The organism is Paenibacillus sp. Negev47, assembly GCF_058313655.1.
Genome location: NZ_CM177754.1, coordinates 2,132,628 through 2,363,313 on the forward strand (window position 1 = coordinate 2,132,628; position 230,686 = coordinate 2,363,313).

Consider the following 230,686-nt stretch of genomic DNA (forward strand, 5'->3'; position numbering starts at 1 on the left):
TATTGAGAAATATTATACTTTGTTTCAAATGACCTCTACCGTTACAGCAAATACCAGGTCGCACATACAGTTGGAAGACATGTTCTCAGCACTCTTTCCCTGCGGTTCCATCACTGGGGCACCGAAGATCAGCACAATGGACTTAATTAATGAACTTGAAGATACACCAAGGGAGATCTATTGCGGATCGATTGGCATGTTGAGTCCGGATGGTTCATCCGTTTTTAATGTAGCGATTCGGACCGTGTGGATTGATCATCAGCGGAATCAGGCTGAATATGGTGTGGGCGGAGGCATCACCTGGGATTCGACAGCTTCAGATGAATATGCAGAGGCCAAAACAAAAGCGTTGATGCTAACGGAACAAAAGCCATATTTTGAATTATTGGAATCGCTTCGATTGGAGAACGGACATTATTCCCTCTTGGAAAGGCACCTTGACCGGATGATGGAGTCTGCATCCTATTTTAACTTTGAGGCGATTAGAGAGGATATTCATAACCAACTGACTGCTTATGCCAACGAACATTCAACCGGCCTTCATAAGGTCAGAGTGTTGTTATCTCCAGTAGGACAAATTTCGGTTGAGAGCACGCCTCTTATTGAAACAAAAGAAACACAGACGGTAGCTCTCGCGAAATCATCAATTCTCTCCAGTCAGCGCTTCTTATATCACAAGACCACGTATCGGGACATGTATGATGTTCATCGTATGGCGTGTGGAGATGGCTATGATGTTCTGCTGTGGAATGAGCATAGGGAGCTTACTGAATTCACAACAGGAAATGTTGTCATTGAGCAACAGGGTAAAAAATATACTCCACCCAGAGATAGCGGATTATTAGCAGGTACATTACGAAATCAACTCCTGTATGACGGAGTTCTTGAGGAAAAGGTATTAACATACAGAGACATAACCGAGGCAACAAATATATGGCTCATCAATAGTGTTCGTGGGTGGATCCCCGTTGAAGTTTCACAGGAAAGTCTGGAGCATTCGTTACATGAACTCACCATTACCTCAGGGCAGTGAAAGGAGAAACCGTTCGAATGTCATTTCATACTAGCCTCCAACGTTATATAAGACATGAGCTCCCGGTTCAACAACTTTCTATATCCATGGGGGCAATAGCCTCTTCGGGGGCCTGTGATGAACATTGGACCCAACCGACTGCTTCCAGCATATTGAAGGCGCAGGAACATTTCAAATATGGTCAGAGACCCAAGATGTGGGAATCACAACCAACTCTTTCGGCTGGGAAGCCAGCAATTCTGATAGGCGAACCACTTGATTGTTCAGGACATCCTAAGACACTTGCCGAGGCTTTTGATCTGACCGTCAGGAATCATCCAAAGAAGAAATTGTATTATAAGAAAGAAAATGGGGAAGTCCGAATATCAGATTATATGGAATTGTCTCAGGATGCTGAACGCATCCTTCAAGGACTGATTCAACAAGGTGTCCGGCCAGGGGAATCTGTCATTTTGCAAATTGAACGCATAGATCACCTAGTAGCTGCACTCTGGGCTTGTATACTTGGCGGTATGAACCCAGCACCGCTGAAGCCAGCTCTTCACTTGCCATCCGATCACATGGATCACACAAAGTTGAAACAGGTGTGGAAGTTATTGAATTGTCCGCTCATTGTAGGAGATTCTGCTGGTACTTTCGAAGGGGAGGGCACAAGTGAAGAAGCGGTAATTTCGGTAAATGAGCTGTTGCGGCATGAGCGTTCCCAGGAAAGGCACAGTAGTGACCCCCATGCCCCTGTCCTTACCCTCTTTACATCAGGAACAACAGGTACTCCGAAGTGTGTCCGGTATCAGAATCGCCAGATTCTTGCGAATATTATTGGTATCAAACAACATCTGGGCCTGACTTCTGAAGAGATCACCTTGAATTGGATGCCTCTCTATCATGCTGGTGGATTGTTAACCAATCATATCCTCGGCGTTGTGTTGGGCAGTGAGCAAGTGTTAAGTTCCGTTGAGCGTTTTTTGAATTCTCCCACTTCGTGGCTGGAAGATATAGAGGAGCATCAAGTCACATTCACCTGGGCTCCTAATTTTGCCTATGCACAGATGAATCAGCGGCATGAAGCCGTTCATGCCAGACAATGGGATTTGTCATCCATTCGTACCATATTGAATGTAGGTCAGCCGATTTCAGCTCGGACAGGCAAAGAATTCCTTCATCAATTAGTTCCGTTTGGGCTTAGAGCTGATAGCATTGTTCCTGCCTATGGCATGACTGAATTTTCCGGCAGTCTCTGCTTCAGCAGAACGTTTAATCAATCCGAGACAGGTGGAATTCAGCATATTGTTAAGGGGTCGTTGGATAGCGAATTGATCTTTGCAGACTCCCCCATTACGGACGAAACAATAGCCTTTGTCGAGATTGGAGAGGTGATTCCCGGAATAAGTTTGCGGATCGTAAATGATTGCAATATTCCGCTTCCCGAAGCTCATGTAGGGAGGGTTCAACTCAAGGGAGATTCAATCATAACGGAATACTTCAAGAACAAGGAAGCGACTAACAACGTATTGACAGGCGATGGGTGGTTCGAATCAGGTGATCTCGGTTTTGTTAAGGATGGAGTGTTGACATTAACAGGCAGAGAAAAAGATGTGCTGATCATGAACGGCAAAAATCTATACAACTATGAGATTGAAGCAGTAATGAAGCAAGTATACGGTGTTGATGCTGACTACGTGGCAGCAGCAGGAATATCGGGTGGAGAGTCCGGCAATGATCAACTGTTGTTATTTTATACACCCCAGAATGACGATGAAGGCTTAAATCTGTTCGTCATTCAGGAGATGAGAGGTAACATATCGAGACAATTTGGCGTAAATCCGAGGTTTATCGTTCCGGTGAGCAAAAGGGAATTCCCTCGTACACCTACAGGTAAAATCCAGCGGCTACAACTTGTAGATTTACTACTCGATGGCCAATTTGATGAAACGCTCAACCGAATAGAGTGTATGCTGCATGAACGTCAGCAGGCTCAGATAATGATGGAAGAAGAGGTTGCAGCAACTTCTGTTGAACAGGCTGCTTGGGTACAGGCGGAAGAAGAGGGTTCCGGGGGAGCACAGATCCAGCAGGACAAGCTGTGCATTATTCATTACACATCAGAGCAGCATCATTGCCATGAAGCTTTGGTGTACACCAAAGTACGTGAATATGTAAAGGAACATAATGTACTTCTTGACCGAATTGAAGTGTACAGACAACCTCATATAGGTGAAGGAGCATCGGTTTCTTCTAAGCACTATCCATTTCTTGAAAAGGCATTTCAATCGGTCTTGGGATTAACCCAAGTGACCCACCATGATGATTTTTTTCAGCTTGGTGGTGACTCCCTCCGCATGACGCGTCTGCTCGCGATGATTGCTTCCGAGTATAAGGTGCGTATTCCGGTACAGCGTTTTTTCAGACAAGCAACCATCAATGGAATTCTTCAGGAATTGCAGAATGCGGAACCGTTGAAGAATCATATTCCTATCCCGGTACAGCAGCAACGAACAGAGAAACTTCCGCTTACATTGAAACAAAAAAGTCAATGGGTTCTGCACATGATTGCTCCAGAGAGCGCCTTTTATACCAATACTTTTTCAATTCACTTTACCGGTGTTTTTCATATATACAGGCTTCAGAGTGCTTTAAAAGCACTGATTATGCGGCATGAGGCTTTGCGTGTTCGCTATGGTATTCAAGATGGGGAACCTTATCAATATGTTACGGAGCTAGGATCTGAAATAGAAATTAGACGGATAGATCTTACCCAGCTTCAGGAAAATGAAAGGCATGTTGGAATCAGGAGGGAGATTGATTGGGAAGCAAACTTGCGGTTTGACCTTGTGAACGATGCATGTCTTCGTATGTGCCTGATTGATTGCAGCCCGGACAAGCATATTCTGGTTGTGTCCATGCATCACATTATATCTGATGGCTGGTCAGTGGAGATTTTCACCAACGAATTGGTGCAATTATATAACTCGGAGTTGGGAGATTCGCATCGAATGTTGTCGCCACTTTCTGTCTCCTACTCGGATTATGTGCTGTGGCAATCCTCCATGGAGCAGGGCAGTGATTCTCCCCTGTGGGAACTAAAAGAGTATTGGATCAATAAGCTAAACCGAACATTACCCATCATACAGGTACCATGTGATTTTCCATATCCTGAGGCCAGAACGTACAAGGGAAATACGATCGAACGTATCGTAGACTCCCAATTGACCTCCAGGACATTAGTGAAGGCAAACCGGTCAGGGATTACGCTCTTTATGCTCTTATTCGCGGTGTATGGCTACCTGATCCATCGTTTTAGCAGACAGCCCTATATTCCCATTGGTACCGTCATGTCCAACAGGACCCGTGCTGAGGTGGAGGATCTCATTGGATTTGTAGCAAATACCGTTATTTTGCCCGTCGAGTTTAGTGAAGATATGACATTTGATGATCTGTTGGAACAGGTTAAAGGAATGTCCTTGGATGCCTATCAACATCAGGAAGTACCTATAGAAATGCTGCTACCTGACCTTTCGTATCATACTGCACCGGGATCAACACCGGGTTTTCAAGTCATGTTCACACTGCAAAATGAATTTACACACCAATATCAGCTTCAGGACGTATCTGTCCAGTTGATGATTGAAGCAGGAAGTACATCCAAGTATGACTTGATTCTACATGTATATGAAGAGTCCGATATTCTTAGGCTGCGTATGGAATACAACACGGATTTGTACAGAATGGAAACCATCGAAAGGCTTCTTCAATTCTATATCACCATGTTGGAAGGGGTTGTTGAGCATTAAGCTGTCGAGTCTGAATACATTGCCTGATACCGAGAGGCGTATACTTCTGGAGCAATTCAATGATACGAAGACCACATACCCGCGAGAAGCAACACTGATCAGTTTGTTTGAGGAACAGGCGAAACGATCCAGTGAACGGGTTGCCTTGCGTTATGAACATACGGAGATGACGTATGCATCATTAAATAATAAGGCCAACCGATTGGCGTTATATCTTCGACAGCAAGGCGTGAAACCAAATCAGGTTGTAGGCATTTTGTTTTCACGTTCACCCGGAATGGTTATCAGCATTCTTGCCGTACTTAAGGCAGGTGGAGCTTATATGCCGATTGATCCCGAGTACCCGAAGGAACGTATTCAATACATGCTTGAAGATAGTAAAGCACAATTCTGTATTACGGAAGAGCAGGAGTATCTGCCTGAAGAGATGTCGATTAAGGCAATCGTTCCAGACCTGCTGGATGACGATGGGATAGAAGGCAACTACGCAACAAATCCGAAACAAGTGAATCGACCATCGGATTTGGCTTACATCATCTACACATCAGGATCAACGGGCAAACCAAAAGGGGTCATGATTGAACATTCCAATGTGGTCAGATTGCTTTTTAATGACCGAAACTTGTTTGACTTCACCAAAGAAGATGTGTGGACACTGTTCCATTCATTCTGTTTTGATTTTTCGGTATGGGAGATGTATGGGGCGTTATTGTATGGTGCCAGGTTGATTATAGTTCCTCTGGATGTGACAAGAGAGCCAGCACAATTCTTATCATTACTACAGAAGGAACAGGTCACCATTCTGAACCAAACGCCGACTGCCTTTTACCGAATCGCTAAACTGGAAGTACAGTCAGACTTGGATACACCGTTGGCTGTTCGAAAGGTGATTTTCGGGGGAGAAGCTCTTCAACCTATACAACTACTGGAATGGAAGAAGAAATATCCTCAAGCTCAACTAATTAATATGTATGGAATTACGGAAACAACGGTACATGTGACATATAAGGAAATGGGATGGGATGATATCCAAGGCAAAACAAGCAACATTGGGAAACCCATTCCTACGCTTCAAATTTATATTCTCGATGAACAGCGGGAATTGGTTCCAATCGGTGTGGAAGGGGAGATTTATGTTGGCGGTGAAGGCTTGGCCAGGGGATACCTGAACCGAGAAGAACTGACCGCCGAACGGTTCGTTCCCCATCCCTTTGCACCCTCGCAGCGGTTATATCGAACTGGAGATCTCGCCCGCTGGCAGATGAATGGTGAACTTGAATATTTGGGAAGGATCGATCACCAAGTGAAGATCCGAGGTTTCCGAATCGAGCTTGGTGAGATTGAATCCAGACTTTTGGAGATAGATGGAATACAGCAAGCAGTCGTAACGGTCAGGGAAGGGGATACAGGAGAGAGCGTTCTCTGTGCATATTATGTCTCTGAACGACTTCAGCAGAGCAAAGATTTACGAACAAGGCTGTCTCAACATCTGCCGCAGTATATGCTGCCTGCTCATTATATTCAAACGAAGGCCTTGCCAATGACACTGAGCAACAAAGTCGATATCAGAGCACTTCCTGCTCCTAGCGACAGTGTGACTCCAATGGATGTTACCGATTTGGTAATGCCAAGCCATGAACTGGAGTGGCAGATGCTGAACATTTGGCAGGAGATGTTGGATAACCGCAATATGGGGGTAGAGTGTGATTACTTTGAGCTTGGCGGAGACTCCATTCGTGTAATTGAACTGATCAGCCGAATGAACAGAGAGCTTGGACTTCATATCCAAATTGCTGATATGTACGATTATCCAACGATTCGAGAACTGGCTGGACATCGTGCTTCCCTTCATGCACCCGATCCCGTCCGGAACGAGATTGAGATGGAGTTATTACAGATGCGTACGGAGTGGCTGGCGAACCCGACATTACGAGCCTTGTTACCCTCCAATGTGGAAGACGTGTATCCCATGAGCGATATTCAGCAGGGAATGGTGTTCCATTACATGAAAAATGAAGGTCTGGGTGTATATCACGATCAGTTTATATATCAGATTCATGAGCATCGAATTCAGGCGCTGAATCTTCAAACAGTCATGAATGAACTCATAAACAGGCATCCCATTCTGCGTACTGGTTTCAATATTTCCGATTTTCCCGTACCTGTCCAATATACTTGTGAACGTATACATTTTGATATTCAGGAGGTCATACTGGATAGTCTGGACAGCGAATCGATAGAACAGGAAATTCGGAATTATATGGAGCTTGACCGGAAGCGGCCATTTGATATCCAGCATGCTCCGCTGTGGCGTCTGGTGATTTTCACCTCTCAGGAGGAGTCATATGTGGGGTGGATCTTTCATCATGCCATTCTGGATGGATGGAGCGTTGCCGTCTTTATGTCGGAATTACTGAATTTATACGGTGCTCTCAAAGGAGGGGAAGTCAGTGCCTGATCCGTTAAAAACGAGCTACAAAGATTATGTTATAGATCAGATGGCCCAAGCTAGAAATTCGTCCATTATGGAGTATTGGCGTGAAGAACTGCTGGATTATCGAAAATACTCATTCCCGGAACAGTCCGAGATTCATAATGGCAATTCAGTAGCCAACTCAACAGTGACTCTCCTTCCATCGGAACTGTACACCCAGTTAAAAGAAGCGGCACGTAATCAGCGTGTTACGGTTAAATCCTTGTGTCTGTCTGCATTCGTCACTTCATTATATATGCTGTCCTATGAGGATGATATCCTGATTGGGCTTGTCGAGAATGGACGTCCTGTCCATGAGGATGGCGCACGCATATTGGGCTGTTTCCTAAATACCGTTCCTATGCGCACACAATTTGACTCTCTGGTGAACTGGGGAGACATTACTCAAGATGTGTATCGTAAACAAGCCACACTCAAAAAGTATGGCCGGTTGTCCCTTGTTCAGATTCTAAATGCAATTGGGGAGCAAAGCAGCCGAGAAAATCCGCTATTTGATATCGCTTTTAATTATATTGATTTTCATGTGTATGAGTCTGTGGAAAAAGGAATGTTTGAATTTAAGTCTTACAGCTATGAGAAAACAAACACTCTCCTTGATTTTAGTATTTCAGTAACTCTCGGTGAGTTGTCCGTCAAGATGGTGTCATCTTATCCAACAGCATTCACAGATCGGCTGCTTGACGTATATCTGAGGGTTCTTGGTTGCTTGATTGCCAAACCTGAACAGAAGATCGATACAGCTGATATTATCACGGAGGAAGAACATACGTTACTCGGAACTTACAATGACACAACTGCCGAATACCCTTATGAGGCAACCGTTGTAGAATTGCTCGAGCAGCAGGTCATACAGCAATCTGAGCGAACCGCAATTGTCATGGGGGAGGAGCAGTTATCATACCGAGAATTCGGTGTGCGAGTTGATCAGTTTGCAATTCAGTTGCTCGAATCTGGTGTTGAACCTGGACAGAATATTGGACTTATTTCAAGGCGGTCCATAGAAATGATAACGGCCATTTTCGCCATTTTGAAAGCAGGATGTACCTATATTCCGCTGGATCCGGAGTTCCCGACTGAGCGAATTCGTACCATACTTGCAGATAGTGATGTGGCTGTACTTATTGCTGAGAAAGATCTGTTCATCAGCGGCTATGAAGGTAAGCAGATCAATCTGATCAAGCAAGAACAGTTGCGGAGTGACTGCGAGCGGCAAGCTGTGGACATATTCACGAAATGCTACAGATCCGCTGAAGATGTGGCCTATATCATGTATACATCGGGATCTACAGGTAAACCGAAGGGCGTACAAACGACACACCGTAACATTGTGAAGACCGTAATCAATAACGGTTTTATGGATATTCATGAAACGGACCGGATGTTGCAACTCTCCAACTATGCATTTGATGGTTCAACATATGAAATATTCGGTGCTTTACTCAACGGAGCTACGCTGGTGCTGATTCCCAAGGAAACCGTCCTCAACGTGTCGGAGCTTGCTGATACGCTGGAGCGTGAACGAATCACTTCGGCTTTTATGACTGCTGTACTGTTCAATGCCGTTGTTGAGTGGGATGTTCAATGTTTGAAACATGTGAGAAGGCTTTTCTTTGGCGGAGAGGCTGGATCCAAAAAGCATGTGGAGAAGGCTCTGCAGGTTCTGGGGAATGACCGGATTGCTAACGGATATGGTCCGACCGAAACGACCGTTTTTGCAGCGACTTATCTGGTCAATCAACGTTTGCTGGATTATAACACAGTTCCCATCGGTAGACCTGTTCACAATACCCAGGCCCATGTAATGAATCGAAAAGGACAACTTCAACCTGTTGGAGTACCTGGCGAGTTGTATATTTCCGGAGATGGACTTGCGCAAGGTTACCTGCATCAGGCTGAATTAACCGAAGAACGTTTTGTAATCGGTTCTGCTGGAGAAAGAATGTACAGAACAGGCGACCTCGTTCGCTGGCTGCCGGATGGAAACCTCGAATACATGGGAAGATTGGATCAGCAAGTGAAGATTCGTGGAAACCGGATTGAACTTGGCGAAATTGAGAGCAGGCTATCCAGGATTGAATCGATTCAGGATGCTGTGGTCATGACAGAGAAGGATGAGCAGGGACATACCTATTTATGCGCGTATATCGTCCCAAGTGATAACAAAACTCCTGTGTTGGACTGGAAAAAAGAGCTGAGGCAGACCCTGCCTGAATATATGGTTCCCAATACGTTCGTTACACTGGAAGCCTTTCCCATGACACTGAACGGTAAGCTTGACCGGAAGGCGCTTCCCAAGCCCACGAGAAGACAGTCCAACCATTTCGTTGCTCCAGCTAATGTGTTTGAAGAGAAATTAGCACGTATCTGGGAAGAGATTCTGGATATACAGAGCGTCGGAGTAGAGGAGCATTTCTTCGAAATTGGAGGGCATTCACTTAAAGCTATGATGCTTGTGGCCAGAGTACAGAAAGAAACCGGCGTAAAGGTTTCACTACAGGATGTATTCATCATGCCTACGATTCGGGAGATGGCCATGTGGATCATGGCAGCACGCTCGACAGACCACCCTGGAGAAGAACTTGTGCCCGTACCCTACAGGGACACGTACCCGGCGTCTTCCATCCAACAACGGATGTACATTGTTCAGCAAATGGAAAATGCAGGTGTAAGCTACAATATGCCTTTTCTGCTTCGGTTAAATGGCAAGCTGGATGTGAATGCCTTGGAGAAATCAATGCAGATGCTGATTCAGAGACATGAGGCATTGAGAACTTCATTCGAGTTACACCATGGTGAACTGCGGCAACGTATTCACGGACCTGATCAGATATCTCTTGAACCGTTGCGCCTCGAAAAAGCTTCATTAGCAGATACGGAGGAATCGGCTATCCAGTCGTTTGCTGAACAATTCATCCAGCCATTTGATCTGGGAGAAGCTCCTTTGTTCCGAAGAGGTTTACTTCGGATTAACGAGGAGTGTCATGTGCTACTGCTTGACCTGCACCATATTATTTCGGATGGACGATCAATAGAGATTCTGATATCCGACTGGGTTCGGTTGTATCAGGGGCAGTATCTTTCGGACCTGAGTGTGCAGTACAAGGATTATGCTGTCTGGGAACAGGAGAGATATCTTCAACAAGAGGCATACAACAAAAGTCAGGAGTACTGGTTGTCCTTGTACAAAATCGAAGTCCCTGTTCTTGAAATACCAACAGATCATCTGCGCTCGCCGATCCGCCGTTTTGAGGGAAGTCGTGTGAACTTAACGTTAGAGCCTGCTCTCGTGAGTCAATTAAAAGATGCGGCAATGACCAATCAACAGACCTTATTTATGCTTATGATGGCATCCTATCAGATTCTGTTGTCCAAATATTCAGCTGCAGAAGATGTTATAGTGGGCACTCCTTTTACATGCAGAGATACCCTCCAGCATGAACAAATGGTAGGCATGTTCGCCAACACGCTGGCACTTCGGAGTGAACCCAAGGCAGAACTGTCGGTAAGCGTATATCTGGAGAAGATGAGAGAAATTACGCTGGCAGCCTATCAATACGGCCGATATCCACTGGAAGACCTGATAGATCGCTTGTCACTGCCGTTTGATTCAAGTCGACATCCATTGTTCGACACGATGTTTATGCTACAGGATTCGGCAACAGCACAGATGCATATACCGGGACTTGGGGTCGAGTATGCAGAGTGGGATCATCATGCATCAAAATTTGACATGACATGGGTCTGTACATATTCCGAAGATGATATGACGTTATCTGTTGAATATCGAACGGATCTGTGGGAGTCACATACCATAAAACGGATGTTACAACATTATGTACATTTGCTGCAGCAGATCGTGGCTTTCCCAGAACTGAAAATCGGGGAACTGGAGCTTGTAACCGAATCTGATATTGCACAGATAGATGTATGGAATAACAGCGATGCAGATTATCCTCTAGATGCTTCTGTGGCTGAGCTGTTTGAGCAGCAGGTTGAGCAGCAGGTTGAGCTCGGCAGCGCGAATCCGGCTGTCGTGATGGACGGGTACCGTGTTACGTATCAGGAGTTAAATGATCGCGTGAATCGTCTTGCACGATACCTTATTTCACAGGGCGTTCAGCCTGGGCAACGTGTCGGGCTAATCATGGACCGCTCCATTGAGGTCATTGTTGCAATGCTCGCCATTGTCAAGAGCGGAGGGGCGTACGTCCCTATTGATCCGAGCTTTCCAGGGGACAGGAAGACATTCATGTTGATGGATAGCGGGGCAAGGTGGTTGATTGTAGACCATCCTGATCAGATCCCCAACTATGAGGGTGAAGCTCTGATTTTTAATGAAAATGTCTGGGCACACGAATCCAATCAGAATCCGGTTCTTATCCGAAATAATGTGAATAACAGCGCATATGCCGAGTCTCCTGGACCGGAAGATCCCTTATATGTCATGTACACCTCTGGTTCAACCGGCACCCCAAAAGGGGTAATTACGACACACCGCAATGTGATCAAGACGGTAATTCATAATGGTTACGTGGATATCACCCCTGAGGACCGCCTGCTACAGATATCTAATTATGCTTTTGACGGATCGACCTTTGACATCTATGGTGCCCTGTTACACGGTGCTGAACTTGTTCTGTTGAAAAGGGAAGAGGTGCTGGATGGGGGTGCTCTCGCCAAGGCCATTCGCGAACAACATATCACGATCGCTTTCATGACAACGGCACTATTTAACACACTGGTAGATCTGGATCCGGCATGCTTGAACGGAACTAGGAAAATTCTCTTTGGCGGTGAGAAAGTATCCGGGACACATGTCAAAAAGGCCGTTGATCTACTTGGCAAGCATAGACTTGTACATGTATACGGCCCGACAGAAACGACGGTATTTGCCACATTTTACTCCATCGTTTCTGGTGAATACATTCCAATTGGTCAGCCAACGAATAACACAAAAGTGTATGTGCTGAACCATGAAGGCAAGCGATTGCCTGTTGGTATTCCTGGCGAGTTGTATATAGGTGGACAAGGACTTGCCCAAGGATATTTGGGACAACCGGAGCTCACCCGTGACAAATTTATAGCTAGCCCATTTATTCCGGGAGAACGTCTATATCGCACTGGAGATCTGGTTAAATGGCTGCCGGATGGAAATCTGGAATTCATTGATCGAATTGACCATCAAGTGAAGATTCGTGGCAATCGGATCGAACTAGGGGAAGTGGAGGGACGCCTGCGTATGCTATCGGGTATCCATGAAGCGATAGTGATGGCGGATCGTGACGATCAGGGTCACTCCTATCTATGCGCGTACACTTTACTTCAGGATGGAGAAGCCAAGCAGCCCTTTCAAGAACTGGTAACGATGTGGAAGCAGGAACTCAAACAACAAATACCGGAGTATATGGTCCCAACCGTCTTTTCCATTTTGAATGAGATACCGCTTACTCCGAATGGAAAGATTGATCGGAAGAAACTTCCGAAGCCGACAATTGTACGAGGTCAGCAATATATTCCAGCAGAGAACCCGGTCCAACAGAGCTTGATTGAGATATGGGAAAGCGTTCTAGGCATTAAGAAGATAGGAATACAGGATCATTTCTTTGAATTGGGCGGACACTCTCTGAAAGCCATGTTACTAGTAGGTAAGATTCACCAGGAACTTGATGTCAGACTTACCTTGCTGGATGTATTCCAGGCCCCAATTCTTCGGGACATGGCTGGATGGATTCAGAAGGCCGCTAGGAATCAGTATAGAGCCATTGAGCCGGCTCCGGTGATGCAATCATATCCTGTTACATCGGTTCAGAAACAGATCTATTACGCCCAGCAATATGAGTACAGCGGAACAAGTTATAACATGCCAATGTTATTTGAAATCTCAGGCGCATTAGACACGGCTCGTCTGGAAGCATGTTTTAGACGGATCATCGCACGCCATGAAGCCCTGCGGACATCATTCGATATGGAAAATAGCGAGTTAACTCAACGCATTCATTCGATAGATGAAGTGGAGTGGAAGCTTGAAAGGTGGACTATGGATTCATTGGAATCCTCGATCCAGGAATCTGATGGAACTGAAACAGATCTAATATCTGGCGTGATGTCCACTTTTGTTAAGCCGTTTGATTTGGCAGAAGCACCGCTGATCAGGGCATGTGTAATTGAATTCGATAGGGAACGGTATGTACTGGCGCTGGATACACATCACATTGTGTCTGACGGGGTGTCTACTCACCTGATATATGATGAACTGTTTGATCTTTATCAGGTACGGACGCTCGATCCGATCCGTGTTCAATACAAGGATTATGTGATGTGGAAGCAGAAACAGCAGGCAAGCCGTACGTATGAGGAAACGCAGCAGTTCTGGTTGGCACAGTACTCGGAATTTGAAAGTTCCGCTGAACTTCCAATGGATCGTGCACGTCCTGCCATCAGATCGTACCGGGGGGCATCCTATACATTTGGCCTGCCAAGTAAGAAGGTACAGGAATTGAAAAGAGCAGCTGCGGGTTACGGGGCTACTCCATTTATTCTTCTTTTATCGGTGTATGGTCTGATGTTGTCTAAATATACGGGTGATGAGGACATCACCCTAGGGGCACCGATTGCCGGACGAGAACATGTAGATGTGGAGCCCACTGTGGGGATGTTTGTAAACACGCTGCCTTTGAAGCTTAATCCAGCTGCTGATCTGACGGTTGGTGAATATATCCAGCATGTCAAAAAATATATGCTGGAAGTGCATGAGCGAGGCATGTATTCTCTCAGCGATCTATTAGACAAACTTCATTTTTCTTTTCAGCCGAACCGCAATCCTTTATTTGACACATTGTTTGTACTGCAGGATATGACGCTCCCCGTCAAAACACTTCAGGATATATCTGTTCGCAAGTTGGAGTGGCATGGACAGCAGGCCAAATTCGATATGTCCTGGGTATGGCATGAAGATGGGGATGAACTCGTGGCTGAGGTTGAATACAGTTCAGACCTATGGGACCGGGTTACCATCGAACAAATGACTCGTCATTATGTTTATTTGCTGGAACAACTATTGAATAACATGGATACGAAACTGCGGGATCTGGAGTTGCTTACCCTGCAAGAAAAGAAATATTTTAGAGAGCTTAATAAAACCGATGCTGAATATCCAAGAGACTGGACTGTTACGGAGGCATTTGAATCCATAGTATCAGAGCAACCTGAACACGAGGCACTCCTGTACGGTACAGAGAGGGTGACTTATGGACAACTGAACGAACGCGTAAACCGGATGACAGCATTACTCAAGCGACGAGGAATTAAGCCTGGTGACTACGTCGGACTGTTAACACATCGTAAACCGGAGATGATCATTGCCATCCTGGCGATATTAAAAGCAGGAGGAACGTATGTCCCTCTCGATCCCAAATTCCCTGAAGACCGACTAATCTACATTCTGCGGGATAGTGGAGCTGAGTGGCTCATCATGGAGCAGAATCAGACCCTTGATTCCTACACGGGAACAATCATCCCGCTGCTCGAACCACAAGTTTATGCAGAGGGTAGTTCAATACAGACACCAATCTCCTATTCAGCAGAGCAGCCGGTCTATGTCATGTACACCTCGGGATCTACCGGAATGCCCAAAGGTGTGGTAACGAGTCACCGCAATGTAGTGAAAACCTGTATCAATAACGGATTTGTTGAAATTGGGCGAGAGGATCGAATGTTACAGTTGTCCAATTATGCATTTGACGGGGCCACCTATGAAATCTTTGGAGCACTTCTTAATGGAGCAACGCTCGTGCTTATGCCTAATCAACATGTTCATGATGTGTCGTATCTTACACGCACATTGAGACAAGAGAGGATCACGAGTCTTTTCATGACAACCTCCCTGTTCAATACGGTAGTTGATTATGACGTACACAGTCTGCGTGGTATGAGGAAACTGTTTATTGGCGGAGAAGCTGCCTCGGTGAATCATGTTATTAAAGCGTTGGATGTGCTGGGAGAACATCGGATTGTAAATGGTTATGGCCCGACGGAGACAACCGTATTTGCAGCAACGTATTCCATTGATGAGAGAGTAAGGGAAACCGGGCGTGTTCCCATTGGCCGAGCCATTCATAACACAAGGCTTTATGTATTGAATACATGGGGCAAGCCTCAACCTGTTGGAGTTCCTGGAGAGTTGTACATCGGAGGCGAGGGTCTGGCTGCCGGATATTTGGGACAGCCGGAGCTGACGGAAGAGAGATTTCTGGCCTGGCACATGGAAGGGGAAGATAGGGTCTATCGTACAGGAGACCTCGTAAGATGGTTAAAGGATGGCACCATTGAATATTTGGGTAGATTGGATCAGCAAGTGAAAATCCGTGGAAATCGGATTGAGCTGGCAGAGATCGAGGATCACATCCTTGCTCTGAAAGAGGTCAACGAAACTGTAGTTACCGCACATCGTGATGACCAAGGGCATTCCATGTTGGCGGCGTATGTTGTAATTGACCCTGCAAGTGTACTTGCCCGAAATGAAACGAAGAACGAGCATCAAGCCGAGAACTGGAGAAGAATCTTAAAAGAAACACTTCCTGAGTATATGATTCCATCCGTATTCATCGAGCTCTCATCCTTACCGCTTACACAGAACGGGAAGCTGGACCGAAAAGCTCTGCCTAAACCTGACCTTGCCAGACTGTCTTCAAATTATGTGGCTCCTTCAACACATACGGAGAAGGAACTGGCACAATTATGGACTGAAGTTCTGGACCTCGCACAAGCGGGCTTGCAAGATCATTTCTTCGAAATGGGCGGGCATTCACTGAAAGCAATGGTTCTCATAGCGAAGGTACAGGAGAAATGGGCTATCAAATTAAGCATGCCTGATTTATTTAATGCTCCAACGCTGCAACAGATGGCCTCCTTGATTGACCAAGGGGATAAGCAGAATCATACTCGGATTCCGCGCGTCAAAGAGCAAGAGGATTATCCGGTGTCGTCGGCACAGAAGAGATTATATCTGGTGGAACAGTTCGAGGATACCGGGACAAGCTACAATATGCCCATGGTACTGAGGATGAACGGGAAACCCGATGTGATCCGTCTGGAGCTTGCGCTGAAAGGTCTTATTCATCGGCATGAATCACTAAGAACCTCCTTCAGAATGGTTGATGGTGAGCTGCGACAGCACATTCATGACCTGAAGGACATGCATTGGAAACTGGAACTTAGATCCGAACCTGAAACGCTTGCTGGTCTTGAGAGGAATGAACAGTTGGCTCGGTATATTGGCACATTTGTCCGGCCCTTCGATCTGGGATGTGCACCGCTTATGAGAGCAGGGTTATGTGTACTTTCAGACAGAGAATATGTGTTGGTCTTGGACATGCATCACATTGTTTCGGACGGAGTGACGACCGGATTTCTGTATCAGGATTTTATTCAACTCTATCAGGGACATCCTCTTGATGAGATGACAGTTCAATATAAGGATTACACAGTGTGGATGAGTGAACAGAAGAGCAAGTCGGCCTACCTGATGAGTGAAGATTACTGGCTTAAGCGGTACGAGAGAGACATCACCGTATTGGACATTCTCACAGAGGGTCGTCGTCCAAGCCGGCGACAATTCACAGGTTCTTCCCATACGTTTGAACTGAGTCCTCAGCTGAGTGGCGCAGTGAAACAGTTAGCACAACAGACAGATGCAACACTCTTCATGGTGATGTTGGCAGCGTATAACATTCTTCTGTCCAAGTACACGGGGGAAAAAGATATTGTTGTGGGCATTCCATTTGCGGGAAGGACTCATACGGATATCTCTTCCGTTGCAGGCATGTTCGTTAACACGTTGCCGCTGAGACAAGAATTGCGTGGTGATCTCCGGATTCACGAGTGGATCGGTCATGTGCGCAGGGACACGTTGCTGGCTTATGAACATGGAGAGTACCCACTGAATGAACTTATTGAGAAGCTGCAAATCGCAAGAGATCCAGAGCGCAATCCGTTATTTGACACCATGTTTGTTCTACAGGATGCCAAACCCCGGACGGTAGAACTGCAAGAGTTGCATATTGAACCACTGGATTGGACGAGTAACACTTCTAAATTCGATATGACTTGGGTAGTTCACGAGAATAAGGAATCTCTTAAACTGACCATAGAATATGCGACAGACCTTTACGAACATTCTCAGATGGAAAATATGGCGCTTCATTATGAGCATGTGTTAAGTCAAATGTCCACCTCTCCAGACATATTACTGGACGAGATCCAGCTGATCACTCCCTCGGAAGAGCAGGAGATCCTGGGACAGTTCAACGACACCTACGCAGAGTATCCGCGTGATCGTACGATTAGCCAGCTGTTTGAAACCCAAGCGTTGCTTCGTCCCGATCATACGGCGTTGCACTTTTATGGGGAGACGCTAACTTATCAGGAACTTCACCAGAAGGTTTGTCAGCTTGCGAGTTATCTTGAACAGAGCGGCTTACGCCGTGGAGATGCTGTCGGCTTGTTGGCAGACCGTTCGATTGACATGATTGTGTCGATCTTGGGAATCTTGCGAGCAGGAGGCGTATATGTTCCGCTGGACCCATCCTATCCACAGGAGAGAATGATCTACATGCTGGAACACTGTAATGCAAGTATGCTCGTTGCTCCATCGGATAGACCTCTCCCTGGGTTCAAAGGGTTCGTGGTTCCACTGGAAGAGTCAAGTCGAATTCTATTAGAGAAGGACAGATTATCTGTTCAATACGATGGGAATCCAACGACATTAGCGGATGAAGCGACCATGCCAGCGTACATTATGTACACTTCTGGATCGACCGGATTGCCGAAAGGTGTGGTCACTACACACCGAAATGTCATTAAGACAGCGATGAATAATGGATTTATCCATATCGATGAACAGGATCGTATGCTGCAGCTCTCCAACTATGCCTTTGACGGATCCACTTATGAGATCTTCGGTGCATTATTGAACGGGGCAACGCTTGTACTGATCAGCAGAGAGGACATGCTGGATATCAACAAGCTTTCCTCTATTATGAAGGGGCAGCGGATCACATCTGCCTTTGTAACTAGTGTACTGTTTAATGCGCTGGTCGATCATGATGTAACCTGTCTGCAACATGTGCATCGATTATTCGTCGGAGGAGAGGCACTTTCCAAATCTCATGTCATGCAAGCTCATCAATATCTGGGAGATGATCGGATCGCGAATGGGTATGGTCCGACCGAAACAACTGTTTTTGCAACGACATATAATGTCGGACGTAATCTGGCAGGTCACGGTTCGGTTCCTATTGGAAGACCCATTCATAATACGAAAGCCTATATTCTCAATGCGCAAGGCCATCTTTTACCTGTCGGTGTAGCAGGTGAACTATATATTTCCGGTGAGGGTGTAGCAGAGAGATACGTCGGAGATCCGGATCTGACGCTGAACAGGTTCATGGAAGATCCATTCTGCCCTGGTGAACGAATGTACCGGACAGGGGACAGAGTCCGATGGATGCCTGATGGCTGTATTGAATTTCTTACACGGATCGATCATCAGGTCAAAATTCGTGGGCACCGAATTGAACCGGGAGAGATTGAGTCAAGGCTGATACAGCATTCTGACGTACAGGAAGCGGTCGTTGTTCCTCGTCAGGACAATACAGGACATTATCTGTGTGCTTATATCGTTTCATCGGAAGGATTCCAAGAACAAGAGCTCAGAAAGTATGTTCAGCAGAGTTTGCCCGAATACATGGTACCGTCGTATTTTGTACCGATTGCAACGCTTCCGGTAACGCGTAACGGCAAGTTGGATCGAGGTGCTCTCCCTGCACCGGATCTGAACAGCATAAAAGGGGATTATCGTCCACCTGTAACTCAAGAAGAACAAATATTGGCCCAAGTCTGGTCGGAAGTACTGGGTGTGGAACATGTGGGAATCGACGACAACTACTTTGTCCTCGGAGGGGATTCCATCAAATCCATACAGATTGCTTCAAGACTCACTCGTCATCAGCTCAGACTACAGGTCAAACATTTGATGCTGTATCCGACAATCGCGGAGTGTGCCGAGTTTTTGGAACCTATGGAAACGAGGAAAGAGCAACAAGAGAACATTGAAGGAGACATCCCTCTCACTCCAATTCAACAATGGTTCTTTGCACAGGGATATAGCAACATGAATCATTGGAATCAATCCATGATGCTATACAACCGAGAAGGATGGGATACGAACACGGTAAATGAGGTGTTCCATAAACTTTGTGAACACCACGATGCGCTACGTATCCGATTCGATATCCGGGCGGATGATGTGGTACAGAGTATTTCCCCAATAAACAAAGATAAGGATTTCCCTGTGGAAATACATGAAGTGGAAGCTGACTATGATCATGCCCACCTTGAACGTCTTGCGACAGCGATTCAATCCAGGGTGAACCTGGGACAAGACTTAATTCAGCTTGGTGTGATCAGGACACCTGAAGGTGACCATCTGCTTATTGCAATGCATCACCTTATTATTGACGGTGTATCGTGGCGAATTCTGCTGGAAGATTTCCACTGCTTGTATCAGGCTATTCTCCTGGGGGACAAGACGGTGAAGTTGCCCGAGAAGACGGATTCCTATGCCTTCTGGAGTCGTGAACTTCAGAACGTAGCCACATCTGAAGAGATGAAGTATCAACAAGCGTACTGGCACAATCTAAATCAGAAAGCACTACAACTTCGCGATCATCACGATAAACCTGGTTTGCTCAAGCAAAACAGTGACTTTGGAACTGGAACCTTACAGAACGCGCCAGCTATTGACTGAAGTTCATCGTGCGTATCATACCGAAGTCATGGATATCCTGTTGACGGCTCTCTCCATGACGTATGCAAAAGACATTGTTATCGATCTTGAAGGACATGGGAGAGAAGGCATACTGGACCATGTGGATACCACAAGGACCGTAGGCTGGTTTACCACGATCTATCCTGTGCTTCTTAGTACAGCTCATGAAGAACTTGGTGAAGCGCTGCGTCATACAAAAGAAATGCTTCGTGGCATCCCTGGCAAGGGAACCGGATATTCCATCTTGAAATATCTAACCTCCGAGTTGAATTTGGAGGAGTCACCGTGTGATCCCGGCATTGTCTTTAATTATCTGGGGCAATTTGGAGGAGATACACAAGGCGAGTCGTTTACCATGTCATCCATGCCTATGGGCGAATTGATTAGTCCACTTAACCGAATGTCCCATTTCGAAGAGTGGAACTGTGTTGTCGATGAAGGGAAATTCCAGCTGATCCTTCGTTATGATCCTTCAAGGTTGGATGAGAAAGAAGCTATGGAACAAGTAGCCAGCTATGGCTTGAATCTGGAGAAATTGATAGTGCACTGCCTGACTCGTGAAGCTGAGGAGTATACACCCAGCGACTTTAGCGATGCAGACCTCACGTTGGATGAACTTGATGATATCTCGGATATCATTGGCAAGCTGTGAGTTTTCCGGAGATTCCTGGAAATGGAAAGGAATCTCCGGGGCTCCTTCGGCTATCTATAGATTTAAGGGGAGGACATAAGGGATGATGAACAAACCGGAAATTGCTGATATTTATCCATTATCTCCAATGCAAGAAGCACTGCTGTTTCATTCGCTTTACGACCAGGGAGATGTATATTTCGAGCAAATGATTTTTACGATTGAAGGATTCATCGATGTCAAGGCATTGGAACGCTCCATGAACAAAGTTATCGAGAGATATGATACGCTTCGGACGATCTTTATTCACGACAAGATTAACAAACCACGACAAATCGTGTTACGTAACAGAAAAATAAAAGTAGAATCCTATCACTTGACTGAGTCTGATCCAGTCGAGCAACGGAAGATGATCCGGCAGATGGCAGAAGAAGACCGCCAGCGACCTTTTGACTTGTCCAAAGATCTCCTGCTACGCCTGCAAATTATTCATACCGGCCCGGCGGCATATACGCTGATCTGGAGCAATCATCATATTCTGATTGATGGATGGTGCCTGGGTATCATTTTTCAGGAGTGGTTCTCCCTCTACAAACAGGAGATTCACGGAACACCTGCACAACTTGATCGTGTTATTCCCTATAAAAGATATATTAAATGGTTGGGTGAACAGCAGGAGACGGAAGCCAGAACCTATTGGAAGAAGTATCTCTCTGGTTATGAGATCGGAGCGGACTTCCCTGCGGAAATAGCTTCGGATTCAGCGGGACCACCGTCGATTCAGGAGATTACGTTTAATTTGGGCAAGGTGTTGACAGAGCAATTAATGGATGTTAGCCGTAAATATCAGGTCACGATGAGCAGCCTTTTTCAGACGTTATGGGGAGTCGTGCTTCAATATTACAGCAATTCTGACGATGTGGTTTTTGGAACCGTAGTGTCTGGAAGGTCGGCTGCCATACCGAATGTGGAGAAAATTGTAGGTTTGTTCATTAACGCTGTACCTGTAAGAATAACGTCGAAGCATGGGAAACAGACGTTTGCCCAATTACTAAAAGAGACACACCAAAATGCCATTCTGTCCGAGGAGTTCAGCTATCTGTCTCTCGCTGAAGTGCAGGCGGAAGCAGGCCAGAATGGTCAGCTATTTAATCATATCATGGTGTATGAGAACTACCCGTCCAGTGCCAGCATGTTTGATACCAAACAGTCTGAACTGGGATTTGATATTACTTCCATTGAAGCCTATGAACATACCAATTATGATCTGAACATTTCCATAGGTCCAGGTGAGGAGATTCGGGTCAAGATCAATTACAACGAGCAAGTATATTCGGGTCCTTTTATCGAGCGGTTGTTTGTTCACCTGAAGCAAGCCTGTCTATTAATCGCCCGAGAACCCGAGATAAGTGTTTCAGATATTCGTATCCTGACCCCGGAAGAAAACCATATGCTGGCGAAAGGGAACGAGACCACAGCAGACTATCCGAGGGACCAGTCCATTTCAGAATTATTTTTTCGACAGGTAGAGTTATATCCTGATCATCCAGCGATTCAATTCGCTCATCAGACATGGACTTATGCAGAACTCCATGCTCTGGTTGAAGATTGGGCCAAAGCTATACAGTGGCATGGCATAAAGCCAGGAGACAGAGTAGGTCTGGTTGCCCGGAAATCCATGGAGATGATTGCAGGCATGTTGGCTATAATTCGGGCTGGCGCTGCCTATATTCCACTTGATCCCACATTTCCCGCCGAAAGATTGACCCATATGCTTCACGATAGTGGTGCACGATCCCTGCTTCGTTTCACTGAATTAGAATTGCCTGGCTATGAGGGAGATATCTTAACCTTGGATATGTTGATGATGCATGAACGTTCATTCAACTCGAACAACCACCAAGAGATTGATATCCTTTCGGGTCCTCGGGATGCCGCGTACATTATCTATACTTCGGGTTCAACTGGCAAACCTAAGGGCGTGGTTGCAACTCATCAAAATATCATCAAGACTGTGCGAAATAATGGTTATTTGGAACTGAACTCCAAAGATCGGATTCTGCAAATTTCGAATTATGCTTTTGATGGGGCTACCTTCGATATATACGGGGCATTGTTGAATGGCTCGACGCTTGTACTGACTACTGAAGAACAGATGCAGAATGTAGCTTCGCTTGCCGATATGTTCACCAAGGAAGAGATTACGGTCGCTTTTATGACAACTGCACTATTTAATACGATGGTGGATTGGAACCCGAGCTGTTTCAGCAAGGTAAGACATCTTCTGTTTGGCGGTGAGAAAGCTTCAATCAGGCATCTGAACAAAGCATTAGCTGTCTTGGGACCGGAACGATTATTGCACATGTATGGGCCAACAGAAACGACGGTGTATGCGACATATTATCCGATTACACGGCCTGATCTCGTACCCATAGGCAAACCGATCCACAACACCACTGCTTATGTCATGAACTCCAAACGTAATCCAATGCCTGTTGGTGTGACGGGAGAATTATACATTGGCGGTGAAGGGTTGGCCAGTTACCTGAATGCTCCAGAATTGATGCTGGAACGCTTTGTGGATAACCCATATGCTCCCAATGAGAAAATGTATAAAACTGGGGATTTGGTTAAACGTCTGCCTGATGGAAATTTGGAGTTTATAGATCGTAAGGATCATCAGGTCAAAATCAGGGGTCACCGCATTGAGCTGGGAGAGGTGCAGGAGAAGATGAGGGCTCTTTCCGGAGTGGAAGATGTTCTTGTTTCGACATGGCGGGATGCTCAGGGGAGTTCCAACTTAAGTGCATATATCATCCCTGTTCAATATGCAGATGCTCATGTGGAGCAGAATCAGCAAATTCAGGATTGGAAGTTGGCGTTGAAAGCCCGTTTACCAGAATATATGATTCCTGCTGAATTCCAGATTCTTCGTGCATTTCCTCTTAATTCTAATGGCAAAATCGATCGGAAAAACCTTCCTATTCCAAAGGTGATGGGTCAACCCAAAAATCAGCCACTGTCTGGAGATACCGAACATAAGCTGGCTCAGATCTGGGAAGATGTATTGGGCATTAAACCAGGTGCCGGGGATCACTTTTTTGAACTTGGGGGTCACTCGTTAAAAGCTATGATGCTGGTAGCCAAAATACATAAGGAGATGGACGTAAAGCTTTCTTTGCATGAAGTGTTCCATGCAGCAGTACTGCGGGACATGTCTGTATGCATTGAAAATTCTCGAAAAAGTGTATATAAGGCTATTCCTGCCGCGGAACGACAGGACTCGTACCCGGTATCCGCATCGCAGAAAAGAGTGTATATTGCACAGCAACTTGCTCCCTTGGAGACCAGTTATAATATGCCAATGGTACTGGAGATTGAAGGGAAACTTAACCGGGACAAGCTCGAAAGTGCCTTCATACAGCTTATACAACGGCACGAGGTTCTAAGAACTTGTTTCATCTGGTCTGGTGAACACTTGCGGCAACATATTCTGGAGCCTGCGGAATTAAACTGGAAGCTATTCGACTATGAAATGCAAGAACAACAAGTGGAGGTGTATCTCGGCAAGGATGCTGTTGATGGTAAGAAAACGATGATTGCCTCACATCTCGAGACATTTGTACAGCCATTTGATCTTTCAACCGGTCCATTGATCCGTGCAGCCCTTGCTGAAGTAACATCCGATCGAAGTCTCTTGTTCATTGATATTCATCACATCGTATCTGATGGTGTATCTACCGGAATCATTTATAAAGAACTGACCCGATTATACGAGGGCGAAGAGTTGTCACCCGTAAACCTACACTATAAAGACTACTCCGTATACGAACAGAATGAGCGAACAAGTCAGAGATATGAGGATAATCGGAAATACTGGTGTGCTCAATTCGAAGGTGAACTTCCGAGTACAGAGATTGTACCTGATTATATCAGGCCTTCCGTTCGATCTTATGAGGGGCATTCGATCTCATTTCAACTTGAATCTGAGCTCACGGATCGCCTAAAAGGTCTTGCTGCTAAGCATAAAACCACACTATATGTTGTCTTGCTGGCTGCCTATAATATCATGTTATCCAAATATACCGGAGAAGAGGATATTGTGGTCGGTTCACCCACTGCCGGAAGATATCACGAAGATGTTCAGCCTATGGTGGGTATGTTCGTCAATACGCTGGCCCTGCGTAATCAGGTGCCAGGTGAACTTACAGTGGATGAATTCATAGGTCGGGTGAAGTCCAATTTTGTTGAGGCGCAAGAGCATGGAGAGTTCCCTCTGGAGGACCTGCTTGAGCATCTTCAACTGTCAAGGGATCTTAGCCGGCATCCGTTGTTTGATACCCTTTTTGTACTGCAAAATATGGATATTCACCCAATCGAACTGACGGGAACTACATTTACTGCAGCAGAGTGGGACTGGAATCATGCCAAATTTGATATGACATGGGGATGCCAAGAGGATCGCCATGGCTTGAACTGGACAGTGGAATATGCTTCCTCCATCTATAGAAAGTCAACCATTCTGAAGATGATTGATCACTTCAAAAACATACTTGTACAAATGGGTGATGCCGGCATCATGAGGCTGAGGGAAATCCATTTGTTAACGAACGATGAGCAATCCGCTATGCTTGCTTGCAATGAAACTCAGGCAGAATACCCACGTCAATCCAGTATTTCGTCAGCAATTGAGGAGCAGGCTGCCCGAACTCCTGATCAGATTGCGGTCATGGATAAGTATCAGAGCTTGACCTACAGGGAATTCAACGAAGTGACAGATCAATTTGCACGCGTATTGATGGGCAAAGGAATGAAGCAAGGAGATGTCGCAGGTCTGTTGACAGATCGTTCTCTGGGGATGATCATAGCTATTTTTGGGATTCTCAAGACAGGTGCTATGTATATTCCTATTGATCCTTCTTTTCCCGAAGAACGCAAGCACTACATTATGGAAGACAGCAAGGCCAATTGGCTGATCACAGCCAATGAATTAACTATGGCTGGATGTACAACACATCATCTGTCACTTGATGCAATACTTCAAGAGGCAGCAAGGACGAAGCAACAGTTCAGAAATTGGAAGTTGCCAGCAATCCCACCGGAAGCAACAGCGTATATGATGTACACTTCGGGCTCGACCGGTAAGCCCAAAGGGGTTATGACCAGTCATCGAAATATTATTAAGACAGCCATTCACAATGGCTTCAGTGAACTATCCCCTGCCGATCGGGTACTTCAAGTATCCAATTATGCATTCGATGGCTCAACCTATGAGATTTTTGGGGCACTATTAAATGGTGCATCACTCCTATTAATCGCCAAACATACTTTACTCGATGCTGCCGAGCTGGCCAGAACGATGGATGAACAACGAATTACGTCTGCCTTTATGACGACGACATTGTTCAATACGATGGTCGACTATGACGTTACATGCTTCAAACATGTGAGGAAACTATTCTTTGGTGGAGAGAGCGCATCGATTAAACATGTACTGAAAGCACTGGATTACTTGGGTGAGCATCGTGTTGTGAATGGGTACGGACCGACAGAAACCACTGTTTTTGCTGCGACATATTCGGTTGAAAACAGTTTGCGTCAACATGTTCGGGTTCCCATCGGAAGGCCAATACACAATACACGACTATATGTGCTTAATCGCTGGAACCAACTCCAGCCTATAGGGGTTCCTGGTGAGCTGTACATCGGGGGGGAAGGTGTATCGAAAGGATATCTGAACCAGCCCGGTTTGACGGAAGAGCGCTTTGTTCCAGATCCATTTGTCCCTGGAGAAACGATATATCGGACAGGAGATTTAGTGGTTTGGAGAGAGGATGGCCAACTAGAGTACTTGGCAAGAATGGACAATCAGATCAAAATTCGGGGCAACCGGATAGAACTTGGTGAGATTGAAACCAGATTGAAAGAAATTCCCTCCGTGAATGAAGCAGTGTTAATTGCACGCAAAGAGGAGCGTGGCGAAGGTTCCCTCCTATGTGCATATGTAGTGCCCGAAGATCTTGCTACGAAGCAGATGGACAGCTCCGATCTGGTTTCTAAGTGGAAGGATGAATTGAGACAGTCACTTCCGGAATATATGATTCCTGCATTTATTCTTATTGTGGACACCATACCGATGACATCCAATGGTAAGGTGGATCATGCTGCTCTTCCCAAGCCTTCGGCTAAATGGAATATGGCGGAGGTCATACAGCCTGAGAACCCGTATGAAGAGCAGTTGCAGCATATCTGGTCCGAAGTTCTCGGGAAGGATTTTCCGGGCATGATGGAATCATTTCTGGATCTTGGAGGACACTCGCTTAAAGCGATGACCATGGTAGCCAAAATACATCAGATGTTTGATGTAAAGCTAAGCCTTCAGGATATCTTCAGCCATCCTACCATTCGGGAGCAGGCAATGCTTATCCAGGGGAACGACAAGCTTCACAGGCATGTCTCCCTGCCTACTGTGAATCAGGATACAAGTTATAATGTGACTTCTGCTCAGAGAAGATTGTATATCATTCAGCAAAATGAAAATATGGGTACCAGCTATAATATGCCCATGGTATTACGAATCGAAGGTCATCTGAATATTGAACGACTCGAAAACGCTCTGCTTCAGTTGATTGAGCGCCATGAGTCTTTACGAACCTCTTTCTTGGTGGAAGACGATGAGGTTAGACAACAGGTACACGCGCCGGGCGAACTGGACTGGAAACTTGCTATGACAGAAGTAAATAATGGCACATCGCAATACGGGTCTATAGATCATGACGAGGCGTCATGGGTGGCGTCATGTATTTTGCCTTTTGATTTGTCAGCTCCAAGCTTGTTTAGAGCTTATGTCCGCAAGCAATCGGATACGCAGCATCTATTATTGCTGGATGTTCACCATATCGTTTCGGATGGGATATCAACAGCGATTATGTACGACGAATTATTCAGAATATATGAAGGTGAAGAGCTACCTCTTCTGCAAAAACAGTATAAAGATTACGCTGCCTATGAGCAGCTACAGCAATCAACGGAAGCCTACAGTGCTGCTCGTGATTATTGGCATCGACTGTATGAGGGAGAGCTGCCGATATTGGACTTCCCTCTGGAGAATGTGCGTCCACGAGTACAGCGCTATGAAGGAGCGCAGCATACATTCCTGCTGGGTGACGTTCTTGCCAAGCGCCTGACCGATCTCGCGGGGAGCCAGGATACAACCTTGTATGTACTGCTGTTAGCCGCATATTACATTCTGCTATCCAAATATAGCGGACAGGAAGATATCATTGTGGGTACACCGATCGCAGGCAGAGATCATGTCGAAACGGCTTCCATGGTGGGGATGTTTGTTAAAACGTTGCCTTTGCGCAGCGAAATCAAGCCGGAACTTACGGTTGCAGGGTACATGGCTTCATTGAAGCAACGTGTACTGGATTGCTCCAATCATGCGCTGTACCCACTTGAAGAGCTGCTGGATCATCTGCAAATGGTCAGGGAGCCGAGTCGTCATCCCCTGTTTGAAACGTTATTTGTACTACAGAACATGAACATGGCTCAGCTAAAGGCGGATCAGCTAAATATTAATCAGATGGAGACAACAACAGGGCGATCCAAGTTTGAGATGACTTGGGCTGGACATGAGTTGAAAGAAGACATCTCCATGACGATTGAATATAATACCGACTTATTTTCCCATGCCAGGATCCAACAAGTGTCTTCCCATTATGCGCACATTCTTGAACAGATGGTCAACGATCCCAATCTGAGTCTCAACGATATTGAATTGTGTACATTGGAGGAGAGCCTGTACTTTGAGAAGAATGAAGGACAAGTTGTTGAATATCCAAGAGAAGAAACAATACCAGTGCGGTTTGAAAAACAAGTGAGACAGCACGGAGATCGTTCTGCGTTGATCATGGGCTCCATGAGCATGACCTATAGTGAGCTGGGTATGAAAGTTAAACGGATGGCTGAAACGTTAAAACAGGAAGGGGTTCGTCCGGGAGACAGAGTCGGATTGTTAACGGATCGCTCTATGGGAATGATCGTGTCCATTCTCGGCATTCTAAAATCCGGAGCCACGTACGTTCCACTTGATCCGGGCTTTCCACAAGAGCGCATGGCCTTCATGCTTGAAGATAGCCAGGCACAATTGCTCATTGCTGAACAAGGTCGAGCTGTACACGGATTTTCTGGGAAAACGATAGTGTTAAATGAACAGTGCTGGAGTGGACCTTTTAACGAAGAGTTCGAGTGGGATCAAAAATCCCAACCGGATCATGCAGCTTATGTAATGTATACATCGGGTTCAACCGGGAAGCCAAAAGGAGTCGTAACCACACATCGTAACATTATGAAGACCAGTATCCGGAATGGATTCATTGACATGATGCCTACGGATCGGGTACTGCAGTTGTCCAATTATGCTTTTGACGGATCGACTTATGACATTTTCGGAGCTTTGCTGAATGGTTCCGCGCTTGTCCTGATTTCCAGAGAGGACATGCTGCATATTACAGAACTGGCCCGTACATTGGATGAACAGCGAATTACAACTGTCTTCATGACGACGGCACTGTTTAATACGCTGGTAGACTACGACTTGAGTTGTCTGAAACATGTGCGAAGACTGTTTTTTGGTGGGGAGCCTGGTTCCAGAAAACATGTCCTGAAGGCACTGGATTATCTTGGTCCCCATCGCATTATTAATTGTTACGGCCCAACGGAAACGACTGTTTTTGCAACAACATTCTCTGTGGACGAGAGTATGCGGGACAGAAGCAATGTGCCAATAGGCTGCCCAGTTCACAATACACAGGTATATGTGCTTAATCCGTGGGGAAAGAGACAGCCAATTGGGGTACCCGGAGAACTCTATATCGGGGGAGAAGGACTGGCACAGGGTTATTTGAATCAACCAGTATTGACGGAAGAGCGGTTTGGTAAGAATCCGCTGAAGTCAGGAACAAGACTCTATCGTACAGGAGATTTGGTGAAGTGGTTACCTGATGGAAACTTGGAATTCCTGGATCGTTTGGATCAGCAGGTCAAAATTCGTGGCAATCGAGTGGAGCTGACAGAGGTCGAAAGCAGGCTTCTTGTATTGCCGGAAGTTAAAGAGGCGATGGTAACATCTGGACGGGATGAGCAAGGGCACTCCTTTCTCTCAGCATATATCGTTCCTTATTCAACATCTGAGCCTAGGCTGGCGGGTATTATTCGGGAACAGTTGCTTCACGATCTTCCAGATTATATGGTGCCTTCAACTTACACCTTGCTTGACTCTTTTCCGCTCACCAGTAATGGCAAAGTGGATAAGAGAATGCTTCCGAAGCCACAACCCCTGGTAACCGAGAGTTATGTTGCACCAACCAATCCGCTCGAAGCTGAACTGGCCGAGATTTGGACCAATGTTCTGGGGTTATCAAGAGTGGGCATTCACGACCATTTCTTTGAACTTGGAGGGCATTCTCTCAAGGCTATGTCTCTTATTGCCCAGATCCATAAAGCTTTTGATGTAAAGTTGACGGTACAAGATGTGTTTACCTACACTTCCGTGTTGGATCAGTCCAAGTTTATTCAAAAAGCTAGAGGGACCCATCGTTATGCATCATTGCAACCAGTGACGGTTCAAGATACCTACCCTGCTTCGTCGGCTCAGAAGAGACTATTTTTCCTTCAAGATATGGATCAGCAGAGTACCAGTTACAATATGCCAATGATATTTGAAATTGAAGGTGAACTCTCTGCTGAGCGACTCGAGGAAGCTTTCATCTCCCTGATCCATAGACATGAATCTTTGCGTACGTCTTTTGAACTTGTTCAAGGGGATCTCAGACAACGCATTTGGCCTGCAGCAGACCTGGAGTGGAGGATGGAGCGTACATTTGCTGATGGGCAGGAAACAGCTACAGCTGATACAAGGACGTACGTTCATTCGTTCATTCGCCCCTTCAATCTGAGAGATCACAAGTCGCTTATTCGTGCAGGCTTGTTAAGTACTTCAGCAAATAAGCATATTCTGGTTATGGATACTCACCATATTGTTTCTGATGGTACATCGACCGGTATTATCTTCAGTGAACTGTTTCAGTTGTATGAACAACAAAAGTTTGAGCCGCTTCCTGTTCAGTACAAGGAGTATGCTGTCTGGGAACAGGAACAGAAGAATGCGGAAAGCTATCGAAGCAGTGGGGAATACTGGCTGAATCTATTCCAAGGTGAACTCTCGGTGCTGAATCTTCCTTATGACAATTCCTATGGCAGAACGGATAGAGCTACTGGGGCACGAGTAGAGATGCAGCTTGGAGCAGAGCTGACTGAACAGCTGCAGATGCAGGCAGAAGAGAACAAAACAACATTGTATACGGTAATGATGGCGGGCTATTCCATCCTGTTGTCCAAATATGCCGCACAGGAGGATATCGTCATCGGTGTACCTACAGCCGGGCGGGAACATGCAGATACTGCATCCGTGGTTGGCATGTTCGTGAATACGTTGGCATTGAGATTGAGACCCGAGGGAGAGATCGAAGTACAGAGATACATTCAACAGGTTCACACCCTGTTGCTGCAGGGCTACGAAAATGGGATGTATGCTCTTGAGGAGTTAATTGAACAGTTGGCATTGCCCAGAGAACTGAACCGCCATCCGCTATTTGATACGATGTTTGTGTTGCAGAACATGGAGCACTCATCACCTGAAGCGAGTTCGATCTCCATACGTCAGATACCTTCTGGATCGAGTGAGCCCAAGTTCGATATGACATGGGGAAGTGTTGAGCACGATGGAGGCCTGAGCCTAACCGTTGAATATAATGAAAATCTGTTCTCTTCGGAAACGATTGAGCGCATGATGCATCATTATGAACATATTTTGCAACAAATGGTGATTCGCCCTTATGAGCAAATCATGAAGATTGAGATGTGTACTCCGGAGGAAAGGCTGCACCTGGCAAGTCTCGAAGGAGAGATCGTAGATTACCCGAGGGAAGAAACAATATCACAAAGGTTTGAAAAGCAAGTGCTGCAATATGGGGATCGTCCATCCGTTGTGATGGGTACGGAGGAGATAACCTATGGAGAGTTGGAGATAAGGGCCAATCAGCTTGCAGAGATACTCCGACTGAAGGGAATCGCCTCGGGTGGAGTGGTAGGATTACTGGCTAATCGCTCCATAGGCATGATCGTATCCATTATGGGGATTTTGAAGGTGGGAGCCGCATATGTACCGCTTGATCCGACATTCCCGGAAGATCGGTTAGCCTACATGCTGAGAGATAGCCAAGCCCAACTATTGATATCTGAAATTAATCTGGGCGTACCTGATTTTCAGGGTCAAACGATATTGCTAGACGAACGCTTATGGGATGAAGTGGCCAAGGAGGAGGTTGTATCTGATCGGGTTCACACATGGACGGCTGATTCACCTGCCTATGTCATGTACACATCTGGATCGACGGGTGCACCCAAAGGAGTCGTCACTACGCATCGGAATATCATGAGAACAAGTGTGAATAATGGTTTCATGGATATGGGGCCGGAAGATCGGGTTTTGCAGTTGTCCAACTATGCATTCGATGGATCAACCTATGAAATATTTGGCGCATTGCTTAATGGGGCCGTTCTGGTGCTGATACCGAAGGAGGACGTTGTACACACAGCTGAACTTGCCAGAACGCTGAAAGAAGAGCGGATTTCTTCTGCTTTTATGACAGCTACACTGTTCAATACCCTTGTGGATTATGATGTGACCAGTCTGACACATGTTCGCAAACTATTTTTTGGAGGCGAAGCAGCCTCCCGAAGTCATGTTCTAAAGGCTCTGGATTATCTGGGACCACACCGATTGGCTAACGGATACGGACCTACAGAGACGACCGTTTTTGCTGCAACCTATACTGTGGATGAAACGCTGAGAGATAGACGGAATGTACCTATTGGGCGTCCGGTTCACAATACCAAAGTCTACGTGCTTAACCGTTGGGGACAAAGACAGCCGATTGGTGTTCCAGGGGAACTCTATGTTGGTGGGGATGGCCTGGCCTTGGGATATCTCAATCAGCCTGCGCAGACATCAGAACGATTCATTAAAAGTTTTATAACACCTGGAGAGATCATTTATCGTACTGGTGATTTGGTCAGATGGTTGCCTGATGGAAATCTGGAATATTTGGATCGCCTGGATCAGCAAGTCAAAATTCGTGGCAATCGTATTGAACTTCCCGAAATCGAGGATCGCTTGATATCACTACCTGAAGTGAGGGAGGCTGTAGTTGTTCCCAAACGGGATAAACAAAACCATTCCTATCTTGTGGCCTACGTTGTACTGCAATGGGAAGAACAGGCTGGACAGGAACAACAGGCCCATATCAGGCAAGAGTTAAGTTCAATGCTTCCACAGTATATGATCCCGTCTAGATTTGAGTTTCTGAATAATCTGCCGCGCAACTCCAATGGGAAAATAGACCGAAAAGCCCTGCCAGAGCCAGTCAATCAACTGATGAACGGCTATTGTGCCCCCCAAAATACGCTTGAACAGGATTTGGCAATAATCTGGGCACAGGTACTTGGCATTGAACGTGCAGGTACAGAGGATCATTTCTTTGAACACGGTGGACATTCACTGAAAGCCATGATGTTAAATACACTTATCCAGGAGCAGCTTCATATCCGGATAGATCTGCATGATGTATTTAAGTATCCGACGATAAAGTTGTTGGCCGCTTACATCAAGCAGCAAGGAACAGCCCTTTATCATGATGAATATGAGCCTATTCTTCCTGCACTTGAACAGAGCACTTACCCTGCAACGCCTTATCAAGCTTACGGTTACGAAGCAAGCGAGGACAATAATCATTGGAATATGCCAATGGCATTTCATATCAAGGGAAGACTTCAGGCGAAGCGGCTGGAGAATAGTTTTAGGGCTCTAATTGAACGCCATGAAGCTCTGCGTACCTCATTGCACAACGAGGGAGGACAAGTGGTTCAGTGTATTCACCAAAGGACTCCTTTTGACCTGATTCAAGAGAACGTTGAGTCAGAGTCAGACAGAATACGTATCATGGAATCTTTCATTCAACCGTTCAATACAGCACGGCCACCACTTCTTCGTGCGAAGCTGCTCCATATGGGAGAAGAGGATCACGTACTTCTGATGGACATGCATCACGCCATATCGGATGGTACATCCGTAGGCATTCTGATGAACGAATTGATTCAGCTCTATCAGGGGATAACGCTTCCGCTTGTTCAGTTACAATATAAAGATTATGCCGTTTGGCAAAAAGACAGGCTTGATCGGGGAGAATACGCAGAATCCCAAATCTTCTGGAAGGAAGTACTTCGCGGCTACCAACCTTTTACGGTAAGTAGCGAACGTGTAAGTGACAAGGACATCACTTCTTATGTGGGAGATCAGATAGTTGTGAAGCTACCTGCAAGCCATCTCGTACAACTTAGAGAAAAGCTCCATGATTCAAGCTTAACGGACTACGCTATTTTATTTTCGGTATATCTGCTTACGTTGCATCAGAAGACGGAGAGAACGGACCTGGTTGTAGGAACGTATGCATTTGGCAGAAGAAGACCTGAATTACAGGACACGGTTGGTTTGTTTATTAATTCAATTCCCTTGCGAAATATAATATCAACAGGCGATACGTATCACCAATATCTTCTTAAGCTCCAGGCTAACCAAATAGATGCATTTGATCATCAGGATTATCCGTTTGAAAAAATGATGGAAGATGCAGGTTTCTCTTCTGCACCCGATGGGGATTTGCTATTTGATACCATGTTTAACCTCAACAATTTTGCTCAGCGCACTGTAGAAACTTCTGAAATTCAGATTACTCCATTCAAGTATGAATGGAAGTTCAGTGAGTATGAGATCTATGTTACAGCTCAGAAAATTGCAGAACATTTCAGTATCCACTTTGACTATCGGGTGGCAAGTTTCACCCGGGAGGAAATGGAACAGTTTACCAATCAGTATCTGAGGTTATTCGAACATATTGTGGAGAAGCCTCATATTCTTATTGATCATCTGAATCAAATGAACCATTGGAAAGATTCTGTGATACACTAATATAAACCATTCATAGGAGGAGAAAAACATGAGCAAATTTTTCAAATTCGGAGTTGTAAGGGACGAGGAAGTACCCGAAGAGATCAATGAATTGGTGGAAGAAACAGAGAAACTGCCTGAGACGATTAGACAGGAATTAAGCGACGCTTTCAAAGAAGAAGATGAAGATAAAAATAAATAATAAATAATAATTTAAGTTTCCATAATGTACCCTCTTGCAAATCTCAGGAAAATATGAGATATGTAAGAGGGTACATACATAAAGTGCATTGACGGAAAAATTTGGGTGTGATACTATTAGACTGAATGGTCAGTCTTTTGATGGAGGGGTCTTCAATCGAAGTCAAACGGAGAAAAGATGTTGCTCAGATCAAGAAAGATATTGCTCGTAATACCAAAGAGTTATTTGCCCAAAAGGGATATAGTGCAACCTCCATGGAGGAAATATGTACAATCAACAATCGAAGTAAAGGCAGTATATATTATCATTTCAAAAGTAAGGAAGAACTCTTCATGTATCTCATCAAACTCAATAACGAAGAGTGGATGGATTCATGGCTGGAAAAGGAACATCAGTACGAGACGTCCGTAGATAAACTGTATGGTCTTGCAGATCATTATGTTGACGATTTGGCGAATCCGCTCAATCATTCGATTAACGAGTTTGTCTCGGGTCAGGTGGTCAGTCAAGAGATGCTGGATGAGATGCTTTCCCTGATCCGAATTCCTTATATGACTTATGAGCGGATCATCTCGAAAGGGATTGAGGATGGCGAACTGAAACCGGAAGACCCACAGGACTTAATGCACATTATTAACGGTCTTTTTAACGGATTAAGCACACTTTATTATGAGAAGGACCTGACCGATATCAGACGACTCTACAAAAAAGGTATTGCCAGCATGTTAGTGGGTATCCAACAACTTCAACAATGAAAAGCTGATGTATAATCAGTTTTTCTTTTGAAAATTAATAAACCGGACAGTCGGTTTAAAGGGAGATGGAGAATGAGCACATTGTTCAGGAACAAAGCTTTTCTTATCGTCACAGGGTCTGATCTACTGCAAAATCTGGCTATATGGATACGGAATATGGCGATCCTCTATTATGTGATGGATCAAACCCAGGGCAATCCCATAGCGGTCTCGCTTATAACGGTCCTTGAGTACGCTCCGATTTTCGTTTTCTCCATCATTGGCGGTGCACTTGCTGATCGCTGGAATCCCAAACGTACAATGATACTGGGCGACGTGCTCAGTGCATTATCTATTGTAATGATTATTGCCGTCTTGTCTTCTGGTTATTGGCAGATTCTATATGTCGCCACTTTTGTATCCTCTATCGTTAGTCAGTTTTCACAGCCATCATCAGTGAAAATCGTGAAGCGAAATGTAGAGGAAGAGCATGTGCAGTCTGCAATTGCCATTACACAGAGTGGTCAATCTCTTTTCTTAATTCTCGGGCCTATCGTCGGAACTTTTATATATACCGTTATGGGGATTCAAACCTCGATGTATGCATTACTTATTCTGTTCATGGCCTCCGCTATTCTTCTTACTTTTTTGCCGAAAGATTCCGCCCAGCGGGAAACGGACACTTCATTACTGGCGGATATCAAGGAGGGATGGCAATATGTCGGGCAATCCCGTTCATTAAAAATGCTTAGTTTGGTATTCGTCTGTGTGGGACTCTCTTCAGGTCTTATCAGCCCACTTGAAATATTTCTGATCACCGAACGATTGGGACTTGAGCAGACGTCATTACAGTTCCTGTCTGGTGTATCTGGATTAGGTCTGTTGATCGGTGGGGGAATCGCTGCTGCTATGAGTGGCAAGTTGAATCAAACGTTGACTCTAATGGTAGGGGTGCTGTGTCTGGCTGTAACCACGATGGGTGAAGTATTATCCAGTTGGTTCTGGTTGACTCTTGTGATAAGTTTCCTGAGCTCCATCAGTCTGGCTTTTATCAACGTCATTATCTCCACGTACTTAGTTACCCAGATTGATGAGCACTTAATTGGGAGAGTTAATGGTACCATCACCCCGCTATTCATGGGGGCCATGCTTATCGGATCTTCCATGGCAGGTGTACTCATGAATAACACATCCTTAGTTATCGTCTATATCATCTCGGTTACCGTGATGATCTTGAGTATCCTTCCAGGTATGAGAATTCAATTTCGCAATGAGCAGACTGCTCCCGTGAACACATTGAATCCGGAAGTTGCTCATCAGGCCGTAGACTAGGAAATTGGAGGAAGTTCATGAATTGCATACATCTCATCTGCTTTCCTTATGCTGGGGGTTCATCCATGGTGTATTATCGCTGGCGTAATAACCTTCCTTCTCATATTCAGTTACATCTGGTTGAATTGTCCGGAAGAGGTCGAAGAATGAACGAACCTCTGTACACATCCATGGAACAGGCTGTTGAGGATGCCTATTTATCTATTCCGTCCCACTTGTTCGAGGAGAAGATTGTTCTATTTGGATATAGCATGGGAAGCCTTATTGCTTATGAACTGGCTCATTACATCAAGGATAAACAGGGCAGAGATCCAGCGCATCTTTTTGTGGCTGCGAGAAAGGCTCCACATATAACCAATCATAAAAAAGCGATACATGCATTGCCTCACGATAAGTTTATACAGGAAATGCTTCAACTTGGCGGCATGTCACCAGAAGTATTTGAGAATAAAGAATTAGCGGAGATCTTCGTTCCCCTGCTCAGATCAGATCTGCAGATCGTTGAGAACTACCAGTGGGCAGGGTCAAGAGAGCCGTTAAATACAGATATAACCGTTCTTGCGGGGGCTGATGACTTGATTCCCATGGAACACATGCATGCATGGAACCAAGTAACGAAGGGGAGTTGTACGCTAAGTGTCTATCCGGGTGACCACTTCTTCATTCATCAGCAGTATAATCGGATCACGGAGCAGATCGCCCGTGTACTGAGCGAGTATCGTGTATGATAAGAGCATAAGCTTATCGGTTGAGGAAGTTACAGCATTATGCATCTTAACTCAATCCCTATAAATAACAAGAACCATGATCATGTAGGGTCCCTGTAACGTGAGTCTTTGACTATGGGGACTCTACATTTTTATTTAGAAAAGGAATGTATATCAGCATTTTGCATAAATCCAAAGAGTGACTTTCAATCAGCAAGATATAAATCGAAATGGTTCTATTCGTCTATACGTTGGTTGGATCAGGATGCTTCTTTCTGTCCAACTCTTGTACCCGGGAGCGAGTAGAATCGAATTATGCAAAATGCTCATATAAAAAGAGCAGCGGGATTACCCGCTACTCTGGTGTTAGATCTTATTTTATTGGAAAAGGACGGCGTACTCACCGTATCCTTCTTTTTCCATGTCTTCTTTGGGTACAAAACGAAGTGCCGCAGAGTTGATGCAATAACGCATTCCACCTGCCTCAGCCGGACCATCGTTGAACAGGTGGCCCAGATGGGAATCGCCCTCACGACTTCTCACTTCGGTACGAATCATGAAGTGGCTGAGATCGGTTTTTTCCTTCACGTTGTAGTCACGCAATGGACGTGTGAAGCTCGGCCAGCCGCAGCCGGAATCGTATTTGTCAGTAGAACTGAACAATGGCTCGCCCGATACGATGTCCACATAGATTCCGTCACCGTGGTGATCCCAGAATTCGTTATGGAATGCAGGCTCTGTTGCGCTGTTCTGAGTAACTTCGTATTGAAGCGGCGTCAGACGCTCTTTCAGCCCGTCTTTGTCCACATTGCCAGACCAGTTGCGTTCGATGAAATCTACGCGCCCAGAACCTTTGCTGTAGCGTTTGTAATGGGCAGGGTTCTTACGGTGATAATTTTGGTGATGTTCTTCCGCTTCATAGAACGTTTTTGCTGGCAAAATGGGTGTGAAGATCGGTTTGTCAAAACGTCCACTTTGTCCCAGCTCCGCTTTGGAAGCTTCCGCAATCTGACGTTGCTCTTCGCTATGATAGAAGATGGCGGTCTGATATGAAGATCCACGGTCATGGAATTGTCCGCCTGTATCCGTAGGATCAATCTGCTGCCAGAATAGTTCAACCAGTTTCTTATAAGGGAAGATGGCAGGGTCGAACGTAATTTGCACAGCCTCTACATGGCCCGTTGTCTCCGAACAGACCTCTTCATATGTTGGATTCTCGGTATGTCCTCCTGTATAACCCGATACGATCTTATGAATACCGGGCAGTTCTTCAAAGGGGGATACCATACACCAGAAGCATCCGCCTGCAAAAGTTGCTAACTCACTTGAATGTTGTTCCATGCTATAGTCACTCCATTTCTGATGAAGATTTAGCGCTCGTGTTCGAGCTCCAGCAATCTACTGTTTTTATTGAAGCCTAACACAAGCAATTGGCTTGCTTTTCTATTATATCCTGAATTGGCTAGCCAACCAAGCCGCATTGAAAACAAGCTGGATCTGAATAGCTTTTGAGATCCGTATTCAGACTTTGTTGCGTGAGCGAAAGCGAAATAAGAGCAATACAATGGCCATGAGAACCAGATATCCGGCAAGGATTCCCAGGCTCAGCCAGATGGAGCTTTCAGCCTGTGCACCTGCATAGGCAAAAACAAAAATCGCTGGCATTTTGCCAATGGCCGTAGCGACCATGAAGACCCAGAATGGCGTATACGTTATACCTGCGTAGATATTAACAGCCATCTGAGGCACGACCGGAAGCAACCGCATCGACATGACTCCCATGAACGGATGTGCTTCCATCCACGTTGTGAAACGGTTCAAACCCCGAATGCGTTCGAGGTACGATCTCGCCTGATGCCTGAAGATAGTTCTTGCTCCGCCATAGACGAGTATGGCAGCAAGTGTTGTGCCGAGCCAGCATATCCAGGCTGCTGTGGTGGTACCGTAACTGTAACCAAAGGCAATAATAACAAACTTATAAGGAATTACAGGCACAAGAGCAAACAATGTTGCCATGGCGAGTAAAAGCGGGATGGACTGATGGAGATCGGTCCAGGCCAGCAGTTCATATCTGTAAATAAACGTGACTCCTGCAAGTAAAACATATAACAGGAGCCATAACCATTTTCGCAAAATTCCAAACGCTCCTTTCAGATCAGGCAGGTCTAGTCGTGTCCCGATCTGTACTGCTGTTTCTCTTAAGTTTACCACGTTCGCCCATTGTCTGAACAATTCGTGCCGAACTGCTGCAATCACTGGCAAGTTGCTGTCCGAAGGGTTACACTATAGGACGTGGAAATATAGAACCGAACTGAAGGTGGAATGATCATCATGGAAAGAACCAAACGTAAACGAATTGCAATTATCGGCCTCGGGGGTATTGCACGTAAAGTATATTTGCCTTTGTTGACCGCTCATCCGAACGTGGAGATTGTGGGGATTATGAACCGATCTCCGGAGCCGGTCAAGGCTATTCAGGAGGCGTATAGATTAGAAAGGGGAACCACGGATCTGAAAGAATTGTTGTCCTGGGATCTGGATGCGGTGTTTGTACATACAGCAACGGAAGCGCACTTTGACATTGTTATGCAATGTCTTGAACAGGGATTGGCCGTTTATGTAGATAAGCCATTATCCTATACGCTTCGGGAGTCGGAAGAGATGACGGCTTTTGCCGAGGCACAAGGTCTGTTACTGGCAGTGGGCTTCAACCGCAGATTCGCACCGATGTACCAAAAAGCGAAAGAGTGGATGCAGGGCGGAAAAGGTTTCGAGTCCCTCACAGTGACCAAACATCGCACAAGTATCCAGGATCGTCCTGCGGCAGAAACCATTTACGATGATCTCATCCATATGCTGGATCTAATGCTGTGGTACTCGGATCACAATGTGGAGCTGCTCCATCAATGGATTCGGAAGAATGATATGGACAGACTGCTGCATGCGACCGGAACGGCCAAGCTGGGCAGAACAGCCTACGGTCGATTCGATATGGTTCGTGAAGCTGGGGCAGATCTGGAGAAAGTAGAACTGCATGGTGGTGGGCGATCTGTCGAAGTCGTGAACATGGACACGATCAGCTACTTGGAACAGGGGAGTCTGGAAACCAAAGAAACCTTCGGGAGCTGGGATACCGTGTTAGCACGCAGAGGTTTTAGCGGAGCCGTCGATCATTTTCTGGCGAGTCTGGATACACCGGATGATTGCCTGATCAGTGCAAGTCATGTCATGGACAGCCACGAATTGGCTGAACAATTGATTCGCAAATAGTTGCAAGAATACACATATGGGGGAATACACGTTATGGATGAATATGAAAAGGAACGAAGTAAACAGATCGAGGAAGCCGTCATTGAAACGTATAAACAAGAAGAAGAGATGATGATTCTGGTATTTGCCCAGTGGTGTGTCAATCATGGATTGGACCCGGAAGAGATGTACCGGCAAGCCTACCCGAATCAGCAAAGCAACGAGCGTTTGCAGCAGGTGCAGAAGCTGATTGTATCCAAGGAGGAAGCCGGTGAGATACCGGATGATACAGTACTTGGTGTGCTGTCCATGTTTGGTAATGAGGATTTGGCGATGGTTGTATCCGAGGCTATAGCCGCGCGCAAATAAGTTCAACTTACGTATACTAATATGATTACATCTGTTCCCGGTGAATAACGCGGAATTCCTTCGGGGACATGCCGAACCGGGAACGGAATACCCGATGGAAATAGGTATAGCTGTTAAAGCCGGAAGACTCAGATACTTGCTCCAGGGTCATTGGACTGAAAATAATCCGTTCCCTGGCCATGTTCAGTCGTACGTCGAGCGTATATTGCATGATGCTTTTGCCAAACGCTTCTTTAAAGAGATGAACACCCCTTGAGACACTGATGCCAATATGTGTTGCCACATCATCCAACTTGAACAAAGAGGAAGCGTTTTCTTCAATATAGTTCTTGATCTCATAAGCCACATAATTGGTGTTGGTTACCGTCGGATGCTCCGAGAGCAGACGATCCACTTCGAGACATAAGATTCGCATATAATAACTTGAAATTTCAGGGTAAGGATTGGAGATGCGGCGCTGTTCCAGCACAAGTTGTCGAAACAGGACTAGCAGACTTTCCGTCAGTTCGACTTTGATTCGGGTCGGTCGTTTGTGACGTTTCCACCACTCATCTACCCAGGAACCATTGAAGAAGATGTGATAGTCTCCACTCTCCACCAGCCGTTCTCCCATCGGATTAATTTCATTGTCTATTCTAAGCTCATAGGGCTCGTCAGGATCAAAAAGAAGCAAATCGCCCGCATCTACCAGGGACATGTTCCCGTCAATACGTGCACGGCAACGTCCGTCTGTTTGCAGTCTTAAAAGGTAGTTCTTCACCCCTTCAGGCTGCACCATAGCATAAGGTTTACGATGAAATGAGAAGCCTGCTGTAAGAACTTGGCAGGATTGATCTGTCGACATGGGCATACTCCTTGCAATTTGAAAATTATGACCAGATAGTTCATGTTTCAATCATATTATTCATTTTAATTGAAGCTGAAACGGAATACCATAGTATTAGATTTAAGGAACAGGAAACATCCAACAAAACATATGGTTCTCAACCATTCAAACGCGGATATTCACCATGCGTAAGGAGATGAACGTCACAGTGAAGAAAATGAAAGCAGGCATCATCGGGTGCGGTAACATCAGCGCCATCTACCTGGAAAATCTCAAAAACAACCCGGTCATTGAAGTCGTGGCTGTTGCGGATTTGATTCGTGAGCGCGCTCAGGAACGGGCAGATGAATTTAATATCGCAAACGTTTACAATGTAGATGAGTTGCTGCAAAATAACGAAATTGAACTTGTGTTGAATCTTACGGTTCCAGGCAGTCATGCCATGACTGATCTGGCTGCACTCGAAGCAGGCAAACATGTGTATGCCGAGAAGCCGCTGGCGATTTCTCTTGAGGATGGTCGCAAGGTTGTTGAGCTGGCTGAGGAAAAAGGATTGTATGTTGGTTCTGCACCAGATACTTTCCTTGGCTCAGGAATTCAGACCGCTCGTAAAGCCATTGAGGATGGACTGATTGGCAAGCCGATTGCAGCGACTTCATTCTTCATGGGCGGAGGACCAGAAGCATGGCATCCTAATCCGGAATTCTTTTATGTCGCAGGTGGTGGACCGATGTTTGATATGGGACCTTACTACTTGACCGCGCTGATTACGCTGCTTGGACCAATACGCAGAATCAGTGCCTCGGCTGGAATACAGATTGCGGATCGCAAGATTGGCTCCGGACCGAAGGAAGGTACGGCGCTGCAAGTAGAGACGCCTACCCACTTGGCAGGAACCATTGATTTTGCGGAAGGTGCTATTGCAACCATGATTACCAGTTTCGATATTCGCGGAGCTTCGGATCTGCCACGTATTGAAATCTATGGTACAGAAGGTACGCTTAGTGTACCGGACCCCAATTATTTTAACGGGGAAGTGAAGGTTCGCAGATACGGTCAAGACACTTGGGAGACGGTCAAACCAGTCTTCGAAAGTGGGCAAAACGAACGAGGCATCGGCGTAACCGAAATGGTTGAATCCATTCGTGCCGGACGCGAACACAAAGCCAGTGGCAAGCTTGCTTATCACGTACTGGAAGCTATGCATTCATTCCAGCGTTCTTCACTTGAGGGCAAGCACATCCATCTGGAGAGCAGCTATGACTCTTTTGCAGTAACTCGCACAGTTCAAACTGAAATTGAAACCGTGGAATCGCACTAGAATGGAGTACCAAGTGTTTGAAGCTTGATACTCTTTCGAGTGGAGGAGAATAACCAGTATTCTTACGTTCAATTTCAGGATAGAAACACTCTCGATTTTCCACACTAATCAAACAGGCATGTGATCTGAACGGTAATTGTATACAGTTCAATATTCATGAATTCAGCAATCATACGATATCTAATCCAGGGAGGAATCGCACTTGAAACTCGGCGTATTTTTGGTACTATTCGGAGGACGTAAATTGGAGGATGCTCTTGATTATGTAGCATCCAAGGGATTAAAAGCAGTAGAGATCGGAACAGGAGGACATCCAGGCAATGCACACTGTAAGCCGGATGAATTGTTAAGCAATCCTACAGCACTGAAAAACTTCAAAAATGCAGTGGAATCACGTGGTTTGACGATCAGCGCACTCAGCTGTCACGGTAACCCGTTGCATCCGCAAAAGGATATTGCTAAAGGATTCCATGATGATTTTGTCAAAACGGTAGAACTGGCTGAGAAGCTGGAAGTGCCTGTAGTGAATACATTCTCCGGTTGTCCGGGAGACCATGAGGATGCCAAATATCCGAACTGGCCTGTTGCACCATGGCCGAATGACTTTCAGGAGATCCTGAAGTGGCAGTGGGAGAACAAGGTTATCCCTTATTGGACAGAGTGGGGTAAATTTGCAGCAGACCGTAATGTAAAAGTTGGACTGGAGCTGCACGGTGGATTCTCGGTTCATACACCTGCAACCTTGCTGAGATTGCGTGAAGCAGCGGGTGAAGTCATTGGAGCGAACTTGGACCCGAGTCACATGTGGTGGCAAGGCATTGATCCAGTGCAGGCGATTCACATCTTGGGACGTGAAGGTGCGATCCATCACTTCCATGCGAAAGATACAACGATTGATCCGGTAAATGTGAACAAACACGGTGTAACGGATATGCAAGATTATACAAATATGCTGGATCGGGCTTGGCAGTTCCGCTCGGTAGGTTATGGACATGATAACAAGACTTGGGCAGATATTATGAGTGCCCTGCGTCTGGTCGGATATGATTATGTAGTAAGTATTGAGCACGAAGACGGTCTGATGTCGGTTGAAGAAGGATTCTCTAAAGCTGTGCAAAATCTCCAGCAAGTATTGATCGAAGAGCCGCTGGGCGATATGTGGTGGGTTTAGAGCTACACTAGGGGGAAATTGAATATGATCAACGTCACCATTTGGAATGAATTTGTCCATGAGAAAATTCACGATGAAGTAAGGGAAGTCTACCCGGATGGTCTGCATCGAGCGCTGGCTGACGGACTTGGCGGCGAAGGCTTTGCTATTCGAACGGCTACACTGGATCAGCCAGAACACGGATTAAGTGATGAAGTGCTGAATTCCACGGATGTGCTCATATGGTGGGGACATATGGCACATGATCGCGTAAGCGATGAGATCTCGCAGAAGGTTGCACAGCGGGTACTGAACGGCATGGGGATGATTGTGCTTCATTCAGGTCATTTCTCTAAACCATTCAAAGCGCTGATGGGAACAAGCTGCGATCTGAAGTGGCGTGTAGCAGACGAGCAGGAAATTGTATGGTGTGTGAATCCATCCCATCCGATTGCGGAAGGCATCGAAGGAAAGATTGTATTGGAAAAAGAAGAGATGTACGGGGAGTTCTTCGATATTCCAGTACCGGATGAACTGGTGTTTGTAAGCAACTTCCAGGGTGGAGAAGTATTCCGGAGCGGATGCACGTTCCGGCGTGGTGAAGGTAAAATCTTTTATTTCCGACCAGGTCATGAGACGTATCCGACCTATTACAAACCGGAAATATTAAGAGTGATTAGCAACGCTGTGAAATGGGCATATCCTGCCCGCAGCTTTAAGCCGGAATTTGGCAAGAGCGAACCTGTAAGACCATTTGGTGGCGTACTGGTCTAATTCACAATTTGCTTCGTGAATTGGATATATAAGTTATAAGCAAGCATTTACCAAGGAACCCTTCTCCAAGTCAATGATGACTGTGGCAGTTGGGTTCTTTTTGGGTAAGATAGTACTATGGGGAAGTTATACGATATTTCCCATGGTTATGGGACAGGGTGTACTGTATACTGGGATGGGGATGTAACATCCGATCTGGGTGATATGCTTCTAAAATTTAAACTTTTTAGTTGCAGACGTTTTCTTTGAAGCTTAAATATGTTATTATGAAATATACTAACAAAATGTAAGTTGAGTGATCTCTAAAGAGGTGATTAATGTGGAAGGTCAAGACTTGCGGATGTGTCCGCGTTTTGAGACGGCGTTTTCTTTTTTGGGCAAGCGCTGGAATGGTTTAATTATTCAAACGTTGATGAGTGGTTCGAAGCGATTCAAGGATATCTCCAATCTGATTCCGTCTATGAGTGACAAGATGTTATCTGAACGGATGAAGGATCTTGAAAGTGAAGGTATTTTGGTTCGTCACGTCTATCCCGAGACGCCGGTTCGTATTGAATATGAACTGACGGATAAGGGGAGAGCACTCCAGCCTGTCATGAATCAAATTCAAGACTGGGCTGAGAAGTGGGTTGACTAACGTATAAGCAACATCACCCGCTTTCGTTGCATGAATGACATAGACCCCTGATTTCTGTGGAAATCAGGGGTTTTTGTCTTAAGTATAATGTGGATTGGCGTTTTTCTCTTGGGCTGTGCACATGTTGTCATGAATTGTAGTATAATCTATAGAAAATGGCCACAGACGGCCGGAGCGAAGGAGGCCACTTGTCATGAGAGAAGAAAGCTTATCCCGCGAAGTACGCTACGGCAAGCAAGATATTGCAGAACTTGAGAGCGCATCCATTCAGGTCCATCTAATCTACAAAAAAGCTGCAGAGTTGTTCAAGCGCACAGCATATTCCCGTTCGGTTAAGGATGATCTAGCCGAAGTGAATATGTATCCTATGAACAGCGATGGTCCGAAATCAGCTCCGGCGGTGCTGCAAAAATGGATTCAAACGTCCAGGGGCTGGAAGTGTATTGGATGTGAACTAAGGCAACCTGAATCGACAATGTCCCAGATGGAGCAAGCCACGCATGGAAAGCGACTAATGCTGGATGTAGGCGAAGGTCGGTTGGCTCAGGCAGAAATGCTGATTCAGGCGGTTGTCTGGTCTCAATATGAGAAGATTCGAATGTTTGCCCCGTGGCTTGGGGATGAACCCTTTTATAGCGTGCAGGAACTGGATGTCATTGCCCGCTATATTGTGCCTACTTATTTTTCGGAACGACCTTTGCATGAGCAAGGCAAGGTATTCAAAATACACCAACAATATGGTCAGATTCCGCTATATCAGGAGTATGTAGATGCACCTTCCTGCTGCGTGCAGCTGGACGGTGGATTGCTTGAGGGCCGATTGCTGACAGGGGTATATGTATCTGAGGAACAGTTCTTCGGACTCAATCCATATCTGAAAGATGGCGGTGGAGGACGGACATACATGCAGGCTAGTGTCCAATGATAACGTAACCAATAAGAACGTAAAAATGATTTAGATTGGAGAGCCTGTGCGCAGGCTCTCTTTGTTGTACAAGCCTTGTGTGGAGAGTATGCTTCATAAAAGTAACGGCTTTGACACTTTTTTTTGTTGAATAATGTGCCATAATAGAGGTTATGGACAACAGGGTGAGTGATTTTACGCAGGGTGGTGTTACCTACATGAAGAAGAAAATCCCCGGTTACATAGGTGTATGTTTGCTCCTACTGGCGATCTTGGCTGGTTGTAGTGAGACACAGCCTTCAGAGCAGCCAATTGTGAAAGAGACAGAAACAACGAATACGATTACAGTGGCTGTAGATGGAAGTACGTTTTTGCCTGATGCAACGAAGTCCATTAAGCGAGATTTTAGTGAGGGTTTGACACTCAAAAAAGCATTACTGAATAGCGGACTGGTTGATTTTACAGCGGATGGCAAACGGATTCAATCTGTTGGTGAAGTCTCTCTAGATTCTTCGCTTAGCTGGGCTGTCAAATTGAACGGCAAGGATATTGAACAGGAAGATTGGGACATGGAGCTTCATGCCAAAGATGAAGTGATCATTTACGTGAAAGCCGCTGACAGTGGGGGGGATGGCGTTGCATACCAGACAACGTTACTCAAGGTGAGCGGTGGAAACATTATGCCAACTCTCAATCGTCAATATGCTGGCGTCTATGTTCAGGAATGCACAGTTCGCGATGTCTTGAAGTCCAGTGGGATTGTGAGAATGTCGGAGAATAACAAATTTGTCGTTTCGGTCGAGAATGTTACGCCCCGCATGAATCAGCGGTGGGTCATTATGGTGAACGACAAGGAATTAATGGAAAATGGTTTGGACATGAAATTGAATCCACGTGATGCGGTTAAGCTTGAATTGACCAGTGCATCCTAAGCATACAACAAAGCCCAATCCCTCTGCAGAGGAATGGGCTTTTTTCATTCAAAGATATATAAGCGACATTCTGCATAGCATAATCGAAGATTAAATACGACAGATCTCGTTCGGGCAAAGTTCACAGTGACAGATCCCTTGCAGCATCTTCAGATCTTTGATGACAATCATGCCATTGTCATATTCAATTGCATCTTTCTTGCGCAAATCGCTTAACATGCGGTTTACACTTTCACGAGTAGCTCCAATCATATTGGAGAGATCCGTGTGGGTAATCTTTTTGTGAATAATGACATGCTCTCCATGAGGCTCGCCATACGAATTCGACAACCGAATGAGGGTGGAGCAGAGCGCACCCGGTTTGCCATATAACATGAGGTCCCGGAACTTGGTCTGTGTCAACCGGTGGTGGATGCCCATCCATTTCATAAAGTCGATCGCGAAGTCACAATGCTGGCAGATCAGCATTTCCAGGTCTTTGTGCTCCAGTACACCAATCTCACTGTCTTCCAGCACTTCCGCTGAAAAGCTATGCTTGGAGCCAAAGAAGGGATCAGCCTGGCCGATCATATCACCGGACTGATACATGTACATGATCAGTTCCTTGCCCTCATCCGTGGATTTGGTGATCTGGGCACGACCCCGTTTCATATAATAAAGTTTGTCAGAGACGTCTCCTTCCCAATACAGGTGGGTACCTTCCGGATAGGTTCTATCTTTCATTGTAACCAGCAGATGGTTGAAATTTGCTTCCGAGAAACAGTTGGTATTGCCGCGCTTTTCCAGTACAGTCGTTAGTTCTCTCATAAGTCTATCTCCCCTTTATGTCCATCGGACGGCCTTCTGTAGCTTGCAGTAGCCTCCGAGGTTCGCCGCAAACCGTTGCCGTCCTGATCAGGGTCATCTCGGCCGGGAGGAAGGACGGTACAAATTGCGGTGGTTCAATTTTTAAGTTCAGTATATACCTAAACTTACCTTTTGGGGGGCATGGGAAGGCATCAAAAATGGCGAAATTTCAAACATTGTGATTAAATTCACTTTTAATGGGGAAGGATGTGTTCGATAGCCCTACACTTATTATAGGAAGAGGAAATCAACTTGTTAGCAGACATTACAAAACTAAATTTAAATTTGTTATACTTTGTGAAAAAAATCACATGATTACGTTTTTGGCTATGGTACGATGTGAATGTAAACGAGAGAGACAAACTAATACGAACCTTTAGGAGGATGAGGGAGATGGCTGTAAAGAACGAAGTCGCCCCAGCAAAAGAACCGACAGCAGGTCAGTATATTCAAACGTTAATCGACAAAGCGAACAAAGCACACGCCGCATTTATGAAGATGGACCAGAAGCAGATTGACCGGATTGTGCAAGCCATGGCGCTTGCGGGTCTGGATAAACACATGATGCTCGCCAAGATGGCCGTAGAAGAAACAGGCCGCGGAGTGTATGAGGATAAAATCACCAAAAATATATTTGCAACAGAATATGTGTACCACAGCATCAAGTATGACAAAACCGTAGGTGTGATTGAAGATAACGAATATGAGAGCTTCCAGAAAATTGCGGAGCCGGTCGGTATTATTATGGGGATTACACCCGTCACGAACCCAACATCAACGACGATGTTTAAAGCACTGATCTCCATCAAGACGCGTAACCCAATCATCTTCGGTTTCCACCCATCTGCACAGAATTGTAGCCGGGAAGCTGCTAAAATCCTGCTGGAAGCGGCTGTGAAACATGGTGCACCAGCAGATTGTATTCAGTGGATTGATGATCCTTCCATGGATCGCACGAACGAACTGATGAATCACAATGATGTGGCTCTCATTCTGGCAACAGGCGGATCAGGGATGGTACGTGCAGCGTACAGCTGTGGTAAACCTGCACTGGGCGTAGGACCAGGTAACGTGCCTTGCTTTATCGAGAAAAGCGCGGATATTAATCAGGCAGTTACGGATTTGATTCTGTCGAAGTCCTTCGATAATGGCATGATCTGTGCTTCCGAGCAAGCGGTAATCATTGAAGAACCGATCTTCGATCAAGTGAAGAAAAAAATGATTGCGAACGGTTGTTACTTTGTTAACAAAGATGAAGCAGCTAAATTGACAGCAGGTGCGATTAATGCCGAGAAATGTGCGGTGAACCCGGCGATTGTTGGTCAATCAGCGGTGAGCATTGCGAAGTTATGCGGCATTGAAGTTCCGGCAGGCACCAAAATTCTCGTGGCCGAGATTGAAGGGGTAGGTACGAAATTCCCATTGTCGGCTGAGAAATTAAGTCCGGTACTCGCTTGTTACAAAGTCAAAACGGCAGCAGAGGGCATTGAGCGTGCGGCAGAAGTAGTTGCTTTTGGCGGCATGGGTCACTCCTCGGTTATCCACTCAACAAATGAAGAAGTGATCGGCAAATTCGCAGATCGTCTGCAAACCGGACGGATTATTGTGAACTCACCATCCACACACGGTGCGATAGGGGATATCTACAACACGAACATGCCGTCATTGACACTGGGATGCGGATCATACGGACGTAACTCGACTTCTTCCAACGTAACCGCTGTGAACTTAATCAATGTGAAAAGGGTGGCTCGCCGTACCGTGAATATGCAATGGTTCAAAGTGCCGAACAAAGTCTACTTCGAAAAAGGGGCAACGCAGTATCTTGCCAAAATGCCTGACATCACACGTGTTGCGATTATTACGGATGCCATGATGGTGAAACTTGGTTATGTAGAAAAGGTAGAACATTATCTTCGTCAACGCCAAATGCCAGTAGCGATCGAAGTATTCTCCGATGTAGAGCCAGATCCATCCACAACAACGGTAGATCGCGGAACGGAAATGATGCGCCGCTTCCAACCGGACTGTATTATTGCACTCGGCGGTGGATCACCGATGGATGCTGCCAAAGCGATGTGGTTGTTCTATGAATATCCTGATACCGACTTCAACGACCTGAAACAGAAATTCATGGATATCCGCAAACGGATCTACAAATATCCACGTCTCGGCGTAAAAGCGAAATTTGTAGCGATTCCAACCACATCCGGTACAGGTTCTGAAGTGACATCGTTCGCGGTTATCACAGACAAAAATCAAGGTAACACCAAATATCCATTGGCCGACTATGAGCTGACTCCAGACGTAGCGATTGTCGACCCGGAATTCGTATACTCCTTGCCTAGAACAGCCGTTGCAGATACAGGGATGGACGTATTGACACACGCGATTGAAGCTTATGTGTCTGTCATGGCGAATGATTACACGGATGGACTTGCGATCAAAGCCATTCAACTGGTGTTCCAATACCTGGAGCAATCTGCGCTACAAGGAGATAAACTGGCACGTGAGAAAATGCATAATGCTTCCACGATTGCCGGTATGGCGTTTGCCAACGCATTCCTGGGCATTAACCACAGCTTGGCGCACAAATGGGGCGGTCAGTACCACACTGCACACGGACGCACCAATGCAATCCTGATGCCGCACGTTATCCGTTACAACGCGAAAAAACCGACCAAATTCGCATCGTTCCCGAAATATTCGCACTTTGTAGCGGATGAGCGTTATGCCGAAATTGCCCGTATCTTGGGATTGCCTGCTCGCACGACAGAAGAAGGGGTAACCAGTCTCATCAATGCCATCCGTAATCTGAACAAAACATTGGGCATTGAAGAATCGTTCCAGGAAATCGGATTTGATGCCAAAGACTTTGAAGCACATGTGGATTATCTGGCAGACCGTGCCTTCGAAGACCAATGTACAACCGCCAATCCGAAGTTGCCGCTGGTAACTGAATTGGCTGATGTGTACCGTAACGCTTTCTACGGAAAGTTTGAATAAGGAATTAGAACTAAGCGTGCCTTACGGCAAGAGGATCAGGGTTCTCCGAGATGGGGGGCCCCGATTGCCGTCTTTCACACGATAACGAAGAGGGCAGAAAAACAGAAGAGCAAAGCATCTGTTTTTCAGGGTCTATTTTAAGATTTGATTTGCTCCGAGTATAGAGGAGCAATGGTTCGGTTCTAAGAGGTTACATGGAATCCGTGATGTGGCTGTTTGAGCCAGATGTTCACAAAATAACGAAGAGGGCAGAAAACGGAAGAGCAAAGCATCTGTTTTTCAGGGTCTATTTTAAGATTTGGTTTGCTCCGAGTATAGAGAAGCAATGGTTCGGTTCTAAAGAGGTTACACGGAATCCGCGATGTGGCCTTTTGAACAATCCCTTTACACGACAACGGAGGGGCAGAAATAACCTGAAAAAGCGAAGCGTTCGCCTTTATCACCGGATTTTCCCTTTTCGAAAGGGAATCAAAAAAATCTGGGGATAACAGCGATTGGAAGGTTGTTCTGCCACGCAGTGATCCTGTGTAAAGTTTCGGTTCAATGGGACAAATCGTAGGTGGAGTGAGTGAGTTCACTGACTTTGTGACAAAAATCACAGATGATGAAAGCCCCAAGACGTATACTGAAAATGTAAGGAAAACATTCATCCCGCGGTTCCGGTTCCCAGGTAGAGAGAACATGATCCGGTTTATGTGAAACAATTCACATTAATCGCGGCTCTGGGCACACAATGATACGAATGAAGCAACATGTTATGTGTCCAGAAATCCAAATTAGTGGAGGGATTACGATGTCGGTGATTGAAAAAGATGTCAAACAACAAACAGGCTGGAGAAACTTTACCAAAGGAACATGGACCAAATCCGTCGATGTGAATGATTTTCTGGCACACAACTTGTCTCCGTATTACGGTGACGAAGCGTTTCTCGCAGGTGCAACCCAGAATACCAAAGAATTGTGGGAGATCGTATCTGATCTGACCAAAAAAGAACGTGATAACGGTGGTGTCCTTGATGTTGACGTGAACACACCAGGTACTATTATTTCTCACCAACCCGGTTATCTGGATCAATCCAAAGAGCAGATTGTCGGCGTTCAGACCGATGCTCCGTTCAAACGTTCCATTCAACCAACAGGCGGAATCCGCATGATGATCGACGCATGTGAGGCATATGGCTTTGAAATGCCACAAGGCGTGATTGATATATTTACAAACATTCGCAAAACGCATAACCAAGGGGTTTTCGATGCTTATACTTCCGACATGCGTGCAGCGCGTAAAGCAGGAATTATCACGGGTCTGCCAGATGCTTACGGCCGTGGCCGGATCATCGGTGACTATCGTCGTGTAGCTTTGTACGGGGTAGACTTCCTGATTCGTAACAAAAAAGGTGAATTGAATGCACTCGAAGTTGATGTCATTGATGAAGATGTCATTCGTCTGCGGGAAGAATTGTCTGAGCAGATTCGTGCATTGCAAGAATTGAAGCAATTGGGTGATATGCACGGATTCGATATTTCCTTGCCAGCGACGACAGCGAAAGAAGCGTTCCAATGGTTGTACTTCGGTTATCTCGCTGCGATCAAAGAACAGAATGGTGCTGCGATGTCACTTGGACGTGTATCTTCTTTCCTGGATATCTACATTGAACGTGACCTGCAAGAAGGCATTCTTTCCGAAGAACAGGCACAGGAATTGGTTGATCATTTCGTCATGAAACTGCGGATTGTCAAATTCTTGCGTACACCGGATTACAACGAACTGTTCAGTGGAGATCCAACATGGGTAACGGAGTCCATCGGCGGTATGTCTGTGAATGGCGAAACACGCGTAACCAAAAACAGCTTCCGTTTCCTGCATACGCTGAACAACCTGGGCCCTGCACCAGAGCCAAACCTGACTGTACTTTGGTCCACGAAACTTCCGGAAGCTTTCAAAGATTATTGCAGCAAGGTTTCCATCGAAACCAGTTCAATCCAGTATGAGAATGATGATCTGATGCGTCCGATCTACGGAGACGATTACGGTATTGCTTGCTGTGTATCAGCGATGAAGATCGGGAAACAAATGCAATTTTTCGGCGCTCGTGCCAACCTGGCAAAAGCTCTCCTGTATGCGATCAACGGTGGTCGTGATGAGAAATCCGGAGCACAGGTCGGACCTGAGTATCCTGCCATTACAAGCGAAGTGCTGGATTACAATGAAGTCATGAAACGCTTCAAACCAATGATGGAGTGGCTGGCGAAGCTGTACATGAACACTCTCAACGTCATTCACTACATGCACGATAAATACAGCTATGAGCGGATCGAAATGGCATTGCATGACCGTGACATTGTACGTACGATGGCTTGTGGTATCGCGGGTCTGTCGGTTACAGCAGATTCACTGAGTGCGATCAAATATGCCAAAGTTAAACCAATTCGTAACGAACAAGGCATCGCTGTTGATTTCGAAATCGAAGGAGACTTCCCTTGTTACGGTAACAATGAAGACAGCGTAGACAGCATTGCTGTTGAACTGGTCGAGAACTTCATGGGCATGATTCGCAAGCACAAAGCTTACCGTAACGCAGTGCCAACACAATCCGTTCTGACGATCACTTCCAACGTGGTATACGGTAAGAAAACAGGGACTACACCGGATGGTCGTAAAGCAGGTGAACCATTTGCTCCAGGTGCGAACCCAATGCATGGTCGTGACAAAAAAGGTGCACTGGCATCCCTTGGCTCTGTAGCCAAATTGCCTTATGAACACAGTCTTGACGGTATTTCCAATACCTTCTCCATCGTGCCAAAAGCATTGGGTAAAGAGGAGACTACACGTAAATCCAACCTGACTGCGATGATGGACGGTTACTTCGGTCAAAACGCTCATCACCTGAACGTTAACGTATTTGATCGTCAACAATTGATTGATGCGATGGATCACCCGGAAAACTATCCACAACTGACTGTCCGGGTATCCGGATATGCTGTTAACTTCATTAAACTGACTCGTGAACAACAGTTGGATGTAATCAACCGTACGTTCCATGGCTCGATGTAAGTAATTTGCAAGTAGAGGACCGCTAGAGCAAGGCATTCCAAATCATATTAAACGCACAGCGGATGCGGATACAGAAAGGAAGAGGCAGCATGGTTAAAGGACATATTCATTCACTCGAAACTTTCGGGACGGTTGACGGCCCAGGCATCCGCTTCGTGCTTTTTATGCAAGGATGTCTACTCAAGTGTCAATATTGCCACAACCCTGATACATGGGCGCTGGATGGTGGAAAAGAAATGACGCTAGAGGAGGTACTGGCTGAAATTGAGCCGTATCTATCCTACTACCGCAGCTCCGGAGGCGGGCTCACGATATCTGGGGGAGAGCCGACGTTACAGGCCCACTTTGTAGCCGAAATCTTCAAGGAAGTGAAGCGGCGCTGGGGATTGCATACGACGCTGGACAGCAACGGGTTTAACGAACCGGAGCGGATTCACGATCTTTTGGATAACACAGACCTGGTTCTGCTGGACCTTAAGCATATGGATGACGAGAAACATATCAAGCTGACAGGCAAATCCAACGAGAGAACGTTGAAAACGGCCAAATGGCTATCGGAGCAAGGCCGGAAAATGTGGATACGCCACGTGTATGTGCCTGGTATTCATAACGAGGAAGAGGATCTGCTTAACCTCGGAAGGTTTATTGGAACATTGAATGGCGTCGAAAAGTTCGAAATTCTCCCATACCATCAGATGGGGATCTACAAATGGGAAGCGCTCGGTAAAGTATATCCACTGGATGGTGTTCCTTCGCCAAGTGAAGAAGAAGTGGAGCGGGCGTATCGCCTGATCGAACAAGGTCGCCAGGAAACGGCTGGCATGGCTTGTTCAGGTAAGTGATCTAACCTTTATATATGGTAAAACAATCAACCAAGCAGCCTCTGCGAACATACTTCGCAGGGGCTGTTTTTTTTGTTTCTTAACATGTGGCAAGATGGATTATTTGTCCAGTGAAGGATTTTATCCCTCCATTGATGAATTGTCATCCTTACGATGTAAGCTCCGGCTTTTTATAATCAGAGTGTAAAGTCAAATGCTCAATATCTTGAGGAGGGTCAACCAGATGAAAAAAGGAATGACGTTGCTGCTTTCAATATTGCTTATCACTTCATGGACTTTGGCGGGATGTGCAAGCTCAAGTAACGAGCCACAGCAGGGCGCGGGCAATACACCTGCGGGGGAGACAAGTAAGGAACCGATTGAGATGCTTCTCCGCCACACTCAAGTAGGGGCTGACAAACAGAAACGATTGGCTATCCTGCAGGATGTTGTGGACAAAGTTGAGGGTGAGATACCCAACCTGACCTTTACGTTGGATGGCGTCGAATCCGATGTAAATCGCAAGGAGAAGCTACGCGGGGAGATGGCGGCAGGCAACCCGCCGGATATATTTGAACTGTTCGGCAGTCCGGATTCCAAAGTCTATGCCAAGGAAGGCATGCTGCTTGATCTGACTCCGATTTTGCAAGAGCTGGGCATTCAAGACCAGTTCACATCCCTTGAACCATTCACGTATGAAGGCCAAGTATATGGACTGCCGATTGGCGGATCGGGCGAAGGTTTTTTCTACAATAAAGAGTACTTTGAACAAAAAGGATGGAAAGCCCCTACCACCATGGCTGAGTTGGACCATATTCTCGCCGAGATCAAGGCCGATGGCAAAGTGCCGCTTGCTTCTGCATCCAAGGCAGGCTGGGTACCGCTCATGTTAACCAATCATCTGTGGTCCCGATATGCCGGGCCGGAGATTACCGCAAAGTTTGCAACAGGTGAAGCGAAATGGACCGACCCGGGTGTTGTGCAAGGTTTTGCCAAGCATAAGGAATGGGTCGATAAGGGTTACTTCAAAAAAGGCGAACTGGGCTTCGAGTATGCCGAATATACCACGCAATTTACGAGCGGAGAAGCGGTGTTGATGTATGACGGAACATGGAAATCATCTGTATTCAAAGAAGGCCAGAGCGGTGAATCGCTCATTGGCAAGATTGGATTCTTCAATATGCCTCCGGTAGAGAACGGAGCAGGCGATCAGACGTCTTTGATGCGTGATGTGAACAATGGATACGGTTTCTCCGCATCCGTGGCAGACGATCCGCAGAAGTTGGAAGCAGTGAAAGCTTTTATCAAAAATTTCTACAATGAAGATATGCAGATCCGTGGCCTTGTGGAAGATGGGGTATTGCCTGCCATGAAGCTGGATGAGAAAGTGCTGACCGATAGTATAACGGATGATCTGATGAAAGAAATTGTGGCCGTCCTAAATGCGTCCAAGACGTCGTTCCCGGCATTTGATGCACTCGTTCAGGCCGATGTGACGACAGAGATCAGCAATCTGCAGATTCAGAAATTGATTGGTGGCCAGACTACGCCAGAGAAAATGGCAGAAGAGCTGCAAAAGGTACAAGAGGAAGCAAACGCTTCAGTGGAATAAACCAATTCAAGGTGAAACTGCGATCGTTGAAGTGACTGAAGGAGGCTGACCATGAATACTTCACTCCGCAGCCCGTTAATCTATACGTTGTTTGTAATGCCGGCCCTAATCCTGTTTGTGATGTTCTTTCTATACCCTATTGGGAGTTCCCTGTATTACAGTCTGACGAGTTGGAATGGGGTGTCGGCTGAGCCACGTTTTGTGGGCTTATCCAACTATGTGAAGGCACTGACCGATGAACGGTTTTGGATCTCCACACGGAATAACGGCTTTTTTATCGGATTTTCGGTACTGATTCAAGTACCCCTGATCGTCTTGTTTTCGCTTCTTATTGCCAATGTGAAAAGACTAAAAGGTCTGTATAAAACAGCTGTTTTTTTACCATCGATCATGTCCACAGCCGTTATCGGTATCTTATGGGGATTCATCTATGAGCCCAATATCGGACTATTAAATAAAATTCTTCATGTGCTGGGCATCGATCCAATCTACTGGTTATCGGATAACCGATTCGCCATGTTGTCCATTTTGGTGACCAACGCCTGGCAGTGGACGGGATTTTACATTGTCATGGTGCTGGCGGCCATACTGGCGATTCCCCGTGATCTGGATGAAGCGGCTGCAATCGATGGTGCAACGGCGGTACAACGTGCAATGCGAATTACCTTGCCGCTGATTCGGCCGATCATCTCAGTGGTTATCATGTTGTCCATTGCAGGTGCAATGAAAGCAGCCGATATCGTGATTGTCATGACCAAAGGTGGGCCCGCTGGGTCCACCGAGGTTCTGGCTACATATATGATCAAATATGCGATTACCAACTTCAAATATGGTTATGGCAATACCATAGCAGTGCTGATCTTTGCTCTGACACTTGTGCTCACTGCGGTGTATCAACTGCTGGTGGCGAGGCGGGGCGAGAGGGTGGAATATTGATGGCGAAAAGCATAAAAAGCAGTATACCTCATGTGTTGTTAATGTTGTATTTAATCGCGATTTTGTTTCCCTTTTTATTTGTAATCTTCTCTTCCTTCAAGCAGGATAACAATGAAATCGCTCTGAATCCGTTCGGTCTGCCTACAACATGGGAGTTTAACAACTACGTGGAGGCCTGGGTAAATGCCAAGATTGGCACGTATTTTTGGAACAGCCTGTACATTTCGGTTCTGTCGTCGGCATGCACGATTGGGCTCGGTGCCATGTTTGCTTTTGCCGTAACCCGCATGAGACATCGGAGATGGAGTTTGTTTCTGTACAGCCTGATTCTGGCCGGCATGCTTATACCCAACAATGCACTTATGCTGCCGATCTATCTGCTTGTTCGCAAAATGGGCATATTGGATACGCATCTGGCGTTGATCGTGCCTTATGTGGCGAATGCGATCCCTTTCACAATAATTATACTGGCCGCATTTATGCGTTCTCTGCCTGGAGAAATTGAGGAAGCTGCTGTCATGGATGGCTTGAGGGCCCCGGGTATCTTTGCTAAAATAGTGATACCTCTTACAGTTCCCGCCATCGTTACGGTTTTTATCGTTAATTTCCTCGGCAACTGGAACGAATTTTTGCTCGCCAACTATTTCTTATCCACTGATAAATTGCGTACGCTGCCTGTGGGCATGGTCCAGTTTCGGGATCAATATCAGATGAACTACGCCCAGATGTCGGCAGGCATTGTGTACAGCGTTGTACCTGTACTTGTGATCTACGCCATACTGCAGGAGAAAATTATTGAAGGAGTAACTGCAGGTGGTGTCAAAGGTTAATACCATGAACCAGTGAATAGGGAGAACGGGATATGAACTTGCGAATGAAGCTGGCCTTGGCATTTCTGCTGCTGATCATTGTACCGATGTGTGCGCTGGGCATTGGCATGTTTCTGGTCACGTCACATACGATTGAGAAAAAGTACAATCAACAGGCCGAATATGCGCTTCAGGCCATTAGCTACAATATCGAGAATGTATTTCAGCAGATTAACAATGTTACCGACAACGGGATAGCGACATCGGTTTTTCAAATGGCATTGAACGCCAAAGATCCGACCAAGCAGGATCTGGGAACCGGTAATCAGTTATCCCTGAATGCCAGCCAGCGCAATTTCCGTTCCCTTCTATATAATTATCCGTTCATCAGTTATGCCTTTTTATATGATTTGCGTTCGTCCGAGAATAATCAAATTGTCTCCATTTTCACCAAAGAAAACTTTCAAGCCCTTCCTTTTCAGCAATTCAAAGTGCATCCCTTATATAATGAAATTAAGCAACTCAATGGTGTCCCTAAATGGCTCGCACCTCTGGAATATTCCGAATTAACGGGTGTAGAACCTGTCTTCACCCAGATCAGACTGGTCAAAGAACTCAGTTATTTTCAAAATATCGGCGTGCTTGTTGTTCAGATCAAAAAAGGAGAGATTGACCGAATCTTCCGCCATCTGCAAATCAGTGATTCAGCGCAAGATACGTCATTTCTGTTAATTAATGAGGAAGGGCTAATCGTCTACGACCCCTCCGGACGTTACAATGGCGAGAACATGGAAAATCTGGGATCGAAATCCGGCGGTTATGGTCCCGGCTTTAGCAGCGTCAGAACGGTCTTTGACGGTACGGAGAGTATCATTTCACAATATCATCTGAAGAATTATAACTGGAGTCTCGTCAGTGTCACTTCATGGGAAGCCTTAGCTGCTGAAACGAATGCCTTCGCAGGTTGGTCCGTCATTATTATTCTGTTATGCCTGTTCGCCGCCATGATCTTCAATCTTTTTTTCATGAATCGCATTACGGGCAACATTGCTGTACTTGTAAGATTTATGCGTCGTGTGGATGATGGTGATTTCAATGCGAGGGTGGAAGGAAAAGGATTTGACGAGATGCAGCTGCTTGCGCAGGGGTTCAATGAGCTGTTGGACCGTATTGGCGGATTATTTCGTCGTGTTCGGGCCGAGCAACAGCAGAAGGCTCAAGCGGAATTACGTGTACTGCAAGCCCAGATCAAACCCCATTTTCTGTTCAATACTCTGGAATCCATTAATGGATTGGCACTACGTGGCGAGGGGCGCAAAGTAAGCGAGATGGTCACCAGACTTGGCAATATGCTTCGCATTAGCATCCAGGATCAGGAGGAGATTCCGCTGGGTGAGGAGGTAAGGCATTTGCAGAGTTATCTGGAGATTCAACAGTACAGGTTCAGTGATTTGTTTACGTATGAGATTGACATTCCACCTGATCTATACACCTCAATCGTGCTTAAGCTCACACTTCAACCACTGGTGGAAAATAGTATTCAACATGGGTTTGAAGGGATCACATATCCAGGTGTGCTGCGGATAAGCGCTTATGAAGAACGTGATCATCTGGTGCTACAGGTTGAGGATAATGGCATCGGTATTCCCCAGGAAATGCTTGCACGATTTGAGTATATGGCGGCAGATCCGCCGGAATATATGTTAACTGAAGAAAGGGAATCATTGTCCGCCATAACGGAACGCAGAGGATTGGGATTACGAAGTGTAGCAGATCGCATTCGTATTCAATACGGGGCCGGGTATGGCATATTTATATGTTCAGCACCCGGGTATGGCACAGTTATTCAATGTATCATTCCATTATATGAGCAGGAGGAAGCCGGATGAATCTGACTGCAATGCTGATTGATGATGAACTGCCGATTCTGGAAAATCTAAGTTATATTTTACCCTGGAAAGAGATGGGGATCGAAATAACGGGTACAGCAAGAAGTGGCGCAGAAGCGCTGGATAAAGTGACTGAAAGTCATCCAGACATTATCTTATGCGATATCCGGATGCCGTCCATGGATGGATTGGAACTTATTCGATTGCTGCGAGAGCAGGGTGAAACGTGTGAAATTATTTTACTGACGGGATACCAGCAGTTTGAGTATGCTCGGACCGCTATCCAATATAACGTACATGAATACATATGCAAGCCCATTGATTATCTGAATCTGGAACTTAAACTGCGTGAGCTTGCAGAGCAGATCCAGAAGAGACGTCAGGAGAACGAGTCGAAGCGATATCAAAGTATGGAGATGGCAAGTTGGATCAGACAAAAACAGTTGATTGACCTGTTGCGAGGAGAAGCAACGTTGAAGATTTCTGATCCTGTCTCTGTGCCTCAATTCATGCTTCCTTCTGTAGGTTATACATTGCTGCTGATAGATGCAGTCGGTTATTTTCGGCATTCCATTGGCTGGTCCAAGAACCAGCATCAAAGATGGCATGAGGCGATGAGTTCCAGGCTAAGGGAAGTTACGGACAGAATTTCTAATAGCTGTCAGGTTCTGCGTACCCGCAAAGGAGAGTGGTGCATCTTGCTCGAGGCATCGGGTGAGTGGAAACTTCAGTCAGAGGAATTGGCACATCAACTTTTGTTGGAATTAAATGAGATATTGTCCATGGATTCAAACGTAAGAGCAAGGGTTGTTCAGGATGATGTACCCGTGAAACTGGAACAGGAAATCCTTGAGCGGTATCAGCATTGTCAAAGAATTCTAATGACACATCCGGAAAGTACAGACAGGGTGCTGAAACCGGAATTCTCGTCATCTTCTTTATCATTTGGGTTTGAGACTTCCATTAAGGCGGGCACATGGATAACAAGAGACGATCTGGAGCTTGTCACACGCTTCATTCGGCAATGGAATAAGCAGGGGTTACTCGATGTAATAGATACGCTTAAACAGCGAATGAGGATCGCTGAGCAATCATTAGGCAGCATGGATGAAACCCATGTTCGCTATATGCTTGTACACATGCTTCGTGAACTGCGCGAAGTCAATGTCGTGGCCGAACAGGACGAAGCGAATTTCTGGGATGCGCTGCAGCGGGCTGTGTCCGTGAGAGAACTGATTGAACTCGCAGAGGTCATCACCCATTCCTGTCAGGGTAAACAATCTCAGCCGCGTCCTTCCATATCGGAACTAATCCGATCTGCATGTGATTACATGAACGCCAGACTGCAGCAGGACTTGGGTATAGATGAAGTCTCGGATTGGCTTGGAATCAGCCCGGGTTACTTTTGCCAGCTATTCAAAACCCATATGGGGATAACGTTTGTTGAATATATGACTCAGAGACGTATGGAAAATGCCGCCTTGCTGTTGAGTACAACCGAATGGAGCATTACAGCGATCGGAGAAGCAACAGGATTCAAGGAGCGCCGTTATTTCTCCAAAGTGTTCCACAAACACTTTCATATGAAACCATCGGAGTATAGGCAGAGCAAACGGCTGGGTTCGTAGTCTCCAAGGGGAAACGGAGGGAGAGATTGCATGAAACCATTGAATAATTTGACGTTGGAGCAAAAGGTAGGCCAATTGTTCATGTGTGGATTTCACGGTCAGCACGCAGATGAACAGATTACTCGCTTGATCCGTGAATACCACGTTGGGGGTGTCATCTATTTCCGGCGTAATGTAGAAAGTGTAAATCAATTGACGCGACTGTCCGCTGAACTGCAAGGTATTGCTGCTGAAGTGGGGGAATTGCCACTCATGATATCAGTGGATCAGGAAGGTGGCATGGTCGCACGGATCGACAAAGATGGAGTGACCCAAGTGCCGGGTAACATGGCGCTAGGTGCGACAGGTAATCCGGAATATACGCTTGAATGTGCCCGAATTCTGGGTCGTGAGTTGAAAAGCATCGGTATTGATATGAACCTTGCGCCAGTGGTGGATGTGAATAACAATGCTCTTAACCCGGTGATTGGCGTACGGTCATATGGTGAAAATGCCGAGAGGGTAGCTGAGCATGGAGCAGCGGCTATTACCGGTTATCAATCACAGGGCATAGCTGCAACAGCGAAACATTTTCCGGGGCATGGGGATACCACGGTAGATTCTCACCTCGGTATGGTCACAGTACCTCATGATCGAAACAGGTTGGAAAAGATTGAGCTGTTACCGTTCCACCAAGCTATTGAGGCAGGGGTCGATGCCATTATGACGGCTCATGTTATCTTTCCGGCGATTGAACCGGAGCCTGTTCCGGCAACATTGTCACATAAAGTGTTAACCGGACTGTTACGCGAAGAAATGGGCTTCGAAGGAATTATTATTACAGACTGTCTTGAAATGCATGCGATATCCAAGCCATATGGGGTAGCTGAGGGTGCCATTCGTGCTGTGGAGGCAGGCGCGGATCTGATCCTGGTGAGTCACACTTTGCAAGACCAGGTCGCTGCTGTAGAAGCGGTCGTTAGAGCAGTCCGAACGGGGCGGATAACGGAAGAGGTCATTAACAAGTCACTGGAACGTATTATTACATGGAAGGCAGCGCGTTGCGGTTACAGGGAGACCGGTCTGATTTCACCAAAAACGAATGAAACTGCCAAAGCAGTAGATAATGAACCCTTTCATTCCAATGAATCCATTGAATCGACCTTGTTCAAGATCGCTTCGAGCAGTATTACAGTGGTTCATAATGAAGGGTTGCTGCCGCTGAATCCAGATCAGGACGTGTATGTCATCTGGCCTGAAGTTGTGCAACGGACAGAAGTGGATGAACCTTGGTCCCATACAGATTCCCTTGGCGTGGCGTTATCGCAGCTGCGAGGCAGAGTTCGTGAGCGTAAAATAACGACTCAGCCATCATATGATGAAGCGGATCGGATTTTGAAGGATGTGTCAGAGGCTGAGCAGGTCATCGTATGTACTTACACATCTGCAGGTCATCTTCCGAAAGGGCAACGGTATTTAGTTGAAAAGCTTAGTGAAAATCATTCGCTAATTGTGATTGCTCTGCGTAATCCATATGATCTGCTGGAAATTTCGATGCCCGGAAGTTATGTGTGTACCTATGAAAATACGCCTACAGTCGTCCGGGCACTCTCTCTCGTGTTAACCGGTGAGTTGGAGCCTACAGGAAGCTTACCTGTCCGTTTAGGTTAGACATATTCAATCCTTTATCTCTCTATGGCATGGTACTAATCTACCATTTCCTGAGAGATTTTTTTGTTTGGATTTGCTATTGGGTTAATTTGGGGGTAGATGCTAAAAAAGATTATTGATAGATAACTATTTTCATAGTATTTTCCTTCTATTAAAAGTTTACAATTCTCCTCTTAACTTTTTAGCAACTTTTCCCGGTTCCAAGCGTCTAATAATATGACTTTTTGAGGGGGATATTTATAAAATGGGAGCAGAAGGAGCCAAAGACAAAGAATGAATTTGAAGAAAAAATTGTCCATACTTACCGCTTTTGCTGTTTTTCAAGCGTTTGCAGTCATTCCTGCCAATGCACAATCAGCTGATCAGAGCGATACTACACCAGTGAATACAGCCAAAGTTAAATCCGTGGAGGTTGTGAAGAAAGAACAAACCATCGCGGAATCCGAAGTGAAATCCGGAACAGACACTCCAACATCAAATAATGAAACAACTGAAGAAGTGAATCCTGAGACAGATGTTCCTACAGGAACAGACGCGACTCCTGTTGAGCCGGTAACGGAACCTACGGACGAAGAAGGTACAGCTGAGGAAACACCAGCACCTGCACCGGTAGAAGTGGAGCAACCGTCTACAGGGAATTCAACTGTCGCTGGAGGCGGGGGTGGAGACCTCACGCTGTATATGAACAGCAACAAAATGATGCAAGATGGCAAAACATATCTTGCCGGACAGCCAATGGCTGTTAAAAAGGGTGTATCCTATGTAGCCATCCGTGCTCTGGTAGATCGGGTCGGCTATGATGTTAAATACGATAACACGACCAAAGAAACGATCATTATTAGTGGTGAAGATGAGCTGCGTTTCAAAACAAACAGCACAATCTATACCGTTAATGGCGTATCCAGATCGATGAAGGGCCCTGCTTATCAACAAAAGAATACGTTCATGGTGCCACTGACGTCGATTACGCAGGCCCTGAACATCACATATAAAGTTAATCAACCGGCCAAAACGGTTGTATTGAATCTGAGTACCAAACCGGTAGCCAGCTTCACGGTACAAAAAGAAGTATTTGCTGGAGACCAGGTAACCTACACAACCAGATCCAGTTCACCCAAAGGACTCAGCATTGTTGATGAGCGTTGGACTGGCCGTCAGGATTCATTCGACCAACCAGGTTCATATACGGTAACCTATGCGGTCCAGGATTCGAGTGGTCAATGGAGTGATCCGTACTCGGTTACGATTAAGGTTGAACGACCGAATCTGCCACCTGTCGCAATGTTTATGACAGATAAGGAAGAATACAAAATGGGTGAGAAAATCACCTATATTGATCAAAGTACAGATGATGAGAATGCGATTGTAAAAACAGAATGGGATAACAATGCACTGGCATTCTTTGTTCCAGGACCGAAGACCGTAACGATTACAGTTACCGATAAACATGGTGCTAGCGACAGCTATACCAAGATGATCAATATTACGGGCGAAACGCTATACAGTTTGACTGACTTCAACCAATTGTTCACACCAGTAGGTGAGAAATTTACATTCGACGGTGGCGGCGTACCGGCATTGGAGAAAGTTCCTTTCACCTATTATGATGAACCAAGTCTGCTGATCCGCAGTAACAGCCCGGAAACCGTGAATACGGAAGGCATTGTGTACAAGGAATCTTCCTTTGGACAGACACGCTTCATGATTCACCATGTGAACAACACGGGCAAAAATGTGAAAATGTACGTTGTAGCGACAAACAACAATGCCTACACGGCGTCCATTGAACAGCAAAACATGGGCTTTGCAGGACCGTCTCCTTTTGCAACGGTAGCTGGGAAGTTATCCATTGACCGTTGGTTCCAGTCCATGCAGAATGGCACCGGACAAAAGAAAGTGTACATCCAGCCAGGAGAAAGCAAGCTGATCCTCAATGATCTGAGCGTTCTTCCGATGAAACAGGGACAAGTCATCTCCTTGTATTCGGATGTATTCAGTGACTATGAACTGGATTACAACATTATCATGATCGAAGAGAACAAGGACCCGATGGAAGTGTTGTCGAGCCTGCCGGTTCTGGATCGTGATGGGGTTCACAACCGTGGAACGTATCCAAATGCAACACGGATTATTACGTACGATCAAGAAGTAGGGTCGAAGCCTGCACGTCTTCCACTTGGAGATAATGCAAGTGATCCAAACCTTGTAGGAACGGATCCTATGGCGTATACAGAAGCTTCAAACGCAGGTAACTTCGGTGTATTGTACAAAATTACATTGAATAACGTTGCTCCACGTACTTTGATTTCATTCAACCCTCGTGGGGGCAGATACTCAGGTGTGGCACTTGTGAATGGACAGGTCGTTCAGATTTCCACAGGTAAATCTGTAACGGCACCAAATGAGCAAAGCGTTATGTATCGCACAGGTTCGTACGGCGAGAGTGTAACCATTCTCTTCTCGGCGGCACCAGGTAGTAACCTGCCTGTTAACCTGCTGTTCACACCGCTTCCGGCTGAAAAGTAATATCATGAACATGCACGGACGGTTTGGAGTGAAAGCTTATATCATATATACCCGTTCACCCCAAAAGTCGCCCGAACGATTGATCATCTGAACCGTCAGGAAGGGACTCCATCAAAATGCAATGTCATTAGCTCAAAGCTAAACGTAATGACATTGCATGTGCATGGAGTCCTTTTTATGTGTTGTTGGAATGATATAACCCGGTGTCTTCGTTGACTCTAATCGTAATTTGATGCATTATTAGAGGTATACAAGAAAGCAAAAGTTTTCGCTTTTGCCGAATAACTGTCGCTCTATGAATAATGCAAAATGCTCGTATGACAGGAGGTGCTTTAGATCATGCTGTCGACAGAACAGATTATTTCGACCATGTCCTCACAGGGGCTCCGCATTACCGATCAGCGGAAAACATTGGCCCGGTTATTTGCCGAGTCGCCCGGGTATCTTACACCCAAGGACGTCTATGAATATATGGGTAAGACTTATAGCGGACTGAGTTTTGACACGGTATATCGGAATTTGCGTGTGATGCAGGAACTGGGCGTACTGGAACAGGTCATCTTCGAAGATGGCGTCAAATTCAGAGCACATTGTAGTGAAGATCATCATCACCATCATATGATCTGCCTGAAGTGTCAGAAGACATATCCCATTGTTTTTTGCCCGATGCAGCTTGCGGATGCGCCTGAGCAATTTCAGGTTGTAGATCACAAGTTCGAGGTATTTGGTTATTGCAAGGACTGTGCTGATCATGCTCCGGCCAAAGCGGCGTCTGGACATCAACACGCTCACGGGAAGCACTGACCATGAAGTTATCTCGCAGAATTGCTCAGGCACCCATTCGGGTGTACCGCAACTATATCTCTCCATTAACGCCGCCAACTTGCCGGTTCTATCCGAGTTGTTCGGCTTACGCCATGGAGGCGATTGAAGTACATGGTGCTCTCAAGGGCTCCTTGCTAACAGCGAAACGCATAGCCAAATGTCACCCGTTTCATCCAGGTGGCGTGGATCTGGTGCCGCCGAAGGCGGAAAAGTCTATGATGGTATCGGAGTAAACGATATCGCCTGAAGTAGTAGGGGGCCCTGGAAGCAGGCCAGGGTTGAAGTTGAGTAAGCTGTCCACTTGACAAAGGTGGCCGCATTTCAGTATATTTTTCCTATATGATTTCCAGTGAAGGGATAAGTACAGACACACCCCCAGTGCAGAGAGCCGGATGAGCTGAGAACCGGTCTGGGAGGAGGATGGAACATGGTCCCGGAGGAACCTCTTTCGAGCGTGCAGACAGTGATTTAAGAGCTGCTGTCGTAAGGCTGAGGCGTGATCCAGCGTTAATGGGCGGTCGAAGGACCGACAGAGCCTGTGTTTTGCGAAAAACACGGGGAATTTGGGTGGTAACACGTGAGAGCAACTCTCGTCCCATAGGGGCGGGAGTTTTTTTGTGTTCTTTTTTAGTGTTTTTAGACGAAAGGGCGCACAAGAAGCAGGAACATTTGAAGGAGGAGAAGTCATTCATGGCTGACCAAAAAACATTTTATCTGACAACCCCGATTTATTATCCGAGTGACAAATTGCATATTGGGCATGCGTACACAACAGTGGCGGGAGATGCGATGGTTCGTTACAAGCGTCTGCGCGGTTATGATGCTCACTATCTGACAGGAACCGATGAACATGGCCAGAAGATTGAGCGCAAGGCACAAGAGAAAGGACAATCACCGCAAGCTTTTATCGACGATATCGTTGTGGGCATTAAGGAACTGTGGAACAAGTTGGACATTTCCAATGACGACTTTATTCGTACAACAGAAGAACGCCACAAAACCGTAGTTCAGGATATCTTTGACCGTTTGCTGAAGCAGGGAGATATCTACAAAGGCGAGTACGAAGGCTGGTACAGTATTCCCGATGAGACTTATTACACGGAGACACAATTGGTTGATGTGGAAAAGAATGAAAAAGGCGAGATTCTTTCAGCCAAGAGTCCGGATAGCGGGCATCCCGTGGAACTGGTCAAAGAAGAATCCTACTTCTTCCGCATGAGCAAATATGCAGATCGTCTGCTCCAATATTATGAGGAGAACCCGGGCTTTATTCAGCCGGAGTCCCGCAAGAACGAGATGATCAACAACTTCATCAAGCCAGGTCTTGAGGACTTGGCCGTATCACGTACCACATTTGAATGGGGTGTCAAAGTCAAAGGCGATCCAAAACACGTGGTCTATGTGTGGATTGATGCGTTGTCCAACTATATTACAGCTCTGGGCTACGGTTCATCCGATGCATCCCTGTATAACAAGTTCTGGCCAGCGGATGTACATTTGGTAGGTAAAGAAATTGTTCGTTTCCATACGATTTACTGGCCAATCATGTTAATGGCGTTGGATCTGCCTTTGCCTAAGAAAGTCTTCGCACATGGCTGGTTGTTGATGAAGGATGGCAAGATGTCCAAATCAAAAGGCAATGTCGTTGATCCGGTGACCCTGATCGACCGCTACGGTCTGGATGCATTGCGTTATTACCTGCTGCGTGAAGTGCCGTTTGGTTCTGATGGTACATTTACACCAGAGAGCTTCGTAGAGCGTGTCAACTCCGACCTCGCGAACGATCTGGGCAACCTGTTGAACCGAACAGTTGCGATGGTAGATAAATATTTTGAAGGCAAAGCCCCGGCATTTGCTTCGAATGTAACGGAATTTGATGCTTCGCTGGAAGAAGCAGGGCATGCCACGGTGGAAAAAGTGGAACAGTCCATGGAAAACCTGCAGTTTTCCGTAGCGCTGACGGCGATCAGCCAGTTTGTCAGTCGCACCAACAAATATATCGATGAGACGCAGCCATGGGCGCTGGCTCGTGATGAAGCAAAACGCGATGAACTGGCATCCGTTATGTCTCACCTAATCGAAAGCTTGCGGATTGCTTCCATTCTGTTGCAACCATTCCTGACACGTGCTCCTCATAAAATCTGGGCACAGCTCGGCATTCAGGAAGGCGAACTCACGGCTTGGGATTCAGCCAAGCAATGGGGTCTGGTTCCGGATGGAAACGCCTTGCAAAAAGGGGATCCAATCTTCCCGCGTTTGGATTCCGAACAGGAAATTGCTTATATCTCAGAAGCAATGACTGGCGGCCAAAAAGCGGCACAGCCTGAAGCAAGTCAAGCAGATGCTGGAGCTTCGGCAGCTGTTGAACCGGTAACTGCACCTGAGGGTACGGAAGAGATCGGTATTGACGATTTTGCCAAAGTAGAACTGCGTGTCGCGCAAGTCATTGCCTGCGAACCGGTCAAAAAAGCAGATAAGTTGCTGAAATTGCAGCTGGATCTGGGTTATGAGCAGCGCCAGGTTGTATCGGGAATTGCGAAGTTTTATTCGCCAGAAGAGATGATTGGACGTAAAGTCATCTGTGTGACCAACCTTAAACCAGTGAAACTCCGTGGTGAACTGTCCCAGGGCATGATTCTGGCAGCGTCGCACGGCGACCAACTAACACTGGCTACAGTACCTGAAAACATGCCTAATGGCGCACAAGTGAAATAAGAATAATATAAATATTGTCATAAAATTGACATAAGGTGGCCCGATGTAATTCGGGCCCCTTTTTTTATTGATATAATTCGCATCTTAAGGGAAGAGAACAAGCATATACTGTTATGAACTTCGTACTTCGGGAGAGAATGAATAGGACGAGATAGCTTGACAACTGGGTTCAGGTTACCTATAATTCTTTCAGTAATGTTTACGATTAAGAGATGCGGAGTGAATCATAATGACATTTTATAAAGTGCAACATCAAGTTCGGGCTAACCGGGCAGGGAAGATGAACAAAAGAGGCAACATGAAGTTGCTATGGACGGGTCTGCTTATTCTCAGTTTGCTGGTATTATCTGCGTGTGGGCAGAATAGTTCCGATAATGCCAAGATGGTGGAAGGTAAAGTAAACGTCGTGACGACATTTTATCCTGTATATGCTTTTACAACTGCAATCGGTGGTGAAGATGCCAATGTCATTAACCTGCTGCCAACGGGAGTTGAGCCACATGACTGGACTCCGAAGAGTCAGGATATTGTCAATACGTCCAAGGCACAGCTGTTCTTCTATAATGGAGCTGGATTGGAAGGATGGGTACCAAATTTCCTGAAGTCGCTGAACAGTGATACACAGGTGAAGTCTGTTGCCGTCAGCGAAGGCGTTAAGCTGTTAACCGCTGAGGGTGATGATGGCCATGGTCACGGCGAAGAACACGAAGACGAGCATGCAGATGAACACGCAGATGAACACGCAGATGAGGCTACCAGCGAAGATGTAGCTGATCATCATACTGATCCACATACGTGGGTTAGTCCGAAATCAGCCATGATCATGGCTGAAAACATTAAAAATAGTCTGGTCGAGGCAGATCCTGATCACAAAGCAGGTTACGAACAACGTTATGAAGCGCTTCGTACGAAGCTTGAGACGCTGGATCAGCGTTTTACGGATGAATTGGCTACAGTACCGAACAATGAAATTGTTGTCTCGCACCAAGCGTTTGGTTACCTTGCGCGTGATTATGGATTAACCCAGCATGCCATTATGGGACTCTCCCCCGATGCTGAACCGACAGGACAGGATATTGTGAAGCTTGCGAAATTGGTTAAAGATGAAGGTATCAAATATATTTTCTTCGAAGAGTTGGTATCTGACAAATTGGCGAAAACACTGGCGAGCGAAGCAGGCGTGGAAACCATGGTCCTTAATCCAGTCGAGGGATTGACCAAAGAGCAAGCAACAAACGGGGATGATTATTTCACCCTGATGGAGAAAAATTTGCAAAATCTGCTGATCGCATTAAAATAAGATAGAATGAAGGAATCAGACATAAGAGTCTTTACCGTTCGCGGTGAAGGCTCTTAGGACGCTATGAGATCCTTATATATAATGAAGGGCGGCTTTGCCATGCAGCAAATCATGCCATTATGTCATGATCCAATTATAGAGATCGAGAAACTATCATTTTCCTATGGGGACCAGCGAGTGATTGAGAATCTCGATTTTATGGCCCAGGAGCGGGACTTTGTCGGGATTATCGGTTCCAATGGGGCGGGTAAAACGACATTGCTGCGCATGCTGGTAGGATTGTTACCTCCTGCGCAGGGAGATATCAAACTATTTGGACAATCGATCCGCAGGTTCAAAGATTGGGACCGTATCGGGTATGTGCCGCAAAAGAATGCATTTAACCCGTTGTTCCCTGCGACCGTTCGTGAAGTGGTCATGTCCGGCTTATACAACAACAAAAACATGTTCCGTCGTATGTCTCGCAAATGTCAGCAACAGTGCACGGATGCAATGCAAGTCATGCGGATCGAGGATCTGGCGAACAAACGTATTGGTCAGTTGTCCGGCGGTCAGCAGCAGCGTGTATTTTTGGCACGAGCGCTTATCAATCACCCGGATCTGCTGATTTTGGATGAACCAACGGTAGGTATTGATGCTGAATCACAAGCCAGTTTCTTTGAACTGATTACGCATATGCATGAACATCACCGGATGACTTTTCTGATGGTGTCTCATGATATGGACCGGATGGAGAGTTATCTGGGTTCCGAAGCTGCGGTAACGAATGGCAAAATTAATTTCCATGTCCGTCATTCGCATGAGTTGCAAGATTGTGCCGAGACCAATCTGCAACATACTACTGCACAGGTACGTTAGCCGTGTTTATGGCCCATTAGATTAGAGCAAGGCCGAAGGAGTCGTGTTTGTTTTGGAAATATTAATGAGTGATTTTTTTCAGCGTGCGCTGGCGGGTGGATTGTTAATTGGCATCACAGCTCCGCTGATCGGACTGTTTCTGGTGTTACGGCGGTTATCGATGATCGGAGATACCTTGTCTCATGTGACCATCGCCGGCGTTGCACTCGGATTCCTGATTGAAGTGTATCCCATTGCGGTAGGTTTGATATTTGCCGTTCTTGCTTCATTTGCAATAGAGAAATTACGCAAAGCGTACAAGAGTTATGCCGAATTATCGATTGCCATTATCATGTCCGGAGGCGTGGCGCTTGCTTCATTGTTCTTCACGCTGGGCAAAGGATATAATGCAGATGTCATGAGTTATTTGTTCGGCAGCATATATACATTGGATGCGACGGATCTGAAGCTGGTAGGTGTGGTTACGCTGATCGTGGTGATCGTAGTGGCGTTGTTACATAAGGAATTTTTCCTGCTGAGCTTTGAGGAAGATGCGGCAGCTGTCACAGGATTACCTGTGAGAATTCTGAACATGTTAATCACTGTGATGACAGCACTTGTTATTAGTACGGCGATCAAGATTGTGGGTGCGCTTCTAGTATCGGCGTTATTGACCATTCCGGTAGCTGTCAGCCTATTGATGGCCCGAAGTTTCAAATCTGCCATTATTCTGTCCGTGGTTATCGGTGAAATTGCCGTAGTCCTTGGACTGGTTGTAGCAGGCATCTGGAACCTCGCACCTGGAGCAACAATCGTATTATTGCTGATCATGATGCTAATTCTGACGATGATTGGAAAAAAAGGGTTCCGAGCCTGACGATTGAACGAGCAAGCACGTGGGCCCAGGGAAGGGAGACATCCGCTTCATGCCTGATGTTAATGTATGGATGGCTTTTGTAGCAGGCTTGGTCTCATTTATATCACCATGTTGTCTTCCGTTGTATCCATCATACCTTTCCTATATCACAGGTATGACGGTGCAACAATTGAAGGATGACCGCAATCAGCGAGAAGTCCGCTTTAAGACGATGACGCACACGCTGGCGTTTATTTTAGGCTTCTCGGCTGTATTTTATTCGCTTGGCCTTGGTGCCGGACTGTTTGGCCAATTTTTCAATGATAACCGCGAACTGATTCGTCAATTGTCTGCGATTCTGATTATGCTTATGGGATTGTTTTTGCTTGGTGTGTTCAAGCCGCAGTTTCTGATGAAGGAACGCAAGTTGGATATGAAATGGAAACCTGCAGGATATCTGGGCTCTTTTATTTTTGGCATCGGTTTCTCGGCAGGCTGGTCGCCCTGTATTGGCCCCATTCTAACAGCGATTATTGCGATGGCTGCGAGTGAGCCAACAACCTGGCTGGCGCTGATTACAGGCTATACCGCAGGGTTTGCAATTCCTTTCTTTATTTTGGCGTTCTTCATCGGCTCGACACGCTGGATTTTACGGTATTCCAATGTCATGATGAAAGTCGGAGGAGCATTAATGTTGTTCCTTGGCGTATTACTTTTTACAGATCAGATGACGAAGATTACAATCTGGTTGCAGCAGATCACGCCAGACTGGATGATTATTTAAACGCATAAACTGAATTTTAATTTAAAAAAGTATGGCAAAGCAGGCTACATAAAACCAGAGTTATTCTGGTCATGTAACCTGCTTTTTAATCGTTTGTTAGGAATACTAATATCAGCTATGATTTTGGGCAGTTTTTCGGTTAGGTGAAATAATCAATATTAGCTAATGGAAAATGCTCAAAAATCCGTTCCGTAATAAATTCGCGAAGCGCATCCTGCTGGTCATCTTTATACACATACTTGTACTGACCCCAGCGGCCCCATTTCATCTTGCGTTTCTCAATATCCATCTCCAGCTTGGTCTTGGGATAACGCTTCTCAATGGTCGCTTTGGCCGTTTTGGTAAAACGGTGTTGAATCATCTCAAACGTAAGATCATTGGTCGCTTCCTCTGGAAGTGTATCTGCCAGCTTCTGCAACAGATCCGAGTATCCTTCTTCCCAGCCTTTATACCACATAATCGGAGCGATAATGAACCCCAGAGGATAACCGGCGTGTGCAATTTTTCCAGCAGCTTCGATGCGTTCTTCAAATCTGGAGGTAGCCGGTTCAAAGTTTTTGATGACATAATCCGAATTGACGCTAAACCGGATACGGGTGTGGCCATTATGTTTAATGTTCAACAACGGATCAACGTGATGATATTTGGTTACGAATCTCAAGCGTCCATATTCTTCTTCAGCCATAAAACGGATCAGGTCACTCAAATTTTCCGTGATATGCTCAAGTCCCACAGGATCGGAAGTACAGGCTGCTTCAAATCGCGTGATTTCAGGCGCGCGTTCTTCGATGTATCCTTTTGCAGCCTGAATGATCTCCTCGGTATTGACGTAGACACGGACATAAGGTTTGGCCCCAAGTGTAGTTTGAAGATAACAATAATGGCAGTGCCCCATACAGCCTGTAGAGATGGGAATGGCATATTCCGCTGAAGGTTTCGACTGGTCGAACTTGAGTGTTTTGCGCACACCGACGACCAGAGTACGCTTCGCCATCCGGTACTTTTCTTGTTCGGTTTCACCCGGCAGGTTCGTGATCCGGTTATGGGATGTGGTCATCTGATAAGGGATGTCTTTGGATGTTACCCATTCCATAATTCGTTTGCCTTTATCATATTCCAACGCACCGGGTTCAAAATACACCAAATCGGGAATAAAGGGTTTAGTACCTTTTGCTTTACGAACTGGCGCTTGGGCGACGCTTGTACTCACGAAATCACTCCTTTCGATGCGGAACCTTAATTAGTTTGCCTCGTTCGGGGAATAGTCACGCCTTCCAATTAATTGCGTAACCATGCACTCTGAATTGTGCAGGACTTGCCAATGCGTATTGATAACATGTATCATTATAAGATAGGGACCTGGCACGAATAGGGCCGGTCAGAGAGAAGAGAGGGAAGCAGATGCCAACGCCCAGTATGGAAGATTATTTGGAGCGTATATACAAATTAATTGATGAAAAGGGCTATGCTCGTGTGTCTGATATAGCTGAAGGACTGGAAGTACATCCTTCATCGGTGACCAAGATGATCCAAAAGCTGGACAAAGACGAGTACCTGATCTATGAGAAGTACCGCGGGTTGGTACTTACGCCAAAAGGCAAAAAGATGGGCAAACGTTTGATGGAGCGCCATCATCTGCTTGAACAGTTTTTGACAACGATTGGTGTTCAGGAAGAGAACATCTATAATGATGTTGAGGGTATTGAACATCACTTGAGCTGGGATTCTATTACTTGCATTGAGTCTTTGGTTGAATACTTTCGTCAGGATGAAAGTCGGTTACGTGACCTCAAAAATCTTCAGGACGTCATGAGTAATACGGAGTCTTGATTTACAGCAGTTAATTTAAACATGGTGATATACAATGAATCGTATCCTGTGATCAAAGGATGCTTCTTGCCGTTTCAATGGCAGGAAGCATTTTTTTTTGTGCATTCACACCATAATTTGGTGATATTCGCAACTAAACAACCGTTAGGAGCGTCTATTAAACTAGTAGAATTTACCGCAAATTATAATGATTTTGGAGGATTGCACTGATGAAGCTTCGTAAAGGATTGATGCTGCTGCTCATTTTTGTACTTGGATTACAGACAGCAGGTATGACAGCACAAGCAGCTGGGCAGAAGGAAATCGCTATTTTTCTTGATGGCAACCGCTTGGAATCGGATGTATCACCTTACATCCTGCCTAAGGTAAATGTAACGATGGTACCTCTGCGTGTTATTAGTGAAGGACTGGGTGCGTCTGTTCTATGGTCTCAGGCTACACGTACCGTGACGATCCAGAAATCCGATTCTGTCATCACGATGACGAGCGGACGCCAGCAGGCTACCGTGGATAACACTGTAGTTGGTCTGGATGCATCCGTAGAATTGAAGCAAGGTCGGGTCATGGTACCCATTCGATTCGTCAGTGAGAATCTTGGTATTCGGGTGAACTGGAATCAGGCAGCTCAGACCATTGATCTGTACACAGGGGGCGAATCAGTACCGACTCCTGAACCAACACCGGCAACCCCAGCAGAGCCTGGAGGTACAGGCTCTGTACCAGCTTCTGAAGAGATGCGGGGAGCCTGGATCTCCACTGTGAATGGAGACTGGCCTTCATCCGGGGCCAAGGGAAATATGGAGAAGCAAAAGCAGGAGTACACGAAACAGCTCGATACTTTACAAGGTATGGGCATTAATGCCGTATTCGTTCAAGTGAGAGCCAATGGGGATGCCATCTATCCTTCAGGTCTGGTACCTTGGAACAGCGTATTGACAGGAACACAAGGTAAAGATCCCGGCTATGATCCCCTCGCGTTTATGGTGGAGGAAGCACACAAACGTGGCCTGGAATTCCATGCCTGGTTCAATCCGTTTAGAGCAACGAATTCGGCGAGTACATCCAATCTGGCTGCAAATCACATTTCCAAGCTTCATCCAGACTGGATTGTGAACGCGTCCGGCAAAATGTACATTAACCCGGGTATCCCCGAAGCCAGACAGCATATTATTGATACGATCATGGAAGTGGTCAATCAGTATGATATTGATGGTGTACATCTGGATGATTACTTCTACCCGTCCAATGTGACCTTTAATGATGATGCAGCCTTCAAAACTTACAACACATTGAATACCAAGGACCGTGCTGAATGGCGGCGAGACAATATTAATCAATTCGTCAAGCAGCTTGGACAGAGCATTCACAGAGTGAAAGCTAACGTTGAATATGGAATTAGCCCATTTGGAGTCTGGCGTAACAAATCCGTTGATCTGACAGGTTCTGATACCAAAGCAGGAGTAACCGCGTATGATAGCATGAATGCGGATGTGCGGACATGGATTAACCAGGAGTGGATCGACTATGTCGCCCCTCAGGTGTATTGGAGTATGACATTGAACGTAGCCCGATACGACAAAGTCGTGGACTGGTGGGCGAATGAAGTGGCTAACACGAATGTAAAATTGTATATCGGCCACTCACCTTATAAGTTAGGTACGCCAGAGATTGGCTGGCAGACATCACAGGAGATCATCGATCAGCTGAACTATAACAAGAAGTATTCTTCGGTTAAAGGGGATATATTCTTTAGTTCACAGTACCTGACGAAGAACCCTCTCGGCTTAATTGCCAAATTAAAAGCTTATTATGGTCTCTAAAACAATTTAACAATACAGTTATAAGACAAACCCTTGTTCTCATAGAGTGGCAGTAGAAACGTGGCTGCCTGGAGAACGGGGGTTTTGTTGTGTTAATTAACGCAGTGTTTGAAGGTGGAGGCGTGAAGGGAATCTCGCTTGCGGGAGCTGTGCAGGGTGCTCAAGACTGCGGGATTCAGTTTAATCGGGTGGCTGGGACGTCATCGGGTTCCATTGTAGCTGCTCTATTAGCGGCTGGTTACCGGGCCGAAGAGATGAAAGTCATTATTGAGAATACGCCGTTTGCTTCATTGCTGCGTCGTTCCCCCATATTTAATACCCGATGGATCGGGCCCGCAGCGAGGCTGTTCTTGAAGAAAGGTTTGTATTCGGGGGAAGCACTGGAATCATGGATTCGCAAGATGCTGGAGCAGAAAGGGATTCGCACTTTTGCCGATTTGCCGCAAGGCAAGCTGCTCATTACCGCATCAGATATATCCAATGGGACCATTCTGGTGCTGCCAGATGATATTCGGCGCTTCGGAATTGATCCTGCCAAGCTGGATGTTGCGAAAGCGGTACGTATGAGTTGCAGTATTCCTTATTTTTTCGATCCGGTCGTGATACGCAAATCGCCGGTATTCTCCAAAGGTCTGCCTTTTCAAGATCAGTTCGTTTATGTTGTGGATGGTGGATTGCTTAGCAATTTTCCGCTGTGGCTCTTCGATGGTGATCGTTCGGAACGAGGGGGAGACATTATTCCGGTTGTCGGATTCAAAATGGTGGGTAAGACGGAAGTGGAACCTGCACGGATTAAAGGACCGCTAAGCATGCTTCAGGCTCTTGTGGAGACGATGCTCACAGCCCATGATGAGCGCTATATTGAACAGATTAACCGGTTCCGTACAGTGAAAATACCAACGCTTGGGATTAAACCGACACAGTTTCATCTATCAGTACAAGACAGTACGGCTTTGTATCGATCTGGTGCTACCGCGGGAACCCAATTTTTCAATGGATGGAATACGAAAATGTATGATGCTCAGCTGGACAAACAAAGAAAAGAGCTCCGCAAGAAACTAGCTGAAGCTCCGCCTCTGATTCCTTTATAAACACGAAAAAAAGCAATTCTCCACTTGTTGGAAGAATTGCTCTTTTGTATGTTCAATAACGTTTAGTGAAATTTCGGTATATCTTCATCGCTTTTACCTTTTTGTCCCTGAATCACTTGGAAAGGATAATCCTTGCGTTTCTTCGAAGAGCTGCTGCTCTTTCTGGCACTGGACTGTGCATTGACTTTCGCCATAGTTCGTGCCGATGGCTTAATCTTCGGTGATTTGGCTTTTTGTGCCCAGCGACGAGGCGGATACTTATACAGCAGGAATACAGCTCCGAACACGACCAGAGGAATAATGATCCTGGATGGATTAGCGCTTCCCAGCCAAGTCAAGACTCCAACAGCAGCTAGTGCGATGAACGTCCAAAATAAGATTGCCTGCTTGTTCATATCATTCACCCTTTCACAGGATCGAGTGTTGCAACAGGTACTTCTGATCTAGCCGAGACATTGGCGAGCTTGGCATCCAACTCACGCATACGGTTAAACGAAGCAATGGATACTTCAACCTGTTCGTTGGTCGGTTCTTTTGTTGTCAGCAATTGCAACCATAATCCCGGGTATCCGAGATAACGCAGTACAGGAATATCACGTACCGAATTCGTAAGCTTTAACAGTTCAAAAGAAATACCCAGTACAACAGGCAACAACAGCAGACGCTGACCCATCCGTTCCCATAGGTTATCGTACGTGAAGAGGGAGTATAGAAACACTCCAATAATGACAGTCAGCATAATAAAGCTGCTTCCGCAACGGTAGTGCAGTCGGCTGTATTTTTGCACGTTCTCCGGTGTCAATTCTTCACCAGCTTCATGTGCGCTGATTACTTTGTGTTCTGCTCCATGGTACTGGAAGAGACGTTTGATCATCGGGGTCTGGGAGATCAACCACAAGTAGGCGAGCAACAGGATCAGCTTGATGCCGCCTTCCAGTAAATTATGCAAAAATTGATTGTCGAATGCATTTTTAAATAGAAAATTCTCAATGACAACAGGAAGCAATGTAAGCACAACTTTACCGAAAAGGAATGAAAGGATGGCTACCGCAGTCACACCAATGATCATGCTAAGGCTCCAGCCTGAACCTTCTTTCTCTTTTTGCTTGGCTTTCTCTTCCGGTTCCAGTTCATCATCAGCATAGGCGTCAGCAGAATAATTGAGATGTCTGCTACCTTTGACACTTGAATCTATAATGCTGACAATTCCGCGTAATAAAGGAATCCGCCGCAATTTCGTGACCCAGGACTTGTCTTGCTTGGGAACTTCCAGATACGTAATTTCGCCGTCTTTTCTACGAACAGCTGTAACGTTGACATGTTTCCCACCGAACATTACGCCTTCAATGACAGCTTGCCCCCCATAGCTGACAGGCTTGGATTGTTGAGGCAAATTATTCACCTTCCTATTCTGTTCTAGACCTTCGCGATCAAAGGCAGTTTAATAACCCTATTGTATCGAATTTTAAGAGCAATTTCTAGTTTGTGAGTCAATCCTTGAAGGATGTTGTTAAGATTGTCCTGTTTTGAACATACTACCTCGTAGAATCAGGCACAAAAATCGAGTCATAATACGGAGTTATCAACTGAAATAAAGGAGAATATCGATGACAGAACGTAAGCATGATGATACATCACATGATGAGGGTCAACGACCGAATGAGCGTCAGCAAAAAGATAAGGGCAGGCGCCCTACTCAGAGACAAGGTCAAGCGCACTACTATACCAAGCCATTTTCCTTTGCATTAGAGCTTGGCTTCTTTGCCGGGTTTATATGGGGTGGATTACACTGGCTATTCTATCTGCTGCATTTTACAATTGTGCCGGTGGGATTTCTGGCCGAGCCTTTTTTCAAACATGAATATATATATACTGCAGCCGGGCATTTGACAGGCTGGTTGTTTTTTATCGTTTTTTCCATCTTGGCTTCCTTGCTCTACACGTTCACGATTAGAAAATTAAAAGGGCCTTTACCCGGCATGGTGTATGGAATCGTCTGGTGGCTGATTCTCTTTATCCTGGTAGGGCCGAAACTGGGGATGATGAAGCCTCTGAACGGTTTAACGTGGGATTCAATCATCACGGAACTCTGTTTCTTTTTGCTATGGGGGCTGTTCATTGGTTACACGGTAGCCATGGAGTACACGGATGAACGTAAACGCGAGCCAGAGCAAGCGGGGGCATAGCGCAAAAAAGCTTCTCAATCCGGCAATGGCTGTGTTAAAATAGCAGATGGTTATTTGCAGAGAGGGTGGAGCAGCGATGAAACGAATTATTGTGATCAATGGTCCGAACCTGAACATGCTTGGTGTACGTGAACCGGGCATCTATGGAACGCTTAGTCTGAAGGATATTGAGGACAAAATTCGCAGACAGGCTGATGAACTTGGCGTCTCCATCGCTTTTTATCAATCGAACCATGAAGGGGACATCATTGACCGCATTCATGCAGCGATGGGTGAAGCAGACGGACTGATATTGAATGCCGGAGCATTTACCCATTATAGCTATGCTATACGTGATGCAATCAATGCTGTAAAAGTCCCTACAGTGGAAGTACATCTATCCAACATTCATGCACGCGAAGCGTTCAGACATCATTCAGTGATTGCAGCGGAAACAATCGGGCAGATTGCCGGATTTGGCGAAGTAAGCTATGAACTGGGATTGCTGGCTCTTGTGCGTCATCTGGACAAACAAACCTGAGCCGGGAACCCGGGAATGTGAGAGAAAGAAGGGTTACCGATGGAAAACAAACGAGTAAATAAGTTGCGTGAAGCCATGCGTGATCGTGAACTCACAGCAATGCTGATTACAAACCCGATTAACCGTCGTTATATGACGGGCTTTACAGGCTCGGCGGGATATGTGCTGATTACGGAACAGGATGCATATTTGCTGACTGATTTCCGTTATATGTCACAAGCGCCTCAGCAAGCCAAAGGATTTACCGTTGTGGAGCATGGAGCTAAGCCGATGGATACGGTGCGCGAATTGCTGACATCCGCGAATATCAAAGAAGTGGGCTTTGAGCAGGATAGTGTCACATTCGGCACGCATTCCGCTTATGCTGAAGCACTTCAATCTATCGAACTGAAAGCTGTATCCGGGATTGTGGAACAACTTCGCATGTTCAAGGATCAAGACGAGATTGCGGTTATGCAGAGAGCAGCAGATCTGGCGGATGCCACGTTCAGCCACGTTCTGCAATTTGCAAAACCAGGCATGACGGAGCGTGAAGTGGATCTGGAGATGGAGTTTTTCATGCGCAAACATGGAGCAACGTCCTCTTCGTTTGACACGATTGTAGCATCGGGTGAACGTTCTGCTATGCCTCATGGTGTAGCGAGCAGCAAGGTCATCGGTCAAAATGAGTTAATTACATTTGACTTTGGTGCACTTTTGGACGGATACTGTTCAGATCTGACACGTACCATTGCAACAGGCACACCTGTACCTGAACTGCGCAAAATTTATGACATTGTACTGGAAGCTCAGTTACATACGCTGGAGAACCTGAAACCGGGTATGACCGGACGGGAAGCAGATGCACTGGCTCGTGATATCATCGCAGGTCACGGATATGGAGATCAGTTCGGACACAGCACAGGCCACGGTCTGGGCATGGAAGTTCACGAAGCTCCTCGCTTGTCCAAGCTTAGCGACGATGTATTGAAACCGGGTATGGTTGTTACCGTTGAACCGGGTATATATATTGACGGGCTTGGCGGCGTGCGTATCGAGGATGACGTGGTGATTACCGAGACGGGTATTCATATTCTCACGAAGTCGGACAAGAAGTTCACCGTAATCGGCTAAATTACAGCCACCAGGGATATAAGACGATTTTTAATGTGTTATTTAAATTGAAAATAAGAAATTCAACCATAACGGAGAGTGCAGAACCAATCTGATGAAGCGAAGCGTTCGCCTTTATCACCGGATTTTCCCATTAATAATGGGATCAAAAAATCTGGGGATAACAGTGATCGGAGGATGGTACTGCAATCGAAGTGAACAAGGTGGCCTTTCTTGAATCATTTTACATATAACATTAACTCATCGTCTTATATCACCTACTTTTCAACCATATCAGGAGGGATTTTTTGTGATTTCAGTAAACGATTTTAAAACAGGTTTGACCGTGCAAGTAGATAACGATATCTATACCGTACTTGATTTCCAACACGTTAAACCAGGTAAAGGCGCTGCCTTCGTACGTTCCAAATTGAAAAACCTGCGTAATGGTAACACCGTTGAAAAAACATTCCGTGCAGGCGAAACCATTGGTCGTGCCATCATCGAAAACCGTGGCGTATCCTACCTCTATGCAAGTGGTACAGAGCACACGTTCATGGATAACGAAACATATGATCAGTTCACATTGACTAGTGAGCAACTGGAATGGGAATTGAACTTCCTGAAAGAAAACATGGTCGTTAAGATCGTTAGCTACCAAGGTGAAATCCTCGGAATCGACTTGCCAACAAGCGTTGAGTTGAAAGTTATCGAGACTGAGCCAAGCGTAAAAGGTAACACTGCACAAGGTGCTACCAAAAATGCAAAAGTGGAAACAGGCTTGAACGTCCAGGTTCCTTTGTTCATCAACGAAGGTGACGTTCTCCTGATCGATACACGTGAAGGTAAATACTCTTCCCGTGCGTAACTTTCACAACTTGTAAGCTAAAAAACGTTACTAACAACCCTTTGCCATTCCTTTGGCAGAGGGTTTTTTCGAAAAAAGATTAGCCTATCAGTCGCTTTCGTAATATACTGGGTTAAAGTCATTTCTCGTAGAGAATAATGACGGTGGACATCAATTATGCATACTGCACAAGGTAGGGAGTGGATTTGCGTTGTCATTGTACGTCATGAAATTTGGGGGCAGTTCGGTCGGAGATACAGAGCGCATGAAGCGTGTAGCCGGACGTGTTGTAGAAAAAGCTGATGAAGGACATCGGTGTGTAGTCGTGGTTTCGGCCATGGGGGATACAACCGATGATTTGATTGATCAGGCAAAACAACTGAATAGTGATCTGCCTGCTCGTGAGATGGATATGCTCTTAACGACAGGAGAACAGATTTCGATCTCTTTGTTATCGATGGCTATTCAAGCGCTTGGACGCAAGGCAGTATCATTTACGGGCTGGCAAGCGGGATTCCGTACAGAGCCGGTTCACGGAAAAGCACGTATACATGATATTCATCCCGACCGTGTGAATGCAGCGCTTGCTGAAGGTAACATAGTTATTGTTGCTGGCTTCCAAGGCATGACGGAAGACGGCGAGATCACAACACTGGGTCGTGGTGGTTCGGATACAACAGCTGTAGCGCTGGCTGCAGCCATTAAGGCTGATGCGTGCGAGATCTATACGGATGTAGACGGAATCTATTCTACAGACCCGCGGATCGTTAAGGTTGCGCGCAAGCTGAAGGAAATATCGTATGACGAAATGCTGGAACTCGCTAATTTGGGAGCAGCGGTGCTGCATCCGCGTGCAGTAGAGTACGCGAAGCATTCCGGTGTGCCTTTGATTGTAAGATCCAGCTTTAACCATAATGAAGGAACGGTTGTGAAGGAGGAAGCAGCAATGGAACAAGGCGTAGTGGTTAGTGGTATTGCCTATGACAAAAACGTGGCTCGCATCAGTATTTTGGGTGTGCCGGATGTACCAGGAGTTCTGGCTGAAGTATTTGGTGCGCTTGCATCCAATCAGCTGGATGTGGACATTATCGTTCAGAGCGGAGTGATGGATGGCAAAGCGGACTTCTCGTTCTCTGTTGCGCTATCTGATCGTGAGAACGCATTGCGTGTCATTGAAGGCCTTCACAGCCGCTTGCCTTACCGTGAAGTCACATCTGAAGAGAACCTCGTTAAAATCTCCATTGTTGGCGCTGGGATGGTCAGTCACCCGGGTGTAGCTGCCAAGATGTTCAAGGTCATTTCTGCTGAAGGCGTGAGCATCAAGATGGTGAGCACTTCCGAGATCAAAGTATCTTGTGTCATTGATGGAGAGAAGCTGCATGACGTTATTAAGGCGTTGCATACAGCATATGATCTCGATACCGCCGAGCAAGCCGTTATTGGCGGACCACAAGATCGCAGATAAGTTGTTTCTATATTTGTAAACATAACAAAGGTGTACTGTTGCCAACGGGCAGCAGTGCACCTTTTTTTCATAGCATTTCTCACAGCAACTTGAATATCTTCTCCCCGCGTATCCCCCGATAAGGCGCCATACGGTTCCCCTCCCCCATCTCCGGAACACAATCCAGCAGGTTTAATTGAGAACAATACGAAATATCATGAACCCTGCCTAACTTCTCAAGCCTTCGCCCACCAGACGATATTCTCATCATATCCGGGATGCTGTCCTTACATTGGGATACCGCCTGATGAAGGACTATACCGAGATCGTTCAATTGAATGGGGGAATAGGATTGTCGGTGTAGCTCTTCGATAATGCATCCAGCACACAAGCCATCCTCCAGTGCAAATTCATCCTGTGTCCCCGCACATAGCAACAATACATCTCTTTGCAGTTCGCATAGAACTGCTGCGACAGCCTGCACATTGAGAAATGATCCAGCGAGTACATGTTTCGCCTTGGAAGCTTTGATCAAGGCCCGGGTCCCATCGGTTGTAGTCAATATGATCGTTTTATCTGCAACACCTTCAGTCATATATTCATAGGGGGAATTACCCACCTCGAATCCGGTAATTTTTTTGTCAAACCGCTCCCCGCCCCGAATGCAATCTTTCATTTCCATTTGTTTGGCTTGTGGAACCGTCTCTACGGCAATCACAGCTGCAGCATCATAAGCCAGGGCTGTAACAATCGTACTGGTCGTACATAATACATCAATGACAACCGCACTACGCCCTGCAACATCAATGGTGCGTAACTCATTCACATTGCCTACCACATCAACTCGCACTCCCCACAACTCCTTCCTGTATCTGGGGATCGGTAGTTCTATTTGAACTGGAATGGAACTTACCTATCTGCAATTACCATATGCATGCGCATCTAGACGGGTGCCTAGAGCAGTAGGTTGATCTATGGTTTCAACTCTCAACCGCATTCTGAAGAAATGATAGATTTCAGCGTCATAAATTAAATGTACAGGCATAAACTTGAGATATGAACAAGCGCCAGAAGCGTGAACCATATGATCTCAAAGTTGGAGGAGCCTACTCATGAAGGTGAACTGGAAGGAACTTTTTCCGGAACCGATCCGCACCATTCTCGGAAGAATGCCACCCGCTCTATTGGAACAAGTGGAGGAAGTACGTATTCGTGAAGGCAGACCGCTGGAGATAAATGCAGGCAACACATACCACTTCCTGACACCTCAAGGTAGTCCGACAGGGAACCCTGAAGAGGCGTATGTTCCTCAGAAAGAAGTGACGCACAGGTTGCTGGATCTGATCAGTAACCACTCACTCTACACATTGGAAGAGGAACTGCGCAAAGGGTTCATCACCATCCCCGGGGGACATCGAATTGGACTTGCTGGCCGAACCGTACTAAGCGGTGGGCGTGTCGAATACCTGCGCGACATCAACGGATTTAACGTCCGGGTAGCACGTGAGGTACATGGAGTAGCTGACCGTATCCTTCCTTATCTTCTCGATATGAAGAGCGGACAGGTCTTCCATACGTTGATCCTTTCACCGCCTCAACAAGGAAAAACGACGTTGCTGCGAGATCTGGCGAGACAAATTAGCAGCGGAACGAAGCTTACGGGGGGCAGTGAACTGGTACAGGGAATACGTCCGCGTCTGAAAGTGGGCATTGTGGATGAGAGGTCCGAAATCGCCGGTAGCTACAAAGGAGTACCTGGATTCGACGTGGGCCCACGAACAGATGTGATGGACGGTTGTCCGAAGGCTGAGGGCATGATGATGATGCTTCGCTCCATGTCGCCCGATGTCCTGATTGTGGACGAGATCGGTCGTCCGGAGGATGCCGAGGCGGTGATGGAAGCCCTGCATGCAGGAGTCTCAGTAATCGCGACTGCTCATGGCCGTGACCTATCGGAGCTGTCGTCCAGGCCTGCGCTCAGAACCTTAATTGCAGAGCAGATGTTTCAACGTTATGTCCAGCTGCAACGGACGAGCCGAGGCATGACCTTTCGGCTGGCTGATGGCAAAATGCGTGGTTTGCAGCAGACCGGGGCAGGAGGTGAAGCCTTTGGTTAACATGCTTGGTGCGGTAATCATCCTGCTCGCCAGCACCCTCGCCGGATTTTACAAGGCCAGACAGTATGCATTAAGACCGAGACAGTTGCGAGAACTCATTGCAGCCCTCCAGCGACTAATGACGGAGATTAACTATGGGCTCACTCCCCTTCCTGATGCCATGGGCAAGATGGGAGCCCAGACCAAAGAACCTGTAAAGACGCTGTTCCTTCATGCAGCCACACAGATGGAACCTCCTCATGGACTCACTGCCCGGGAAAGTCTTCAGTTAGGCGTAGATCTGGCTTGGGGAAGATCGGCCATGAAGGCTGACGAGCGGGAAGTCATGCTGCAATTAAGCTTCAGCCTTGGCACAAGTGACCGTCAGGATCAGACCAAACATATATCGTTAGCCATTCAACAACTAATGCATGAGGAATCCCGTGCGCAGGCCGATCAAATGAAATATGAACGAATGAGCCGAAGTCTCGGGATGCTTGTCGGAGCGTTAATCGTCATTCTGATCTTCTGAAATAGCCGGGATAGTGAGGTGCCAAGGTCATGAATCTAGAAGTGAACGCAATCTTTCAAATTGCGGGTATCGGAATCATTATTGCCATGATTCACACGGTACTGAAACAAATGGGAAAGGAAGATATGGCTCACTGGGTGACCGTAATCGGATTTGTCGTTGTATTGTTCATGGTGGTCCGTATGCTGGACAGCCTGCTACAAGAGATCAAATCGATATTTCTTTTTCAATGAAAAACGGTCATGAAGCCGGATGGTGGTGACCTGTGGAAATTATCCAAGTTGTAGGTTTGGCGCTCATCGCAACAGTGCTCATTCTGGTCATTAAAGAACAGAAGCCGATGTTTGCCTTTCTGATTGCTGCCGCGACCGGCATTGTGATCTTCATGTTGTTGATTGGCAAGATCGGTGCAGTCATTGAAGTGTTGAAGCGGCTTGCCGAGAATTCAGGCATGGAGAGTATTTATCTAAAAACGGTGTTGAAAATCATTGGCATAGCGTACATTGCTGAATTTGGTGCACAGATCGTCAGGGATGCAGGCCAGGAGAGCATTGCGTCCAAGATTGAACTGGCTGGTAAGGTGTTGATCCTGGTACTTGCTATACCGATCATCAGCATTATTATCGAAACCGTCATGAAGCTGATGCCGGTGTAGAAGGGGCGTGCGGACTTCATATGAAATCGATGCATCATAAGCCGCAATGGCGCCTTACGGTTGTGCTGATGCTCTGTTTTCTGTTCGGTATTCTGGGACAGGTTACTGCAAGCTCGCCTTCCGGCGAGTGGATGGAGCAACAGGCCGATCAGCTTCCCAAGGATCAGGTGGAGAAATACTGGGATCAACTGATGCAACAATACGGTGGTTTTTTCCCGGATGGGAAAACCCCTTCCTTCATGGATATGTTAGTCCCCGGCAATGAAGGGTTCAGCCTGAAGTCGGTGTTTGTAGCCATAGGAACCTTCTTGCTGCATGAAATTTTATATAATGGCAAGCTTCTGGTCACGATTGTGATGTTAAGCGTACTGAGCATGATTCTGGAGACCCTTCAGACCGCTTTCGAGAAAAATAATATTAGCAAAATTGCCTATTCCATCTGTTATATGGTCATCATCATCATTGCGATTAATAGCTTCAGTGTGGCGATTGGATACGCCAAGGATGCCATAACCGGCATGATCAACTTCATGATGGCGATGGTTCCCTTGTTATTCACACTGCTCGCGTCCATGGGTAACGTTATCACTGTTTCCGTGACCCATCCACTCATCATTTTCATGATCCACCTGGTGAGTACATTGATTCACATGTTGGTATTCCCGCTACTCTTCTTCTCAGCTGTTCTGCATCTCGTCAGTTCATTGTCTGACAAGTACAAGCTGACACAGCTGGCTGACCTCCTGCGCAATATTAGTGTGGCACTGCTGGGTATCCTGCTAACGATGTTTCTGGGCGTAATCTCGGTTCAGGGAGCATCGGGCTCCGTAGCGGATGGAGTCAGCCTGAAGGCCGCCAAATACATCGCAGGCAACTTTGTCCCTATTGTGGGCAGAACATTTGCGGATGCGACGGATACGGTAATTACAGCTTCTTTACTTGTCAAAAATGCAATTGGACTCACTGGAGTTATCATCATTCTGTTTCTATGTGCCTTTCCGGCACTCAAAATCCTGGCTCTTGCCTTGATATACAACGTTACCGGTGCCATTATGCAACCGCTAGGAGACACCCCGATCGTAGGATGCCTGCAGGCCATCGGCAAGAGCATGATATACGTCTTTGCGGCGCTGGCAGCTGTCGGCTTGATGTTTTTCCTGGCGATCACCATCCTGCTGACTGCAGGGAATCTGACTGTCATGATGCGCTGAGTGCAGGTTGCAAGAAAGGGGTTGGAAAAGGATGGGGTGGCTGAGCAACTGGCTCCAGGAATTGATCATGATCGTTCTGCTGGCGACTTTCGTGGATATGCTGTTGCCCAATCGATCCATGGAACGTTATGTCAAGCTTGTGCTGAGCCTTCTCATCCTGCTGACCCTTTTATCCCCCGTTACAAAGCTCCTTAGAAGTGATCCGGTTGGTGAACTGAAACGGGCAATGTCGGCAATGGATGCTCCATCGAATGGGAGTGCAACGCTCGAACAGATTCTGGCTCAGGGCAAGCAGCTGCAATCAAACGAACAGGAACAATCCCTGCAATGGACAGCCAAAGAACTGGCTAATGTCATGAAAGGCCAGATCGAAGAAACAACAGGAGCGAAGGTTCGGTCCGTAGAGGTGCAACTGGCAATGAGTAAATATGAAACGGAAATGGAAGCTGCCTCGTCAGTCGAACTGCCTGTAATCCAGCGTGTGTTGGTTGAGATGGCAGGAGAGAATGCAGGAGGAGAAGTGAAATCAAGCCAGCAAGAAGTTGCTGCAAATACACAACCCATATTCGGCACAGATACAGAGTCAGATAAGGATGAATCGCAGAAAACACAGCAGCCCATCCAGATTGGTCAGATTGAAGTGCCTGATGTACAGATTGATGTGAGTAAAAGTCAACATGATGGAAATGAAGCATCTTCCGAGCCTGTTATACGTGATCAGGCAGATGAGACCAAGACCCCAAGCGAGACATCTTCACGGTCAGAACATGCGGTGAAAATTATTACATTGTTGACTGAAAAGTGGGATGTTGATGCGAACAACGTCCAAGTGAAAGAGCCGAAAAGTGCTGAAGTGCTCTGAGAAGGAGGGTGTCCGATGAAACAATGGTTCAAAAAGATGGAAACCTGGATGGGTGGCGGTGAGGGTGGGGCAAGGCGGAGCCAAACTTTCCGTTGGTTGATTATCCTGGGTTTGATCGGGGTGGGAATCATGCTGTTCAATTCCTTCGTCAATGTCAAAAAAATTGATTCCGAAAATATCGGTCGGGAACCACCTGATCCGGCAGCATCCATGGCATCCATACAGAGTGATCCGATGGATCAGAACCCTTTTCAGGCAATCGAAATTGCATTTGAGGACAAGATCAAAGGTGTGCTGGAGAATATAGTTGGTGTGGGGACCGTTGATGTGATGGTTACCGTGGATTCCACAGAAGAACTGGTTGTTCAGCGGAACGTGAAGGATTCTCAGCAACTTACCGAAGAGACTGATGCTAACGGGGGCAAGCGACATATGACGCAATATACCCGCGATGGCGAGATTATTACGTACGAAATATCAGGGGATCAGACACCGATAGTGACCAAAAAGCTCAAACCGCAGATCCGTGGTGTGCTTGTAGTTGCGAGGGGTGCAGAGAACAAGGTTGTGAAAGAACTGATAACCGATGCTGTGGAAAAAGGACTGAATGTGGCCGCCTACCGGATCTCGGTTGTACCGCGCAAACAAGACTAATCTGGTGTGATGAATCGCAAGATTCAATTCTCATAAGAGTGAAGCCAATTTGAGGAGGAAGTTCTAATGAATAACAAACGTCAAACGGTATGGCTCGTTTCCATGCTGAGTCTGATGGTCATTTTGTCCGCGTATTATCTGTTCACTGAGGATTCTGGTCCAGTCAATGCACCGGTGGCTGACAGTCAGCAAGTCGATGGAATCAAGCAAGGGGAAGCGACGGAAACAGCAGGCATTCTTGATCCTACAGAAGGTCTGGTCGTGAATGAAGTGGTGAATAGCGGCGAAGTTGAAAGTGATCCAAGTACGGCTGGCACTACTGAAGAACCTGCGGCTACAGAAGATAAAGAGACTGGAAATACAGAGAAAACACCTGCTGTTGAATCAGGCGAGAATAAGGGTGAAGCAGGAAAAGAAGCCGACAAAGAAACGGATAAAGGGGCAGCAAGCACACCGGGGACAGACGGTCAGGCAGAAGGTACGGCAACGAAGACAGATGAGGAAGTTCTCAAGGAAATGGAAGAGCAGAATACGACAGCATCTGCGAGCAGCCAGTTCCAGAACTACCAGTGGCAGCGTGAGGAAAGCAACAATCGCAAGTATGAGGAACTGATGACCGTGGCAGGTGATCTGAGCAAAACGCCAGAGGAGAATGCCAAAGCAACGGAGCAACTCCGTACACTGGAAGAAAAAGAAGCCAAAATTACAGGCATTGAGGAGACGCTTTCCCAGCAGTTCGCCAATGCGATCGTTGAAGAAGATGCAGACAAGTATAAAGTCGTAGTCCTCAGTGACAAACTGGACGTAAAACAGGCGGTATCCATTGTGGATCTGGTCATGAAAGAATTGGCTGTATCCCAGAACAAAATCAGCGTTCAATACGTTACAGAAGAGTAATCCAAATCATGGAAATGAAGTCCCGGGAGCTGGTTGTACTCTCGGGCTCTTTCCATTTTTAACGATTATGATATAATACATAAAGCCATATGACCGTCCTAGTGAGACTGGCATGATGCCGAAGGAGTGAATAATGGAAATGTTTAAATTGAGTGAGATCAAAGAACTGATCAAACTGGTAGATGAAAGTTCCGTTCAAGAGTTGGAAATTGAAAATGAAGGATCACGGTTATCGATCCGTAAACCGGGCAAAACGGAGTATGTTCAGGCAGCTGCTATGCAACCGCAAATGATTGCTGCTCCGCAAGTACAGCCGGCTGCTGTGGTAAGTGAAGCTGCTCCGCAGGTCGATACTACAAGTCATTTACATAAAATTGTATCTCCGATGGTAGGTACTTTTTACAGAGCTTCCTCGCCGGAAGCGGGTCCTTTTGTGAGTGCTGGTGATAAAGTTGTTGAGAAAACAACGGTATGTATCATCGAAGCGATGAAGCTGATGAACGAGCTTGATGCGGACATCAAGGGAGAAATCGTTGAAGTGCTGGTTGAGAACGGACAGCTGGTCGAGTACGGGCAGCCCCTTTTCCTGGTGAAACCGGAATAACCGTCATAGCTGGTTAACAGCTAACCGCATGAGCTTCGAAGGAGGACAAAACGAAATGAAATTTCAAAAAATACTGATTGCGAACCGTGGAGAGATTGCGGTACGTATTATTCGTGCCTGCCGCGAAGTTGGCATATCGACGGTAGCCGTCTATTCGGAAGCCGATAAGGATTCACTGCATGTTCGCCTTGCAGATGAGGCCTACTGTATCGGACCGACACCGTCCAAGGACAGTTACCTGAATTTCACAAACCTGATGAGTGTAGCTACGCTGACGGAATGTGATGCAATCCACCCTGGATACGGTTTTTTGGCAGAGAATGCTGATTTTGCAGAAATCTGTGGTTCCTGCAACATTACATTTATCGGCCCTTCACCGGAAGCCATTACCAAAATGGGAGACAAGGCTGTCGCCAAACAGACGATGAAAGATGCGGGAGTGCCTGTTATTCCTGGATCAGACGGTCTCGTTGAAAATTTGGATGAAGCAATCATGATTGCTAGAGACATCGGATATCCTATCATTATCAAAGCTACTGCTGGTGGCGGTGGTAAGGGAATTCGGATTGCCGAAGATGAAGAAACGCTGATTAAGCAGATTACAGCTGCTCAGCAGGAAGCACAGAAGGCTTTTGGCAACGCTGGTGTGTATCTGGAGAAATTCTTGACAGGTATGAAGCACGTGGAGATTCAGATCATTGCTGATAAACACGGTAATGCTGCACATTTGGGAGAACGTGATTGCTCGGTTCAGCGTCGTCGCCAGAAATTGGTAGAAGAAGCTCCGTGTCCGATAATCTCCGAAGAGGTACGTACTCAAATGGGCGCAGCAGCGGTACGGGCAGCTCTTGCCGTAGATTACTCGGGAGCGGGCACCCTGGAGTTCCTGCTTAGCCCGAATGGCGAGTTCTATTTCATGGAGATGAATACGCGCATTCAGGTAGAGCATCCGGTAACCGAGATGGTTACTGGCGTTGATTTGATCCGTGAGATGATCTCGGTAGCGGAAGGCAACCCACTTTCATTCTGTCAGGAAGACGTGGTAATCAATGGTTGGGCTATTGAATGTCGTATCAATGCGGAAGATCCGGATCGTAACTTCATGCCATCTCCAGGTAAAATCGGATTCTACCTTGCACCCGGAGGACCGGGCGTGCGTGTAGATAGTGCTGCTTATCCCGGTTACACCATTTCACCTTTCTATGACTCCATGATTGCAAAATTGATTGTGTGGGGAGCGAATCGTGAAGAGGCAATTGCCAAGATGAAGCGTGCCCTTGGGGAATTTGCGATTGAAGGCATATCTACAACCATTCCTTTCCATCAAAAATTGCTGGAGCACCCAACGTTCATTCGTGGTGACTTTGATATCAAATTTCTTGAGGAAAACGAGATTTAAAAGGTATATTGGGCTTGTTTGTCATAATGTAGCCCAAATGATATAGTATGTAATAATAAGAGCGCATGTCTCCTGCAAAGGATAAGCCCGCACCTCGCGGATGTTTGCAGGAGTTCCGGTAAAGCCGGACCGGAAGGGTTCTGAAGGTCAATTGACCTGAGTCCAGCGCCCTCACGGATGGCCGCAAACTTATCTCGCGAAAGGTGTGTTGAACAGTTATGAGTACACTACCGACTGAATTTGAACGAACGGATATCGGTGAAATCCAGATCGCACCTGAAGTTATTGAAGTGATTGCTGGATTGGCAACTCTTGAAGTGAAAGGTGTAGCAGGCATGAGTGGCGGATTCGCAGGCGGATTTGCTGAATTGCTTGGTCGCAAAAACCTTTCCAAAGGCGTTAAGGTTGAAGTGGGCCAACGTGAAGCTGCAGTCGATGTTTCCGTAATTATCGAGTACGGATACCGTCTTCCACAAGTGGCTACCGAGATTCAACAGAACGTGAAACGTTCCATTGAGAACATGACAGGATTGAATGTGAATGAAGTGAATGTGCACATTCATGACGTTCAGTTCAAGAGCACTGAGAAAGTGGAAGAAATTGACCTGAACAGTCAGCGCGTAAAATAAAAGAAGACAGATTCCCCCGGCATCATCTGCCGGGGGTTATCCCGTCTTGGACAGGTCTTCAAGATAGCGAAAGCTAGATGGAGATCTGATTTTGCTAGTGAACAGGTTAAGCGATGTTAGTGAGCAAGGGAGGCTGTGCAGTTCGTGGCTAAAATACTGGATCGGCTTCTGTTGTTTATATACAGCATAAGCGTTGGAGCAATATCGGCAGCCGTCATTCTTCTGATTAGCGGTGTGCTGCCTTACGAATTGAATTACCAGCAGGAACAAAACGTTATTGTTGCGTCGGTTATTGCAGCAGCGATTTTGTTTATCCTGAGTTTGCGATTTTTCTACATCTCGGTTCGGCGTGAGCGTGCTTCGTTGCCGTCTGTGGATCAACGCACAGAATTTGGTGATGTACAGATTTCGATGGAGACGATTGAGAATCTCTGTTTGAAGGCGGCTTCCCGTTTCCGGGGAGTACGTGATGTCAAGGCACGTATACGTGTGGTTGAGTCAGGACTGGAGATTATGATCCGTGCAGTAGTGGATGGCGAGACACCTATTCCTGCGCTGACTTCTGATCTGCAAAAGGCTATACATGATCATGTGCAAGAGATTACGGGCATTCCGGTATCTTTTGTCACGGTGTATATCGCTAATGTAACCCAGTCGCCTAACTACAAGAGTCGAGTGGAATGAGGTGAGTTTCACTGATGCTGTGGAAAGAGATTTGGGATAGTCACAGAGGCCGAATTACCGGGATTATCGGCGGCATCTTTTTTGGATTTCTTTATGTATGGATCGGTTTTTGGGATATGTTGTTCTTTGCACTCTTGGTGTTCATCGGTTATACGTTAGGCAGACGAAGCGATTCTAAGCTGGGTTCGTCCATTCCCTGGAGGGAGTGGGGACAATGGCTTGGCGATCGCTGGCGTCCGTTTAAGTGACCTACCTGAACCCTGCAATATGTTTCTTCCGAAAATAGAGCTGTAGTTTAGGTTGCCCGTTTTTTGGAGGAAACGTATTGCAGGTTTTTTTGTGAAAAGGGATAACAATAACAATACCATGGAAGCCATCCATCTATCCGATACAGGATATGATGCGATGTTTGCATGATTTTAAAATAAGCATGATGACGCTCCAGACGGAGCGCTGCAGGAGGCAGGACATGAAAAGACGTTTGGCAAGGGAAATTGCAGTACAAAGTTTGTATCAGATGGAAATGAATGAGGTAGGTGCAGCGGAAGCTGTGAACATGTTGATCAATGAAGCCGCTGAAGATAATGAAACCGAAGTGGTCATTCGTGATGCAGACGTAATGCGTACCTATGTTACTGAGATGGTACAGGGAGCCTGGAATAATAAGGAAGCGATTGATGGGCTGCTCGTAGATTATTTGAAAGGCTGGCAGATTAGCCGTCTGTCGCGTGTAGACCGCCAGATTCTACGACTGTCAACGTATGAAATGGTATTCCGTGATGACATTCCGGCCAAGGTATCGGTCAATGAAGCAATCGAGCTGTCCAAATACTTTGGTACAGAAGAATCCGGTAAGTTCGTCAATGGCGTACTTGGACGTATGATTCAGGAAGTTGACGCCATTAAAGCAAAATTATCTTCTTAGTTCGTCAGTTATTTAATTTATATTCACATAAGGGAGAGAGAGTACAATGACAGCATCTATTATTAACGGTAAAGAAGTATCCCAAGAGATCCGCGCAAGCATGACAACAGAAGTAAAACAGCTTAGCGAACAGGGGGTAGTACCTGGTCTGGCTGTTGTGCTCGTCGGGGAAGATCCGGCATCCCAAGTATATGTGCGTAATAAAGAAAAAGCATGTCATGACCTCGGCTTCTATTCCGAAGTGCATCGCTTGGATGCAGACACGTCCCAAGAAGATCTGCTTGCCCTGGTGGACAAGCTGAACAATCAGCAATCCATTAACGGAATTCTGGTTCAGCTCCCACTGCCGAAGCATATTGAAGAGAAAGCAGTTATTGATGCGATTGCCGTGGATAAAGACGTAGACGGATTCCATCCGGTGAATGTAGGTAATCTCGTTATTGGAGACGATAGTCTGCTTCCATGTACCCCAGCGGGTGTAATCGAACTGATCAAGCGTACTGGACTGGAAATGTCCGGTAAACATGCAGTAGTCATCGGAAGAAGCAATATTGTCGGCAAACCGGTATCGCTGTTGCTCCAACGTGAGAATGCGACGGTAACGATGTGTCATTCCCGTACCGCCAACATGAAAGAAATCACACGTCAGGCGGATATTCTGGTTGTAGCCATCGGCCGTGCCAATTTTGTGGATGCTGATTTTGTGAAACCGGGTGCGGTTGTTATCGATGTTGGCATGAACCGTTTGGAGAATGGCAAGCTGGCTGGAGACGTTGATTTCGAGAGCGTGAAAGAAGTATCTGGTCCAATTACACCTGTTCCTGGTGGTGTTGGTCCAATGACAATTACGATGCTGATGCAAAATACATTGATCGCTGCCAAACGCGCTCACGGATTGGCCTAGGGTTCTGTCTGTGGCAGATCAAAAGATCTACTCCATCAAAGATCTGAACCGATACATTCGAATGAAACTGGAATCGGATCAGGTCCTGTCGGACGTCTGGTTGCGCGGGGAGATTTCGAATTTCACACATCACTCCAGCGGCCACATGTATTTTACATTGAAGGACAAGGACAGCCGGATCAAGTCGATTATGTTTGCATCCCATAATCAGCGATTACCCTTTGTACCGAAGGAGGGTGCAAGGGTTATTGCCCGTGGTAATGTCTCGGTATATGAACGGGATGGGCAATATCAATTCTACGCTACCCATATGCAACCGGACGGAATTGGAAGTCTGTATTTGGCTTACGAGCAATTGAAGAAAAAGCTGGAGGATGAAGGGTTATTTTCACCTTCGAGAAAAAGACAGATTCCTCGTTACCCACAGACGATCGGGGTTGTAACTTCACCGACGGGAGCGGCGGTGCGGGACATTATGATCACACTCCAACGCAGATACCCTTCTGCCAAAGTCGTTTTATATCCTGTTCTGGTCCAAGGTAAAGGTGCAGCACCTTCCATTGTTAAAGCGATTGGCAACCTGAACCGCATGGGAGAAGCCGATGTACTTATCGTTGGACGCGGAGGCGGTTCACTGGAGGAATTGTGGGCGTTCAATGAGGAGATCGTGGCAAGAGCAATTGTCGCTTCGGATATTCCTGTCATTTCTGCGGTTGGACACGAAACGGACTTTACCATTGCTGATTTTGCGGCCGATTTGCGTGCGGCTACACCTACAGCAGCTGCTGAACTGGCTGTACCTAATCGAGCCGAGTTGCTCGATCAGATCGGACAACGTCAGCGCCAGTTACAGCACAGCTTGCGTCAGCGTGCTGTACATAATCGTGAACGGCTCGCAAGATTACAGCGTTCGCCGGTGCTTGTTCATCCAAGACGTACCTTGATGCAGCACACGGAACGTTTGGATATGATGCACCAACGGCTTTTGAGAACTGTGGATACGCGTATGAAATGGACGGGAGAGAAGCAGGAACGTCTTCGGGCCGCACTGCAACGATTCAATCCTCGTGATCAGGTCAATGCAGCACGCCGTGAAAACGCGGCAGCACGCAGACAACTTGAACTTGCGATCAGGTCCATAACCAGATCGAAGCAGCAACAGTGGAAGTCATCTGTGCGGCATCTGGATGCGCTTAGCCCGCTTAAAGTTATGTCACGCGGATATAGCCTCGTTTATGACGAGCAGGAACAACGATTGATCAAGTCGATGAAGGATGTACAGCCTGGAGATTCGATCAAGATTAAATTAACAGACGGACAGCTGGACTGTCAGGTTTGGGGAATGAAGGAGGACGACAATACCCATGGCGAATGAACCGGAATTGAATTTTGAAGAGGCAATGGCGGCATTGGAAGACATCGTAGGTCAGCTTGAGCATGGTGATGTTCCGTTGGAACAGGCCATCGATCTGTTTCAGCGCGGGATGAAACTTTCGCAACTTTGCGGTCTGAAGCTGGAACAAGTGGAACGCAAGATCGAGATGATCGTAGAAGAAGATGGAGAGCTTCGCAAGAAGCCATTCGGAACTGCTGACGATGAGAGCGGTGAAGTCCATGAGTAATCGTCCTTCGTTTCAAGCATACCTTGAGGAAGTCACAGCTGAGGTGACTGAAGAGTTGAAGCACACTCTTCCCGATCATTGGGATGTACCTCAATCGCTGAAGGATGCGATGCAATATTCACTTATGGCCGGAGGCAAACGCCTTCGTCCTGTTCTGGTCGTTGCTGCGGCGGAAGCCTTCGGTGCACAGCGTAAAGCTGCAATGCCGGTAGCCTGCGCCGTGGAGATGGTTCATACGTATTCGCTGATCCACGACGACCTGCCTGCTATGGATAATGATGATTACCGCAGGGGGAAATTAACGAATCATAAGGTATATGGTGAAGCAACAGCCATTTTGGCAGGTGATGCACTGTTAACGCATGCTTTTTATAGTATTGTTCAAGCAGGTCGGCGCAGTGGCGTGGCATCAGAAGCTTTGCTGTCCATCGTAGAGGATATGTCTGAACTCGCTGGAGCAAGAGGTATGGTCGGTGGCCAAGTTGCGGATATGGAAGGCGAGCAAGGGATGACTGATCTTGCGCAGCTCCAGTACATTCATCTGCACAAAACGGGCGACCTGATTGTATTCGCCCTCATTGCTGGAGCGCGAATCGGTGGAGCTACAGAAGGACAGTTAGAAGCACTGCGTGTGTTCGGCCGTGATCTGGGGATGGCGTTCCAGATTCAGGATGATATTCTCGACCTGACGGGCGACGAGCAAAAGATGGGCAAGAAAACACAGAGCGATGTGAATCAGCAGAAGGTAACGTATCCTTATTTTATTGGGATGGATGCCTCTATGGAAGAGGTGAAGTCCCTTACACAATCTGCAAAAGATGCACTTGAAAGAGCCGAGTTACCTGATGCATCCAGATTGGTGGAAATCGCAGATTATCTGATGAGTCGAGACCATTAGATTCTGAAGGAACACGTTGTTTCAAAACCTGTAGAACAGTGTAATGAATGTAATGTCCTTTTTCCGAGTGGATGGAAAAAGTCTGTCCCGAGTAGATTCGGGAATACATACGGAGACAGATCATAGATATTTTGCTGGCGAAAATGCTCGTTATCGGGAGTATGGTGCAGTAAATTATGATTCTTGTTCTTTTATGTTATAATGATTTAATGTCATTTGATTCATAATGTATATAGGGATTTACACTAATAATTAAACAATCTAGGAAAGCGGGGAGATTCTCGTGCTGCTTCCACAAATTAAACAACCCAGTGATCTAAAATCGATGTCTCAGGATGATCTTGCGCTTTTGTCAGCAGAGATCCGGCAGTTTCTTATTGAGAAACTGTCCGTTACAGGTGGGCATCTTGCACCCAACTTAGGAGTGGTTGAGCTCACGGTAGCCCTGCATTACTGCTATAACAGTCCAGCAGACAAAATGATTTTTGATGTAGGGCATCAGGCTTATGTGCACAAAGTACTCACAGGGCGTATGGATCGCTTTGATACATTGCGTCAACACAACGGACTCTGCGGATTTGTTAAACGTAACGAAAGTGAACATGATGTATGGGAAGCTGGCCACAGCAGTACTTCATTGTCCGCTGCGATGGGGATGGCCCTTGCACGTGATCTGAAGGGTGAAGATAATCAAGTCATCGCAATGATTGGTGATGGAGCGCTTACAGGTGGTATGGCATTTGAGGCCCTCAATCATATTGGTCATGAGCAGAGAAAACTGATGGTTATTCTGAATGATAATGAAATGTCCATTGCTCCAAACGTTGGGGCTATGCATAAATATTTGAGCAAAATTCGTTCGGATCGCCATTATCTGAAAGCGAAAGATGATGTCGAGGGAATGCTCAAAAAAATCCCTGCTATTGGGGATCGTTTGGCCAAATCGGCGAGCTGGATCAAAGACAGTGTCAAATATATGATGGTGCCAGGGGTTCTTTTTGAAGAACTGGGTTTCACGTATTTGGGGCCGATTGATGGGCATGATATTCCCAAATTGATCGAAACATTTAAACAGGCAGATAACGTGGATGGTCCTGTGCTCGTTCATGTACTGACAACCAAAGGAAAAGGCTATAAGCCAGCAGAAGCTGATTCACACAAGTGGCACGGAATTTCTCCGTACAAAATTGAATCCGGTCAAGTGCTGAAGGCTGTGGGAAAACCGATGTATACGGAAGTGTTTGGTCAAACGCTGATTGATCTTGCGAAGCAGGATAAGCGGATCGTAGCTGTCACTCCAGCAATGCCTACAGGATCAGGGCTCATCCCGTTTAGTAAGGAATTTCCGGATCGCATGATTGACGTGGGGATCGCTGAACAACATGCGGCGACGATGTGCGCAGCATTGGCCATGGAAGGCTTAAAACCGGTCTTTGCCGTGTATTCCACGTTTATGCAACGTGCATATGATCAGATTGTACATGATATTTGTCGTCATAACGCCAACGTGATGTTTGCCATTGACCGTGCTGGGTTTGTGGGTCCGGATGGGGAAACACATCAAGGGGTATACGATGTGGCGTTCATGCGTCATATTCCAAATATCGTTCTGATGATGCCAAAAGACGAAAATGAATTGCGTCATATGATGAAAACGGCGCTTGATTATAATGAAGGTCCGATTGCTTACCGTTATCCACGAAACAATGTGGTGGGTGTACCTCTGGATGATGTGCTTGTTACGATTCCGATTGGAACATGGGAGCAATTGCGTCCCTCGGAAGGATATGCCGTCATCGCTTCAGGATCGATGGTGCAGCTTGCAGAAGAAGCAGCAGAGTTGCTGAAACGGGAAGGCATTACAGCAGGCGTAATCAACGCTCGCTTCCTCAAACCTCTGGATGAGCAGATGCTTCGTGATTTGGCTGTTCGAGGTACCAAATTAATTGTGCTTGAAGAAGCATCCCAAGCAGGTAGTATGGGCAGTGCGGTTCTGGAGTTCTACGCAGAAGAGGGATTGCATGATGTACATGTACAACTGATGGGGATTCCGGATCGCTTTATCGAGCATGGCAGTATCAAGGAACAACGTGAGGAAGTGGGTCTTACCGTTGAAAATGTATGTGCTGAACTGCGTAACATGGCTGTTCAATCATCTTACGGCATGCCCAAAACACGTTTTCCTTCGTAAAATTACATGATAGGAGAAAGACATGTCACTCCCGAAAGAACGAATTGATGTTCTGCTGGTTGAGCAGGGCTATTATGAAAGTCGTGAGAAGGCGAAAGCAGCGATCATGGCTGGACTGGTGTATGCCAACAATGAGCCGATTGAAAAAGCTGGTATGAAAATTCTACGGGAAGCCGAGCTGAAGGTTAAAGGCTCGGTACATCCCTATGTTGGCAGAGGCGGATTGAAGCTCGAAAAAGCGATCCGTCATTTCGGCCTTGATATGAATGGACTTGTCATGCTCGACATCGGTTCATCCACCGGTGGTTTTACGGATTGTGCACTACAGCATGGTGCATCTCACGTATATGCCATTGATGTGGGCTATAATCAGCTCGACTGGTCTTTGCGTAATGATGAACGGGTTACCGTGATGGAACGAACTAATTTTCGCTATGTGACTCCCGAAGATCTGACGGGACCCGTGCCAAATTTTGCGAGTATTGATGTGTCCTTCATTTCACTACGCATCATATTGCCGCCACTCCTGGCCCTTTTGAAACAACCTGCAGATATCGTAGCATTGATTAAACCTCAATTTGAGGCAGGGCGTGAAAAAGTAGGCAAGTCCGGTGTAGTACGTGATACGAAGGTACACAAGGATGTATTACAGACCATGCTTCATTTTGCGAGTCAACTTGGTTTGGATCTGCAGAGTTTAACTTTTTCCCCTATAACCGGTGGAGAAGGCAATATCGAATTTCTCGCTCATTGGCGTCTGGAAGCACCAGAGGCAACACAACCAGAGAACGATCCAGCTTCACTTGATGCACTTGCGGAGCAAGTTGCGAAGGAAGCGGCGCATACATTTACGGGAAACTCATCATAAGATGGGTTTCTTTTCGCTGGAAAGGTGATCGATGTAAAGGGAAATCATCACTGAATCTCGAATATGTCTTCGAGGTGAGCGATAATGAATGGTCAATATGACACAATCGTTATAGGTGTTCTTGCTGTCTGTCTGATCTTGTGGCTGTTCTTCGGCCTGCGTAATTGGGTGAACCGACCGATGCCTGTAAGCTTGTCTGGAATGCAACTGAATGTAAAGATTCAGGATTCCCCTGCATTAGATCTGCTTGAAGCGCAGGGTTACGAAGTCATCGGTGGTAAAATGAAAGTCCCTCTGGCTTTTGAGGCCAACGAATCCGTATTTTACAGCAGATTATTCATTGATTATGTTGCAGAGCGGGAGGATCTCAGATACCTGGTCAAAACATCGCGTCGCAGACAGCCGCTTGAATTGACTGGACCTGCGCTAAGGGATCGCTTCCTCAATTATCTGTTGTTATATCCTGGTTGTGAAGGATTGCTGTATGTTGACTTGGAGGATTCCGATATTAAGTTAATCAGGCTCATGGACTATCAGGAAGATGTGTATGATGGGGATGATCTGGACTAATATAAAAGAGTGAACATGGTTTGGCGAAATCTGCGGCGAACTACAATTGCTGCTTTATTGCAATACATTTAACTGGAGGCATGTATGAAAGGACAAAGGCACATCAAGATTCGTGAAATCATTAGTCAAAATGAAATTGAGACTCAGGATGATCTGGTTGAAGCACTGCGCAAATCAGGTTTCCAGGTGACTCAAGCTACGGTATCCCGGGATATCAAAGAACTTCTGTTAATCAAGATTCCGATGGATGACGGACGGTACAAGTATTCTTTGCCAACAGATCAACGATATAATCCGATTCAGAAGCTGAAGCGTGCACTCGTTGACAACTTCCTGCACATTGATCACACGAACAACCTGGTTGTGATGAAATGTTTACCGGGAACAGCGAATTCCATTGCTGCTTTACTTGATAATATTGAGTGGAATGAAGTCATGGGCACGATCTGTGGAGATGACACCATCCTGATTATCTGCCGGACTGAAGGTAACAGTGTGACCGTTATTGAGCGGATCATGGGTTACATTTCCTGAATAAGTGATTCAAAAACATAATTTCTGAGTTAGTTCATCCGGAGGTGTTTTTGCAGATGTTAGTTACTTTATCGATTCGCAATCTGGCTGTGGTGGAAGAAGTAGATGTTGTATTCCACCCGGGATTCCATGTACTCTCTGGGGAAACGGGTGCAGGGAAGTCGATTATTATAGATGCACTTGGTTTAATTGCAGGTGGACGCAGTTCAGCAGATCTGATCCGGTACGGATGTGACAAGGCAGAGATGGAAGCCCTGTTCGAGATGGAGCAGAGTCATCCCGTATGGCAGACATTGGAGAAGCTGGGTATCCACTGTGAGCCGGAAGAACATTTGGTCATTCGACGTGAGCTGAACATGCAGGGGAAGAGTACGTCCCGCATTAATGGACAATTGGTCAATCTCACCATGCTGCGGGAAGTAGGCGAGAAGCTGATCAATATCCATGGTCAACATGAACATCAGAGTTTGCTGCGCGCTGAGAGCCATCTGGGGCTTCTCGACACCTATGGCTCTGAAGTAATCGGACCGATCAAAGCAAAGTATCAGGAGCGCTACAGCAAGTTTATCACAGCGGAAAAAGAACTGCGTGCGCTCCAGGAGTCCAGTCAGCGTGCTTATCAACTTCTGGATATGTATCGCTTTCAGCTTGAAGAGATCGCAGCCGCAAGCCTTACACGAGGTGAGGATGAATTACTCGGGGAAGAACGGGTCAAACTATCCCATAGTGAGAAAATGATGGACAGTGTTGCCGGAGCGTATGATCTGCTCAGTGGTCAACGCGGACTTGAAGCTGTAAGTATTGCTCTTTCAAGAATTGAAGATATATCCGGATACGATAGTAAAGGTCTGCAACCGATTGTAGAGCAACTGCAATCGGCATTTTATCAATTGGAAGATGCGACTTTCCAGTTAAGGGATTACCGGGAGAAGATTGAATTTAATCCGGCAAGGCTGGAAGAAGTGGAGCAAAGGCTGAATCTGATTTCTGGCCTCAGACGGAAATACGGGGACAGCGTGGAACTTATTCTGAGTTATTATGATCAGATTAGCCATGAAACCGACCAATTGGAGAACAAGGACGAACGTCTGGAGAAATTGCGAGCTGAACGTGATAAAATGCTTAATCTTGTGATGGAGTCTGCCGAGGAACTCAGCAAGGTTCGCAAACAATGTGCCGAGGAACTCGCTGCGCAAGTGGAAAGTGAGCTTAAGGATCTGCAGATGGAAAGAACTTCACTGCGTGTTCAGATTACTCCATTTGAAGATCCGAAGGGCATTGAATGGAAGGGCCGCCGTATTCGTCTGAATCGTCAGGGTGCGGACAATGCCGAATTCCTGATCTCACCGAACCCAGGTGAACCACTTCGACCATTGGGCAAGATTGCTTCAGGTGGAGAGCTGTCGAGAATGATGCTGGCGATGAAGAGTATCTTTGCGCGACATGATCGGATACCTGTTTTGATTTTTGATGAAGTTGATACTGGCGTTAGTGGGAGAGCAGCTCAATCCATTGCAGAAAAATTGTTCCGGCTGTCTTCGACTTGTCAGGTATTCTCAATAACTCACTTACCACAAGTGGCTTGTATGGCAGATCATCAGTATCTCATCGAGAAACATGTCTATGATGGACGGACGATGACGCAGGTAGAATCGCTGTCAGACGAAGGCAGAGTGAAGGAATTGGCACGTATGCTGGGCGGCGTGGAAATTACAGAAAAAACACTGCATCACGCACAGGAAATGCTGAATTTGGCGGAAGCCAAAAAAGGGTGAAACGGACGGCTGGCGTAATGATTGACAGTAATAAAAGCCTGGGGGCGAGGTTATCTTAAAGGTACGCAATTGGCGACCACCTTTCGTCAAGCGAAAGAAGCAAAGGGAGTGTGACAGCCATTGAATTCCCCCCTCAGGAAGAAATTGCTAGGTCTTTTATTTGCCTTCTTTCTTTGTGTGATTAGCCAGGCCATTCAGCCTGTGCAAAGTTATGCTTCACTGCCGGATGAATTACAGGTGTTTGCTGGCAGGCAAGCGGATGTCCGGCTCGCCGTACCTGCTGCTTCAAGCGCCGTTGTAGATCGTCCTGATATCGTTGGTTTGGATGATCAGGCAGCGATGCACTTTACCAGGCAACAACCTTTGCATCTTCACCCTCAACAGACGGGACATGCTAAATTAACGTTGAAGTTGTGGGGTAAAATTCCCGTGAAAACAGTTCAGGTAAACGTGATACCGGATTTGCGTGTTGTACCCGGGGGTCAAACGATTGGCGTCAAAGTTAAATCGGCAGGTATTCTGGTGGTTGGACATCATCTGGTCCATTCTGACCAAGATGAGCGCGTATCGCCCGGAGAAACCGCGGGCATTAAGCTTGGGGATCTGATCACGCATATGGATGGTAAACGTCTCGATGGTGTGGCAGGTGTCTCCGAAGCCGTTGAACTTGCAGGCAAAAGTAAAAAAGGGATCGATGTGGTATTGAAACGTGGCAAGGAAACAGTCAAAACACGATTGACTCCAGCGTATGACTCCGAGGATCAAGCGTGGAGGCTTGGCTTGTATATTCGTGATTCTGCAGCTGGTGTTGGTACTCTTACCTTCTATGCTCCCGATCAGGGCGTATATGGCGCACTGGGCCATGTCATTACAGATATGAACACACAGACATCCATTGTTGTGGGGAGTGGTCAGATCGTTCAGTCAAACGTTACGTCAATTTCGAAGAGCGAGACCGGTGATCCGGGTGAAAAGCGTGCTCATTTCCTCAAGGAAAGTAAGATTTTGGGCAATATTGAACGCAATACGGCTTTTGGCATCTTTGGTAAAATGTCCGGAAATCCTGAGCACAGTCTGTATTCCAAAGGTATTCCCGTTGCTTTTTCTCATGAAGTTAAAGAAGGCCCGGCCGAAATTCTTACCGTGGTTGACGGTCAACAAGTTGAACGCTTCTCCATTGACATTGTTCATGTAGCAGATCAATCTGAGCCAGCGACTAAAGGTTTGGTACTTCGAATTACAGACCCGAAACTGCTGGATAAGACCGGAGGTATTGTTCAAGGCATGAGTGGTAGCCCAATTGTGCAAAATGGTAAATTGATTGGTGCAGTGACTCATGTATTTGTCAACGATCCGAAATCAGGGTACGGTTGCTTCATTGAATGGATGTTACAGGATGCTGGTGTAATGATGAAAAAGGAAAACGCAAAGAACCTCAAGGCTGGATAAACAGCCCTGAGGTTCTTTTTTGTCGAAAGCAAACATAATATATCGGATAATGAAATAAATTATTTATTATATAGGATCAAGAAAAAAAAATAAAGAAAAATAATTTTCGACAGGAGGAATTTAACCTGCTGTGTCGAAAATTTAACCTGTAAGGAAATGTACGAAACGATGTTTAATTTAAAGGAGGATACCGTTTTGCAAAAAATTGAGGTATTGCTGGCCGATGATAATCGTGAATTTACGAATTTGCTTGCCGAATATATATCTGAACAGGAAGATATGGAAGTAACCGGTATTGCATACAATGGAGAAGAAGTACTGCAATTGCTGGAGCAAACACGAGATGTGCCGGATGTGCTGATTCTGGATATCATCATGCCACATCTGGATGGACTGGGTGTGCTGGAGCGCTTGCGCAACCTGAACCTGTCTCCACAGCCTAAGGTCATTATGCTTACGGCATTCGGACAAGAGAATATCACACAGCGTGCCGTGCAACTCGGAGCTTCCTATTACATTCTTAAGCCGTTTGACATGGAAGTGCTCGCGAATCGTGTACGCCAACTGGTGGGAACACAGACCGCGATGTCCACAAGCAACGGCTCATCCATGTTCATGAAATCTAATGTCGTGCCAATGGGCAAACACAAAAATTTGGATGCCAGCATCACGTCCATCATACATGAAATCGGCGTTCCTGCGCATATTAAGGGATATCAGTATTTGCGCGAAGCCATTACGATGGTGTACAACAATATCGAAATTTTGGGAGCCATCACCAAAACACTGTATCCGGCCATTGCCGAAAAATTCAAAACAACGCCGTCCCGCGTCGAATGTGCGATCCGTCATGCCATTGAGGTGGCTTGGACGCGTGGTAACATCGACAGCATCAGCCACTTGTTTGGCTATACGATCAACATCAGCAAGTCTAAACCAACAAATAGCGAGTTCATCGCGATGGTCGCTGACAAGCTGAGAATTGAGAATAAGGTGAGCTGAAAGAGTTAGGAGTAGTGAGCCGGCAAGGAAACTTTGGTTCAGAATAGATTTCAGCCAAATGAAATTTGGTTAAAAATATTTGGATTTTGTTTTATGCCGATAAACTTTGTGATATATGCCAACGAATACCGTCATTTATTGGATTGAAGATTATCCAATAGATGACGGTATTTTACATTACGAAATAACGGAGATTATGATGATGAGACCTATTTTTACAAAGTTACTTCCGATCATTAAGGAAGAACGTATCTCTTAGTAACATTTTAGAATAAGAAATATTTTATAAACTTTACCTTGAGTTAACGCTTTTTCAGTTAGAAAGTGGTACGATGTGACCATTGACAAAGACCTACTATATACTTTGGAAAGCTTGGATTTGATGCTTCGAATAGAGGGGTAGAGTGGTATGTTTACGCAAATAGGTGAGATTGCTGAACCAATTCCTATAGTACGATCTGATACAAAATGCGATATCGTCTATCAGCTGTTTAAGTCCAATCCCAGTCTGGAAGGTGTAGCTGTTATGGGGGAGAAGGATGTGTCATTGATGATGCGAGCCCGGTTCTTTCAACAGATTGGTACACAATATGGCTATAATCTGTATATGGGACGCCCTGTAGAGCTAGTGATGAATACGGAGGCACTGGTCGTGGATTATTCGGAACAGATTACAGATGTAAGTGTTCTTGCGATGGATCGAGATGAAGGGGATTTATATGACCTTGTGCTAATCACCTCGGGCGACAGTTTCTTTGGTGCGGTAAGTATTCGCCGTTTGTTACTTGCGGTTGCAGATGTCCGGGCTGAAATGGCGATTTTTATGAACCCGCTAACAGGTCTTCCAGGGAATCATATCATAAATGAACGGTTAAATCAGGCTCTACAGATGGATCATTTTAGCGTACTTTACGTCGATCTCGATCAGTTCAAATCCTACAATGATAGCTATGGTTTCAAGATGGGGGATCAGCTTATTCAGGCAACAGCTAACTTGCTTCGCAAGCTTTTTGTGTTTCCGGATGCTTTTCTTGGACATATCGGGGGTGATGATTTTATTGCAATCCTGAATCATCATAATTACCAGCATATTAGTGAGGAAGTCATTTCAGGCTTTGAGGAAATAAAGAGGACGTTCTACAACGAACATGATTGGAGTCATCAATATGTTCTGGGGGAAGGACGCTCCGGGTTGAATCGGCCCATTCCTCTCGTTTCGGTATCCATCGCTGTTGTGACCAATAGTAAGCAAAAATATGAAAACATAGATCAGATTATCGATGAAGCAACACGGATCAAAAAAGGTTGTAAAGCGATTGCCGGCAGCATCATCTGTGCAAATGATACCGCCAGTAATCCATGTTAGAGTAAGCATTACTCATAATAGATGCAGCTAGCGTGTAAGATGCAAGAAAACCGCTACGCATCTGGCGTTAGTACCTGTCATAGCGGTTATTCTATCATTTGGATTAGAGTCGAAGGTGGTGTTACAAAATCACTCTAACCTCATTATGTATACATATAAGAATGTAGGATCAGAACCTACTCAGATTCGAATATCAACAGATGGATATGAAGCAGTAGGAGATGCAGAAGCCGAAGTTTGCAGGCGGTTTTCGGATACCTGATTTGTGTTTTCGCCATCCGATGACTTCTCCGTATTTCCAGTTTTATTACCTTCATTTACTTCCTGATCTTCTTCCCCAGATGCTGCAGATCTAGGAGGTTGGACCGCTTCTTTAGGCACGAATTGATGGATCTCTTCCACCAACTCCCCAATCTTCTGATTGACTTTGCTCAACTGAGCATTGATGTCCTGAACTACTTCTCGTTTTGCCTGGAAGACAGTGCGCTCTGCGTTTTCCAGCATCATTGATTTGCCGAGATCGAGATCATTTCCCGGAGGATTGATCTCCAGGACAAGTCGGTCGAAGCGGGTTTCTCCCTCGGTAGTCTGTATGGAGCCCTGCATGCGATCACGCATACCGACCAGCTTACCCAATTGATCATAAGTCTGACTATTCTTGATCAGGTGATCAAGTGAAGGGGATTGTGCCTCGTCGGTTGGTTTGGGCTGTTGCTGATGAGTCTTTTCGGGCTGTTTTAATTTGTTCTTTTCCTGCAATTCTTCTGCTTTAATTTGGCAATCTGGCTGTCGACTTGGGATATGGAGTTTGTTAAGGATTTAATTCGCTCAGCTTTTGTTTTGGTATCCAACTCGTCATTGGCTTTCACGCCCTGCATTTCTTCATTAAGTCTGATCTTCTGTTGCATGAGTCCCTGAATTTCTTTATCCCGATTGGAGACTTGGTTCCCGGGAGTGAAACTGCTTTTGGTTGCAGATGAGATTGAATTCATTACCCTGTTCTCCTTCTACGTTTAATTGTGGTTCTATGTACATATATCGGATGTTAACGGAAGTAAATGAAGATCAATTGCTTCGTTAGAATGGATTCATTTACATAGTCTATTTCGTACTTAATCATTACACGAAGAGACCGCCTAGTTCGGTTAAGCGTTGAATAAAGAAAAAGAATCTCCATGATAAGATGAAATCCAATTCCAGCCTAAAATTACAGTTGATAATGAAAATTATTATCATTTATAATGTAAGGAATATTAGTGAACCTCTGCTACGCATGTATTTCAAGGATGGGTGGCAGAATGATGACCTTGCAAGGTCTTTGTTGCGGGTGAGGCTGGGATTGGAGAGTATTCGATGCAATTAGATGAACAGATGAAATGCTGGAATCATGCCGCAGTTAAGGTCCTGGATATACGCCGGATTGTTATGGAGGCGGGAGCGCAACTGGAGTCCTACATACTTCCGGCAAATGGTTTTATATATGCGATTCGAGGATCTGCTGTACTACGATTGGATGGGCAAGGATACAAGGCAGAGCGATTTTACATGCTTCATGGGGCGAAAGGATCCTCACTGGATATACAAGCTAACGAAGATTTTGAGTATATTTTGCTCTACTACAGAGCATTCATTGCCTTTCCTAGTTATCGCAAAAAGTGGTTAATGGCACAACCTGAGGTTGCACCGTTCTCTTTGCAATATGGCTTTACGCCAAGTAATCCACTTAGGTTGTTACGTTACCTTGACGAGCTTGAGAATGCATGGGTGCAGTCCGGCAGTCTGGATCTGCTTCATACGAAAAGTTTATTTTACCAATTCATTCATGAAATGATGGTTCAGTTGGCAGAGCAGGAGATCAAAACAGAGCTTGCTGACCCGGTGAAAAAAACACTTCGTTATATACAGAATCATTACAGGGAACAGGTCACACTTGATTTTTTGGCTGAACAAATGAACTACAGCTCCCGTCATTTATCGATGCAATTCAAACGACAGACGGGTTACAGTCCCATTGATTATTTAATTCAGACCCGAATCGCCAAGGCTCGCAATCTGCTTGTACGATCGGATGCAACGCTGAGTGAAATTGCAGCAGAAGTGGGCTATTCGGATGTGTATTATTTTAGTCGTATCTTCAAAAAACATGTGGGGATCTCTCCAATTCTGTATCAACGAAAGATGAGGGAAGAAGCTCGAACAGAGGATCGTCCATTGCAAATCTCTGAATCGTCCATTGGCCGGAGATGGAAGTCGGGCTATATTGATTATGAGAATCATTATCAATATATAGACGGAGGGTCTACACCAATGAAAAGAAGAAAAACAAGATCCAGTATGATCATGGTTGCATTATTGAGCATAACGATGCTCCTCGCAGCCTGCTCTTCAGGTACTGCAACAACACCAGTAGCTGGCGAAGGAACGGGTGCCAGTTCCAATAACAGTCGTACGGCCGTGTCATCGGACACAGGAAGCCAGACGAACAAAGACAATGAAACACGTACGGTCTCAACGGTTAAAGGTGACGTGGTTGTTCCAGCGAATCCGAAACGGGTTGTTGTATTGTATCTCCAGGGGGATGTTGTTGCACTTGGAATTAAGCCAATCGCTACCTCAGAAGTATTCGCCGGCGCTGCATACAAGGGCGAACTTGAAGGTGTAAATTCACTGGGCGCCTGGTTTGAACCGAATCCTGAAGCTGTCATAGACCTCGATCCGGATCTGATTATTGCGCCTTCAGAAGAGACGTATTCGTTGTTAAAGGATATCGCTCCTACGGTATATATTCCGTACGAGAAAATGACTACAGAAGAAAGACTCCGGAGTATAGCGAGTATTTTTGGCAAAGAACAGGAAGCCGAGACATTAATCACTAATCTCAACAGCAAAGTTGAAGAAAGCAAGAAAACACTTGCAGATGCAGGCATATTGGACAAAACGGTTTCCATTGTGGAGGGCGGTTTGAAAGGTATGGTCGTTGTAGAGAGCAAGCAATATGGCCGAGGATCTCAGGCACTATATGAGTACTTGGACATGAAAGCTCCTGAAATAGTGCAGAAGAAAATTGATGTGGTTTCGGAAGCAGGAGGCTCCAACTTGTCCATGGAAGTACTGCCTGAATATATCGGAGATTATGTGTTTCGTTCGGTGTATGAAGGGGCAGATAACCTTACGAATGATCCAATTTGGAGTAGCATACCAGCTGTTAAGGAAGGCCGTCTGATCGAGATTGACTTTGAATTTTTCTATTATTCCGATATCTATTCAGTCAATAAACAACTTGATTTTGTCGTAGAAAAGATGTTGGCGGCTCCAAGAGAGCAATAGTATAGAGCGGTTCACAGAAGTTTTGTACAAGAAATGTTTGTTATTTAGTCATTGTAATTTGATAAGATTGCCATTAAACTAGATTTAAGTGATAATGAGAATCGATATCAAATACTCGATGTTCTGGATCGAATTAACGGAGGTATTTTTTAATATGAATCAGCAGTTGGAACTCTATGATGTAACCATTATCGGCGGTGGCCCTGCGGGCATGTACTCTGCCTTTTATAGCGGCATGCGGGATATGAAGACCAAGTTGATTGAAGCACGTGACAGATTGGGCGGTCGCATGCTCTTTTATCCGGAGAAAATGATCTGGGATGTTGGAGGTGTGACGCCAATTCTGTGTGAAGATCTGATCAAACAATTGGAAGAACAGGCACGAACTTTTGAGCCAACCCTTGTTTTTGAACAACAGATTGAAGGATTCGAGCGTCAACCTGATGGCACGATTCTGTTAACTTCTGCAACAGGTGAACAACACTGGACACGTACCGTCATTTTGGCAATTGGATATGGTATATATAAAATGGCCAAGCTGGAGCTTGAAGGTGCAGACCGTTACGAGGTTAGCAATCTGCACTATACTGTGCAGGAATTGGAGCCATTCCGCGGTAAACGCGTGCTGATCTCGGGTGGAGGCGACTCTGCTGTGGATTGGGCGAATGAACTGGAAGCACTGGCAGAGCAAGTTACGGTAGTGCATCGTCGTGACCGCTTCGGCGGGTTGGAGCGTAATGTACTGCGCATGAGAGAATCCTCGGTGGATGTCCGTACACCTTATGCGGTAGAGACACTGCATAGTTTGAGTGGTGATGTGATTGAACAGGTGACCATCTCACACGTGGACACAGGTGAAACTGAACTGCTTGAAGTAGATGCTGTCATTGTAAACCATGGCATGAAGAGTGATTTTGGTCCAATCCGGGATTGGGGACTTGATCTTGGGGAATGGCATGTCACTACCACAGAGAGATTGCAAACCAATATTCCTGGCGTATTTGCCGCAGGTGATTTTGTAGATTATGGTAGCAAACTGTACCTGATTGCGGGTACTTTCACTGATGCAGCCCTTGCAGTAAACAGTGCGAAGCTTTACATGGACCCTGAAGCAGAGAAAGTGGCTTATGTTTCTTCCCATAACAGCCGCTTTAAGGAGAAAAATAAAGCCCTTGGTGTTGTAGAAGAATAAAGCTCCGCAATTGGTTATATTAAGATGACTTCGGGTTCATTCCGAAGTCATCTTTTTTGCATAAAATGGGTAATAAGAAGGCATAATGGCACAAGATAGAACAGGCCCCGAATTGAACATGTACGACCAAATGTCTATAATAAGCCTGAGAAACATTTGATTAACAACAAGTTATGATAATAGATCAGAGTGGAGTGCGGCGTATGAAAAAGGGTTCACAACCACAACGAGGTTTCACCTTCATTCAGCGTTGGTTTAAACGACCTGACAAGAAAAAAATCAAATGGTCTGAAATTTATCTCGCACTTGCTGGTGCGCTTCATCGTCTGTTGGTTGAAGGTCGGCGTGAACGTTCAGCAGCCAAACGGTTACATCGGGACTTGCCGATTAACGCATTGGGCGAGATGAAGTTGGAGCCAGGGGATATCGTGTACACGCCAAGCTCGGAATCAACGTATTACGCCGGGCATATGGGTATTATCGGGCTCGACGGCAAAGTGTATCATGTGCACCCTTATGGGCCTGTATTTGCTGATTCACTGGATTGGTATATCACCCGTTTCTATGAAGGTGATCGGTTCATTGTATTCCGTTCCAGACTGAATGAGGCAGGCATGAAGGCAGCAGGCTGGGTACAGGACCATTACAAGCAGGTGAAATTCTACCGTTTGCAGACCAATCTGCAGAGTATTGAGCGCAATTACTGTTCCAAGTTTATATATCAGGCCTACCAGTTCACATCCGGATTGGACCTGTGGAGCCGTAAATTTACCCGAATGAAGCAGGGCTACATCTACCCTTTTCGAATTGAGCGCTCACCAGAGCTGGAAGTTCTGGGAACTTTTTATAAATGAGGTTGGAAACCGACTACAATGCTGTTTTTTCCAAACTAAGGAGAGCAGGTTCTGTCGGTTTTTTTTATATGTGCAGAGATTAAAAACAGGAAAAACGCTCAAAACGTCGAATAGATTATGAGATAGGCATGCACAACTTGGAATCGTATACATAAAAAAAGGCGCGATGATTTTTAGCCCAGAGCGAAAAAACGACTACAAAAGTAGGCGAACAGAAAGAGTGAAGCGAGATGAAATGGCCGGGCTTCTTACGCCGATTCCGACTGAACAAAAACGTAGTGAAGCTATCGGACTACACCCCAAAAAAGGAAAGGAGGCACTACTGTTCCATATGCAAGAAAAATGTTAAATCGGTCGTGCATTATGCGGCCCCACAGGGAAATGTTTCAGGTGTATGCAGTTCTTGTAAGTCTTTGGCGGATGAACGAGGAATGTTGCCCATTTAATAAGAAAAGATGCGCTCAGGAAATAACATTGCTTTGATTTATGCGCGTTTTTGTAGTACATTAGCAAATGTATTCGAAGGAGGATTCTAATGTACTCAGGTAGACAAGACGATACTTTATACATCATGACCTACACCTTAAACAGCGGTATCAAGGGTACGGTTCCACTGTCTAATAAGCAGATTATTGAGTGGCTGGATTGCTACAGAAATGAGAAGCGCTTCGTGACCGAAATTGGCAAGGAGTTTTTTGGATTGAATGCAGGATTGGTTGCAGATTTCAAGGTTCAGAATCATTTATCGGATTATCAGCAGACGATTATGCCTACACAGCAGCAGGATAACCTGGAACGCTTGTCTAGTGCTTACAAATCAACCGAGTTATTAATGAAGATTGATTGTAAATGCGGCACGGCTTACGTGACGGAATCTCCATATAAGCGTACGAAATGGTACTGCACCAAGTGTAAAGAGATTGTATTTTTGGATGCCAAAAAAGGAATGGTGGAAACGTCGCGTGGTGACGCTTACTACATGACCAACAAATATTTTGTTTCCCGGGACTAGCGGGAAGTGACCCTGCAAGCATCGCTGAGAAGCGGTGCTTTTTTGTACGATTGCTCAGCTACAACAAAAAAAGCCCATAAGGGCTTTTTGGAGGATCTCAGAGATCTCTTAGAAATTATGAAGAGCATTCAACTTTGTGAGGAGGAATGAAGCAGCAACGACAGCGAGGCTCGTAAGCTTCTGAATCGCCGATCATGACAACCGGACCCAAGGTAACGGGTTCACCATTAACGATACGTTGCGTAAAGGCGGCATCCGGGCTACCACATACGGCACAGAAAGCCGAGAGTTTCTCAATGTCATCCGCCATGGCGAGCAGACCGCCGACATATCCGAATTCCTTACCACGGTAATCCATATTAAGTCCGTCCACAATAACATGTTTGCCACAATAGGCTAGCTCCGAGACTAGTTCCATAATGGCGCTGCTGAAAAATTGTACTTCATCAAATGCAACAACATCAGCATCTATGGTTTGGTTCAGGATCATTTCTACGGATTCCGGGGTTAATTGCCGGGGAATGGAATGAGCAGGTAATCGATAACCAATTCGGCTCACGATCTCGTCCTGGGCAAATCGATCATCCTCGGCTGGTTTGTAGGCCACAACCTTTTTACGGCCAAATTGAATTAATTTCTGACAACGGCGAATGAGTTCACCGGATTTTTCACTGAACATGGGTCCAGTAATTACGGTAATACGTCCTGTTTGCACGGTGCTGCTACTCCTCTCACATACGGGATTCAACAAAAAAAGCGACCATTACAGAGTACCACAAAATCTTTAGTAAGAGCCAGAACTAATCTGTACAGCTTTGTGTTACTATATGGAATGTTAAGCCGTTGGTTCAGGCAGCTATTTAACAGGAGTTGGAAAAGAGGTGTTTACGATGAGTGAAGCATTAACATCACTGCAAGCGCAATATGAAAGCCTGAAAGAACAGGGGTCTCTGGATGAAGCGACGCAGGCGTTATTTGTAGAACTGTTCGCAGAAGCGGAGAGACTGCAGGCAAGTAACCTTACCTTGCGCAGAACGATATTGAAGTCCTCTTCCAAAGAATCACGTATGTCTACCAAACTGCGGGATGCATTATACGAATGACTCGGAGGTTACTCTGGGTCCTCTTCTGTCTTTAATTTGCGAGGGAATAGAATACCTGCTGTAATTCTGGCAATCATGGCAAAGGTAAGCCCAATGCCGGCAAACATGTAAATCACGGTAAAGGCTTTGCCGAATCCGGTGGCGGGCACAAAATCAGGGTGTCCCACCGTAGTTAAAGTAACCGCACAGAAATAAAGCGCATCGATCCATTGCAGGCCTTCAACGCGCGTGTAAAACAAAGTGCCTGACAGCAGAGTAGCTGCAGTTAATACGAACAAAGCCAGAAACTTGGGGTCCTTGAACGCATGAAAAATGCCTTTGAGCAATCGTTGCAATGTGATTAAAAACGATACCATGAAGATCCATCCTGTCTATGTATAATTGTCGGTGTGATGCAGAAAACACACAAAAAGCCCGGACTCATGGAGTCCTTCCGGGCGTCTCTGCTTTTTCAGGTACACTTTTGGATCGGAAACGGGGACCTACATAATTTCGCTTGCGGTCACGGAACAGGATCCAGCCTCCCAGAAAACTCATACCTGCCGCGAAAAGGACAAGTCCACCGCCGAAGGAAAGCCACTGGAAACCTGGTGAAATCAGTTCGTTCCCGTGCTCGGCATAATATAGGAACAGGGCATCTTTCATCATTAGAAAACCCTTCATTGCCATTAAACCGGGAATGACCAGAACAACAATCGCCAAGAATCGAGCAAAGACCAATCTTGTATTCATGAGCATTATACCCTTTCTGCCAGAGTCGACATAAAATAAAGGTTACGCTTACAGATCATGCCTGATTCCATCATAGCTTGGAATGCATGGGCTGTCCATGTGTGATTGGTTCAAACTTTGAGTTGACCGCTTAAGGAGAGTACAATGGTATATAGAGATTATATGCAAAACCATGAGTTAACCTATCATCAATTAATACATTTATATTGAAATTTGATTCATAGAGGAGAGCATGAGAGATGCCAATTACATGTGATGTTGCAATTCTTGGAGGAGGTACTGGAGGGTACGTTGCCGCGATCCGGGCAGCACAACTCGGAAAACAGGTTGTTATTATTGAGAAGGACAAACTTGGTGGAACCTGCCTGCATCGTGGCTGTATTCCGAGTAAGGCTTTGCTGAAAAGCGCGGAAGTGTACGCCGAGATTCAGGAGAGCGAGACGTATGGTATCGAGACAGCTGGAGCCACACTTATATTTCCCAAAGTACAGGCGCGCAAGGATGCGATTGTGGAGCAGCTCCATCAGGGCGTTCAATATTTGATGAAAAAAAATAAGATCCAGGTTGTACACGCGAAAGGTCGCGTCATCGGACCATCCATCTTCTCACCGCAGAGCGGAGCAGTAGCAGTGGAGTTTGAAGATGGAGAGATGGATACAGTTGTGCCAACCAATCTCATTATTGCTACAGGTTCACGTCCACGTGTGCTGCCGGGCCTGGAACCGGACGGCAAGTTCATTATGAGCAGTGACGAAGCACTGCGAATGGATGAGCTTCCAGCATCACTCATCATTGTTGGAGGTGGTGTGATTGGATTGGAGTGGGCATCCATGCTGAAGGACTTTGGCGTAGAAATCACAGTGGTAGAAGCAGCTGCTCACGTGTTGCCTGCTGAGGATGAGGATGTTGCCAGAGAAATGCAGCGATTGCTCGGCAAACGAGGTGTTCGTTTCCTGACAGGCGCCACCGTTCTAACGGAGACATATAGCACGGATCAAGAGGGTATACAGATTGACGTGGAGCTTGGAGAAGCAAAACAGGAAACGTTGAGAGCGGAGAAAATGCTTGTGTCGGTTGGACGTCAGGCCAATGTAGAAAATATCGGACTTGAAAATACAGATATTAAATTGGAGCGCGGCTTCATCGCTGTGAACAAACAGCTACAAACGGGTGAAGGTCACATCTATGCCATTGGTGATTGCATTGGAGGTCTACAGCTTGCACATGCCGCAAGTCATGAAGGTATTCTCGCTGTCAATCATCTGGCGGGCGAAACGGTACATGCCGTAGAATCCCACCTTATTCCGCGCTGTGTGTATACACGTCCGGAAGCAGCCAGCATCGGATTCACCGAGCGTGAAGCCAAAGAACGTGGTTATGATATTAAAACAGGCAAATTTCCGTTTCAGGCCATTGGTAAATCGCTCATTCACGGAAGTCGTGATGGATTCGTGAAGGTGATCGCAGATGCCAAGACGAATGATATATTGGGAGTACATATGATTGGAACCCATGTGACGGAATTAATCGCTGAAGCCTCACTGGCTCAGATGCTGGATGCTACACCTTGGGAAGTCGGACAAACCATCCATCCACACCCTTCTCTGTCGGAGATCATGGGTGAAGCCATGCTGGCGGTCGATGGAAAGGCCATTGGAATATAAGTCAAACAGGCTTATGAGAAAGGTCCTTTCCTTTTTTGGGCAAAAGGGATTATAATAAGGTTAAGCCAAGTCTTAGTACCAGGTTATAAGATCGGGTAGTAAGAATGGCACAGGCTCTGATTAAAAGGAGGTACCTCATATGAGTTCAAAAGGTACTGCAGACGCGGTCCACAGGCATCAACAGCTGGGGCTTAGCGATGGTGAAGTATTGGATATGTACAAATACATGCTGCTCGCGCGCAAGTTTGACGAGCGTTGCTTGCTCTTGCAACGGGCCGGCAAAATTAACTTTCACGTATCCGGTGTAGGACAGGAAGCTGCGCAAGTAGGCGCTGCTTTTGGTCTGGATCGGGATCACGATTATTATTTACCTTATTACCGCGATTACGGCTTTGTACTGGCGGTAGGCATGACTCCGCGTGAGTTGATGCTGTCTGCTTTTGCGAAGGCAGAAGATCCGAATAGTGGTGGTCGGCAAATGCCGGGTCACTTCGGTCACAAAAAGCTGCGGATTGTGACGGGTTCCAGCCCGGTTACAACACAGGTTCCGCACGCTGTTGGATTTGCGCTCGCTGCCAAAATGAAGAAGCAAGATTTTGTTTCTTTTGTTACGTTTGGTGAAGGATCAAGCAATCAGGGTGACTTCCACGAGGGAGCCAACTTTGCAGGTGTGCACAAATTGCCTGTCATTATTATGTGTGAGAACAATCAGTATGCAATTTCGGTACCGATTCACAAGCAGTTGAGCGGCAAAATATCCGATCGAGCACTAGGATACGGGTTCCCCGGACTGCGTGTAGATGGTAACGATGCATTGGAAGTATACGCCGCAGTGAAGGAAGCGCGTCGCCGTGCCATAGCCGGAGAAGGCCCAACACTTATTGAAGCGATGATGTATCGGTTGTCTCCTCATTCCACCTCCGACAATGATCTGGCTTACCGGACCAAAGAGGAAGTGGAGGAGAACTGGAAGAAAGATGGCGTTCCTCGCATGAAAAACTATTTGATCGATTGCGGCATCTGGGATGAAGCACGGGATGCGGATCTGGCTTCCCAGCTTGCGCTGGAAATGAAAGAAGCAACTGAATATGCAGACAACGCGCCATATCCGAAACCTGAGGACACTCTGACGCACGTTTATGCGGAAAGCGAAGAAGGGGGACGGTAAGTATGGCAGTGATGGAATATATTGATGCAATCCGTCTCGCGATGAAAGAAGAGATGGAACGGGATGAAAATGTTTTTATCCTTGGTGAAGACGTAGGTCTTAAAGGTGGTGTGTTTACCACAACTAAAGGGTTGCAAAATCAGTTTGGCGAAATGCGGGTGATGGATACACCTTTGTCTGAATCCGCTATTGCAGGTGTTGCCATTGGTGCTGCGATGTACGGGATGAAGCCGATTGCCGAAATGCAATATTCGGACTTTATGCTGCCAGCAACGAACCAGATCATTAGTGAAGCGGCGAAAATTCGCTATCGTTCCAACAATGACTGGAGTTGTCCGATTGTTATTCGTGCGCCGATTGGTGGCGGAATCTTCGGTGGGTTGTACCACTCCCAATGTCCGGAATCGATCTTCTTTGGTACGCCTGGTCTGAAAATTATAGCTCCCTACTCGGCATACGATGCCAAGGGGCTGCTCAAAGCGGCCATTCGCGACCCGGACCCGGTACTCTTTTTTGAGAATAAAAAATGCTACAAGCTTATCAAGGAAGATGTGCCTGAAGATGATTACATCGTTCCGATTGGCAAAGCCAACGTACTTCGTGAAGGTGCGGATATTACCGTGATCGGCTACAGCCAGCCATTGCATTTTGTGATGCAGGCTGCTGAGGAACTCGAACGGGAAGAGGGCATTACAGCCCACGTTTTGGACCTGCGCACATTACAACCATTGGATCGCGAAGCGATCATAGCTTCCGCTCGTCTGACAGGCAAGGTGCTGATCGTACACGAAGATAACAAAACCGGTGGTGTAGGTGCCGAGGTTGCCGCTATTATTAGTGAGGAATGTCTGTTTGAACTGGATGCACCGATTCAGCGTCTTTGCGGACCTGACGTGCCGGCCATGCCAATTAGCCCAACATTGGAGAAATTCTACATGCTGAGCAAGGACAAAGCCAAAGCAGCAATGCGTACACTGGCCGAGTTTTAATTTCGTTTTTTGGATCGTTTAAAAGTAAAGTTTGGAGTGATAATCAAATGGCTGAACGTATGAAATGGATCGAGGTCATTATGCCGCAATTGGCGGAATCGCTGGTCTCGGCTACCATAGGCAAATGGTTGAAAAAACCGGGCGACCGTGTGGAACAGTACGAGCCGATCTGTGAAGTAATCACCGATAAAGTCAATGCCGAGATTCCATCCACTGTGGATGGAATTATGGGTGACCTCTTGGTGGAAGAAGGCACAACGATTGCTGTTGGTGAAGCAATCTGCCGCATGCAGGTCGCTGCTTCTGACGAAGAAGCGGCTGAGCAAGTAACACAAGTATCGCAACAACAGGAGCAAGTGCAACATAATGCCAGCCACACTCCTGTTCCTGCCTCAAATACAGCAGCACATGACCCTAACCAGCCGATGCGCAATCGGTATTCCCCGGCAGTGCAATCCTTGGCAGCAGAGCATGGCTTGAACTTGCAAAGCATCCAAGGTACTGGGGCCGGTGGTCGGATTACCCGCAAAGATGTGCTGACATTTGTTGCACAAGGAGGTAACGCGGCTGGATCGTCTGCACAAACATCATCTGCAGCAGTACAGCATGCGCCTTCTGGCGTGCCGTCTGCTTCTCCATTCAGCGGAGTGAATCGTGGAAATGGCGAAATGGGTTTAACCGCCGGAGAAGCGATCTCAGCATCCGATGCAGGTGTTCCTGTGAGACATTCTGGTATTCATCTGACCGAAAGTCCGAAAATTCCACAGATCGAAGTGGAAGGAGGAGGTCAGGGAAGATCGGAGTATTTCATCGATGTTACCCCTGTGCGTAATGCCATTGCGCGGAACATGCGTCAGAGCGTATCTGAAATTCCGCATGCATGGACGATGATTGAAGTAGACGTAACAAATCTCGTGATGCTGCGCAATAAACTCAAGGATGAGTTCAAGCGTAAGGAAGGCATTAATCTGACGTATCTGTCCTTCATGATGAAGGGAGTCGTTAATGCGATCAAAGACTTCCCGATCATGAACTCGGTATGGGCAGTTGACAAAATTATCGTTAAACGGGACATCAACCTGTCCATGGCAGTAGGAACCGAAGATTCCGTACTTACACCGGTAATCAAACATGCCGATCAACGAAATATCGCAGGTCTGGCTCGTGAAGTGGATGAGCTGGCTAGGAAAACGCGGGAGGGTACATTGAAGCTGGACCATATGCAGGGTGGTACGTTCACGGTGAACAATACGGGTTCATTCGGTTCAATCCTGTCCCAGCCAATCATTAACTACCCGCAGGCAGCGATTCTTACTTTTGAGTCGATTGTCAAGAAGCCAGTGGTCATTAATGATATGATCGCCGTTCGTTCAATGGCGAACCTGTGTCTGTCGCTGGATCACCGAATCCTGGATGGCGTAATCAGCGGACGGTTCTTGCAACGTGTCAAAGAGAACCTGGAAGGATACACCATGGAGACTAAGGTTTATTAAGAAAATAGTTGAAGGACGGGAAAGTGTATGTGCCGAAGGCCGTGCACTTTTCCGGCTGTCTACGGACAGGTGCTCAATTTTGCATTGAACATGAAGCAGAAGGGTGTGGGGAAATCATGAGCAAGCCGCTGGATGTTGCATACATACCGATGCTTGATTATGAAGAGGCATGGAACCGCCAGAAAGCGATTGTGCAGCGATTGGACGAGGGCGAGGGAGCGGAGCAGATGCTTCTTTTACAGCATCCGCCAACGTATACGATCGGGTCACAGAATCATCCGGAGCATCTGCTTCTCAGTGAAGATGAGTTGCGGGAGCAGGGAATCTCCTTGTTTCAAATTGACCGCGGCGGTGATATTACTTATCATGGCCCGGGCCAATTGGTAGGCTACCCGTTGTTGGTCCTTGGTCGGGATGAAGATCTGGATCTACACGGATATTTACGGAAACTTGAGCAGGTCCTTATGGATTATCTCGCAGACCAGGGCATCGAAGCCGGACGCAAAGAGGGGTACACCGGTGTGTGGATTGGTGATATGAAGATTGCTGCAATTGGCATCAAGTTTAATCGTTGCAAACACCGCCGTGGTTTTGTGACAAGTCACGGGTTTGCTTTTAACATCACCTCAGGCATTCAACATGCTGGTTTTCAGGGTATTGTTCCTTGTGGGATTGAGCAGTATGGCGTTACCTCCCTGGAGGATATAACAGGCAAGTCCTATGCAGTGGAGCAGGTAGCGAAGGAGATTGTTCCGTATTTTAATCGCATTTTCCCTTATGAGATCACTTGGGTCACCGAAAAAGAAGCCCTTCAACGTCTGTAAACAGATCATCGAAAGGCTTCAGGGGTTGCTATCCGAACAATAACGGTTCGAGAGCTATGAAAAGGGTGGACCCGATCATGGCGATCAGCATGAGATAGATGATGATTTTGAACCATTTCTTTTTTTGCATGATGAGAGAACTCCTTTCAACAAAAAGTAAACAAGCCATAGTAATTATATTGTACCGTATCCACGAGAGGGAGGAAAGTCCTATGATTAAACACCAACGTGTTATTGATCAGTTCATGGAACTGGTGCAGATTGATAGTGAAACGAAAAACGAACAGAACATCTCCAAGGTGTTAAAAGAACAGTTTGCAGACCTCGGTCTTCATGTCTATGAGGATGACACCATGGAGCAAACGGGACATGGCGCCGGAAACCTCGTCATTACCTGGGAAGCCGAAGGAACAGAAGGGGTCGCACCGATCTTTTTCACATGTCATATGGACACCGTAACGCCGGGACAGGGAATTAAACCTGAACTGGGTGAAGACGGCTGGATTCGCAGTGACGGAACAACGATCCTGGGAGCAGATGACAAGGCCGGAATTGCAGCATTGTTCGAAGCGATTCGTGTGATTCAGGAAAACAACATTCCGCATGGTAAATTACAGTTCGTCATTACGGTCGGCGAAGAGTCTGGTCTGGTGGGTGCACGTGCCATGAATCCAAAAGATATCGAAGCCGAGTTCGGCTATGCGCTGGACTCCAACGGAGCTGTAGGCACGATCTGTGTAGCTGCACCGGCCAGAGCTGAAATTCAGATGAGGATCTATGGCAAGTCTGCCCATGCGGGAGTGAATCCGGAAGACGGGATCAGCGCCATTCAGGTGGCAGCCAAAGCGATTGCAGCGATGACACTGGGCAGAATTGATGATGAGACGACAGCGAACATCGGTAAATTCCAGGGTGGATCAGCACTCAATGTGGTATGTGACTTTGTACAGATTGAAGCGGAAGCTCGCAGTATTGTGCAGGAAAAAGTGGAATTGCAGGTTGCGCAGATGCGTGAAGCATTGGAAACCACTTGCCGGAAATACGGTGCTACGGCTGAATTCAGAAGTGAGATCCTGTATCCCGCATTTGGTTTCCATGATGAACATGAAGTTGTACAGCTTGCACAGCGTGCTATTCGCAGTCTGGGCCTGGAGACAAGTACGTTTGCTTCCGGCGGTGGCAGTGATGCCAACATATTTAATGGATTTGAGATTCCGACAGTGAATCTGGCGGTAGGGTATGAGGATATTCATACAACCAAAGAACGCATTCGTGCCGAGGATATTGTGAAGTTGTCTCAGGTGGTTGTGGCTATTATTCAGGAAAACGCAGCAGATAAGAAATAAAAATAAAAAGTGAAAAGTCCGAACCCGGTACAGACCGAGTTCGGACTTTTTGGTCATTTCATGTTATATTTTATGGGTAATGAGCCAATAAATGATTGTCTCAAAGAACCATTGATTTGCGTCCAGCGAGCAGATCGCTTAACTTGGCATCAGGGCCCCACTCGCGCATCCATTGCTTGAGTATGAGCTGCACTTGCCGGGCTTGTCCTACCACGTGTACGGATTGAGGCGTCAAATAACTGTTCATCGAAAGTCCCCCTGATTCGGTTTATATTTGCTGTGAGAGTTCTATACGCTCACCATATGCCCAAAATCAGAGAATTATACATTAATCGAATATATAAATTGAGCTAATCCTTTACACAAGAACGGAGAGGACAGAAATAACCAAGAGAAGCGGAGCGTTCGCCTTTATCACCAAATTTTATCTATTAGAGAAAGAAATCAAAAAATCTGGGGATAACAGCGATCGAAGGGTTGTTCTGTCATCGGAGTGGTTAGTGTAAGTATTTTTAGTCAATTTATATATAATCCAACGATATGGAGTTGAAGAACAAATGAAACCAAACCAATCTGCCCAATCCATTCATGCGGCACAACCTGCTAATCCGAAGCTGGATGAAGTGACCGTATCCACCAAGCCGATCTTCGAGGGGAAAGTGATTTCACTTCAGGTCGATACCGTTAAGCTACCGAACGGTCAGACGGCTACACGTGAAATTATCCGGCATCCTGGCGCAGTAGCTGTACTTGCTCTGAACGGGGATCGCATGCTTGTTGTGGATCAATATCGTCAGGCAATGGGACGCACCGAAGTAGAGATTCCTGCGGGGAAACTGGACCCGGGTGAAGAACCAGAGGTTGCAGCAGCACGTGAATTGCGAGAAGAGACTGGATATGTAGCCAAGTCACTGCGTCATTTGCGTTCGTTCTACACCTCACCAGGGTTCGCAGATGAGATCATTCATCTCTACATCGCTGAAGAGCTGGAAGCTGGAGATATGGAGCTGGACGAGGATGAATTCCTTGAAGTATCCGAGATCACACTGGAGGAAGCCTATGCGCTCATGGACGCGAACCGGATTAGCGATGCCAAAACAATGATGGCTGTGTACGCATGGGATCTTTACAGAACGACAGGACGGTTATAAGGATGCAGGATCAACTGGCAACGTCCACTTTGTGGGAGCCCTGTTATACGGACCTGCATATCCACATCGGGCGTACGTCCCGTGGAGAGGCGGTTAAAATCAGTGGCAGTCGGGATCTGACATTTGAGAACATTGCTCGGGAAGCTTCGGAACGCAAAGGGATTCATTTGCTCGGTGTCATTGATTGTCATTCCCCAGTAGTGCAGATGGATATTGAGCAATTACTGGAGGATGGCACGATGTCCGAAATTGAGGGAGGCGGCATTGCCTACCAGGACACAACTATTCTACTGGGTACAGAGATTGAGCTCCGAGAGCCTGGAATGCGTGAGTTCCATATGCTGGCGTACTTTCGTGATCTGAGAACGATGAAGTCCTTTACGGACTGGATGAAGCGTTATATGAAAAATGTGAACCTTAGCTCTCAGCGGGTATACGTGCCCGCTCTAGAGATGCAGGCCGAGATTAAGGCTCGTGGTGGACTTATTGTACCTGCGCATGTGTTTACACCGCATAAAGGCATCTATGGCAGCACGGCGCCCCGTATGGGCGATGTACTGGATACTCGTCTTGTGGATGCCGTCGAACTGGGGTTAAGCTCCGATTCATCGATGGCCAGTTATATTCGGGAATTGGATCATGTTCCGTTCCTGACCAATTCGGATGCACATTCCCTCGGCAAGATTGGACGGGAGTATAATGAACTGCAAGTGGCTGCACCTTCTTTTGATGAATTCCGTATGGCACTCCAAGGAGAAGCAGGCAGAAGGATTACTGCCAATTATGGTCTGAATCCAAGGCTGGGCAAGTATCACCGTACCTACTGTGCAGCATGTGGCAGTATTATGGACGAGCAGGCGATGTCAGCAGAGCGTTGTCCTCACTGTGGCAGTCAGAAGCTGGTGCAGGGGGTGCTGGACCGCATTCTGGCGATCTCTGATCGGGAGAGCCCTCAGGTTCCTGCAAACAGACCGGCCTATCATTATCAGGTACCACTGGAGTTCATCCCGGGACTTGGCAAAGCCAAACTGCGTCAACTCCTGGAGCAGTTTGGTACGGAAATGAACGTACTTCACCGTACCCGTGAGGAAGAGCTTGCTGCGGTCGTTGGACCTGTGCTAGCAGGATTTATCGTGGCCGCACGGAACGGGCAACTGGAGCTGTCCTCCGGAGGTGGAGGTACGTATGGGAAGGTTGCAGTTCAAGAGAGAGCATCAGAGTAGAGAGCAGCTTTCACTTCACGAAGAGCCAATCTGGACAAGGAGTCATACAGGTGCGTTTCGGTTCATAAGAATGACTATGAGGATATGATTGAGCATCCTTGCAGCATGACAACCGGAAAGGGGACTCGTACCTGTATGCGCTCTTCCTACTTTACATTTAAAGGTCAGACTTCGTTATATGTATTCGTGGCTGTCTTGTTTCTGGTCGGCGTCATTTTTGGCGCGCTTATGGTCAATGCATTGTCTCTTGAGCAACGTCAGGATCTGGAGGGCTATCTTGGGAACTTCTTCATGACGGTGCAGCACAGCGCACAAGTGACGGAGACCGGGGCATATTGGGACATTGCTATGCTTCATCTGAAATGGGTAGGTCTGATCTTTATTCTGGGTTTATCCGTCGTCGGACTGCCCGGTATACTGGTTCTGGATTTTCTAAAAGGTGTGCTCATTGGATTCACAGTGGGGTATCTTGTTGGGCAGTATTCCTGGAAAGGGTTGTTGTTTGCGCTGGTATCCGTGGCACCGCATAATTTGTTCGTCATTCCGATCCTGCTGATCTGTAGTGTGGCAGCCATGACGTTCTCGTTATACATCATTCGCAATCGTGTTTTGATGCAGCGAACACCGGGTCGACAAAGACCTTTTGCTTCATATATAGTGTTAACTTTGGCCATGGCTGCACTGCTGCTCGGCGTGGCATCTTTTGAAACATGGGTTACACCTGCGATGATGCGTTGGGTCACGCCAATGTTACTGCCGGCCTAGCGTGTACCGTATAGTGTAAAATGTTGACTTTAATTACGCACTCCCCCTATAATGAAAAGAGTGGGTTAAGTTGCAGTGTGCAGTGATTTCCTAGGGGGAGGGAGAAAATGGAAGCACGGATCGATAAAATTAAGCAGCAACTACAGTCCCAAGGATATAAATTAACGCCCCAGCGGGAAGCCACCGTAAGAGTACTTCTTGAGAATGAAGAAGATCATCTGAGCGCAGAAGACGTATTCATGCTCGTTAAAGAAAAGGCTCCCGAAATCGGTCTGGCAACCGTGTACCGTACCCTCGAACTGCTGAGTGAGCTGCATGTTGTAGAGAAAATCAACTTCGGCGACGGTGTAGCGCGTTATGATCTGCGCGGAGATACATCCAAGCATCACCATCATCACTTAATCTGTGTTCAATGCGGAAGTATGGATGAAATACGTGAAGACTGGCTTGGACCGCTTGAAGAGCGTTTGGAGCGGGAATTTAACTTTTCGGTAGTAGATCACCGACTGGACTTTCATGGAATTTGTTATCGTTGCAAAGCTAAAAATGAACAGAAGCCCAAAGATGAAGAATAACATAGCATATCTTCAAGCTCTCACCGGCGGTTTTGACGGGAGAGCTTTTTTGGCACCGGACATGATCTGGAGTTTACCTCCAATGGCATAAACCTGTGTTTATGGACATACCCTGATTTCAAGGACAAAACCGGATTCGAATCAGGAGGGGGACACACCCATGATCATATCAGTGCGGAGAGGGCTCCGTTTTATTCGATTTATCCTATTTTTTGCTGCATTAGTTTATCTGTTTTATCATGTTCTGGATCTGTTTAATGGTTGGATCTCACCTGTGGATCAGTATCAGATGCCGACTGGAAATGCGATCAAAGTATTTCAGGAAACGGATTGGCCGGGTAATGGAGAAGGACGTCCTACGATGGCAGAGCGTCTCCGTTTATTCTATTGGTACGGGGAGTAGCTTCGAACAGTCAGGGATGCAAATACGGGAGCAGTCTGCCGGAGCGGCAGATCTGTCAGTTGAGGAGCGTTGTACATGAAACAGACGATACACGCCTATGCCTTATACTTGGAAGATGATAAAGGGATGTCAAGCAGCACACTTGAATCGTATCTCCGAGACGTGGACAAGTTCATTGAATTTGCAGATAAGGAATATGGCATACACGAAGCCGATCAGGTCAGACGCACACATGTCGTCCTGTTTGCAGGTCAGCTCAAACAGGCAGGACGTGCCAACGCAACGATTGCCCGGAGTATCGTATCTCTGCGCTCCTACTTTCATTTTTTGATGCGGCGGGGTGATATCATACAGGACCCTACGTTCGATGTGGAAGCTCCCAAGGCGGATAAGACGCCTCCACAGGTGTTAACCATCCCGGAGATCGAACAGTTGCTGACAGCGCCTGATATTCGTTCACCGCAGGGTGTGAGAGACCGAGCGATGCTTGAGCTATTGTATGCTACAGGCATTCGTGTCTCGGAACTGATTGCGCTGGACATTCGGGATGTACAACCGGACATGCGCTTTATACGATGTGGTGGAGCAGGCAAAGAACGCATTCTTCCCATCGGTGCGCCAGCCGCACATTGGGCAAGTGTGTATGTGGAGGAGTTCCGCAATCAGTTGCTCAAAACCGATTCGGACGAGCAGGCACTGTTCGTGAATGTGTCTGGCAGGCGTTTAACCCGGCAGGGATTCTGGAAGTTGCTCAAAAAAGCGGCAGTGGATGCGGGAATTTCGGGAGAAATTACCCCGCATACGCTCCGTCATTCGTTTGCAGCACACCTGATTGCGAGTGGAGCAGACACACGTGCCGTTCAAGACATGCTTGGCCATGTGGAGCAGCCTGGACAACAATATGGCAATCATGGTCGGAGAACCATGAAAGAAATCTATGAAACTCATCATCCGAGGGCAAGATAGATTTTGACGCATGGCATTCACAAATAAATGCGGAACATGGTGCCGATTTAGGATAAAATAAATTGAATACATCTAAACGCCGTTATACATAAAGACGGATCGTTTCAACTCAAGGAGGAACATACATCGTATGACAGCATTAAACCAACAAATGATTTCGGAAGCAGCATCTTATATTCAAAGCAAAAGCTCCATCAAGCCGGAAGTCGGTTTGATTTTGGGTTCGGGTCTTGGCGTACTGGCAGAACTGATTGAAGATGGCGTAAGTATCGCTTATCAGGATATTCCGCATTTTCCGGTGTCCACAGTAGAAGGACATGAAGGTGAACTATTGGTCGGAACCATCAAAGGTCGTCCAGTCGTGATGATGAAAGGCCGCTTCCACATGTACGAAGGATATGGTCCCGAACTGACAGCCTTCCCGGTACGTGTCATGAAAGAACTGGGTGTAAGTAGCCTGCTTGTAACTAATGCTGCGGGCGGCGTGAATACGTCGTACGAAGCTGGAGACTTGATGCTGATCTCTGATCACTTGAATCTCACAGGCAAAAATCCACTGATCGGACCGAATGACGCTGCACTGGGTGTGCGTTTCCCGGATCTGTCGGAAGCCTACAGCCGCCGCTTGCGTGCACTGGCGAAGGATACGGCCGCATCACAAGGTTTTAACGTACGTGAAGGGGTATACGCAGGTATGCTTGGTCCGAACTACGAGACACCAGCAGAGATCAAAATGCTGCGTATATTAGGTGCAGACGCAGTGGGCATGTCCACTGTATCGGAAGTGATCGTGGCACGCCATGCAGGTCTGGAAGTGCTCGGTATTTCCTGTATCAGCAACATGGCAGCCGGAATTCTCGACCAGCCGCTGTCGCACGATGAGGTTATGGAAACGACTGAACGTGTGCGTGAGTCGTTCCTGGCGTTGGTATTGGCAGTTATTCCACAAATGTAAGCAAGATTTGAGTAGAGAAGGTTACCTCTTCGAATGAGAAATCATCGGGGGTAACCTTTTCTTGTTATGTTGAACGTACGGTTGCTCATGAGTTGAGTGCAGTGCGTTTTTTTGCTTTGAGCTCCTTTTCTACAAAAAGTTCGGGAAATCATAGGTAAGATGGAATAATTTACTGCAAACGCGCCGACAATGATTAGCAGTACATGCATGGAACATGCAGTAAGCAAGTCATTTGAGGAGGTAACCTAGTGAAAAAAAGAATAATGGCATCGTTCATGACCCTTTGTATCCTGCTGTCCCTTTTGGCATCAACGGCATTGGCTGAAGAAAAACCAAAGGCAGCTGGAGCCGCTGATTTGGCCCCGTCGGCGCTTTCTGCGATCTTAATGGATGCAGATACAGGAACCGTTATTTATGAGAAAAACAGTCATGATCAGCTGCCTCCGGCAAGCATTACGAAGATTATGACGATGTTGCTCACGATCGAAGCGATCGACACGGGCAAGTTGAAGCTGACGGACAAGGTAAGAACGAGCGAATACGCAGCATCCATGGGCGGTTCGCAGATCTTTCTGGAGCCCGGGGAAGAAATGACGGTCGATGATATGTTAAAAGGGATTGCAATGGCATCAGGCAATGATGCCTCGGTAGCGATGGCAGAGAAGATCGCCGGTTCGGAAGAAGCCTTTGTACAGCTGATGAATGAACGTGCGAAGGAGCTTGGCATGAAGGATACTCATTTTGCCAATTGTAACGGCCTTCCGGTCGATAATCATTATTCTTCCGCCCATGATATTGCCGTCATGAGCCGTGAACTACTGAAACATTCCGGGATTACGAAGTACACCGGTGCATATCAGGATTACCTTCGCAAAGATACGGAAAAGCCATTCTGGCTGGTGAACACGAACAAGCTGGTTCGTTTTTATGAAGGGGCAGATGGTTTGAAAACAGGTTACACGTCCGAAGCCAAGTTCTGTCTCTCCGCTACAGCGTCCAAGGATGGACTGCGTGTCGTTTCCGTGGTACTCGGTGAACCGAATACCAAAACACGGAACAGCGAGGTGTCTTCGATGTTTGACTATGCCTTTAGTCAATATACGATGAAGGCGCTATACAAGGCAGGGGATCTGCTGGGTAGTCTGAAAATTGAAAAAGGTGAAGTTGCCGAGTTGCCTCTGAATGCCACGCAAAATTATAGTGTGCTGATGCGTAAAGGAGCCAAATCCAATGACATCCGGCATGAATTGTTGGTCGCCAAAGAATTGAAAGCCCCGATCAAAGCTGGGCAAAGTATAGGTAAACTGGTGGTTTACCAGGGCAACGACGTCATTAAGGAATTCGACATTCAGGCTCCACAGGACGTGAATAAAGCTGGCTGGTGGAAGCTGTTTAAGCGGACGACGTCCAATCTGTTTGATTAAACGGCGAATTACGCGAGTTACACACATTCTTCGAACATATTTTGTAGTTAAATAGGGGTTTTCTTCTAGTTTTGTCGGGGGGCAGGAAAAGCCTTCGGAAACGTAGAAATCCTTGTTCAAGACAGGGAGGAGAGTGGGCAAACGTGAACTTGCATGTGGAAATGGAACACCATCGCGGGATTCTGATTGTACGATTATCCGGGGAGCTGGATCACCATACAGCTGACATGGTACGGATGCAAATGGATGAAGCTATCCAGCGGAAACAAAGCGAGCATCTGGTACTCAGCCTGAAAGATCTGCAATTTATGGACAGTTCGGGTCTGGGTGTCATTTTGGGAAGATACAAGCTCATTAAGAATAAAGGCGGCAAGATGGTAGTATGTGACGTCAATTCGCCGGTGTATCGTTTGCTGGAAATGTCGGGTTTGTTCAAGATTATGCCGATATACGAAAATGAGGGAACTGCTCTCTCAGGTCTGGAGGTCGTCTCATGAATGAAGGAACAGGGACAAATTTCATGAATCTGCAATTCGCGGCCAAGTCAGAGAATGAATCGTTTGCACGGGTAACCGTTGCTGCATTCATCTCCCAGCTTGATCCAACGATGGACGAGCTCAGTGACCTGAAGACGGTCATTTCGGAAGCCGTGACCAACAGCATCATCCACGGATACAACAATAACTCCGAGGGTGTTGTGTCCATCCAGGCCGAGATTCGGGAAGACATGATCACAATTATTGTGGAAGACCGCGGTGAAGGAATCGAAGATCTTGAACTGGCGAAGCAGCCGCTATATACGTCCAAACCCGAACTTGAGCGGTCGGGCATGGGCTTCACCATTATGGAAAACTTTATGGATGAATTCGAAGTCAGCAGTGAGCCCGGCAGAGGCACCTCCATCAAGATGAAGAAAAGGATTGAATCCAAGAAAGCATTGTATAATTAGGGGTTGGTGTTCTTATGGATGCTGAAGTGAAACCATCTTCACAGACCTATTTGGACGATGCCGAGGTCAAACGGCTGATTGCGCTCAGTCAGTCGGGTGACCATGTCTCACGGGATACGCTGGTGAACTGCAACATCAGACTCGTCTGGTCCGTCGTACAGCGTTTTATGAACAGGGGATATGATCCGGAAGATCTGTTCCAGATTGGTTGTATCGGTCTGCTCAAGTCAGTGGACAAATTCGATCTCAGTTATGACGTGAAGTTCTCGACCTATGCGGTGCCGATGATCATCGGAGAAATCCAGCGATTCCTGCGGGATGACGGTACCCTGAAGGTCAGTCGTTCACTCAAAGAGATGGCGAATAAAGTCCGCAAGAAAAGGGACGAACTGTCCAAACATCTGGATCGTCTACCAACGATCAAAGAAGTAGCCGCAGAGCTGGGGGTAACCCCGGAGGAAGTCGTATTTGCCCAGGAAGCAAACAAACCACCGACCTCAATCCATGAGACCGTATTTGAGAATGACGGCGATCCCATTACCTTAATGGATCAGATTGCCGACGAGTCTCAAGAACGTTGGTTTGACAAGCTGGCCCTGAACGAAGCCATCGGTGGTCTCAGCGAGCGGGAACGGTTAATCGTCTATCTTCGGTATTACCGGGATCAGACCCAGTCGGAGGTAGCCAGCAGACTGGGAATATCTCAGGTGCAGGTATCACGTCTGGAGAAAAAAATACTGCAATCCATCCGCGACCAGATCGCGCAGTAATTTCGTGGATTGCAACAACAATATTGGTGCTAATATACCAATATACGACAACTAACAACCTTCTATCGCGCTTTATGGCGAGGAAGGTTATTTGTTGTTGGCTGTGCATCCAAGGGATCATTACCCTTCAGATAACGATTTGTAGATAATTAGTTTTTCAGTCTCCTTAACAATCACCTGATCTATTGAATTTTCATTTTTGAAACGATAGATTTCTGTTCCCACTGGAAGTTGCGTAGACATTAGATTCTTAAATTCTCCCTCTTGTATATATTTGTTTTCAATTGTTCCTAACTTTTCACTTAATTGGTCAGTGTTTCTGGTTTCCTCTTCTCTTATATACACTCGATCTTTAAGTAAAAAGAAATCTGCAGATGGATCAGTTTGAATCAGCTCATTCGCTAAAATATCGCCAGTACTCATCATCTGGAGACTGGTTTCGGTAACAATTGCACCGTTGTTCTCAAATTTCAAAATAACCTCAAAAACTCATCTTTTAAATCCTCCCTGCCCACTCCCCAGCATATTTATTATAAACGTTTGGAAACGGGAGGACAATGGGTAGCGAAGGGATGGAATCGGTCAAAAGGAGCGAAGCGTGAGGGCTTGCCTAATGATACACAAGCAAGGCAGGCGGCAGATTAGACCTGAAGAAGCGAAGCGTTCGCCTTTGTCTCCAAATTTCTAACACTTAGAAATCAATCAAAAGAATTTGGAGACAACAGCGATCAGAAGGTTGGTCTGCCGTCGGAGTGTCTGCATGAATCCTCCCCCGAGCAACAGCGACCAATGACCGATCCATCCCGCAGCGCCCCACCGCCTCACGATCTTTTCCAACCAATTTGTAATAAATTTGCACATTCTTCAAATACTAACCTAAATTACGCAGTAAAGGAGTGCTATGGATGTCCCAGACACCCACTCCAATGGTCTACGTTCGTCTACGCAGCCGTATTCGCATCCAGAGGGGCAGAGCAGTCAAGCTTAGAGATATTGCACATGTGCTGACCACTTCTGAAGATCAGGAGGACAGGCTACTGGAGCTTGAACTGCTGCACCCTGGACCGGAGGACGGCAATCTGATACTCATAGATATATTGCAGATCATTCCCCGAATTCGGAACATCCTGCCGGAGGTAAGCGTGGAACTGATTGGATCAGGCCATACGCTTGTTGAAGTCATTGCGGGAAATGGTCAACCTTCCAAGTCCCTGTTCATATTGGTTTGGCTGCTGCTGTTCTTTGGATCGGCCTTAACCATTATGAATTTTCATGCCGATGTGAACATGCAGGAAGTACAGATTCGAATTGTGGAGATGCTTACTGGGCATCGGGACGAACATCCCTATCTGTTCCAAGTGGCGTATTCCATTGGCATTGGATTCGGAATGGCGGTATTTTTCAATCATTTGTTCAAGAAGAAGTGGAATGAGGAGCCTACCCCGCTGGAAGTAGAGATGTTCCTTTACCAGCAAAATGTGGATAAATATGTGGTGATTGAAGAAAGCGAACGGATGCATGAGCAGGAACGCGGGGAGATGAATGCGGATGAGCGTTCTTAATGGAGCAATCAGCATTGTGCTGGGTATTGCAGGGGGGATTGCCGTAGGAAGCGGCGTAATTGCGCTCATTCTGGTGCTCGATATGATTCCCAGATTGGCTCAACTTACGCAATCGTATGACAAGACCCACTGGTACGAAGGGGCGCTAATTGGTGGTTCACTGCTCGGGACTGTGGCGGACTTCTGGCACTGGAAAATGCATGGGGTACTGCTGCTAAGCCCGGTGGTTGGTCTATTCTGTGGCGTGTTTATCGGTCTGCTGGCTGCGGCGCTCACTGAGGTGCTTAATGTATTGCCCGTATTAGCCAAACGGCTGGGCATGAAACCTTATTTGTTTGGATTACTGCTCGCCATGATTTTAGGCAAAATGACAGGTTCTCTGTTTGATTTTTTTATATATCAGCGGTAGATCGGGGCCATAGGAGGATGGAAAATGGATGAACGTTCGGATCATACAGGCCAGGAAAATAGTGAAGGTATAACGGAAGAGAGGCCACACAAGTCTGCTTACAAGATTCAGAAGGAAGAAGAGAAGAGAGCGTACAATAAGAAAAAACAGAATGAGATGTCTGACAGCATTGAGGAATCGGTGCGGTATTGGCAGGAAAACGATGACATCTCCCCTCGCATGAATGACAATAAATATACACTGCAACAGGTACTCGGGCTGGGTGAATCCTTTGATGTTAATATGAGGGAAATGGTTCTGGGTGGCAAACACGTTGGCTTGCTGATGATCACCGGTTTCGCGAAAGATGAGATATTGCTTGAAGTATTAAAAAGACTGACCTATCTTACCCCTGAAGATGTGTCAGGTCATGCACTCAAATCCTATTTCGAATGTTACATTCCCCATATTCAGGTGGAAAGAGTGGACAAGATGAGTGCCGTCATCAACAAGGTTCTTACCGGCATGAGTGCGATGTTCGTTGAAGGGGATCGTTCGGTCTTAATTATGGATACCCGGAGTTATCCGGTACGTTCACCCGAAGAGCCTTCATTGGAAAGGGTCGTCCGAGGTTCCAGAGACGGTTTTACCGAAACACTCCTGACCAACGTAACCTTGGTGCGCCGCAGAATACGCGACCCAGGACTGAAGTTTGAGATCATGCAGGTGGGCCGGAGAACACAAACCGATGTCTGCGTGGTGTACATTGATGATATTGTGGATAAAGTACAAGTGGATTCGGTCCGTGAGAAAATACAGCGAGTGGATATCGATGGTATTCCCGCTGCCGATAAACAGCTGGAGGAAGCGATTATCAACAAGGGATGGAATCCGTTCCCGCTCGTACGTTATTCGGAACGACCGGATGTGACAGCTTCCCATTTGCTGGAAGGGCGAGTTGTGGTTTTCGTAGATACTTCCCCCAGTGTAATGATTCTGCCGACGACCTTCTTCGACCTGTGTGAGCATGCGGAGGAGAACAGACAGACGGCTTTGATGGGAACGTACTTACGTTGGGTGCGTTTTGCAGGGATTCTCATATCGCTGTTTTTGCTACCGCTGTGGCTTCTTATGGTCATTGACCCTTCGATTAAACCGATGGGACTCGACTTCATTGGTCCACAGGAAAATGTAAAGCTTCCACTAATTCTACAGTTTCTTCTGATCGAGCTTGGCGTCGATTTATTACGGATGGCAGCGGTTCATACGCCTACACCTCTGGCATCGGCCATGGGCTTAATCGCAGCCATTCTAGTCGGGGATATCGCGGTGAAAACGGGATACTTTGTCAATGAGGTTGTACTCTATATGGCCATCGCAGCCATCGGTATGTTTGCCACGCCGAGTTACGAGCTGGGACTCGCCAACAGGCTGGTCAGGCTGGTCCTGCTAATCGCTGTAGCGATATTTAAGGTTCCGGGATTGGTCGTGGGCAGTACACTGCTCATATTGGCGCTCACCGTTCACCGGTCGTACAATTCTTCATATCTCTGGCCTTTTATACCGTTTAATGCAAAGGCCTTGGGCAACTTTTTATTCCGGCTTCCATTGCTGCAAAATAAAAAACGTCCATCATTCAACAAAACACGTGACAACACCAAAATGTCCGATGATCCCGACGGCGAACTGCGAAAAAGTAAAAAACACAAATGATCTGCCGAAAAATCCATTCATCTCGCTGCCTAATTTGGTATACTGGTGTAAAATCATTGGAATAGCAACTGTTCCAGTATATAAAAAGTGAGGAATGCAGATTATGTATTTACATGGTACAAGTAAAATAAATGCGCAGGGACATCTGGAAATTGGCGGAGTCGATGCAACAGATCTGAAAGAACAATTTGGAACTCCCCTGTACGTGGTGGACGAGCAATTGGTTCGTGAGCGTTGCAGAGAATACATGGAAGCATTCCGTGCTTCCGGACTGGGCTTCCAGGTTGCTTACGCAAGTAAAGCTTTCTGTGTAATGGCGATGTGTGCCCTTGCAGCTGAAGAAGGACTTTCCCTGGATGTCGTATCTGACGGTGAACTGTTCACAGCACTTCAAGCAGGATTCCCTGCTGAGCGCATCCACTTCCACGGTAACAACAAAACGCTGGAAGAGATCGAAATGGCTCTTGATGCAGAGATCGGATGCTTTGTTGTCGATAACTTCAATGAATTACATCTGTTACAGGCTGTAGCAGCTGACAAAAATCGTAAAGTAAACATTTTGCTTCGTGTGACGCCTGGTGTTGAGGCACACACGCATGAATATATTTCTACAGGTCAAACGGATTCGAAATTTGGATTCGATATCGGGAATGGTACAGCATTTGAAGCGATTGAACTGGCTTCCAAGCAATCCAACCTGGTTCTGTTGGGTGTTCATTCCCACATCGGTTCCCAGATCTTTGAAGTTGAAGGCTTCCAGATGGCTGTTCAACGTGTTGCTGAATTTGCAGCAAGCGTATATGAGCGTCTTAACGTTGCTTTCAAAGTAGTTAACCTTGGTGGTGGATTCGGAATTCGTTATATCGATGGAGATACGCCACTTGAAGTTGCACAATACGTGAAGGCTATTACAGATGCCGTTAAAAATCATTTTGCTCAAATCGGCTATGCCGTGCCTGAGATCTGGGTTGAACCAGGCCGCAGCATCGTGGGTGAAGCGGGAACAACGCTGTATACCGTTGGAACAAGCAAAGACATCCCAGGTGTGCGTAAATACGTTGCCGTTGATGGGGGGATGACCGATAACCCACGTCCTGCTTTGTATGAATCCAAGTATGAAGCTGTGCTTGCGAATCGTGCGAATGAGGCTGCTCAGGAAACGGTATCTGTTGCGGGTAAATGCTGCGAGAGTGGTGATATGCTGATCTGGGATCTGGACTTGCCAAAAGTCGAAAGCGGCGATCTGCTTGCTGTAGCTTGTACAGGTGCATATAACTACTCCATGGCAAGCAACTACAACCGGATTCGTCGTCCGGCCGTTGTATTTGTCAAAGACGGTCAAGGAGATGTAGTGGTACGCCGTGAGACGTATCAGGATATCATCCAGAATGACCTGGTACCTGCGCGTATTGGCAAACAGCCAGTTACTCGCTAATTCGTCAAAGATAATGCGTTTTTGCATTATTCAAATTACATGGATTCCACAGTTGAAGCAGATGAAAAGGGAACTTCCTTTTTCGTCTGCTTTTTGTGTACTCGGACTAAATAATGAAAAAAGTTGCCGTTTTTTTTGCGATCCAGACATTTTCGGTGTACACTAAGAAAAGTGCTATAATGCTTGGCCCAGGGTCATGCATTTTGGCACCATTAACGATGGTCAATACGAAAGGAGTCATTTACATATGGCGAAACAAGCGAAAATTAAATTGGCAAACGGCGGAGAAGTTCTTATCGATCTGTTCGATCAAGAAGCTCCAAACACAGTAGCAAACTTTGAGAAACTGGCTAACTCCGGCTTCTACAATGGTCTTACATTCCACCGCGTTATCCCGGGCTTTGTAGCCCAAGGCGGATGCCCTAATGGTTCCGGTGCAGGTGGCCCAGGTTACACAATCAACTGTGAAATCAACCCGAACAAACATGAGCGCGGAACACTCGCTATGGCACATGCTGGCCGTAACACAGGTGGAAGCCAGTTCTACATCTGCTACCAACCGCAACCACATTTGGATGGACAACATACTGTATTTGGTAAAGTAACAAAAGGTATGGAGTTCGTGGACGCTTTAGAAGGTAAAGACAAAATGGAAACTGTTGAAGTTGTAGAAGCTTAATTCCTTCAGCTTAACTGGATCCAAACATGAAGTGCTTCTTTTATAGAAGCACTTTTTTTATTTTTCATATGTTACGTGTTACGTATTGAAATCGATGAAGAAAGGATGAATGAAACCTTGGATATCGTTACTCAGCTAAGCTTGTTAAAACAAATTTATAGTGAGCGCATGTTGTGGGACGAAGAACTGCAGGCATCGCGACATGTCGTACCGGATAGTGTATCCGTACAGGATCGAGAAGCGCTTGAGGCAGCCGGGCATGAACCGAATCGATTTGTGCGTCCGCAACATGATGAAACGATCACTGAACTGAAAAAAGTTGCGAATCAATGGACGATAAATGATGCAGCGCAGGCCTTTATATCCTCTTTGTGGTCAGCACCCATGATCTGGCGCTCGCTGCTTACGGGCAAGCTTATTGCAAGCAGTATGCCAGATCATGAACACACGCCGTATCCATCTTCGAGCACTTGTAAGATCTGCGGATTAAGCGTAGATCAAGCAACCGACACGACGTTGCAATGGTATTGGCGGATGACCAATGGAACCCCTTTGGACGGTGATCCCTTTGGACAAATGCTAGCACTTCGAGAGCTGGCTGCCGCACAGGAGCTTCCAATCCCAAATGAATACGACCGCTGGACATTCCGTGCGGTGTTAACGGTTCTTCGCGAATTACCTCCCAAAACACGCTACAGCAAGGCAGCAATAGCGCTCAAAAAGGAACGTCTTTTGCCTACACAAAAGGAATATGCCTATCGTGACTTGCTCGAGACGTTAGCTCTGATTGGGATACTGGATACACCGGAACATCCCGGAATGATAACTCAATTTACTTCTTACATACAGCGTGACGAGCGTCCCAATGTGCGGGTTGAAGTACAGGCGCCTTTGGCGTCGTGGCACTCATCTATCGGAATTAATGAGAACAACCTGAACAAGATATTCCATGGTTTTGATTCGAGTAGTATATCTCTTGAAGAGAAGCCTGAAGAGAGCCCACCTGTAAAGGACACGATCTTAGGAGCATTGGAGAAGAAGAGAAGTGTTCGGGGAAAAGTACCAAAGGCATCTCCTGATGCAGGTACCGGGGAGGTACAATCTGGAGATGTGTATGCTGTGCGGGTCCGGGAAGGTGTATGGGTGACCGTATACTGTCATGAAGTCAGAGACAAGCGGGTCATCGTCGAATATCTGGATGGTGTGTTTCATGAGATGCCGGGAAAAGCAGATTTGCATGAGACATTTCGACCGAGAACGAATGGACGCTGGAAGTGCTCGGCTATTGCGATCGATTCCACAAGTTGGGTCAGAAGAGTGGCAAGAGAGTTCCCGCTTCCGACTTCGACCCTGCAAGAACCTGACCGCATTCCATTTCATAATGCCAAAGAATTAAAGCAAATGGCGAGCTGGTGTTTTCCCGAATTGTAGAATGAGATGGTGGATATGAAATACTTCCAAGCAAAAACCGTGCCTCCTTGAGAGGAAGCGGTTTTTTGTTGTTTCTTGACTTATTAAAAGTTAGTATGTGACAAAAAGGAACAAAAAACAATTGATTTTTTGGCATTAAAGTGCTAACATCCAATTAATAACGAAAGCAATCCTTCAGGGCAGGGTGCGATTCCCTACCGGCGGTGATGCAGGAAGTGTAAGGACACATGTCCAGCACTTGATGCAAAGTCCGTGACCTGTCTGCCTGTGGCAGATGGCTGATCTGGTGTAATTCCAGAACCGACAGTATAGTCTGGATGGGAGAAGGAGAGGTGCAGACCTAACAGGTCTGCACTCAGCAGGAGTATTGCTGCACAGTCACTATTCGTGATGTATTGCACTGTGCAGGGAAGATCCGGTTACGCCGGACAGTTCCATACATGTGCCACACTATAGAAGCTCTTTACCTGTGATTGATGTTCATTAAGGTATGTGTCTATTTTCACTTGCCCGAAATGAAGTTTTGGGCAAAGTGTTGGCGTGCTGTATCCATTTCACTCCTGCTGTTGACATTTGTCTCTCATCATCCCCATCGAACTGATTGTTCGACGGGGATTTTTTTCATAATCAAGACTTTAGACCGCGGGGTGAACGGATTTGGAAATGATCAATGATGAATTTTATATGGCACTGGCACTTGATATGGCGGAACGAGCACAAGGACAGACGGGAATTAATCCGGTCGTTGGATGTGTAGTTGTGAAAGAAGGGCGTATTGTAGGCCTGGGAAGTCATTTGAAACGTGGAACCGGTCATGCAGAGGTGCATGCATTGAACATGGCAGGCAGCGACGCAGAAGGCAGTACGGTATACGTTACACTTGAGCCCTGTAGTCATTATGGCAAGACGCCACCTTGCAGTGAACGCCTGATTCACGAAAAGGTGAAACGTGTCGTGGTATGTTGTGAAGATCCAAATCCGCAAGTATCCGGCAGGGGCATTAGCATGCTCCGTCAACAAGGCATTGAAGTTGAAGTTGGCGTATTGCGTGAGCGTGGAAGACGGATGAATGAAAAATTCATTAAATTTATTACAACAGGCCTACCTTTCGTGACGCTCAAGACAGCTACAACTTTGGATGGAAAGATTGCTACACGTAGCGGAGACAGCAAGTGGATCTCTAATGAGCCCGCTCGTGAGATTGTGCATGCCCTTCGTCATCGTCACCAGGGAATTATGGTTGGCGTAGACACAGTGATTGCCGATAATCCGGAGCTTACAACCCGTTTGCAAGTGGAAGGCATCAGTCCGGTACGCATTGTGGTGGACTCCAAGCTACGTCTTCCTTTAGGTGCCAAGATGGTTAAGGATGGTCTAGCCCCAACATGGGTACTGACAACAGACGAAGCCAGTCCTGAAGCTGCTGAGCGTTTGGAAGCCTATGGTGTCGAAATTATACGCTGTGGTCCTGGACCACGTGTGGATCTGTTAAGCGGACTTAGCAAGCTGGGTGAGCGGGAGATTGGTTCAATTTTGCTTGAAGGTGGAGGCACCCTGAATGGAGCCATGCTGGAGGCAAGGTTGGTCGATCGACTGCTTATGTTCATCGCTCCAAAGATTGTAGGCGGTTATGATACACCTGGAAGTTTCCGCTTTGAGGGTGTGGAACGCATGAATCAGGCGATTCAATTGAATCAGCTGGAGATCGAACAAGTTGGGGATAATATCAGCATTGGCGGTATTCCGGTATGGCCTGAATAAATAAATGGATCTTAAAGTAGTAAGTTAGGGTCCTTAGAAATGATCGAGGGAGGCGGCAGCATGTTTACCGGTTTGGTGGAAGAAGTCGGTCAGATTCGGCGTATTGGTCGGAAAGGCGAAGCGATGGTCCTGAATATCGGAGCTTCCGCCATCATGGACGATCTGAAGATTGGCGATAGTGTAGCAGTGAACGGAGTGTGCTTAACTGCAACAACGCTGGAAGGTGGAGGTTTTACCGCCGATGTAATGCCTGAAACGTTTCGACATACCAATCTCAGTCAGTTGCAATCTGGCAGTAAAGTCAATCTGGAGCGAGCCATGCAATCAGGTGGCCGTTTTGGCGGACATATCGTTCAGGGCCATGTCGATGGTACTGGAGTGATTGGCAGTATAACACGTGATCAGAACGCGATTGTGTTTGAGATCAAACCTGATGATCATCAGTTGTTCAAATATCTGATTCCTAAGGGGTCCGTTACATTGGACGGCATTAGCTTGACTGTTGTTCATACGTCGCAGAGTGCATTCACTGTTTCCATTATCCCGCACACCATTGGTGAGACTGTACTAAATGTCAAAAAGACAGGGGATACCATCAATATCGAATGCGATATTTTAGGCAAATATGTGGATCATCTGCTTCAGTATGGAAGAGGACATCAGGAGACAGGTGCTGGCAAGCCGCGTAGTATCAGTGAAGATTTTCTTGCCAATCACGGTTTTGCATAACATCTACACAAGAACATAGAGAAAAGAAATACACTGGAGGTGGACCAATGTCAGAACAATCCATTCTGGACACGGTAGAAGAAGCCATATACGATCTCATGCGTGGTAAACCCGTCATTGTTGTGGATGATGAAGATCGGGAGAATGAAGGCGATTTTATCGCTTTGGCCGAAAAGGCAACACCTGAAGTGATTAATTTCATGATCACTGAAGGCAGAGGTCTGGTCTGTGTTCCGATTACACAACAACGTGCGGACGAACTCAACCTGAAACCCATGGTTCAACAAAATACAGATTTCCATGGAACGGCCTTCACCGTCTCTGTGGACCACAAAGATACTACAACAGGTATCTCGGCACATGAACGTTCCATCACCGTGAAGGGGCTGATTGATCCTGAAGCGAAAGCTGGGGACTTCCGCAAGCCTGGTCACATGTTCCCTTTGATTGCAAAAGATGGTGGTGTGCTGCGCCGTGCCGGACATACGGAAGCAGCTGTAGACCTCGCTATCATGTGTGGTTCCTACCCTGCAGGCGTAATCTGTGAAGTAATCAAGGAAGATGGTACGATGGCCAGACTTCCGGATCTGCAGGAGATTGCCCGCAAGCATGATCTGAAGCTGATCAGTATTCAAGACATGATTCGTTACCGTCACGAAAAAGAGCAGCTGGTTCAACGTGAAGTGGCTGTGCGTATGCCAACAGACTTTGGCGAGTTCCAAGCGGTGGCTTATACGAACGCTGTGGACAACAAGGAGCATGTGGCTCTGGTCAAAGGTGAGATTGATGGTTCGAAACCTGTACTGGTGCGTGTGCACTCTGAATGTTTGACAGGCGATGTATTTCATTCCCATCGTTGTGATTGTGGTCCCCAGTTTGATGCGGCACTCAAACAGATTCACGAGGAAGGCAACGGTGTACTGCTCTATATGAGACAGGAAGGTCGAGGGATTGGCCTGATCAACAAACTCAAAGCTTACAAGCTCCAAGAAGAAGGTCTGGACACCGTGGATGCAAACCTGAAGCTGGGCTTTGCTGCCGACTTGCGTGATTACGGGATTGGCGCTCAAATTCTGAAAGACCTTGGGGTTCGTCAGATCAGACTGCTGACCAACAATCCTCGCAAGATCAAAGGTCTGGAAGGATATGGACTTGAAGTGGTGGAGCGGGTTGCGATTCAGATGCAAGAGAACGAGGACAATACCGTCTATCTTCATACGAAACAAGCCAAGTTGGGTCATATGCTCAAGTTCGATGATATCGAGCAGAACGAAGAGTAAATGTATTTTAAATGAATAACTTTTGATATGTAATTTATGGAAGTCGTTACTAAGAGACATCCGGTGCTTACATTAATATACCGTTAGGGAGATGACTTGAATGCCACAATTTTTTGAAGGACATTTAGTATCAGAAGGATTAAGATATGGAGTTGTTGTTGGACGTTTCAACGAATTCATCACGAGCAAATTGCTTAGCGGAGCGCTCGATGCATTCAAACGTCACGGCGTGAAGGATGAGGAAGTGGATGTAGCCTGGGTCCCAGGTGCGTTCGAAATCCCTTTAATAGCGCAGAAAATGGCGGAGAGTGGCAAGTATGATGCGGTGATTACGCTGGGAACTGTCATTCGTGGATCAACTACACATTACGATTATGTATGTAACGAGATGGCTAAAGGGGTAGCGGCAATTAACCTGAAAACAGGCGTGCCTACAATCTTCGGTCTGGTTACAACAGAAAATATTGAACAAGCGATTGAGCGTGCCGGAACCAAGGCGGGTAACAAAGGTTGGGATGCAGCTACGGCGGCAATTGAGATGGCAAACTTGACGAAACAGCTAAAATAGTGCTTATTTAATAGTAGTGCCCTGCTTTGCGCAGACGAAAACGGGAGACCGGATTCGGACGGCTTAGCAGGGTTTTGTATTTTTCTGGCGGGAGGATTCGTCTAGTGACGGTAGTTACATACAAACTGGAGACTTTTGAAGGGCCTTTGGATCTGCTGCTTCATCTGATTGATAAGGCTGAAATTCATATCCAGGATATTCCCATCAGCGATATTACCGATCAATACATGGCGTATCTGCATTCGATGCAGGAACTGGAACTGGATATTACGAGTGAATTTTTGGTCATGGCAGCAACACTGCTGTCGATCAAGAGCAAACTTTTACTGCCCAAACCACCGGTAATTGAGGATTTTGAGGATTATGATTATATGGAAGAAGAAGATTATGATCCACGTGCAGAGCTGATTGCACGTCTGATTGAATATCGCAAATACAAGGGCATTGCGCGTCATCTTCATGAACGGGAGTGGGAACGGAGCCTTATTTTTTCCAAAGAGCCCGAGGATCTGCGCCCGTATATGCCTGTAGAAGCCCCTTCGAACCCGGTTGAGGGTTTGCATACCTCTGATCTGATTGCTGCATTTCAGAAGGCGCTACGCAAGGCTGAGAAGCGTACAACTGTAACCCGGATCAAACGGGATGAAATTTCGGTTAAGGATCGGATACGGGATGTCATCGGCGCTTTGGAAAGTATGGGGCCGGGAGGCAGGCTTTTATTCTCCAAGTTAATGGATGAGCATATCTATCGCCATGAGATTGTCGTGACTTTTCTGGCGGTGCTGGAACTGATGAAGATGAAGCAGATTGTCTGTTATCAGGAACGGATGTTTGAGGATATCGTTATGGAGTGGAGAGGGGAAACAAAGAATCATGGATTTTCCGAAATTGAAATCGATTATTGAAGGCCTGCTGTTTTTGTCCGGAGAAGAAGGTCTGAGTATCAAACAAATTGCCGAGATCGTCGATCAGCGAGTCGAGCTGGTAACGGACGCGATTGAGGAAATGATCAGTGAATTTACACAGCAGGGACGAGGTGTACAGATTCTCAAAATCGCTGGCGTAGTCCAGCTGGGCACCTTGCCTGAGCACGCAGTATATTTTGAGAAACTTGCATACTCTCCAGCGCGTACCTCCTTATCGCAGGCGGCTCTGGAGACGCTGGCCATCGTTGCATACCGGCAGCCGATTACACGGGTTGAGATTGAGGAAATCCGTGGTGTGAAATCGGAGCGGGCTATTCATACACTTGTGAATAAGGATCTGATTATAGAAGTGGGACGAGCCGAGGCGATCGGACGACCAATTCTGTACGGAACGACCAAGTCATTTCTAGATTATTTCGGACTGGCTTCACTGAAAGATCTGCCAGAACCAGGTCTGTTCGAAGATTCGGAGAACCTGGAGGAAGAGACACAACTGTTATTCAACAAACTGGATTTGCAACAACTGGAACCGGAAAGTGCTGATCCGGTGGATGATCTAATTCATATCGACAACGAAGATGATTACACGGATTCTTAATTTAATCTGGAAGTTCATATTAACCGACACCATCAGTGGAGTCGGTTTTTTTGTGCATTGGGATAACAGCGACCGGAAGGTTATTCTGTCATCGGAGTAACCAGTGTAACTATTCTTTAGTCCAATTTACGTATATAAAAGGTATAACGGACCGTTTCCAAACAAATACGAAATGGAATTTTTAGGTCCGACGTGAATTTTTTCCTATTCAAAGTGCCATACTAGACGAGAAAAGAATTGAGGGCTTGGAGGTAAGGCCTGTGTGGATTTGGCTTGGAGGAATCGGGTTGTTGATCGCATTGCTGATTACCGCAGTCCTCATCTCGAATGTTCATGTTCACTTTATTTTTAACAAACATAAAAGTGATGACTACGCCAATATTAATGTTCGTCTTCTTTATGGGATTGTTCGAATAAACTATGAGATCCCGAGTATTGTTTTTCGCAATATGAAGGAAGGTTTTCTGGTCAAGACCGAACAATCCATGAATCATTCCAAAGGGAGGACCGAGGGAAGCGAGCGAGTTAACAAACGTAAAGTTAAAAAGTGGGTTAAAGATGTCAAAATCATGCTGAGGGCTACCGATGCGCTGAAGCTCTGGCTGAAGCAGACCCTTACTCGTGTACATATGACCCAACTGTCCTGGTCTACTCACATCGGGGTGAGTGATGCTGCATATACGGCTGTTCTTACGGGCTGGGTGTGGGGTATCAAGTCGATTATCATTGGTTTTCTGACCTATCGGGTTAAGTTTGAAAAGACGCCAATGCTTGAAGTTATGCCGGTATGGTCAGATGAGATGGAGTTTCGGACGGAACTTGAATTCAGATTGAAGATTCGGATCACAGCCATTTTGTTTGCGGGAATAACGTTATTAACTCGTGTGTTACAAGTCGAGGGCGGATGGCGGATGTGGTTCAAGCTTCTGCGGGAGCAGCGTCGTAAACACAAGGAGAAACAAAATCTCGAAGGGGCAAAGCCATAACTTTTTGAAGACAGCGATGTGTTATTCGTTCGTGTTTACCCAATTTGGAATGGCGGTTTCTGATGGATACATGTGATGCTAGGACACTCGATACACATTTTACCAGATGAGTCTGAGAAATCGCAGGATATGGATAAAATGCATTTGTTACATAAGTCCCCTGTTGTTTGGGGATCATATGGTTAGATCAAACCTAGCTTACATTGAAACTGGAGGGAATTCAGATGTCAGATCATCCAATTCAAGGCTTAATGGAAACTGCAATGGAAAATATCAAGGCCATGGTGGATGTCAATACTATCGTTGGCGATGCAGTTGAAACACCTGACGGTACAGTCATTCTGCCGATCAGTAAAGTGGGTTTTGGATTTGCAGCAGGTGGTAGCGATTTTCGTGTAAATGATGAAAAGAACAAGGAAACAGGTTCGACGACTGGAGCCAAAACAGAGCATGCTTCTGTATCTTCACCTTTTGGTGGAGGTAGTGGTGGTGGCGTATCCATCCGCCCAATCGCATTTCTTGTCGTTGGCAAACAAGGGGTACACATTGTACCACTCGATAACTCCACGCATTTGTTTGAGAAGCTCATTGACTCTACGCCGTATGTTCTTGACCGAATCCAGGGCATGTTCCAACGTAATACAACACCAACGAATACAACACAAACGAACACAACACAAACGAATACAACAGATGTACCCGTTACACCAGACCCATCAACCTATAGCTAAGATCTATACGCAACGATCCCTTCCGCACCCAATGCGAAAGGGATTTTTGTTTTTTGTTTGATGCGTGTTGAACGTTTTTTTTGATGGTTTCCGTACTGTGTGAGACTTATATCTGTAATCCGCCTAACCTAGACATGAAATAGGTTTATTGAAGGGGGAACATTAATGCACAGAGACACTGTTTTTATGGTTTTGTTTGGCTGGCTGCTGTCTGCAGGAGTGTATTTGGTAGGAGGAATTGATCACCTGTTTATTGCAGTGACCATCTTTGTGGGGCTGGATTACATCACAGGGGTGCTGTCTGCATGGTATAGGAAGGAGTTATCCAGCAGGGTAGGATGGTGGGGGCTTGCTCGCAAATCTTTGACATTTATCTTCGTCATTATTGCACATCAACTGGATATGGTTGCAGGTAATTCAAATGATTTTATGAGGGATGCGATGTTAATGTTCATCATTGGTACGGAAGGAATCAGTATTTTGGAAAACATGGGCAAACTGGGCCTGCCTGTACCTAAGTTTATCACTTCAGCTCTTTTCAAGCTTCGAGGCAATGAGGATCAAGTTGAAGACAAGGAGAAAATGTAATGATACAGATCACCAAGGACTACATACCCGTAAATAAATATAGTCGGGCCGGCCTGAAATTAAAAGCAAAGCGAGGAATTGTGTTGCACTATACGGCTTCTCCCGGAGCGCCCGCCAAGAACATTAGCAAATACTTTGCAAGTTTGGCACAACAGGATTCCAATAAAGCAGTGAAAGGCCGTTATGCAAGTGCACAGTTCTCGGTAGATCGAACTTCGATATATAACAGTCTACCGGATGATGAACTAGCCTACCACTGCGGTAGCGCAACATATACGAAGGAAGCTCTAGCCAAGCTTGGGACTTATCCGAACAATAGTACAGTGGGCATTGAGATGTGCATTGAAAAGGATGGCAGTATTCATGAAGATACATTCAATAACGTTGTAGACCTTGTGGTATACCTAATCAGGGAACGGGGCTTCCCACCCGTCTTCTTCACGCATAAAGAAGTGGTTGGATGGAAGGAATGCCCACTCCCATGGATTAAACAACCAGGTGAATATGAAAGATTTAAACGAGCAGTACATACAAAATTAAACCCGCTGCAAGAAATAGCAGTCACGGAGGATGATGATATGAATACCGTTCTGAATTACGCACAATGGGCCTGGAATGAACTGGATCAGTACATTGGAGATGCCTACAACGACAAAGTAATTGACGATTCGGCATGGGTAGAGAAAGTGCGCAAGAAGAAGTTAACGTATGGAGAGTTGCTGTTGCTGAAGGTTTTAATTGATGAACGCAGACGCCAAAAGGCCTAACAGAAAGCGTATTTTGTTAGGAGCTATGGATGCCTGCTAGTTATCCAAGAGCTAAAGTGAGCTGGATCTTTCAAAAAATAAAAATGTTCTATAATCACGATACGATCAGGATACTCGTGTTCATATTGGGTCTGAATCGATGATGCATCGAGGACTCCAATGACATCGAGTGGATCTGTTTCTATCACATGTGTTGATTTGGCTGGGTTCATACAACCATCCTTTCGTTTATTAGGTCAGAGTCAATAGGGGCGATGGAGATGTCCATGGTCCCTAGATGACCTATACGAAGCAGGATGGAGAATGTTAAGCTGATCAGGCTCAAAAAAATGACTCATAACATTGAAAAGCAGAACCCCACGTCGATGTGACGTGGGGTTCTGCTTATGTAACTACTCTTTTGAGAACGTGTTTAGGGCCTCATCGGTAAGATGAAGTTCTGCGAAAGCCCTGCATATCTTTTGGAATGATCTAATCGTATTCGTCTCGTACAACATCTCAATGGGATCAAAGCCCAACATGACAAGCGAATCCACAAGTTCTGTCTGATCTACTTCAGTATGGTGGAGCGCTTCAAGCATGGTTTCAATAACTGCTAAAAATAAAATGGCTTTATTTACTGTCTCGATCGGTGTCCCCTCCTTCGTGATACTACTAGAATAAGCGGAGAGGGACGGAAAATAACGAGAAAGTCCATTTTCTCAGTGATGAATCTATTCAATCTAAAAGTGTGGAGAGAATAATTGTTGATGAAAGTTTAAATTAGTTGATAGATATCCCCTTGTATGTAAGATTAGGCCTTTTCGTTTACTTCGTGGAGAATGGAATCAATTAATTCATCATCAATCAGAGTGCTAGCTTTTTCGAGTGCCAACAGAATACCTTGTGGTTGTTCAAAAAAGACTGTAGAGAGGATAGGGGCAACATCATCAAGATTAATCTTCTCAGCTTTGACCATACTGATCAAGGCAACAACGATCTCGTGTCCCTCCACGTTACCTTCCATAAATCTGGTTCTTAAATGAGTTGCTACTGTTTCGGTCTTTGACTGCGAGTGCGCCATTACATTTCCCTCCAACGGTTTGAATATCTTAGCAGAGCTCCTCTTCATGCAAGTCTAAACCAGGTTAGATTAGGAGTTATCTTAACAATAATAAGGCAGATAGTTTAAATTATCAACAGCCACTAAGGCGATAAAATCGGATTAGAATCACGGGTTTGCTCAGTAAAAAAGACCCGGAGAGGGTCATTTTTTGGGTCTACCTTCCCAATAATCGGGAAATCCATTGTAATCCCAGGCATTCAGATTTTCGGTATCGGCTTGAATGGCAACATCTGCTCCAGAGCCGAAATCAACACCCACGGTTTGCAGTTCTTTTGCCTTTATAGCCAGTACCTTTCCGGGTGCACCTGCGCATACCAGAGCGAGCTTCCACGGTGTTTGTTGGTAGATATGTTCCATTTGTTTGGATGCCGTGCTTACATGAGACCAGGAGGGGCAATCAACCGTTCCCACGATGCTTGTCCACCCGTATCTCCGCTCCAGAACTTCTCGATATTGCTCGGCCTTGGCTCCGCAGATCAGAATAGGCATGGTCTTGAATGTTTCATAGAATAACTTGAATCGGGCGATGTAATTATTTTCAAATGCATAGAAGGTCTCCTTGGGTTCAACCTTGTAATATGCAAGACACATATCGAATAACGGCTTAAAATACCAGTGATCTGTCTGGATCAGATGTCCGACGTAATCTGCTTTTCGCAGGCAGTGTACGATAATTTCTCTCGCACTCGCATTGGGTAAGGTTATGCCGCAATAGGTAGGATCGTTCAACCAGCCGTAATGAGACTGAATGAAATCCATAGTTAGAACGGTATCGTGAGCCAGAATGGTGTTGGAAGCATCTCCAAATCGAACAGAAGCATGGGCTTCTCCATCAGAGGCCATTTGGAACCAGTTACGGATTAATTCTACGCTCCCGAGCATGCATTTCACCTTCTTCCCATGTGTGAATAATGGTTTCTTCGGTATACATATTCATCATCTCCTTCTGTACTAGAATAGGAAAAATGCTTCGTTCTCTCTCTTCTTTTGAGGAATAACTCCTTTTTTGCTCAACGTGCGAAGGTTATTGAGGAACAGTCTAGACTATGTAAAAAGGGAGAGGGGATGGACTGTGAAAAACGTATTGATAGGTAGTCCTGTGCGAAACAGGGCTTGGATTATGGAACGGCACTTGCAATCACTTGAGCAACAAGCAGTGCAGAAGCATTATATGTACATCCTGAATGATAGTGAAGATCAGACGGAGCATATCCTTGATCACCATCAGATTCCTTATCTGACTCACAATCTGGGGAAAACATATGGTCATATGCGTGGGCAATATTCCTATCACAATCTGGCGTTGTTGAGAAATATACTTCTGAATGAGTTTCTGAAATCGGACTGTGATTATCTGTTCTCGATTGATACGGATATCCTCGTTCCTGAGCATAGCCTGCAGCAGTTAATGGATAATGACAAGGATGTATGCGCCATGCTTATCCGGAATCATCCAAAGTTGAAGGCCCATAATGCCATGATCGGCGGAAAACATATACCTGAATTCAAAGCGGGCATATTTCCGGTAGATCTGACAGGTGCCGTATATTTGATTAAGCGTGAAGTGATTGAAGCAGGTGTACGATACGGTTCACATCCAATAGGTGAAGATGCACCATTCTGTGAGCAAGCACGAAGACTTGGGTTTGAACTATTTGTAGACACCCGGCTGCGTCCCGTTCATGCCTATACGGAAGGGGTGGAGTTGATTGCTCAATTGGCTGCTTCGTAGAAAGCAACGTGAAATTCCGGTTTTTGAAAGTATAGAAATGACCATTGTCTACCCGCCTGCACTTGACTGGAACCTCTTGTTTCAGCGTCCTCAACAATTGATGACCGCATTCTCTAATATTCCAGGTATACGGGCCATCTTTATCAATGAAGAAACGTACAGAAAGCAGAGCCGCCCGATTGAAAAGTTAAATGAAGATCTGTTTCTTGTGCAAAAAGGAGTGAATTACGATCATCTGGTCAAAGGAAAAAAGGTGCTCTGGTTCTCCAATCCAGGTCAGTACAATTATTCGGATGGGCGGAAGTTTGATTTTACCGTATTTGATTACCTTGATAATTCAGCTGACGAGTTTGCTGTGTGGAAATCCTACATCCCGAAATGTTTTGACCGTGCGGATCTTATTGCTACGACTGCCAAGGTGATGTATGAAGCCCACAAACATGACGGCAAACCGATCTTTATGTGCCCGAACGGGGCAGATGTTCATCATTTTGAGAAAGCGCGGGCAGTTCTACCCAAACCGGCGGACTTCCCAGAGGTTCATGATGGGCAAAAGGTTGTGGGTTTCCATGGGGCAATGGCATCGTGGGTGGATTATTCGCTGATTACCGCTATTGCAGATAAGGGTTATCGTGTCGTTTTGATTGGAAACAATACCCTTTATCAAAAAAATATTGTGCATCCCAATGTGACTTGTCTTCCGCACAAAGATTATAAAGTGCTTCCCGCCTACATTGCCCAGTTTGATGTCTGTATCGTGCCATTCAAGCTGACAGAGATGATCCGTGGCTGCGATCCGATCAAATATTACGAATACTTATCTGCAGGCAAGCCTGTATTGACGACGCGTATGGAGGAGATTGTGCATAAGTACAGTGATGTAACTTACTTTATGGATCAGCATAATTGTGGATTGATGTTGGAGAAAGCCATTCGTGAGAATACTGCTTCCAAAATTGCAGCACGGGTAAACGTGGCTAAATCTAATAGCTGGGATGGCAGGGCAATGGATGCCGTGCGGAAGATTAATCAGGTCATGGGAGGCAGAGATAATGAAAAAGATCTTTAAACGAATGTTCGGTATCCAATCAACACCACCACCAATTGAGCTTGAAGAAATAGAGATTGATGCAACGGAGTTCAATGTTACGACATACAGCCCAAACACGGATACAACGATTGTATATCTGCCTGCGATCGATTTCCATAGTGAACGATTCAGGCGTCGACCACAGCGACTGTTAAAAGCACTCGCGGAAGTAGGCTACAATGTAATATATATCAATTCGAGTGATGAGTTTTATCAGGTTGATGCCTTGGAGTATCCTCATCCGGAGCTTCCAAACTTTGTCGTAGCTCGTGTGGGCCAGAATGTCCGTACGCTTTTTCAGGGTGATCGAGTGATCTACTGGGTGAACGATAGCCGGCTGGCAAGTTCTGTCGAGACAGCATATCCTGATCTGGTGGTATTCGATTCATTGACCGATCCGGATCAATATGAGAAGCACAAGCACAAGATGGAAGCTGTTGCTGACGTTGTCTTCATTACACCCGAGAGAATCTATGAGCATGGCAAATACTGCTCGCATGTTCATCTGGTTACTGCCGATGAATTTGAGATCAAAGAACGTGCAGAACAGGTAGCGCAAATTATAGATGCTTTGCCAAACAGAACGGCCCCTCTAATGTAGGGGTCTTTTCTTTGACCTTATATGGCACTATTCCTTTTCCAAAGATGACAGGGCTAATCGTGCTTCAATATATTTCGTTTGCATTATCGTTAGGGAATGAAGATAGCGTTCTACACTATAAAAAGCAGAGACGGCGAACAGCCAGACGGGTTAAACGAAAAGGATCTCCCGATCATCAAGTCCTTAACCTGATCCAGGCCTAAGCAAGTCTCAGTAGCTAAAATTACATACTATCCTAAGGAGTGGACTGTTCAATGGCTAAAAAAATGATTATCAAAGGTGTAGGTACGTTCATGGCTAAGCGCCTTCCGGCAGATCCGATGGGCGAAATTGAAGTAGTTACCCTGGGTACCCTGCAAGATCTGAAAATTGACCTTAACGTGGAGCTTGAGGATATCTTTGGTGGTGACGGTCTGTTCGCCATTGATGTACTGGTGAAGTCCAAATCGATCGAAGTATCGGCAACAGACGCCAAATTCGATCTGGATGCGATCCAGCTGATGATGGGTTCAACGGTACAAGAGCAAGTGAAGTCCTATGTATGGGTGCTGAATGAGCAGTCTACAGTGGCTGCAGGCGTATCCAATTCTGGATTTGCTGAAGCCAAGCCGAAGCATGCGAGTGAAATCTATGGAAGCAACGGTGGCATCACGGTGCGTCTCAAAGATTCCAACACGTTGCTGAAACAACTTACTTTGAAAGGAACGGCCGTGGAACCGAATGAGTTCTTCTACGACGAAGCGAATGGTGTAGTCATCCTGAATGCGGTCCATATCGGTAAAGAGATTGTGCTGAACTACAAGCGAGATCAAATTGTAGACATGGTTGATCTATTGGTTGACGAAGTACCATTCCCGATCTCTGTCATTCATCACGGTACGTTCCAGCAAAAAGATGGTTCGTATGCGGGTGTTGAAACCGAGCTGTACATGTGCCGTGCAAAAGGAACATTCAGCATCAATGCCCAGCGTGCTGCCGCTTCTGCATCTGCAATCTCCTTGCAGATTCTTGATCCTGAACGTGCTGACGGAAAAATCGGCAGTATCAAACGCTTCAGCGCACCAAGCAAGATCTAATATCTAATAAGGTTGATTGCTCCTGGCAAGGTATTACATGGCATCTGTGTCCTCCCCTTCACAGAGCCTTGCCTTGCCAGGTTTTTTATTATATGGGGGAGAATGTCCTGGGGAGGTCTTTAAATTCATGGAAACAGAACAAGAAAAAGCCGAGCGTGAGCTTGCTGAAAAGCTGAATGAGGAAGCGGCGAAACGAATCAAAGATGATCCGGAAAACAAACGGGTGACTCCGGAGGAAGTGGAAGCTGCTGAGCGTGCATTCTTTGAAGATGATGAGATTATTACGCTGCGGGATCGACGGAAATATCGTATTCCGCCATGTAATCTGAAGGATGCCCGCCGTCTGATGAAGTTGCTGAAGACAGTGAATATCGATGCCATTATTCTTAACTTCATTCCGACTGAGAATGATGAACTGGACGAAAAGCGGCAGCAGGATTTATTTGATGTATTGGCAATGGCATTCAAAAATTATCCTCATATCGTGACCAAAGATGAACATGGCGAGTATATCATCAATCGAGAATATCTGGATGAGTATCTTGATTTGAACACAGCTCGTAAAGTCATTGATATGCTCATAGGGCTCAACGGTTTAAAAAAGTAGAACGCACCGAGGGGGAGTCTTTGGAGGGAACCGAAATCCGTGATACGGAAACACAGGAATCCGTTCACTGGGGAGAGATCTTCTTCACCCTCCATAAACACTGTGGGCTGAACAAGTGGGAGATTTGGGAGTACACACTCCCTCAGGTTGCGGAGCTGTGCAAGTCAGCCGAGAAATATATTCAATTTGAGGTTGAACTTATGACAGCACCTCTTCGCATGTTCGGTGGCGGTGGGGGCGAGGAAGTTGAAGAAGATGGGACCGTCAGACGTAAAAGAACCTTCAATGACGAGGATTACACGGAGATATCAGAAGATGATATCGGTATGCTTGCACAAGCGCTCGGAGGATAAGAGAGACATCCCGTTTTGCCTAAATGAAGGTAGAACGGGATTTATGCATAAAGGCGGTGATTCTTTTGACTGAAACAGAAGGACAAGGAGATAAACATTCCTTAACACAAGAAATATTAACAGATATGGATCAATTAACTGGACAAAATACAGCGCTGAAAGGAAGCTACCTTTCGGGTGTTAACACATTGGTTAGACGTGTAGAGACAATCAGAAGTGATATGCAGTCGCAAATGATTGAAACACTGACTACCGATTTGCAGCACTTTTATCGTGGAGCGTTCAGTGAAATGAAGGATGTGTCTGCAGCTGGCTCACAGGGGTTGATAGACTCCGTGATGAAAACGATGAAATATATTTCAGCGGGTGAAACCAAGGGGTATTCATCAACATTACTCAAAAAATCCCTTGACTCGTCGCAGCAGATGGATCAACAGATGAGCCGGGCCGACCAAAATTTGGAGCTTAGATCGTCTGGGACAACGAATGACAGTGGGCAATTCACACAAACCGGAACGGTCAAAAATCTGCAACGAATTGCACTGCAACATGGTATGGATCAGGAAGATGTAGGTCTTGCGTATCGCATTGGTTCTCGTAATTATGATCATGCATCTGAAGCAACTGGGTTTGCTGAAGAAGTAGCCAAGCTGCATTCAGCGGGCAATACGGATGTAGAACAGACGGCAAGGAGTTTGGAAGCTGTTACTTCGGCATGGGGAAGCAGTGGGTTTGATCTGTCCCAAGTCACAAACATGATGATTAGAGCTTCAACGATGTTGGATGTTGGCATTCAGGACTTGATGGATATGATGCGTCAGACCCTTCCAATGGCTGGTAACCCTGATGGAACGCTTGCACAAGAGGATGCATTAGCCAACTGGATTAGCAAGGCTGGATTGTTGGTTCAGTCAAAAGGAGATAAGGCTTCGCAGCAAGCTTTTGCATCGAATCGAGTCATGTTCGATCTTCTTGCTGAACAATTGAAAGCTGTGGATGCAAACGCGTCGATCCATCAGCGCACCGGTAGTAGAGACAACCTTCAATTCCGACAACGAGAGATCGAAATCGCATTTCAGATTGCAACACATGAGGCGATGCAAGGGTTGAAAGAGGAATTTGCCGAGCTGGGCGATTATCTTATCGCAGTCATGCGGTTAATTGGTGATCGTACGGGTGGCATTGTTGATCATATGGAACTGCTTAACCGAATTATGGATGAAGTCGGTGTTCAGGTTGCGTGGGATAAGTTCGGTGAAGTGATGAATGAAGGGGATCAGAAACGATACGGTGCTACGAATGCAGATCCAGGGGAAGTCGAAAATATGGGGAGCGATGTTCCCGAGCGACTTCGAGTCACGGATGTGCAGCGTGCTGGTGTAGCGCAGGAAATGGGCAGACAACAGAGTCGTCTGCAGACTCTGGAACATCGCAGAACAGAAATTCAAAGCAGGGCCGCCTCCAAGCAAGATGATGTACTTCAGGCACGGACTAACCGAGATCATCAACATAAAATATACAATCAGGCTATACAAGATGGGGATACAGCGGCTTCTTCCATTTATGCAGAAGAACGTGACGAAGCTGAGAAGCGAGTCAAAACGTATAGTCGAGAACTTCTTCTGTTGCGAGAAGAAATGCATTCTCTCGATATTCAGATTGCGAAGACGAAGCGAAGTCTAGAGTTTCTAGGCCGAGAACTGGATGACACGAGTAGAGCAATGATGCAACTTGAACACCAAGCTAGAGTTTTGATGATGGCAATGGATGAAATGGACCTGGATGCAGTTGAACTACGAAACAAGTTGTATTTCCTTAATGCTGAGTTTACATACGGTTCAACGGATGTTCAGCGCTACGAATCCGAGATCCAGAAGCTGCGTAAGCAGTCGACTCTATTGAATGACGTTCTCTCCGCTTTGAGAACCGAAGTTAATGAATTAAATGCTTCTTTTAGACAGGGCATGATTGATGCTACATCATACATATCCAAACTGAAGGAACTTGAACAGGTTCAGCTCGCAAGTATGATGAATGGTTCAGGAGGATTACTAGTCGTTCCAGGTGCAGGAAGCGTTGGATCCCCTGAATCCCCTGTTAAGGATGACAAGAAGGATACCAAAAACAAAAGCTTTGTAGCTCGTCATGAAGACCTGATTAAAGATGTCATGAAAGACGCGATAATGGATGAATTCAATCCGGGGGGCGACTCGAAAAAAGGGAATAAAAATACACCCAAAAGAGGCCTTCTTTCCAGGTTTAAGGATATGAAAGACACGGGCAATCGCAAAGCATTTTTTGACAGCAATGCCCCGATCCGTAATAAAGATGGAAATATTCTTCGTGATAGACAAGGCAACTCGATTACTCAGCGTGACATCAATGCGGAGCAAGCTGCCCGTGGGATTAAAACACCTGGAAAACTATCGAAATTAGTCAAATCCGGCGGGAGATTATTGAGGCCTTTAAAAGCTGTACCGGCACTTGGGTTGGCGATGACCGCCATGGATGTCGTCTCTGGTCTTGTCGATCCATTAAACAACATGGGTAAGTCAGAAGCGGAGAAGCAGAGTATTCGCGCTACCAATAAGGAAGAGTTGGCCAAAGATTTCAAGGATATGGAGCAGTCATCTTTTGTAGGGAAAGTGTGGAAAGGGTTAAACCTGGGAATGGATGCCGCTGTGTCCGGCACAATGAGTTCAATATTCGGAGAAAGTGCAACGAATAACAAGTTCGGGGACTACTGGAAGGGATTTAAGGCGGTATGGAGCGAAGACGGCGGAGATGCAGTTGAGAAGAAACTGGGCAAAGAATACAACTACAAGCAGGAGAAAAAAGAAGCCCAGATTCAAATGGATAAAGAGTCTGGAAAGCCGCCTGGGGACAGCAAACAACAACAACCACAGATACAATACATACAACCTCAAATGCAGTATATTCCTGCTGCGGGCGGAATAGGAACTATTGCTAACGGTTATACGCCTCAGCCACAGAGCAATGGCATTGATGAAATGATTGCCAAGATTAATCGGCAGCTTAACAAATCGACAAGTGATAACGATACCAATTACCAAGTCACTCGATCCCGTCTATTGATTAGTGGTGTTCGCGAAGATTCTGGTCAGATGCGCGCACTAATGGAGAAATATTTGCAAGAGAATATCAAGTTCTTCGATAAGGCCATTGCAAGTTTACAGAAGACGTACGACAAGATGGCTGAAGGTAAGGGTAAAGATGAACTGGGCCTGGAGATCAATGAGAAGAAACAGCAGAAGGCACAATCAGAGCTTGAACTGAATGGTGTTAAAAACAGCCAGATTGATGAGCTTAGACGAAAGATGAATGATCAGTTTGAGTTGACGCAGTTGGATTATGATAAACGAATGTATGATCTCCTGGCGGCTAATGGGGGTAAGGAAGATGCACCAGAATTAATTGCATTGAACAAATCCCGTGCATCTGAAATGAACTCACAAATAAGTACGATCAAGCAGGATTGGAAGAATCTGCTGAATAGTGGTGTGTTTAAACCAGGGTCAAATGAATATATGGAGATTTTTAAACAAATCCAGTCATTGGGTGTAGAACAGTCCAAAAATTTGTATGAAATTAGCAAAAAAATGGATAAACCGATATCTTCATTCAACATTCCAGCAGGTCTTAAGGTCATGGATTACTTTGATTACATGACGACGAACAATACACATAAAAGTGTGATGGTTGGCTCAGGTGATGTTACAGTTCATGTGAACATCGATAATATGACAGGCAGTACAAAAGATGTGGAGAGACTGACATCTACGTTGGACAAGACACTGCGGCAGAACAACCCGGGTATGGTGAACTATATGGCTAGCAATGTAGGTGCAAGAATGGGAAGCAATCATATCCCCAGATAAAATAGGTAAGGAGGGCATCTGATATGACTCAGCAAGACCCGTTTGGCTTAGTTAATGACCGGTATAAAAGAAAGCTGTATGTAGATACAGGCATGAAGTTCGAGCCAGTGAACGGAAGAATTATTGATCCGTACTCTTCACCTTCGCCCAATCCGCAAGTGAGGGAAATTAAAATGATTAATGCTCCCTCGCATTTTCATCAGATGGGAGTATCTTCGTACAAGGCCATCATTAACATCTTGTTTAAAGATAAGCAATCCTATCACGACTACGCCATGTACGTAGGCTGGACTCACAAATTTTATGATGAGAAGGGTAATATCTATGTTGGTGTTGTAGAGTCCATCAAAGTTGACCCTATTTTCTACCATCAGGATACGATGGATAAAGATCAGAAGGGGTACAAGGTCGAATTGACCATGACCCTGATCAAAAAAGATGGATATGACCGTAAGAGTGCAATACAGTTTCAGGATTTACAGACAACAGAAGGGAAGGACCACTGGGCAAGAGATTCCATTGAGCGCATGGCTGATTTGGGACTGACAGTTGTAACACAATTGGATGGCACCCCAATTCTATACTTCAGGCCAGAAGATTTTATAACCAGAGCAGAGTTTGTTACTTTCCTGATGCGAACCAAGCGTCTGCTGGAACGAACAATTCGAGAGTAGGGTGACCTACTCTCTTTTCTGTCTATTCTAAAGATAGGGGGTGTTTATCATACGAAAATGGGTTGATGTAAACGAAGGGGACTGGTTCTATAACGATGTTATGGAAGCCACGAATATGGTTTTGGAAGATGGTGAAGTCTTTGTGGCCGGGATCAACTATAACAAGTTTGAGGAAGGTAAGCCTTTTGTATATGAGGAAATCAAAGGGCAAGCGGGGCAAACCTCATTTAGTCTGCCTGTGCTGATTAAACCAACAGATGACAATCCACTGTATGTGTTTATTGATGGTGTACAAACGATCTACCAAACGGCTGAAACCAATAGTAAGGGATTAACCGATGTAGAGTTGTATACCGGTGTGAAAGCAGGTCAGGTGGTGTCTTTCTGTAGTTACGGTGAACCACTGCTGGACAGTGATTGGAAAAGGCCACCCGTGTCCTGGACTGGAGATCTGCCCAGAGCTGCACTTAGTGCAGCGACGACCTATTTCTATGATCCGTTCAGTCGTAATCATCAGGAATATTTGTATGCAGCAGGCCAACCACTTCGCAGACTTAGTATTCCTTCCGAGGTATGGGCAGACACCATGGGGGATGCGGAGGCGGTAACCAAAATTGCAACAAAGGCTATTGGTTATCGAACGGATGTATACTGTGTCAGTCCGGGAGGATCGGTGTTTCTTCCCTTTAATCTGAACGGTGTCACTTGCAAGTTCAATTATTGGACTAAGAATAGCGGTGGTGCATTCAAATTCAAAAGTGAAGACATCAAAGCGACAACACTCAAACCAGCATACAACAATTGTTTTTTTCCTAATGCAATTATACAGCGGGGAGAAGCCTTTCATCTGATTAACAAGTTACGCAAGGTTTTCTATGCCAGATTTACGGACAAAGAAGCACCAACGACGGGGATTGATCAAACCATTCCCGCTTTTCAAGGGCAACGGGTCTTTAGACTTAATGGCAATTATCCGGCAGGTAAAAAGAAACTTAAAGTTACAGTGAAATTCAAAGACGAAAAAAAAGATAAAGTCCAAGAAACACCAGCTTATTCGGAAATTGACAACCACACGGTTGTTTTCAATCAGCCTTTGTCAGAAGGCGACGAAGTGACTTTCTATTATCTCAAAGATGTGAGCGAGAGGTTCGCAGACGTTGGCAAAGATTCGGCCATTTATTATCAAACCAAAGGTGAGCGAGTAGAACAGTCCAAGGATGCTTTCTGGAAAATAGCCGTCTCGGAAATGGAAGACGAAACATTTGCGAACAATGATCCACTAATTGCTGGCATTCCGATCAATAACAAGCTGGATGGTGCAGCGATAGTAACAGATATGGGGAGACCTACAAATGGCACAGAACAGGCAGAGGTATGGTTCCTTGGGAATTCCGCTATGACCCGGGCTGAAGCCGTAGCTTTCCTGGACCGATTCATGAAATGGACCATCGAGCGATTCAAGTAAAGGGGAGATTACAATATGATTCCAATTTCGGATGAGGTTATGAATGTGCTATCCCAGCGTCTGAAGCTGGGGGAAGGAGCGCTTCCCAATATCCGGGTCGAAGTAGATCGGCTGGCATTTATCCCGGGACGGACAGAAGAGTTCAGGCATATCGTAACCGAGCAGGTACCCATCATCAGTACAGAATCCGTTTGGGTGGATGAGTCGAGTAATGGTATATATAACGGTTCGACTCAAGCGAATGCTCAGGAGATTTTTTTTCCGGTTAAGGGTAAAACGATTGATAGTATTACAGTTACAGATAATTTTGGCTCTCCTCGTGATAAAGGTACAAGAATTCATAAAGGTATTGATTTGTTTGATGAGATTGGAACGCCGATTTTGGCTGCATGGGCTGGAAAGGTTGTTCGAATATCCTATAGTAAAACAAAGGGTGCTGGTAATGCCGTAAATATAAGACATGCTAATGGTGTAATCACCAAGTATTTTCATTTAAAAGAGATACTCTGTTCGGTGGATGATGAAGTAGCTCAAGGTGCTGTCATTGGAACACTAGGCAATACGGGTGGTGTATATACCGGTGGTCATAAGGTGTCTGCGGCTGAACGTGCGGTGGGCAAGGGACGACATCTGCATTTTGAAATTTGGGAAGGAGTCAATCCAACAACGAGAACTGGAGAAGGTGGTAAGGCAGTTAATCCTCAATTGTATTTCAAGGGACAGCGCAAGTTGCACGGAAATGCGAAAACAACATTTACTGATGTAAAGCCGGTTCAGGTCGAAGGATATCCCGGAGAGATTAAGCTCAATGAGAAGTTCGACAAGCGAAACTGGTATGAGAAAAACGTTTATACAACCGGATTGAAATTTTCGGATTATGCCAAGATTGAATCGGGCTGGACTATGTTTGATTCAGGAGGCAAGTTGCTATACACCTTTGAAGGCAAAGCCGCCGTAGCTGAATTTGAGATTAACGTGACGAAACTGAGTATGCCCACCCAAGGGCTGCTTAGTATTGGAATGGGGACTAATTTTAGTGAAGTGGAAGGGGATTCTTTCGCTGTGGTGATTGATGGTAAAACGTATGCCTATGTCAATAAGTTTAACGGGGCATATGATCTGACCAAACTCACGGAATTGAATAATATTGTGATTCCTGCAAAAGCCAAGAGTATCAAGATTAAGGTGACCTATGGGGGCAAACAAAACCCCACTGTCCCAACCGGGTCTGTTCCTGCTTCGAGTAAGAAGTATAAAAAATTCGCCATTGATTATATTCGCATACAAGAGTTGTTGCCTGCTCCGTTGAAGAATCAAAAGAGTGAAGAAGGGCTCGATCCGTCTAAAGGATATTATAAAACGAACAGCTACGGAGATTTTATCAATAATAGAAGGACAGAGACGGATGTTATTCAGGTCGGGTCTTTTGTCTATATGGACACGCAGGTTCTTCCCAATATCATTAGTGCCGAAATCGATGATCAGTTTGATTCTGAAGCCCGGGAAGCACGGTTGACCATCTCCAATCCGAGAGGATTCTTCTCCCCGGATTATAATCCTGCTCATTTTCCTGAGCTTGGGGGCGTGCCGTCTCCATGGTCTTATTTCGCAAACGGATTCCATATCGGAGTTCTGAGTGAAAATACACCGATACGCATATATATGGGATATGGTCAGCACATGATGCGGGTATTTACTGGACTGATTGACAAGGTGGACATCAATGGCGAAGGCTCCACGCTGGAGATTACGGCCCGAGATATGTACAAGCGCATTATCGAGAAAGTCATTTCCGAGAAAAAAGCCTATCCAGAAGTAGATGAGATTGATAATGTGCCAGATCCGGTGCCGCCTGCAGCAGTTGGCACGGATCGGACATCATCCATAATTCAGGCTGCACAGGCCCAAGCTGCAGCGTATGGTGTGCCCGATCATAAGTTTTTGCTTGCGATATGCAGGCACGAGACCGTTCTCGGAACACAGGGGAAGGGCAAAGAAGAAAATGGAAGCTTTATTCTTGGATATGGCTGTCCTAGTACAAGTGCTTGCAATCCCCTTTACAAGGGAATTCAGGAGCAGATGAAGCGCGGAGCAGAGCGGATGTCCAAAGCACTGGCTTCCAAAGGAAAGAAAGTAACTTCCAAGGCGGATGTACTTTATTTCCATAATGGTGGAGACATTGCTCCGATGACCTGGAGTCAGGATCGGGAGAATTGGGTGAACAAGGTATGGACCTTTTATCAGGAGATGCTTGCAGACCCTGCAAGCTGGACCATCACATCAACCTCCACTCCGGCAGTTACACCGACACCAACTCAGCCTGTGGAGCTTGAAAAGCCGGCTTGGGTCAAATCAACGGTTGTACTGGATCTAATTAAACATGCAGGTATGGTGGGTTGGCGGGCTACCAGTGAGGATCGCTCTTATCCTGACTACGTGATTGACGAGACCTATCTGATTGAGGTAAATCAGAAGACGGGTAGGGTCATTGTCCCCGTACCGGGTCAAGAAGGTGAGTTTGAAGTCAAGGATGCAAGTACAGTGCTGACACCGAATGGATGGCTTAATCCATTTATTGAGGAGTATGGCAGGACGTTTGAGCAATGGTCTGCCAAAGTTACGGAAGCTGTTCAGGAGGTGATCTCGGAGATTCCGTATCGAAGCTATTGTGACCGTTATGGTACATACCGACTGGAACGCCTGAATTATGACAAACCTGTCGTGGCAGAGTTTTCCGAGAATGACAATCTGATCTCCATTACGAAATCCACGGATTGGTCCAGAGGAAGAAGCCACATTGTTGTTATTGACTCGAATGATAGTCAGAGCAGTTTCGTAGACAAGGAGATTTTGCTAGAACTCAAAGGAGAAATCCGAACCATGGTGCTGGCCGTTCCTTGGGCGAAGACGGTTGAAGCTAAAAGACAGGTGGCAGAGCGAGCTTTTTTTGACATGAAACGTATGTGCCGTACGCTACAGGTATCCATTCCTGCGAATCCTGCGCTTGATCTGCTCGACAACGTTATTGTGACGGATAAAACGACCACCACACGAGCTGTATATACGATTAAAAGTATGAAAACCAGTTATTCGGTTGACCGTGGCATGTTACAGGTCATTGATATGATGTGGGCAAGAAAGGGAGTGATGGTGTAATGGCCGGCATTGTGAATGAAAATATTGTATTTCCCGTGCTGGATCTAATCCACCGGGAGCTTCGCAAATATAGCAGTATCTCCAATTCGAATGTTTCTCCTCTGGAAGGTGAGCCTTCCGTTACATTATATCGGGAGCACATGCAGGACCCGGACAGGGTGACTGGAGCAGACCTCTTGTATGAATCGGCATGGAAGGTTTCGATCTGGATGAAGTTTGGCTCAGAGGATGAGGATTACTTTCCTTCCGGAGTGGGCTATTCCCACCCGGATTATGATTATTACAAGTATTTCAGGCTAACGCAGGTGACGGCCCGTACATATGATCCGAGTGGAGAGTCGATGTTCACTTACAATATTGGTCTAAATTATGATGACGAAGGACGCTTAACTGGAACGAGCGTAAGTCGTATATAACATGTAGGAGGTGGTTCCATGGCATTTAATGTATCTTACATCGCGGGTGGCGTCATCGACAAAGTGCGCGAGCTGCCGTACCCACACTTCAGTAAAAAGACGATCCCGTTCATTCGGGGACAGATGTTGGACATTCCGGCGGCGAAGACCACCAAGTCTGATACGTTCACTTTGGCGTATGACACAGAGTTTCTGAGCATTGCGTTTGCTGCGAGCCACTACTGTGTCGGCGATTACTGGGAGCTGACCATTGGGACGGAGCGAGTATGTCAAACCATCTATACGAAGGAACTTCCCGAATCAGTTTCTATGGGGAACAGTTTCGGAATTGTCTACCCGATTCCGGCGGGGACGACCATTAAGTTTGACTTCTACAACGCGGTGGCTGAAGCCAAGTCGGTCTGGTACAACATTAAATTTTTGAGATAAGGAGGGTGACGATGGCACTGCAAAAACCGCAGACGAACTTTGCCGCTTATATTGACGGAGAGTCGGAAGCACAAAAATTGATCAACACGCTGGCCGATGAAATCGTAGGTGCTGATATTCCCAGAGTAGAGGGCGGGATTGACGCCAATCGCTGGGAGAAGGTTTACGAGGCAGAGCAAGATTATTGGGTAACATATACTCCTAAAACTCGGCCTAATATTCAAGGGAAGTATCTTCATACGGATGGTAACTTGTATGATGTGTTTAAGATTCCTGACTACAGTAAACTTAAATTCAAGAATGGAACACCTGCAGTTGAAAATGATGGTTTTCTTTACGAAGTGAGTTCAGTTTATTGGAATCCAGTTGTAGAGGGTAGTGAACTTCCTAAAGTAAGAGATAAGGATTATGGTAACTATAAGACGGGAAGAAAGGTTCAGGTCGTTCAGTTTTCTTATACGGATAAGACAGGGGCTAATATTTTTGTAGATGTTCCTAATCAACTTGCTATTTTGGTTACAGACCTTACTAAACCTGATGGTGTTTCTGCGTATATCGTAAAGCAGAGACAAACTCTTAGTACCGATGAAGTAGTTTACTTGGATGACTGGAATGAATTTGAACTGGTTACGGAACTTCCGGATGACTGGAACTATGCTCTTAAGACGGCTTATCAGTGGGAGTATGTAAGATATTACGATTATTATAGTCCATGGACAACTTTAAAGAACAGTCTCGTAGAACCAGGTAAATCAAAATACACATTTACTGAGCGTTATTATACTGCTGATCCCGTTCATGATGTGCCTTCTAGAGTAGTGATTAAAGGTACGCCAACTGTACCAACTGGAATTCCTGTGCGAGAGTACTCTGTAATGTTGGAACAACCAACGAATGATTGGAACTATATTAATATTTATTATGGTGAAGAGTTTGAAGGTACAAATACTACCGGAGATTCTACGACAACGTTTATAGGAGCTTGTGATCCAGCTACGGTTAAACCGGGGTTAACACCTACAGTTACAGATCAGGCCAAAGCCCAAGCCATTTATGAGATGTGGAACACAGATACGATTGTCAAAACATTCATCCCACCGTCCACGAAGTGGAAGCTGGATTATGACGGCAAGACAGAGATCGTAAGCCCGGCAGCTCGCTTTTTCCACGGCAGACATTCTACCACGTCATGGTTGCCTAACAAAAAACGCAGACCGGATTACCTGGTAGCATACACTTTATCGGTAAACAATGATCGAGTTGTTCTTGTTCTGGAAGGTGATCCTTCACCGAATATTCATAGCTATTACCGCAGTTTTGGATACATAGGCAAGATCGTTCCGTTCAATGATTACGACCATGGAGGAAACTTTGGTGTCACCGTAGGTATGGGTGATCTGCGAACAGATATGACAGGTTATACGAAAAATGATATTCTCACGGATCTTAATCCGGATCTCTATGCCAAATACGGTGAGTACACATCAAATGGTATGGACTCCATGTCCATGTTGAAGACACGCAGTAATGTCTTGTTCCAGCGCTATTACCCGGCATTTATTTCGCATCTTCCGAACTATCCATCTGTGGGTAAACTTCCCCCTGGCCTTTCGAAATTGATTGTAGATGCGGCTGGGTTCCAGAAATCCCTCTGGACAGGAAAGTATCACGCGAGTCCAATCTACCTTGTGCATCAGGCAGAGGGATACCGGGGTTATATGGACGGTGTAGTTGCGATATACGATCATAATTTGGTCAACCGTGATGAATTAATCGTAGACACAGAAATTCTGAAAGATCCTTCCAAACCTGCGTTGGGTACGTGGACAGAGGTTTACAAGTTTTTCAGTATCAAGAGTCCGTTGAATCTATTCAAGCATTCCCCATCACCAGATGTAATTACGATTGCATTTTTGAAAGAGATAAAATAAGGAGGATTACATAATGGCAAATTTTAAATATGTAGAAACAATCACCACTTCACAGGACGTATTGACAAAACTGAAGGAGGAAGTTACAGGGTTTAAGAGTTTCCCATTTGAATCCACTGCAGGCGAATCTCAGGAACAAAATCTGTGGGAAGTATTTTACGAAGAAAAGGACAGTAGTGACCGAATTCAGGAGCTTATTCTTCGCGGGATCATGACGATCGGAACACAAGCAACACCGATTACTAAACATTTCTATGTAAGCTTCATTAATCATGCTCTGGTACCACGCGTCGTTGCACCTGTTGCAGCCTATGAGGAGCATAGTACGTTGACTGTTCAGTTGCTTGAGGGATTCGAGGGCAGTGAACCAGCCGCACTACCGGTTACCACTCGCCCAACATTCAAGCTGACAGGACATCCGGTACTCTACCAATGGGCACTGGAAAACTACACACCAACCGATCGGAATAAAGAAAAACCTGTATACATGTATGTGAATGTCATGAACAATCGTTTGGCGATGGTTCTCGTCGCGGACCCTGCAGTAAATTTCTTGGATTACAAAAAATCCTTCCTGTACGCAGGTGCATTGAAACCATTCAAATACAACCTGAATGATGTAGACGGAAACGTAATGCTGACAGCTGGAGCGGTAATTGAGGAACCGGATATCTCTCAGATTGCCACAACAGGAACGTATTACTACGGTCAATACACCTCTGCAGGTAACAACACACTTCAGATGTTGAAAACCAAATCAGGTATTGAATTCCAGCAGCACTATCCTTCCTTTATCACACAAGCTCCACCGAAAGGTAAAGCTTATCAAGATCCGGAATTGGGGGATACGGGTTTGGAACTGGAGCCTCAAGGCTTCCAGGCATCCAAATGGACATCCAAATATCACTTGTCTCCGATCTATGTGGTTCACCCTTACGAGGGCTACCGAGGTCAATTCGATAACTGCATCGCGGTTACGAAGCATAATATCCTTCACCTGGATGAGTTGATTATTGATGTGGAAGGCAAGTCTTGGGACCAAGAGGTGTATCGTTACTTCGATACCGATACGGCACAGAATTTCATGAATCTGTCTGCCAACCAGCGTATGGGTGTGGCTATTCTGAAGGAAGTCCGTTATACGGCGTAAGTTAAACTGAATCAAAGCTGAGTCGTATAGATTCAGTGAGAGGGAACTTTCTGAGACTCCACTCAGGGGTTCCCTTTTTTTAGTTGGAAGGGGGCAGTGACGTGAGTCAAGTAGTCAATAAGTTTGATTTCACCGTTATAGATTACACGACAACTCAGTACGGTTACCTGTTTACAGTCGGAACTACAGGAAGCAGGCCTGAGGATTATCGATTTATATACATGCCTTACAGCCGGTATCCAAGTGTCCTGATGCTTGATTTCTACATGGCAAGATCGATCTCACATGGATTTAATCATCAACTTGTGGAAGCGATTCGCAAGGATCTTGAAGGAGAAGAAAGATTTATTGTCCTAAGTGATGCTAAACAGGATAAAGAAGGACTTCTGCACAGTTCCACGGAAGGATCGAGCTCAGCTACCAAGCAAGGCGATATTATGGAATTTTCGTTCGAAATGGAGCGATCTGCGTTAATTGAAGCTTTGGAGATGGATCATCACGATGAGGGGCACAGACCCGGAGGCTTAAAGGATTCATTGATTCATGAAGATATGTCAGAGGGCTGGCGTGTAGATAATGACAAAGAGCTGAAGATTGTCCGTAATTTGGGTCTAACTCGTAACTTTGTGAAGAATCTGGATAAGCTGGAGCCTGGAAAAATCAGTTTCAGGATCAGTGAATTTGGGATGATTGCAGACTATGCAGATAGTGCAGAGCAAGATAGCAGTTCTGAACTGGTGATTAAGCAATTGATACACTCCGTTCGAAACGATAAACCGGATATGGATGTGGCAGAGGTTTTCGAGAAAGTGGAGAAGATCGTTGGACGCCGGACACAAAATGATTTTTTGTTAGAAGCCATTCAAGACCACTTCAGAAGTACAGAACTGGAGAGAAGCCTTCAGTCTCTGAAAGTAAGCAAAAAAGATGTGGAAATTTTGTATCAGGACCTGCTAGGTTTACGTGAAGGTCATAAAGAAACATTTACTGAACAAGCTGCCATGAATGGGAAAAGGGTAGATGATCATCAGCAATTATCCATTCTCTCGGATATGTCGACTGCTTATATTCGTCGATTTCAGGAAATAAAGTATATGCACCTTGATCGCACGTTGCCGTTAGCCCAAAGAGTGTATAACACTTCACAATTTACACTCATGCAGACACTGGGAACAGCTGTGCGAGCAACAACGTTTGGTGGAACGACTACAGGCAAAATTGTTCAAGCAATCAGAGACATCGAAGAGAATATGTTTCTTTCACAACTGAATCAGGCTACGCGGGTTATTAAGAATGAAATGACAACTCACGAGAATGTACTTGCCAAACTGAAGGATCGTCAGTACCCCACTGTTCTGCATACCGAAATGAGAAGTACGCGAGAAGTCGACAAGCAACTTTACTTTCATGATGATCTCAGTCAAAGCAGCCGTGACCAATATCGAAATGCACAAGTATTTCGTCCAAGTGATACCCTTTGGCATCCGCTCCAAGCTCACAGAATGATAGACAACCATCCCGCAACTACAGCATCCGGTATCATTTTGGCATCCAGAGATATAGGGACTATTACGGATGTGGAAAGGCAGTTTCCTTGGGCAGCTCGGGATCAAGCGGAAGATATGAACGTCATAGGTGATCTGACTACGGGGCAAAGAGTTTATTTGGAGAAAATGTACATTGAGCATGAGCGTCCTAAGGCGCGGCGGATTTATGTGGTTCTTAGTGAGGTAGACCGTCATGCAGAACAGGCTTATCGTGAAAGTATGGAGCACGGTTTTGTTTTTAGAGATTTGCAGGAGAGCAGAAGGATCAGTAAGGTTCCTGGGTATGTGGAAATGGAAAGTAGGCCAGGCAAACGAGTGACTGCAGAGGCTCTTGAAATACTCAACAAGCAATCACTCGGTGAAAGGGAAAGCGAGTTAGATAGCTATATTGAGAATAACTTCCATACTGCAAAAACAGAGAAAAAGAATTTGTACATCCCGAACAGCGAGGAAGGTGCAGAAAGAAAAGCATCCTTTGAAAGCTATACGGCTGGTTCAACAACGGCAGAAAGAGCGGTGGCTCATGATTTGTGGTTACCTGAGTCCGAGGACCATTTGGCTGACAAAGAATTATTACGTTCTACCATGCTCGAAAAGCTAAATTCGTATGGAAAGAACGACGAACAGAAGCATGTACATCTGACAGAGAAACCACTTGTGTTACATAGAGATCGTAAAAAGCTACATCTGGAAACGATCCTGCAATCCATCCGAGATAGTAGTCGACCAACCATGATTCGAGAAGAACTTTTGGACAAATTGGTTGGTGGAGGATGGTTGGGGAATAAAGCATACCCTGGATATCTGGATGAGGAATTTATTGTTGGGGAGATCTTGGAGAACAGCCCGGCAGTCATTCTGGAAATGATGATGGAAGCTGTGAATAATGCCGACGCTTCGGTTTATTTTGATGAACCGTTTTTGGCCGGGGTTAGAGAGCGGGTAGATGCGTTAATCGATTGTGGGATCTTAACAGCTGACAAAGAAGGAACCAGATCAGGCATCATTTCCTTTAATTTCGAAGGTGCGAAGGAATCTCAGCTTGGTGATATAGGGACGGAACTCGCAGAAGCATCCAAAGAGTTGAGCATGACAATACTTGAAGATGAATCTAGATCGGCTGAACTGAACAGACGTAATTCTACTCTAGAGACAGACATTTTCGAGGGAGTGAAAGTAAAGGAAGATCAGCATGGCGAAATTACGGAAGTCATTTACGGCGCAGATTTTAATGCAAGACCGGCTATTATTGAGTTTGAAGATTCATTAGGTTACCTGAATCCTGGAGGGGGATTATTCCCGGATGACCCAGCGTATGAAGGAAATCAAATTGAACGCAGAGGACAGGCCTTTGATGAGTACGGGATAGGTGAGAGATACCAACGGGACGGAATGGTTCTTGACCATGATGTTGTGAGTTCCAACATGAACCGTGAAAGCGTAATTCATACCGAATTTAATATGGGCGGGGTTTCCCGGTATCGCTATGGAATTATTGATGATGAATACACCATGGGTGGCACGAACTTACGCCAGATGCTTTTGAACAGCGAATATGCTATTGGAACGTCAAAGACTCGTGAGGGATACTCGTATGATCGACAACTTATGGCTACTAATTCAATAAGAGAAGGTTTAATCAGTGGTGAGTACTCTATAGGCACAGCCAGGATTAGACAGTTGTATTTGAATGAGAGCTATACTATTGGCATGATTAAACCACGTCAGGCAGCTATTAATATCGATTACTCACTGGCCACTATGGAATGGAGATCAGCACGGCTCAGCGACGATTATTCCATAAGCAGCTCGAAATATCGAGATGGAGTAGCTGAGATTGGATATACGCTTGGTTCATCGTGGGCAAGAGAAAGTGCGATGGATATTGAGTTTAATGCAGGTATGCGGCAAGCATGGGAATCTACGTTGGTAAATATTGCTCCTGAAGCGATTAGGGGAGATCGATATGGATCGGTGCAAGATGAGATATCTCTAGCCACTACTGTAATGAAATCTGCGAATCTTGACGATATGCTGACGGCTCATTCAATCATGCGCAAAGGACAATTGAACGTTGAAATCATTTCGGATAACATGAACAGATTATCTCTCATGCTTGAAGATAACCATTTTACAAGAATCGTGAAAGAGGCATCAGTTCATGAGATTGAGAGTGAAGTTGTCAAGTTACGCTTAAGTGAATTGAATGGTGAGGGTTGGTACGGTGGTAAAGGGTTCAGAGATACTGACTTGGTCGAACAGATCTATGATTCGATAAAGAGTAAAAAGGATTCGGCACTGGATCATGATGTGATCCTTGCCTACAAGCATACTCATGATGCTTACCTTCATGAGACAACAGAGAGCGTTATTGAAAAGACTGCTAATCTTGAAGATCAGTTCGTAGCCGATAAACCGCAATATGGGTACCTCGACCTCACATTACCACTAGGCGGTACAAATCTAAAATATGCTGATGTTCCAGTGGAATCCGTGGGTGGGACGGGGCTCAGTTATGGAGATATACCTGTAGAGATTGTTGGCGGAACAAATCTGAAATACGGTGATGTTCCGGTTGAGATTGTTGGTGGAACAAACTTGAAGTATGGAACAATAGAGATCGCGCTCTCAGCGGATAAACCACAGTACGGTAATATGGAAGAGAATCTGCTCGCTGACAAACCGCAATATGGATATTTGGAAGAGAACATGTATGGTCTGAAAAATGCCAAAGATTCCACTAGTGATGAGCAAATTCATGCGTTTAAAAACGGTAAAGAAGTCGATTTGATCCAAACGCTTGAGTTAAATAAAGAGGATAGGTCAGCATTCCTGCATAACAACCTTTTTGGGGTAAAAGCTGAACGATGGGCGCATTCCCATGAGACGATCAATGATGTAGTGAAGCTGCGAAATGGGTCGTTGGATCAGGACATGTTCTACGGAAACAAGGAATTTAATGAATCCATTTTGGACATGGAACTGGTTGGCTTCCAATATAAACAGCTAGACCTGATCCAAAGCGAATCTGCTTACCTTAAAACGAGAGAAGTTCATATTGAAGATAACTCGTTCATGAGCTCCAGAAGTTCTTATGACGCGTATAACCATCAATTGGATTCTGGATTGAACTTGTTAAGAAGCACGACTCTGGATTGGGAGCAATTCGCAGCGGGGAAAATGGACCGTTATGGTCATTCACATGAAATGGAAAGTGGCGTTGGGGGTGAGCGAGCCGGTGAGCATTTCGATGGGATATATGGGACCACACTCCAGAGGTTTGCATTCTCCAGTGAGGAGTTAAGTTACGGAAATAGTCTTTCATACACAAGTTACATTGTTAATGACGGCGAGACTTTTGGCAGTAAGTTAATAGACTCGGGTTACTTTAGTGAAATTGATTTTAAAGCAATAACTGAGGAACGTGAATCCAGCATAGAAAGAGAGTTACCGAATGGGACAGCGAATGCCAGATTGTCTGTAATTGAAGATCCTGATTCTCTCATGGCTTCATTTGAAGAACGCTGTTCTCAAGTCATCACAGGTTTTATTTTCGCTGAAAGACCTGAGAAAAGAGCAGCGTATCTGGAACAGTTGCACGCGTTCCTTCCCGAGAGAACAGCTCATCTTATGGAAATGTATCACGAAGCCAAGATGGAACCACGTGAGAGCTTCATACTGACTGATCACCCGGTGGCTGAACGGGAATCCGCTGATGCTTACATTCCAATGATGGATACCATGGCACAGGGTCTCATATTCGATTACTCGGAAGATCTGCTCGATCGAGGGATGGATCCTGAAGATTGGGAAGGTGGTTTGGGTGTGCCGGAGGACTATGATCCGAATGATCCATTTAATGTGTACTATCCGTATTCCAAGGATATGGATGCGCTGGAATTATCCCAGTCTGACGATTGGACTAAATTCGGTCAAGGCGATTGGGATCGGGATCCATTGCTTGGAAAGTTTTATTCCAAGGCAGATACGAAGGACATCAGTGGATGGTACCGTAATAATTTCCTGGCTGAGACGTATAAGTTCTCAATTGATTTCAAGGTGGATACAAGTACGGATGGAGATGGCGCAGGAATTATTTTCAAATACTTCGATGAAAATAATTATTGGATGTTTATGGTTCACGGAGGAGATAGCGATAACAGTCTGGATATGAGAACGCCGATGCAGCTATATAAAATCGTTGCTGGCAATCCAACTGCAGTGGGTTCTCCGATGCAACCCTTTAAGTGGGAGAAGGGAAAATGGTATACATTGTCCGTGTCGGTCATGAAAAATAAACTCCAGATCTACACAGATTCGAAATTGCAATATGATCTGACGGGCACCGATTAACTCGGTGCTCTTTTTGTCGTATAGAGAGATTGGGAGGTGATTGGTATGGGTCATACATTTGGTTTGTTCTCCAAATCACAGAAAGGTGTATTGTTCGCCAATATGAGAGCGAAGATTGCGGACGAAAGTTACGGCAACCCCAATAACCCTGCGTATTTACCGCAGAGTCCCAATGCACCGAGGAGTGAAACGGACCGGCATGGCGAAGAAAATAATCCTATTCTGGGTGATCCAGGTTACGGTCAGATAGGACGATGGCAGACGGTTCAATTGGATGCACTGGAAAACAGTATTGATCAAATCATTGAGCAATATCTGAAAGATAAGTCGTGGTATGCGAGTGTACGATGCCGTGAAGCACTGTGGAATATGTATCGCAGGATTGAATGGTGGGTAGAACAACAGCAGCCTCCAGATAAAACACAATATCAGCGAGTACTGCAAATGGTGAAAGACTGTATTCACAAGATTCTTGAAAATGCCCAGAAGCCTGGCGGTAGTCATCATGGTGTGTCATTGCCCGTCTGTCCGGCACCCTACTACCATCATTTTAGTGGGAATTACTTCAATCATTTTGATGCAACCGTATATGAGATCCCGCTCTTTTCGATGAAAAAGGACGTCCCGTTCTCGAATAAATTCCCTGATTTCTTCAGATATGTATCATCGACGGAGGATCAGGAATGGGTAGCTGTCCACTCCGTAGGCAAAAATGAACAATCTGGTTCAGAGATGATCTTAAAACTGGATTTAGGGCTTCTGGAGATTGGCAACTCATCCAAAATTACATTTAATTGGCGTGTGAAGCGTTATGGACAGATCAGGTTCAAGTACCTGGCTAGTGCCAAGCGCGGTAATGGCATGCTGTTCTATATTAATGGGCAGCAAGTCGGAGGTGAATGGAGCGAGAATAGCGGATGGCAGGAAGCTGCATTTACGTTGCAGCCAGGACAGATGTACAAGTTCGACTGGTTAATTCGTAAAATGAGACCCGAAGTATGGCAGAACAATGGTATTTATATCAAGGATGTTGAAGTGGTTGAGATTGTGGATACACGCAAGCCGCCTGCGCCTCTGGATATTGATCTGGATGGGGAGCAATGGGACAGTGATTGGTATGTAAAGTCATCCAAAAGTATTGCGCAAGCCCATTTTCAAGCTCAGTTCATTACAGATGAAGAGCGAAGTAAGACGATGAAAATGAATCTGGATAATGAATGTGACGGTACAGTTTCTTTTGCTTACTACATGGGAATAGACAAAGAATCTTATCCAGTTAAAGATTATGATCTGTTTTTTGATGATATTTTCGAATCCAGAACTCAGCATGGAAAAAGCAGTCATAATAGTGAGGCTCAATCTGTACACGGTGTAGAGTGGAATCTTAATGAGGAATATTCCGAAACAACAGCTAATCAAGCCAAGATTGAATATGAAATCATAGCAGGCCCTGAGACGACTGTGGATCTAAAAGGTGTAGTTGAAGTTGTATGTCCAACGTACGAGATTGATCATTGGGAACCATCGCTTCATGGTCAAGGGATTGGGAGTTATCAGTGGCAGATGTCGGGCAGCCCGCCATGGGTAAGATCAGGGAATGTATTAAGGCTGGATGAACCTATAGAAGGGGATATGATTGCTCAAACCGAAGTGAACTTGCAAAATGAGGGTTGGTTTTTGTTTAGTTATTCTCATCAATTACGAGCTACGGAATCGTTCGAGGTGACTGTAAATGGCATGCTTGAATACTATTCAACGATGCATAGCCAGGGGGAGCAGATACGAATTCCGCTAGAGGAAGGTTTAAATATTATCCAATTCTATATTCGAGATTATTACACTGAGCAGCCTTTCATCGATAACATAGAAAAATTATTCACGTACGGGAACAATACTGGCAATACATATCGAACTGTAACTGATCTAGGTTCGTACGTTGATGTGACACGTGGATGGGATGTAACAGATGCAGGCGCTAGAACTGAAAAAAATGGTGATACCATTCGATATAATGCAGAGTTAAATCCTGGAGCTAAATTTAGCATTCAAGAGCATATGCGTATCTATCCAGCGATGGACTCGTCATACGATCCAGACAAGGGGGTAACAAGAGATTTTAACGTTTTTGAAGAATTGTTTAATGAGGAAGGCAAGTATCATGAAGCATTAAGATTCTCTGGAAATTGGGTGTGGAAAAAAATTGTGAACGGCGATGGGGTCATGTGGGCACAGGGACATGATCAGGATTTTATATGTGATTTTGAAGCTCATTTAGTCAATTCGGGTTACATCTGTTGGCAATATGGAGGGCAATTTGATCCAGGAGAAAAATTGGAATTACAAATTGATGGTATCTCTGTATGGACAGGAAGCCAGTCGAATGACAGTGAAGGAATCAACTGTATGTATCCTCTACCATCGGGGAATCATCATTTCCGATGGAGATACCGAGACGGTAAAAAATATACGCCAGGTAACGGAGAAGGTGGTTCGGGAAATTCCACTGGAACAGGTACGGGAACTGATCAGCAAGGCAGTGCAAAGAAAGATCCATATGGAGTGAAGTGTTATACAGGAGATTCAAAATCGGATAACATCCAATACGCGCAAAAATCATATGGAGGGCATTCACCACGTGCTGCTAAGTTTGATGCAATCAATAGAGGTGAAGTTTACTCATCCTCTGGTCAAGCGTACGCATTGGGTGTTACAAAGCAAAATTCGACAATTGTTCGTACGTTTACTGCCCCTAAAATTGGAAATTTCAATTACTCTGAATTGTTGACAGTCTATCCAGTAACCAAGAAAAGAGTCTTTGTGAAGAGAGCACTAAATAATAAGAGTGCTGAATATGATCGTGCTGAGGCTATTTACAAATCAAATGGTACAGTGGACTATTACTCGTTGGATGTTTCTGGTAACAATCCTCAAAGTCCTCAATATAGTTTATTTGGTCCAGATACCAAGAAAATAACTTTTGATTTTTATTGTGTTGAATCATTTGATATTAATTTCAAATATCTGTGTCATTTAACTGAAGGTACACTAGCTGGGAGATTTAGAGTTGCGTATTATCCTGAAAATAAAACTGATCTAGCAGTAACAATTCTTGATCGAACACGAAATATTGGAGACCAGACAGGCTTTGATAGCAAGAAACTTGATTCTATAAAATGGGCTAAAGCAGAAGACTATTCCAAGACAATACCAGTAACGAAACCAGGGAAATATGTATTAATTATAGGCCTAACTGATACTGTTGATAGATATGAAAGGGGAGCATCAGGTAAGTACTATTATGCAGCCGTCAAAGGCCTTGTGGTTAAAACGGATGATCCTGATGCTGTAAATCAAAATAAACTGCTAAATCCAGTTTTAGTGGATCGAACAACTTATGTGAATGTGCAGTGGTTTGATTTAACAGACGAAAAAAACAAATTTAATCCGATTAAAATATCCGTTGAAAATGGTCAAAAAGTTAGCGATTACATTAACAGCCCTCCCTCATTAATACCCGGGCACAAATATAAAGTGGTTTACACACTTATTAAAGATAAAACCTCAACCAACGCGACAGGTCTTGATGCAGGTGGATTTACATTAAGTGAAGGTAGTTTTTCCGAAAGATGGCCTAATTACTGTATTGATGCAAGTGGAAACATGTTCCTTGAGGGCAATTCTCCTCACCCAGGCGAGGAGCCATCGAGTCCACCAGACACCACAACACCAGATGGTGGGAGTCATGCTTGGCTAGATGTTATTCGTCTATACCAGAATAACAGCAGAGCGTGTTCAGGGACGAAAATCGTTATTGATACCTTCGAAGAAGGGCAATTGCTTCACTCCCGAGATGTGACGAATCAAGAAGACACGTTGGTTACAATTGAAGTGGAAAATACCTCAGATGAGAAGCGTAAGTATGAAGTTCAAGTTCGATTCGAGCAGGACTGCCCGGGAGATGGCGCAATGATCTGGGGAGGGAAACTGAATATTGATGACATTATTAAAGTTGATCCATCCTGGGCAGAAGTGACTCACTTTGAAGTATGGGATAACAAACCGATCTGGATGGGCGGCTGTGATAACAGTAATATGCAAGTGAAAATCACCAGAGAAGATGGAAAGGTACTTTTAGATGAAAAGTATTACGGCAATGGTTTCCGTGGCTTTAATCTGGACCACCTGGCTCCCAAGCCTTATAGCAAGTATAAGGTGGAGATTACAACAGATCAGAAGGGGCAAATCAGCGATTGGACAGGAAAACGATATCTGACCACCTTCAGGGTACATGACTTCAAAGCCTACGAAAGATGGGTATGGGTGCCTGAGCCGTTTGATTGCCAACTGGATTTCTTCATAGATAATGAGCTGATCAAAACATTCACTCAAGAGGGTGGATACTATACTTTTTCACATCCAGTACCCAAAGGCAAACATGAGTTCAAATGGGTGTTCACCTCGCTTCAGGAAGTGGGTACGCGTAGTTACGAATACGCTAATCTAGACTGGATGGAACTGACCAACTGGATTTGTGATGACGTCTATGTCATTCCTTACTGCGAAGGTGGTGGGGGAGACAAGTGTGTTGAAGCGCTTATTAAATGTTTGCTGGAAGTGTGGAAAGCAAGGCCCAAGATGTGTGTGATCGGTAAACGCATCTGGCTATTCACGTAAAGAAAGGAGGTTCTGTATGGGTGTTGCGAGATTGAAAGAGTCAGGCAGGATTTATGAGGATGCGTTCGTAAGCTCCAACCTGGATTCCAAATGGGAAGTACTCCCTAACGATGCTACTCGCTATGAAGCGGGTAGTGGCGGCCTGGTGCTCAAACATGGTCAAGATCCGCTGTATATGTTCTATAAACCTCTGACAGATATGAAGCAATTCGTCATGGATGTGAAGAACAGTTACAATCCCGATACAGAGGGATGCTACGGTGGAGTTATCGTATTTGTAGACGAACATAACTACATGGAGATTGAAGAGTTTTTAGATATGTCCTTGCCAAAACCCTTGCTGAAGACTTACCCGTGGATACGTTTGATTCGAGACTATAACTATTATACGGCGTATTGGTCGGATGATGGCGTGATTTGGAACATCATTGGTTCTGTAGAACTGGTGGGAGCCCCTAAAATTGGTCTTTATCTGAAGGGTGAAGGGGATCACCCCATGCATGTCCAGTATATTCGAATCAACAAAGGAACATCTATTGCCGTAGACAATCTAACCAAAGGAACTGTGGTTGATCTAATAGACCAGAGTGGTGTTGTGCTTGAGTCCAGGGTATGCCGATCTGAAGAAACAGTTGTACATTTTAACATGGATCCATATCCATATCCGTTTGAGGGCAATTTCGGGATTAGGCTTCCGGATGGAAATCGGTTTCAGGCTATGGATTCTATAAAGTTATACAGGGGAGACCTAATGTATTTTGAGGTTACACCAGATTTATATTACAAAGAGTCGAATCCTGAAACAGGAGAAGATTTCGATGTGCTTCTTTATCCTAACACGGATCGTTTTCTAGGCTATTTAACGGCAGGTGGTTCTGCTACACAAGAAGTTCGAATGTTTGCCAAGAACCCCATGATATCAGGAGACTTTAAAAATGTAACCTTTGCGCTCACAAGCGGGACGGATAAAGTGCAGATTGCGCCTGATGTTGAAGGCATTCCTGGGTCCTTCAGCTACTCGATCACCGCGTTTACCATTTTTCCAGGAGCGTCCTATCCATTCTGGCTGCGAATGGAAAGGGAAGAATCTCAAGACAGGTATGCTTCCCAGGTCAAATTCTCGCTACAGATGTATTCGACATACATATGACTTAATAGTATTGGAGTAATTACGTATAGATCATGTAAGGCATGAATGGAGGTGGTCAAATGTCAGTAAGAATTAACCAGTCTCATCGATCATCCGCCAAGAGTCATAAGGAATTGAGTGATATTGGGGTCCGTACACATGATGAGATTGATTCCTATCTTGCAGAGTTGGATGAAGCCAGAGGGTCTGCACTCAGTCTAGGGGACCGAATCACACTCGTAGAAGAGTCTGCACACGATAGCCGAGATGCAGTAAAAGATCATGAGCAGAGAATAAGCGATGTCGAGACTAAGGTTATTTCAAACAGCTCACGATTGGATGATGTTCAGCAGGATATTCTGACGGCAAGAGCAGATGTCAATACCCTTTCCAAGAGTCAGGATGACCATGAGAAGAGATTGAGCCTCGCTGAGACGGAAATGAAAGACGCACGTGGAGCAGAGGCATCCATAGATCATCGATTTGACACGTTGGAGAAAGCGATTGAAGTTGTAGCGAAGCAACCCATTCAGGATCTCAGTGTTACCAACCCCACGTACCTAGATGCAAATAACAGTGTTCAAGTCACGATTAATGCAGGACGAGCCAGTATCAACAAGGTTATTGTAGATCAGTTTTCTCAGACATTCAGCATTCCAGACATTGTGGCCAATACGACATATTATATTTTTCTTCATGAAAATGGGGAGTACTCTTACGGTTCAGATCAAAAAGAGCCCAAGGATGCCATGATCATTGGTGGACTCGATGTCGGAGTTTCTCCAACAACTTCACTCACGGCTTTGGATTTCAGGTATTTCTTAACAAAGGGTTCTGTTGAAAATGACATGTCAGCATTAGGAATTCGTGTAGATGATCTGGAAAAAACCGTTGGTGAGCAAACCACAACAATTGCTACACATCATACGGCGATCAAAGCGATGGAAGCCCAATTAGAAGCAACTGCTGAAGAAGTTGTGGTTTCAAGAAAAGATAAAAACGGAGTAGTCTATGATGCTCTCAAGGACAGACTCGACAACATGCAAAGCCGTCTTGAACTCGCTGAGAGTCGAGGAACTATGGAGCATCAATCAGTATTCCATTTCACTTCTGCTCCTAACAGCAGGTTGTCGACGACTAGAGATTTTCAAGTGCCCAGATATGTGATTGGTTCAAATTCCGCAGAGGTATTTCTGGATGGAATACGCATGGATGCAGGAGACGATTACATTGAATATAGGGATACGCTTATACGGTTTACTTTTGATGTGCCCAAGGAAGCCCGAGTAACGGTCATTGGTCGTGGGTCAATTATTAACACCACTTCGGTAACCGAATATACCTATTATCCAGATGGAAAAGTGCATACGGAGAAGATTGATGGAGGGATTAACCGCATCATTGAGCACTTCTATAGCCCGGATGGAAATCTGGAACGACAGGAGGTTACCGAGAGTAACGGACAGATCAAGTCCATTGAGTATCAGCGTGACATTACGGGTAAAGTACTGCGCGAAATCAACAATGGTGCAGAGTATTATGTGCTTCAAGGAGGTGCTACCTTCGATGACACGGACATCCGAAGGAGACTTGTCTTTCTTGAAGGAAATACACTTGAGCTGGATGTCGTATATAACTACTTCTCTAATGGTGACATTGAGTCAGAAGAAGTGTTCTCAGTCAATTTGACTCCACAGCTATTGAAGAAAACATCGTTTACTTACAATGCAGATGGAACCGTTAAGACTGAGACCTTGATCTATGACGGCCAGGGAGTTCAGAAGGCATTTGAATACGATGCTAGCGGTAACATCAAACAAGTAAAAATTAGAAAGGTTGTGATTTGACGTGACGAGGACCGTGCAGGATGTGAAGTTTGCACTACATGCCATTATGGATAAATTAGTGGGCAATCACTCGGATCCATTCAGTACAGAGGAAATTGAAATCCTGATTTTCGCTTTTGAAAGCAATATCCTGTTTGATAATGTGGCTCATAAGTTTCTCCCTTCACTTAAAGGGCTACCTGAAATTCATGTGGCTGCTGCTAGTGATGTGGAGTCAGAGGATGAAGCTGGGAACAAAGAGCAGTCTTATCAAGAGAATCTCATAACAGAGAGAAGCGACATGGTGAAAACAATTCTGTTAACCGTACTAAAAGAGAACATCTTTCACGAAATGAAAATCAGATTTGGTGCCTAAGGAGGTGGGATAGTTGGCTGAAAATATTTTGTTAGGTGCCTTGCGTCGTTATGAGTTTTATTCGTATTGTACAAATTTCATTCAAACATTATATGATACGGTGACACAAGATCTCTATGGAGATATTCACTGGGAGTGGTCTTATAGCAACACTAATAGTTATGCACAGCCTAAGTCATGGAATACAAATGTAAATAGTATCAGTAATCAAGGGACGATCACGGCCAAAAATCTTAAAGACCCGAATATGTTTTTTACGCTTTCTATGAATGCATCTTCTTATCAATATAATAACAATTTTGCAGCGGTGTCCAAAAATTATATTTTAAGGACAGGGCTAAATAATAATGGATCTTCTGTATTTCCTGATCTTTACACACAACTAGGAACTGTTACAGAGATTCCATTTCATACGATGGATTCAACAACTGTATATAGCAGTAATTTTGGTCACATAAATGCAGCAGTCAATGTCTACTGGAAATGGAGTCTATTTATCACGGAGAACTATATATTTCTCTTTGGCGAACCTCAGACAAACTTAAATCTAGCATATCCATTCCGTATGTATCTTGGAAGAGTAAAACCATTCGAAGGAGAAGATCCTTTGATTGCTAACGATAACGTCGGTATTTTCTCTCACTTCCCCCACGGTTTAATTGACAACGACGATGAACTTAAATATCGGGCAGGACGCGGGTACATGCGGTCTTCACGAAATGGAACACCAAATGCGTTATATCACTTTGCAACGAGTTCACAAGTACCTTCACCGGGTGTGGGAGGAAGATTTTTCATTTCACCATTTTACGTTTGGCATGAAACAGAAGGTGCCAGAGGAGAGTTCCAAGGTATTAGAACTGCAGTACTTAAGGATGCCAGTAAGTATCCCGATGGATCAATCTTGGATTTGGGCGATGAAAGATATTATGTCTTTCATGCATTCGACCAAGCTCATCCTGCTACGAATCAGCAGTTTTATGCAACAAATGGTACTGCGTACGCAGGTCAACCCTACTTCTTCGATTCAGCGTTACTTCTCGGTGGTGGACAGCGGGTGCTGCTTTTCGAAATTGAGAAGGAGGTGTAGTGCATGACAATGATTCGCAGACACGAGTTTACGAGCACTCTTAGTTTATTTGCTTCAACACTTGTAAGTACTTTGAAAGATGCACTCGACCCATACTGGGATACGATACATACGGCCGAAACGACATATGCCAATTGGGGAAACGCGCTGCTTACCAATAAAAAAAATACATCCATGCGATTTACCATGTGTGTGATTGCACACACCAGGGGAGTCAATATTCGTTGGGGATTGAAGAACCTGGGAAGCAGTGTGGCATCGCCAGATCTATTCGTAAATCCACCAGTAGACACGGATAAATTCATGTTGGAAACGCCATTTTTGTGTCATAACGTACAGAACAATGTGAACTATAAGTGGTCTGTAATTACGAATGAGGATATCATGTTTATCCACGGAGAGAGTCTGAACTACCCGGAACGAGCTTACCCAGTACGCATATTCCTAGGTAAATGTCAGTCATTAGAGCAAGAGGACCCGGCGATTGCCAATAAATTTTATGGGGTTTTTCCACATATGCCTTTGTCTGCTTCGGATAACAACACAGCAGATCAATATGATACACCGAGGGGTGTCGTGATGACCTCACGGAATGGAACGGAGTATGCACTGTACAATTTTGGAACAGAGTCAATTCCTTCTCCAGGTGTAGGTTCAAGATACTATGTTACGCCTTTCATGGTCTACCATCCATCTGAAGGAGCTAGGGGTGAATTCAAGGGTATGCGTTCCATTGTATTTAAAAACAGTGCTCAGCACCCCGACGGGTCGATTCTCGATCTTGGCAATGATGGCAAGTATTACGTGTTTCATGTCGTAGATCAGGATTATCCGAATACAGACTATGGACGTTATTACTACAATTCGAACCAAGCTCCTGTGTACTCAAGGCCGAAGTTCTTCCACGGTGCCAGACTGCTTGGTGGCGGACAAAGAGCGTTACTTTTCCAAATATAGGAGGTGTTTATGAGGGATGGCTAATTTCACAGGCAAAGTTAAGATGAATGAATTATTTGCGAATATCGTCCAAGGCTTTAAAACGATTGCGGGATCTCCCTGGTCCGTTTTTTACGAGACAGCAAGTGTGATCGTCCTCAAATCGGTAGGCACAACGGGGACAGAGAAACTGTTCTTCAGGCTTGAGGTTGGAAACACGAAGGGTACTACAGGAAACAAATTGACAGTGAGCGTGGCCGAAGATGTAATGGCAACAGATGGTAGCATTCCTTTGGGCAGAACCGAAGTGAAAAAGGATTTTCTATGTCATACGAGTGCCGTTGATACGAATCTATTAATCGATTACCAAGTCTCAGTACAACCAAACCGTATTATTATTTATTTGCAGGGGGATGTGAACTCGGTTACCGGTATATCCAATCTGGGCTACTTCGGAATTCTGAACAGGTATGCTACAGAGACAGATTCCTCGAGTTTGAGTGTCGGCCTCAGCTACAACGGAGATAACGGCATCCGCACGTTGCGCGATAAAGATAAACAGATGGTGAATAACATTTATGATGCTTACTCTGCCATGCTTCCTGTTAATCCAGGCTGGGGGTCTCTTTATCATCTTGCTCCGGTTATTATGTGCAATGGTGTAGAAGGGCCGAGAGGTGAGCTGATTGATATCTATGCGGTACCTTCTGCTGGAGTTTCCCATGGAGATGAGATCAAAGTGGGTACCAAGACATATAAGGTATACTCTCTGTCGATTGGTGGACAGAGCTTCTTATCAGGCGCTACGGTTGCTGTCCTGATGAATTAAGGCGGTGAATGGACATGGCTATACATCAAGGGAAAGTTCTAGGGACCGCTGCGAGCGGTTCTCTTTTTACCCAGAGTAAGGCGACAGTTCCCCATGGCATTGGATACGATCTTGATGCTGTTCCGTTAACCATTGAAGGCAAGGAAATGGTCTATTCATTAGGAACGTTATCCACTACGGCTGAATTAATAGACATCTACCGTTGGGGTACATGGAGGATGCTGGACAACCATAATGATCAATTGATTGGATACGTTACGGATAAGTATATTTATGGACCAAGAACCAGGGTAGGAGTTCCTAACGAAAAAAATATGATACTTAAGCATAAATTTTTGACCCAATCCAGTGGAGTAGGTTTAATTCGTGATACCATAAGAGGCCTAAAAGTGAAACAAAATTATGCCGGGCTCGATTGGTGTATTAAGGTCAAGATTCCTGTCCAGCAGGCTGGGTTGGTTGGGAAAACGTGGGGGGATTGGTCTTACAGCGGAAGTGGCAACACCTCTGGCAATCATCTTCGTCCACGACGGTACCCGGATACACATATTCCTAGAAGGAGGGAAGACTCTTGAACAGGACATGGAAACTGATGGAGGAGATGAGAAACGTGCTATTGCCAGTAACGTTTGCCCAAAGAGTAGAGTATGTTGGCGGTGGGGCAAAGGCAATGATTGATATTCCTATGGATCATCCTCGCTTCATGATCAAAACGATTAGGGTCATTCCGTCTAGAGAGACGAATGTGGAAGTTCGTGTATTGAACAGTGCATCTCCGCAACCGGAGGTTCTCTACTTCAACAATGCTCAATACTCGACGGGGAATTTTATGGAAGGAATTTATGATATGATCGATTTGCCTTATGAGGACGTAGATGGGACCTCAACACTTCACTTGTCGTTAAAAAACCTGGGTACAGATGTGGCCAACTTCGATATTGAGGTCGTTGGTTTGACTACGAGGTAGGGGAGGACCACCACATGGATATTGTTTCATTCAGCAAAGCTGCCAAAGTAGAACGGGAAGTTAAACAAGCCAGGGATTCTTATGCCTCACTTGATGGCAGACTAGACGCGGTGTCTGTAGGAAACGTGGTCTCGGTCAGACTAAAAACAGAACTGCCCACCGTAGGTGTAGCAGGAAGATTATATCTGGTACGCCAAGACTCAAGCAATCAAAATGAATCAACAACATATACATACAGCGGCGGGGAATATGTAAAGGTGGGTGGTGATCGAGTTTCAAACCATCCGGAGAATGGTACCATTAACCTCAATGGTACCAAAACGGTGATCTATAACCATCCTGATACACACAGTGCTGATATGTTAACAGATGGAAGTCATAACGTAATTATGACTCTGGACGAACGTGAAAAATTGTCCAACATCGAGCGTGAGGCCAATCATTACACACATCCAGACGTGCATAGTGCCGATATGATCAGCGATGGAGAAACGCATGTGAGCATGACCTGGGCTGAACGAAAACGCCTCAATGTCATTGATCCTTGGGAATCGATCAGCGACTTGGTGGATTATACAGATGTCGTTACTTATTTTGCTTTTGACATGCAGGGAAGAGTTATTCGACAAATCGTTACAGACAGCTACACCGAGCAGCTGGTTAGAGAACCTGTACTTACCATGCCGGCTTCTCCTGAGGGTTATGCACAGGATGAATCTTTCCTGGTCATTTCCATTGGTGAGATTTATCGCTTTGACGGCCTGGACTTCGTGCAGCTTCCTACTTTGGTTGACGTGATTTATCAATATGATGATGAGGGAAGACTGGTGGCCAAGTCCATCACCAGGTTGGGAACAACACCTGTTCAAACCAACTTTAAATATATATATGACTCTTTCGGCAATCGCATAGCGTTTAAGAAATATGAATAGAGAAGGATAGCATTATGCTATCCTTTTTTTCTTTAACAACGAAATAGTTTGTGAACCCACATTTAAATATGAAGATTAGCATTAACAATTTGATGATCAAAACGTATAGAGAAAGTAGTATGAGAACGTAATTATTCCGGGAGGTATTGTAATATGAATATTGAACTTACTGCTCATTTCTATTTCAAGGGAAGTGGGAAGAAGAAAACGGTAAACTGGATGGAAGATAATCCTAGACTGCAACAGAAAGAGAAAGATTCGGATAAGGTCGTACGCGAAATCCCGTTAACTGCCGATGAAGTGAAGCAAGAATATCGCCGACTTTTCGCCAAACACAAGAACGAGGGGAAATCGATTACGCTGGGAGATACAGACGATGTGGTTCATATCATTGATCTTACCGATGTACGAAATATTGAATTGACTTCGAAGGAGGGGAACGCAGATGCTGTACAGGCTGACCTTCGCACTGAATAATGAGGAGATTGTTACTACCGAGATGACTTCGGATAAGGAGGATCTGGTTGGAGCAACGGAAGAAGCGTTCGACTTAATTGAAAGGGAGTACGGTGCCAATGTCGTTTTGAACCTGGTAGCGTTTAGCCTACTCAAAATAGAGATTACCAATGAAAGGATAGATTAAATTAAGCGTTTACGCAAGCTTATGTTAGCTTTTCAGTGATAAATAAAAAAATATTTTAATAATTGTAAACTATAGTTAATAAAGTGATATACCCCAAGCCTAGTTCTGGGGTCTATTCCTTTTTCATGAAAAGATTCTAGCGACTTGACTTAATCCACGCATTGAAACTTGTCTTGTATAATGAGTTTTGATTAAACTAGGTTGAATTCATATATTTAAGGGCAGTAGATGCGGTCAGGATGATTGGCAAGGAGGGATGGGATATTGAGATAAAAGACTTGGAAAGAGAGCTCGCAAAGCTGGCATCCAGAATAAGAAAGGATTTTACTGAACGCGGGCCGGTAGATACCAGAGTCTCCATCATGAATCATTTTATCATCTTAAAGTTTACAGCAAAATTCACCAAGCCTGAAGCATTCATGCTGGAACATATGCAATCGCACTCAAGTCAAATTTTTGCCGAATACAAGATGAAGCTTGCACATGTGATGAAAGAAGATTTCAATCCTGTTTTCTCTTATATCAACATGGGTCTGAGGATTGAAGACATCGAAACAACGTTTTTTGGACATGATTTTGCGGAACAGATTACAGTCTTCAAGATGAACAAGGATGTTGAAGTGCTGCTGAAAAATGACGAGATAAACATGCCTTAAGACCTATTAAATAACGTGTGAATACTGGAGAGGTTCTTAGGAACTATTTTTTTGTTGACAATATCCTACATATTTCCTTATACTACCCTTATGGCGATTGAATAGATTAATAATCTTGACGAAGCCTATAACCTTGTTAAAGAACTTGAAGACCATATCTTCGGTAATTGGGACGAAATAGATGTCAGACCAAGACCGACACATTCCACCATTTTGGTATTTTCCAGTGGTGCGCTCTGTGTTGGTCTTTTTGTTTGTAAAAAATGCCTCTTTACCTTTCACCGCATACTTCGTATATAGTCAGTAAAAGGCATATAAGCGAACAAAATAAATAAATGTTGCGAACATTAGTTCGTATTTGTTATTCTGAATGTAATAGGATGGGAATGGGGAGGCGGATCAACAGCGAAGTTTTGAATCATTTGTATGTAATGGGCTTATTTAGTTTGACAAGACTACATATGGGGAATGAGATTTAGAAGTAATAGCGAGATATGCTGAATAGCTACTAGATTGTGAAGAAAGTATACGAATTACTGATAATTAAATAGTTAATGGGGGAAATGTATAATGTCTGCTACAACTGCTATGGGTTTTGATGATTTATTTGAAATTGGGGATATAGACATGTTCCTGAACAAAGCTCAGGAGAAGTGTCGTCACAAGCTTAGAGGTAAAACGTTTGCCGGAATGGAGAAAGAAGATGTGACCCAGGAGATCATGATCAAATTGGTTAACTCCCTGGACAAGTATGATGCTGAAAAAGCGAAAATGTCCACGTTTGTTGATCATCTTATCGAAAATAAAATCAAGGACATGTACCGCAAGTGCATGTCTGAAAAAAATCTCAGTGTGGTTAACGCTGTACAGATCATGTGCACGGATCAGTGTGGTGGCGATGACTCGGAAGGCTCAGATATCGCATTAGCGCTTGGTCATGCGGGGTTTGCTTATGAGAATTTTGAGTTTGTAACAGATATTATGGAGAATATGAAGCTGAACGAACGCGAGAAGCAAATCTTTCAACTTCGGACCTCAGGATATGAATTTGTAGAAATTGCAGGAATACTAGGTGTATCCAAAGCACGTATATCCCAGTTGTGGAAAGCAATCCGAGAGAAATACGAAGCATTGTAGTCATAAGTGGCAATTAATAGCCTAAGGTTCATGAAGATAGAGTAATAACCTACATAGAACAGAGAGCGCACCCTTAACTGGGTGCTTTTTTATGTCGTATAGAGAGTAAAAGACAGAATGAAAGGCGGAAAAAGATGCTTAGTGTGGTGGGTTTGGGATTTGCAATGAAACGTTTAGAGGAATTTTCGGATATCGCTTGGGCAAGTCATGATTCTTCGACAGCTTCTGATTTAAGTAACAGGGAGTATGCCATGACCATAGAGAAGGTAGTCGTACAGGCTGATGCAGTCTTGGTTAATCTGGATATGGATCATTTGAGCTCTACAGAGATTGTGATCATGCATCATGCGTATATTCATAAAAAACCGATCTTGGGTGTAGGGTTCAAGCGGTTGGAACCTGTTATCGAAGAATTTGTATCCAAAAGAGTGGCTGATCTGGACATGGCTGTACTCCATATGCGGGCGCACTATACGTTACTAAGCAGCGGAATAAGTTCTTCATCTGCGCCTCCAATTTAACTGAATAACAGATAACACGTATAGAGAATGTACGGGCACAAACGTCCGTCAGACTTTAATCCAATGGAGGAATAATCCGATGACACAATTGATCAAAGCAAAAGAAGATATATTAACGGAAGAAATCGTTGCAAGTATGATCGGCAAGTATGTCCACGCGCCGACCAATATGCATGAGGTTCAGACACCAACTGGTGCAACAACGAAAGCCAACGTATGGTTTGCTGGTAGTGTAGCTGGTTATGAAAAAGCCGTTATTGGATTCAACTACGAAGAGGGTAACTTTCATGAAGAACCACAAACATTTTATAACGTTCATTTAACGGATGGTATGGGTTACATCCTGACGAGTGCTTTCGATTTGGAGATTCATGAACTGACTGAAGAGGAGTTTACTCAACTCATTGAAGAGAAGAAGGAAGAGGAGCAAGACTCTTCTGATAAAGAGCAATGAAGGTGTTGAACTACGCCTCGGATTTAGCTGTAAAAACGTTCGTGTCTTCTAGCGCTGCCGGTGTAGAAGAATTGATCAACGCATGGTTGGTATCCAAACCACACACATTCGTTACCGGACTGGAGTTCACCTCCACGGTTGATCCACTCAGCAACACGTTGGAATTTGCAGCAATCATCGTATATCAGCCAAGTGAACAAGACCAATCTTAACTTATGTAAAAGATTATTCCTTCTATAATATAGAGGCTTTCATTAAGGAGGTGAGTGAATCTGTTGCTCACTTTAGAAAGAGTAATAAGTATTGTGATTGCTGTTGTGGTATTAGTGTCACAATACGGGAGTATATCGGGATCAGGAAATTGCAAACCGGTCGACGAAGAAGTACTTGACCCCAAGAGATTAAAGCAAGCAACGGACGTAATGCAGGTAAAGCAAGAAAAACAAGAAAAACAAGAAAAACAAGTTAAAGATGAATCGGTTGCTCCTACGCTCATACAATTGACGGATATGCTTGGGCAGTATATAGAACTCCATCACGAGAAAACAGTAAGCCGAGTAAAGCTACTAAAGTATGTGAAGTGGGTAGTTCAATACACGAAGGATACGGAGATTGATTCTGTGTGGATTCTCGCCATGATGTGGCAGGAGAGCCGAATGTTAGAGGAAAGTGTATCATCCCATGGAGCGATTGGACTACTTCAGATTCTTCCAAGCACAGCCAAGTCGTTCGGTGTGAGTAAACATGAGTTATATCAGCCGGAAACGAATATCAGAACAAGCATTACATACATGGAATATCTTATGGATAAATACGATGGGAATCTTCGTACAGCAACAATTGCGTACAATCAGGGGGAAGGCAATGTAGCGAAGGGAAAGGCTCGCTCCTGGTACTACAATCAAGTGAAGGAACACCATCACAAGATGCTTGAAATACTCAAAAAAGGTCAATAAACATCACTTAACAATAGAATTTGAATATTATAAAATCGTTTATCAATTTTACATAGGGAGATCCAAATGGGAAAATTTCCAGAACATATTAGCACGAATTTGAAGGTGGATAAGAAGTATTACACAATGGACGACATAGAAAATATTGAACGTTGTAAGCTCGATGAGCATTTCCTCGGGGATTGCATTCTTGTCAATGAGAACCTGATTTGGCATTCCGTTCATAAGTATATTGGAAAACCTGAAATGATTACTAAGAATCATTGTGTGGAGAAGGATGATATTCTTCAACTGGGCCGTCTCGGATTCATCAAAGCGGTTAAGGCATTTGATACGGGGCGTGGTGTAAAATTCAGTTCATTTGCAGTCACTGCCATTGTCAGAGAAATCAGATGTTTTCTGAGAGACAGCGCAAGCATTATTCGGCCAACTCGCACAGCTACTGAATTAATTAACCGTATCAATCGACTTGAGCACGATATGGGCTACCTGCCACTATCACATGAAATTGCATTGCTGCTTGATGAGGAAGAAGAGAAGATAAATAAGGCACTTCAGGTGGGTAAAGGTGTGAAATACCTGGATGAGCCTGTAGGTACTGATGATCAACAAACCCAGTCAGTTACGTTGATGGACACCATCTATAGTGGGGAAAACATTGAAGAGGGTGTTCTGGACAAGCTATATGTTGATGCGATTATTGATTCGGTCAAGCTCAAGCTTAGTGAGAAAGAAGTAACTGTATTGAAACATCGAGTAGAAGGGCTCAATCAAACCCAGACGGCAGATATGGAAGACATCAGTCAGATGAGGGTCTCTAGAATTATGCGAAAAGTGGCTAAAATGCTGGATAAACCAAATCAGACTTAATCGTTAGCCTAGCCTTTCATCACTTACATAGCGTCTCATACATAACGTCCCTTCCGCATCCAATGCGAAAGGGATTTTTGTTGTTTTTGCCCTATGGGACATACTCCAAGTTGTCCGGACATAAGATAGTACAAGATTCCAAGTGACCCGGAGGAATGAATTGATGCGAAAAATAACGAAAGTCATTGTATGCATGCTTATCCCTGTCTTCTTGCTGTCTTCATTTGGGGTTTCTCAAGCCCAAGCAATGATTCAAGGTCCGTCTACACATGCGCAAAGCGCTGCTCTAATTGATGTCACCTCAGGCCGGATCTTATACAGCAAAGATGGGGATAAGGAACTGCGAATTGCCAGTTTGACCAAAATCATGACGGCAATCGTTGCGATTGAACACAGCAAGCTGGATGAAAAAGTTAAAGTGACGCCCTCGGCTTTTGCCAAAGAAGGATCATCTCTCTATCTCAAGTTAGGTGAAGAGATGACGCTTGAAAACATGTTGTACGGGCTAATGCTCCGTTCAGGCAATGACGCTGCCTCTGCGATCGCAGAACATGTGGGTGGTTCGGAAGATGGCTTTGTCCTGTTAATGAACAAAAAGGCGGAGCAAATCGGCCTGACGCATTCCCACTTTATGAACCCTCATGGACTGGATGCAGAAGGTCACTATTCTACAGCTAATGATTTGGCCCGATTAACAGCATATGCTTTACACAATCCGGTGTTCAAACGTATCGTAGCCACGGAGGACAAATCCGCGCCGAATCCCAATGAAAGCTGGGAATACTCCTGGCACAACAAAAATAAAATGCTGCGGATGTATGAAGGTGCGGATGGAGTGAAAACCGGCTACACGAAGAAAGCTTTTAGATGTTTGGTCAGCTCCGCTACACGTAATGGTCAGCAGCTCGCCGCGGTAACGTTGAATGATGGAAACGATTGGAACGATCATGCTCGGATGCTTGATTTCGGGTTTGAGTACTTCCCGTTGGTAGAGGTCGCGAAGCAAGAACAGCCTGTGCAAAATACAGATGTCGTTACGGGGCGCGGATTTTGGTACCCACTGGCTAAGAGTGAACAAGGCTCATTGACCAAGAAGTTGATCCTACACGAAAATCGAGGACAGTCTGAAACGGAAGGCAAGGAACAATCGACAGATCCTTCGTTCGGATTGGCAGGTCGCATTGATATGCAGCTTGATGGCAAACTTGTAGGCTCAATTCCGGTGTACCGCAAAGGTAGTTATATCCCTCCTGAACCGAAGACAGAAGATGCAACGCTGGGCGGAATTGGCGATGTCTCTTCCTGGGCAGCTGCATGGCGTGCTGTATTAAGTCACCTGTTATCGCCTTAGCTAAATTCCCATTGAAGGGAGGATGTAACCCATGATTAATCTAATTTGGCTACTCATGATCTTAATCGGATTTGCTTTTGCAGCCATCAACGGCAACATCGAAGTGGTGACGCAAGCTGCTTTTGATGGAGCGGCAACGGGAGTCACGGTCTGTTTTGGACTCATTAGTGTGCTTGTGTTCTGGATGGGGATGATGAAAATGGCTGAAGATGCCGGTCTTCTGGCGAGGATTGCCAAGCTGCTCGGTCCTGTTGTTGGCTTCCTGTTCCCCGATGTCCCCAAAAATCATCCGGCGATGGGTTATATTCTCTCCAATATGAGTGCCAATCTGCTGGGGCTTGGAAATGCGGCTACGCCGATGGGAATCAAAGCTATGCAACAGCTGCAGGAGCTTAATCCGGATAAACAAACAGCTTCTCCTGCCATGTGCACCTTACTGGCTCTCAATACGGCAAGCATTACCATTATTCCGACAACCCTGATTGCCATCCGGTTAAACTATCATTCTGCAAATGCTACAGAGATTGTGGGCACCACACTGATGGCTACCATTATCGCTACACTTGCTGCTATAATCGCCGATCGCTGGTATCGAAACAGGGCATTACACAAACCGCCGCGTATACAGAAAAGTGGCAATCCCGGCATGAAAGGATGAGCACCCTTGTTAACCTTCATCAACTGGATCTCTGTCTGGGCCATCCCGGTTATTATCGCGTTTGTTCCATTATATGCGTTTACCAAAAAGGTCCCGGTATACGAATCCTTTGTTGATGGGGCCAAAGATGGATTCTCGACTGCAATCAGCATTATTCCGCATCTCGTGGGCATGATGGTCGCGATCAGCGTATTTCGTGCCTCGGGTGCACTGGATTTTGTAATTAGTCTGTTCGCTCCGCTTGTCTCCTGGATGGGTGTGCCGGGAGAAGTGTTACCACTCGGGATTTTGCGTCCGTTGACCGGGACAGGCTCCCTTGCATTTACGACGGATCTGATCAAAACCCATGGCCCTGACTCTATGATCGGACGCATGGCATCTACGATTCAGGGGAGTACGGATACCACCTTATACGTGTTGACTGTCTATTTTGGAGCTGTGGGTATTCGTAACGGTCGATATGCACTCAAAGTGGGGTTGTTTTCTGATGTCGTTGGTTTTATCGCTGCCCTAGCCATTTGTTTACTCGTTTTCGGTTAAAAGATATCTCCTCTCCTTCCGATATATTAGATATGCTAGAATGATAGCGGAGGAGAGTGAGACATGCAGAAGAGTTGGAAACGAATGCTCCGTTTCGGAATGTCAGGCGTGCTTGCCGTTGCAATGCTCGCAGGATCAACGGGACTGGCGGCGGCCCAAGCCGTTCAGACAATACATTTTACAGGCTACTTCGACAAACAGCTGCGTGCACAAATGGCAGTCACAGCGGATTCTTTTCCAGTCGTGAATGTACGTTTGGTCAAGCAGGATGAGCCCGATATGGTATATTATGATGTTGGTACCTCGATCCTGATCTCGAAAGATGAAGTGCTCACGAATTACCATGTCGTTCAGGGTTTTGCTGAACTGTCTGATGGCGATGAAGGTACACTGACTGTTGCGAGTCCTGGTTCCTTGGGGAAGCCTGTGAAGGCGAAGATTATTAAGACAGATCCGGTGACAGACATGGCACTCCTGAAGCTGGACAAGGAAATAGACGCCAAACCGGTCACATTCACGAATGCAAGGGATAATCAGGTTGTCTATACGATTGGATTTCCCAAAAATCCCGCTGGTGATCTTGTCATCCTGGATGAGGATTTTCCTTCAACATACAACACCATAGCCAAAAGCCGAGTGTTCAGCTCCCAAGCTTCGGATGTTCCAGGCAAAAAAGGAATCGGCAGTATTGTGAAATCCGTGGCCCAAGGTAATTCTGGTGGTCCCGTTCTGGATCAGAACAACCGGGTGATCGGTATGATGACATTTGTGTACGGTGGGCGGACCTATTATATTACTTCCAAAACATTACAGACTTTCATTAAAGACAGCAGCACGCCTGCCAAAAAGCAGGTTACCGTTGCCGGTAAAGTTTCCAATTAAATGATTTGAAGAAAAGGCTTATCTTTACGCCATCTGTGAGAAACAGGTTGTGTGAAGGTAGGCTTTTTCTCCATTAATCTGGTGGGGGAAGATAACCTTAAATGAATATTCGTGGCCCCAGTTTACAAAAACATTGGATTATCCTTGTGATTTCCCTGTTTGATGGGTATCATTAGTGTGAGGTGACATGACAAACATGGAAAGATTACAAAAAATTATCGCACAGGCAGGCATTGCATCCCGCCGCAAGAGCGAGGAACTGATCCTGTCCGGCAAAGTAGAAGTTAACGGGGAGGTCGTAACCGAACTGGGTACGAAAGCGAACCCCGAAGAGGATATGATTACGGTTAATGGAAAACCGATCCGCAGTGAGAAAAAAGTGTACTTGATGTTAAACAAGCCAAAAGGCGTAATTACGAGTGCATCTGACCCTGAAGGTCGGAAAATTGTATCCGACTACCTGAAAGGTGTCAAGGAACGCGTATACCCTGTGGGGCGTCTGGATTATGACACAGAGGGATTATTAATTCTGACCAATGATGGTGAGTTTGCACATTTGCTGACGCATCCGAAGCATCACGTACCCAAAACGTATCATGCAACGGTTAAAGGTGTGCCGCATGGTACAGCTCTGGAGAAATTAAAGTCAGGCATTATGCTGGATGACGGCATGACTGCTCCTGCAGAGGTGGAGTACAAAGATGTGGATACGGCGGCCAATGAGTCGGTCATTTCCATTACGATCTATGAAGGACGTAACCGTCAGGTTAGACGCATGTTCGAGGCAATCAACCATCCGGTAACCCGTCTGAAACGGATTTCGTTTGGTGGGATTTTGCTACAAAACCTGAAACGTGGTTTGACGCGCAATCTGACCAAAGAGGAAGTCAACAACCTGATTACCCTCGCACAATCAGAACCAGCCAAAAAAATGAAAAAAAGGTAATGTGAGGACACATAATTTTCATAAAACCGCCGCAGTTTTGTGACGAAATTCGCTATAATTGTTCATAGGATGTTCACAGTTGTCTTATACCAATGAGATGCGAATGCTACAGTCACTTAAAAGGGGAGCAGCACATGGGGAAATCAAGAAGAACGGTGCAAATCGTCATTTTGTTATTGATCCTGGTGTTGGGCGGATATGCGATTACCACATCGGTATCCGGCTCGAATGGCAAGCCAAAGGAAGGGGACAAGTCTCCTTCTTTTGAATTGCTGGGCCTGGATGGTCAAGTTCATACGTCTGATGAGTACAAAGGAAAAGCGATGGTGATCAATTTCTGGGGCACGTGGTGTGAACCTTGTGTTAAAGAAATGCCTGCACTTCAGGCGCAAGCTGACAAATGGAAGGACCAAGGAGTACAATTTGTCGGGATTAATGTTGGGGAAGACCAGATGACCGTGGATAATTTTGTACGGCAGGTTGGGGTTACGTTTCCAATCATGCTTGACCGGGAGAAAAACTCGGTTCGTGATTTCGGAATCTCTCCGATGCCAACGACATTTTTTGTATCCGACACGGGCAAAATCTCTACCATTCATATCGGGCAACTTGATTTGGACACACTTGACGCTCAAATTTCGCAACTGGCGAAGCAGCCCTGACAGGAGGTCTATTCGTGTTCCAAAATACCAAATGTGAGTGCGGACACCAAAATCCAGTCGGCACTGTGCTGTGTGAAGCATGTGGCAAGCCGCTACTGGAGGCAGAAGCTAAATCGGATGAAGTGCTGGAAATGCGTTATGATGGCATGGCGCGCCGTTCACAGCGCAGTAATCCCAATTTCATTGACCGCATATGGAACTTTTTTTCATCCGTCAAAATTGCCGTCTATATGATTGTCTTCACGCTTGTAGGCTCCATGCTTGGCACGATCTATCCGCAAGAAAGTACGTTTCTGAATATTGATCCTTCCGTGTATTACAAAGAAACCTACGGCCAATTGGGTCATATTTATTATCTGTTGGGTCTATCCCATACATACGAATCCTGGTGGTTTATTCTGCTACTGGTGCTCATTGGCGCATCATTGGTGATATGCAGCCTGGATCGCGTCCTACCGCTCTACAAAGCACTGAATAAACAGAAAATACGCAAACATACACAATTTTTGACAAGACAGCGTCTGGTCTATCAAGGTTCCATTCAAGAGGCATCCGAAGACTGGATTAAGAAAGCGGTTACGCCGCTGAGAAAGAAAGGATATCGCGTGCACACCCAGGGTGATGCATTACTCGCCGAGAAACAGCGATTCAGTCGATGGGGGCCATATGTCATCCATATTGGACTCATTATATTTCTGCTGGCGGTGCTTGCGCGAGGGTTACCTGGCCTGAATCTGGACGAGCATGTTGCTTTTCCCGAAGGTGAAATCAAGAAGATCCCGAATACGTCGATGTATCTACAGAACGAACAGTTTAATGTTGAGTTCTACAGCGAGGAGGAAATACCCGAGCAATTCCGCCACCTGAATAAAACCGTTCCGAAACTGTTTGAAACGAAAGTTGTTTTATATGAATGTACAGCAGATTGTTCGGATCTCTCAAAGAAACCTCAATTAGCTGAAGTGGCAAGACATGATGTGCGGGTGAATCATCCATTGAATTATAACGGTCTAAAAGCCTATCAGTTTGACTATGATCTAACACCCACCATTCGGTCCGTAAAGCCTGATCTGGTCAATACGAAGACAGGTGAAGTATATGGGGCGATTAAGATCGATATGGTAGATACCCAAAGAACATTTGAAGCAGGTCCTTATGAACTGACGGTAAAAGAAAAGTTCATGGACTTTGGGTTGGATGAGAATGGTGAGCCCAAATCAAAATCGCCTTCACCTAATGCACCTGCTTTTCTCTTTCTCATCAAGGGACCGGATCTGCCGGAAGAGGGGATACAATATCTGTATTTTGCGAAGCAGATTGATAAACAACGGTTTCAACAGGATGCAATTAACCAACAGCTGATAGGAACAGAGATTCCTTTACAACTGGAAGTAGACAGCATGGACAAGGTCGATATTATTCAGTCCGTAAGTTATCTCAATATACGTGTGGATAAGGCAATGCCTTTTGTTTGGGTAGGAGCTGGAATTGTTATGTTGGGTCTGATCATGGGTTTTTATTGGCATCATCGCCGCATCTGGATTCGTTTTGATGATAGACAGCTAACGCTGGGTGGACATACCAACAAAAACTGGTTTGGCTTCAGGCGTGAAGTTGCGGCCGTCTTGAAACAGATGAACTTGGAAGTGGAAGAGAAGTCGTTGGATAACGGGGGGAACCAAGCATGAGTTTATTGGATTTCAGCAGCGACGCATTTATCGTAGCTTTCTTTCTCTATTGTGCTGCATTCTTGTTATATGCTGTTGCGGTAATGGGCAAAAAATGGAGTAATCGTGATCCTCTGGACCATATGAATCGCTGGGGGAAAAGAGCCTTCGTCGCTTCGACTGTCGCCTTGGCGGCTCATATCGTATTTTTTGTAACCCGATGGGCTGGGGCAGGTCATATCCCGGTTAGTAACATGTATGAGTTCATGTCTTTTCTGTCCATGATGATCATGGTTGCATTTATTGTTGTATATGCCATATACCGCAAGTCATTACTGGGTTTGTTTGCTTTACCACTTACCATCATCATTATGGCGTATGCCGCTGTGTTTCCTCAGGAAGTACAACCATTAATCCCGGCACTTCAGTCCATCTGGTTGAAAATTCACGTGACGTTGGCTGCGCTTGGTGAAGCATTCTTCGCCGTTGGTTTTGCGGCAGGGTTCATGTATTTGCTCCGCACCGTTGATTTCAGTGGTAAAGACAAATCTTCAAGACGCCAGCGTGGTTGGGTCGAATTCACCCTGATGACGATCGTCGTAGTCATCGGATTTATTGGAACGGTATTTGCCTTTCGTGCGGCTGGCTATGAGACGGTTTTTGTGCAGAAAACGGTCAGCATTGACACAGAGGTACAGGAAAATAGTACAATAGAGAAAGTGATTTATCGCATGCCTCCGATTTTTGCTCCATATAATAGCGAAGTGGAGAGCATGACACCGTTTCTTGGCATGAAAAAACCTTTACTTGAGACGCCTTCCTGGATGAACGGGGTAAATGCCGGGCGTAAGCTGAATACGGTGGTTTGGTCACTCATTGTAGGTCTGATCCTCTATGGAATTGTACGACTAATTGTTCGCAGACCACTTGGACAAGCATTACAGCCGATGATGGATGGAATCGATGCCGATGATCTGGATGAGATTAGTTATCGCGCGATCGCCATTGGTTTTCCGATATTTACGCTGGGGGCATTAATCTTCGCCATGATCTGGGCTCAGATTGCCTGGAGTCGCTTTTGGGGATGGGACCCCAAAGAAGTGTGGGCATTAATCACATGGCTATATTATAGTGTGTATCTGCATTTGCGTTTATCCAGAGGTTGGCAAGGTCAGAAGTCTGCATGGCTTGCAGTTCTTGGTTTCTTGGTCGTGATGTTTACGCTGGTTGGGGTGAATCTGATTATTGCCGGATTACATTCTTACGCTGGAGCGGACTAGGGTGAATCGTATTGCAAAGGTTAAGTTTAGAAGCGGGAAACACAAATTTACCTTTTAATTGAAAGGTATTCAAATATTGTTCGCCAGATCGAACATAATAGAAGTGATGAGGAGTTATTGCAAAGGGGCTGGAGAGGCATGGCTGAACATGAGAATCGTATACTGGTCGTGGATGACGAAGAGAGAATCCGCAGACTTTTAAAAATGTATCTTGAAAAAGAAGGTTATGAAATTGATGAGGCAGAAGATGGGGAAACTGCGCTGCGTAAAGCAACAGCAGGGGACTACGGGCTGATTTTGCTTGATGTTATGTTACCGGGTATGGATGGAGTTGAAGTGTGTACCCGCCTTCGTCAGGTCAAATCAACGCCGGTTTTGATGCTTACTGCAAAAGGTGAAGAGATTAACCGGGTTCAGGGCTTCGAAGTTGGCGCAGATGATTATGTTGTTAAACCATTCAGCCCGCGTGAAGTGATTTATCGCGTAAAAGCGATTTTGCGTCGATCTTCCGCTACAGCTTATCTCTCCAAGGAGAGCAATTCGAGTAACAACATTGTGTTCCCGCATCTGGTTATTGAGCATGATGCACACCGGGTAACGGCTGGTGGCGAAGAGATTAGTCTTACGCCCAAAGAATATGAATTGCTGCACTATCTGGCAACATCTCCAGACAAAGTTTTCTCCAGAGAAGAATTGCTCAAAGACGTATGGAACTACGAATTCTTTGGCGATCTTCGTACCGTGGACACGCATGTGAAGCGTCTTCGCGAGAAACTTAACAAGGTATCGCCTGAATCGGCGGCCATGATTACGACGGTGTGGGGTGTGGGTTATAAACTGGAAGTACCGAAGTAGTTTTAATTTCTGGAGATCGCTGGTCGGGAAGTTATGGATCACTATAATCTGCCTTGTGGGTTGTGTACTTATAGCGCTGGGTCTTTTTTTGCTGCCCTACATTGATACGAACTTTGCAGAATCCGAATCCAGAGATATTAAGCGGCTGTTCACCTACATCTGTATTATTGGGTTCAGTTTAACCACGTTCTTTGCATTGTTTCTGTTCACCAAAATTACGCAGCCCATGCAGCAGTTGATTCAAGCAGCCAATGCGATTCGCAAAGGGAATTATGGAACGCGCCTCTCCCTGGTGACAAGTGATGAGATTGGTGAGCTTGCCAATACGTTTAATCATATGGCCGCACAACTTGAAGATAATATTCGAAACCTTAACCATGAGAAAGAGCATTTGGCGAGTGTGCTTCGAAGCATGACCGATGCGGTTGTTACTTTTGATGGTGAAGGCAAAGTTATCCTGACCAATCCGCCAGGTGAGAAGATTATGCAGGCCTGGTATGACCTGGATTGGGCACAGATGGATGAAGGACTAGATTCCGAGCAGTCCTACAAGTCTTCACGGGGTGTACCGGAGCCCCTCCTTCCTTTGTTCAGAACGGTGATGGAGCAAGGTGGGGATCAGAACTCCAACGTTCATGTACAGCAAGGTGTCTGGTCTGTTCAGATGGCGCCTTTGTACGCTGACAGTGTTGTCAGAGGTGCTGTGGCTGTCTTGAGAGACGTAACAGAAGAAGTGCGGCTGGAGAAGATGCGGCGTGATTTCGTGGCTAATGTATCTCATGAGATACGTACCCCATTATCCATGATGCAAGGCTACAGCGAAGCGCTTCTGGACGGCATGGCAACCTCACCCGAGGAGAATGAAGAACTCATTCAGGTCATTCATGATGAGTCATTGCGGATGGGAAGACTGGTCAAAGACTTGCTTGATCTTGCCCGAATGGAAGCTGGACATACGGACATGGTGATGAAGAAGGTTGACCTCGGAGAACTGTTGGAACGTATGTATCGGAAGTTCTCGGTGCGTTCAAAAGAACAGGGAATCCGACTGCAGTTTGAATGCAAACAGCCAACCATTGAACTTCAACAGGCAGATGAGGATCGACTGGAGCAAGTATTCACGAATTTGCTGGACAATGCGTTCAGGCATACGCCTTCTGGCAAAGATGTAATGATCTCTGCTGAGCTGGTCACACATCTTCGTGCTCCGTTTGTCAGAGTATCTGTAAAAGATCAGGGTGTAGGGATTCCTTCATCCGACTTGCCTTTTATTTTCGAACGATTCTACAAAGCAGACAAGGCGCGTGTTCGGGGGGAAAGTGGAGGCACAGGACTCGGTTTAGCCATTGTGAAAAATATTATAGATGCCCACCAAGGCATCATTAATGTGAATAGTGTATTAGGCGAAGGTACGGAGTTTATTTTACAATTTCCCGTAGATTCATCGAAATAGCCTGATATCATACAAAAATTGCGAAAACACCCTCTTGTGGAGGGTGTTTTTTTGTTGAAGAGTACCGTTTAATCTTGTTCAACGTGGAACATGAATCATCGTTTTTATTTTGACTAAAAAGAGTGTCCAAGATAATTTCCCCTCCTATGTTACATAAGCTTGAAAAACAAGCAGATTAGAGGAGGATTGAGTTAAGCATGTCCGATGATCGAAAAAGGGTCAATATTAAAGCATTTCTGGAAGGCAGGTCTTTCAGAGCAGGCTCTCCGTTCATCCCAATAACATCAAGTGAACTGGAGCAGTTCGACTCTATTCTTGATTCTCTGGCTGTGACTGTTCCTGCTGTGATCAGTCAGCCAACTTCAGCCAATATACTAGCATTACAAAACGGGTTGCGTCAGTTGCTTACTTTTGTAAATAATTCTGGATTTCGTGCGGGTGTAAAAGCGGAGTTGCAAGCCGTATTAGAATTGACGATTGCGGGCTCAGAGATTGTGCCTGCCCCTCTAATTAATCTCGCAGGAAACTTGCAGAACTTACTGGATGACTTATTGAGTGTAACGTTGCTTCTGGAAGTTCCGCCTGCAGCAAAAGATAACCTTGTGGGATTAATTCGTTCCATATCCGTATCCTTAAGTCGGGCCACGACGACATTCGGAACTGGAGGGATTACCGGACCGGCTGGACCACCGGGAGTTCCAGGGGTACCAGGGGTTCCGGGAGCACCCGGTGTACCAGGCGTGCCCGGGGTGAAAGGGCCTGCGGGATCTGCAGGAGCAATTGGACCCGTGGGACCGGTTGGTCCTCAAGGTGCACCAGGTCCAGCAGGAGCACCTGGTGCTGGCTTGAACAATATTACGGCGTTTGACCCCACGCTTGGACCGACGTATGCACAAGGGCAGGTCGTCAGTTTTAACGGAAGTCTTTATGTTGTTAATGTAAATGGCCCTATAGGCACGCCCGGAAGTTCACCAGATTATACTCTTCTATTGGCTGGTGGAACGACTGGAGCAACGGGGGCAACCGGAGCTGGTTTGACTGGAGCCTTAGCATTTGATCCAGCGCTCGCGCCGGGTTATCCCGCAGGTCAAGTAATTACGTATAACGGTAGCACTTACATTACAAGTGTAGCTGGTCCAATAGGAACACCGGGAACTTCTTCGGATTATACATTAATTGCTGCTGCAGGGGCTACAGGAGCAACCGGGGTAGGTTTAACGGGGATAACCTCTTTTGATCCAGCCCAGTCCCCGACATATCCAGCGGGTCAGGTTGTCACCTATAACGGTAGTACTTATATTACAAATGTTGCAGGTCCTGGAGGAGTGCCCGGAAGTTCACCAGATTACACGCTGCTTGCGGCTGCAGGAGCGACGGGCGCAGGAACGACTGGAGCGACCGGAGCCACAGGTGTGGGTTTAAGTGGCATCGTCCCATTCGATCCAGCATTGGCACCAACATATCCCGCTGGACAGATCGTCACGTTTGGAGGCAGTACCTACATTACAAATGTAGCATCACCAACAGGTACGCCAGGAAGTTCACCAGATTTTACTTTGTTAGCAGGGTCGGGAGTCACAGGTGCGACTGGAGCCACGGGCATCGGCCTAAATGGTGCAGTCCCATTTGACCCGGCAGTAGCTCCGACGTATCCGGCTGGTCAGGTTGTTACCTATAATGGCAGTACGTACATTACCAATGTGGCTTCTCCCACTGGTACTCCGGGTACTTCGCCAGACTTTACTCTGCTTGCAGGTGCAGGACCTACAGGGCCCACTGGGGCATCAGGTGTAACGGGAGCGACAGGCGTAGGTTTGAGTGGAATTGTACCATTTGACCCCGCAGTAGCCCCGACGTATCCAGCGGGTCAGGTCGTAACGTTTAACGGCAGTACGTATATTGCGAATATAGCATCGCCAACGGGAACGCCGGGCACATCGCCGGATTATACATTACTTGCTGGTGTAGGAGCCACGGGAGTCACAGGGGCAACCGGAGTTGGAGTAACAGGAAGTACAGGTGTTACAGGTGTTACAGGTGTATCTGGCGTAACAGGAGCGACAGGCGTAGGATTGAGTGGAATTGTGCCATTTGACCCCGCAGTAGCTCCGACGTATCCAGCGGGTCAAGTCGTAACGTTTAATGGCAGTACGTATATTGCCAATGTAGCATCGCCAACGGGAACACCGGGCATATCGCCGGATTACACATTGCTTGCGGGCGTGGGAGCAACGGGCGTTACTGGGGCAACCGGAGTTGGAGTGACAGGAAGTACAGGTGTAACAGGTGTAACAGGCGCGACAGGCGTAGGATTGAGTGGAATTGTACCATTTGACCCCGCAGTAGCCCCGACGTATCCAGCGGGTCAAGTCGTTACCTTTAATGGTAGTACGTATATTACCAATGTGGCATCTCCAACAGGTACACCAGGCACGTCGCCAGATTATACACTGCTTGCAGGAGCTGGGCCTACGGGAGCCACTGGGGCATCAGGCGTAACAGGGGTGACAGGCGTAGGTTTAAGTGGAGTTGTCCTGTTTGACCCAGCAGTAGCCCCAACGTATCCAGCGGGTCAAGTCGTAACGCTCAACGGTAGTACGTATATTGCCAATGTAGCATCACCTACTGGAACGCCTGGAACTTCCCCGGATTACACGTTGATTGCTGGTGCGGGAGCAACGGGTGTTACGGGTGCGACGGGCGTTGGAGTGACAGGAAGTACAGGTGTAACAGGTGCATCTGGCGTAACAGGAACTACAGGTGTAGGTTTGAGTGGTATCGTGCCATTTGACCCAGCCGTAGCTCCAACGTATCCAGCGGGTCAGGTCGTTACGTTTAATGGTAGTACGTATATCGTCAATGTGGCATCGCCAACGGGAACACCAGGCACATCACCAGATTATACGCTGCTTGCCGGTGCAGGAGCCACCGGTGTTACGGGTGCGACTGGCGTCGGAGTAACGGGAGAAACTGGGGTTACAGGGGCTTCAGGCATAACAGGAGCCACGGGGGTAACAGGTGCAGGTCTGACAGGAATTGTACCATTCGATCCAGCAGTAGCTCCGACGTATCCAGCAGGTCAGGTTGTTACATTTAACGGCAGTACGTATATTGCCAATGTAGCATCACCGACGGGAACGCCCGGCACATCGCCAGATTACACATTGATTGCAGGTGCGGGAGCAACGGGTGTTACGGGTGCAACTGGAGTTGGAGTGACAGGAAGCACTGGTGAAACAGGAGCGACTGGTCTCGCTGGCTTGACAGGTGCGACTGGGGTTACTGGAGTCACGGGAGTCGGCGTAACCGGAATTACGGGATCAACTGGTGTAACTGGTGAGTCAGGAGCGACTGGTCTTACAGGATTGACAGGTGCGACAGGTGAAACGGGAGCTACTGGTTTAAGTGTAACCGGAAGTACGGGATCAACTGGTGTAACTGGTGAAACAGGATCGACAGGTATAACGGGCTTGACTGGGGCAACTGGAGTAACGGGAGCTACGGGAGTCGGCGTAACCGGAAGTACAGGATTAACAGGTACAACTGGTGAAACGGGAGCGACAGGGATTACAGGAGCTACGGGAGTTAGTGTAACCGGAAGTACGGGATTAACAGGTACAACTGGAGAAACAGGAGCGACAGGTGTAACGGGACTGACTGGTGAAACAGGAGCGACGGGTGTAACGGGACTGACTGGAGTAACCGGCGTTACAGGAGCCACAGGCGTCAGCGTAACCGGAAGTACAGGATTAACAGGTACAACTGGTGAAACGGGAGCGACTGGTCTTGCAGGGTTGACCGGTGCGACTGGTATTACAGGAGCCACCGGAGCTACGGGTGCAAGTGGAGAAACAGGGGCCACGGGCATTACAGGAGCAACGGGCGTGACAGGAACCTCGGTCACTGCAGCTTCATCCTACGCAGAGAATACGAATGGCACCATTCTTGTTATTCTGGGCGGAACAGCCGTTGCTCTTCCTGCAAACCAGAACATTGGAACAGGTATTACGGTAAATGGAGCGAATAATACCTTCACTTTGGCTACAGCAGGCAGGTATTATATTAGCTACAAACTTAATCTGACAGCAGCACTCGCCGTACAATCACGGATATTGCTAAATGGAGCAGTGGTTCCAGCGAGTGTGATCTCACCAGTGCTCTCTCTAAGCCAACTGGCAACCGATTTTATTATCACGGTCACAGCGGGTTCGACCATTCAGCTTCAATTGTTCGGCCTAGTAGCAACAGCTGTTCTATCCCCACCAGGTGCGACACTCAACATTATCCGCTTAAGCTAATTACGAAAAAAAGAGACGGACCCTTTGCCTTTGGGGTTCGTCTCTTTTGATTTTTACTGAATGATAAGTAACTATTCCAGCACGATTTCAACAGCTGTATTAATTTCCGGAAGTGCAGCAAGCTGAACAAGAACATCTTTGGGAACTGCTTTATCCACGGTCAGGATCATGATCGCGGCACCACCAATGATTTTCCGTCCCACTTGCATGGATGCGATGTTGACATCATTCTGTCCAAGCAGGGTTCCTACACGTCCGATAATACCTGGTTTATCGTTATGGGAGATCAAAATTTGATGACTTTCCGGAGCGATATCTACCGGGAATTTGTCCAGACGAACAATACGTTCTCCATAACCTGCAAGCAATGTCCCCGCTACGCGGCGTTCCTCAGCATCCTGATTCGTAACCAATGTTACGGTAATCAGGTTAGTGAATCCTTTGGTTGCGGAGGTTTGGCTTACAACCACATTCAGATCACGGATTTTGGCCAAATGCATGGAGTTGACGATGTTGGCTTCTCCACCCAAATGTCTGGCGAGAATACCCTTCACAATGTAACGAGTGAGAGGAGACGTATCTACTTCAGAAAGGTCACCAGCATAGTCGATCCGAATCTCCTGAACTGCATTTTGTGTAATCTGTGCTGCAAAACTACCCAGTGTTTCACCGAGTTTGAAATAAGGCTGTAGTTTATTCATAACGGTAGGTGCAACCGCTGGCATGTTAACTGCGTTCTTGAATGGTTCGTTACGCAGGATATGAAGAACTTGTTCCGATACGTCAATAGCTACATTTTCTTGTGCTTCAACAGTGGATGCACCAAGGTGAGGCGTGACAATTATGCTAGGATGATTCAGAAACGGGTGGTCTGGAGCAGGTGGTTCACTTTCGAATACATCAAATGCGGCTCCGGCAACAATTCCTTCGTCAATTGCTTCCACAAGTGCCATCTCGTCAACTACACCACCACGAGCACAGTTGATGATACGCATGCCTTTTTTCATAACTTCGAATTGTGGCCGCGAAATCATGTGCCGTGTTTCCGGTGTTAATGGCGTGTGAACGGTCATGAAGTCCGCATTGCGAATGATATCATCCACACTTGCCAATTTCACCTGCAGCTTCTCGGCACGCTCTTCCGTGAGGAAAGGGTCGTAAGCAAGAATATCCATTCCGAATGCTTTGGCGCGCTTGGCAACTTCACTACCGATCCGTCCCATGCCCAGTACACCCAGCGTTTTGTTTCTTAATTCCACACCCAGGAAGGTTTTACGATCCCACGTACCTTGAATGGTTTTGGCATATGCCTGAGGAATGTGTCGTGCCAGTGCCATCATCATGGCAAACGTGTGCTCACAGGTTGTGATGGTGTTGCCATCAGGTGCGTTAATAACAATAATACCGCGCTGTGTAGCAGCTTCCAGATCAATGTTGTCTACACCTACCCCTGCACGTCCGATCACCTTAAGGTTGGTACCAGCCGTCATAATACGATCTGTAACACGAGTCTGACTACGAACCAAGAGGGCATCATAATCACCAATAATGGCAACAAGTTCATCTTCACTAAGACCGGTTTTCTTCTCAACAACAACATCATTTGCATCCACCAGTTGCTGGATCCCCAGATCACTGATTGGGTCCGACACTAACACTTTGTACATGGTTTCTTCCTCCTTAGGTATGTGTATCTATATCGTCAAGGTCTGACCTCAGCAAGAGGTATTCCTTAAAACCAGGGTGATTCTTCCGCCCAACAACGCGGTGTCGCAACAGAGGGGGAAGGTGAAGCAAATAGAGTGATTCCACAGATATCCTTTAAAATAAATCAAAAAACTCTCAATCCACATACTGCTTGCGCAATAAGGGACGAGAGTTGTCGTGGTACCACCCTAATTCACCGCCGTTTCGCAACGACAGTCTTAGCGGTCAATGAAGACCGAAGAGGATAACGGGTCTAAACCGATTGCACCTACTCCAATTTCAATGCAATAACTCAGGAGCGCTCAAGATCATCTGCCTGCCACCGATTCACACCTACCATCGGCTCTCTGTAAGACGAAGCAACGTCTTTTTTCCATCATCGTGTTTAACGTGACTAATTTTTTCATAATGTATCATGGCTGACATGAGCATGTCAATAGGCTTAAATGTTTTAAATTACATTGCAGATGTCTTTTCATTCAATCGTAAACAAAGTCATCATAAGCTATATAATAGTTACTATACATACCACAACGAGATGGAATATATGCTGTTTGACGAACCGGATTTTACTGCTTTAATGAAGTAATGGCATTGACCTAAAACCGGGACTTCGGGCAGGCCTTGAACCTATTTGGTTTTTTGGCTATCATTTAGTATACTATCCGATTGGACAACGTAACGGTTATCCATCAAATTTAACTCAAGAGGACAGACGCATCCGATGAAAAAATTCAAGTTTCCCAAGTTCAAGATTCAGAAGGCTGAGCCACAGCAGCTTACCGAGCGATTGCTTTTAATCAATCTATACTTTACACAAGGTCTGACACTGATAATCGGAGTTGTATGGATCTTATTGCAAAAAAGAAACTTGTTAGATGTACTCGCATGGCCTGACAATTACCAATTCATATGGTGGGGTCTCGGTCTTGCTGGTGTCATGCTTGTTATGGACTTGGTACTGTCGTATGTTATACCTCAGGAAAGCATGGATGACGGTGGAATTAACGAGATGCTGTTTCGTGGGCGTCCAATCTGGCACATTGTATGTATAGCAGCCATTGTTGCGGTGTGTGAGGAATTATTATTCCGCGGAGCCATTCAACATGCTATCGGTCCATATTGGACGAGTATTTTATTTGCAGTTATCCACATTCGTTATTTGCGTCACTGGATTCCAACAGGGTGGGTGTTTGTCTCAAGTTATGGATTAGGTTGGATTTACATGCAATCCGGCACGTTATGGGCGCCTATATTGTGTCACTTTATTATTGATTTGGTGTCCGGATTAGCGATACGTTTTCGGAGGGGATCATGAATCAGCCATTAAGTAGAATGAAGACATATGGCAGTCAGCGCAATCGTCAATCGGATAAAAAAGAGACATCCGAGCGTCAGGTAGCTTCTCAAGTCAGCTTGGTTGCCGAGACGGCAGCCGCTGCAGAGGTTGGGGGAATTACACCAATAACTTCCGTTTCCATACCTAGATCACAGCGCAAGCCTTATAAAGAAACGCTGGAAAGTCCAGTACTTCCTCAGAGGGCCCCGGCACGTTCCAAAAAAACACCAAAATCAACTGAAGAATCGATTCCCGAAGCAGGCTCGCTTCCAACACGAACAGAGTTACATCCTTCTAGAAGGTTGAAATTAAGCAAGAGGTTTGTAAATTCACTCATTTTTATTTTTGTCATGCTAACGATTAGCCTGGTCTGGTGGGGGGTTGAAGGAGCGCCTCCTCTGAATACCTTTCTACCTTTGCCGTGGTAATGCTATTATTCGCAGGTTCACTCATACTGATAGGAGGTTTATTACTCCTTCATATGTGGCGTGAAGCCCATATTCATCAAATGATCGAAGAAGAGGTTGAAGTACCTCATCTGCCAACAACCTTTGATGGGACTGTGATTCTGTATCTATCCGACACTCACAAGCGCAAGCTGAAGGTGAAGGATTTTGAAAACCTTGAAAAGAAGGTCGACTGGGTACTGATCGGTGGGGACGTTGCAGAAAAAGGAATCTCCTGGTCTGTTGTTAGACATAATATGAAACTCTTATCAAACATTGCTCCCTCTTTTACGGTGTATGGCAATCATGACAAGAGAGCCGATACAGCTCAACTTGCCCGAATCCTTTGGGAATCGGGTGTTCAGCTCCTTCAGGATAACGCGGTTTATCTGCGAAGGGGCAACGAAAGATTGGGACTGATCGGTGTAGACTATCGTTCCAAACAGGGAGATATATTGCTGGAGCAAATCGATGATAAGTATTGTAAAATTGCAATCGTTCATGATCCTTTGCAAGCCCTTCGATTGGAGCAGAATGCAGATCTTATCTTGAGTGGCCATACACATGGCGGACAATTGGTGTTACCATTTTTCGGCCCTGTGTTTCTGAGCAAGGCGTATCGTCCCATATCGAATGGATGGTACTCCCTGAAGCGCAATTCAGAGGACGTTCATCAAGAAGGTAAAATGCTTGTCAGCAGAGGATATGGTACGAATCATCTCCCCCTTCGACTAGGGTGTCCTGCAGAGATGCATCTCATCACATTAAGAGTGCCCACGGAAAAAGCACTCACAGAGAAACAGCCTTGATCCATTGGATCAAGGCTGTTTCATTTTGAGGCGAGAAATATCGATTTAACGAGCTTCCAGTTCGATCGCACGCGGATCTACAAAAGAATAGCCTTTTTGTTCGAGCTTGGTCAACAACTCATCCAATGCTTCAACCGTCCATGGCAATTCATGCATCAAAATATTACTTCCTGGATTTAACTGTTCCAGTACATTTTGAATGACTTTCTCCGGTTTGTCTTTGGTGCTTTTATCCCAATCGAGGGAACCATTAGACCATGTCATATATAACATGCCATTTTTCTTCACAGCAGCCTTCAGTGGATCATTACCCGATCCAAAAGGGGGACGGAAAAACTGCGGTTCCTCACCAATGGTATCCTTCACAATTTTTTGGACATCCGTAACCTGCTTGGCTGCTTCAGCGCTGGACATTTTTTTGAGATCTTCATGATCCCAAGCATGATTGCCTACAATCTGACCTCGTTCATGGATGAGCTTGAGCAATTCAGGATGACTTTTTACCCGAGTTCCATTGACGAAAAATATCGCTTTGGCGTCGTGTTTATCTAAAGTGTCGATTAGTGAATTAATCATCTTTTCTTCTTTGGGTCCATCATCAAAAGTTAACAAAACCACTTTGTTTGGGCTTGTGTCATCATTCGGTTTAATATAATAATTTGAATTCATATGATACGTCTGTTCCACTTTTTCTTCTGCTGGAGCTTGCTCGGAAGGTACAGATTCTTCTTCTGTTACAGTTGACTCGTCCGTTGAAGGCTCGGTTTCAGCAGTTTCAGACTCTCTTGTTTCACTTAAGTTGGGACCACTTTGTTCTTCTTGAATCGTGGTCGTGGGTTCGCCCGCTGGTGTGGAATTTTTTGATGCTTTTTCTTCCACCGTCCCACAGGCTGAAAGCAGTAAACTTGCAGCAATAATCAAAGCGGCGGTATGTCTGAACATGATTTCAACTCGCTTTCCTGTATTTATACGGAATGAGATCGCTCGCTCCCGCAAACACTACATGTGATTTTAACACTTAAAGGAGGTTGGTGTAATGAAGGCGTCATCCTTTTTTTGGGGAATTGCAATTGGCGTTGCAGCCAGTTCTTGGTTGACCAAAGGCAAGTTGCCCATGCTGTCTTCGGGTTCATCACGAAATATGATGGATCAGGCAAAACATAAGATGATGGAGATGACTTTCCCGGGTATGGATGGGTTCACCAGCAAGCAAAATCAACATGGCGAATCTCATAAAACCCCAGCAGTAAAAAAGGCAAGTACAATCACTCCGCAGGAAAAAGAAGCGAATATGAGCATGCTCAAGGATTTTATTCGCACTAATCCGGATGTGAAGCATGAAGTTGAGCAGATTTTAAATCAAACAAACACAACAGTACCGGGTTTATAAACCAAAACCACCAATTAGAATCATCCACAGTCTGGATCTGCTGTGGAATGATTCTTTTTTTGTCGATTTTACTTCGTGCATTTAGAGGTATAAAATGATAACATAACTACATAGATTTATTTTCAGCACATATTGTTTTGTGCTTCATAATCTGTTATAAGACTTGCTTATAAAGGGGAGATCCTGTATGAAAATAGAACGACTAAGTCACGATAAGATACGGATTTTCCTGACCTTTGACGATCTGAGCGAGCGCGGAATACAAAAAGAAGATATGTGGCAGGAAATACCTAAGGTTCATGAACTGTTCACTGAAATGATGGATCAGGCCTATTCCGAACTTGGATTTGATGCCACAGGTCCACTTGCTGTCGAAGTATTCGCACTTCCCGCTCAAGGGATGGTTGTCATTGTCACACGTGGAAAATATGATCCGCAACAATATGGTTCAGGTCATGAAGATGATCTTCCTGAAGAAGTATATGAAATGGAAGTTACACTCGAGCAAAGCGATTCCATCGTTTATGCGTTCAAGGACTTTGAAGTGCTCATTGAAGCTGCACATATGTTGCGTCAGCATGTTACGGATGCTGGGAGACTTTATTCGTATAAAGACAAGTGGTTCTTGCATTTGGAACCAGATGAGGTGGATTCCACCAAACATGCGGCATTGATTGCCTTGCTTGCTGAATTTGGTGAAGGTTCTTCAGTTACTCCGGCAGTTATGGAAGAGTACGGTAAAGTTGTTATTCCTGCACAAGCGATTGAGGTTATCTGCACCCACTTCAAACGTCAGGATTAATCTCTAGTTGTAATCGCGTCTTTAGTCAGAGGAGGGAATTTCGGTGCTTTTGTTTTCGGTCTTAGCGGCAGCAGTTGCCCCGGGTCTCGCCTTGTTAACATACTTTTACCTGAAAGACCGTTATGATTATGAGCCACTTCATATGGTATTGCGGGTTTTCCTCATGGGGATTCTGATGGTACTGCCTGTGATGATTATTCAGCGTGGCATGATGATGTGGCTCGGGGATAATCCTTATCTTGAGGCTATTATGATCTCGGGTGGCGTGGAAGAGTTTGTTAAATGGTTCGTGCTTTATCATATCATCTATAATCACACCGAATTTGATGAGCCATATGATGGAATCTTATATGCAGTCGCTGTTTCACTTGGGTTTGCCACAGTAGAGAATGTGTTGTATGCCTTTGCGGGGAATGCATCCGTCTCAGCCATGTTTCTTCGAGCACTGCTCCCTGTTTCAGGGCATGCAATGTTTGCGGTGATTATGGGTTATTACATGGGCAAGGCCAAGTTTATCGGAGGCAAGAAAAAGCGGTGGTACCTGGTTCTTTCACTCGTGTTACCTTTTTTCTGGCATGCACTGTACGACGTCATCATGAACACCATGGTGAATCATTGGTTATGGTTTATAGCGCCACTAATGGCGGGCTTGTGGTATGGGGCAATGGGTAAAATCACACGAGCCAATAACCGTTCTCCGTTTCGTTTTGTGAAGCGGGAGGAAGAGGTTAAATTATAAAAATACGGACACACTGGTGGACATAAAGCGCATATTGCGCCTGCTGCCCCGGTGTGTTTTTATTTTTTTTCGGATAAACTCCCGGGGAATGACCAACAGAAACGGGGATCGACTGTGATGAGAATTAAAATTAAAATCAGATGCAAACAATGCGGTGAACGTTTTACATTGCGAGGCAAGAAAGAACGTGGGCGGATCGAGACGGGATTCAAGCAGTGTCTCTGTGATAACAGGGATCAATTCGAAATCGAAGAAGAAGGCATGGCTACTGGGCTTCAGCTGAATTAAAGGAAATCTACAACGCTACATTAGCAGCCTGCTTGTGTAAGGACTGGAAATCGCATGCATAAGAGATCTTTCTTCGATCCACAATAGAGGTAGTGGTTTAGAAGAAAGGAGACTCTACGGATGTATAAACGTTTAAGTTCAGTCATGTTTCCGATATTTGCGGTACTGTTGGCCGGTGCACTCGTGTGGGGCTATCAGGAGAATCAGGAAAAGAATGCAATACTGATCAAGGCAGAGAATCAATACCAACGTGCCTTTCACGATTTATCTTTTCATATGGATAAATTGCATTCCGAGATTGGCAACACCTTGGCGGTTCACTCCACGTCACAGGGGATGCATCGTAAAGGTCTGATGAATGTATGGCGACTCACCAGTGAAGCGCAAAATGAGATCAACCAACTGCCACTCACCATGTTGCCATTTAACGAGACAGAGGAGTTTCTCTCGCGGATTTCGAACTTTGCCTATCGGGCGTCAATGCGTGATTTGACTAACGAACCGTTAAGTGAGAAGGAAATGGGGAACCTGAAAAAGCTGTATCAGAATTCATCGGAGATTACCAAGAATTTGCAGGATGTGCAGCAGAAAGTCCTTACGGACCGTTTGCGCTGGATGGATGCAGAGACTGTTATGGCAACGGAAGAACAAACAATGGATAACTCGATTGTAGATGGATTCCGTGCCGTGAATAAAAAGGTACAGGAGTACCCGGAGCTTGATTGGGGACCTTCTATATCGAATATCTACGCCAAACGCTCGGTAAAGAAACTGGATGGTCTGCCGATGACCAAAGAACAGATTCAGAGCAAAGCTGCGAAATTCTCTGATGCAGACAGAAGCAAAATCCAAGTGCAAGAGAACGGTAAAGGAACGGACTGGGAATCGTATACTGCGACAGTCAATCATGGCAACAATGGTAAACTGATGATGGATTTCACCCGTAATGGGGGGATGCTTATCTCTTACAGTGATACACGTCCGGTTGGAACTAAAAAAGTATCTCGTCAGGATGCCATGGCAAAAGCAGATCAATTTCTAACGAATAAAGGCTACAAAGATATGAAGGCCGTAAATTACGATGAATATGGTAATTTGGGTAACCTTACTTATGTGCGCAAGCAAGGGGACACCTTGATTTATCCCGAGAAAATGTCAGTTCGAGTTGGATTGGATACAGGGGAAGTAACCGGTTTCCAGGCGAGTGACTTTGTCTACGAACATAATGACAAGCGCAAAGTTCCGAAAGCAACTCTTACGGAGCAACAGGCTCGTCAAAAACTTAATTCCGAGTTCGAAGAGAATTATGTTCGTAAATCACTGATTGAAAATGATTACAGCAAAGAGGTATTGTGCTATGAATTTGGAGGGAGAATTAATGGTTCCCGTTACCGGATATACATTAATGCGAATACGGGGATGGAAGAAGCCGTTGAGGAGATCAAACCAGTCAACGCAACCTCATAAACAGCTTTAGATAGACGAATGTTAAGGTGTTCAAACAAACAAGGCAGACCACATTGTGGTCTGTTTTTTTCTAGTTCAATGTGAGAAAGGTCATGGTATAATAGTCCTTGTACATACGAAGATAAATACATAAAGTGGCGGTGAACCAATTGTTTCCTAAAATAAATGAAGTTCTATACATCCATATTGCTTCCGCAGATGAAAAAGAGGAAAACAAAGAGTACAAATCACGCATTGCAGATATGGATGACAACGGTTTTCTGATTGAGGTCCCGATGCAACAGGGAAGCAGCCAACTGAAAAGGCTCTTTTTCGGCGAGGAATTGTCCATTTCATATATTACAGAAGATGGAGTCCGGCATTATTTTAATACCTATGTTACCGGATTTGAAGAAGAGGTGGTCCGTCTTGTCCGTATCCGTAAACCTCTTCCAGACGATATATCGAAAATACAACGCCGCAGCTTTCTTCGTGTTCATGCAAACCTTGAAATGGCCATTCAAAGCGAAGACCTGACCCGTGCCGTAGGCTTGACTGAAGATATCGGTGGCGGTGGATTGTCCATCTATGGCGAAACAGGATTTTCAATAGCTGAAGAACAAAAATTGAAATGCTGGCTGCTTGTTCCATATCGTAATTCAACAATTGAACATGTGAATTTTGAGGCTGAAGTGGTGCGGATCAAAACACTGGAAACAGGCAGAATGTTGTGCATGCTGAAATTTGTGCAGATCTCAGACTCGGAACGCCAGAAAATTATCAAGTTCTGTTTTGAACGTCAATTGGATTATCGTACAAAATAGGAATTTGTGGCATAAAAGGAGGGCGCTGTGGATACCGTAATGAAAAAAACGGAGGATATGTCATGAGTCATCGTCATGCAACCCGCAGATATGAACGCCTCTATTATGTCTTCTCCAGGCGAATGGAAAGAAGGGTGATGATTATGATCACAACCCTTCTAATCCTGCTTATCGTGTATCAATTGCTGCTGCTCGTACCTGGCTTTAAAAAAAATATGACCACCATTGATCGCCTGGAGGGAACGCCAATTCGTGTGCAAACGGTGAATGAATACGAACATCATTGATTTGTCTGTTTTTGCATCCATGTGTAGAGTGTGGTATAATTTTCACGATGCAGGCAATGCCTGTTTTTTTATTGAGGTTTATCGTTTGAGGAGGAATGCCCCGTTGGCAAGCCAGAACACATCAGAGAACGGGAAAATGAACGTTGCAATTGACGGACCTGCCGGTGCCGGGAAAAGCACGGTGGCCCGATTGGTTGCAGAAGCGCTCGCGTATGTATACGTCGATACAGGCGCAATGTACCGTGCGGTAACCTTGCATATGCTTCGGAAAGGAATTACACCGGAAGATGTGACACAGGTACTTCAGGAAGCCCAAAAGCTGGTCATTGATTTACAACCGGATCCCGACGGACAGAAAGTGTTCTGTAATGGGGAAGAAGTAACCTCGGAAATCCGCTCCCGTGAAGTGACGGGAATCGTGTCCCGATATGCGCAAATCGAGGGGCTGCGTACGCAATTAGTGGATACTCAGCGGCAAATGGCTTTGCGCAAGGGCGTCGTCATGGATGGACGCGATATCGGAACGACAGTATTGCCCGATGCGGAAGTGAAAATCTTTATGACTGCCAGTGTGGAAGAGCGTGCGCTTCGCCGCTTCAAAGAACTGGACCCCTCTGAAGGACTGACGTTGCAACAACTGGAGCGAGACATTGCCACCCGTGACAAATTGGATGAGAATCGGGAAATTTCCCCACTTCGTTGTGCTGAGGATGCAATCGTTCTTGATACAACTGAGATGAACATCCATGAAGTGGTTGACAAAATCGTATCTTATTGCACAATGGTCAGAGGAGAGATCGGTCTATGATTTACACATTTTGCAGCACATTACTGCGGATCATTTACACCATTCTTTTCCGCTTGGAGGCCGTCGGACGGGAGAATATTCCGAAAGATGGCGGCGTACTTTTATGTTCCAATCATATCAGTAACTTCGATCCTCCAACCGTTGGTATCAAAATTCGCCGTCAGGTGCGTTTCATGGCCAAAAGCGAGTTGTTTGATATTCCGGTACTCGGCCGCATCATTAAAGCCGTGGGCGCTTTCCCCGTTAAACGTGGAGGTGTCAGCAAGGAATCCATCAAGACCTCACTCAATATTTTGCGTGATGGTGGAGTGCTTGGAATCTTCCCTTCAGGAAGCCGTCAGAATGACGGAGGCATCGGCAAAAAAGGAGCAGCGAGTTTTGCTCTCCGTAGTGGAGCTACAGTTATTCCTACTGCTATTATCGGTAACTACAAGGTTTTTCGTAAGATGAAAGTTGTATATGGAGCACCGGTAAGTTTGGACGAGTTCAAGGAAGACCCATCCGGAGAAGCTCTGGAGAAAGCGACTGAGAAAATTATGTCCAAGATTAACGAAATGGTCCAAACGGGCGTGCCGAGCAAGTAACGGCTTCGTCGATAGCTGAGTGCATGTTTCCATATTTTTGAGGGAGACTAAGCTTGAGTACTCAGTGATGAAAGTGTTTTGAACTCTGCTACAGGCAGGTTTGAATATAATGGGGTTTTTGAATTGAGGAGGGTATTTGACATGTCGGAAGAAATGAAAAATCAAGAAGCAACCCAAGATGAGTTGGATCAATTCGTTTCCTTGAAAAAAGGAGATACCGTAAAAGGAACCATCGTCAAATTGGAAGATAACCAAGCCTATGTGAGCATTGGATATAAATATGACGGTGTCATTCCAATTCGTGAACTGTCTTCATTGCATGTGGACAGCGCGTCTGATGCAGTAGAAGTTGGACAAGAAGTTGAAGCTAAAGTTCTTAGCATCGACGACGAGAAAGAAAAACTCGTTCTGTCCAAACGTGCAATCGACAGCGAAAACGCATGGGATCAATTGCAAAAGCATTTTGAAGACCAAGACGTATTCGAAGTTGTTGTAGGTGATGTTGTTAAAGGCGGTCTGGTTGCAGACGTGGGCGTACGTGGATTTATCCCGGCTTCCATGGTTGAGCGCCATTTCGTTGAAGACTTCAGCGACTACAAAGGACGCACACTGCGTGTTAAAGTGAAAGAGATCGACCGTGAGAACAACAAAGTGATCCTTTCCCAAAAAGACGTACTGGAGCAAGAATTCGAAGCAAATAAAGCTACAGTAATGGCTGGTTTGCAAGAAGGTCAAGTGATCGAAGGTACAGTACAACGTTTGACTCAATTCGGGGCATTCGTTGATGTGGGCGGAGTTGACGGTTTGGTTCACGTATCCGAGCTGGCTTGGACACACGTTGAAAAACCATCCGACGTTCTGTCTGAAGGCGATAAAGTTAGTGTGAAAGTGCTGAAAGTTGATCCTGAAAAAGGCAAAATCAGCCTGAGCATGAAAGCTGTTCAACCAGGTCCTTGGGAAACAGCAAGCGAAAAATTCAATTCCAGCGATATCGTAACAGGTGTTGTAAAACGTCTGGTAGACTTCGGTGCATTTGTTGAAATCGCTCCTGGGGTTGAGGGACTTGTGCATATTTCGCAAATCTCCCACAAACACATCGGCACTCCTCATGAAGTGCTGAAAGAAGGACAGGAAGTTCAAGTTAAAATCTTGGACATGAACCCTTCTGAGCAACGTGTAAGCTTGAGCATCAAAGAAACAGAAGAAGCTCCAGCTCAACCACAAAAATCAGAAAGACCTGCAAGAAACAACGCTCCACGTGAAGAAATCAACAATCCAAACGTTTCCTTGAACAATCAAGGTATGAGCACTACACTTGGCGAACTGTTTGGTGACAAACTCAGCAAATTCAAATAAGTTAACAATGCATGGTTCTTAGTTATATACTGCATATTTTGCTGAATAACAAAAGCAAGATCGGCGAGCCCTAGGCGGGTTCGCCGATTGTTTTTATTACGAGTGTATTGGCATGAAACGTTAGCCAAGACATTTCTTTTTTGCTATGATGAGTATCGTAAGTATGGACAGGAGGAGTGGAATGTATGGCAAGACCCGTTGTGGCAATTGTCGGACGACCGAACGTGGGTAAATCCACCATTTTCAATCGAATCATCGGCGACAGACTGGCCATTGTGGAAGACAAGCCGGGCATTACCCGTGACCGCATATACGGAATCGGTGAATGGAACGGTAAACCATTCAGTATTATTGATACAGGTGGTATCGAAATTGATGGTGAGGATGTCATCTTAAAATCAATCCGGATGCAAGCAGAGCTCGCCATTGAAGAAGCTGATGTTATTGTATTCATGTGTGATGCAAAAGCAGGTATTACACAATCGGATGAAGAGGTCGCAGAGATGCTGTACCGTTCAGGCAAGCCTATTGTTGTAGCCGTTAACAAAGTGGATAATATCGGACGAAGTGAGCTCATTTATGAGTTTTATGGTTTCGGCTTCGGTGATCCCATCGGCGTATCCGGAAGTCACGGTACAGGTGTAGGTGATTTGCTTGATGCGATTGTGGAGAAGTTGCCAGAACTTGAGGAAGAGACTTACGACGAAGATGTCATTCGTGTAGCTCTGATCGGACGTCCTAATGTGGGTAAATCTTCACTGGTGAACGCTATCCTTGGTGAAGAGCGTGTCATTGTAAGTGACGTGGCTGGAACAACCCGTGATGCAATTGATACCCCTTTTGAAAAAGACGGCCAACGTTACGTGCTGATTGATACAGCAGGTATGCGTAAGCGTGGTAAAGTATATGAAACAACTGAGAAATACAGTGTAATGCGTGCTATGCGTGCGATTGAGCGTGCAGATGTTGTTCTGATTGTCATTAATGGTGAAGAAGGCATTATTGAACAGGACAAGCATATTGCAGGATATGCATTCGAAGCTGGCAAAGCGTCTTTGTTTGTCGTGAACAAATGGGACGTGGTTGAGAAGCATGACAAGACGATGAAAGAGTTTGAGAAAAATATTCGGGATCACTTCCTGTTTATGACTTATGCTCCAGTCGTATTTTTGTCAGCCCTGACAAAACAACGCTTACAAAAATTGTTGCCGGTTGTGCAACGGGTAGCAGAGCAACACTCGTTACGTGTGCAAACACATCTACTTAACGATGTAGTTTCTGATGCGGTTGCAATTAACCCTCCTCCAACCGACAAAGGACGGAGAATGAGAATTAACTATGTAACGCAGGTTGCTGTTAAACCGCCGACCATGGTTATATTTGTGAATGACCCTGAGTTGATGCACTTCTCATATGAGCGCTATCTGGAGAATAAAATCCGTGCAGCGTTTGATTTCGAAGGAACACCAATTCGCATATTTACTCGGAGGAAGTCCGACGAAAGTTAGGGGAGAAGTGTGTGATTTTACAAATCGCAGCGATTGTACTGAGTTATCTGCTCGGTTCGATCAGCTTTAGTGTCCTCCTTGCAAAAGCGATTCGGGGGATCGATATTCGTCAGCACGGAAGCGGAAACGCAGGAGCTACCAATACATTACGTATATTGGGTAAAGGACCAGCAATTGCTGTTCTGCTACTTGATGTAATGAAGGGTGTGGCAGCTGTATGGATTGGAATCTGGCTGAGCGACGGTTCTGCCTGGATTCCTGCACTCAGTGGTATAGCAGCCATTGCAGGACATAACTGGCCGATTTACTTCCATTTTCGTGGAGGAAAAGGGATTGCCACAGCCATTGGTGTTCTGGTAAGTCTTGCTTTCCTGCCTGCGTTATGTGCTGGGGTGATCGCCATTCTGTCCATTGTATTGACACGATATGTTTCATTGGGGTCTCTGATTTTTGTGGCATTTACGCCCATCTTTATCTTGGTATTACCCGGATATTCAATGAATATCTTCTGGGGGAGTCTAATTATTTGTCTGTTTGCGTTCTGGAGACATCGTACCAATATTGCGAAGCTCGCCAAAGGACAGGAAAATAAATTGGGATCGAAAAACCCTGGAGGGGGTAAACGAGTTGTCTAAAAAAGTTGCTGTTCTAGTCGCTGGGAGCTGGGGAACGGCTCTGGCCAGTGTGCTAGCTGCTAATCAATTAGATGTGATGATGTGGACTCGTGGTGAAGATCAAACGACGGAAATCAATAGCAAGCACACCAATACTTGCTATCTTCCGGATGCGGAGCTTTCACCTCGGATTCAGGCAACAACTGATATGGAAGCTGCGGTAGAAGGTGCAATAGCTGTGTTGATTGTTGCGCCTTCTTCAGCCATGCGTGCAGTTTCGAACCAGCTTAAGGCTTATTATAAGCCTGAGATGTTAATCATTCATGCAACTAAAGGTTTTGAGACAGAAAGCCTGAAACGGATGTCCACAGTCATTTCAGAAGAGCTGGAATGCGAAGAAGGACGTGTAGTTGTGCTTTCTGGCCCAAGCCATGCCGAAGAAGTGGTGAAGCGTTGCCCTACGACAGTGGTTGTGGCTTCACTGGATAAGACATCTGCCGAGGCGGCCCAAGCTTTGTTTATGAATGCTTATTTCCGTGTTTACACCAATCGTGACATGCTCGGTGTTGAACTGGCAGGCGCATTCAAGAATATCATTGCTCTTGGTGCAGGCATGTCCGATGGTCTTCAATTCGGTGATAATGCCAAAGCGGCGTTGTTGACCCGTGGTCTGGCGGAAATCACACGTATTGGTGTGGAGATGGGGGCAAATCCTTTAACGTTTTCAGGACTTGCCGGAATCGGGGATCTGGTTGTAACGGCTACAAGTCAGCACAGCCGTAACTGGAGAGCGGGTTCCATGTTGGGTCAGGGACAGAAGCTCGATGATGTCCTGAAGTCCATGGGCATGGTGGTGGAAGGCATTCGAACTACACAGGCTGCCTATTTCATCTCTCAAAAATACGGTGTGCAAATGCCGATTGCAGATCAGTTGTATCATGTTTTATTCCAAAAGAGACAGCCGCGTGATGCGGTTGAAGCCTTGATGGGACGTGACCCGAAGACCGAAATGGAAGTCATGAAGCTTGAAACCTGGGAGCAGTGGCATTCCTGATTGTTATCAGCCTAAACGTATCTTGTGAAATAAGGAGCTTATTCACCTTTTCTGTAGCGGACTCATACTATACACATGAGTATTGCCGGAGGAGGGGAGACGAATGGGTAACAACATTTCCAAAGATGCACTGAATGCAATCAACAAAAAAACGGGTAAAACGATAACTGAAGGTGCCGTCAAGAAATTGGCAAGCACGGTGAAACCAACGACGATTCAGAATGAAGCTCAGTTGCGCCAATTGATCAAACAAGTATCCGCCATGGCGAAAGTTCCGGTATCTGAGGATACGGTTAAGGATATTGTGAGTGCGGTCAAGAAAAGCGGACTGAATCCAAACAGTATGGAGTCGTTAATGAAAATGATGATGAAAAAATAATAGATCACGCCTGCTTGTGCAGGTGATCGAGTAAGACAAAAAGACGAGTCGGCTTCTGCCGGCTTGCTTTTTTGTCTTTTTTTTGGAAAGTTAAGCTGAATTTCGTGTTATAATAGTTGCAATTGTCACAGTGTCAGTGATGAATATCGGACTAAAGGGGAGACTGCTGGATTATGAGCGCAATGGACAAGATGTGGCTGTCATTGGTCGCCATCCTCATTATGGGATTATCTGTATTCCTGATTACGTTTGCTCGTGCCAAAACAAAAGGCATTGTACGGGGGATTCTTTCCTTGATTGCATTTTTAATTATGCTGATTGGCTTTTTCGGCGGAATCGCTTCTCTGACCTGATTTCCTACGCCTGAAGGATCACATCCGCATAAGCACATCATAAGAACTGACACAATGAACACGGATGAGGGGAGTGTGAGCCAATGAGGCCGCATGACACGGAGGGTCGGACAGAGCGTTATCCGGAATTACACGCGGCTTTGCTGGAAACGGCCAAAGCCTGGAACACTCAGCCACATACATGGTTGCTTGGAGGAAGCTGCGGGTTGCTGCTTCAGGGGGTGGAGTTGCAACAGGCTCCCAGAGATATTGATATCTATGCGGATCTTGCTGCAGCAAAGGAACTTCACCGCATTGCTCCGGGGGAAATGCTAGACGAGCCTGCTGTGGATAAGACAGGACCTTATGCTTCCCTGCTGAGTCACTATCAGGTTGGAGCATGTGCGCTGGAACTGGTTGGTGGTTTTGAAATTTGGGCTCGCAAAAGTTGGTATCGCATCGAGATTGAACATGTACTTGCTCCACATGCGCCAGTAGCACAGGTGGGTTCGTATAACCTGCGCCTGATGCCGCTTGCCCATGAATTGTTGTTTAATCTGCTACGGGGTCGTGAAGATCGTTATGTACCCATTGCGAGACAGATGTGTCAGCAACCACATGTACATCAACCTATAATGACACGGTTAAGTCAACAGAATGTATGGACAAGCCGCTTCAGAGCAGAAGTGGAAAATCTTGTTGGCTTTGCATGGACCCAGTAGGTTGAGGGAGGAAAATGATGGACTATAAGATTACTTTTTTACCCATGAATAAATCGATAGCGCTCAAACCAGGGGCAACACTTCTGAATGCGGCAAGGCGTGCGGGAGTCAAGATTACGACCCGATGCGATGGTAAAGCCGCTTGCCTGATGTGCAAAGTGAACGTGGACGAAGAACATCGGGCGGAACTGTTTCCACCAACAGATGCAGAAAAACGTAAGCTGGGTTCACTGTTGGAAGCAGGTACACGACTGTCTTGTCAGGCCAAGGTGTGTGGATCTCTATCGGTTCATGTTCCTGAGGACCCTCTGAAGGCAGCCATTCGAAAACAATTGGAACGTCAACAACAGGAAGACGACTGGTTCTGAGATAAGAGTTATTCAAGGAGGATACGGATGATCAGGAACAAGCCAAAATGTGTAGAAGGAAGCGGACGGCAGCGTCTCATGCATCAGATTGGGGGGCTGCTGTTACTCCTGTTGTTTGCTTTTACAGCAAGTGGTTGCATGTATCCATCCCAGAGCACTACGGATCCTAAAATAGCTTATCGGGAAAGTGTGAGCCGTATCCAGAATGCGGTCGAAACATTCCAGCAAGATGAGGGTATTTTGCCAATCATCAATGCAGATATGCAAACCCCGAAATATGAAAAATTCAGAGTGGATCTGCCCAAGTTGAAGCAACTGGGGTATCTGTATGAAATACCGGGAACAGCTTTTGAAAGCGGTGGTAGCGCTTACTTTCTAATTCAGGATGAAGAGGTGAATCCAACCGTTAAAGTGATGGATCTTCTGACCGTGCAGAAAGTAAATGATGTGCAACGAATGGTTAATCAATACAAGACCGTACATAACAATAAGTTGCCAAGCGGGGAAGAACTGTATCCGGGTCTATATGCTGTGGATATGGAGCAGGCTGCACAGGCAGGTACTCCTCCTATAACGTTGAATAGTGTATATTCGGGGCAGGAGTTACCTTTTATGATGGATGAGGAAGGCAATGTGTATGTGGATTATGCTTTTGACATTATGCAGGCGGTGGAAAAGTCTGATGTGTCTCCAGCGGAGACTGAAGATGTTCGGGATGTTCTGTTGGAACACTCCTACTTCGTTCCTGTTAAATCCGTTCCATACGCATGGCAAAATAATATACCGGTTGCACAACCAACCAATTAAAGATTCGTGCATTTCAAGTGGTGTAAAAGTATATGCTGCCATTGATCCAATGGCTTAAGAAGAGATATTCCGCAAATACGGGATATCTCTTTTTTTATTCTAAAAATCATAAGCATTACAGTCATAAAAGCTTCGCGGATCACATAAAGTAGATTGAAATAAAGACGCGCAGTCCGAGATCGGGGGATTCTCCTAATGTCATCACCATAAGATAAAAAAACAAAAATACGCGTCATATTGCCGCATACGGATACATAAGATGATACTAGTCCAATTGCATGTACGAGTTAACGCCGCTCTCGCCGGTTTCATCAGAATGCAACGTTCGGCGGCGGACGACTTCCGGGCACTCACAAAGGCGGCTCTACCGTTGCAGGGATTTCAGTCTTCTGATTGAAAAAACGAAGCGGATGCTCTTTAGCATTTTTCCTTCGGAGTAATTTAGGGAGGGGATTTCATTGGAGAAAGTGGACATTTTTAAGGACATAGCTGAGCGGACCGGAGGGGATATTTATCTCGGGGTTGTCGGCGCAGTCCGGACGGGAAAATCAACATTTATCAAACGATTCATGGAAACCATTGTATTGCCAAACATCACAAACGAGGCTGACCGTGGTCGGGCGGTGGATGAACTTCCACAGAGTGCAGCAGGTAAGACCATCATGACCACGGAACCCAAATTCGTACCGAATAACGCAGTTCAAATCAAGGTAGCCGAAGGACTCGATGTCAATGTGCGCCTTGTGGATTGTGTAGGTTATGCGGTGGAAGGAGCCAAGGGATACGAGGATGAGAATGGTCCGCGCATGATCTCCACGCCTTGGTTCGAGGAGCCAATTCCGTTCCAGGAAGCAGCCGAGATTGGAACTCGCAAAGTCATTCAGGAGCATTCCACTTTGGGTGTTGTGGTAACAACAGATGGCACGATCGCTGAAATTGCCCGCAGTTCTTATGTGGAATCCGAAGAACGAGTCATTGCGGAATTGAAAGAAGTGGGCAAACCGTTTGTCCTGGTCATCAACTCCACTCGTCCTCGCAGTGAAGAAGCCCTGCAACTGCGTAGTGAGCTTGCTGCCAAATATGACATTCCGGTAATGACACTTAGTGCAGCCACGATGACAGAAGATGATGTGACAGGTGTCCTTCGTGAAGTGCTCTATGAGTTCCCTGTGCATGAAGTGAATGTAAACCTGCCGAGCTGGGTTATGGTACTGAACGAGACTCACTGGCTGCGTAGCAACTACGAAAATTCCGTACGGGATACCGTAAAGGATATTCGCAGACTTCGTGACGTGGATCGGGTTGTGGCTCAGTTCATGGAATATGAATTCATTGATCGCGCGGGTCTAAGTGGCATGAATATGGGGCAGGGGGTAGCCGAAATTGACCTGTATGCGCCGGATGAATTGTATGATCAGATTCTCGTAGAAGTGGTTGGAATTGAAATTCGTGGCAAGGATCATCTGCTGCAATTAATGCAGGAATTCTCGCATGCGAAGAGAGAATATGACCGCTTTGCAGAAGCGCTGGAGATGGTCAAAACGACCGGATACGGCATTGCTGCTCCATCTCTCGCCGAGATGGCTCTGGATGAACCTGAGCTCATTCGCCAGGGCACCAAATTTGGCGTACGCCTGAAAGCAACGGCACCGTCCATTCACATGATCCGGGTTGATGTGGAATCGGAGTTCGCTCCAATCATCGGCACGGAGAAACAAAGTGAGGAACTGGTGAGATACCTGATGCAGGACTTTGAGAACGATCCGATCAAGGTATGGGATTCAGACATGTTTGGTCGTTCGCTGCACTCCATTGTGCGAGAAGGTATTCAGGGCAAGATTGCCATGATGCCGGATAATGCAAGATACAAATTGCAAGAGACGCTGGGAAGAATCATTAACGAAGGTTCAGGCGGCTTGATCGCCATCATTCTGTAAAATACCAAAAGACCGTAAGGGGGTATCCCCTCGCGGTCTTTTTAGTGTGATTTCTTAATTTTGGATGAAATGGATAGGAAGGAGAGTTCTTTCGAAAAAACTTAGCGGTTTTTAGCTTTAAATTACTAAAACCCATTTACATACTAGGGATTAGCCGTTATATTAATATTCAACTATTGTGATCGAGATCACAGAGAGTGGACAGGGGGAGACAGAGATGAAAAGAAGAGAGACAAAATGGGTATGGTTGAGTGTGTTTTTAGTATTCACATTGGCGCTGTCCGCTTGCGGAATCAAAAAAGAACCGGCAGCAACTCCGGCTTCGGGTGCATCAGATGATACACCAAAAACGGAAGCAGTCACAGGCCCTCTAAGCGGCAAACGGATCGCACTTATTATGGAATTCAATACAGGTACCTTCTCGCAGCAATATGTACAAGGAGTCAAACAAGAAATCGAAAAATTCGGTGGAGAACTGACTACGTTTGTTGCCGATAATGACAAAGCGAAGATGGTATCCTTGCTCGATAGCGCAATTAACCAGAAATTCGATGCCATTCTCACAGATCACGGGGATTCCCTGCTAGAGCCAGGTGTGAAGAAGGCAGTAGAACAGAACATTCCAGTCGTCGTGTTCGACGCAGCCATTAGTGTTCCGGGAGCAACAGTCCTGTCGCAGGATGACCAGAAGATGGCTGAACTCACGTTGGAGCAAATGAAAAAAGATATCAATGGACAAGGTAACATCGTCAAAGTATGGGTAGCTGGTTTTGCACCAATGGAACGTCGTCAGATCGCATACGGTGAATTCCTGAAAGCTAATCCGGACATCAAGGAAATAGCTACATTCGGTTCCGCACAGAACCCGGCGCTGGATACACAGGCCAAAATGGAAGCAATTCTCAAACAATATCCAAAAGGTGAAATTACAGCTGTATGGGCTGCATGGGATGAGTTCGCCAAAGGTGCAGCGCGTGCGATTCAACAAGCTGGACGTGACGAGATCAAAGTGTATGGTATCGATATGAGTGACGAGGATCTGCAAATGATTCAAGACCCGAAAAATCCTTGGATAGCTTCTGCTGCGGTTGATCCAACAGATATCGGTCGCGTACAAGTACGTTATGCCTATCAGAAACTGAACGGGGACGAGACGGAAGATGCAGTTGTGCTTAATCCGGTCTACGTTCAACGTGAAGCTTTGCCAGATAAACAAATCTCCACTTCAGAGCTGTCAGAGTTCGTTGAGGGTTGGGGAGGCAGTACACAAGGAATCAAGGATTGGATGAGCGAATACGGCATTACTGCTAAATAAGCAGCGTAAGGGAAGCGCGCCGCAAGGCGCGCTTTTTCCACCATAATGAAGATATGCGAGATCTGGATGGGAAATGGGATACTCCCGTGAGGGAACGATTGGAGGTTAACATCATGAGCGCTACACCGATTCTGCTTCAAATGGAACATATTCACAAGCAGTTTTCTGGAATTCCTGCACTGAAGGATGTGGATTTCGCTGTAAAAGGTGGGGAGATTCATGCGCTGCTGGGTGCCAATGGTGCCGGTAAGAGCACGTTAATGAAAATTCTGTCCGGTGCCTATCCATTGGATCAGGGAACGATTCAGTTGAATGGACAAGCGCTTCACTTGGGTTCTCCGGGGGACGCGAAGGCAAGCGGGATTCACTGTGTGTATCAGGAAGTGGATGCTGCACT

The 230,686-nt window shown here is 45.8% G+C and carries 196 protein-coding genes, 1 riboswitch and 1 other annotated feature (2 of these 198 only partly in view); of the genes, 176 read left to right on the forward strand and 20 right to left on the reverse strand.

What is annotated here, in order from left to right; genetic code table 11:
* The 10 genes from pabB to AC4G47_RS09935 form a co-directional block, all read left to right on the forward strand.
* A protein-coding gene (gene pabB / locus AC4G47_RS09890; RefSeq protein ID WP_491105877.1) for an aminodeoxychorismate synthase component I crosses the window boundary here: on the forward strand, nucleotides 1-1,033 show its 3' portion. It extends 764 nt beyond the left edge of the window; 1,033 of the gene's 1,797 nt are visible here — the last part of the coding sequence; the start codon falls outside the window, past its left edge; its stop codon occupies nucleotides 1,031-1,033.
* 17 nt (nucleotides 1,034-1,050) lie between these two features.
* Nucleotides 1,051-4,824, forward strand: a complete 3,774-nt coding sequence (locus tag AC4G47_RS09895) for a condensation domain-containing protein (protein ID WP_491105878.1) — start codon at nucleotides 1,051-1,053, stop codon at nucleotides 4,822-4,824.
* The gene (locus AC4G47_RS09900) at nucleotides 4,814-7,282 is read left to right on the forward strand and encodes a non-ribosomal peptide synthetase (protein ID WP_491105879.1); all 2,469 of its coding nucleotides are present in this window, start codon (nucleotides 4,814-4,816) and stop codon (nucleotides 7,280-7,282) included. The genes AC4G47_RS09895 and AC4G47_RS09900 overlap by 11 nt, the downstream gene beginning before the upstream one ends.
* Nucleotides 7,275-20,123 carry an amino acid adenylation domain-containing protein gene (locus AC4G47_RS09905; RefSeq protein WP_491105880.1) on the forward strand — a complete coding sequence of 4,283 codons (12,849 nt, stop codon included), beginning with the start codon at nucleotides 7,275-7,277 and terminating at the stop codon, nucleotides 20,121-20,123. Before AC4G47_RS09900 ends, AC4G47_RS09905 begins: the two co-directional genes overlap by 8 nt.
* The gene (locus AC4G47_RS09910; protein ID WP_491105881.1) at nucleotides 20,116-20,796 is read left to right on the forward strand and encodes a condensation domain-containing protein; all 681 of its coding nucleotides are present in this window, start codon (nucleotides 20,116-20,118) and stop codon (nucleotides 20,794-20,796) included. The genes AC4G47_RS09905 and AC4G47_RS09910 overlap by 8 nt, the downstream gene beginning before the upstream one ends.
* 82 nt (nucleotides 20,797-20,878) lie before the next feature.
* On the forward strand, nucleotides 20,879-34,864 hold the full coding sequence (locus tag AC4G47_RS09915; RefSeq protein WP_491105882.1) for a non-ribosomal peptide synthetase: 13,986 nt from the start codon (nucleotides 20,879-20,881) through the stop codon (nucleotides 34,862-34,864).
* 28 nt (nucleotides 34,865-34,892) lie between these two features.
* Nucleotides 34,893-35,045 carry a hypothetical protein gene (locus AC4G47_RS09920; RefSeq protein WP_186327814.1) on the forward strand — a complete coding sequence of 51 codons (153 nt, stop codon included), beginning with the start codon at nucleotides 34,893-34,895 and terminating at the stop codon, nucleotides 35,043-35,045.
* Between the two features lie 140 nt (nucleotides 35,046-35,185).
* Nucleotides 35,186-35,800: a TetR/AcrR family transcriptional regulator gene (locus tag AC4G47_RS09925; RefSeq protein WP_491105883.1), complete on the forward strand. Its 615-nt coding sequence runs from the start codon at nucleotides 35,186-35,188 to the stop codon at nucleotides 35,798-35,800.
* Between the two features lie 72 nt (nucleotides 35,801-35,872).
* Entirely contained in the window at nucleotides 35,873-37,111 is a 1,239-nt protein-coding gene (locus AC4G47_RS09930) for an MFS transporter (RefSeq protein ID WP_491105884.1), read from the forward strand.
* 17 nt (nucleotides 37,112-37,128) lie between these two features.
* Nucleotides 37,129-37,839 carry a thioesterase II family protein gene (locus AC4G47_RS09935; RefSeq protein WP_491105885.1) on the forward strand — a complete coding sequence of 237 codons (711 nt, stop codon included), beginning with the start codon at nucleotides 37,129-37,131 and terminating at the stop codon, nucleotides 37,837-37,839.
* A 357-nt stretch (nucleotides 37,840-38,196) separates the two neighbouring features.
* Here the strand turns inward: AC4G47_RS09935 and msrA are convergent, their stop codons facing one another.
* Complete coding sequence (gene msrA, locus AC4G47_RS09940) at nucleotides 38,197-39,159, reverse strand: peptide-methionine (S)-S-oxide reductase MsrA (protein WP_491105886.1); 963 nt, start codon at nucleotides 39,157-39,159, stop codon at nucleotides 38,197-38,199.
* A 180-nt stretch (nucleotides 39,160-39,339) separates the two neighbouring features.
* Nucleotides 39,340-39,951 (reverse strand): TVP38/TMEM64 family protein, encoded by a 612-nt coding sequence (locus AC4G47_RS09945; protein ID WP_458123193.1) that lies wholly within the window; start codon nucleotides 39,949-39,951, stop codon nucleotides 39,340-39,342.
* Nucleotides 39,952-40,149: 198 nt separating this feature from the next.
* On the opposite strand from AC4G47_RS09945, the gene AC4G47_RS09950 reads away from it, so the two are divergent.
* Nucleotides 40,150-41,088 (forward strand): Gfo/Idh/MocA family protein, encoded by a 939-nt coding sequence (locus tag AC4G47_RS09950; protein ID WP_491105887.1) that lies wholly within the window; start codon nucleotides 40,150-40,152, stop codon nucleotides 41,086-41,088.
* A 33-nt stretch (nucleotides 41,089-41,121) separates the two neighbouring features.
* Entirely contained in the window at nucleotides 41,122-41,436 is a 315-nt protein-coding gene (gene yxiS / locus AC4G47_RS09955; RefSeq protein ID WP_458123191.1) for a protein YxiS, read from the forward strand.
* 25 nt (nucleotides 41,437-41,461) lie between these two features.
* Here yxiS and AC4G47_RS09960 read toward each other — a convergent pair whose 3' ends face one another.
* Nucleotides 41,462-42,280, reverse strand: a complete 819-nt coding sequence (locus AC4G47_RS09960) for an AraC family transcriptional regulator (RefSeq protein WP_458123190.1) — start codon at nucleotides 42,278-42,280, stop codon at nucleotides 41,462-41,464.
* A 190-nt stretch (nucleotides 42,281-42,470) separates the two neighbouring features.
* Between AC4G47_RS09960 and AC4G47_RS09965 the strand changes: the two genes are divergently transcribed.
* From AC4G47_RS09965 to AC4G47_RS09990, 6 genes are all read left to right on the forward strand, one after another.
* Nucleotides 42,471-43,583: a Gfo/Idh/MocA family protein gene (locus AC4G47_RS09965; protein ID WP_491105888.1), complete on the forward strand. Its 1,113-nt coding sequence runs from the start codon at nucleotides 42,471-42,473 to the stop codon at nucleotides 43,581-43,583.
* Between the two features lie 202 nt (nucleotides 43,584-43,785).
* Nucleotides 43,786-44,754 (forward strand): sugar phosphate isomerase/epimerase family protein, encoded by a 969-nt coding sequence (locus AC4G47_RS09970; protein ID WP_036674961.1) that lies wholly within the window; start codon nucleotides 43,786-43,788, stop codon nucleotides 44,752-44,754.
* Between the two features lie 24 nt (nucleotides 44,755-44,778).
* The gene (locus AC4G47_RS09975) at nucleotides 44,779-45,507 is read left to right on the forward strand and encodes a ThuA domain-containing protein (RefSeq protein WP_458123188.1); all 729 of its coding nucleotides are present in this window, start codon (nucleotides 44,779-44,781) and stop codon (nucleotides 45,505-45,507) included.
* A gap of 340 nt (nucleotides 45,508-45,847) precedes the next feature.
* A complete protein-coding gene (locus AC4G47_RS09980) occupies nucleotides 45,848-46,144 on the forward strand; it encodes a winged helix-turn-helix transcriptional regulator (RefSeq protein ID WP_076333333.1) in 297 nt (98 codons plus the stop codon).
* Between the two features lie 193 nt (nucleotides 46,145-46,337).
* Nucleotides 46,338-47,069, forward strand: coding sequence for a hypothetical protein (locus AC4G47_RS09985; protein WP_491105889.1), 732 nt, complete (start codon nucleotides 46,338-46,340; stop codon nucleotides 47,067-47,069).
* 197 nt (nucleotides 47,070-47,266) lie between these two features.
* The gene (locus AC4G47_RS09990; RefSeq protein ID WP_458123186.1) at nucleotides 47,267-47,980 is read left to right on the forward strand and encodes a hypothetical protein; all 714 of its coding nucleotides are present in this window, start codon (nucleotides 47,267-47,269) and stop codon (nucleotides 47,978-47,980) included.
* A gap of 90 nt (nucleotides 47,981-48,070) precedes the next feature.
* Here AC4G47_RS09990 and AC4G47_RS09995 read toward each other — a convergent pair whose 3' ends face one another.
* Nucleotides 48,071-48,787, reverse strand: a complete 717-nt coding sequence (locus AC4G47_RS09995) for a Crp/Fnr family transcriptional regulator (protein ID WP_145322690.1) — start codon at nucleotides 48,785-48,787, stop codon at nucleotides 48,071-48,073.
* Nucleotides 48,788-49,219: 432 nt separating this feature from the next.
* Between AC4G47_RS09995 and adhE the strand changes: the two genes are divergently transcribed.
* From adhE to AC4G47_RS10080, 17 genes are all read left to right on the forward strand, one after another.
* The gene (gene adhE / locus AC4G47_RS10000) at nucleotides 49,220-51,832 is read left to right on the forward strand and encodes a bifunctional acetaldehyde-CoA/alcohol dehydrogenase (protein ID WP_145148938.1); all 2,613 of its coding nucleotides are present in this window, start codon (nucleotides 49,220-49,222) and stop codon (nucleotides 51,830-51,832) included.
* Nucleotides 51,833-52,625: 793 nt separating this feature from the next.
* A complete protein-coding gene (gene pflB / locus AC4G47_RS10005; RefSeq protein WP_458123185.1) occupies nucleotides 52,626-54,884 on the forward strand; it encodes a formate C-acetyltransferase in 2,259 nt (752 codons plus the stop codon).
* Nucleotides 54,885-54,973: 89 nt separating this feature from the next.
* Complete coding sequence (pflA, locus tag AC4G47_RS10010) at nucleotides 54,974-55,726, forward strand: pyruvate formate-lyase-activating protein (RefSeq protein ID WP_458123184.1); 753 nt, start codon at nucleotides 54,974-54,976, stop codon at nucleotides 55,724-55,726.
* Nucleotides 55,727-55,949: 223 nt separating this feature from the next.
* On the forward strand, nucleotides 55,950-57,317 hold the full coding sequence (locus AC4G47_RS10015) for an extracellular solute-binding protein (protein WP_491105890.1): 1,368 nt from the start codon (nucleotides 55,950-55,952) through the stop codon (nucleotides 57,315-57,317).
* Between the two features lie 51 nt (nucleotides 57,318-57,368).
* On the forward strand, nucleotides 57,369-58,253 hold the full coding sequence (locus tag AC4G47_RS10020; RefSeq protein ID WP_458123182.1) for a carbohydrate ABC transporter permease: 885 nt from the start codon (nucleotides 57,369-57,371) through the stop codon (nucleotides 58,251-58,253).
* Nucleotides 58,253-59,083 carry a carbohydrate ABC transporter permease gene (locus AC4G47_RS10025; RefSeq protein ID WP_491105891.1) on the forward strand — a complete coding sequence of 277 codons (831 nt, stop codon included), beginning with the start codon at nucleotides 58,253-58,255 and terminating at the stop codon, nucleotides 59,081-59,083. The genes AC4G47_RS10020 and AC4G47_RS10025 overlap by 1 nt, the downstream gene beginning before the upstream one ends.
* A gap of 32 nt (nucleotides 59,084-59,115) precedes the next feature.
* Nucleotides 59,116-60,951, forward strand: a complete 1,836-nt coding sequence (locus AC4G47_RS10030) for a cache domain-containing sensor histidine kinase (RefSeq protein WP_491105892.1) — start codon at nucleotides 59,116-59,118, stop codon at nucleotides 60,949-60,951.
* Nucleotides 60,948-62,579 carry a response regulator transcription factor gene (locus AC4G47_RS10035; RefSeq protein WP_491105893.1) on the forward strand — a complete coding sequence of 544 codons (1,632 nt, stop codon included), beginning with the start codon at nucleotides 60,948-60,950 and terminating at the stop codon, nucleotides 62,577-62,579. The genes AC4G47_RS10030 and AC4G47_RS10035 overlap by 4 nt, the downstream gene beginning before the upstream one ends.
* 30 nt (nucleotides 62,580-62,609) lie before the next feature.
* Nucleotides 62,610-64,229: a beta-N-acetylhexosaminidase gene (gene nagZ / locus AC4G47_RS10040; protein WP_491105894.1), complete on the forward strand. Its 1,620-nt coding sequence runs from the start codon at nucleotides 62,610-62,612 to the stop codon at nucleotides 64,227-64,229.
* 273 nt (nucleotides 64,230-64,502) lie between these two features.
* Nucleotides 64,503-66,755, forward strand: a complete 2,253-nt coding sequence (locus AC4G47_RS10045) for a stalk domain-containing protein (protein ID WP_491105895.1) — start codon at nucleotides 64,503-64,505, stop codon at nucleotides 66,753-66,755.
* 339 nt (nucleotides 66,756-67,094) lie between these two features.
* Nucleotides 67,095-67,559, forward strand: a complete 465-nt coding sequence (locus AC4G47_RS10050) for a Fur family transcriptional regulator (protein ID WP_076215723.1) — start codon at nucleotides 67,095-67,097, stop codon at nucleotides 67,557-67,559.
* Between the two features lie 2 nt (nucleotides 67,560-67,561).
* Complete coding sequence (yidD, locus tag AC4G47_RS10055; RefSeq protein WP_017687565.1) at nucleotides 67,562-67,813, forward strand: membrane protein insertion efficiency factor YidD; 252 nt, start codon at nucleotides 67,562-67,564, stop codon at nucleotides 67,811-67,813.
* Between the two features lie 277 nt (nucleotides 67,814-68,090).
* Entirely contained in the window at nucleotides 68,091-70,295 is a 2,205-nt protein-coding gene (metG, locus tag AC4G47_RS10060) for a methionine--tRNA ligase (RefSeq protein ID WP_491106679.1), read from the forward strand.
* A gap of 280 nt (nucleotides 70,296-70,575) precedes the next feature.
* Entirely contained in the window at nucleotides 70,576-71,595 is a 1,020-nt protein-coding gene (locus AC4G47_RS10065) for a metal ABC transporter solute-binding protein, Zn/Mn family (protein WP_491106680.1), read from the forward strand.
* 99 nt (nucleotides 71,596-71,694) lie between these two features.
* A complete protein-coding gene (locus AC4G47_RS10070) occupies nucleotides 71,695-72,453 on the forward strand; it encodes a metal ABC transporter ATP-binding protein (protein ID WP_458123175.1) in 759 nt (252 codons plus the stop codon).
* Between the two features lie 52 nt (nucleotides 72,454-72,505).
* A complete protein-coding gene (locus AC4G47_RS10075; protein ID WP_017687569.1) occupies nucleotides 72,506-73,309 on the forward strand; it encodes a metal ABC transporter permease in 804 nt (267 codons plus the stop codon).
* Nucleotides 73,310-73,358: 49 nt separating this feature from the next.
* Nucleotides 73,359-74,072: a cytochrome c biogenesis CcdA family protein gene (locus AC4G47_RS10080; RefSeq protein WP_036614418.1), complete on the forward strand. Its 714-nt coding sequence runs from the start codon at nucleotides 73,359-73,361 to the stop codon at nucleotides 74,070-74,072.
* A gap of 139 nt (nucleotides 74,073-74,211) precedes the next feature.
* Here the strand turns inward: AC4G47_RS10080 and splB are convergent, their stop codons facing one another.
* Nucleotides 74,212-75,282: a spore photoproduct lyase gene (splB, locus tag AC4G47_RS10085; protein WP_491105896.1), complete on the reverse strand. Its 1,071-nt coding sequence runs from the start codon at nucleotides 75,280-75,282 to the stop codon at nucleotides 74,212-74,214.
* A 191-nt stretch (nucleotides 75,283-75,473) separates the two neighbouring features.
* On the opposite strand from splB, the gene mntR reads away from it, so the two are divergent.
* From mntR to AC4G47_RS10100, 3 genes are all read left to right on the forward strand, one after another.
* Nucleotides 75,474-75,902 (forward strand): transcriptional regulator MntR, encoded by a 429-nt coding sequence (mntR, locus tag AC4G47_RS10090; protein ID WP_062835284.1) that lies wholly within the window; start codon nucleotides 75,474-75,476, stop codon nucleotides 75,900-75,902.
* A 209-nt stretch (nucleotides 75,903-76,111) separates the two neighbouring features.
* Complete coding sequence (locus tag AC4G47_RS10095) at nucleotides 76,112-77,722, forward strand: family 10 glycosylhydrolase (RefSeq protein WP_491105897.1); 1,611 nt, start codon at nucleotides 76,112-76,114, stop codon at nucleotides 77,720-77,722.
* Between the two features lie 89 nt (nucleotides 77,723-77,811).
* Complete coding sequence (locus tag AC4G47_RS10100) at nucleotides 77,812-78,813, forward strand: patatin-like phospholipase family protein (protein WP_491105898.1); 1,002 nt, start codon at nucleotides 77,812-77,814, stop codon at nucleotides 78,811-78,813.
* A gap of 62 nt (nucleotides 78,814-78,875) precedes the next feature.
* On the opposite strand, the gene AC4G47_RS10105 is transcribed toward AC4G47_RS10100, so the two are convergent.
* Together AC4G47_RS10105 and AC4G47_RS10110 are read right to left on the reverse strand one after the other, a co-directional pair.
* Nucleotides 78,876-79,208, reverse strand: a complete 333-nt coding sequence (locus tag AC4G47_RS10105; protein ID WP_491105899.1) for a hypothetical protein — start codon at nucleotides 79,206-79,208, stop codon at nucleotides 78,876-78,878.
* A 5-nt stretch (nucleotides 79,209-79,213) separates the two neighbouring features.
* Nucleotides 79,214-80,206, reverse strand: a complete 993-nt coding sequence (locus tag AC4G47_RS10110) for a DUF1385 domain-containing protein (RefSeq protein ID WP_145322653.1) — start codon at nucleotides 80,204-80,206, stop codon at nucleotides 79,214-79,216.
* 214 nt (nucleotides 80,207-80,420) lie between these two features.
* On the opposite strand from AC4G47_RS10110, the gene AC4G47_RS10115 reads away from it, so the two are divergent.
* From AC4G47_RS10115 to AC4G47_RS10135, 5 genes are all read left to right on the forward strand, one after another.
* Nucleotides 80,421-80,999, forward strand: coding sequence for a YqhR family membrane protein (locus tag AC4G47_RS10115; RefSeq protein ID WP_491105900.1), 579 nt, complete (start codon nucleotides 80,421-80,423; stop codon nucleotides 80,997-80,999).
* 76 nt (nucleotides 81,000-81,075) lie between these two features.
* Nucleotides 81,076-81,519 (forward strand): type II 3-dehydroquinate dehydratase, encoded by a 444-nt coding sequence (gene aroQ, locus AC4G47_RS10120; protein WP_442032198.1) that lies wholly within the window; start codon nucleotides 81,076-81,078, stop codon nucleotides 81,517-81,519.
* Nucleotides 81,520-81,558: 39 nt separating this feature from the next.
* Complete coding sequence (locus AC4G47_RS10125) at nucleotides 81,559-82,632, forward strand: M24 family metallopeptidase (protein WP_491105901.1); 1,074 nt, start codon at nucleotides 81,559-81,561, stop codon at nucleotides 82,630-82,632.
* Between the two features lie 289 nt (nucleotides 82,633-82,921).
* Nucleotides 82,922-83,479 carry an elongation factor P gene (gene efp / locus AC4G47_RS10130; protein WP_036614394.1) on the forward strand — a complete coding sequence of 186 codons (558 nt, stop codon included), beginning with the start codon at nucleotides 82,922-82,924 and terminating at the stop codon, nucleotides 83,477-83,479.
* 190 nt (nucleotides 83,480-83,669) lie between these two features.
* A complete protein-coding gene (locus tag AC4G47_RS10135) occupies nucleotides 83,670-84,923 on the forward strand; it encodes an aspartate kinase (protein WP_458123167.1) in 1,254 nt (417 codons plus the stop codon).
* A 79-nt stretch (nucleotides 84,924-85,002) separates the two neighbouring features.
* On the opposite strand, the gene AC4G47_RS10140 is transcribed toward AC4G47_RS10135, so the two are convergent.
* Complete coding sequence (locus tag AC4G47_RS10140; RefSeq protein ID WP_491105902.1) at nucleotides 85,003-85,752, reverse strand: 2-phosphosulfolactate phosphatase; 750 nt, start codon at nucleotides 85,750-85,752, stop codon at nucleotides 85,003-85,005.
* Nucleotides 85,753-86,014: 262 nt separating this feature from the next.
* Here AC4G47_RS10140 and spoIIIAA point away from each other — a divergent pair, with 262 nt between their 5' ends.
* From spoIIIAA to AC4G47_RS10270, 26 genes are all read left to right on the forward strand, one after another.
* Nucleotides 86,015-87,019: a stage III sporulation protein AA gene (spoIIIAA, locus tag AC4G47_RS10145; protein WP_458123165.1), complete on the forward strand. Its 1,005-nt coding sequence runs from the start codon at nucleotides 86,015-86,017 to the stop codon at nucleotides 87,017-87,019.
* A complete protein-coding gene (gene spoIIIAB / locus AC4G47_RS10150) occupies nucleotides 87,012-87,530 on the forward strand; it encodes a stage III sporulation protein SpoIIIAB (RefSeq protein WP_491105903.1) in 519 nt (172 codons plus the stop codon). The genes spoIIIAA and spoIIIAB overlap by 8 nt, the downstream gene beginning before the upstream one ends.
* A 29-nt stretch (nucleotides 87,531-87,559) precedes the next feature.
* On the forward strand, nucleotides 87,560-87,763 hold the full coding sequence (gene spoIIIAC / locus AC4G47_RS10155) for a stage III sporulation protein AC (protein ID WP_017687585.1): 204 nt from the start codon (nucleotides 87,560-87,562) through the stop codon (nucleotides 87,761-87,763).
* Nucleotides 87,764-87,795: 32 nt separating this feature from the next.
* The gene (spoIIIAD, locus tag AC4G47_RS10160) at nucleotides 87,796-88,185 is read left to right on the forward strand and encodes a stage III sporulation protein AD (protein ID WP_017687586.1); all 390 of its coding nucleotides are present in this window, start codon (nucleotides 87,796-87,798) and stop codon (nucleotides 88,183-88,185) included.
* A 20-nt stretch (nucleotides 88,186-88,205) separates the two neighbouring features.
* Nucleotides 88,206-89,396, forward strand: a complete 1,191-nt coding sequence (gene spoIIIAE, locus AC4G47_RS10165; RefSeq protein WP_491105904.1) for a stage III sporulation protein AE — start codon at nucleotides 88,206-88,208, stop codon at nucleotides 89,394-89,396.
* A gap of 31 nt (nucleotides 89,397-89,427) precedes the next feature.
* A complete protein-coding gene (gene spoIIIAF, locus AC4G47_RS10170) occupies nucleotides 89,428-90,258 on the forward strand; it encodes a stage III sporulation protein AF (RefSeq protein ID WP_491105905.1) in 831 nt (276 codons plus the stop codon).
* A gap of 15 nt (nucleotides 90,259-90,273) precedes the next feature.
* Nucleotides 90,274-90,912: a stage III sporulation protein AG gene (spoIIIAG, locus tag AC4G47_RS10175; RefSeq protein ID WP_458123163.1), complete on the forward strand. Its 639-nt coding sequence runs from the start codon at nucleotides 90,274-90,276 to the stop codon at nucleotides 90,910-90,912.
* A gap of 66 nt (nucleotides 90,913-90,978) precedes the next feature.
* A complete protein-coding gene (locus AC4G47_RS10180; protein ID WP_491105906.1) occupies nucleotides 90,979-91,809 on the forward strand; it encodes a SpoIIIAH-like family protein in 831 nt (276 codons plus the stop codon).
* A gap of 139 nt (nucleotides 91,810-91,948) precedes the next feature.
* Nucleotides 91,949-92,413 carry an acetyl-CoA carboxylase biotin carboxyl carrier protein gene (accB, locus tag AC4G47_RS10185; RefSeq protein WP_074096963.1) on the forward strand — a complete coding sequence of 155 codons (465 nt, stop codon included), beginning with the start codon at nucleotides 91,949-91,951 and terminating at the stop codon, nucleotides 92,411-92,413.
* 55 nt (nucleotides 92,414-92,468) lie between these two features.
* Nucleotides 92,469-93,812 carry an acetyl-CoA carboxylase biotin carboxylase subunit gene (gene accC, locus AC4G47_RS10190; RefSeq protein ID WP_491105907.1) on the forward strand — a complete coding sequence of 448 codons (1,344 nt, stop codon included), beginning with the start codon at nucleotides 92,469-92,471 and terminating at the stop codon, nucleotides 93,810-93,812.
* A gap of 218 nt (nucleotides 93,813-94,030) precedes the next feature.
* Nucleotides 94,031-94,441 carry an Asp23/Gls24 family envelope stress response protein gene (locus AC4G47_RS10195; RefSeq protein WP_017687593.1) on the forward strand — a complete coding sequence of 137 codons (411 nt, stop codon included), beginning with the start codon at nucleotides 94,031-94,033 and terminating at the stop codon, nucleotides 94,439-94,441.
* Nucleotides 94,442-94,585: 144 nt separating this feature from the next.
* On the forward strand, nucleotides 94,586-95,125 hold the full coding sequence (gene amaP / locus AC4G47_RS10200; RefSeq protein WP_458123159.1) for an alkaline shock response membrane anchor protein AmaP: 540 nt from the start codon (nucleotides 94,586-94,588) through the stop codon (nucleotides 95,123-95,125).
* Nucleotides 95,126-95,139: 14 nt separating this feature from the next.
* Nucleotides 95,140-95,373: a DUF2273 domain-containing protein gene (locus tag AC4G47_RS10205; protein WP_017687595.1), complete on the forward strand. Its 234-nt coding sequence runs from the start codon at nucleotides 95,140-95,142 to the stop codon at nucleotides 95,371-95,373.
* Nucleotides 95,374-95,594: 221 nt separating this feature from the next.
* Nucleotides 95,595-96,050, forward strand: a complete 456-nt coding sequence (gene nusB, locus AC4G47_RS10210; RefSeq protein ID WP_215075908.1) for a transcription antitermination factor NusB — start codon at nucleotides 95,595-95,597, stop codon at nucleotides 96,048-96,050.
* A gap of 46 nt (nucleotides 96,051-96,096) precedes the next feature.
* Nucleotides 96,097-96,954, forward strand: coding sequence for a bifunctional methylenetetrahydrofolate dehydrogenase/methenyltetrahydrofolate cyclohydrolase FolD (gene folD / locus AC4G47_RS10215; RefSeq protein ID WP_017687597.1), 858 nt, complete (start codon nucleotides 96,097-96,099; stop codon nucleotides 96,952-96,954).
* Nucleotides 96,955-96,964: 10 nt separating this feature from the next.
* Nucleotides 96,965-98,329: an exodeoxyribonuclease VII large subunit gene (xseA, locus tag AC4G47_RS10220; RefSeq protein WP_145322625.1), complete on the forward strand. Its 1,365-nt coding sequence runs from the start codon at nucleotides 96,965-96,967 to the stop codon at nucleotides 98,327-98,329.
* Nucleotides 98,319-98,576: an exodeoxyribonuclease VII small subunit gene (gene xseB, locus AC4G47_RS10225; protein WP_017687599.1), complete on the forward strand. Its 258-nt coding sequence runs from the start codon at nucleotides 98,319-98,321 to the stop codon at nucleotides 98,574-98,576. Before xseA ends, xseB begins: the two co-directional genes overlap by 11 nt.
* Nucleotides 98,569-99,474 (forward strand): polyprenyl synthetase family protein, encoded by a 906-nt coding sequence (locus AC4G47_RS10230; protein ID WP_491105908.1) that lies wholly within the window; start codon nucleotides 98,569-98,571, stop codon nucleotides 99,472-99,474. The genes xseB and AC4G47_RS10230 overlap by 8 nt, the downstream gene beginning before the upstream one ends.
* A 283-nt stretch (nucleotides 99,475-99,757) precedes the next feature.
* Nucleotides 99,758-101,665 carry a 1-deoxy-D-xylulose-5-phosphate synthase gene (gene dxs, locus AC4G47_RS10235; protein WP_491105909.1) on the forward strand — a complete coding sequence of 636 codons (1,908 nt, stop codon included), beginning with the start codon at nucleotides 99,758-99,760 and terminating at the stop codon, nucleotides 101,663-101,665.
* Nucleotides 101,666-101,687: 22 nt separating this feature from the next.
* The gene (locus AC4G47_RS10240) at nucleotides 101,688-102,533 is read left to right on the forward strand and encodes a TlyA family RNA methyltransferase (protein WP_491105910.1); all 846 of its coding nucleotides are present in this window, start codon (nucleotides 101,688-101,690) and stop codon (nucleotides 102,531-102,533) included.
* An 84-nt stretch (nucleotides 102,534-102,617) separates the two neighbouring features.
* Nucleotides 102,618-103,103 carry a hypothetical protein gene (locus tag AC4G47_RS10245; protein ID WP_458123152.1) on the forward strand — a complete coding sequence of 162 codons (486 nt, stop codon included), beginning with the start codon at nucleotides 102,618-102,620 and terminating at the stop codon, nucleotides 103,101-103,103.
* Between the two features lie 84 nt (nucleotides 103,104-103,187).
* Complete coding sequence (gene ahrC, locus AC4G47_RS10250) at nucleotides 103,188-103,637, forward strand: transcriptional regulator AhrC/ArgR (protein WP_145322615.1); 450 nt, start codon at nucleotides 103,188-103,190, stop codon at nucleotides 103,635-103,637.
* Nucleotides 103,638-103,693: 56 nt separating this feature from the next.
* On the forward strand, nucleotides 103,694-105,412 hold the full coding sequence (gene recN / locus AC4G47_RS10255; RefSeq protein WP_491105911.1) for a DNA repair protein RecN: 1,719 nt from the start codon (nucleotides 103,694-103,696) through the stop codon (nucleotides 105,410-105,412).
* Between the two features lie 120 nt (nucleotides 105,413-105,532).
* Complete coding sequence (gene spoIVB, locus AC4G47_RS10260; protein ID WP_491105912.1) at nucleotides 105,533-106,861, forward strand: SpoIVB peptidase; 1,329 nt, start codon at nucleotides 105,533-105,535, stop codon at nucleotides 106,859-106,861.
* Between the two features lie 195 nt (nucleotides 106,862-107,056).
* Nucleotides 107,057-107,863 carry a sporulation transcription factor Spo0A gene (gene spo0A, locus AC4G47_RS10265; RefSeq protein ID WP_491105913.1) on the forward strand — a complete coding sequence of 269 codons (807 nt, stop codon included), beginning with the start codon at nucleotides 107,057-107,059 and terminating at the stop codon, nucleotides 107,861-107,863.
* Nucleotides 107,864-108,272: 409 nt separating this feature from the next.
* On the forward strand, nucleotides 108,273-109,229 hold the full coding sequence (locus AC4G47_RS10270) for a GGDEF domain-containing protein (RefSeq protein WP_491105914.1): 957 nt from the start codon (nucleotides 108,273-108,275) through the stop codon (nucleotides 109,227-109,229).
* A gap of 180 nt (nucleotides 109,230-109,409) precedes the next feature.
* Here AC4G47_RS10270 and AC4G47_RS10275 read toward each other — a convergent pair whose 3' ends face one another.
* Both AC4G47_RS10275 and AC4G47_RS10280 read right to left on the reverse strand, forming a co-directional pair.
* A complete protein-coding gene (locus tag AC4G47_RS10275) occupies nucleotides 109,410-109,988 on the reverse strand; it encodes a hypothetical protein (protein ID WP_491105915.1) in 579 nt (192 codons plus the stop codon).
* Nucleotides 109,967-110,221, reverse strand: a complete 255-nt coding sequence (locus AC4G47_RS10280; protein ID WP_491105916.1) for a hypothetical protein — start codon at nucleotides 110,219-110,221, stop codon at nucleotides 109,967-109,969. The genes AC4G47_RS10275 and AC4G47_RS10280 overlap by 22 nt, the downstream gene beginning before the upstream one ends.
* A gap of 361 nt (nucleotides 110,222-110,582) precedes the next feature.
* Between AC4G47_RS10280 and AC4G47_RS10285 the strand changes: the two genes are divergently transcribed.
* The 4 genes from AC4G47_RS10285 to AC4G47_RS10300 all read left to right on the forward strand — a co-directional run bounded on the left by AC4G47_RS10285 (nucleotide 110,583) and on the right by AC4G47_RS10300 (nucleotide 115,614).
* Nucleotides 110,583-112,556, forward strand: coding sequence for an AraC family transcriptional regulator (locus AC4G47_RS10285; RefSeq protein WP_491105917.1), 1,974 nt, complete (start codon nucleotides 110,583-110,585; stop codon nucleotides 112,554-112,556).
* A gap of 154 nt (nucleotides 112,557-112,710) precedes the next feature.
* A complete protein-coding gene (locus AC4G47_RS10290) occupies nucleotides 112,711-113,748 on the forward strand; it encodes an NAD(P)/FAD-dependent oxidoreductase (protein ID WP_062835253.1) in 1,038 nt (345 codons plus the stop codon).
* A 203-nt stretch (nucleotides 113,749-113,951) separates the two neighbouring features.
* The gene (locus AC4G47_RS10295; RefSeq protein WP_491105918.1) at nucleotides 113,952-114,602 is read left to right on the forward strand and encodes a hypothetical protein; all 651 of its coding nucleotides are present in this window, start codon (nucleotides 113,952-113,954) and stop codon (nucleotides 114,600-114,602) included.
* A 535-nt stretch (nucleotides 114,603-115,137) separates the two neighbouring features.
* Nucleotides 115,138-115,614, forward strand: a complete 477-nt coding sequence (locus AC4G47_RS10300) for a hypothetical protein (RefSeq protein ID WP_017687614.1) — start codon at nucleotides 115,138-115,140, stop codon at nucleotides 115,612-115,614.
* A gap of 115 nt (nucleotides 115,615-115,729) precedes the next feature.
* Here the strand turns inward: AC4G47_RS10300 and AC4G47_RS10305 are convergent, their stop codons facing one another.
* Nucleotides 115,730-116,329: a thymidine kinase gene (locus tag AC4G47_RS10305; protein WP_062835251.1), complete on the reverse strand. Its 600-nt coding sequence runs from the start codon at nucleotides 116,327-116,329 to the stop codon at nucleotides 115,730-115,732.
* A gap of 175 nt (nucleotides 116,330-116,504) precedes the next feature.
* Here AC4G47_RS10305 and AC4G47_RS10310 point away from each other — a divergent pair, with 175 nt between their 5' ends.
* Nucleotides 116,505-116,717 (forward strand): hypothetical protein, encoded by a 213-nt coding sequence (locus AC4G47_RS10310; RefSeq protein ID WP_491105919.1) that lies wholly within the window; start codon nucleotides 116,505-116,507, stop codon nucleotides 116,715-116,717.
* 8 nt (nucleotides 116,718-116,725) lie between these two features.
* Here the strand turns inward: AC4G47_RS10310 and AC4G47_RS10315 are convergent, their stop codons facing one another.
* Nucleotides 116,726-117,073 carry a potassium channel family protein gene (locus AC4G47_RS10315; protein WP_491105920.1) on the reverse strand — a complete coding sequence of 116 codons (348 nt, stop codon included), beginning with the start codon at nucleotides 117,071-117,073 and terminating at the stop codon, nucleotides 116,726-116,728.
* 64 nt (nucleotides 117,074-117,137) lie between these two features.
* Entirely contained in the window at nucleotides 117,138-117,455 is a 318-nt protein-coding gene (locus AC4G47_RS10320; RefSeq protein WP_017687618.1) for a DUF2627 domain-containing protein, read from the reverse strand.
* Between the two features lie 233 nt (nucleotides 117,456-117,688).
* Here AC4G47_RS10320 and lpdA point away from each other — a divergent pair, with 233 nt between their 5' ends.
* The 5 genes from lpdA to lipB all read left to right on the forward strand — a co-directional run bounded on the left by lpdA (nucleotide 117,689) and on the right by lipB (nucleotide 123,587).
* The gene (gene lpdA, locus AC4G47_RS10325) at nucleotides 117,689-119,113 is read left to right on the forward strand and encodes a dihydrolipoyl dehydrogenase (RefSeq protein ID WP_491105921.1); all 1,425 of its coding nucleotides are present in this window, start codon (nucleotides 117,689-117,691) and stop codon (nucleotides 119,111-119,113) included.
* 139 nt (nucleotides 119,114-119,252) lie between these two features.
* Nucleotides 119,253-120,281, forward strand: coding sequence for a thiamine pyrophosphate-dependent dehydrogenase E1 component subunit alpha (locus AC4G47_RS10330; protein WP_491105922.1), 1,029 nt, complete (start codon nucleotides 119,253-119,255; stop codon nucleotides 120,279-120,281).
* A gap of 2 nt (nucleotides 120,282-120,283) precedes the next feature.
* Entirely contained in the window at nucleotides 120,284-121,270 is a 987-nt protein-coding gene (locus AC4G47_RS10335; protein ID WP_491105923.1) for an alpha-ketoacid dehydrogenase subunit beta, read from the forward strand.
* Nucleotides 121,271-121,317: 47 nt separating this feature from the next.
* Nucleotides 121,318-122,763 (forward strand): dihydrolipoamide acetyltransferase family protein, encoded by a 1,446-nt coding sequence (locus tag AC4G47_RS10340; RefSeq protein WP_458123140.1) that lies wholly within the window; start codon nucleotides 121,318-121,320, stop codon nucleotides 122,761-122,763.
* 116 nt (nucleotides 122,764-122,879) lie between these two features.
* Nucleotides 122,880-123,587, forward strand: coding sequence for a lipoyl(octanoyl) transferase LipB (lipB, locus tag AC4G47_RS10345; protein WP_491105924.1), 708 nt, complete (start codon nucleotides 122,880-122,882; stop codon nucleotides 123,585-123,587).
* 28 nt (nucleotides 123,588-123,615) lie between these two features.
* On the opposite strand, the gene prli42 is transcribed toward lipB, so the two are convergent.
* Entirely contained in the window at nucleotides 123,616-123,717 is a 102-nt protein-coding gene (prli42, locus tag AC4G47_RS10350) for a stressosome-associated protein Prli42 (protein WP_017687624.1), read from the reverse strand.
* Nucleotides 123,718-123,799: 82 nt separating this feature from the next.
* On the opposite strand from prli42, the gene AC4G47_RS10355 reads away from it, so the two are divergent.
* Entirely contained in the window at nucleotides 123,800-124,933 is a 1,134-nt protein-coding gene (locus tag AC4G47_RS10355; protein WP_491105925.1) for a M20/M25/M40 family metallo-hydrolase, read from the forward strand.
* Between the two features lie 100 nt (nucleotides 124,934-125,033).
* Here AC4G47_RS10355 and mciZ read toward each other — a convergent pair whose 3' ends face one another.
* Nucleotides 125,034-125,180, reverse strand: a complete 147-nt coding sequence (gene mciZ / locus AC4G47_RS10360) for a Z-ring formation inhibitor MciZ (protein ID WP_491105926.1) — start codon at nucleotides 125,178-125,180, stop codon at nucleotides 125,034-125,036.
* 310 nt (nucleotides 125,181-125,490) lie between these two features.
* Here mciZ and AC4G47_RS10365 point away from each other — a divergent pair, with 310 nt between their 5' ends.
* The 11 genes from AC4G47_RS10365 (at nucleotide 125,491) to sigF (ending at nucleotide 134,114) form a co-directional block, all read left to right on the forward strand.
* On the forward strand, nucleotides 125,491-126,084 hold the full coding sequence (locus AC4G47_RS10365; RefSeq protein ID WP_491105927.1) for an NUDIX domain-containing protein: 594 nt from the start codon (nucleotides 125,491-125,493) through the stop codon (nucleotides 126,082-126,084).
* A gap of 2 nt (nucleotides 126,085-126,086) precedes the next feature.
* Nucleotides 126,087-127,307 (forward strand): endonuclease Q family protein, encoded by a 1,221-nt coding sequence (locus AC4G47_RS10370; protein WP_458123135.1) that lies wholly within the window; start codon nucleotides 126,087-126,089, stop codon nucleotides 127,305-127,307.
* Nucleotides 127,308-127,442: 135 nt separating this feature from the next.
* Nucleotides 127,443-128,072, forward strand: coding sequence for a stage II sporulation protein M (gene spoIIM / locus AC4G47_RS10375; protein WP_458123134.1), 630 nt, complete (start codon nucleotides 127,443-127,445; stop codon nucleotides 128,070-128,072).
* A gap of 107 nt (nucleotides 128,073-128,179) precedes the next feature.
* Entirely contained in the window at nucleotides 128,180-128,647 is a 468-nt protein-coding gene (gene fur / locus AC4G47_RS10380; RefSeq protein WP_090922447.1) for a ferric iron uptake transcriptional regulator, read from the forward strand.
* Nucleotides 128,648-128,807: 160 nt separating this feature from the next.
* A complete protein-coding gene (locus AC4G47_RS10385) occupies nucleotides 128,808-129,050 on the forward strand; it encodes a DUF4227 family protein (RefSeq protein ID WP_215075928.1) in 243 nt (80 codons plus the stop codon).
* Between the two features lie 75 nt (nucleotides 129,051-129,125).
* Entirely contained in the window at nucleotides 129,126-130,016 is an 891-nt protein-coding gene (locus tag AC4G47_RS10390; RefSeq protein WP_458123133.1) for a tyrosine recombinase, read from the forward strand.
* Between the two features lie 130 nt (nucleotides 130,017-130,146).
* Nucleotides 130,147-130,971, forward strand: coding sequence for a purine-nucleoside phosphorylase (locus AC4G47_RS10395; protein ID WP_458123132.1), 825 nt, complete (start codon nucleotides 130,147-130,149; stop codon nucleotides 130,969-130,971).
* Between the two features lie 275 nt (nucleotides 130,972-131,246).
* Nucleotides 131,247-132,395, forward strand: coding sequence for a D-alanyl-D-alanine carboxypeptidase family protein (locus tag AC4G47_RS10400; RefSeq protein WP_458127291.1), 1,149 nt, complete (start codon nucleotides 131,247-131,249; stop codon nucleotides 132,393-132,395).
* A gap of 143 nt (nucleotides 132,396-132,538) precedes the next feature.
* Nucleotides 132,539-132,892 carry an anti-sigma F factor antagonist gene (gene spoIIAA, locus AC4G47_RS10405; protein ID WP_458123131.1) on the forward strand — a complete coding sequence of 118 codons (354 nt, stop codon included), beginning with the start codon at nucleotides 132,539-132,541 and terminating at the stop codon, nucleotides 132,890-132,892.
* On the forward strand, nucleotides 132,889-133,344 hold the full coding sequence (gene spoIIAB, locus AC4G47_RS10410; protein WP_036672324.1) for an anti-sigma F factor: 456 nt from the start codon (nucleotides 132,889-132,891) through the stop codon (nucleotides 133,342-133,344). Before spoIIAA ends, spoIIAB begins: the two co-directional genes overlap by 4 nt.
* Before the next feature lie 14 nt (nucleotides 133,345-133,358).
* The gene (gene sigF, locus AC4G47_RS10415) at nucleotides 133,359-134,114 is read left to right on the forward strand and encodes an RNA polymerase sporulation sigma factor SigF (protein ID WP_036607856.1); all 756 of its coding nucleotides are present in this window, start codon (nucleotides 133,359-133,361) and stop codon (nucleotides 134,112-134,114) included.
* Nucleotides 134,115-134,234: 120 nt separating this feature from the next.
* On the opposite strand, the gene AC4G47_RS10420 is transcribed toward sigF, so the two are convergent.
* Complete coding sequence (locus AC4G47_RS10420; RefSeq protein WP_491105928.1) at nucleotides 134,235-134,588, reverse strand: hypothetical protein; 354 nt, start codon at nucleotides 134,586-134,588, stop codon at nucleotides 134,235-134,237.
* A gap of 431 nt (nucleotides 134,589-135,019) precedes the next feature.
* On the opposite strand from AC4G47_RS10420, the gene AC4G47_RS10425 reads away from it, so the two are divergent.
* From AC4G47_RS10425 to AC4G47_RS10500, 16 genes are all read left to right on the forward strand, one after another.
* Entirely contained in the window at nucleotides 135,020-135,676 is a 657-nt protein-coding gene (locus AC4G47_RS10425; protein ID WP_458123127.1) for a stage V sporulation protein AA, read from the forward strand.
* Complete coding sequence (locus tag AC4G47_RS10430; protein WP_458123126.1) at nucleotides 135,657-136,085, forward strand: stage V sporulation protein AB; 429 nt, start codon at nucleotides 135,657-135,659, stop codon at nucleotides 136,083-136,085. The genes AC4G47_RS10425 and AC4G47_RS10430 overlap by 20 nt, the downstream gene beginning before the upstream one ends.
* A gap of 24 nt (nucleotides 136,086-136,109) precedes the next feature.
* Nucleotides 136,110-137,777, forward strand: coding sequence for a spore germination protein (locus tag AC4G47_RS10435; RefSeq protein WP_491105929.1), 1,668 nt, complete (start codon nucleotides 136,110-136,112; stop codon nucleotides 137,775-137,777).
* Between the two features lie 103 nt (nucleotides 137,778-137,880).
* Nucleotides 137,881-139,212, forward strand: a complete 1,332-nt coding sequence (gene lysA, locus AC4G47_RS10440) for a diaminopimelate decarboxylase (protein WP_145148860.1) — start codon at nucleotides 137,881-137,883, stop codon at nucleotides 139,210-139,212.
* 247 nt (nucleotides 139,213-139,459) lie between these two features.
* Nucleotides 139,460-139,891, forward strand: a complete 432-nt coding sequence (locus AC4G47_RS10445; protein ID WP_017687646.1) for a peptidylprolyl isomerase — start codon at nucleotides 139,460-139,462, stop codon at nucleotides 139,889-139,891.
* A gap of 117 nt (nucleotides 139,892-140,008) precedes the next feature.
* Nucleotides 140,009-141,322 carry a hypothetical protein gene (locus AC4G47_RS10450; RefSeq protein ID WP_491105930.1) on the forward strand — a complete coding sequence of 438 codons (1,314 nt, stop codon included), beginning with the start codon at nucleotides 140,009-140,011 and terminating at the stop codon, nucleotides 141,320-141,322.
* 166 nt (nucleotides 141,323-141,488) lie between these two features.
* Nucleotides 141,489-141,655, forward strand: a riboswitch (FMN riboswitch).
* 324 nt (nucleotides 141,656-141,979) lie between these two features.
* Complete coding sequence (gene ribD / locus AC4G47_RS10455; RefSeq protein ID WP_186327811.1) at nucleotides 141,980-143,083, forward strand: bifunctional diaminohydroxyphosphoribosylaminopyrimidine deaminase/5-amino-6-(5-phosphoribosylamino)uracil reductase RibD; 1,104 nt, start codon at nucleotides 141,980-141,982, stop codon at nucleotides 143,081-143,083.
* 60 nt (nucleotides 143,084-143,143) lie between these two features.
* Nucleotides 143,144-143,812, forward strand: coding sequence for a riboflavin synthase (gene ribE / locus AC4G47_RS10460; protein WP_336763824.1), 669 nt, complete (start codon nucleotides 143,144-143,146; stop codon nucleotides 143,810-143,812).
* Nucleotides 143,813-143,859: 47 nt separating this feature from the next.
* Nucleotides 143,860-145,092: a bifunctional 3,4-dihydroxy-2-butanone-4-phosphate synthase/GTP cyclohydrolase II gene (locus tag AC4G47_RS10465; RefSeq protein ID WP_491105931.1), complete on the forward strand. Its 1,233-nt coding sequence runs from the start codon at nucleotides 143,860-143,862 to the stop codon at nucleotides 145,090-145,092.
* A gap of 100 nt (nucleotides 145,093-145,192) precedes the next feature.
* Nucleotides 145,193-145,660, forward strand: coding sequence for a 6,7-dimethyl-8-ribityllumazine synthase (gene ribH, locus AC4G47_RS10470; protein WP_458123121.1), 468 nt, complete (start codon nucleotides 145,193-145,195; stop codon nucleotides 145,658-145,660).
* 104 nt (nucleotides 145,661-145,764) lie between these two features.
* Complete coding sequence (locus AC4G47_RS10475; RefSeq protein ID WP_017687652.1) at nucleotides 145,765-146,565, forward strand: segregation and condensation protein A; 801 nt, start codon at nucleotides 145,765-145,767, stop codon at nucleotides 146,563-146,565.
* Nucleotides 146,534-147,184 (forward strand): SMC-Scp complex subunit ScpB, encoded by a 651-nt coding sequence (gene scpB / locus AC4G47_RS10480; RefSeq protein ID WP_458123120.1) that lies wholly within the window; start codon nucleotides 146,534-146,536, stop codon nucleotides 147,182-147,184. The genes AC4G47_RS10475 and scpB overlap by 32 nt, the downstream gene beginning before the upstream one ends.
* A gap of 260 nt (nucleotides 147,185-147,444) precedes the next feature.
* Nucleotides 147,445-148,170, forward strand: coding sequence for a DUF2953 domain-containing protein (locus tag AC4G47_RS10485; RefSeq protein WP_491105932.1), 726 nt, complete (start codon nucleotides 147,445-147,447; stop codon nucleotides 148,168-148,170).
* A gap of 224 nt (nucleotides 148,171-148,394) precedes the next feature.
* On the forward strand, nucleotides 148,395-148,901 hold the full coding sequence (gene ytfJ / locus AC4G47_RS10490) for a GerW family sporulation protein (RefSeq protein ID WP_491105933.1): 507 nt from the start codon (nucleotides 148,395-148,397) through the stop codon (nucleotides 148,899-148,901).
* Nucleotides 148,902-149,066: 165 nt separating this feature from the next.
* Entirely contained in the window at nucleotides 149,067-149,489 is a 423-nt protein-coding gene (locus AC4G47_RS10495; RefSeq protein WP_491105934.1) for a phage holin family protein, read from the forward strand.
* A complete protein-coding gene (locus AC4G47_RS10500; RefSeq protein ID WP_491105935.1) occupies nucleotides 149,489-150,256 on the forward strand; it encodes a peptidoglycan recognition protein family protein in 768 nt (255 codons plus the stop codon). The genes AC4G47_RS10495 and AC4G47_RS10500 overlap by 1 nt, the downstream gene beginning before the upstream one ends.
* A gap of 793 nt (nucleotides 150,257-151,049) precedes the next feature.
* On the opposite strand, the gene AC4G47_RS10505 is transcribed toward AC4G47_RS10500, so the two are convergent.
* Together AC4G47_RS10505 and AC4G47_RS10510 are read right to left on the reverse strand one after the other, a co-directional pair.
* Nucleotides 151,050-151,319 carry a hypothetical protein gene (locus AC4G47_RS10505; RefSeq protein ID WP_491105936.1) on the reverse strand — a complete coding sequence of 90 codons (270 nt, stop codon included), beginning with the start codon at nucleotides 151,317-151,319 and terminating at the stop codon, nucleotides 151,050-151,052.
* A gap of 183 nt (nucleotides 151,320-151,502) precedes the next feature.
* A complete protein-coding gene (locus AC4G47_RS10510) occupies nucleotides 151,503-152,243 on the reverse strand; it encodes a GT-D fold domain-containing protein (protein WP_491105937.1) in 741 nt (246 codons plus the stop codon).
* A 190-nt stretch (nucleotides 152,244-152,433) separates the two neighbouring features.
* Here AC4G47_RS10510 and AC4G47_RS10515 point away from each other — a divergent pair, with 190 nt between their 5' ends.
* The 45 genes from AC4G47_RS10515 to AC4G47_RS10735 all read left to right on the forward strand — a co-directional run bounded on the left by AC4G47_RS10515 (nucleotide 152,434) and on the right by AC4G47_RS10735 (nucleotide 208,428).
* Nucleotides 152,434-153,093 (forward strand): glycosyltransferase family 2 protein, encoded by a 660-nt coding sequence (locus AC4G47_RS10515; protein ID WP_491105938.1) that lies wholly within the window; start codon nucleotides 152,434-152,436, stop codon nucleotides 153,091-153,093.
* Entirely contained in the window at nucleotides 153,071-154,162 is a 1,092-nt protein-coding gene (locus tag AC4G47_RS10520) for a glycosyltransferase (RefSeq protein ID WP_491105939.1), read from the forward strand. Before AC4G47_RS10515 ends, AC4G47_RS10520 begins: the two co-directional genes overlap by 23 nt.
* Nucleotides 154,146-154,784: a hypothetical protein gene (locus tag AC4G47_RS10525; RefSeq protein ID WP_491105940.1), complete on the forward strand. Its 639-nt coding sequence runs from the start codon at nucleotides 154,146-154,148 to the stop codon at nucleotides 154,782-154,784. The genes AC4G47_RS10520 and AC4G47_RS10525 overlap by 17 nt, the downstream gene beginning before the upstream one ends.
* Nucleotides 154,785-155,038: 254 nt before the next feature.
* Nucleotides 155,039-155,860 (forward strand): YomU family phage tail tube protein, encoded by an 822-nt coding sequence (locus AC4G47_RS10530; protein WP_491105941.1) that lies wholly within the window; start codon nucleotides 155,039-155,041, stop codon nucleotides 155,858-155,860.
* A gap of 127 nt (nucleotides 155,861-155,987) precedes the next feature.
* Nucleotides 155,988-156,467: a hypothetical protein gene (locus tag AC4G47_RS10535; RefSeq protein ID WP_076331342.1), complete on the forward strand. Its 480-nt coding sequence runs from the start codon at nucleotides 155,988-155,990 to the stop codon at nucleotides 156,465-156,467.
* A gap of 20 nt (nucleotides 156,468-156,487) precedes the next feature.
* Nucleotides 156,488-156,820, forward strand: a complete 333-nt coding sequence (locus tag AC4G47_RS10540; RefSeq protein ID WP_491105942.1) for a hypothetical protein — start codon at nucleotides 156,488-156,490, stop codon at nucleotides 156,818-156,820.
* A 65-nt stretch (nucleotides 156,821-156,885) separates the two neighbouring features.
* Nucleotides 156,886-160,719, forward strand: coding sequence for a hypothetical protein (locus tag AC4G47_RS10545; protein ID WP_491105943.1), 3,834 nt, complete (start codon nucleotides 156,886-156,888; stop codon nucleotides 160,717-160,719).
* 23 nt (nucleotides 160,720-160,742) lie between these two features.
* A complete protein-coding gene (locus AC4G47_RS10550; RefSeq protein ID WP_491105944.1) occupies nucleotides 160,743-161,393 on the forward strand; it encodes an S-layer homology domain-containing protein in 651 nt (216 codons plus the stop codon).
* Between the two features lie 115 nt (nucleotides 161,394-161,508).
* Nucleotides 161,509-162,858, forward strand: a complete 1,350-nt coding sequence (locus AC4G47_RS10555) for a hypothetical protein (RefSeq protein ID WP_491105945.1) — start codon at nucleotides 161,509-161,511, stop codon at nucleotides 162,856-162,858.
* A gap of 15 nt (nucleotides 162,859-162,873) precedes the next feature.
* Complete coding sequence (locus tag AC4G47_RS10560; protein ID WP_491105946.1) at nucleotides 162,874-166,014, forward strand: M23 family metallopeptidase; 3,141 nt, start codon at nucleotides 162,874-162,876, stop codon at nucleotides 166,012-166,014.
* Nucleotides 166,014-166,430 carry a hypothetical protein gene (locus AC4G47_RS10565; RefSeq protein WP_491105947.1) on the forward strand — a complete coding sequence of 139 codons (417 nt, stop codon included), beginning with the start codon at nucleotides 166,014-166,016 and terminating at the stop codon, nucleotides 166,428-166,430. Before AC4G47_RS10560 ends, AC4G47_RS10565 begins: the two co-directional genes overlap by 1 nt.
* A gap of 18 nt (nucleotides 166,431-166,448) precedes the next feature.
* Nucleotides 166,449-166,859, forward strand: coding sequence for a DUF8551 domain-containing protein (locus tag AC4G47_RS10570; RefSeq protein ID WP_491105948.1), 411 nt, complete (start codon nucleotides 166,449-166,451; stop codon nucleotides 166,857-166,859).
* 11 nt (nucleotides 166,860-166,870) lie between these two features.
* Entirely contained in the window at nucleotides 166,871-168,790 is a 1,920-nt protein-coding gene (locus AC4G47_RS10575) for a hypothetical protein (protein WP_491105949.1), read from the forward strand.
* Nucleotides 168,791-168,803: 13 nt separating this feature from the next.
* A complete protein-coding gene (locus AC4G47_RS10580; protein WP_491105950.1) occupies nucleotides 168,804-169,940 on the forward strand; it encodes a hypothetical protein in 1,137 nt (378 codons plus the stop codon).
* 101 nt (nucleotides 169,941-170,041) lie between these two features.
* Complete coding sequence (locus tag AC4G47_RS10585; protein WP_491105951.1) at nucleotides 170,042-175,840, forward strand: hypothetical protein; 5,799 nt, start codon at nucleotides 170,042-170,044, stop codon at nucleotides 175,838-175,840.
* A 45-nt stretch (nucleotides 175,841-175,885) separates the two neighbouring features.
* On the forward strand, nucleotides 175,886-180,514 hold the full coding sequence (locus AC4G47_RS10590) for a hypothetical protein (RefSeq protein WP_491105952.1): 4,629 nt from the start codon (nucleotides 175,886-175,888) through the stop codon (nucleotides 180,512-180,514).
* 16 nt (nucleotides 180,515-180,530) lie between these two features.
* On the forward strand, nucleotides 180,531-181,664 hold the full coding sequence (locus AC4G47_RS10595; RefSeq protein WP_491105953.1) for a hypothetical protein: 1,134 nt from the start codon (nucleotides 180,531-180,533) through the stop codon (nucleotides 181,662-181,664).
* 59 nt (nucleotides 181,665-181,723) lie between these two features.
* Complete coding sequence (locus tag AC4G47_RS10600; protein WP_491105954.1) at nucleotides 181,724-183,490, forward strand: hypothetical protein; 1,767 nt, start codon at nucleotides 181,724-181,726, stop codon at nucleotides 183,488-183,490.
* A 22-nt stretch (nucleotides 183,491-183,512) separates the two neighbouring features.
* The gene (locus AC4G47_RS10605) at nucleotides 183,513-183,845 is read left to right on the forward strand and encodes a hypothetical protein (RefSeq protein ID WP_491105955.1); all 333 of its coding nucleotides are present in this window, start codon (nucleotides 183,513-183,515) and stop codon (nucleotides 183,843-183,845) included.
* 13 nt (nucleotides 183,846-183,858) lie between these two features.
* Entirely contained in the window at nucleotides 183,859-184,935 is a 1,077-nt protein-coding gene (locus tag AC4G47_RS10610; protein ID WP_491105956.1) for a hypothetical protein, read from the forward strand.
* Between the two features lie 3 nt (nucleotides 184,936-184,938).
* Complete coding sequence (locus AC4G47_RS10615) at nucleotides 184,939-185,892, forward strand: hypothetical protein (protein ID WP_491105957.1); 954 nt, start codon at nucleotides 184,939-184,941, stop codon at nucleotides 185,890-185,892.
* Nucleotides 185,893-185,908: 16 nt separating this feature from the next.
* On the forward strand, nucleotides 185,909-186,700 hold the full coding sequence (locus tag AC4G47_RS10620; RefSeq protein WP_491105958.1) for a hypothetical protein: 792 nt from the start codon (nucleotides 185,909-185,911) through the stop codon (nucleotides 186,698-186,700).
* Between the two features lie 14 nt (nucleotides 186,701-186,714).
* A complete protein-coding gene (locus AC4G47_RS10625; protein ID WP_491105959.1) occupies nucleotides 186,715-187,275 on the forward strand; it encodes a hypothetical protein in 561 nt (186 codons plus the stop codon).
* Nucleotides 187,272-187,667, forward strand: coding sequence for a hypothetical protein (locus tag AC4G47_RS10630; protein WP_491105960.1), 396 nt, complete (start codon nucleotides 187,272-187,274; stop codon nucleotides 187,665-187,667). Before AC4G47_RS10625 ends, AC4G47_RS10630 begins: the two co-directional genes overlap by 4 nt.
* Before the next feature lie 14 nt (nucleotides 187,668-187,681).
* Complete coding sequence (locus AC4G47_RS10635; protein WP_491105961.1) at nucleotides 187,682-188,599, forward strand: hypothetical protein; 918 nt, start codon at nucleotides 187,682-187,684, stop codon at nucleotides 188,597-188,599.
* A 153-nt stretch (nucleotides 188,600-188,752) separates the two neighbouring features.
* Nucleotides 188,753-189,076, forward strand: a complete 324-nt coding sequence (locus AC4G47_RS10640) for a hypothetical protein (RefSeq protein ID WP_491105962.1) — start codon at nucleotides 188,753-188,755, stop codon at nucleotides 189,074-189,076.
* Nucleotides 189,045-189,242 (forward strand): hypothetical protein, encoded by a 198-nt coding sequence (locus AC4G47_RS10645; RefSeq protein ID WP_491105963.1) that lies wholly within the window; start codon nucleotides 189,045-189,047, stop codon nucleotides 189,240-189,242. Before AC4G47_RS10640 ends, AC4G47_RS10645 begins: the two co-directional genes overlap by 32 nt.
* A gap of 239 nt (nucleotides 189,243-189,481) precedes the next feature.
* Nucleotides 189,482-189,898 carry a Na-translocating system protein MpsC family protein gene (locus tag AC4G47_RS10650; RefSeq protein ID WP_491105964.1) on the forward strand — a complete coding sequence of 139 codons (417 nt, stop codon included), beginning with the start codon at nucleotides 189,482-189,484 and terminating at the stop codon, nucleotides 189,896-189,898.
* A 570-nt stretch (nucleotides 189,899-190,468) separates the two neighbouring features.
* Nucleotides 190,469-191,035 carry a sigma-70 family RNA polymerase sigma factor gene (locus AC4G47_RS10655; RefSeq protein ID WP_491105965.1) on the forward strand — a complete coding sequence of 189 codons (567 nt, stop codon included), beginning with the start codon at nucleotides 190,469-190,471 and terminating at the stop codon, nucleotides 191,033-191,035.
* Nucleotides 191,036-191,169: 134 nt separating this feature from the next.
* Nucleotides 191,170-191,556, forward strand: coding sequence for a hypothetical protein (locus AC4G47_RS10660; protein WP_491105966.1), 387 nt, complete (start codon nucleotides 191,170-191,172; stop codon nucleotides 191,554-191,556).
* Nucleotides 191,557-191,635: 79 nt separating this feature from the next.
* Nucleotides 191,636-192,010 carry a hypothetical protein gene (locus tag AC4G47_RS10665; protein WP_491105967.1) on the forward strand — a complete coding sequence of 125 codons (375 nt, stop codon included), beginning with the start codon at nucleotides 191,636-191,638 and terminating at the stop codon, nucleotides 192,008-192,010.
* A gap of 2 nt (nucleotides 192,011-192,012) precedes the next feature.
* Complete coding sequence (locus AC4G47_RS10670) at nucleotides 192,013-192,222, forward strand: hypothetical protein (protein ID WP_491105968.1); 210 nt, start codon at nucleotides 192,013-192,015, stop codon at nucleotides 192,220-192,222.
* 63 nt (nucleotides 192,223-192,285) lie between these two features.
* Complete coding sequence (locus tag AC4G47_RS10675) at nucleotides 192,286-192,966, forward strand: lytic transglycosylase domain-containing protein (RefSeq protein ID WP_491105969.1); 681 nt, start codon at nucleotides 192,286-192,288, stop codon at nucleotides 192,964-192,966.
* A 66-nt stretch (nucleotides 192,967-193,032) separates the two neighbouring features.
* Nucleotides 193,033-193,836, forward strand: coding sequence for a sigma-70 family RNA polymerase sigma factor (locus AC4G47_RS10680; RefSeq protein WP_491105970.1), 804 nt, complete (start codon nucleotides 193,033-193,035; stop codon nucleotides 193,834-193,836).
* Between the two features lie 163 nt (nucleotides 193,837-193,999).
* Nucleotides 194,000-195,187 carry a D-alanyl-D-alanine carboxypeptidase family protein gene (locus AC4G47_RS10685; protein ID WP_491105971.1) on the forward strand — a complete coding sequence of 396 codons (1,188 nt, stop codon included), beginning with the start codon at nucleotides 194,000-194,002 and terminating at the stop codon, nucleotides 195,185-195,187.
* 31 nt (nucleotides 195,188-195,218) lie between these two features.
* Nucleotides 195,219-195,845 carry a nucleoside recognition domain-containing protein gene (locus tag AC4G47_RS10690; protein ID WP_062835225.1) on the forward strand — a complete coding sequence of 209 codons (627 nt, stop codon included), beginning with the start codon at nucleotides 195,219-195,221 and terminating at the stop codon, nucleotides 195,843-195,845.
* A gap of 6 nt (nucleotides 195,846-195,851) precedes the next feature.
* On the forward strand, nucleotides 195,852-196,385 hold the full coding sequence (locus AC4G47_RS10695) for a spore maturation protein (protein WP_017687658.1): 534 nt from the start codon (nucleotides 195,852-195,854) through the stop codon (nucleotides 196,383-196,385).
* 63 nt (nucleotides 196,386-196,448) lie between these two features.
* Entirely contained in the window at nucleotides 196,449-197,267 is an 819-nt protein-coding gene (locus tag AC4G47_RS10700; protein WP_491105972.1) for a S1 family peptidase, read from the forward strand.
* 196 nt (nucleotides 197,268-197,463) lie between these two features.
* Nucleotides 197,464-198,213, forward strand: a complete 750-nt coding sequence (locus AC4G47_RS10705) for a pseudouridine synthase (protein WP_491105973.1) — start codon at nucleotides 197,464-197,466, stop codon at nucleotides 198,211-198,213.
* Between the two features lie 134 nt (nucleotides 198,214-198,347).
* Nucleotides 198,348-198,875: a redoxin family protein gene (locus AC4G47_RS10710; protein WP_017687661.1), complete on the forward strand. Its 528-nt coding sequence runs from the start codon at nucleotides 198,348-198,350 to the stop codon at nucleotides 198,873-198,875.
* 14 nt (nucleotides 198,876-198,889) lie between these two features.
* Nucleotides 198,890-200,563 (forward strand): cytochrome c biogenesis protein ResB, encoded by a 1,674-nt coding sequence (resB, locus tag AC4G47_RS10715; protein ID WP_491105974.1) that lies wholly within the window; start codon nucleotides 198,890-198,892, stop codon nucleotides 200,561-200,563.
* On the forward strand, nucleotides 200,560-201,822 hold the full coding sequence (gene ccsA / locus AC4G47_RS10720; RefSeq protein ID WP_491105975.1) for a cytochrome c biogenesis protein CcsA: 1,263 nt from the start codon (nucleotides 200,560-200,562) through the stop codon (nucleotides 201,820-201,822). The genes resB and ccsA overlap by 4 nt, the downstream gene beginning before the upstream one ends.
* Before the next feature lie 138 nt (nucleotides 201,823-201,960).
* Nucleotides 201,961-202,677 carry a response regulator transcription factor gene (locus AC4G47_RS10725; RefSeq protein ID WP_017687664.1) on the forward strand — a complete coding sequence of 239 codons (717 nt, stop codon included), beginning with the start codon at nucleotides 201,961-201,963 and terminating at the stop codon, nucleotides 202,675-202,677.
* A 55-nt stretch (nucleotides 202,678-202,732) separates the two neighbouring features.
* Nucleotides 202,733-204,130, forward strand: coding sequence for an ATP-binding protein (locus AC4G47_RS10730; protein WP_491106681.1), 1,398 nt, complete (start codon nucleotides 202,733-202,735; stop codon nucleotides 204,128-204,130).
* 197 nt (nucleotides 204,131-204,327) lie between these two features.
* Entirely contained in the window at nucleotides 204,328-208,428 is a 4,101-nt protein-coding gene (locus AC4G47_RS10735) for a BclA C-terminal domain-containing protein (RefSeq protein WP_491105976.1), read from the forward strand.
* 71 nt (nucleotides 208,429-208,499) lie between these two features.
* Here the strand turns inward: AC4G47_RS10735 and serA are convergent, their stop codons facing one another.
* Nucleotides 208,500-210,095, reverse strand: a complete 1,596-nt coding sequence (gene serA, locus AC4G47_RS10740) for a phosphoglycerate dehydrogenase (protein ID WP_458123113.1) — start codon at nucleotides 210,093-210,095, stop codon at nucleotides 208,500-208,502.
* A 198-nt stretch (nucleotides 210,096-210,293) separates the two neighbouring features.
* Nucleotides 210,294-210,524: a binding site (T-box leader), on the reverse strand.
* Between the two features lie 335 nt (nucleotides 210,525-210,859).
* Here serA and AC4G47_RS10745 point away from each other — a divergent pair.
* The 3 genes from AC4G47_RS10745 to AC4G47_RS10755 are packed head-to-tail and all read left to right on the forward strand — an operon-like array spanning nucleotide 210,860 to nucleotide 212,729.
* Nucleotides 210,860-211,453 (forward strand): CPBP family intramembrane glutamic endopeptidase, encoded by a 594-nt coding sequence (locus AC4G47_RS10745; RefSeq protein ID WP_062835217.1) that lies wholly within the window; start codon nucleotides 210,860-210,862, stop codon nucleotides 211,451-211,453.
* The gene (locus AC4G47_RS10750; RefSeq protein ID WP_491105977.1) at nucleotides 211,450-211,902 is read left to right on the forward strand and encodes a hypothetical protein; all 453 of its coding nucleotides are present in this window, start codon (nucleotides 211,450-211,452) and stop codon (nucleotides 211,900-211,902) included. The genes AC4G47_RS10745 and AC4G47_RS10750 overlap by 4 nt, the downstream gene beginning before the upstream one ends.
* Before the next feature lie 53 nt (nucleotides 211,903-211,955).
* Nucleotides 211,956-212,729 carry a metallophosphoesterase gene (locus AC4G47_RS10755; protein ID WP_491105978.1) on the forward strand — a complete coding sequence of 258 codons (774 nt, stop codon included), beginning with the start codon at nucleotides 211,956-211,958 and terminating at the stop codon, nucleotides 212,727-212,729.
* Between the two features lie 45 nt (nucleotides 212,730-212,774).
* On the opposite strand, the gene AC4G47_RS10760 is transcribed toward AC4G47_RS10755, so the two are convergent.
* Complete coding sequence (locus tag AC4G47_RS10760; protein WP_491105979.1) at nucleotides 212,775-213,671, reverse strand: polysaccharide deacetylase family protein; 897 nt, start codon at nucleotides 213,669-213,671, stop codon at nucleotides 212,775-212,777.
* Nucleotides 213,672-213,765: 94 nt separating this feature from the next.
* Here AC4G47_RS10760 and AC4G47_RS10765 point away from each other — a divergent pair, with 94 nt between their 5' ends.
* The 21 genes from AC4G47_RS10765 to AC4G47_RS10865 form a co-directional block, all read left to right on the forward strand.
* Nucleotides 213,766-214,119, forward strand: a complete 354-nt coding sequence (locus AC4G47_RS10765; RefSeq protein WP_491105980.1) for a hypothetical protein — start codon at nucleotides 213,766-213,768, stop codon at nucleotides 214,117-214,119.
* A 187-nt stretch (nucleotides 214,120-214,306) separates the two neighbouring features.
* A complete protein-coding gene (locus AC4G47_RS10770) occupies nucleotides 214,307-214,921 on the forward strand; it encodes a genetic competence negative regulator (protein WP_145322528.1) in 615 nt (204 codons plus the stop codon).
* Between the two features lie 43 nt (nucleotides 214,922-214,964).
* Nucleotides 214,965-215,660 (forward strand): glutamic-type intramembrane protease PrsW, encoded by a 696-nt coding sequence (prsW, locus tag AC4G47_RS10775; RefSeq protein ID WP_017687676.1) that lies wholly within the window; start codon nucleotides 214,965-214,967, stop codon nucleotides 215,658-215,660.
* A 117-nt stretch (nucleotides 215,661-215,777) separates the two neighbouring features.
* Entirely contained in the window at nucleotides 215,778-215,948 is a 171-nt protein-coding gene (locus tag AC4G47_RS10780) for a hypothetical protein (protein WP_186327809.1), read from the forward strand.
* A 120-nt stretch (nucleotides 215,949-216,068) separates the two neighbouring features.
* The gene (gene ypeB, locus AC4G47_RS10785; protein ID WP_458123107.1) at nucleotides 216,069-217,415 is read left to right on the forward strand and encodes a germination protein YpeB; all 1,347 of its coding nucleotides are present in this window, start codon (nucleotides 216,069-216,071) and stop codon (nucleotides 217,413-217,415) included.
* A 149-nt stretch (nucleotides 217,416-217,564) separates the two neighbouring features.
* Nucleotides 217,565-218,218: a flagellar brake protein gene (locus AC4G47_RS10790; RefSeq protein WP_491105981.1), complete on the forward strand. Its 654-nt coding sequence runs from the start codon at nucleotides 217,565-217,567 to the stop codon at nucleotides 218,216-218,218.
* 62 nt (nucleotides 218,219-218,280) lie between these two features.
* Nucleotides 218,281-218,505: a hypothetical protein gene (locus AC4G47_RS10795; protein ID WP_491105982.1), complete on the forward strand. Its 225-nt coding sequence runs from the start codon at nucleotides 218,281-218,283 to the stop codon at nucleotides 218,503-218,505.
* Between the two features lie 103 nt (nucleotides 218,506-218,608).
* A complete protein-coding gene (gene cmk / locus AC4G47_RS10800; RefSeq protein ID WP_145322518.1) occupies nucleotides 218,609-219,313 on the forward strand; it encodes a (d)CMP kinase in 705 nt (234 codons plus the stop codon).
* On the forward strand, nucleotides 219,310-219,897 hold the full coding sequence (locus AC4G47_RS10805; protein ID WP_491105983.1) for a lysophospholipid acyltransferase family protein: 588 nt from the start codon (nucleotides 219,310-219,312) through the stop codon (nucleotides 219,895-219,897). The genes cmk and AC4G47_RS10805 overlap by 4 nt, the downstream gene beginning before the upstream one ends.
* Before the next feature lie 141 nt (nucleotides 219,898-220,038).
* Nucleotides 220,039-221,253 carry a 30S ribosomal protein S1 gene (gene rpsA, locus AC4G47_RS10810; RefSeq protein ID WP_062835205.1) on the forward strand — a complete coding sequence of 405 codons (1,215 nt, stop codon included), beginning with the start codon at nucleotides 220,039-220,041 and terminating at the stop codon, nucleotides 221,251-221,253.
* A 185-nt stretch (nucleotides 221,254-221,438) separates the two neighbouring features.
* A complete protein-coding gene (gene der / locus AC4G47_RS10815) occupies nucleotides 221,439-222,761 on the forward strand; it encodes a ribosome biogenesis GTPase Der (protein ID WP_458123103.1) in 1,323 nt (440 codons plus the stop codon).
* Nucleotides 222,762-222,772: 11 nt separating this feature from the next.
* Nucleotides 222,773-223,396: a glycerol-3-phosphate 1-O-acyltransferase PlsY gene (gene plsY / locus AC4G47_RS10820; RefSeq protein WP_491105984.1), complete on the forward strand. Its 624-nt coding sequence runs from the start codon at nucleotides 222,773-222,775 to the stop codon at nucleotides 223,394-223,396.
* Entirely contained in the window at nucleotides 223,389-224,429 is a 1,041-nt protein-coding gene (locus tag AC4G47_RS10825; RefSeq protein WP_491105985.1) for an NAD(P)H-dependent glycerol-3-phosphate dehydrogenase, read from the forward strand. The genes plsY and AC4G47_RS10825 overlap by 8 nt, the downstream gene beginning before the upstream one ends.
* Before the next feature lie 103 nt (nucleotides 224,430-224,532).
* Nucleotides 224,533-224,808 (forward strand): stage VI sporulation protein F, encoded by a 276-nt coding sequence (locus AC4G47_RS10830; protein ID WP_145322508.1) that lies wholly within the window; start codon nucleotides 224,533-224,535, stop codon nucleotides 224,806-224,808.
* 173 nt (nucleotides 224,809-224,981) lie between these two features.
* Nucleotides 224,982-225,161: a DUF2768 family protein gene (locus AC4G47_RS10835; protein WP_017687688.1), complete on the forward strand. Its 180-nt coding sequence runs from the start codon at nucleotides 224,982-224,984 to the stop codon at nucleotides 225,159-225,161.
* An 83-nt stretch (nucleotides 225,162-225,244) separates the two neighbouring features.
* On the forward strand, nucleotides 225,245-225,862 hold the full coding sequence (locus tag AC4G47_RS10840) for a hypothetical protein (protein WP_491105986.1): 618 nt from the start codon (nucleotides 225,245-225,247) through the stop codon (nucleotides 225,860-225,862).
* Nucleotides 225,863-225,879: 17 nt separating this feature from the next.
* On the forward strand, nucleotides 225,880-226,230 hold the full coding sequence (locus AC4G47_RS10845; RefSeq protein WP_491105987.1) for a 2Fe-2S iron-sulfur cluster-binding protein: 351 nt from the start codon (nucleotides 225,880-225,882) through the stop codon (nucleotides 226,228-226,230).
* Nucleotides 226,231-226,257: 27 nt separating this feature from the next.
* On the forward strand, nucleotides 226,258-227,037 hold the full coding sequence (locus AC4G47_RS10850; RefSeq protein WP_491105988.1) for a YphF family lipoprotein: 780 nt from the start codon (nucleotides 226,258-226,260) through the stop codon (nucleotides 227,035-227,037).
* A gap of 458 nt (nucleotides 227,038-227,495) precedes the next feature.
* On the forward strand, nucleotides 227,496-228,974 hold the full coding sequence (gene spoIVA, locus AC4G47_RS10855) for a stage IV sporulation protein A (protein WP_036607700.1): 1,479 nt from the start codon (nucleotides 227,496-227,498) through the stop codon (nucleotides 228,972-228,974).
* Nucleotides 228,975-229,191: 217 nt separating this feature from the next.
* Complete coding sequence (locus tag AC4G47_RS10860; protein ID WP_491105989.1) at nucleotides 229,192-230,289, forward strand: sugar ABC transporter substrate-binding protein; 1,098 nt, start codon at nucleotides 229,192-229,194, stop codon at nucleotides 230,287-230,289.
* A gap of 113 nt (nucleotides 230,290-230,402) precedes the next feature.
* Nucleotides 230,403-230,686, forward strand: partial view of a sugar ABC transporter ATP-binding protein gene (locus AC4G47_RS10865; RefSeq protein ID WP_491105990.1) — the beginning only. It continues 1,234 nt past the right edge of the window; only the first 284 of its 1,518 coding nucleotides appear in the window; it begins with the start codon at nucleotides 230,403-230,405; its stop codon lies beyond the right edge, outside the window.

Coding starts and splice junctions, on each gene's coding strand:
- rpsA (WP_062835205.1), top strand. CDS start 220,039: ATGTCGGAAGAAATGAAAAATCAAGAAGCAACCCAAGATGAGTTGGAT.
- ribE (WP_336763824.1), top strand. CDS start 143,144: ATGTTTACCGGTTTGGTGGAAGAAGTCGGTCAGATTCGGCGTATTGGT.
- AC4G47_RS09950 (WP_491105887.1), top strand. CDS start 40,150: ATGGAAAGAACCAAACGTAAACGAATTGCAATTATCGGCCTCGGGGGT.
- ytfJ (WP_491105933.1), top strand. CDS start 148,395: ATGTCAGATCATCCAATTCAAGGCTTAATGGAAACTGCAATGGAAAAT.
- spoIIIAG (WP_458123163.1), top strand. CDS start 90,274: ATGAAACAATGGTTCAAAAAGATGGAAACCTGGATGGGTGGCGGTGAG.
- AC4G47_RS10245 (WP_458123152.1), top strand. CDS start 102,618: ATGAATGGTCAATATGACACAATCGTTATAGGTGTTCTTGCTGTCTGT.
- spoIIIAA (WP_458123165.1), top strand. CDS start 86,015: ATGAAGGTGAACTGGAAGGAACTTTTTCCGGAACCGATCCGCACCATT.
- AC4G47_RS10500 (WP_491105935.1), top strand. CDS start 149,489: ATGATACAGATCACCAAGGACTACATACCCGTAAATAAATATAGTCGG.
- spoIIM (WP_458123134.1), top strand. CDS start 127,443: ATGCGCTCTTCCTACTTTACATTTAAAGGTCAGACTTCGTTATATGTA.
- AC4G47_RS10580 (WP_491105950.1), top strand. CDS start 168,804: ATGGCAAATTTTAAATATGTAGAAACAATCACCACTTCACAGGACGTA.
- mntR (WP_062835284.1), top strand. CDS start 75,474: ATGCCAACGCCCAGTATGGAAGATTATTTGGAGCGTATATACAAATTA.
- AC4G47_RS10425 (WP_458123127.1), top strand. CDS start 135,020: ATGTCCCAGACACCCACTCCAATGGTCTACGTTCGTCTACGCAGCCGT.
- AC4G47_RS09935 (WP_491105885.1), top strand. CDS start 37,129: ATGAATTGCATACATCTCATCTGCTTTCCTTATGCTGGGGGTTCATCC.
- AC4G47_RS10030 (WP_491105892.1), top strand. CDS start 59,116: ATGAACTTGCGAATGAAGCTGGCCTTGGCATTTCTGCTGCTGATCATT.
- AC4G47_RS10180 (WP_491105906.1), top strand. CDS start 90,979: ATGAATAACAAACGTCAAACGGTATGGCTCGTTTCCATGCTGAGTCTG.
- prli42 (WP_017687624.1), bottom strand. CDS start 123,717: ATGCAAAAAAAGAAATGGTTCAAAATCATCATCTATCTCATGCTGATC.
- AC4G47_RS10495 (WP_491105934.1), top strand. CDS start 149,067: ATGCACAGAGACACTGTTTTTATGGTTTTGTTTGGCTGGCTGCTGTCT.
- AC4G47_RS10240 (WP_491105910.1), top strand. CDS start 101,688: ATGTCACTCCCGAAAGAACGAATTGATGTTCTGCTGGTTGAGCAGGGC.
- spoIIIAF (WP_491105905.1), top strand. CDS start 89,428: ATGGGGTGGCTGAGCAACTGGCTCCAGGAATTGATCATGATCGTTCTG.
- ypeB (WP_458123107.1), top strand. CDS start 216,069: ATGTATAAACGTTTAAGTTCAGTCATGTTTCCGATATTTGCGGTACTG.
- AC4G47_RS10020 (WP_458123182.1), top strand. CDS start 57,369: ATGAATACTTCACTCCGCAGCCCGTTAATCTATACGTTGTTTGTAATG.
- spoIIIAC (WP_017687585.1), top strand. CDS start 87,560: ATGAATCTAGAAGTGAACGCAATCTTTCAAATTGCGGGTATCGGAATC.
- pflB (WP_458123185.1), top strand. CDS start 52,626: ATGTCGGTGATTGAAAAAGATGTCAAACAACAAACAGGCTGGAGAAAC.
- AC4G47_RS10050 (WP_076215723.1), top strand. CDS start 67,095: ATGCTGTCGACAGAACAGATTATTTCGACCATGTCCTCACAGGGGCTC.
- folD (WP_017687597.1), top strand. CDS start 96,097: ATGACAGCATCTATTATTAACGGTAAAGAAGTATCCCAAGAGATCCGC.
- AC4G47_RS10700 (WP_491105972.1), top strand. CDS start 196,449: ATGCAGAAGAGTTGGAAACGAATGCTCCGTTTCGGAATGTCAGGCGTG.
- AC4G47_RS10805 (WP_491105983.1), top strand. CDS start 219,310: ATGATTTACACATTTTGCAGCACATTACTGCGGATCATTTACACCATT.
- AC4G47_RS10710 (WP_017687661.1), top strand. CDS start 198,348: ATGGGGAAATCAAGAAGAACGGTGCAAATCGTCATTTTGTTATTGATC.
- AC4G47_RS10590 (WP_491105952.1), top strand. CDS start 175,886: ATGGGTCATACATTTGGTTTGTTCTCCAAATCACAGAAAGGTGTATTG.
- AC4G47_RS10830 (WP_145322508.1), top strand. CDS start 224,533: ATGGGTAACAACATTTCCAAAGATGCACTGAATGCAATCAACAAAAAA.
- AC4G47_RS10365 (WP_491105927.1), top strand. CDS start 125,491: ATGAAACCAAACCAATCTGCCCAATCCATTCATGCGGCACAACCTGCT.
- AC4G47_RS10705 (WP_491105973.1), top strand. CDS start 197,464: ATGGAAAGATTACAAAAAATTATCGCACAGGCAGGCATTGCATCCCGC.
- AC4G47_RS10025 (WP_491105891.1), top strand. CDS start 58,253: ATGGCGAAAAGCATAAAAAGCAGTATACCTCATGTGTTGTTAATGTTG.
- AC4G47_RS10620 (WP_491105958.1), top strand. CDS start 185,909: ATGGCTAATTTCACAGGCAAAGTTAAGATGAATGAATTATTTGCGAAT.
- accC (WP_491105907.1), top strand. CDS start 92,469: ATGAAATTTCAAAAAATACTGATTGCGAACCGTGGAGAGATTGCGGTA.
- AC4G47_RS09985 (WP_491105889.1), top strand. CDS start 46,338: ATGAGAGAAGAAAGCTTATCCCGCGAAGTACGCTACGGCAAGCAAGAT.
- AC4G47_RS10355 (WP_491105925.1), top strand. CDS start 123,800: ATGATTAAACACCAACGTGTTATTGATCAGTTCATGGAACTGGTGCAG.
- fur (WP_090922447.1), top strand. CDS start 128,180: ATGGAAGCACGGATCGATAAAATTAAGCAGCAACTACAGTCCCAAGGA.
- AC4G47_RS10745 (WP_062835217.1), top strand. CDS start 210,860: ATGAAAAAATTCAAGTTTCCCAAGTTCAAGATTCAGAAGGCTGAGCCA.
- AC4G47_RS10565 (WP_491105947.1), top strand. CDS start 166,014: ATGGCCGGCATTGTGAATGAAAATATTGTATTTCCCGTGCTGGATCTA.
- AC4G47_RS10555 (WP_491105945.1), top strand. CDS start 161,509: ATGGTTTTGGAAGATGGTGAAGTCTTTGTGGCCGGGATCAACTATAAC.
- AC4G47_RS10635 (WP_491105961.1), top strand. CDS start 187,682: ATGGATATTGTTTCATTCAGCAAAGCTGCCAAAGTAGAACGGGAAGTT.
- AC4G47_RS10550 (WP_491105944.1), top strand. CDS start 160,743: ATGACTCAGCAAGACCCGTTTGGCTTAGTTAATGACCGGTATAAAAGA.
- AC4G47_RS10125 (WP_491105901.1), top strand. CDS start 81,559: ATGGAAAACAAACGAGTAAATAAGTTGCGTGAAGCCATGCGTGATCGT.
- AC4G47_RS10570 (WP_491105948.1), top strand. CDS start 166,449: ATGGCATTTAATGTATCTTACATCGCGGGTGGCGTCATCGACAAAGTG.
- AC4G47_RS10765 (WP_491105980.1), top strand. CDS start 213,766: ATGAAGGCGTCATCCTTTTTTTGGGGAATTGCAATTGGCGTTGCAGCC.
- spoIIAB (WP_036672324.1), top strand. CDS start 132,889: ATGAATGAAGGAACAGGGACAAATTTCATGAATCTGCAATTCGCGGCC.
- AC4G47_RS10770 (WP_145322528.1), top strand. CDS start 214,307: ATGAAAATAGAACGACTAAGTCACGATAAGATACGGATTTTCCTGACC.
- AC4G47_RS10330 (WP_491105922.1), top strand. CDS start 119,253: ATGAGTTCAAAAGGTACTGCAGACGCGGTCCACAGGCATCAACAGCTG.
- AC4G47_RS10465 (WP_491105931.1), top strand. CDS start 143,860: ATGTCAGAACAATCCATTCTGGACACGGTAGAAGAAGCCATATACGAT.
- nusB (WP_215075908.1), top strand. CDS start 95,595: ATGAAAAGACGTTTGGCAAGGGAAATTGCAGTACAAAGTTTGTATCAG.
- AC4G47_RS10615 (WP_491105957.1), top strand. CDS start 184,939: ATGACAATGATTCGCAGACACGAGTTTACGAGCACTCTTAGTTTATTT.
- AC4G47_RS09925 (WP_491105883.1), top strand. CDS start 35,186: ATGGAGGGGTCTTCAATCGAAGTCAAACGGAGAAAAGATGTTGCTCAG.
- AC4G47_RS10780 (WP_186327809.1), top strand. CDS start 215,778: ATGAGAATTAAAATTAAAATCAGATGCAAACAATGCGGTGAACGTTTT.
- AC4G47_RS10575 (WP_491105949.1), top strand. CDS start 166,871: ATGGCACTGCAAAAACCGCAGACGAACTTTGCCGCTTATATTGACGGA.
- yidD (WP_017687565.1), top strand. CDS start 67,562: ATGAAGTTATCTCGCAGAATTGCTCAGGCACCCATTCGGGTGTACCGC.
- AC4G47_RS10625 (WP_491105959.1), top strand. CDS start 186,715: ATGGCTATACATCAAGGGAAAGTTCTAGGGACCGCTGCGAGCGGTTCT.
- AC4G47_RS10320 (WP_017687618.1), bottom strand. CDS start 117,455: ATGCTCATGAATACAAGATTGGTCTTTGCTCGATTCTTGGCGATTGTT.
- yxiS (WP_458123191.1), top strand. CDS start 41,122: ATGGATGAATATGAAAAGGAACGAAGTAAACAGATCGAGGAAGCCGTC.
- mciZ (WP_491105926.1), bottom strand. CDS start 125,180: ATGAACAGTTATTTGACGCCTCAATCCGTACACGTGGTAGGACAAGCC.
- AC4G47_RS10685 (WP_491105971.1), top strand. CDS start 194,000: ATGCGAAAAATAACGAAAGTCATTGTATGCATGCTTATCCCTGTCTTC.
- AC4G47_RS10525 (WP_491105940.1), top strand. CDS start 154,146: ATGAAAAAGATCTTTAAACGAATGTTCGGTATCCAATCAACACCACCA.
- AC4G47_RS10115 (WP_491105900.1), top strand. CDS start 80,421: ATGACAGAACGTAAGCATGATGATACATCACATGATGAGGGTCAACGA.
- AC4G47_RS09930 (WP_491105884.1), top strand. CDS start 35,873: ATGAGCACATTGTTCAGGAACAAAGCTTTTCTTATCGTCACAGGGTCT.
- sigF (WP_036607856.1), top strand. CDS start 133,359: ATGGATGCTGAAGTGAAACCATCTTCACAGACCTATTTGGACGATGCC.
- AC4G47_RS10390 (WP_458123133.1), top strand. CDS start 129,126: ATGAAACAGACGATACACGCCTATGCCTTATACTTGGAAGATGATAAA.
- AC4G47_RS10755 (WP_491105978.1), top strand. CDS start 211,956: ATGTGGCGTGAAGCCCATATTCATCAAATGATCGAAGAAGAGGTTGAA.
- AC4G47_RS10595 (WP_491105953.1), top strand. CDS start 180,531: ATGGGTGTTGCGAGATTGAAAGAGTCAGGCAGGATTTATGAGGATGCG.
- accB (WP_074096963.1), top strand. CDS start 91,949: ATGTTTAAATTGAGTGAGATCAAAGAACTGATCAAACTGGTAGATGAA.
- pflA (WP_458123184.1), top strand. CDS start 54,974: ATGGTTAAAGGACATATTCATTCACTCGAAACTTTCGGGACGGTTGAC.
- AC4G47_RS10395 (WP_458123132.1), top strand. CDS start 130,147: ATGACAGCATTAAACCAACAAATGATTTCGGAAGCAGCATCTTATATT.
- AC4G47_RS10340 (WP_458123140.1), top strand. CDS start 121,318: ATGGCTGAACGTATGAAATGGATCGAGGTCATTATGCCGCAATTGGCG.
- AC4G47_RS10230 (WP_491105908.1), top strand. CDS start 98,569: ATGAGTAATCGTCCTTCGTTTCAAGCATACCTTGAGGAAGTCACAGCT.
- AC4G47_RS09960 (WP_458123190.1), bottom strand. CDS start 42,280: ATGTCGACAGATCAATCCTGCCAAGTTCTTACAGCAGGCTTCTCATTT.
- AC4G47_RS10315 (WP_491105920.1), bottom strand. CDS start 117,073: ATGGTATCGTTTTTAATCACATTGCAACGATTGCTCAAAGGCATTTTT.
- AC4G47_RS09915 (WP_491105882.1), top strand. CDS start 20,879: ATGATGAACAAACCGGAAATTGCTGATATTTATCCATTATCTCCAATG.
- AC4G47_RS10300 (WP_017687614.1), top strand. CDS start 115,138: ATGTACTCAGGTAGACAAGACGATACTTTATACATCATGACCTACACC.
- AC4G47_RS10725 (WP_017687664.1), top strand. CDS start 201,961: ATGGCTGAACATGAGAATCGTATACTGGTCGTGGATGACGAAGAGAGA.
- ccsA (WP_491105975.1), top strand. CDS start 200,560: ATGAGTTTATTGGATTTCAGCAGCGACGCATTTATCGTAGCTTTCTTT.
- lpdA (WP_491105921.1), top strand. CDS start 117,689: ATGCCAATTACATGTGATGTTGCAATTCTTGGAGGAGGTACTGGAGGG.
- AC4G47_RS10645 (WP_491105963.1), top strand. CDS start 189,045: ATGCTGTACAGGCTGACCTTCGCACTGAATAATGAGGAGATTGTTACT.
- AC4G47_RS10840 (WP_491105986.1), top strand. CDS start 225,245: ATGAGGCCGCATGACACGGAGGGTCGGACAGAGCGTTATCCGGAATTA.
- AC4G47_RS09980 (WP_076333333.1), top strand. CDS start 45,848: ATGTGTCCGCGTTTTGAGACGGCGTTTTCTTTTTTGGGCAAGCGCTGG.
- AC4G47_RS10205 (WP_017687595.1), top strand. CDS start 95,140: ATGCTGTGGAAAGAGATTTGGGATAGTCACAGAGGCCGAATTACCGGG.
- AC4G47_RS10795 (WP_491105982.1), top strand. CDS start 218,281: ATGAGTCATCGTCATGCAACCCGCAGATATGAACGCCTCTATTATGTC.
- serA (WP_458123113.1), bottom strand. CDS start 210,095: ATGTACAAAGTGTTAGTGTCGGACCCAATCAGTGATCTGGGGATCCAG.
- AC4G47_RS10430 (WP_458123126.1), top strand. CDS start 135,657: ATGCGGATGAGCGTTCTTAATGGAGCAATCAGCATTGTGCTGGGTATT.
- adhE (WP_145148938.1), top strand. CDS start 49,220: ATGGCTGTAAAGAACGAAGTCGCCCCAGCAAAAGAACCGACAGCAGGT.
- AC4G47_RS10690 (WP_062835225.1), top strand. CDS start 195,219: ATGATTAATCTAATTTGGCTACTCATGATCTTAATCGGATTTGCTTTT.
- AC4G47_RS09975 (WP_458123188.1), top strand. CDS start 44,779: ATGATCAACGTCACCATTTGGAATGAATTTGTCCATGAGAAAATTCAC.
- AC4G47_RS10270 (WP_491105914.1), top strand. CDS start 108,273: ATGTTTACGCAAATAGGTGAGATTGCTGAACCAATTCCTATAGTACGA.
- AC4G47_RS10095 (WP_491105897.1), top strand. CDS start 76,112: ATGAAGCTTCGTAAAGGATTGATGCTGCTGCTCATTTTTGTACTTGGA.
- lipB (WP_491105924.1), top strand. CDS start 122,880: ATGAGCAAGCCGCTGGATGTTGCATACATACCGATGCTTGATTATGAA.
- AC4G47_RS10310 (WP_491105919.1), top strand. CDS start 116,505: ATGAGTGAAGCATTAACATCACTGCAAGCGCAATATGAAAGCCTGAAA.
- AC4G47_RS10070 (WP_458123175.1), top strand. CDS start 71,695: ATGCAGCAAATCATGCCATTATGTCATGATCCAATTATAGAGATCGAG.
- AC4G47_RS10680 (WP_491105970.1), top strand. CDS start 193,033: ATGGGAAAATTTCCAGAACATATTAGCACGAATTTGAAGGTGGATAAG.
- scpB (WP_458123120.1), top strand. CDS start 146,534: ATGGATTTTCCGAAATTGAAATCGATTATTGAAGGCCTGCTGTTTTTG.
- AC4G47_RS10045 (WP_491105895.1), top strand. CDS start 64,503: ATGAATTTGAAGAAAAAATTGTCCATACTTACCGCTTTTGCTGTTTTT.
- AC4G47_RS10385 (WP_215075928.1), top strand. CDS start 128,808: ATGATCATATCAGTGCGGAGAGGGCTCCGTTTTATTCGATTTATCCTA.
- AC4G47_RS10600 (WP_491105954.1), top strand. CDS start 181,724: ATGTCAGTAAGAATTAACCAGTCTCATCGATCATCCGCCAAGAGTCAT.
- AC4G47_RS10560 (WP_491105946.1), top strand. CDS start 162,874: ATGATTCCAATTTCGGATGAGGTTATGAATGTGCTATCCCAGCGTCTG.
- AC4G47_RS09995 (WP_145322690.1), bottom strand. CDS start 48,787: ATGAGAGAACTAACGACTGTACTGGAAAAGCGCGGCAATACCAACTGT.
- AC4G47_RS10290 (WP_062835253.1), top strand. CDS start 112,711: ATGAATCAGCAGTTGGAACTCTATGATGTAACCATTATCGGCGGTGGC.
- AC4G47_RS10650 (WP_491105964.1), top strand. CDS start 189,482: ATGATTGGCAAGGAGGGATGGGATATTGAGATAAAAGACTTGGAAAGA.
- AC4G47_RS10080 (WP_036614418.1), top strand. CDS start 73,359: ATGCCTGATGTTAATGTATGGATGGCTTTTGTAGCAGGCTTGGTCTCA.
- AC4G47_RS10850 (WP_491105988.1), top strand. CDS start 226,258: ATGATCAGGAACAAGCCAAAATGTGTAGAAGGAAGCGGACGGCAGCGT.
- ahrC (WP_145322615.1), top strand. CDS start 103,188: ATGAAAGGACAAAGGCACATCAAGATTCGTGAAATCATTAGTCAAAAT.
- spoIIIAE (WP_491105904.1), top strand. CDS start 88,206: ATGAAATCGATGCATCATAAGCCGCAATGGCGCCTTACGGTTGTGCTG.
- recN (WP_491105911.1), top strand. CDS start 103,694: ATGTTAGTTACTTTATCGATTCGCAATCTGGCTGTGGTGGAAGAAGTA.
- aroQ (WP_442032198.1), top strand. CDS start 81,076: ATGAAACGAATTATTGTGATCAATGGTCCGAACCTGAACATGCTTGGT.
- AC4G47_RS10065 (WP_491106680.1), top strand. CDS start 70,576: ATGAACAAAAGAGGCAACATGAAGTTGCTATGGACGGGTCTGCTTATT.
- AC4G47_RS10280 (WP_491105916.1), bottom strand. CDS start 110,221: ATGAATTCAATCTCATCTGCAACCAAAAGCAGTTTCACTCCCGGGAAC.
- AC4G47_RS09920 (WP_186327814.1), top strand. CDS start 34,893: ATGAGCAAATTTTTCAAATTCGGAGTTGTAAGGGACGAGGAAGTACCC.
- lysA (WP_145148860.1), top strand. CDS start 137,881: ATGTATTTACATGGTACAAGTAAAATAAATGCGCAGGGACATCTGGAA.
- AC4G47_RS10400 (WP_458127291.1), top strand. CDS start 131,247: ATGACCCTTTGTATCCTGCTGTCCCTTTTGGCATCAACGGCATTGGCT.
- AC4G47_RS10335 (WP_491105923.1), top strand. CDS start 120,284: ATGGCAGTGATGGAATATATTGATGCAATCCGTCTCGCGATGAAAGAA.
- AC4G47_RS10435 (WP_491105929.1), top strand. CDS start 136,110: ATGGATGAACGTTCGGATCATACAGGCCAGGAAAATAGTGAAGGTATA.
- AC4G47_RS10445 (WP_017687646.1), top strand. CDS start 139,460: ATGGCGAAACAAGCGAAAATTAAATTGGCAAACGGCGGAGAAGTTCTT.
- AC4G47_RS10510 (WP_491105937.1), bottom strand. CDS start 152,243: ATGCTCGGGAGCGTAGAATTAATCCGTAACTGGTTCCAAATGGCCTCT.
- AC4G47_RS10295 (WP_491105918.1), top strand. CDS start 113,952: ATGAAAAAGGGTTCACAACCACAACGAGGTTTCACCTTCATTCAGCGT.
- AC4G47_RS10195 (WP_017687593.1), top strand. CDS start 94,031: ATGAGTACACTACCGACTGAATTTGAACGAACGGATATCGGTGAAATC.
- AC4G47_RS10640 (WP_491105962.1), top strand. CDS start 188,753: ATGAATATTGAACTTACTGCTCATTTCTATTTCAAGGGAAGTGGGAAG.
- AC4G47_RS10760 (WP_491105979.1), bottom strand. CDS start 213,671: ATGTTCAGACATACCGCCGCTTTGATTATTGCTGCAAGTTTACTGCTT.
- AC4G47_RS10535 (WP_076331342.1), top strand. CDS start 155,988: ATGGAAACAGAACAAGAAAAAGCCGAGCGTGAGCTTGCTGAAAAGCTG.
- msrA (WP_491105886.1), bottom strand. CDS start 39,159: ATGGAACAACATTCAAGTGAGTTAGCAACTTTTGCAGGCGGATGCTTC.
- nagZ (WP_491105894.1), top strand. CDS start 62,610: ATGAAACCATTGAATAATTTGACGTTGGAGCAAAAGGTAGGCCAATTG.
- AC4G47_RS10505 (WP_491105936.1), bottom strand. CDS start 151,319: ATGGCGCACTCGCAGTCAAAGACCGAAACAGTAGCAACTCATTTAAGA.
- AC4G47_RS10655 (WP_491105965.1), top strand. CDS start 190,469: ATGTCTGCTACAACTGCTATGGGTTTTGATGATTTATTTGAAATTGGG.
- metG (WP_491106679.1), top strand. CDS start 68,091: ATGGGCGGTCGAAGGACCGACAGAGCCTGTGTTTTGCGAAAAACACGG.
- AC4G47_RS09990 (WP_458123186.1), top strand. CDS start 47,267: ATGAAGAAGAAAATCCCCGGTTACATAGGTGTATGTTTGCTCCTACTG.
- xseB (WP_017687599.1), top strand. CDS start 98,319: ATGGCGAATGAACCGGAATTGAATTTTGAAGAGGCAATGGCGGCATTG.
- ribH (WP_458123121.1), top strand. CDS start 145,193: ATGCCACAATTTTTTGAAGGACATTTAGTATCAGAAGGATTAAGATAT.
- AC4G47_RS10530 (WP_491105941.1), top strand. CDS start 155,039: ATGGCTAAAAAAATGATTATCAAAGGTGTAGGTACGTTCATGGCTAAG.
- AC4G47_RS10370 (WP_458123135.1), top strand. CDS start 126,087: ATGCAGGATCAACTGGCAACGTCCACTTTGTGGGAGCCCTGTTATACG.
- AC4G47_RS10285 (WP_491105917.1), top strand. CDS start 110,583: ATGCAATTAGATGAACAGATGAAATGCTGGAATCATGCCGCAGTTAAG.
- AC4G47_RS10035 (WP_491105893.1), top strand. CDS start 60,948: ATGAATCTGACTGCAATGCTGATTGATGATGAACTGCCGATTCTGGAA.
- AC4G47_RS10750 (WP_491105977.1), top strand. CDS start 211,450: ATGAATCAGCCATTAAGTAGAATGAAGACATATGGCAGTCAGCGCAAT.
- der (WP_458123103.1), top strand. CDS start 221,439: ATGGCAAGACCCGTTGTGGCAATTGTCGGACGACCGAACGTGGGTAAA.
- AC4G47_RS10015 (WP_491105890.1), top strand. CDS start 55,950: ATGAAAAAAGGAATGACGTTGCTGCTTTCAATATTGCTTATCACTTCA.
- AC4G47_RS09895 (WP_491105878.1), top strand. CDS start 1,051: ATGTCATTTCATACTAGCCTCCAACGTTATATAAGACATGAGCTCCCG.
- AC4G47_RS10835 (WP_017687688.1), top strand. CDS start 224,982: ATGAGCGCAATGGACAAGATGTGGCTGTCATTGGTCGCCATCCTCATT.
- AC4G47_RS10845 (WP_491105987.1), top strand. CDS start 225,880: ATGGACTATAAGATTACTTTTTTACCCATGAATAAATCGATAGCGCTC.
- AC4G47_RS10665 (WP_491105967.1), top strand. CDS start 191,636: ATGACACAATTGATCAAAGCAAAAGAAGATATATTAACGGAAGAAATC.
- AC4G47_RS10105 (WP_491105899.1), bottom strand. CDS start 79,208: ATGAACAAGCAGGCAATCTTATTTTGGACGTTCATCGCACTAGCTGCT.
- AC4G47_RS10735 (WP_491105976.1), top strand. CDS start 204,328: ATGTCCGATGATCGAAAAAGGGTCAATATTAAAGCATTTCTGGAAGGC.
- AC4G47_RS10660 (WP_491105966.1), top strand. CDS start 191,170: ATGCTTAGTGTGGTGGGTTTGGGATTTGCAATGAAACGTTTAGAGGAA.
- AC4G47_RS10860 (WP_491105989.1), top strand. CDS start 229,192: ATGAAAAGAAGAGAGACAAAATGGGTATGGTTGAGTGTGTTTTTAGTA.